The 225,571-nt window shown below is 63.9% G+C and carries 194 protein-coding genes and 4 pseudogenes (2 of these 198 cut by a window edge); 87 read left to right on the top strand and 111 right to left on the bottom strand.

Annotation, left to right across the window (positions count from 1 at the left end; all coding sequences use genetic code 11):
* Positions 1-2,926 carry the 5' portion of a methionine synthase gene (metH, locus tag ACIPZG_RS08945; RefSeq protein ID WP_400712455.1) on the bottom strand. 782 nt of this gene lie to the left of the window's left edge, so 2,926 of the gene's 3,708 nt are visible here — the first part of the coding sequence; its start codon is at positions 2,924-2,926; the stop codon falls past the left edge of the window.
* Positions 2,927-3,092: 166 nt separating this feature from the next.
* Between metH and ACIPZG_RS08950 the strand changes: the two genes are divergently transcribed.
* From ACIPZG_RS08950 to ACIPZG_RS08970, 5 genes are all read left to right on the top strand, one after another.
* A complete protein-coding gene (locus ACIPZG_RS08950) occupies positions 3,093-5,393 on the top strand; it encodes a fatty acid cis/trans isomerase (RefSeq protein ID WP_400712458.1) in 2,301 nt (766 codons plus the stop codon).
* A gap of 206 nt (positions 5,394-5,599) precedes the next feature.
* On the top strand, positions 5,600-6,634 hold the full coding sequence (locus ACIPZG_RS08955) for an acyltransferase family protein (protein ID WP_400712461.1): 1,035 nt from the start codon (positions 5,600-5,602) through the stop codon (positions 6,632-6,634).
* A gap of 58 nt (positions 6,635-6,692) precedes the next feature.
* Positions 6,693-7,277, top strand: coding sequence for a Fe-S biogenesis protein NfuA (gene nfuA / locus ACIPZG_RS08960; protein WP_008095845.1), 585 nt, complete (start codon positions 6,693-6,695; stop codon positions 7,275-7,277).
* 198 nt (positions 7,278-7,475) lie between these two features.
* Positions 7,476-8,084 carry an SCO family protein gene (locus ACIPZG_RS08965; protein WP_008095847.1) on the top strand — a complete coding sequence of 203 codons (609 nt, stop codon included), beginning with the start codon at positions 7,476-7,478 and terminating at the stop codon, positions 8,082-8,084.
* Positions 8,085-8,564, top strand: a complete 480-nt coding sequence (locus ACIPZG_RS08970) for a copper chaperone PCu(A)C (protein ID WP_008095850.1) — start codon at positions 8,085-8,087, stop codon at positions 8,562-8,564.
* 143 nt (positions 8,565-8,707) lie between these two features.
* On the opposite strand, the gene ACIPZG_RS08975 is transcribed toward ACIPZG_RS08970, so the two are convergent.
* Entirely contained in the window at positions 8,708-8,935 is a 228-nt protein-coding gene (locus ACIPZG_RS08975) for a hypothetical protein (protein ID WP_016393610.1), read from the bottom strand.
* A gap of 347 nt (positions 8,936-9,282) precedes the next feature.
* On the opposite strand from ACIPZG_RS08975, the gene ACIPZG_RS08980 reads away from it, so the two are divergent.
* Positions 9,283-10,494 carry an MFS transporter gene (locus tag ACIPZG_RS08980; protein WP_400712464.1) on the top strand — a complete coding sequence of 404 codons (1,212 nt, stop codon included), beginning with the start codon at positions 9,283-9,285 and terminating at the stop codon, positions 10,492-10,494.
* 1 nt (position 10,495) lies between these two features.
* On the opposite strand, the gene ACIPZG_RS08985 is transcribed toward ACIPZG_RS08980, so the two are convergent.
* From ACIPZG_RS08985 to ACIPZG_RS09015, 7 genes are all read right to left on the bottom strand, one after another.
* On the bottom strand, positions 10,496-11,344 hold the full coding sequence (locus ACIPZG_RS08985) for an AraC family ligand binding domain-containing protein (RefSeq protein WP_400712467.1): 849 nt from the start codon (positions 11,342-11,344) through the stop codon (positions 10,496-10,498).
* Positions 11,341-11,655, bottom strand: coding sequence for an AzlD domain-containing protein (locus ACIPZG_RS08990; RefSeq protein ID WP_008095856.1), 315 nt, complete (start codon positions 11,653-11,655; stop codon positions 11,341-11,343). Before ACIPZG_RS08990 ends, ACIPZG_RS08985 begins: the two co-directional genes overlap by 4 nt.
* On the bottom strand, positions 11,652-12,353 hold the full coding sequence (locus ACIPZG_RS08995; RefSeq protein WP_008095857.1) for an AzlC family ABC transporter permease: 702 nt from the start codon (positions 12,351-12,353) through the stop codon (positions 11,652-11,654). Before ACIPZG_RS08995 ends, ACIPZG_RS08990 begins: the two co-directional genes overlap by 4 nt.
* Positions 12,354-12,469: 116 nt before the next feature.
* A complete protein-coding gene (locus ACIPZG_RS09000; RefSeq protein ID WP_400712470.1) occupies positions 12,470-13,174 on the bottom strand; it encodes a sel1 repeat family protein in 705 nt (234 codons plus the stop codon).
* A gap of 88 nt (positions 13,175-13,262) precedes the next feature.
* A complete protein-coding gene (locus ACIPZG_RS09005) occupies positions 13,263-14,357 on the bottom strand; it encodes a hypothetical protein (RefSeq protein ID WP_400712473.1) in 1,095 nt (364 codons plus the stop codon).
* 27 nt (positions 14,358-14,384) lie between these two features.
* A complete protein-coding gene (locus ACIPZG_RS09010; protein ID WP_400712476.1) occupies positions 14,385-15,011 on the bottom strand; it encodes a LysE family translocator in 627 nt (208 codons plus the stop codon).
* Between the two features lie 2 nt (positions 15,012-15,013).
* Entirely contained in the window at positions 15,014-15,796 is a 783-nt protein-coding gene (locus ACIPZG_RS09015) for a YqcI/YcgG family protein (RefSeq protein WP_400712479.1), read from the bottom strand.
* Between the two features lie 160 nt (positions 15,797-15,956).
* On the opposite strand from ACIPZG_RS09015, the gene ACIPZG_RS09020 reads away from it, so the two are divergent.
* The gene (locus tag ACIPZG_RS09020; RefSeq protein WP_008095869.1) at positions 15,957-16,877 is read left to right on the top strand and encodes a LysR substrate-binding domain-containing protein; all 921 of its coding nucleotides are present in this window, start codon (positions 15,957-15,959) and stop codon (positions 16,875-16,877) included.
* Between the two features lie 28 nt (positions 16,878-16,905).
* Here ACIPZG_RS09020 and ACIPZG_RS09025 read toward each other — a convergent pair whose 3' ends face one another.
* Positions 16,906-17,244: a hypothetical protein gene (locus ACIPZG_RS09025; protein ID WP_008095875.1), complete on the bottom strand. Its 339-nt coding sequence runs from the start codon at positions 17,242-17,244 to the stop codon at positions 16,906-16,908.
* Positions 17,245-17,447: 203 nt separating this feature from the next.
* On the opposite strand from ACIPZG_RS09025, the gene ACIPZG_RS09030 reads away from it, so the two are divergent.
* Complete coding sequence (locus ACIPZG_RS09030; protein ID WP_400712482.1) at positions 17,448-18,029, top strand: flavin reductase family protein; 582 nt, start codon at positions 17,448-17,450, stop codon at positions 18,027-18,029.
* Between the two features lie 53 nt (positions 18,030-18,082).
* On the opposite strand, the gene ACIPZG_RS09035 is transcribed toward ACIPZG_RS09030, so the two are convergent.
* Genes ACIPZG_RS09035 through glcD form a run of 5 tightly spaced genes read right to left on the bottom strand, consistent with a single transcriptional unit; the run spans position 18,083 to position 24,483 of the window.
* On the bottom strand, positions 18,083-20,248 hold the full coding sequence (locus ACIPZG_RS09035) for a malate synthase G (protein ID WP_400712485.1): 2,166 nt from the start codon (positions 20,246-20,248) through the stop codon (positions 18,083-18,085).
* Between the two features lie 47 nt (positions 20,249-20,295).
* Entirely contained in the window at positions 20,296-20,694 is a 399-nt protein-coding gene (locus ACIPZG_RS09040; RefSeq protein WP_400643084.1) for a heme-binding protein, read from the bottom strand.
* The gene (gene glcF, locus ACIPZG_RS09045; protein ID WP_400712488.1) at positions 20,687-21,922 is read right to left on the bottom strand and encodes a glycolate oxidase subunit GlcF; all 1,236 of its coding nucleotides are present in this window, start codon (positions 21,920-21,922) and stop codon (positions 20,687-20,689) included. The genes ACIPZG_RS09040 and glcF overlap by 8 nt, the downstream gene beginning before the upstream one ends.
* A 9-nt stretch (positions 21,923-21,931) precedes the next feature.
* Positions 21,932-22,984, bottom strand: a complete 1,053-nt coding sequence (gene glcE / locus ACIPZG_RS09050; protein WP_400712491.1) for a glycolate oxidase subunit GlcE — start codon at positions 22,982-22,984, stop codon at positions 21,932-21,934.
* Positions 22,984-24,483 carry a glycolate oxidase subunit GlcD gene (gene glcD / locus ACIPZG_RS09055; RefSeq protein WP_400712494.1) on the bottom strand — a complete coding sequence of 500 codons (1,500 nt, stop codon included), beginning with the start codon at positions 24,481-24,483 and terminating at the stop codon, positions 22,984-22,986. Before glcD ends, glcE begins: the two co-directional genes overlap by 1 nt.
* Before the next feature lie 179 nt (positions 24,484-24,662).
* Between glcD and glcC the strand changes: the two genes are divergently transcribed.
* Entirely contained in the window at positions 24,663-25,427 is a 765-nt protein-coding gene (glcC, locus tag ACIPZG_RS09060; protein WP_400712497.1) for a transcriptional regulator GlcC, read from the top strand.
* A 123-nt stretch (positions 25,428-25,550) separates the two neighbouring features.
* On the opposite strand, the gene ACIPZG_RS09065 is transcribed toward glcC, so the two are convergent.
* From ACIPZG_RS09065 to ACIPZG_RS09075, 3 genes are all read right to left on the bottom strand, one after another.
* The gene (locus tag ACIPZG_RS09065; protein WP_400712500.1) at positions 25,551-26,783 is read right to left on the bottom strand and encodes a M20/M25/M40 family metallo-hydrolase; all 1,233 of its coding nucleotides are present in this window, start codon (positions 26,781-26,783) and stop codon (positions 25,551-25,553) included.
* 119 nt (positions 26,784-26,902) lie between these two features.
* The gene (locus ACIPZG_RS09070) at positions 26,903-27,220 is read right to left on the bottom strand and encodes a DUF2388 domain-containing protein (RefSeq protein WP_400712503.1); all 318 of its coding nucleotides are present in this window, start codon (positions 27,218-27,220) and stop codon (positions 26,903-26,905) included.
* A 103-nt stretch (positions 27,221-27,323) separates the two neighbouring features.
* Positions 27,324-28,274: an NAD(P)-dependent oxidoreductase gene (locus ACIPZG_RS09075; RefSeq protein WP_400712506.1), complete on the bottom strand. Its 951-nt coding sequence runs from the start codon at positions 28,272-28,274 to the stop codon at positions 27,324-27,326.
* A gap of 352 nt (positions 28,275-28,626) precedes the next feature.
* Here ACIPZG_RS09075 and ACIPZG_RS09080 point away from each other — a divergent pair, with 352 nt between their 5' ends.
* The gene (locus ACIPZG_RS09080; RefSeq protein WP_400712509.1) at positions 28,627-29,691 is read left to right on the top strand and encodes a GlxA family transcriptional regulator; all 1,065 of its coding nucleotides are present in this window, start codon (positions 28,627-28,629) and stop codon (positions 29,689-29,691) included.
* 68 nt (positions 29,692-29,759) lie between these two features.
* Here ACIPZG_RS09080 and ACIPZG_RS09085 read toward each other — a convergent pair whose 3' ends face one another.
* Entirely contained in the window at positions 29,760-30,542 is a 783-nt protein-coding gene (locus ACIPZG_RS09085; RefSeq protein WP_400712512.1) for an NAD(P)-binding domain-containing protein, read from the bottom strand.
* Positions 30,543-30,857: 315 nt separating this feature from the next.
* On the opposite strand from ACIPZG_RS09085, the gene katG reads away from it, so the two are divergent.
* From katG to ACIPZG_RS09100, 3 genes are all read left to right on the top strand, one after another.
* A complete protein-coding gene (gene katG / locus ACIPZG_RS09090; RefSeq protein WP_400712515.1) occupies positions 30,858-33,104 on the top strand; it encodes a catalase/peroxidase HPI in 2,247 nt (748 codons plus the stop codon).
* Positions 33,105-33,362: 258 nt separating this feature from the next.
* Complete coding sequence (locus ACIPZG_RS09095) at positions 33,363-34,574, top strand: M24 family metallopeptidase (RefSeq protein ID WP_400643073.1); 1,212 nt, start codon at positions 33,363-33,365, stop codon at positions 34,572-34,574.
* 128 nt (positions 34,575-34,702) lie between these two features.
* Entirely contained in the window at positions 34,703-36,037 is a 1,335-nt protein-coding gene (locus ACIPZG_RS09100; protein ID WP_400712518.1) for an MFS transporter, read from the top strand.
* Positions 36,038-36,151: 114 nt separating this feature from the next.
* Here ACIPZG_RS09100 and ACIPZG_RS09105 read toward each other — a convergent pair whose 3' ends face one another.
* Positions 36,152-37,144 carry a GlxA family transcriptional regulator gene (locus ACIPZG_RS09105; protein WP_400712521.1) on the bottom strand — a complete coding sequence of 331 codons (993 nt, stop codon included), beginning with the start codon at positions 37,142-37,144 and terminating at the stop codon, positions 36,152-36,154.
* A 158-nt stretch (positions 37,145-37,302) separates the two neighbouring features.
* On the opposite strand from ACIPZG_RS09105, the gene pssA reads away from it, so the two are divergent.
* Together pssA and ACIPZG_RS09115 are read left to right on the top strand one after the other, a co-directional pair.
* Positions 37,303-38,628 carry a CDP-diacylglycerol--serine O-phosphatidyltransferase gene (gene pssA / locus ACIPZG_RS09110; protein ID WP_400712523.1) on the top strand — a complete coding sequence of 442 codons (1,326 nt, stop codon included), beginning with the start codon at positions 37,303-37,305 and terminating at the stop codon, positions 38,626-38,628.
* An 83-nt stretch (positions 38,629-38,711) separates the two neighbouring features.
* Positions 38,712-39,878, top strand: coding sequence for a GGDEF domain-containing protein (locus ACIPZG_RS09115; protein WP_400712526.1), 1,167 nt, complete (start codon positions 38,712-38,714; stop codon positions 39,876-39,878).
* A gap of 124 nt (positions 39,879-40,002) precedes the next feature.
* Here the strand turns inward: ACIPZG_RS09115 and ppnN are convergent, their stop codons facing one another.
* The gene (gene ppnN, locus ACIPZG_RS09120) at positions 40,003-41,376 is read right to left on the bottom strand and encodes a nucleotide 5'-monophosphate nucleosidase PpnN (RefSeq protein WP_008100219.1); all 1,374 of its coding nucleotides are present in this window, start codon (positions 41,374-41,376) and stop codon (positions 40,003-40,005) included.
* A 50-nt stretch (positions 41,377-41,426) separates the two neighbouring features.
* Positions 41,427-42,488 carry a YeiH family protein gene (locus ACIPZG_RS09125; protein ID WP_400712530.1) on the bottom strand — a complete coding sequence of 354 codons (1,062 nt, stop codon included), beginning with the start codon at positions 42,486-42,488 and terminating at the stop codon, positions 41,427-41,429.
* 110 nt (positions 42,489-42,598) lie between these two features.
* Between ACIPZG_RS09125 and ACIPZG_RS09130 the strand changes: the two genes are divergently transcribed.
* Complete coding sequence (locus ACIPZG_RS09130; protein WP_400712533.1) at positions 42,599-43,486, top strand: LysR family transcriptional regulator; 888 nt, start codon at positions 42,599-42,601, stop codon at positions 43,484-43,486.
* A 69-nt stretch (positions 43,487-43,555) separates the two neighbouring features.
* Here ACIPZG_RS09130 and ACIPZG_RS09135 read toward each other — a convergent pair whose 3' ends face one another.
* Together ACIPZG_RS09135 and ACIPZG_RS09140 are read right to left on the bottom strand one after the other, a co-directional pair.
* A complete protein-coding gene (locus ACIPZG_RS09135; RefSeq protein WP_400712536.1) occupies positions 43,556-44,965 on the bottom strand; it encodes a purine-cytosine permease family protein in 1,410 nt (469 codons plus the stop codon).
* Positions 44,966-45,381: 416 nt separating this feature from the next.
* Positions 45,382-45,834, bottom strand: coding sequence for an Lrp/AsnC family transcriptional regulator (locus ACIPZG_RS09140; protein WP_008093867.1), 453 nt, complete (start codon positions 45,832-45,834; stop codon positions 45,382-45,384).
* 111 nt (positions 45,835-45,945) lie between these two features.
* Between ACIPZG_RS09140 and ACIPZG_RS09145 the strand changes: the two genes are divergently transcribed.
* From ACIPZG_RS09145 to ACIPZG_RS09155, 3 genes are all read left to right on the top strand, one after another.
* Positions 45,946-46,560, top strand: a complete 615-nt coding sequence (locus ACIPZG_RS09145) for a LysE family translocator (RefSeq protein ID WP_400712539.1) — start codon at positions 45,946-45,948, stop codon at positions 46,558-46,560.
* A 139-nt stretch (positions 46,561-46,699) separates the two neighbouring features.
* Complete coding sequence (locus ACIPZG_RS09150) at positions 46,700-47,332, top strand: LysE family translocator (protein WP_400643064.1); 633 nt, start codon at positions 46,700-46,702, stop codon at positions 47,330-47,332.
* An 88-nt stretch (positions 47,333-47,420) separates the two neighbouring features.
* Positions 47,421-49,583, top strand: a complete 2,163-nt coding sequence (locus ACIPZG_RS09155; RefSeq protein ID WP_400712542.1) for a response regulator — start codon at positions 47,421-47,423, stop codon at positions 49,581-49,583.
* Between the two features lie 29 nt (positions 49,584-49,612).
* Here ACIPZG_RS09155 and ACIPZG_RS09160 read toward each other — a convergent pair whose 3' ends face one another.
* The 9 genes from ACIPZG_RS09160 to ACIPZG_RS09200 all read right to left on the bottom strand — a co-directional run bounded on the left by ACIPZG_RS09160 (position 49,613) and on the right by ACIPZG_RS09200 (position 57,008).
* On the bottom strand, positions 49,613-50,176 hold the full coding sequence (locus tag ACIPZG_RS09160) for an NUDIX hydrolase (RefSeq protein ID WP_400712545.1): 564 nt from the start codon (positions 50,174-50,176) through the stop codon (positions 49,613-49,615).
* Positions 50,177-50,178: 2 nt separating this feature from the next.
* On the bottom strand, positions 50,179-50,943 hold the full coding sequence (locus ACIPZG_RS09165; RefSeq protein WP_400712548.1) for a GntR family transcriptional regulator: 765 nt from the start codon (positions 50,941-50,943) through the stop codon (positions 50,179-50,181).
* Positions 50,944-51,031: 88 nt separating this feature from the next.
* Positions 51,032-51,421, bottom strand: coding sequence for a carboxymuconolactone decarboxylase family protein (locus ACIPZG_RS09170; protein ID WP_400712551.1), 390 nt, complete (start codon positions 51,419-51,421; stop codon positions 51,032-51,034).
* A 199-nt stretch (positions 51,422-51,620) separates the two neighbouring features.
* Positions 51,621-52,106: a flavin reductase family protein gene (locus ACIPZG_RS09175; protein WP_400712554.1), complete on the bottom strand. Its 486-nt coding sequence runs from the start codon at positions 52,104-52,106 to the stop codon at positions 51,621-51,623.
* 12 nt (positions 52,107-52,118) lie between these two features.
* Complete coding sequence (locus ACIPZG_RS09180; RefSeq protein WP_400712557.1) at positions 52,119-53,600, bottom strand: aldehyde dehydrogenase; 1,482 nt, start codon at positions 53,598-53,600, stop codon at positions 52,119-52,121.
* Positions 53,597-54,430, bottom strand: coding sequence for an alpha/beta fold hydrolase (locus tag ACIPZG_RS09185; protein ID WP_008100857.1), 834 nt, complete (start codon positions 54,428-54,430; stop codon positions 53,597-53,599). The genes ACIPZG_RS09180 and ACIPZG_RS09185 overlap by 4 nt, the downstream gene beginning before the upstream one ends.
* 66 nt (positions 54,431-54,496) lie before the next feature.
* Positions 54,497-55,093 carry an amino acid synthesis family protein gene (locus ACIPZG_RS09190; RefSeq protein WP_003256068.1) on the bottom strand — a complete coding sequence of 199 codons (597 nt, stop codon included), beginning with the start codon at positions 55,091-55,093 and terminating at the stop codon, positions 54,497-54,499.
* 319 nt (positions 55,094-55,412) lie between these two features.
* On the bottom strand, positions 55,413-56,456 hold the full coding sequence (locus tag ACIPZG_RS09195; protein ID WP_400643058.1) for an LLM class flavin-dependent oxidoreductase: 1,044 nt from the start codon (positions 56,454-56,456) through the stop codon (positions 55,413-55,415).
* A gap of 66 nt (positions 56,457-56,522) precedes the next feature.
* On the bottom strand, positions 56,523-57,008 hold the full coding sequence (locus ACIPZG_RS09200; protein ID WP_400712560.1) for a flavin reductase family protein: 486 nt from the start codon (positions 57,006-57,008) through the stop codon (positions 56,523-56,525).
* Between the two features lie 317 nt (positions 57,009-57,325).
* On the opposite strand from ACIPZG_RS09200, the gene ACIPZG_RS09205 reads away from it, so the two are divergent.
* Positions 57,326-58,729, top strand: coding sequence for a purine-cytosine permease family protein (locus ACIPZG_RS09205; RefSeq protein ID WP_400712563.1), 1,404 nt, complete (start codon positions 57,326-57,328; stop codon positions 58,727-58,729).
* 129 nt (positions 58,730-58,858) lie between these two features.
* On the opposite strand, the gene ACIPZG_RS09210 is transcribed toward ACIPZG_RS09205, so the two are convergent.
* Together ACIPZG_RS09210 and ACIPZG_RS09215 are read right to left on the bottom strand one after the other, a co-directional pair.
* Positions 58,859-60,484 carry a methyl-accepting chemotaxis protein gene (locus ACIPZG_RS09210; protein ID WP_400712566.1) on the bottom strand — a complete coding sequence of 542 codons (1,626 nt, stop codon included), beginning with the start codon at positions 60,482-60,484 and terminating at the stop codon, positions 58,859-58,861.
* Positions 60,485-60,698: 214 nt separating this feature from the next.
* Positions 60,699-61,898, bottom strand: a complete 1,200-nt coding sequence (locus ACIPZG_RS09215; protein WP_400712569.1) for an NAD(P)/FAD-dependent oxidoreductase — start codon at positions 61,896-61,898, stop codon at positions 60,699-60,701.
* A gap of 539 nt (positions 61,899-62,437) precedes the next feature.
* Here ACIPZG_RS09215 and ACIPZG_RS09220 point away from each other — a divergent pair.
* On the top strand, positions 62,438-63,817 hold the full coding sequence (locus ACIPZG_RS09220) for an NAD(P)-binding domain-containing protein (RefSeq protein WP_400712571.1): 1,380 nt from the start codon (positions 62,438-62,440) through the stop codon (positions 63,815-63,817).
* A gap of 95 nt (positions 63,818-63,912) precedes the next feature.
* A complete protein-coding gene (locus ACIPZG_RS09225) occupies positions 63,913-64,431 on the top strand; it encodes an RrF2 family transcriptional regulator (protein ID WP_400643054.1) in 519 nt (172 codons plus the stop codon).
* A 132-nt stretch (positions 64,432-64,563) separates the two neighbouring features.
* Here the strand turns inward: ACIPZG_RS09225 and ACIPZG_RS09230 are convergent, their stop codons facing one another.
* Positions 64,564-65,475, bottom strand: a complete 912-nt coding sequence (locus tag ACIPZG_RS09230) for an AraC family transcriptional regulator (protein WP_400712573.1) — start codon at positions 65,473-65,475, stop codon at positions 64,564-64,566.
* Between the two features lie 102 nt (positions 65,476-65,577).
* Between ACIPZG_RS09230 and ACIPZG_RS09235 the strand changes: the two genes are divergently transcribed.
* The 5 genes from ACIPZG_RS09235 to ACIPZG_RS09255 are packed head-to-tail and all read left to right on the top strand — an operon-like array spanning position 65,578 to position 70,015.
* The gene (locus ACIPZG_RS09235; RefSeq protein ID WP_400712574.1) at positions 65,578-66,138 is read left to right on the top strand and encodes a carboxymuconolactone decarboxylase family protein; all 561 of its coding nucleotides are present in this window, start codon (positions 65,578-65,580) and stop codon (positions 66,136-66,138) included.
* Positions 66,139-66,185: 47 nt separating this feature from the next.
* The gene (locus ACIPZG_RS09240) at positions 66,186-67,250 is read left to right on the top strand and encodes an acyl-CoA dehydrogenase family protein (protein ID WP_400712576.1); all 1,065 of its coding nucleotides are present in this window, start codon (positions 66,186-66,188) and stop codon (positions 67,248-67,250) included.
* Positions 67,247-68,068: an ABC transporter ATP-binding protein gene (locus ACIPZG_RS09245; protein ID WP_400712578.1), complete on the top strand. Its 822-nt coding sequence runs from the start codon at positions 67,247-67,249 to the stop codon at positions 68,066-68,068. Before ACIPZG_RS09240 ends, ACIPZG_RS09245 begins: the two co-directional genes overlap by 4 nt.
* Positions 68,055-69,260, top strand: a complete 1,206-nt coding sequence (locus ACIPZG_RS09250; protein WP_400712580.1) for an ABC transporter substrate-binding protein — start codon at positions 68,055-68,057, stop codon at positions 69,258-69,260. Before ACIPZG_RS09245 ends, ACIPZG_RS09250 begins: the two co-directional genes overlap by 14 nt.
* Positions 69,260-70,015 (top strand): ABC transporter permease, encoded by a 756-nt coding sequence (locus ACIPZG_RS09255; RefSeq protein WP_400643049.1) that lies wholly within the window; start codon positions 69,260-69,262, stop codon positions 70,013-70,015. The genes ACIPZG_RS09250 and ACIPZG_RS09255 overlap by 1 nt, the downstream gene beginning before the upstream one ends.
* Positions 70,016-70,134: 119 nt before the next feature.
* Here ACIPZG_RS09255 and ACIPZG_RS09260 read toward each other — a convergent pair whose 3' ends face one another.
* Positions 70,135-70,821, bottom strand: a complete 687-nt coding sequence (locus ACIPZG_RS09260) for a GNAT family N-acetyltransferase (RefSeq protein ID WP_400712582.1) — start codon at positions 70,819-70,821, stop codon at positions 70,135-70,137.
* A gap of 81 nt (positions 70,822-70,902) precedes the next feature.
* The gene (argC, locus tag ACIPZG_RS09265) at positions 70,903-71,844 is read right to left on the bottom strand and encodes an N-acetyl-gamma-glutamyl-phosphate reductase (protein WP_400712585.1); all 942 of its coding nucleotides are present in this window, start codon (positions 71,842-71,844) and stop codon (positions 70,903-70,905) included.
* 122 nt (positions 71,845-71,966) lie between these two features.
* On the opposite strand from argC, the gene ACIPZG_RS09270 reads away from it, so the two are divergent.
* Entirely contained in the window at positions 71,967-72,848 is an 882-nt protein-coding gene (locus ACIPZG_RS09270; RefSeq protein ID WP_400712588.1) for a LysR family transcriptional regulator, read from the top strand.
* A gap of 112 nt (positions 72,849-72,960) precedes the next feature.
* Here the strand turns inward: ACIPZG_RS09270 and ACIPZG_RS09275 are convergent, their stop codons facing one another.
* Positions 72,961-73,167 (bottom strand): 4-oxalocrotonate tautomerase family protein, encoded by a 207-nt coding sequence (locus tag ACIPZG_RS09275; protein ID WP_400712591.1) that lies wholly within the window; start codon positions 73,165-73,167, stop codon positions 72,961-72,963.
* A gap of 17 nt (positions 73,168-73,184) precedes the next feature.
* Complete coding sequence (locus ACIPZG_RS09280) at positions 73,185-73,919, bottom strand: SDR family NAD(P)-dependent oxidoreductase (RefSeq protein WP_400712594.1); 735 nt, start codon at positions 73,917-73,919, stop codon at positions 73,185-73,187.
* A 124-nt stretch (positions 73,920-74,043) separates the two neighbouring features.
* Between ACIPZG_RS09280 and ACIPZG_RS09285 the strand changes: the two genes are divergently transcribed.
* Entirely contained in the window at positions 74,044-74,964 is a 921-nt protein-coding gene (locus ACIPZG_RS09285) for a LysR family transcriptional regulator (protein ID WP_400712597.1), read from the top strand.
* A gap of 92 nt (positions 74,965-75,056) precedes the next feature.
* Positions 75,057-75,320, top strand: coding sequence for a hypothetical protein (locus ACIPZG_RS09290; RefSeq protein WP_400712600.1), 264 nt, complete (start codon positions 75,057-75,059; stop codon positions 75,318-75,320).
* Positions 75,321-75,575: 255 nt separating this feature from the next.
* On the opposite strand, the gene ACIPZG_RS09295 is transcribed toward ACIPZG_RS09290, so the two are convergent.
* Together ACIPZG_RS09295 and ACIPZG_RS09300 are read right to left on the bottom strand one after the other, a co-directional pair.
* On the bottom strand, positions 75,576-76,226 hold the full coding sequence (locus ACIPZG_RS09295) for a TIGR04211 family SH3 domain-containing protein (protein ID WP_400712603.1): 651 nt from the start codon (positions 76,224-76,226) through the stop codon (positions 75,576-75,578).
* Positions 76,227-76,456: 230 nt separating this feature from the next.
* A complete protein-coding gene (locus tag ACIPZG_RS09300) occupies positions 76,457-77,674 on the bottom strand; it encodes a hypothetical protein (protein WP_400712606.1) in 1,218 nt (405 codons plus the stop codon).
* 229 nt (positions 77,675-77,903) lie between these two features.
* Between ACIPZG_RS09300 and ACIPZG_RS09305 the strand changes: the two genes are divergently transcribed.
* On the top strand, positions 77,904-78,383 hold the full coding sequence (locus ACIPZG_RS09305) for a VOC family protein (protein ID WP_400712609.1): 480 nt from the start codon (positions 77,904-77,906) through the stop codon (positions 78,381-78,383).
* Between the two features lie 151 nt (positions 78,384-78,534).
* Here the strand turns inward: ACIPZG_RS09305 and dsdC are convergent, their stop codons facing one another.
* The 3 genes from dsdC to ACIPZG_RS09320 all read right to left on the bottom strand — a co-directional run bounded on the left by dsdC (position 78,535) and on the right by ACIPZG_RS09320 (position 81,782).
* The gene (gene dsdC / locus ACIPZG_RS09310; RefSeq protein ID WP_400712612.1) at positions 78,535-79,446 is read right to left on the bottom strand and encodes a DNA-binding transcriptional regulator DsdC; all 912 of its coding nucleotides are present in this window, start codon (positions 79,444-79,446) and stop codon (positions 78,535-78,537) included.
* Between the two features lie 4 nt (positions 79,447-79,450).
* Positions 79,451-80,785 carry a D-serine ammonia-lyase gene (locus tag ACIPZG_RS09315; protein ID WP_400712615.1) on the bottom strand — a complete coding sequence of 445 codons (1,335 nt, stop codon included), beginning with the start codon at positions 80,783-80,785 and terminating at the stop codon, positions 79,451-79,453.
* A gap of 124 nt (positions 80,786-80,909) precedes the next feature.
* Positions 80,910-81,782, bottom strand: coding sequence for a LysR family transcriptional regulator (locus ACIPZG_RS09320; protein WP_400643037.1), 873 nt, complete (start codon positions 81,780-81,782; stop codon positions 80,910-80,912).
* A gap of 134 nt (positions 81,783-81,916) precedes the next feature.
* Between ACIPZG_RS09320 and ACIPZG_RS09325 the strand changes: the two genes are divergently transcribed.
* From ACIPZG_RS09325 to ACIPZG_RS09355, 7 genes are all read left to right on the top strand, one after another.
* Positions 81,917-83,038, top strand: a complete 1,122-nt coding sequence (locus ACIPZG_RS09325) for a muconate cycloisomerase family protein (protein WP_400712618.1) — start codon at positions 81,917-81,919, stop codon at positions 83,036-83,038.
* A 17-nt stretch (positions 83,039-83,055) separates the two neighbouring features.
* A complete protein-coding gene (catC, locus tag ACIPZG_RS09330; RefSeq protein ID WP_008092782.1) occupies positions 83,056-83,346 on the top strand; it encodes a muconolactone Delta-isomerase in 291 nt (96 codons plus the stop codon).
* 50 nt (positions 83,347-83,396) lie between these two features.
* Positions 83,397-84,332 carry a catechol 1,2-dioxygenase gene (gene catA, locus ACIPZG_RS09335; RefSeq protein ID WP_008089624.1) on the top strand — a complete coding sequence of 312 codons (936 nt, stop codon included), beginning with the start codon at positions 83,397-83,399 and terminating at the stop codon, positions 84,330-84,332.
* A gap of 228 nt (positions 84,333-84,560) precedes the next feature.
* Positions 84,561-85,919 (top strand): spinster family MFS transporter, encoded by a 1,359-nt coding sequence (locus ACIPZG_RS09340; RefSeq protein WP_400712621.1) that lies wholly within the window; start codon positions 84,561-84,563, stop codon positions 85,917-85,919.
* A gap of 1 nt (position 85,920) precedes the next feature.
* Positions 85,921-86,862, top strand: coding sequence for a helix-turn-helix domain-containing protein (locus ACIPZG_RS09345; RefSeq protein WP_400712624.1), 942 nt, complete (start codon positions 85,921-85,923; stop codon positions 86,860-86,862).
* 98 nt (positions 86,863-86,960) lie between these two features.
* Positions 86,961-88,061 (top strand): NAD/NADP octopine/nopaline dehydrogenase family protein, encoded by a 1,101-nt coding sequence (locus ACIPZG_RS09350; protein WP_400712627.1) that lies wholly within the window; start codon positions 86,961-86,963, stop codon positions 88,059-88,061.
* Positions 88,058-89,068, top strand: coding sequence for a 3-hydroxybutyryl-CoA dehydrogenase (locus tag ACIPZG_RS09355; protein WP_400712630.1), 1,011 nt, complete (start codon positions 88,058-88,060; stop codon positions 89,066-89,068). The genes ACIPZG_RS09350 and ACIPZG_RS09355 overlap by 4 nt, the downstream gene beginning before the upstream one ends.
* Here the strand turns inward: ACIPZG_RS09355 and ACIPZG_RS09360 are convergent.
* From ACIPZG_RS09360 to ACIPZG_RS09380, 5 genes and pseudogenes are all read right to left on the bottom strand, one after another.
* A complete protein-coding gene (locus ACIPZG_RS09360; RefSeq protein ID WP_400713294.1) occupies positions 89,030-89,785 on the bottom strand; it encodes a methyl-accepting chemotaxis protein in 756 nt (251 codons plus the stop codon). The two genes, ACIPZG_RS09355 and ACIPZG_RS09360, sit on opposite strands and share 39 nt — an antisense overlap.
* Positions 89,786-89,887: 102 nt before the next feature.
* A pseudogene (locus ACIPZG_RS09365) lies at positions 89,888-91,171 on the bottom strand (HAMP domain-containing protein); the annotation flags it as partial.
* Positions 91,172-91,297: 126 nt separating this feature from the next.
* Positions 91,298-91,924, bottom strand: a complete 627-nt coding sequence (locus ACIPZG_RS09370) for an NIPSNAP family protein (protein ID WP_400712633.1) — start codon at positions 91,922-91,924, stop codon at positions 91,298-91,300.
* Between the two features lie 81 nt (positions 91,925-92,005).
* A complete protein-coding gene (locus ACIPZG_RS09375) occupies positions 92,006-93,250 on the bottom strand; it encodes an OprD family outer membrane porin (RefSeq protein ID WP_400712636.1) in 1,245 nt (414 codons plus the stop codon).
* Between the two features lie 237 nt (positions 93,251-93,487).
* Entirely contained in the window at positions 93,488-94,405 is a 918-nt protein-coding gene (locus tag ACIPZG_RS09380; protein ID WP_400712639.1) for a LysR family transcriptional regulator, read from the bottom strand.
* Positions 94,406-94,887: 482 nt separating this feature from the next.
* Here ACIPZG_RS09380 and iacA point away from each other — a divergent pair, with 482 nt between their 5' ends.
* Genes iacA through ACIPZG_RS09415 form a run of 7 tightly spaced genes read left to right on the top strand, consistent with a single transcriptional unit; the run spans position 94,888 to position 100,460 of the window.
* Positions 94,888-96,057 carry an indole-3-acetate monooxygenase gene (gene iacA, locus ACIPZG_RS09385; protein WP_400712642.1) on the top strand — a complete coding sequence of 390 codons (1,170 nt, stop codon included), beginning with the start codon at positions 94,888-94,890 and terminating at the stop codon, positions 96,055-96,057.
* A gap of 17 nt (positions 96,058-96,074) precedes the next feature.
* Complete coding sequence (locus ACIPZG_RS09390) at positions 96,075-96,437, top strand: hypothetical protein (protein WP_008089604.1); 363 nt, start codon at positions 96,075-96,077, stop codon at positions 96,435-96,437.
* A 17-nt stretch (positions 96,438-96,454) separates the two neighbouring features.
* Complete coding sequence (locus tag ACIPZG_RS09395; RefSeq protein ID WP_008089601.1) at positions 96,455-97,729, top strand: Rieske 2Fe-2S domain-containing protein; 1,275 nt, start codon at positions 96,455-96,457, stop codon at positions 97,727-97,729.
* Between the two features lie 14 nt (positions 97,730-97,743).
* Positions 97,744-98,220: an aromatic-ring-hydroxylating dioxygenase subunit beta gene (locus ACIPZG_RS09400; RefSeq protein ID WP_008089600.1), complete on the top strand. Its 477-nt coding sequence runs from the start codon at positions 97,744-97,746 to the stop codon at positions 98,218-98,220.
* 10 nt (positions 98,221-98,230) lie between these two features.
* Complete coding sequence (locus ACIPZG_RS09405) at positions 98,231-98,971, top strand: SDR family NAD(P)-dependent oxidoreductase (RefSeq protein ID WP_400712646.1); 741 nt, start codon at positions 98,231-98,233, stop codon at positions 98,969-98,971.
* 20 nt (positions 98,972-98,991) lie between these two features.
* Positions 98,992-99,951, top strand: coding sequence for a PDR/VanB family oxidoreductase (locus ACIPZG_RS09410; protein ID WP_400642059.1), 960 nt, complete (start codon positions 98,992-98,994; stop codon positions 99,949-99,951).
* Between the two features lie 11 nt (positions 99,952-99,962).
* A complete protein-coding gene (locus ACIPZG_RS09415) occupies positions 99,963-100,460 on the top strand; it encodes a flavin reductase (protein WP_008089597.1) in 498 nt (165 codons plus the stop codon).
* 3 nt (positions 100,461-100,463) lie between these two features.
* Here ACIPZG_RS09415 and ACIPZG_RS09420 read toward each other — a convergent pair whose 3' ends face one another.
* From ACIPZG_RS09420 to lpxO, 3 genes are all read right to left on the bottom strand, one after another.
* Positions 100,464-101,033, bottom strand: coding sequence for a GNAT family N-acetyltransferase (locus tag ACIPZG_RS09420; RefSeq protein WP_400642058.1), 570 nt, complete (start codon positions 101,031-101,033; stop codon positions 100,464-100,466).
* 79 nt (positions 101,034-101,112) lie between these two features.
* Entirely contained in the window at positions 101,113-101,457 is a 345-nt protein-coding gene (locus ACIPZG_RS09425; protein ID WP_008089065.1) for a carboxymuconolactone decarboxylase family protein, read from the bottom strand.
* 206 nt (positions 101,458-101,663) lie between these two features.
* A complete protein-coding gene (gene lpxO, locus ACIPZG_RS09430) occupies positions 101,664-102,563 on the bottom strand; it encodes a lipid A hydroxylase LpxO (RefSeq protein ID WP_400712649.1) in 900 nt (299 codons plus the stop codon).
* Between the two features lie 158 nt (positions 102,564-102,721).
* Here lpxO and thpR point away from each other — a divergent pair, with 158 nt between their 5' ends.
* A complete protein-coding gene (thpR, locus tag ACIPZG_RS09435) occupies positions 102,722-103,267 on the top strand; it encodes an RNA 2',3'-cyclic phosphodiesterase (protein ID WP_400712652.1) in 546 nt (181 codons plus the stop codon).
* A gap of 7 nt (positions 103,268-103,274) precedes the next feature.
* Here the strand turns inward: thpR and ACIPZG_RS09440 are convergent, their stop codons facing one another.
* The 4 genes from ACIPZG_RS09440 to ACIPZG_RS09455 form a co-directional block, all read right to left on the bottom strand.
* Positions 103,275-105,710, bottom strand: a complete 2,436-nt coding sequence (locus tag ACIPZG_RS09440; RefSeq protein ID WP_400712655.1) for a TonB-dependent siderophore receptor — start codon at positions 105,708-105,710, stop codon at positions 103,275-103,277.
* A gap of 79 nt (positions 105,711-105,789) precedes the next feature.
* Entirely contained in the window at positions 105,790-106,779 is a 990-nt protein-coding gene (locus ACIPZG_RS09445) for a FecR family protein (RefSeq protein ID WP_400712658.1), read from the bottom strand.
* Entirely contained in the window at positions 106,776-107,282 is a 507-nt protein-coding gene (locus tag ACIPZG_RS09450; RefSeq protein ID WP_008096819.1) for a sigma-70 family RNA polymerase sigma factor, read from the bottom strand. The genes ACIPZG_RS09445 and ACIPZG_RS09450 overlap by 4 nt, the downstream gene beginning before the upstream one ends.
* Before the next feature lie 313 nt (positions 107,283-107,595).
* Positions 107,596-108,501, bottom strand: a complete 906-nt coding sequence (locus ACIPZG_RS09455; protein WP_400712661.1) for an AraC family transcriptional regulator N-terminal domain-containing protein — start codon at positions 108,499-108,501, stop codon at positions 107,596-107,598.
* 180 nt (positions 108,502-108,681) lie between these two features.
* Here ACIPZG_RS09455 and calA point away from each other — a divergent pair, with 180 nt between their 5' ends.
* Positions 108,682-109,734, top strand: a complete 1,053-nt coding sequence (calA, locus tag ACIPZG_RS09460) for a vanillin reductase (protein WP_400712664.1) — start codon at positions 108,682-108,684, stop codon at positions 109,732-109,734.
* Between the two features lie 61 nt (positions 109,735-109,795).
* On the opposite strand, the gene ACIPZG_RS09465 is transcribed toward calA, so the two are convergent.
* A complete protein-coding gene (locus ACIPZG_RS09465; RefSeq protein WP_400712667.1) occupies positions 109,796-111,112 on the bottom strand; it encodes a hypothetical protein in 1,317 nt (438 codons plus the stop codon).
* Between the two features lie 204 nt (positions 111,113-111,316).
* On the opposite strand from ACIPZG_RS09465, the gene ACIPZG_RS09470 reads away from it, so the two are divergent.
* On the top strand, positions 111,317-112,516 hold the full coding sequence (locus ACIPZG_RS09470) for a sugar transporter (RefSeq protein WP_400712670.1): 1,200 nt from the start codon (positions 111,317-111,319) through the stop codon (positions 112,514-112,516).
* Between the two features lie 124 nt (positions 112,517-112,640).
* Here the strand turns inward: ACIPZG_RS09470 and ACIPZG_RS09475 are convergent, their stop codons facing one another.
* Genes ACIPZG_RS09475 through ACIPZG_RS09485 form a run of 3 tightly spaced genes read right to left on the bottom strand, consistent with a single transcriptional unit; the run spans position 112,641 to position 115,064 of the window.
* Positions 112,641-113,225, bottom strand: a complete 585-nt coding sequence (locus tag ACIPZG_RS09475) for a LysE family translocator (RefSeq protein WP_400712673.1) — start codon at positions 113,223-113,225, stop codon at positions 112,641-112,643.
* A 50-nt stretch (positions 113,226-113,275) separates the two neighbouring features.
* Positions 113,276-114,106: an AraC family ligand binding domain-containing protein gene (locus ACIPZG_RS09480; protein ID WP_400712676.1), complete on the bottom strand. Its 831-nt coding sequence runs from the start codon at positions 114,104-114,106 to the stop codon at positions 113,276-113,278.
* A 58-nt stretch (positions 114,107-114,164) separates the two neighbouring features.
* Complete coding sequence (locus ACIPZG_RS09485) at positions 114,165-115,064, bottom strand: LysR family transcriptional regulator (RefSeq protein ID WP_400641996.1); 900 nt, start codon at positions 115,062-115,064, stop codon at positions 114,165-114,167.
* Between the two features lie 105 nt (positions 115,065-115,169).
* On the opposite strand from ACIPZG_RS09485, the gene ACIPZG_RS09490 reads away from it, so the two are divergent.
* Positions 115,170-115,823, top strand: coding sequence for an oxygen-insensitive NAD(P)H-dependent nitroreductase NfsB (locus tag ACIPZG_RS09490; protein ID WP_008099294.1), 654 nt, complete (start codon positions 115,170-115,172; stop codon positions 115,821-115,823).
* 144 nt (positions 115,824-115,967) lie between these two features.
* Here the strand turns inward: ACIPZG_RS09490 and ACIPZG_RS09495 are convergent, their stop codons facing one another.
* Both ACIPZG_RS09495 and ACIPZG_RS09500 read right to left on the bottom strand, forming a co-directional pair.
* Positions 115,968-117,122, bottom strand: coding sequence for a cysteine desulfurase family protein (locus ACIPZG_RS09495; RefSeq protein WP_400712680.1), 1,155 nt, complete (start codon positions 117,120-117,122; stop codon positions 115,968-115,970).
* Between the two features lie 148 nt (positions 117,123-117,270).
* Positions 117,271-118,197 (bottom strand): LysR family transcriptional regulator, encoded by a 927-nt coding sequence (locus ACIPZG_RS09500; protein WP_400712683.1) that lies wholly within the window; start codon positions 118,195-118,197, stop codon positions 117,271-117,273.
* 138 nt (positions 118,198-118,335) lie between these two features.
* Between ACIPZG_RS09500 and ACIPZG_RS09505 the strand changes: the two genes are divergently transcribed.
* Complete coding sequence (locus ACIPZG_RS09505) at positions 118,336-119,565, top strand: acyl-CoA dehydrogenase (protein ID WP_400712686.1); 1,230 nt, start codon at positions 118,336-118,338, stop codon at positions 119,563-119,565.
* A 53-nt stretch (positions 119,566-119,618) separates the two neighbouring features.
* Here ACIPZG_RS09505 and ACIPZG_RS09510 read toward each other — a convergent pair whose 3' ends face one another.
* The gene (locus ACIPZG_RS09510) at positions 119,619-120,842 is read right to left on the bottom strand and encodes an MFS transporter (RefSeq protein WP_400712689.1); all 1,224 of its coding nucleotides are present in this window, start codon (positions 120,840-120,842) and stop codon (positions 119,619-119,621) included.
* 337 nt (positions 120,843-121,179) lie between these two features.
* Here ACIPZG_RS09510 and ACIPZG_RS09515 point away from each other — a divergent pair.
* The 3 genes and pseudogenes from ACIPZG_RS09515 to ACIPZG_RS09525 all read left to right on the top strand — a co-directional run.
* Positions 121,180-121,374 (top strand): annotated as a pseudogene (locus ACIPZG_RS09515) (hypothetical protein); the annotation flags it as partial.
* Positions 121,375-121,463: 89 nt separating this feature from the next.
* Positions 121,464-122,879: a PAAR domain-containing protein gene (locus ACIPZG_RS09520; RefSeq protein WP_400712692.1), complete on the top strand. Its 1,416-nt coding sequence runs from the start codon at positions 121,464-121,466 to the stop codon at positions 122,877-122,879.
* Positions 122,866-123,267, top strand: coding sequence for a hypothetical protein (locus tag ACIPZG_RS09525; RefSeq protein WP_400712695.1), 402 nt, complete (start codon positions 122,866-122,868; stop codon positions 123,265-123,267). Before ACIPZG_RS09520 ends, ACIPZG_RS09525 begins: the two co-directional genes overlap by 14 nt.
* 107 nt (positions 123,268-123,374) lie before the next feature.
* Here the strand turns inward: ACIPZG_RS09525 and ACIPZG_RS09530 are convergent, their stop codons facing one another.
* The 10 genes from ACIPZG_RS09530 to ACIPZG_RS09575 all read right to left on the bottom strand — a co-directional run bounded on the left by ACIPZG_RS09530 (position 123,375) and on the right by ACIPZG_RS09575 (position 134,639).
* Entirely contained in the window at positions 123,375-124,730 is a 1,356-nt protein-coding gene (locus tag ACIPZG_RS09530; protein ID WP_400712698.1) for an SPFH domain-containing protein, read from the bottom strand.
* A gap of 57 nt (positions 124,731-124,787) precedes the next feature.
* The gene (locus ACIPZG_RS09535) at positions 124,788-125,831 is read right to left on the bottom strand and encodes a TerC family protein (RefSeq protein ID WP_400712701.1); all 1,044 of its coding nucleotides are present in this window, start codon (positions 125,829-125,831) and stop codon (positions 124,788-124,790) included.
* 162 nt (positions 125,832-125,993) lie between these two features.
* Entirely contained in the window at positions 125,994-127,016 is a 1,023-nt protein-coding gene (locus ACIPZG_RS09540; protein WP_400712704.1) for a methionine ABC transporter ATP-binding protein, read from the bottom strand.
* An 18-nt stretch (positions 127,017-127,034) separates the two neighbouring features.
* Positions 127,035-127,814, bottom strand: coding sequence for a MetQ/NlpA family ABC transporter substrate-binding protein (locus ACIPZG_RS09545; protein WP_400712707.1), 780 nt, complete (start codon positions 127,812-127,814; stop codon positions 127,035-127,037).
* A gap of 25 nt (positions 127,815-127,839) precedes the next feature.
* Positions 127,840-128,505 carry a methionine ABC transporter permease gene (locus tag ACIPZG_RS09550; RefSeq protein WP_400712710.1) on the bottom strand — a complete coding sequence of 222 codons (666 nt, stop codon included), beginning with the start codon at positions 128,503-128,505 and terminating at the stop codon, positions 127,840-127,842.
* Positions 128,502-129,875 (bottom strand): LLM class flavin-dependent oxidoreductase, encoded by a 1,374-nt coding sequence (locus ACIPZG_RS09555; protein WP_400712713.1) that lies wholly within the window; start codon positions 129,873-129,875, stop codon positions 128,502-128,504. The genes ACIPZG_RS09550 and ACIPZG_RS09555 overlap by 4 nt, the downstream gene beginning before the upstream one ends.
* Positions 129,876-129,885: 10 nt before the next feature.
* Positions 129,886-131,109: an SfnB family sulfur acquisition oxidoreductase gene (locus ACIPZG_RS09560; protein WP_400712716.1), complete on the bottom strand. Its 1,224-nt coding sequence runs from the start codon at positions 131,107-131,109 to the stop codon at positions 129,886-129,888.
* A 197-nt stretch (positions 131,110-131,306) separates the two neighbouring features.
* Entirely contained in the window at positions 131,307-132,614 is a 1,308-nt protein-coding gene (locus ACIPZG_RS09565) for a substrate-binding domain-containing protein (protein WP_400712719.1), read from the bottom strand.
* A 237-nt stretch (positions 132,615-132,851) separates the two neighbouring features.
* Positions 132,852-133,364, bottom strand: coding sequence for a nuclear transport factor 2 family protein (locus tag ACIPZG_RS09570; protein ID WP_400712722.1), 513 nt, complete (start codon positions 133,362-133,364; stop codon positions 132,852-132,854).
* Positions 133,365-133,520: 156 nt separating this feature from the next.
* Complete coding sequence (locus tag ACIPZG_RS09575) at positions 133,521-134,639, bottom strand: amidase (RefSeq protein ID WP_400712725.1); 1,119 nt, start codon at positions 134,637-134,639, stop codon at positions 133,521-133,523.
* A 172-nt stretch (positions 134,640-134,811) separates the two neighbouring features.
* On the opposite strand from ACIPZG_RS09575, the gene ACIPZG_RS09580 reads away from it, so the two are divergent.
* Positions 134,812-135,291, top strand: coding sequence for a MarR family winged helix-turn-helix transcriptional regulator (locus ACIPZG_RS09580; RefSeq protein WP_400641977.1), 480 nt, complete (start codon positions 134,812-134,814; stop codon positions 135,289-135,291).
* A gap of 36 nt (positions 135,292-135,327) precedes the next feature.
* Here the strand turns inward: ACIPZG_RS09580 and ACIPZG_RS09585 are convergent, their stop codons facing one another.
* The 9 genes from ACIPZG_RS09585 to ACIPZG_RS09625 form a co-directional block, all read right to left on the bottom strand.
* Positions 135,328-136,647, bottom strand: a complete 1,320-nt coding sequence (locus tag ACIPZG_RS09585) for a hypothetical protein (protein ID WP_400712728.1) — start codon at positions 136,645-136,647, stop codon at positions 135,328-135,330.
* 166 nt (positions 136,648-136,813) lie between these two features.
* Positions 136,814-137,212, bottom strand: a complete 399-nt coding sequence (locus ACIPZG_RS09590) for a c-type cytochrome (protein ID WP_400712731.1) — start codon at positions 137,210-137,212, stop codon at positions 136,814-136,816.
* A gap of 208 nt (positions 137,213-137,420) precedes the next feature.
* Complete coding sequence (gene feaR / locus ACIPZG_RS09595) at positions 137,421-138,335, bottom strand: transcriptional regulator FeaR (protein WP_400641974.1); 915 nt, start codon at positions 138,333-138,335, stop codon at positions 137,421-137,423.
* A gap of 293 nt (positions 138,336-138,628) precedes the next feature.
* Positions 138,629-140,521: a penicillin-binding protein 2 gene (gene mrdA, locus ACIPZG_RS09600; RefSeq protein WP_400712734.1), complete on the bottom strand. Its 1,893-nt coding sequence runs from the start codon at positions 140,519-140,521 to the stop codon at positions 138,629-138,631.
* 266 nt (positions 140,522-140,787) lie between these two features.
* On the bottom strand, positions 140,788-142,296 hold the full coding sequence (locus ACIPZG_RS09605; RefSeq protein WP_400712737.1) for a TolC family protein: 1,509 nt from the start codon (positions 142,294-142,296) through the stop codon (positions 140,788-140,790).
* Between the two features lie 37 nt (positions 142,297-142,333).
* Positions 142,334-152,887, bottom strand: a complete 10,554-nt coding sequence (locus ACIPZG_RS09610) for a VCBS domain-containing protein (protein WP_400712740.1) — start codon at positions 152,885-152,887, stop codon at positions 142,334-142,336.
* A gap of 99 nt (positions 152,888-152,986) precedes the next feature.
* Positions 152,987-155,077 carry an HlyD family efflux transporter periplasmic adaptor subunit gene (locus tag ACIPZG_RS09615; RefSeq protein ID WP_400712743.1) on the bottom strand — a complete coding sequence of 697 codons (2,091 nt, stop codon included), beginning with the start codon at positions 155,075-155,077 and terminating at the stop codon, positions 152,987-152,989.
* On the bottom strand, positions 155,077-156,423 hold the full coding sequence (locus ACIPZG_RS09620; protein ID WP_400712745.1) for an efflux RND transporter periplasmic adaptor subunit: 1,347 nt from the start codon (positions 156,421-156,423) through the stop codon (positions 155,077-155,079). The genes ACIPZG_RS09615 and ACIPZG_RS09620 overlap by 1 nt, the downstream gene beginning before the upstream one ends.
* Positions 156,410-157,171 (bottom strand): efflux RND transporter periplasmic adaptor subunit, encoded by a 762-nt coding sequence (locus ACIPZG_RS09625; RefSeq protein ID WP_008099238.1) that lies wholly within the window; start codon positions 157,169-157,171, stop codon positions 156,410-156,412. Before ACIPZG_RS09625 ends, ACIPZG_RS09620 begins: the two co-directional genes overlap by 14 nt.
* Positions 157,172-157,444: 273 nt before the next feature.
* On the opposite strand from ACIPZG_RS09625, the gene ACIPZG_RS09630 reads away from it, so the two are divergent.
* The 11 genes from ACIPZG_RS09630 to ACIPZG_RS09680 all read left to right on the top strand — a co-directional run bounded on the left by ACIPZG_RS09630 (position 157,445) and on the right by ACIPZG_RS09680 (position 173,374).
* A complete protein-coding gene (locus ACIPZG_RS09630) occupies positions 157,445-159,703 on the top strand; it encodes a tetratricopeptide repeat protein (RefSeq protein WP_400712748.1) in 2,259 nt (752 codons plus the stop codon).
* 290 nt (positions 159,704-159,993) lie between these two features.
* Entirely contained in the window at positions 159,994-160,968 is a 975-nt protein-coding gene (locus ACIPZG_RS09635; protein WP_400641966.1) for an AAA family ATPase, read from the top strand.
* Between the two features lie 5 nt (positions 160,969-160,973).
* Positions 160,974-161,924, top strand: coding sequence for a DUF58 domain-containing protein (locus tag ACIPZG_RS09640; protein WP_400712751.1), 951 nt, complete (start codon positions 160,974-160,976; stop codon positions 161,922-161,924).
* Positions 161,921-162,406, top strand: a complete 486-nt coding sequence (locus ACIPZG_RS09645; RefSeq protein WP_400641964.1) for a DUF4381 domain-containing protein — start codon at positions 161,921-161,923, stop codon at positions 162,404-162,406. Before ACIPZG_RS09640 ends, ACIPZG_RS09645 begins: the two co-directional genes overlap by 4 nt.
* Positions 162,393-163,394: a vWA domain-containing protein gene (locus ACIPZG_RS09650; protein ID WP_400712754.1), complete on the top strand. Its 1,002-nt coding sequence runs from the start codon at positions 162,393-162,395 to the stop codon at positions 163,392-163,394. The genes ACIPZG_RS09645 and ACIPZG_RS09650 overlap by 14 nt, the downstream gene beginning before the upstream one ends.
* Positions 163,391-164,992 (top strand): VWA domain-containing protein, encoded by a 1,602-nt coding sequence (locus ACIPZG_RS09655; RefSeq protein WP_400712757.1) that lies wholly within the window; start codon positions 163,391-163,393, stop codon positions 164,990-164,992. Before ACIPZG_RS09650 ends, ACIPZG_RS09655 begins: the two co-directional genes overlap by 4 nt.
* Entirely contained in the window at positions 164,989-166,299 is a 1,311-nt protein-coding gene (locus tag ACIPZG_RS09660; RefSeq protein WP_400712760.1) for a hypothetical protein, read from the top strand. The genes ACIPZG_RS09655 and ACIPZG_RS09660 overlap by 4 nt, the downstream gene beginning before the upstream one ends.
* Before the next feature lie 84 nt (positions 166,300-166,383).
* Positions 166,384-167,346 (top strand): HAD family hydrolase, encoded by a 963-nt coding sequence (locus ACIPZG_RS09665; RefSeq protein WP_400713297.1) that lies wholly within the window; start codon positions 166,384-166,386, stop codon positions 167,344-167,346.
* Between the two features lie 104 nt (positions 167,347-167,450).
* A complete protein-coding gene (locus tag ACIPZG_RS09670) occupies positions 167,451-169,016 on the top strand; it encodes an arylsulfatase (protein WP_400712763.1) in 1,566 nt (521 codons plus the stop codon).
* A gap of 139 nt (positions 169,017-169,155) precedes the next feature.
* Complete coding sequence (locus tag ACIPZG_RS09675) at positions 169,156-171,684, top strand: fused MFS/spermidine synthase (protein ID WP_400712766.1); 2,529 nt, start codon at positions 169,156-169,158, stop codon at positions 171,682-171,684.
* A gap of 55 nt (positions 171,685-171,739) precedes the next feature.
* Positions 171,740-173,374: a mechanosensitive ion channel family protein gene (locus ACIPZG_RS09680; protein WP_400712769.1), complete on the top strand. Its 1,635-nt coding sequence runs from the start codon at positions 171,740-171,742 to the stop codon at positions 173,372-173,374.
* Here the strand turns inward: ACIPZG_RS09680 and ACIPZG_RS09685 are convergent.
* From ACIPZG_RS09685 to ACIPZG_RS09720, 8 genes are all read right to left on the bottom strand, one after another.
* On the bottom strand, positions 173,371-174,384 hold the full coding sequence (locus ACIPZG_RS09685) for an AraC family transcriptional regulator ligand-binding domain-containing protein (RefSeq protein ID WP_400712772.1): 1,014 nt from the start codon (positions 174,382-174,384) through the stop codon (positions 173,371-173,373). The two genes, ACIPZG_RS09680 and ACIPZG_RS09685, sit on opposite strands and share 4 nt — an antisense overlap.
* A 76-nt stretch (positions 174,385-174,460) precedes the next feature.
* Complete coding sequence (locus tag ACIPZG_RS09690) at positions 174,461-175,129, bottom strand: DUF3313 domain-containing protein (protein WP_400712775.1); 669 nt, start codon at positions 175,127-175,129, stop codon at positions 174,461-174,463.
* Positions 175,130-175,180: 51 nt separating this feature from the next.
* Positions 175,181-176,467, bottom strand: coding sequence for an OmpP1/FadL family transporter (locus tag ACIPZG_RS09695; protein ID WP_400712778.1), 1,287 nt, complete (start codon positions 176,465-176,467; stop codon positions 175,181-175,183).
* Positions 176,468-176,818: 351 nt separating this feature from the next.
* A complete protein-coding gene (gene aspT, locus ACIPZG_RS09700) occupies positions 176,819-178,501 on the bottom strand; it encodes an aspartate-alanine antiporter (RefSeq protein ID WP_400712781.1) in 1,683 nt (560 codons plus the stop codon).
* 98 nt (positions 178,502-178,599) lie between these two features.
* Positions 178,600-179,067: a DoxX family protein gene (locus ACIPZG_RS09705; protein ID WP_400712784.1), complete on the bottom strand. Its 468-nt coding sequence runs from the start codon at positions 179,065-179,067 to the stop codon at positions 178,600-178,602.
* A gap of 11 nt (positions 179,068-179,078) precedes the next feature.
* On the bottom strand, positions 179,079-179,834 hold the full coding sequence (locus ACIPZG_RS09710) for a DNA-binding domain-containing protein (RefSeq protein WP_400712787.1): 756 nt from the start codon (positions 179,832-179,834) through the stop codon (positions 179,079-179,081).
* On the bottom strand, positions 179,831-180,664 hold the full coding sequence (locus ACIPZG_RS09715) for a DUF692 domain-containing protein (protein ID WP_400712790.1): 834 nt from the start codon (positions 180,662-180,664) through the stop codon (positions 179,831-179,833). Before ACIPZG_RS09715 ends, ACIPZG_RS09710 begins: the two co-directional genes overlap by 4 nt.
* A 16-nt stretch (positions 180,665-180,680) precedes the next feature.
* Complete coding sequence (locus tag ACIPZG_RS09720; RefSeq protein WP_400712793.1) at positions 180,681-180,959, bottom strand: DUF2282 domain-containing protein; 279 nt, start codon at positions 180,957-180,959, stop codon at positions 180,681-180,683.
* Between the two features lie 192 nt (positions 180,960-181,151).
* On the opposite strand from ACIPZG_RS09720, the gene ACIPZG_RS09725 reads away from it, so the two are divergent.
* The 3 genes from ACIPZG_RS09725 to nhaA all read left to right on the top strand — a co-directional run bounded on the left by ACIPZG_RS09725 (position 181,152) and on the right by nhaA (position 183,835).
* Entirely contained in the window at positions 181,152-181,736 is a 585-nt protein-coding gene (locus ACIPZG_RS09725; RefSeq protein WP_400712796.1) for a sigma-70 family RNA polymerase sigma factor, read from the top strand.
* Positions 181,723-182,364, top strand: a complete 642-nt coding sequence (locus ACIPZG_RS09730) for a DUF1109 domain-containing protein (RefSeq protein WP_400712799.1) — start codon at positions 181,723-181,725, stop codon at positions 182,362-182,364. Before ACIPZG_RS09725 ends, ACIPZG_RS09730 begins: the two co-directional genes overlap by 14 nt.
* Before the next feature lie 112 nt (positions 182,365-182,476).
* Complete coding sequence (gene nhaA / locus ACIPZG_RS09735) at positions 182,477-183,835, top strand: Na+/H+ antiporter NhaA (protein WP_400712802.1); 1,359 nt, start codon at positions 182,477-182,479, stop codon at positions 183,833-183,835.
* 78 nt (positions 183,836-183,913) lie between these two features.
* On the opposite strand, the gene ACIPZG_RS09740 is transcribed toward nhaA, so the two are convergent.
* The 3 genes from ACIPZG_RS09740 to ACIPZG_RS09750 form a co-directional block, all read right to left on the bottom strand.
* Positions 183,914-185,428: a nucleobase:cation symporter-2 family protein gene (locus ACIPZG_RS09740; protein ID WP_400712805.1), complete on the bottom strand. Its 1,515-nt coding sequence runs from the start codon at positions 185,426-185,428 to the stop codon at positions 183,914-183,916.
* A gap of 125 nt (positions 185,429-185,553) precedes the next feature.
* A complete protein-coding gene (locus tag ACIPZG_RS09745) occupies positions 185,554-186,912 on the bottom strand; it encodes an 8-oxoguanine deaminase (protein WP_400712808.1) in 1,359 nt (452 codons plus the stop codon).
* A 467-nt stretch (positions 186,913-187,379) separates the two neighbouring features.
* Positions 187,380-188,705, bottom strand: a complete 1,326-nt coding sequence (locus ACIPZG_RS09750) for an MFS transporter (protein ID WP_400712811.1) — start codon at positions 188,703-188,705, stop codon at positions 187,380-187,382.
* A gap of 254 nt (positions 188,706-188,959) precedes the next feature.
* On the opposite strand from ACIPZG_RS09750, the gene ACIPZG_RS09755 reads away from it, so the two are divergent.
* The 11 genes from ACIPZG_RS09755 to ACIPZG_RS09805 all read left to right on the top strand — a co-directional run bounded on the left by ACIPZG_RS09755 (position 188,960) and on the right by ACIPZG_RS09805 (position 199,105).
* Positions 188,960-190,525: a diguanylate cyclase gene (locus tag ACIPZG_RS09755; RefSeq protein WP_400712814.1), complete on the top strand. Its 1,566-nt coding sequence runs from the start codon at positions 188,960-188,962 to the stop codon at positions 190,523-190,525.
* Between the two features lie 291 nt (positions 190,526-190,816).
* A complete protein-coding gene (gene napE, locus ACIPZG_RS09760; protein WP_008095609.1) occupies positions 190,817-190,984 on the top strand; it encodes a periplasmic nitrate reductase, NapE protein in 168 nt (55 codons plus the stop codon).
* A gap of 33 nt (positions 190,985-191,017) precedes the next feature.
* The gene (locus ACIPZG_RS09765; RefSeq protein WP_400712817.1) at positions 191,018-191,278 is read left to right on the top strand and encodes a chaperone NapD; all 261 of its coding nucleotides are present in this window, start codon (positions 191,018-191,020) and stop codon (positions 191,276-191,278) included.
* The gene (gene napA, locus ACIPZG_RS09770; protein WP_400712820.1) at positions 191,275-193,779 is read left to right on the top strand and encodes a nitrate reductase catalytic subunit NapA; all 2,505 of its coding nucleotides are present in this window, start codon (positions 191,275-191,277) and stop codon (positions 193,777-193,779) included. The genes ACIPZG_RS09765 and napA overlap by 4 nt, the downstream gene beginning before the upstream one ends.
* Positions 193,780-193,790: 11 nt before the next feature.
* Positions 193,791-194,276: a nitrate reductase cytochrome c-type subunit gene (locus ACIPZG_RS09775; protein ID WP_008095613.1), complete on the top strand. Its 486-nt coding sequence runs from the start codon at positions 193,791-193,793 to the stop codon at positions 194,274-194,276.
* A gap of 9 nt (positions 194,277-194,285) precedes the next feature.
* Positions 194,286-194,882, top strand: a complete 597-nt coding sequence (locus ACIPZG_RS09780) for a cytochrome c3 family protein (protein WP_008095615.1) — start codon at positions 194,286-194,288, stop codon at positions 194,880-194,882.
* 160 nt (positions 194,883-195,042) lie between these two features.
* Positions 195,043-195,768 carry an IclR family transcriptional regulator gene (locus ACIPZG_RS09785; RefSeq protein ID WP_400712823.1) on the top strand — a complete coding sequence of 242 codons (726 nt, stop codon included), beginning with the start codon at positions 195,043-195,045 and terminating at the stop codon, positions 195,766-195,768.
* A gap of 20 nt (positions 195,769-195,788) precedes the next feature.
* On the top strand, positions 195,789-196,727 hold the full coding sequence (gene hutG / locus ACIPZG_RS09790) for a formimidoylglutamase (RefSeq protein WP_400712826.1): 939 nt from the start codon (positions 195,789-195,791) through the stop codon (positions 196,725-196,727).
* A gap of 45 nt (positions 196,728-196,772) precedes the next feature.
* A complete protein-coding gene (gltS, locus tag ACIPZG_RS09795; RefSeq protein ID WP_400712829.1) occupies positions 196,773-197,981 on the top strand; it encodes a sodium/glutamate symporter in 1,209 nt (402 codons plus the stop codon).
* A gap of 283 nt (positions 197,982-198,264) precedes the next feature.
* Entirely contained in the window at positions 198,265-198,642 is a 378-nt protein-coding gene (locus tag ACIPZG_RS09800) for a transporter substrate-binding domain-containing protein (RefSeq protein WP_400712832.1), read from the top strand.
* A gap of 73 nt (positions 198,643-198,715) precedes the next feature.
* Positions 198,716-199,105, top strand: coding sequence for a transglycosylase SLT domain-containing protein (locus ACIPZG_RS09805; protein ID WP_400712835.1), 390 nt, complete (start codon positions 198,716-198,718; stop codon positions 199,103-199,105).
* A gap of 203 nt (positions 199,106-199,308) precedes the next feature.
* Here the strand turns inward: ACIPZG_RS09805 and ACIPZG_RS09810 are convergent, their stop codons facing one another.
* Positions 199,309-199,806 (bottom strand): HIT family protein, encoded by a 498-nt coding sequence (locus tag ACIPZG_RS09810; RefSeq protein ID WP_400713300.1) that lies wholly within the window; start codon positions 199,804-199,806, stop codon positions 199,309-199,311.
* Between the two features lie 246 nt (positions 199,807-200,052).
* Here ACIPZG_RS09810 and ACIPZG_RS09815 point away from each other — a divergent pair, with 246 nt between their 5' ends.
* Together ACIPZG_RS09815 and ACIPZG_RS09820 are read left to right on the top strand one after the other, a co-directional pair.
* Complete coding sequence (locus tag ACIPZG_RS09815) at positions 200,053-200,880, top strand: hypothetical protein (protein WP_400712838.1); 828 nt, start codon at positions 200,053-200,055, stop codon at positions 200,878-200,880.
* 2 nt (positions 200,881-200,882) lie between these two features.
* Positions 200,883-201,239, top strand: coding sequence for a hypothetical protein (locus ACIPZG_RS09820; RefSeq protein ID WP_400712841.1), 357 nt, complete (start codon positions 200,883-200,885; stop codon positions 201,237-201,239).
* Here the strand turns inward: ACIPZG_RS09820 and ACIPZG_RS09825 are convergent.
* The 7 genes and pseudogenes from ACIPZG_RS09825 to ACIPZG_RS09855 all read right to left on the bottom strand — a co-directional run bounded on the left by ACIPZG_RS09825 (position 201,217) and on the right by ACIPZG_RS09855 (position 210,061).
* A complete protein-coding gene (locus ACIPZG_RS09825) occupies positions 201,217-201,747 on the bottom strand; it encodes a hypothetical protein (RefSeq protein WP_400712844.1) in 531 nt (176 codons plus the stop codon). The two genes, ACIPZG_RS09820 and ACIPZG_RS09825, sit on opposite strands and share 23 nt — an antisense overlap.
* Before the next feature lie 48 nt (positions 201,748-201,795).
* The gene (locus ACIPZG_RS09830) at positions 201,796-202,608 is read right to left on the bottom strand and encodes a transporter (protein ID WP_400712847.1); all 813 of its coding nucleotides are present in this window, start codon (positions 202,606-202,608) and stop codon (positions 201,796-201,798) included.
* 97 nt (positions 202,609-202,705) lie between these two features.
* Positions 202,706-204,001, bottom strand: a complete 1,296-nt coding sequence (locus tag ACIPZG_RS09835; protein ID WP_400712850.1) for a DUF1254 domain-containing protein — start codon at positions 203,999-204,001, stop codon at positions 202,706-202,708.
* A gap of 63 nt (positions 204,002-204,064) precedes the next feature.
* Entirely contained in the window at positions 204,065-205,525 is a 1,461-nt protein-coding gene (locus tag ACIPZG_RS09840) for a DUF1254 domain-containing protein (RefSeq protein WP_400712853.1), read from the bottom strand.
* A 294-nt stretch (positions 205,526-205,819) separates the two neighbouring features.
* Positions 205,820-207,307, bottom strand: coding sequence for a DUF1254 domain-containing protein (locus tag ACIPZG_RS09845; RefSeq protein WP_400712856.1), 1,488 nt, complete (start codon positions 207,305-207,307; stop codon positions 205,820-205,822).
* A gap of 43 nt (positions 207,308-207,350) precedes the next feature.
* On the bottom strand, positions 207,351-208,688 hold the full coding sequence (locus ACIPZG_RS09850; RefSeq protein ID WP_400712859.1) for a DUF1254 domain-containing protein: 1,338 nt from the start codon (positions 208,686-208,688) through the stop codon (positions 207,351-207,353).
* 480 nt (positions 208,689-209,168) lie between these two features.
* Positions 209,169-210,061 (bottom strand): annotated as a pseudogene (locus ACIPZG_RS09855) (MFS transporter).
* A gap of 151 nt (positions 210,062-210,212) precedes the next feature.
* Here ACIPZG_RS09855 and ACIPZG_RS09860 point away from each other — a divergent pair.
* Positions 210,213-211,130: a LysR family transcriptional regulator gene (locus ACIPZG_RS09860; RefSeq protein ID WP_400712862.1), complete on the top strand. Its 918-nt coding sequence runs from the start codon at positions 210,213-210,215 to the stop codon at positions 211,128-211,130.
* 406 nt (positions 211,131-211,536) lie between these two features.
* On the opposite strand, the gene ACIPZG_RS09865 is transcribed toward ACIPZG_RS09860, so the two are convergent.
* Positions 211,537-212,766, bottom strand: coding sequence for an MFS transporter (locus ACIPZG_RS09865; RefSeq protein WP_400712865.1), 1,230 nt, complete (start codon positions 212,764-212,766; stop codon positions 211,537-211,539).
* Positions 212,767-213,038: 272 nt separating this feature from the next.
* Between ACIPZG_RS09865 and ACIPZG_RS09870 the strand changes: the two are divergent.
* Together ACIPZG_RS09870 and ACIPZG_RS09875 are read left to right on the top strand one after the other, a co-directional pair.
* Positions 213,039-213,277: pseudogene (locus tag ACIPZG_RS09870) on the top strand (hypothetical protein); the annotation flags it as partial.
* A gap of 14 nt (positions 213,278-213,291) precedes the next feature.
* Positions 213,292-213,672 (top strand): YcgJ family protein, encoded by a 381-nt coding sequence (locus ACIPZG_RS09875; RefSeq protein ID WP_400712868.1) that lies wholly within the window; start codon positions 213,292-213,294, stop codon positions 213,670-213,672.
* A 193-nt stretch (positions 213,673-213,865) separates the two neighbouring features.
* Here ACIPZG_RS09875 and ACIPZG_RS09880 read toward each other — a convergent pair whose 3' ends face one another.
* The 4 genes from ACIPZG_RS09880 to ACIPZG_RS09895 all read right to left on the bottom strand — a co-directional run bounded on the left by ACIPZG_RS09880 (position 213,866) and on the right by ACIPZG_RS09895 (position 218,052).
* Positions 213,866-214,873, bottom strand: coding sequence for a phosphotransferase enzyme family protein (locus ACIPZG_RS09880; protein WP_400712871.1), 1,008 nt, complete (start codon positions 214,871-214,873; stop codon positions 213,866-213,868).
* Positions 214,873-216,165, bottom strand: coding sequence for an aspartate aminotransferase family protein (locus ACIPZG_RS09885; protein WP_400712874.1), 1,293 nt, complete (start codon positions 216,163-216,165; stop codon positions 214,873-214,875). The genes ACIPZG_RS09880 and ACIPZG_RS09885 overlap by 1 nt, the downstream gene beginning before the upstream one ends.
* A gap of 16 nt (positions 216,166-216,181) precedes the next feature.
* Positions 216,182-216,985: an SDR family oxidoreductase gene (locus ACIPZG_RS09890; RefSeq protein WP_400712877.1), complete on the bottom strand. Its 804-nt coding sequence runs from the start codon at positions 216,983-216,985 to the stop codon at positions 216,182-216,184.
* A gap of 320 nt (positions 216,986-217,305) precedes the next feature.
* On the bottom strand, positions 217,306-218,052 hold the full coding sequence (locus ACIPZG_RS09895) for a response regulator transcription factor (protein ID WP_400712880.1): 747 nt from the start codon (positions 218,050-218,052) through the stop codon (positions 217,306-217,308).
* A gap of 174 nt (positions 218,053-218,226) precedes the next feature.
* Here ACIPZG_RS09895 and ACIPZG_RS09900 point away from each other — a divergent pair, with 174 nt between their 5' ends.
* Together ACIPZG_RS09900 and ACIPZG_RS09905 are read left to right on the top strand one after the other, a co-directional pair.
* On the top strand, positions 218,227-219,447 hold the full coding sequence (locus ACIPZG_RS09900) for an MFS transporter (protein ID WP_400712883.1): 1,221 nt from the start codon (positions 218,227-218,229) through the stop codon (positions 219,445-219,447).
* A gap of 556 nt (positions 219,448-220,003) precedes the next feature.
* The gene (locus ACIPZG_RS09905) at positions 220,004-220,933 is read left to right on the top strand and encodes a LysR family transcriptional regulator (protein WP_400712886.1); all 930 of its coding nucleotides are present in this window, start codon (positions 220,004-220,006) and stop codon (positions 220,931-220,933) included.
* On the opposite strand, the gene ACIPZG_RS09910 is transcribed toward ACIPZG_RS09905, so the two are convergent.
* Both ACIPZG_RS09910 and ACIPZG_RS09915 read right to left on the bottom strand, forming a co-directional pair.
* Positions 220,924-221,367 (bottom strand): heme-binding protein, encoded by a 444-nt coding sequence (locus tag ACIPZG_RS09910; RefSeq protein ID WP_400712889.1) that lies wholly within the window; start codon positions 221,365-221,367, stop codon positions 220,924-220,926. The two genes, ACIPZG_RS09905 and ACIPZG_RS09910, sit on opposite strands and share 10 nt — an antisense overlap.
* A gap of 2 nt (positions 221,368-221,369) precedes the next feature.
* On the bottom strand, positions 221,370-222,713 hold the full coding sequence (locus ACIPZG_RS09915; protein ID WP_400712892.1) for an amidohydrolase family protein: 1,344 nt from the start codon (positions 222,711-222,713) through the stop codon (positions 221,370-221,372).
* 260 nt (positions 222,714-222,973) lie between these two features.
* On the opposite strand from ACIPZG_RS09915, the gene ACIPZG_RS09920 reads away from it, so the two are divergent.
* Complete coding sequence (locus tag ACIPZG_RS09920) at positions 222,974-223,354, top strand: nuclear transport factor 2 family protein (protein WP_400712895.1); 381 nt, start codon at positions 222,974-222,976, stop codon at positions 223,352-223,354.
* 73 nt (positions 223,355-223,427) lie between these two features.
* Here ACIPZG_RS09920 and ACIPZG_RS09925 read toward each other — a convergent pair whose 3' ends face one another.
* Positions 223,428-224,585 (bottom strand): alpha/beta hydrolase family protein, encoded by a 1,158-nt coding sequence (locus ACIPZG_RS09925; RefSeq protein WP_400712898.1) that lies wholly within the window; start codon positions 224,583-224,585, stop codon positions 223,428-223,430.
* Between the two features lie 182 nt (positions 224,586-224,767).
* Positions 224,768-225,571, bottom strand: partial view of a LysR family transcriptional regulator gene (locus tag ACIPZG_RS09930; protein ID WP_027916890.1) — the 3' portion only. Its footprint extends 135 nt past the window's final position; 804 of the gene's 939 nt are visible here — the last part of the coding sequence; the start codon falls outside the window, past its right edge — the gene reads right to left on this strand; its stop codon occupies positions 224,768-224,770.

Consider the following 225,571-nt stretch of genomic DNA (forward strand, 5'->3'; position numbering starts at 1 on the left):
CTTCGCCGACCACTTCATCGGTGAGGATGCGCGGGAACTTGCCGGCCAGGTCCCACGAAATGAAGAACGGGGTCCAGTCGATGTACTCGGCCAGGGTACGCAGGTCGATGTTTTCCAGCACCTTGACGCCGGTGAAGGAGGGGACCGCCGGCTGGTAGCTGGCCCAGTCGTACTGTGGCTTGGTCGCCACCGCCTGGGCATAGCTCAGGCGCTCGGTGCGGGCGCTGCGGTTGGCGGTGCGCTCGCGGACTTCGACGTAGTCCTGGCGGGTCTTCTCGACAAAACCGGGTTTGAGTTCCTTGGACAGCAATTGGGTCGCCACGCCCACCGCGCGCGAGGCGTCGGTGACGTAGATGACCGCGTCATTGCTGTACTTGGGCTCGATCTTGACCGCTGTGTGCGCCTTGGAGGTGGTGGCGCCGCCGATCATCAGCGGCAGGTTGAAGCCCTGGCGCTGCATTTCGCGGGCGACGTGGACCATCTCGTCCAGCGACGGGGTGATCAGGCCGGACAGGCCAATGATGTCGCACTTTTCGTCGCGGGCGGTCTGCAGGATCTTCTCGGCCGGCACCATCACGCCGAGGTCGACGATGTCGTAACCGTTGCAGCCCAGTACCACGCCGACGATGTTCTTGCCGATGTCATGCACGTCGCCCTTGACCGTGGCCATGAGGATCTTGCCCTTGGCCTCGGGCTTGTCGCCTTTCTCCGCTTCGATGAACGGAATCAGGTGGGCCACCGCCTGCTTCATCACGCGAGCGGACTTGACCACCTGCGGCAGGAACATCTTGCCGGCGCCGAACAGGTCACCGACCACGTTCATGCCACTCATCAGCGGGCCTTCGATGACCTCGATGGGGCGCGCGCATTGCTGGCGGCATTCTTCGGTATCTTCGACGATGAACGCCGTGATGCCCTTCACCAGCGCGTGCTCCAGGCGCTTTTGCACCGGCAGCGAACGCCACTCTTCGTTTTCCACTTCCTTGGCCGCGCCGCCGCCCTTGAAGTCGTCGGCAATGGCCAGCAGCGCGTCGGTGCCATGTGGGGTGCGGTTGAGCACCACGTCCTCGACCTTCTCGCGCAACGCAGCCGGGATCTCGTCGTAGATCTCCAGCTGGCCGGCGTTGACGATACCCATGGTCAGGCCGTTGCGAATGGCGTGATAGAGGAAGACCGAGTGGATCGCTTCGCGCACCGGGTTGTTGCCGCGGAACGAGAACGACACGTTGGACACACCGCCGGAACTCAGCGCATGGGGCAGGTGGTCACGGATGAAGGCGCAGGCTTCGATGAAGTCGACGGCGTAGTTGTTGTGCTCTTCGATGCCGGTGGCGACGGCGAAGATGTTCGGGTCGAAGATGATGTCTTCCGGCGGGAAGCCCACTTCGTTGACCAGAATGTCGTAGCTGCGCTGGCAGATTTCCTTCTTGCGTGCGGCGGTGTCGGCCTGGCCGACCTCGTCGAAGGCCATCACCACCACGGCGGCGCCGTAGCGCTTGCACAGGCGGGCGTGGTGCTTGAACTGCTCGACGCCTTCCTTCATGGAAATTGAGTTGACGATGCCCTTGCCCTGGATGCATTTGAGGCCCGCTTCGATCACTTCCCACTTCGACGAGTCGATCATGATCGGCACGCGCGAGATGTCCGGTTCGCAGGCAATCAGGTTGAGGAAGCGGACCATGGCGGCCTGGGAGTCGAGCATCCCTTCGTCCATGTTGATGTCGATCACCTGGGCGCCGGCCTCGACCTGCTGCAGGGCGACTTCCAGGGCCTCGGTGTAGTTCTCTTCACGGATCAGTCGGGCAAACTTGGCGGAACCGGTGATGTTGGTGCGCTCGCCGACGTTGACGAACAGCGACTGGCGATCGATGGTGAACGGTTCCAGGCCCGACAGGCGGCAAGCCTTGGCGATTTCCGGAATTTCACGTGGCTTGTACTTGGCCACGGCTTCGGCAATGGCCTGGATATGGCCCGGCGTGGTGCCGCAGCAACCGCCGATGATGTTGAGGAAACCGCTGGCGGCGAACTCTTCGACCACCGCGGCCATCTCGGCCGGGGTTTCGTCGTATTCACCGAAGGCGTTCGGCAGGCCGGCGTTGGGGTGGGCCGAGACGTGGGTGTCGGCCTTGGTCGACAGCTCTTCCAGGTACGGGCGCAGGTCCTTGGCGCCGAGGGCGCAGTTCAGGCCCACGGAAATCGGCTTGGCATGGCGCACCGAGTTCCAGAACGCTTCGGTGGTCTGGCCGGACAGGGTGCGGCCGGAGGCATCGGTGATGGTGCCGGAGATCATGATCGGCAGTTCGATGCCGTCGTCCTCGAACACCTGCTGCACGGCGAAGATCGCCGCCTTGGCGTTGAGGGTGTCGAAGATGGTTTCGATCAGGATCAGGTCGGCGCCGCCTTCGATCAGGCCGCGGGTGGCCTCGATGTAGTTGGTTACCAGCTCGTCGAAGGTGACGTTGCGGTAACCGGGGTCGTTGACGTCCGGGGAGATCGAGCAGGTGCGGCTGGTCGGGCCGAGCACGCCGGCGACGAAGCGCGGCTTGTCGGGGGTTTCCAGGGTCTTGGCATCGGCGACCTGGCGGGCGATGCGCGCGCCCTCGACGTTCAGCTCGTAGACCAGCGACTCCATGCCGTAGTCGGCCTGGGAAATCTGCGTGGCGTTGAAGGTGTTGGTTTCGAGGATATCGGCACCGGCGTCGAGGTAGGCTTTCTCGATGGCGGCGATCACGTCCGGGCGGCTGAGCAGCAGCAGGTCGTTGTTGCCCTTGACGTCGCTTGGCCAATCGGCGAAGCGCGTGCCACGATAGTCGTGTTCCTCGAGGCGATAGCTTTGGATCATAGTACCCATGCCGCCGTCGAGGATCAGGATGCGCTCTTTGAGTGCGTTCTGGAGTGCTTGGAGACGAGCGCTGCGGTCGGACATAGGAACTACCTGGTCGGGCAAATATCAGAAGGTGCGGAATCATAACAAAGCTGCGCGGTTTTTAGGCGCATCGGCCATTTGCATGAATTTTGTTCATGTTGAGCCACCAGCACCCAAGGACGACCAGACAATCGTGATGGCTTTCAAGAACCAGGACTTACGGCACATGGTGCATCGCCTTATGGCTGCCGCCCTTGCCTTGCTGACCAGCAGCATGGCGTTCGGGCAGCCCCCCCAATCGAGCCCGGCAATTTCCTACACCCGGGATATCCAGCCGATCTTCACCGAGAAGTGCGTGGCCTGCCACGCCTGCAACGACGCCGCCTGCCAGCTCAAGCTGGAAAGCCCCGAAGGGGCGGTGCGCGGCGCCACCAAGGTACCGGTGTACCAGGGTGAACGCAGCAAGGCGGTGCCCACCACGCGGCTGTTCTACGACGCCCACACTGAAGAACAATGGCGCAGCAAGGGCTTCTATTCGGTGCTCGACAACCAGGGCAGCCAGGCGGCGCTGATGGCGCGCATGCTCGAGCTGGGGCACAAGACGCCACTCACCCCCAATGCCAAGTTGCCCGAGGACATCGTCCTGGGGCTGAATCGCAACAACATGTGCCCCTTGCCCCACGAGTTCGACGCCTATGCCGGCGCCCACCCGAAAGAGGGCATGCCGCTGGCGGTCACCGGCCTGACCGACAAGGAATACCAGACCTTGCAGCACTGGCTGGCAGCGGGCGCGCCGGTCGAGTACCAGCCGATCAAGCCCAGCGCGGTGGAAGCCAAGCAGATCGCCGACTGGGAGGAACTGCTCAATCGCCCAGGCTCGACCGAGGCACTGGTAGGCCGCTGGCTGTACGAACACCTGTTCCTGGCGCACATCTACTTCGTCGGCGGCGATCAGGGCCACTTCTTCCAGTGGGTGCGTTCGCGCACGCCAAGCGGCCAGCCGGTCGACCTGATCGCCACCCGGCGCCCCAACGACCCGCCGGGCACCGATTTCTACTATCGGCTGATCCCGGTGCAGGGCGTGATCGTGCACAAGACCCACATCACTTACCCGATGGGGCCGCAGAAGCTCAAGCGGGTGAAGCAGCTGTTCTATGCCGGCGACTGGCACGCCTCGGCGCTGCCGGGCTACGGCCCGCGCCACCGGGCCAATCCGTTCGAGACCTTCGAGGCGATCCCGGCGGTGGCGCGTTACCAGTTCATGCTCGATAACGCCGAGTACTTCGTGCGCACCTTTATCCGCGGCCCGGTATGCCGGGGGCAGATCGCCACCGACGTGATTCGCGACAACTTCTGGGCGCTGTTCCAGGAACCGGCCCACGACCGTTACATCACCGATGCCGAGTACCGTGGCCAGGCCACGCCTTTGCTGGCCATGCCGGGCCAGATCGATGACGTGGGCAGCGTGCTTTCGCTGTGGCACGCCTACCGCGACAAGCGCAACGAGTACGAGAAGCTGCGCCGCGAAGCCTATGCCGATATGCCGGAGCCGGGCTGGGCGACCCTGTGGGCCGGCAACGACAACGCCATGCTGAGCATTTTCCGCCACTTCGACAGCGCTTCGGTAACCAAAGGCTTGATCGGTGACGTGCCGCAGACCGTTTGGTTGTTCGACTACCCGCTGTTCGAGCGCACCTATTATCAGCTGGCGGTCAACTTCGATGTGTTCGGCAATGTCTCGCACCAGTTGCAGACACGCCTGTATTTCGACCTGATCCGCAACGGCGCCGAGATCAACTTCCTGCGCCTGATGCCGGCGGGCCAGCGCGGCGCGATCCTCAGCGACTGGTACCAGAACAGCGGCAAGGTGAAGATGTGGCTCGACTATGAAGACATCGACACCGACACGCCGAGCGGCATCAAGCTCGACCCGCGCGACCCCAAGCATGACTTCGGCCTCAAGCTGTTGCAGCGTACCGGCAGCCTGAATGCTGCGCCCGATCCGATCAACCGCTGTCAGGGTGCTTACTGTTCGCGGCCGCAGATGAGCGAAGCGTTCCGCAATGCCGAGCAGTCGCTCAGCCGTCTGGTGTCGCGCCCGGCGGCGGGGCTGAAAGTGATCAACCAACTGCCCGAGGCGACCATGCTGCGCATCGAAGGCGAGGGTGGCCAGCGCCAGGTCTACAGCCTGTTGCGCAACCGGGCGCACAGCAACGTGGCCTTCCTCCTGGGCGAGGCCCGTCGCTACCTGCCGGGGCTGGATACCTTGACCCTGTACCCTGGGGTGCTCAGCAGCTATCCGAACTTCATGTTCAACATTCCGGTCAAGGATGTGCCGGAGTTCGTCGAGGACATGGAGTACGCGCGCGACGATGCCGACAAGTTCGAGCGCATCGTCATGCGCTGGGGCGTGCGCCGTAGCCATCCGGAGTTCTGGCGCTACTTCCATGACCTGAACACCTACATCAAGGAGACCACGCCGGTAGAGGCGGGCGTGCTGGACATGAACCGCTACGAGAACCTCTGATCGGTTCGGCTGACCTTTGCGAAAGCACTGCGGTCGGAAACGGTGGGTGGTCCGGGGCTGCTTTGCAGCCCAATCGCCGGCAAGCCGGCTCCCACAGGTGCTGTGCTGTTTTGGGCATGGCGCGGTTTCTGTGGGAGCCGGCTTGCCGGCGAACGAGCGCGAAGCGCTCGCCGGGCCTCAATGCACCGGCAATCGCAGGGTAATTCATGCTGTATTCGCTTCAGGCACTGCGGGCGTTCGCCGCCTGGGTGGTGGTCTGCCACCACTTCATGCAGATCTTCTTCGACTTCCATGCCACCGGCCCCCTAGGCCAACTGCTCAGCGACCGCGGCGCGGTGGGCGTCGACATCTTTTTCGTCATCAGCGGGCTGGTGATCTACCTCTCGACCCGTGACAAAGCCATCGAGCCGCGCCAGTTCCTGCTCAACCGGGCCCTGCGGATCGTCCCTGCCTACTGGTTCTACACCGCACTGATGGCGGCGCTGCTGCTGGCCTTCAGCCAATGGATGCCGCATCAGGAATTCGCCTGGCGTCACCTGTTCCTGTCGCTGTTCTTCATCCCCGCGGAGAACCCCGGAGGCTACGGCTTGTACCCGACCTTGAACGTGGGCTGGACGCTGAACTTCGAGGTGTTCTTCTACCTGCTGTTCGGCCTGGCATTCCTGGTTCGCCAGCGCCACCATCTGTTGCTGGTGACGGCCGCGTTGCTGCTGGTCAGCGAGGTGCTGGGCCGCCTTGGCGTGCTCAGCCGCTTCTACAGCAACGACATCATCTATGAATTCCTGCTGGGTATTGGCCTGGGGGTGCTGTATCGCCGCGGGCTGGTGCGCGAAGGCCTGTGGCTGCCGTTGGCGCTGCTGGCGGTGGCGGGTTATGCGCTCTACCATCTCGACGCTTCCCAGCGCCTGCTGCACTGGGGCCTGCCCAGCGCGCTGGTGGTGCTGGCCTTCATCGCCCTGGAGCCGTACTTCCAGGGCAATCGCGTGCTCAAGGCGCTGGGCGACTGCTCGTACTCGGTGTACCTGGTCCATGTGCTGGTGCTGTATGGCGGCTGGTTCGCCAGCCAGCGCCTGCACTTGAACCCTTACCTGGTGTTCGCCCTGTGCGTGCCGTCCATTGGACTAATGTCGTGGTTCAGCTATCAATGGCTGGAGCGTGGCCTGTACCGGCGGATGCAGGCCTGGCTGGCGGCGTCACGGGAGCAAAACCCGGTGTTCGCGCTTTCCCGAGTCAAATACTAGGACTTTGTTCAAGGGCCAGGTTGGCGTACACTTGGCCGCAAGACTGTGAGGAACTTCCATGAGCGCTATAACCATTACCGACGCCGCCCATGATTACCTGGCCGATCTGCTTTCCAAGCAGAACACGCCTGGCATCGGCATCCGCATTTTCATTACCCAGCCGGGCACCCAGTACGCCGAAACCTGCATCGCCTACTGCAAGCCGGGCGAAGAAAAACCCGACGACGAGCCGGTGGGCCTGAAGAGCTTCACTGCCTACCTCGACGCGGTCAGCCTGCCGTTCCTGGAAGATGCACTGGTCGACTACGCGACCGATCGCATGGGGGGTCAGCTGACCATCAAGGCGCCCAACGCCAAGGTGCCGATGGTCAACGAAGACAGCCCGATCAACGAGCGCATCAACTATTACCTGCAGACCGAGATCAATCCGGGGCTGGCCAGCCACGGCGGTCAGGTGAGCCTGGTCGATGTGGTCGACGACGGCGTAGCGGTGCTGCAGTTCGGTGGTGGTTGCCAGGGCTGCGGCCAGGCCGACGTGACCTTGAAGGAAGGCATCGAGCGCACCTTGCTCGAGCGTATCCCCGAGCTCAAAGGCGTGCGTGACGTGACTGACCACAGCCAGAAAGAAAACGCCTACTACTGATGGGCGTTTGATGGTTGCTAGCAACAAACTGTTACGGTTTCAACCCCTGCGACAACTGGCCGCAGCCCGTGTTTAAAGGGCTGCGGGCCATCTGAGCCTTGGTCGGGTAGAACCCCTCTGGGCGTCATGCAAGAATGCCCCGGTTTTTTCGGCCGGCCCGCTTTAGGGGTCGGCACCTTCCCTGAAAAGGATGGTTTCATGAATGATCTGTTGACCCGGCGCGCAGTAGTCGCCGGGATGGGCGTTCTCGGGCTCGGCCTGCTGGCAGGCTGCAACCCGGCCCGGGGGCTTGATTTCAAGTACGGCAAGAACATGAGCAACGAGATCCTCGGGCGCAAGTTCCGCCTCAAGGATCCCCAGGGTAACGAGCGTACCCTGTCGAGCTTCTACGGCAGCATGCCGATGATCTTCTTCGGTTTCACCCAGTGCCCGGCGGTCTGCCCGACTGCGCTGGCGCGCGCGGCGCAAATCAAGAAGCTGCTCAAGGGACGCGACCGCGATCTGTTCCAGGTGGTGTTCATCACCCTGGACCCGGAACGCGACACCCCCGAAGTGCTCGATGCCTACCTCAAGGCCTTCGACCCGACGTTCACCGCGCTCACTGGCACCCCCGAGGAAATCGCCGAGGTGGCCAAGGAGTTCAAGGTGTTCTACGAGAAGGTCCCGGCCGGTGACACCTATACCATTTCCCATTCGTCCACCAGCTACGTCTATGACACGCGTGGCACCTTGCGCCTGAGCCTGGGCCATTCCCTGAACGCCCAGGAATGTGCTGAAGACCTGCGCACCCTGATGGAGATCTGCTGAATGTCGATGCAACCAATCAAGCGCGGCCTGGCCGTTCTGGCATTGATGGGCCTGGCCCTGCCGGCCCTGGCCCAGACCACCGTGAGCGATGCCTGGGTACGCGCCAGCGTGCCGCACCAGCAGTCCACCGGTGCCTTCATGACCTTGACCGCCAGCAGCGACAGCAAGCTGGTCGGCGTGGCTTCGCCGGTGGCCAAGACCGTACAGGTGCACGAAATGACCATGAACGGTGACGTGATGGGGATGAAGGAAGTGAAGGCGGTCGAGCTGCCGGCGGGCAAGCCGGTGAGCCTGGACCCCAATGGCTACCATGTGATGCTGATGGGCCTGACCCAGCAGGTGAAGGAAGGCGAGAAAGTACCGCTGACCCTGACCATCGAAGATGCCAAGGGCACAAAGGAAACGCTGGACGTGCAGGCAGAAGTTCGAGCCCTGACTGCGGGCGCGGGCGGGCATGACCACATGCACATGAACCACTGATTCAACTGATTCACCCGGGGCCGCTTCGCAGCCCTATCGCCGGCAAGCCGGCTCCCACAGGTTCTTCACAGCGCTTAAGGCTTGCGCTGTACCTGTGGGAGCCGGCTTGCCGGCGATAGGGGCGCGTAGCGGCCCCAGTTCATTCAGCTACGAAACCGTGGCAAAGGCCTGTCGAGTGTCAGCGAGGTCAAGGTCTTGCGGACCTGGGCTTCGTCAGCCTCCAGCGCCTTCAGGCTAGCGCGGATCTTGCCGGCGGCGGGCACATCGCCCTGCCGGTCGATCCAGTCGGCAATCTCCTTGCAGGCACTGCTCAGGCAGGCTTGGCGCTGGGTCATCAGCGACAGGAGGGTGGTGAGCTCTCTTTCGGACATGGCAGGATCCTCCGTTTAGCCCTGTCAGTGTAGCAGAGGGTTTCTGCCTGGCTTCGGACCTCTCTGAAACTTCGCTATAAGAATGGGGGCAAGCGCAAGCCTGCTACCTTTCGAAAAAATTACGCAAAATGTTTAAATTTGATTCAGTGCCGGAAGTGTGAAATGTGGTGAAGCGTTTTTAGGGTGCATTCTAGAGCCACTTTACTTGCTTTCAGGTTATGAACTCCGGTGATGAGTGTAAGAAAATTCTTCTTCCTCATTCGTTGTGGCGGTTCTGTTACACGTTGCCTGTTGCGTACTTTCAACGAGCGTCTTAGGTTGCTTTTCCCCCGCAATGGATACCTGACATGCTCGCCTTGAGTGTTAATCGCAGAACACGACCTCTTGTAATCTCTTACTGCTTATCAAAGTGTGGTGAGTTTGCGTTTGAAACCGCCTTTGCGGTAGCCGTAGTATCCATGTCAGATGCCGATCTGTTTCTCATAGGCGTGGTGTATTTCTTCCACTACATACCAAGTTTGCTGTTTTCACCCTGGGGTGGTTGGCTGGCGGATACCGGCAACAAGAAGCGCACCTTGTTGTGGGTGGAAGCAGTCAAGAGCATGTTGGCGCTGGCCTTTTTCGCCCTCTATAGCTCGTCCATGTTTGCATTACCTGCGCTCACAGGTTTGGCGATGATCATGACAGCGCTTGAATGCCTTTATGTGCCGACCTTTCGTGCTTATTTTCCCGACATTGTCGAAAAGGAGAGCCTTGCATCGGTCAATAGTGTGATCCAGGTGATAGAAGATGCAGCATCGATTGTCGGGCCGTTGATTTTTTCGGCATGCGTGCTGATGCTGTCTCGTGAGGCCAGCTTCTTGTTTTTCGCGGTATGCCTGGCTTCGTCGGCTCTTTGTATCGCTAGGCTGGGCCCTTCCAGCTCGAACGCGGGACAGGCCTTCGACGGGCGAGTGATGATCCGTGATGCGATGCGCAGCGTGGGCCAGCTCAAAACCAGCAACGCTCCGCTGTTTGCAGTTATTTGTTGCACGACGTTCTGTGCAATGTTCGCCATTTCCGTGATTCGCTTCATCCTGCCTGCTTCGGTGCTGGAACATTTCGCTTCCGAGGTCGCGGTTGGCTATGTTTTATCGCTGCTTGCGGCAGGTACCGTGATGGGTGGTGTGCTCTACACCCGCTTCAATAAGGTCACGACTGCACGGTTGGTACTGCGTTACTGGGCATTATACGGCGCGCTGTTTTTTCTTGCGGCCGTTGCGCTCCAGTACAACAAGTGGCTATTTCTTTCGATACTGTTCGCAGTTGGTTTCATTGGCGCTTTTGTCGATATCGCCATCGTCACCAATATTCAGTGCCTGTCAGAAGAGCATGAAGTCGGCAGAAATTTCTCTCTTTATTATTTTACCGCCGTCATCGGTGATGCGGTTTCAGGGGTGGTAGCCAGTCTGATCTTTCTGCTTGCGGGGCCAATGACTTTTATCTGGATGACCTTCATGCTGTTGATCGCGCCGATGCATTGGAACAGCGGTGGGCGCGCCCGTGACACGAATAAATAATCTACTTGGTAGGAAATGACGGGTGAACGCATGCCTGCCGATAGGCCCCCGGCGTCACGCCATAGGCTTGCTTGAATTGCCGGCTCAAATGGCTCTGGTCGGCAAAGCCTAAAGCAAACGCCACTTCCGAGGCCGCCTGGCCTTTCTTCAGCAGATCCCGGGCATGGGCCAGGCGACGCTGCTTCAACCAGGCATGCGGCGGCAAACCTGTGGCCTGGCGGAACACCCGGGCGAAATGGAAGGGTGACAGGTTCACCGCCGCAGCCAACGCCTCCAGGGAGGGCGGGTCCGCCAGTTGGCTTTCCAGCAATTCGCGGGCGCGAGCAACAGCCACAGGCTCGTTGCCGGGGGCCGTGGGTTCTGGGCAATGGCCGTGGCGCTGCACCAGTGCCAGCACCGCCTGGCGCCAGGCGGTCTGCTGCTCGAGGGCGCTGGCGCCCGACTCCGACAACTGGTGCAACTGGCTGAAGGCCGAGGCCAGGGCCGGATCCTGGATCACGCTGGCCTTGAAGTGGGGCATGCCGTGGCGGCCCAGCTCCAGTTCGTCCAGCACGCGGGTGACCCGCTCATGCTCGGGATAGAAGCCACGGTAGCGCCAACCGGCCTCATGGGCGGTGGCGCCCGTGTGCAGTTCGTCCGGGTTGATCAGCACCATGCTGCCGACCGGCGCCAGGTGCTCGCTGCCGCGGTGCCAGAAGCGCTGGGCGCCGGACTCGATCACGGTGAACACGTAGCCTTCATGCACATGCGGCGCGAAGCGCTGCTGGAAGTAGCGTGCGTGCAGCATCTCGACATCGCCCAGGGCGGGCGCTTGCCAGAGGTGGGTCTGTTCGCGCAGGGGCGGAGTCATGCCAGCCAGCTGCGCAGCAGGAAGAAGATCAACATGCTCGCCAGCATGCTCAGCAATACGCTGCGGGTCAACAGCACCAGCCCGACCGCGACCAGGGCACCGAGCAGGTACGGGTTGAGCAGGCTCAGGTCCAACTGGTGACCGGGCAGGAAGATGATCGGCCCGCAGATGGCTGTCAGCATGCCGGGCACGGCAAAGCCGAGGAACTGGCGCGCATTGGAGCTCAGGCGCAGCGGCAGGCGCGGTTCGAGGAAGGCATAGCGGTTGAGGAACACCACGGCGCCCATGGCGAAGATCAGTAGCCAGGTCATGCGCGAGCTCCGGAAAACTTCTGACAGATAAAACCAGCCGACATGCCCAGCAGGCCCGCGACCACCAAGGCGGTTTCCCAGTGCCAGTAGCTGAACAGCACGGAGCAGAACAGCGACACCGCTACACAGACCACTGTGGCGAGGTTGCGCACCAGCGGCGCGATCAGCGCGACGAAGGTGGCGACGATGGAAAAGTCCAGGCCCAGTTGGTCAAGGTGCGGGATGTTCTGGCCCAGCACGATGCCGGCCAGGGTGAACAGGTTCCAGGCCACGTAGAAGGTCAGCCCGACGCCGAGGGCGTACCAGCGGTTGAACTGCTGTTGGTCGTAGTGGCTGGTGAGGGCGAAGAATTCGTCGGTCAGCAGAAAGCCCAGCCCCAGCCGCCAGCGCAGTGGCTGGTTGGACAGCACAGGGCGCATCGACAAGCCATAGAGCAAGTGCTGCGAAGTCAGCAGCAGGGTGGTCAACAGGATCGACAGCAGGCTGGCGCCGCCCTTGAGCATGCCGATGGCCACCAGTTGCGCGGCGCCCGCGAAAACGATCGCCGACAGGCCTTGGCCTTCCCAGGGGCTGAGGTTGGCCTCGATGGCCATGGAGCCGGCCAGCAGGCCCCAGGGGGCGACCGCAAGCGACAGCGGAAGGATGGCGATGGCGCCGTGAAGGAAGGCTTGGCGAGCGATGGGGGGATTGCTGGGCATGATGGCTGCGACACGGTTACTCGGTAGGGCAGCTTGCCAGAGGACGGTGCGGCTGGCTTGAACGATCTTGCTCGTTTGACGCCGAACCTTGGCGCGTCGCGGCTAGCACCGAACGATCAGCGATGGCTGGTCAAACGCTGCTGGGCCGCCACGCATCCGTTGATCTCCACGGCCTTCTGCAGCAGCGTCTGGCGGTGCTGCGGGTCGAGATCGCCCAGCAGCCGGTACACCTCGGCCTGGTAATCACGCTGCCGGCCCCACTGCATTTCCAGCCCCTGCGGCTGGCTGCGGCTGCACGCCAGGCGGGTAGCCGGCTGCGGATAATACGCGGCATACAGTGTCGCCATGCTCGGTATCGCTTCCAGTGCCTCACGGTAGGCATGGCTGGCGTTATACGGTGGGCACCAGGTGGCGATCGCCGTCGCCGGCGGGGCGAACCCCTGCTTCAGGCTTGCTTCCAGCAGCGGGCAGGCGGCATCGGGGATCTGCGCCGCAGGCAGATAGGTCGTGTAGTACAACGCCAGGCGATACTGAGCCACCGGATGGCCAAGTTCCACCGACTTTTTCAGCAGTGCCACCGCCGTTGGCAGGGTGCGGGCCAGGGCCTGGCCCTGGCGGTTGAGCTCGGGGTCGCCGCCAATCGCAGTGCGGATGGGGATGTCGCTGTCGTCCTGGTTGTCGGCCTTTTCCAGCAGCGGCAGGGCCTGGCGATAGAGCAGGTCGGCATGCGGGTCGATGCGGACATCGAGCGCGCGCGCTGCCTGCGGCGCTAGTGTGATGAGCAGCGCAGCCAGGTACGGAAGGACGGCATGGTGTTTCATGAGGAATGCAAATGCGCCTCGGGCGTATCGGAACGACGCGGTATTCTAGCCAAGCCAGCAGCTAGACCGAAAGGCCGGCGTGCATTTGTCAGACGAGCTTGATCGGCGTGACCTTGCGCTGGGCGTGCTTTTCCTGGGCCAGACCAAGCTTGGCGGTGATCACCTTGGCCAAGGCATTGTTGCCCAGGTCGTTCAGGTGCAGGCGATCGATGAAGAGGTCGGCGCCGAATACCGGAGAGCTGCTGAGCATGCTGTTCATGTCGTAGCAAGGCACCGGATCGGCCTGGCTCTTGATGCGCCGGAAGAAATCCATGTGCAGCTGGCTGTCGAAGGTGCCTTGCAGCAGGCGGTCGAAGTTGCTCGGGTGCCGTTCCAGCGCCGTCAGCATCGCCTGTTCGCTGGCCGGCAGGGTCTCGCGGCACCAGGGCAGCAGCGGTTGCAGGATGAAGGTGAGGGTGGCGTGGCTGTCGGCCAGCATCCGGTCCCATTGGCGCAGGGTGCGGCCTACCGTATCGGCGGCTCGTGTCAGGCGCTTTTCCGGGGCGCAGAGCAGCCAGTCCGGCAGAGGCTCCGGGCGAGGGGGGAGGAGCGCCTGCCCCAGGCGTCGCAACAGGGACGACGGCCGGGTTGGGCCGACAGGCGGCATGCCTTCGTTGAAGCTGCCAAGGTAGGCCTGGTGGGCCTTGGCGTGGTGCGGGTCGTGCGGGCCGGCCAACACTTCGCCCAGGGCTTCATGGGCCAAGGTATTGAGCCCGCTGAGCACCACCACATGGCCAACCTCGCCCAGGCGGTGCTGATGGGTGAGGAACAGCAGCAGTTCCTGGCTGGCATTGAGCCCGCAGCCCGCCAGGCTCAGCCACACCTCCCCGGTCAGCATCGACAGGTGCGAAGCCACGGTGTGCTCGTCGGTGCTGGCACCGATGCCCATGGCGGTAGAACCACCCACCAGCAGGTTGATGCGCGCTGCGCTTCCGCGTTCGGCTGCCGAGTAGCGTTTGCCGGCGCAATGGCTGTAGCGCAGCCCGAGGGCGTCGGTGTTGATGGTGCCGGAGCGGTAGCCGCTTTCGTGAACATGCAGGTTATGGGGCGCGCGGCGGCTGCCCAGTTGCAGGAAGCGCTGGTAGTCCTGCTGCAGCAATGCGCGCAGGCCTTGGCCGTAGGCGGCGGTGTCGAGTGTCGTCATCAGCGCTTCCTTGGTTCTGGCGTGGCCTCAGCCCGCCAGCTCCTTGAGGTTGTAGGCCAGGCCGCCGACGGCGATCAGCAGCAGGGCAACGCCGGAGGCCAGGGAAATGAAGCGATTGCTGCGCGGCGAGGCGAGCTTGCCGATGGCGAAGATGTACAGGCTGAGCACGGCGAAATCGATGAACACCCACAGCAGCGACAGCACCACCATGCTCTTGCCGAACGACTCGGTGATCTGGATGAACTGCGGGAAGAAGGCGATGAAGAAGATGATGTCCTTCGGGTTGGAAATCCCCACCATGAAGCCTTGCCAGAGGCCGCCGCGGCCGGCTTTCGGCGCTTGCTCGACGGCTTCGCTGGCCGGTGCCTGCAGGCACTCGCGCAAGGTGCCCACGGCGATGTAGCCGATGAACAGGCACCCCAGCAAGCTCATGCCGCTGAGCCAGGCCTTGTCGATGGCCGCGCTGGTCAGAATGATCCAGGCCGCGGCGCCGATCAGCACCAGCGACGCCCAGTTGGTGCCGACGGCGGTGAACATGGCCTTTCGCGAGCCGGATGCCGCAGCAGTGTTGACGATCAGGGCCACCACAGGACCAGGCGTGGCGATCAGCAGCAGGACAGTCAGTGCGTACGTAGCAGTCAGTGCGGTATTCACGGTCAGTTCTCGGTCAATGTGTCGGGTGTCGCGTGGATGTGGGCATGGAAGGGGCAGCGCGACGGGTTGAGCGAGCCTGCTTCCTGCAGTTGGTATTGTTTCCATTCGTAGTTGTCGTCCTGGCCAAAGAAGCCCAGGCTGTCTGGCATGACGCCATCGTTGTAGTGGCGTACACGGTCGCGAATGCGCGCGCGGATGCGCTGGCCGCTCTCGGTACTGGCGTTGGCCACTTCGTCGAAGTTTTCCCGCGGGTTGATGACGAAGGTGATGTGCTTGCCCAGGTTACGGCTCTTCATCTGCTGGTGGCCGGGGAAATTCATGTTGATGAACAGCGGCATACCGGCGTAGCAGAACGACCAGCCGGTGTCGTCCGGGTCGGTGGGGATCGAAGAAGGCCAGGGGTGCGGATCACGCGCATGGACGCCGCGCAGGACTTTCCAGGCCAGCGCCTGTTGCTCGGCGAGGGTGCAGTCGGCGGCGGTTTCGAGAAACACCACCAGGGGGCTGCCGATGCGTTGCTTGACCGGCACCGGTGCGATGTCGCGCACGTAGTCGGCCAGGCCCTGGGCGATGTCATCGGCCAATTGTTCAGCGCGGGCGAAGAGGATATGGCACGTGGCGCCATTTACCGCCTTGCGCCCGAACAGGCATGGAAATTCGGGGTTGGCGAGCACGTCGCGAAAGTGTTGTAGTGTCTGGTATGTCCAGTGGCGCGTGTTCCGCACAGGTTCAGCGGTCAGCTCTAGCGCATCCAGGCGATAGCAATTTCCATAACCCGTAAACATGTTTTCCCCAGGCGTTTAATGAACGGAAAGTTCGAGTGATATGCAGGCAGGTTATTGGCTTATCTTTGTTATTTACCTGCATTTTCTGAGACGCACTTAACGTTGTAAAACGCGTGGAACTATGACCTACTATTAGTCTTACTCATGCTTCGGGGGCTTCATGTCGGAACGGATCCAGGCTTTGCATGCACTGCGTGCCTTCGAGGTTGCCTCGCGTTATGGGTCGTTTACCCGCGCAGCCGAAGAGCTGGCGCTGACCCAGGGCGCCGTCAGCCATCACATCAAGACCTTGGAATCCATGTTCGGCTGCGACCTGTTCGAACGCCGTGGCCCCAAGCTGAGCCTGACCGAGCACGGGCGCCTGCTGGCCCAGGAGCTCAAGGTCGGTTTCAAGATCATTGAGAACGCCTGTGCGCTGTTGCGCCAGGATCGCTACGGCTTGCGCCTCAAAGCGCCCTCGACCCTTACCGTGCGCTGGCTGCTCAGGGCGCTGGATGCTTTCAAGAAGGCCGACGACGCGTGCAGCGTGCAGCTGTCGAGCGTGTGGATGGACATCGACACGGTGGATTTCTATTCCGAGCCCTATGACTGCGCCATCCTCCTGGCCAACGGGCGCTTTCCCGCCGATGTCGAGAGCTTCAAGCTGTTCGACGAATGGCTGATTCCGGTCTGCCACCCCGACTACATGGAGCGGGCCCAACCCGAGCTGGCTGACCTGCGTCAGTGCGAAATCCTGCACCCGTCCCCGGACCGCCGCGACTGGCGCCGTTGGCTGGCGCGCATGGATGCGTTGGAGATCAACATCGACCAGGGCCAGGTGTTCGATACCCTCGACCAGGGCATCTCGGCGGCCCAGCAAGGCCTTGGGATTTCGGTGGTCGACCTGGTGCTGGCCACCGCCGACCTCGGCGCCGGGCGCCTGGTCACGCCGTTCAAGCATGCCGTTGCCACCGGCGATGGTTATTACATGACCTGGCTCAAATCCAGCCCCAAGGCGCGGCAGATGCACAAGTTGCGCGACTTCCTGCTCGGCCAGGTGCCAGCGCTGGCCTACAAGGACATCGATTACCTGTACGGCTGAACGCGCCCGGGAAGCTAAGCCGCACCGCTCACAGGCGTGCGGTGCTCACGGTGATGTAGCCTTTGTCGAGCAGGGCAATGCGGATAGTCGTTTCATCGACGCACGCCTTGCGCTTCTGCTTGATGCACACCCCCTCGATTGCCGCCGCCCGCATCTGCTGCGCGACGGCGCGGCCACAGACATCGAAGAACGCTTCGCTGGCCAGCAGCTCGATACGCTCGACCAGCTGCCGCGTGCGCTCATCGGTCGCGCAGAAAAACAACACACCCGAGAAGTGTGGGTCATCGTCGGGGTTACTGACGTCATGGGCCATCAATTCACGCAGGGTCTTGCGCAGTTCGGCGGTGGTGCTGAGGTGCGAATGCATGCGGAGCCTCCTCTGGGTCGAGCGCTGGTGCCGGGCTGAGGCCGGTACCGTCCAGGGGCTGATGTTGTTTTCAGTGGGTGACGACGACAAGTAAGACGATTCTGAGCTTAGCGTAGGAATTTTCTGATGACGCTGAAAGGATGCTTCAGCCCTGTCGATGCGGCACAATTGCGCGCCTACACGCACGCCGACCGAGGACACCGATGAACAGCCATTTTCAAGCCGTCGACCTGAAAAAGGCCTACCGCCTGCTCAACCACGGCCCGACCGTGCTGGTGTCGGCCAGCCATGAGGGCGTGGACAACGTCATGGCCGCGGCCTGGGCCTGTGCGCTGGACTTCGACCCGCCCAAGGTCACCGTGGTGCTGGACAAGAGCGCGCGCACCCGGCAACTGGTCGAAGGCAGTGGCTGGTTCGTGATCCAGGTGCCCACGGCTGCCCAGGCGCAGCTGACCCATCAGGTCGGTACCCGCAGCCTGTTCGACCAGCCCGACAAGCTGGCCCGCATCGGCGTCGAGCTGGCGCGGGTAGGGGGGCATGCGGCGCCGCTGGTCGAAGGCTGCTCGGCCTGGTTGATGTGCCGGGTGATCGATGAGCCGCACAACCAGAACACTTATGACCTGTTCATTGGCGAGGTGGTGGCAGCCTGGGCGGATGACCGGGTGTTCAAGGACGGGCACTGGGCCTATGAGCATGCCGACCCGCAGTGGCGCAGCTTGCACTATGTGGCGGGTGGGCATTTTTATGCGATTGGCGAGGCGGTGGTGGTCGACTCGCAGGGTTGAATTTACCGGCCCAATCGCCGGCAAGCCGGCGATTGGGCCGCGCAGCGCCCCCTTCAACCCCCAACCTCCCGCTTGAAGCGCAACCGCCAGCCATGCAGCAACGGCTCGGTATACCCACTGGGCTGCTCAAGCCCCTCGAACACCAGCGCCTGCGCCGCACGATAAGCATGTGACCCGGCAAAGTTGCCTGCCATCGGCCGGTAGGCGGTATCGCCGGCATTCTGCTGATCGACCACGTTAGCCATCCGCTGCAGCGTCGCCTCTACCTGCTCGGCCCCCACCACACCATGGTGCAGCCAGTTGGCGATGTGCTGGGCCGAGATGCGCAGGGTCGCGCGGTCTTCCATCAGGCCGACGTCATGAATGTCGGGCACTTTGGAGCAGCCGACCCCTTGTTCCACCCAGCGCACCACGTAGCCAAGGATGCCCTGGCAGTTGTTGTCCAGTTCGGCCTGGATGTCCTGGGCGCTCCAGGGTCGGTCCGGGCTGACCGGAATGCTCAGCAGGCCGTGCAGCAACGGTTCGCGCTCGGCGGCCAGGTCGGCGTTTCCCAGCGCCTGCTGGACCGCGGCCACATCGACCTGGTGATAGTGCAACGCATGCAGGGTCGCCGCCGTGGGCGAGGGCACCCAGGCGGTGTTGGCGCCGGCCTTGGGCTGGGCGATTTTCTGTTCCAGCATGGCCGCCATCAGGTCGGGCATGGCCCACATGCCTTTGCCGATCTGCGCCTTGCCGCGCAGGCCGCAGGCCAGGCCCACCACCACGTTGTTGCGCTCGTACGCCTGGATCCAGGCACTGTGTTTCATGTCGCCCTTGCGCAGCATGGCACCGGCTTGCATGGCCGTGTGCATCTCGTCACCGGTGCGGTCGAGAAAGCCTGTGTTTATGAACACTACCCGCGCCGCCGCGCTGGCGATGCAGGCCTGAAGATTGACACTGGTGCGCCGCTCTTCGTCCATGATGCCCATTTTCAGGGTATGCCGAGGCAGGCCCAGGAGGTCTTCGACGCGGCTGAACAACTGGTCGGCGAAGGCGACCTCGTCCGGCCCGTGCATCTTCGGCTTGACGATGTACAGGCTGCCCTCGCGGGAGTTGCCGCGGCGCTTGAGGTCGTGCATACCGATCAGGCTGGTGACCACAGCGTCGAGGATGCCTTCGGGAATCTCGTGGCCGTCGCCATCATGGATCGCCGGGTTGGTCATCAGGTGGCCGACGTTGCGGATGAACAACAGCGAACGGCCCGGCAAGGTCAACGGCTGGCCATTCGTGCCCTGGTACTGGCGATCTTCGGCCAATGACCGGGTGAAGGCCTTGCCGCCCTTGCTGACCTGCTCGCTCAAGTCGCCTTTCATCAAGCCCAGCCAGTTGCGGTAGACATTGACCTTGTCTTCGGCATCCACCGCGGCTACCGAGTCTTCGCAGTCGATGATGGTGGTCAGCGCAGCCTCCATGAGGATGTCCTTGACCCCGGCCAGGTCGGCCTGGCCGATGGCGCTGCTGGCGTCGATCTGGATTTCGAAATGCAGGCGATGGTGTTGCAGCAGGATGGCGCTGGGCGAGGCCCGCTCGCCCTGGTAACCCTGCAATTGCCTCGCGTCTTCAAGCCCGACCTGACGGCCATCCTTGAGGGTCACGCGCAGCGCCCCTTGCTCGATGGCATAGGCAGTGGCATCGGCATGGGAGGCACCTGCGAGCGGCGCGGCCTGGTCGAGGAAACGTCGGCCGTAGGCGATCACCTTGGCCCCACGGGCGGGGTTGTAGCCTTGGCCGCGTGCGGCGCCGTCGCTGTCGGCGATGGCATCGGTGCCGTACAGCGCGTCGTACAGCGAACCCCAGCGGGCGTTGGCCGCGTTGAGCGCATAGCGGGCATTGCTCAGCGGCACCACCAGCTGCGGGCCGGCTTGCTCGGCGATCTCGCGGTCGACGTTGCGGGTGCTGATCCGTACCGGGGCGGGGGTATCGACCAGGTAGCCGATGCTGCGCAAGAAGGCCTGGTAGGCCGCCATGTCGGCGATCGGGCCAGGGTGCTGGCGGTGCCAGCGGTCCAGTTCGGCCTGCAGGCGGTCGCGTTCGGCCAGCAGTTGGCGATTGCGCGGGGCAAGGTCGTGGACCAGGCTGCTGAAGCCTTGCCAGAAGCTGGCGGCGTCGAGGGCAGTGCCGGGCAGCACTTCATCTTCGATGAAGCGCTGCAGGAGGGGGGCGACCTGAAGTCGTTTCATGGTTGTCTCGCTGTTCACGTTCATTTCAAAAGGGCTGGCAGTACCGATCACAACGCCGCGGCCCCGGCCTTGGCGACCTGGGCATCCTGTTCGGGCTTGACCCCGGACACGCCGATGGCGCCCACCACCTGGCCGTCGACCCGCAACGGCACGCCACCTTCCAGGCTGGTGAGCAAGGGCGCTGTGACGAACGCGATGCGTCCGCCATTGACCATCTGCTCGTAGTCACGCGTGTCCTTGCGCCCAAGGGCTGCGCTGCGGGCCTTTTCCAGGGCGATGTAGGCGCTGGCCGGTGCGCAGCCGTCCAGGCGCTCCAGGCCCAGCGGGTGGCCGCCGTCGTCGACGACGGCGATGGTCACGCTCCACTGTTGCGCCTCGGCCTCCTGGCGGGCGGCGGCGAGCAGGCGGGTCACTTCGGCCTGGCCGATCACGGACTTGCTATGCATGGCGGTTCTCCTGGTTCAGGGCTGCTTCGACGATTTCGATCCAGTGCCGCACCGGCGTCCGACCAGCGCCGTCCAGGTGGGTCTGGCAGCCGATGTTGGCGGTGGCGATGACCTGCGGTTTGCCACTTTCCAAGGCGTTCAGGCGGTTGTCGCGCAACTGCCTGGACAAGACCGGCTGGGTGAGCGAATAGGTGCCGGCAGAGCCGCAGCACAAATGCCCGTCCGGCACAGGGGTGAGGGTGAAGCCCAGGCGGGTCAGCAGGCTTTCCACCTGACCGCCGAGCTTGAGGGCGTGTTGCAGGGTGCAGGGGCAGTGGAAGGCCAGGCGTTGTTCGGCGCACAGGCCCAGTTGCTCGACCGGCTCGTCACGCAGCACTTCCACCAGGTCGCGTGACAGTGCGCTGACGCGTGCCGCCTTGGCGGCGTAGTGCGGGTCCTTTTCCAACAGGTGGCCATACTCCCGGACGAAGGCGCCGCAGCCGCTGGCGGTCTGCACGATGGCCTCGGCACCGGCCTCGACAGCCGGCCACCAGGCATCGATGTTGCGTCGGGCGCGCTGCAGGCCTTGTTCCTGGGCGTTGAGGTGGTAGTCCACTGCACCACAGCAGCCAGCCTCGGGCGCAGGCTCGACGCTGATGCCCAGCCGGTCCAGCAGGCGCGCCGCGGCAGCATTGGTATTGGGCGACAGGGCCGGTTGCACGCAGCCTTCGAGCAGCAGTATCCGGCGGGCATGGCGCGGTGCCGGGCGTTCGCCGGCCGGGGCCACCTGGGCTGGCAGCTTGTTCTTCAGGGCGGCCGGCAGCACCGGGCGCAGGGCCTGGCCGGTGCGGGTCAGGGCCTTGAACAGGGCCGGGCGAGGTACCACCGCGCGCAGGCCCTGGCGCAGCAGGCGCTGGCCGAGTGGGCGCGGTACTTGCTGCTCGACCACGGCGCGGCCGATGTCCAGCAGGTCATGGTATTTCACCCCTGACGGGCAGGTGGTTTCGCAGTTACGGCAGGTCAGGCAGCGGTCCAGGTGCAGTTGCGTACTGGCGCTGACCGGCTCGCCTTCGAGCACCTGCTTGATCAGGTAGATGCGCCCGCGTGGCCCGTCCAGCTCATCGCCGAGCAACTGGTAGGTGGGGCAGGTGGCGGTGCAGAAGCCACAGTGCACGCAGGTGCGCAGGATGCTTTCGGCCTCTTCGCCGCGGGCCAGGCGCTTGGCGCTTTCGCTCAGGTTGGTTTGCATGGCGTGGCCTCACAGGTCTGGGTACAGACGGCCAGGGTTGAACAGGCCCTGGGGGTCGAGTTGCTGCTTGAGGGCGCGGTGGTAACGCATCAGCGCGGCCGGCAGCGGTGCACTGCTGTCGTCGCCGAGGGCGTAGCCGGTGACATGGCCGCCGACCTTGGCCACCTGTTCACGGATCTGCTGCGCCGGCGCGCTCGATTTGAGCCAGCGCTGCGCGCCGCCCCAATCGATCAACTGCTGTCCAGGCAGGTCCAGCTCGGCCGTGGCGGTGGGCAGCGACAGGCGCCACAGCGGGGCCGGTGCGTCGAAAAACGCCAGGCGCTGTTCGCGCAGATCGCTCCAGAAACGGCTGTCGAGTACCTCGCCGCCCAGGCGTTGGCGGGCCGATTGCACCGAGCCTTCGCCGCCTTCCAGGCGCAGGTAGAGGGCTTCGCCGTCATGGCAGGCGGCGCTGATCGGCAACGGCTGCTGGCCCCACTCGGCCAGCTCGGCCAAGGCCTGGTGGCGGTCCAGCGCCAGACGCAGGCTCAGGCATTGGCGCGGGCGCGGCAGCACTTTCAGCGACACCTCGGTCAGCAAGCCTAGGCAACCGAAGCTGCCGGCCATCAGCCGCGACACGTCGTAGCCGGCGACATTCTTCATCACCTCGCCACCAAAGCGCAGCAGCTTGCCGTGGCCGGTGATGACCCGCGTGCCCAGCACGTAGTCGCGCACCGACCCGGCCCAGGGCCGGCGTGGCCCGGACAGCCCGGCCGCGACCATGCCGCCGAGGGTCGCCTCGGGGCCCAGGTGCGGTGGTTCGCAGGGCAGCATCTGCCCAGCTTCGTGCAGCGCCGCCTCGATCTCCAGCAAGGGTGTGCCGGCGCGCGCGGTGAGCACCAGCTCGGTGGGGTCGTAGCTGACGATGCCGCGGTGGTTGCGGGTATCGACGATCTCCCCGGCCACCGGGCGGCCAAGCATGGCTTTGCTGTTGCCGCCCTGGATGCGCAGCGCGGTGCCCAGGTTCAAGGCCTGGTTGACCTGCTCCAGCAGGTCCTGGCTCATATCGCGGTCCAGGCTCATCAGAAGCGCTCCAGGTCAGGGAAGGGCAGTTGGCCGTGGTGCACGTGCAGGGCGCCGAACTCGGCGCAGCGGTGCAGGGTGGGGATGTTCTTGCCGGGGTTGAGCAATCCCTGCGGGTCGAAGGCCGCCTTCACGGCATGGAACAGGGTGATTTCGTCGCTGTTGAACTGGGCACACATCTGGTTGATCTTCTCCCGCCCCACACCGTGCTCGCCGGTGATGCTGCCGCCCACCGCCACGCACAGTTCGAGGATGCGCCCGCCGATGGCTTCGGCGCGCGCCAGCTCGCCGGGCAGGTTGGCATCGAACAGGATCAGCGGGTGCATGTTGCCGTCGCCGGCGTGGAACACATTGGCCACGCGCAGGCCGTATTCCGTGGACAGTTCGCTGATGCCCTTGAGCACCCGTGGCAGCTCGCGGCGGGGGATGGTGCCGTCCATGCAGTAGTAGTCCGGCGAAATCCGCCCTACCGCCGGGAAGGCGTTCTTGCGCCCGGCCCAGAAGCGCACGCGCTCGGCCTCGTCACGGGCCAGACGCACCTCGCGGGCGCCGGCCTCGCGCAGCACCGCCTCCACCCGCTCGCAGTCGTCCTGCACATCGGCCTCGACGCCATCGAGCTCGCACAGCAGGATCGCCGCGGCGTCCACCGGGTAGCCGGCGTGGATGAAGTCTTCGGCGGCGCGAATCGCCAGGTTGTCCATCATCTCCAGGCCGCCGGGAATGATGCCGGCAGCGATGATCTCGGCCACCGCCCGGCCGGCGTCCTCGACGCTGTTGAAACTGGCCAGCAGCACTCGGGCGACTTGTGGCTTGGGCAGCAGTTTCACGGTGACTTCGGTGACGATGCCGAGCATCCCCTCGGAGCCGGTGAACAGCGCCAGCAGGTCGAAACCTGGGCTGTCGAGGGCATCGCTGCCCAAGGTCAGGCGTTCGCCTTCGACGGTGAGGATCTCGACCTTGAGCAGGTTGTGCACGGTCAGGCCGTACTTCAGGCAATGCACGCCGCCGGCATTCTCGGCGACGTTGCCACCAATGGAGCAGGCGATCTGCGAGGAGGGGTCGGGTGCGTAGTACAAGCCGTAGGGCGCGGCTGCCTGGGAGATCGCCAGGTTGCGCACGCCTGGCTGTACGCGGGCGAAACGGCCCTGTGGATTCACCTCGAGAATGCGGTTGAAGCGCGCCATCACCAGCAGAATGCCCTTGGCCAGGGGCAGTGCACCGCCGGACAGACCGGTGCCAGCGCCGCGGGCCACCACCGGCACACCCCGCTGGTGGCAGAGCTTGAGCAAGGTCTGCACTTGCTCCAGCCGCTCGGGCAGCACCACCAGCAGCGGCACCGTGCGGTAGGCCGAGAGGCCGTCGCACTCATAAGGCTTGAGGTCTTCTGCGCGGTGCAGCACCTCAAGGTCGGGCAGGGCATCATGCAGCGCCTGCAGCAAACCTGGCAGGTCTACGGCGGGCAACACACCATCGACGCGTTCGTCGTACAGAATGTTCATGGGCTCACTCGGTTGTTTTTGTTGTTTGCCTCAGGTCAGCGTGCGCCGCAGCGGCCTTCAGGTCGAGCACGCTGGAAACTGGTCCTACCAGTTTTTCGCCACGGCACTGTTCATTGCCGGCTTTGACCGGCTAGATTGGACACCAGAACAGCAGTGGTCCTACCAGTTGGAGGAAGTCCATGGGTGCAGAAGGCAAGGCCAAGGTCGCCGATCAGGTAGCCGAGCGGGTCGAGCGGCTGATCGTCGAAGGCGTGCTCAAGGTGGGCCAGGCCTTGCCCTCGGAGCGGCGCCTGGTGGAAAAGCTTGGCTGTTCGCGTTCGGCGCTGCGCGAGGGCCTGCGCATCCTGCGGGGGCGCGGCATCATCGACACCGAGCAAGGGCGTGGCTCGTTCGTCGCGGACCTGACCGGTCAACCGGGCATCACGCCACTGATGCATTTGTTCAGCTCGCAGCCGCGCACGCTGTTCGACCTGCTCGAAGTGCGCGCACTGCTTGAAGCCGAATCGGCACGCCTGGCGGCGTTGCGCGCCACCGACGTCGACCGCCTGCTGATCCGCCGCCGCTATGAAGACATGCTCGCTGCACATACCGCGGGCGAAACCCTTGCCCCCCGGGAACATGCCCGGCGTGACCACGCCTTCCACCGAGCCATCAGTGAGGCTTCGCACAACCCGGTGTTGGTGCATACCCTGCAGTCGCTCAGCGACCTGACCTTGAGCACGGTGTTCGCCTCGGTGAACAACCTGTACTGCCGGCCGGCGCAGAAGCGCCAGATCGACCGCCAGCATGCGCGGTTGTATCACGCGGTGATGGAGCAGCTGCCAGAGCAGGCCCAGCGCGCGGCGCGCGAGCATATCAATGGGATTCGTGACAGCTTGCGCGAGATCGAGCAGGAAGAGCAGCGGTTGGTGCGGGCGACGATGCGCATGGATGGCTGGGGGTGAGGTTTGCCTGTTCCGGCCCTATCGCCGGCAAGCCGGCTCCCACAGGTACTGCACCGGCCTTGAAAGCGGTGCAACCCCTGTGGGAGCCGGCTTGCCGGCGATAGGGCCAGTACAGGCAACCCATCACTCGGCCAGGTGCTTGATCATCGCCACCGTCAGATACAACCGCGGCGCAATGCTGGCCAACTCGATGTACTCATCGTCCCCATGCAAGCCTGCCCCCACCACCCCCATGGTCTCCAGCACCGCCGGCTTGTCGCTGCCCGGCACATAGGCATAACCAGCATCGGTACCGAATCGCATGGCAATCGGCTCGATCTTGTGGCCAACCTCGCCATACAGTTGCTGCGCCGTTTGCGCCAGCTTCGCCGAGGCTTCGTTGCGCGCCAGCGGCGGCCGACCTTTTTCGACAGAGACCGTGGCCTGGGTATCGGCCACCAACTGTTTTTTCACGATGCGCTGGGCGTCGGCCTGCACCCGGTCGGTTTCGCTCAGGTCCGAATAGCGCATATCGGCTTCGGCGGTGGCCAGCGCCGGAATGATATTGGCCTTTTCGCCGGCCTTGGCCAGGGTCCAGTTCACCGTGGTGCCTTTGCTCGCATCGCCCAGGTCCTTGAGCTGGAGAATCTGGTGGGCCAGCTCGGTCAGGGCGTTGCGGCCTTCCTCGGGCGCGGACCCGGCGTGGGAGGCACGGCCCTTGACCTCGAGCTTGAGGCGGTTGATGCCGTTGGTCGCGACCGTTACCGCGTCCTTGTCCGGCGGCTCGTAGGAAAACACGTAGTCATGCTTGCGGGCCAGTTCGGCGATGATCTGCCGGGAGCCGGCCGAGCCCATTTCTTCGTCCGGGTTGAACAGCACGGTCAGCGTGCGGTAGCCCTTGAACTGTTGGTCCTGCAGCAATTTCACCGCATGCAGGATCATCGCTACGCCACCCTTGGCGTCGGCAACGCCCGGGCCATAGGCGCGCGGCCCGTCGACCCGGAAAGGCCGTTTGGCCACGGTGCCGGGGACGAACACGGTGTCATAGTGCACCATCAGCAGGAAGTCCTTGCTGCCGGTGCCTTTGAAGGTGCCGACGATGTTGTCGCCCACCGAAGGCTTGGCGGCGTGGGTCTGCACCTCGGCGCCCAAGGCCTTGAGGCGTTTGACCAGTTCAGCACTGACTTGCGTCAGGCCAGGTTCGGTCCCGGTGCCGGTATCGACCGAGACCAGCGCCTTGAGGGTGTCCAGATAAGCTGGCTGTTCGCCTTGGGCCTGTTTCAGCAAAGCCTGAGGGGCGGAATCGGCAGCGGTTGCCTGGGTACAGGCGATCAACAGCGCCAGGGCGATGGCGTGGGGAGGGCGAGGCAATGGCATTGGCAGCTTCCTTGTTTTGCGTGAACAGGTGAGCCTAGTTCCTCAGCTGCAACCTTGTGATGCAATGGCGGCCCTATCGCCGGCAAGCCGGCTTGCCGGCGATAGGGCCGCTACGGGCCTTAATGATTAGCAACCGAGTCATCCTGGGACAGGATGGCCATGGCAATGTCTTCGTCATTGGCCTGTAGGCCAGGATGCTCCTTGCGGACCTGTTCCAGCGCCGACTCCACATAGGCGCCACGGATCGCCCCGTCACTGGCGACGAAGGCGGACAGCTCGTCACGGGCCGGAATGATCCGTTTGTCGTCCTTGAAGGTTGAGTACAGCGAGGCGGAGATACCGGCCGAGGTAGCGACGTCTTCTACATCGACGTCGGCCATGGCAGCTCCGGCAGGCAGCAGGAGCAGCAGCGCAGGGGCGATGATCAGGTGGCGCATGTCGTGTTCTCCAATAGCTTGAAGCCTTAGGAAATTACCACTCAGTGTTTAAGAAAACGGGACGGTGGTGGTAGTTCCCTTGGCTGTACCGGAGCGTGCTGGTTCAGGCGGTCATGCGCCGGGCGACGAAGGCGCTGATGTTGTCCACGGCGCTGTCCATCAGTTGCTGCATGGCGTCTTCGCTGCTCCAGGCGATGTGCGGGTTGAGCAGGAAGTCGTCGCGATCGATGAGCTGGAACAGCGGGTTGCTCGGGTGCAGGGGCTCGACTTCCACCACATCCAGCGCCACACCACCCAGGCGGTCGCGTTGCAAGGCGTCGATCAGCGCCGCCTCATTGACGATCCCGCCGCGGCCCGTGTTGATCACCAGGGCATCGGGCTTCATCAAGGCCAGCTTGTCGGCGTCGATCAGGTTGACGGTTTCTGCGGTAAGCGGGCAGTTGATCGACAGCACGTCGCACCAGGGGAGCAGTTCATCCAGCGGCCGAGCGTCGGGGCCTTGGCGCTTACCCCCGCGGTCCTCGAACAGCACTTGCATGCCGAAGGCCCGGGCCAGGTGAGCCAGGCGCAGGGCGATCGGGCCGCTGCCGATGATCGCCAGTCGCTTGCCACGCACATCGCGGATGCGGTGGTTGAAATAGACGTTCTGGTAGGGCTTGTCGCCGGCGTGAACCTGGCGCATCAGGCGGGTGAAGGCGGCCGGGCGACGGAACAGCTCCAGGATCATCGCCAGGCTATGCTCGGCTACGGTATTGGCGGCATAGCCCGGTACGCTGGCGACTTCGATGCCATGGGCGTCGCAGTAGTCGACGTCGACGATGTCGCGCCCGGTCAGGGCCAGCGAGATCATCTTCAGCCTCGGCAGCTGGCGCAGGTGCTCTTCACGCAGCGGCACGCTGCAGGTGAAGGCGATGGTGGCGTCCTGCAGGTGTTCCACCATCTGCTCCGGGTAGGTGTAGGCAAACTGCTTCCAGGTGTGCTCGCAGTCCGGCCGCTTCAGCCGGGTGGAGGGCGCCAGGCCTTCGTCGTCGAGCAGTACGATGTGTTCGCTCATGCTGCGCTCCTTAGCGTTTTTGTACGGATAGCCGACCACAGGCCAAGAAAGCCTCCGCCGACAATGCACGCGTCGGCTTGAATCGAGTCCTGCAGGGCGGGGGCGAGGTCGCTGTCCAGGTCCAGCGCCTGGGCATACCAGAATCCACGGTACATGAGGAATGCCTCTGAGCATGTTGTTGTGACTCCATGATGCTCAGCGCGGCAGGCGGGCCGATATTACAGGCATGACAATTGATAGAACGGCGGCGCCTTTTGTCATGGGGCTACTATTTGCCCTGCGCCATGTGATATTCCAGACGCCAGGCGCGCCCTACAATGGCGCCACCCAGCAGGTCATGAGGCCGACGTCCATGGTTGCCCAACAAGAACAACTACAACAGCAGCAGTCGCCTGAACCGGCCGTACAGATCAAACCCGAGCTGCGTGTCGGTTTCGTGCTGATGAACCAGTTCACCCTGGTACCGGTGGCAGGCCTGGTCGACTCGCTACGCTTCGCCGCCGACAAGTCGTTTCGCAGCCAGCAGGTGTACTGCCAATGGGACTGGATGACCCTCCACGACCAACCGATCACGGCCAGCTGCGGCATGCCGATTTCGCCGACCAAGCCCCTCGATCTGTTCGCCCAGTACGACTACATCGTGCTGGCCGGCGGCTTGCTTGGCGAAACACGCAACCCACCTGACTGGTTGCTCGATGCCTTGCGTGACGTGTACGCGGCCAACATCCCGATCATCGCCCTGTGCTCGGGTTCGTTCGTGCTCGGCAAGGCCGGTCTGCTCGATGGGCGGCGCTGCGCGGTGCACTTCACCTTGCGTGAAGAATTTCGCGAACGCTTCCCGCTGTCGACCATGGTGATCGACAAGAGCTACGTGGATGACCGCGGCATCATCACCTGCCCTGGCGGCACGGCGATCGACCTGGCCGCCAACCTGATTCGCCGCCATTGCGGCGCGGTGCGGGCGCAGAAGGGCCTGGAGTACCTGCTGGTGGACGAACGGGCCGAAGGCGATGCACAGCAGGCCGCCGGCGACAGCGTCTACCAGAACGATCGGGTACAACGGGCGATTGCCTTCATGCGCGCCAACCTGGATGCGTCGATGACCCTCAAGGCGGTCGCCGAAGCGGTGGGCACCCACCCGCGGCAGTTGCACCGTGAGTTCGTCGCCAACACCCAGGAGCCGCCAGCCAACTACTGGCGCAAACTGCGCCTGGACCACGCCCGGCGGCTGCTGGTCAATACCAGCCAGAACATCACCACCATCGCTTTGGCGTGCGGGTTTTCCGATGCCTCGCACTTCATCCTGTGGTTCCGCAAGCAGTATGGCGAGACGCCCTACAGCTTCCGCAAGCGCCGGCATGAGGTGGAGCGCTTTGACTGGCATGGCGACAAGGTAGGGTTGGACCCGGATTTGTAAATCACGTGTGCCTTGTACGGTCCCTGTGGGAGCCGGCTTGCCGGCGATAGGGCCGGAACAGGAAAAGCCTAGCGCCCGGGTAAACCCGACCGGTTCAGCAAGCCATCGAGCACCACCTCGCACGCCGCCCCCCAACTGGCACTGGCCGGCTGGTGCATCAATACCGCCAGCCCGTCTGCAGTAAAGGTCCCCGGCGTGGCAATCGCCTGCCCCAGCGCCTTCAGGCTGTACTCCGGCTGCTGGCGTGCGCTGCTCAGGCAGTCCTGCAGGTTGCCCAGCACCAGCTCGCGCGCCTGGGCGGGCGGCAGGCCTTTGTCGCTCAGCCAGTGCTGCAAGTCGTGCAACAGGAAGTAGAACCAGCCATTCATGCACGCCGCCACCGTGGCCAGCTCGAACGCCGGCTCATCCTGCAGGACCACCAGATTCCCCAACGGCCCCAGGCACTGCTCGGTGAGCGCATCCGCCGGGCAAACCACCACGGTGGACTGGTTGTACTGCGCCGCATACGACAGCATCACCCGCACGCAGTGGGCGCCGGGAAAGCCCGCGGCCAACTGATCCAGGCCAATGCCTGCCGCCAGCGACACCAGGCGCTGGCCGGGGCGCAAGTGCACCTCGCGCGCCAGCTGTGCCAGCGATTCCGGGCGCACGCCAAGGATCACCAGGTCGGCCTGGTCGACCACCGCCTGATTGTTCGCCAGCACCTCGCAACCCTGCTCGACGGCCAGGGCCTGGGCACGGCGGGCGTTGCGTGGCGACAGCAGCAACCTGCCGTCGAAGCCACTGCGGCGCAGGCCTATCACCACTTTTTCGGTCAGCTCGCCGACCCCGAGAATACCTAGGCTGTGCATGTCGCCTCCCGTGCTGTTTTCTCCACTCTCGCATGGGGGCCGCAACGGGACATATAACGGAAGGGACGGGTCTTGGGACATTTCGCCCGGCAAACCCTGACAGAGCCAACCTATCACCCCCCAATAGCCACTCTATTAGAAGTCTGCCCAAGCTCGACTAGTCTTTCCCCTGGCCCCGCGAATTGCGAGGGAGCCCCGTGTCGGAACGTGACCGACCAGACCTGATGAGGGGTAGGCATGAGCCCATGTGCTCGGCTGGAAAGAACACCTGGCATAGACCGGAAATCTGGATAACCGACCCAAAGGTAACCGCAGATGTCGAACGAATCGAAATGCCCGTTCCATCAAACCGCAGGTGGCGGCACCACCAACCGTGACTGGTGGCCTGACCAGCTCAACCTCAGGATCCTCCACCAGCATTCCAGCAAGTCCAGTCCCGACCCGGACTTCGACTACGCCAAGGCCTTCAAGAGCCTCGACTTCCAGGCCCTGAAGCGCGACCTGACGGCCTTGATGACCGATTCCCAGGCGTGGTGGCCGGCCGACTTCGGCCATTACGGCCCACTGTTCGTTCGCATGGCCTGGCACAGTGCAGGCACCTATCGCATCGGTGACGGTCGCGGCGGTGCAGGTTCCGGCCAGCAGCGCTTCGCCCCGCTCAACAGCTGGCCCGACAACGTCAGCCTGGACAAGGCCCGGCGCCTGCTGTGGCCGATCAAGCAGAAGTACGGCAACAAGATCTCCTGGGCCGACCTGATCGTGCTCACCGGCAACGTCGCCCTGGAGTCCATGGGCTTCAAGACTTTCGGCTTCTCGGGTGGGCGCGCCGACGTCTGGGAGCCGGACGAAGACGTGTACTGGGGCTCGGAAAAGGTCTGGCTGGGCGGTGATACCCGCTATGGCAAGGAGCAGCTCAAGGCCCAGCCACCCGGCCAGGGTGACCTGGTGGCCGAGCCCGCCAAGCATGGCGAAGAACAGAACCGCAACCTGCAGGCCGAGCGCAACCTGGAGAACCCGCTGGCTGCCGTGCAGATGGGGCTGATCTACGTCAACCCGGAAGGCCCGGAAGGTGAGCCCGACCCTGTGAGGTCGGGCATAGATATTCGCGAGACCTTCGGGCGCATGGCCATGAACGACGAAGAAACCGTGGCCTTGATCGCCGGTGGCCACGCCTTCGGCAAGACCCACGGCGCCGGCCCGGCCGATAACGTCGGCCCCGAGCCAGAAGCCGCAGGCCTGGAGATGCAGGGCCTGGGCTGGGCCAACAAGTTCGGCACCGGCAAAGGTGGCGACACCATCACCAGCGGCCTGGAAGTGACCTGGACCTCGAACCCGACCCGCTGGGACAACGAGTACCTCAACAACCTGTTCAACTTCGACTGGGAACTGACCAAGAGCCCGGCCGGCGCCAACCAGTGGCGGCCGAAAGAGGGCAAGGGCGCAGGTAGCGTGCCGGATGCCCACGACCCGAGCAAGAAACATGCACCGTCCATGCTCACCTCCGACCTGGCGCTGCGCTTCGACCCGATCTACGAGCCGATCGCCCGACGCTTCAAGGACAACCCGGACCAGTTGGCCGATGCCTTTGCCCGTGCCTGGTACAAGCTGATCCACCGCGACATGGGCCCGCTGGCACGCTACCTCGGACCGGAAATGCCCAACGAAGAGCTGCTCTGGCAAGACCCGCTACCCAAGGCCGACAAACCGGCACCGAGTGAGCAGGATATCGCTGCACTCAAGGCCAAGATCCTCGCTTCGGGCCTGAGTGTTGGCGAGCTGGTCTCCACTGCCTGGGCTGCCGCCTCGACCTTCCGGGGCTCTGACAAGCGCGGTGGCGCCAATGGCGCCCGCCTGCGCCTGGCACCGCAGAACGGCTGGGCGGCCAACCAGGGGACCGACAAGGTACTGGCGGCGCTGGAGAAAATCCGGGCCGAGTCCGGCAACAAGGTCTCCCTGGCCGACCTGATCGTGCTGGGCGGTACCGCCGCCGTGGAAAAGGCCGCCAAGGATGCCGGCTACAGTGGCAGCGTGGGGTTCCGCCCAGGCCGCGTCGATGCCTCCCAGGCGCAGACCGATGTCGACTCGTTCGCCGTGTTGGAGCCGCTGGCCGATGGCTTCCGTAACTTCAGCAAGGCCCGCTACAGCGTCAAGGCCGAGAAGCTGCTGCTGGACAAGGCCCAGTTGCTGACCCTGACCGCGCCGGAGCTGACCGTGTTGATCGGTGGCCTGCGGGTGCTGGGCGCCAACCATGGCGGCAGCAAGCACGGCGTGTTCACCGACAAGCCGGGCACCTTGAGCAACGACTTCTTCCGCAACCTGTTGGACATGGGCGTGGAGTGGAAGCCGACCTCGGACGACAACGAGACCTTCGAGGGCCGCGACCGCAAGACCGGGCAGGTGAAGTGGACCGGTAGCCGCGTTGACCTGGTGTTCGGCTCGCATGCGCAGTTGCGGGCGCTGAGCGAGGTGTATGGCAGCAGCGATGGCAAGGACAAGTTTGTCAGGGACTTCGTTGCGGCTTGGGTGAAGGTCATGGAGCTGGATCGGTTTGACTTGAAATAGCGCTGTTGATAGCGGGGGCTGCTTTGCAGCCCTTTCGCGACACAAGGCCGCTCCTACACCCGTACAGCGCCGAATTCAGGCCCGGCGCTGTACAGGTGTAGGAGCGGCCTTGTGTCGCGAAAGGGGCGCAAAGCGCCCCCAGGCCATCCCGCCAATTCCAGGTCGGATAGATACAAAAGCGTCCTCGTCGGTTCTGTTGCAATGCTTCTCAGGCGGCCGGCCTGAACAGCGTGCTCACAACGACAAGGAACACCGACCATGCAAATGCCCCAGACCCTGAACATCCGCAACGGCGACAAGGTCAAACCGACCTTCTCCGCGCAGGAGTACGCCGCCCGCCATGCCCGCCTGCGGGCCTACATGGCCGAGCAGGACATCGAAGCAGCCATCTTTACCTCCTACCACAACGTCAACTACTACAGCGATTTCCTCTACTGCTCGTTCGGTCGTCCCTACGCCCTGGTGGTGACCCAGGACAAGGTGGTGTCGATCAGCGCCAACATCGACGGTGGCCAGCCCTGGCGGCGTACGGTCGGTACCGACAACATCGTCTACACCGACTGGCAGCGCGACAACTACTTCGTCGCCATCCAGCAGGCGCTGCCGCTGGCTTCGCGCATCGGTGTCGAGTACGACCACCTCAACCTGCAGAACCACGCCAAGCTCGCCGCCTGCTACCCCAGGGCCGAACTGCTGGATATCGGCGCACCGTGCATGCGCATGCGCATGATCAAGTCCGCCGAAGAACAGGCGCTGATCCGTCATGGCGCCCGCGTGGCCGATATCGGCGGCGCGGCGGTGGTCGAGGCGCTGCGTGACCAGGTGCCGGAATATGAAGTGGCGCTGCATGCCACCCAGGCGATGGTCCGCGAAATCGCCCGCAGCTTCCCCGACGGCGAGTTGATGGACACCTGGACCTGGTTCCAGTCCGGCCTCAACACCGACGGTGCGCACAACCCGGTCACCAGCCGCAAGGTCAACAAGGGCGACATTCTCAGCCTCAACTGCTTCCCGATGATCGCTGGCTACTACACCGCCCTGGAGCGCACGCTGTTCCTCGATCATTGTCCGGACGACCACCTTCGCCTGTGGCAGGCCAACGTCGAGGTGCACGAAGCGGGGCTGAAACTGGTGCGTCCTGGCATGCGCTGCTGCGACATCGCCCGTGAGCTGAACGAGATCTTCCTGCGCCATGACCTGCTGCAATACCGCACCTTCGGCTACGGCCACTCGTTCGGCACCCTCAGCCACTACTACGGACGCGAAGCGGGGCTGGAACTGCGCGAGGACATCGACACGGTGCTGGAGCCGGGCATGGTGGTGTCGATCGAGCCGATGATCATGCTGCCCGAAGGGCGGCCAGGGGCGGGCGGTTACCGCGAACATGACATCCTGATCGTCAACGAAACGGGTGCCGAGAACATCACCCAGTTCCCGTACGGCCCGGAACACAACATCATCCGCAAATAAGCCCGGTGCCCGTGCCGGTCTCTTTGCGGGAGTGGGCTTGTCCCGCGAAGAGGCCGGCACAGATAAAAACAAGAATCGAATGACCCCCAGACCCTGCCTCCAATTAGAAGAATCAGAGGGTACCCGTCATGTCCAGCACCACCCTTAACGCTCCCACCCTCGACGGCGCCGCCCAGAGCGCCGAACGCCAAGCCTTGCGCAAGGCCGCCCGGGCCAGTTTCATGGGCAACTTCGTCGAATGGTTCGACTACGCCGCCTACGGCTACCTCGCCACCATCATCGCCGCCACTTTCTTTCCGCAAACCGACAAGACCACCGGCCTGCTGGCCACCTTCGCGGTGTTCGCCCTGTCGTTCCTGGTGCGCCCTCTGGGGGGCGTGGTCTGGGGCCACTTCGGCGATCGCCACGGCCGGCGCAACGCGTTGTCGCTGTCGATCCTGATCATGTCGATCTCGACCTTCTGCATCGGCCTGTTGCCCGGTCATGCGCAAATCGGCCTGTGGGCGCCGTGCCTGCTGTTGCTGATCCGCCTGGTGCAGGGCTTCTCCGCCTCGGGCGAATATGCCGGCGCCTCGGCCTTCCTTGCCGAATACGCGCCACCTGGCCGGCGCGGGCTCTACACCAGCATCGTGCCGGCCAGCACGGCGGCCGGGCTGTTGTTCGGCGCGGCATTCGTCGCCGTTTTGCACGAACTGCTCAGCACCGAGGACCTGCACAGCTGGGGCTGGCGCCTGCCGTTCCTGCTGGCCGCGCCGTTCGGCCTGGTGGGTCGCTACATCCGCATGAGCCTGCAGGACACGCCGAAGTTCCTGGAAATGGAACAACGCCTGGAGAGCAAGGCGTGCATGACCCCGGCACCGATCCGTGAACTGCTCACCCAGCACCGCCGCAGCCTGGCCATCGGCATCGGTGTGACCTGCCTGAATGCGGTGGCGTTCTACCTGCTGCTCAGCTACATGCCCACCTACCTGTCGAGCGAGATGGGCATGAGCGAGCGCGATTCGTTCATCGCTTCGACGGTGTCCTTGGCCACCTACATAGGCCTGATCTTCCTGATGGGGCGGCTGTCGGACCATTTCGGGCGCAAGACCATGCTGGTGGTCGCTTCGCTGTTGTTTCTCGGGCTCACGGTGCCGTTGTTCAAGCTGCTTGACGGGCAGCCGTTGCTGGTGATCCTGGCGATCCAGATCCTGTTCGGCGCGATGCTGGCGATGAACGATGGCACGCTGCCATGCCTGCTGGCGGAGATATTCCCGACCCGGGTGCGCTTCAGTGGCTTTGCCTTGAGCTTCAACCTGGCCAATGCGCTGTTTGGTGGGACTGCGCCGTTCATTGCCACCTGGTTGATCCAGGCCACTGGCAGCAAGCTGGCGCCGGCTGGGTACCTGCTGGCGGCGGCTTTGGTGGCCTTGGTGGCGATGTTGATGTGCCGGGAGACAGCGCATGAGGAGTTGAAGGATTAGGTTGACAGTACCGGCCCTTTCGCGGGGCAAGCCCGCTCCCACAGGGTTCTCGCGGTATTCGGATCCCGCGGGGATCTTGTGGGAGCGGGCTTGTCCCGCGAAAGGGCCATTGAATCAGTGCAACGAAGCCTGCCGCCGCTCCCCCAACGGCGACAACCCAAAGAACCGGCTGTAACTCTTGGAAAAATGCGCTGGCGAGCTAAACCCGCACGCCAGCGCCACCTCGCGCACCTGCACATCGCTGCGCAGCAGCAACTCCCGTGCCCGCGACAGACGCAGCTCCAGGTAATACTGGCTGGGCGTGCGCTGCAGGTACTTGTGAAACAGGCGCTCCAGCTGGCGCACGGTCACTTCGTTTAGGCTGGCCAGCTCCTCCAGCCCCAGGGGCTCCTCCAGGTTGGCCTCCATGATCGCCACCACCTGGCTCAACTTGGGTTGAGCGCTGCCCAGCAAGGTGCGCAGCGGTACCCGCTGGCGCTCGCGCTCGCCGCGCATGCGGTCGCACAACAGCAGTTCGGCGGCCTTGGCGGCAATCTCCTGGCCGCCGTCCTCCCGGGCGACCAGCTGCAGCATCATGTCCATGGCCGCCACACCGCCGGAACAGGTGTAGCGGTCGCGGTCCAGTTCGAACAACTGGCTGGAGATGACGATGCCGGGGAAGTGCTCCTGCAGGGCCTGGATGTCCTCCCAGTGAATGGTGCAGCGGTACCCCTTGAGCAGGTCGGCCTTGGCCAGCAGGTAACTGCCGGTGCAGATGCCGCCCAGCGGCACATGCTGGCGCGCCAGTTGGCGTAACCAGTCGGTCAGCGGCCGATTGCCGCGGCCACGGTCGATCGGGTTGGCGCCCACCACGAACAAGGCGTCAAGCGATGGTGCGTCGGTGATGCTGTGGTCGGGCAGGATGCGCATGCCATTGCTGGCCATCACCGGCGCCTGGTTGGCGGCGATCAACACGCTGCGGTACAGGCTACGGTGGGCGGCCAGGTTGGCCATGCGCAAGGTCTCCACCGCCGAGGCCAGGCCAATGGTGGTGAAGTTGGGCAGGACCAAAAAACCGAAGGTCTTGGCGCGGGGAGGGGTTAGGATGGCAGAAGCGGGGTGGACCATTGCGATCTTCCTGTGCAAGCTGAGGCATAGTTCGTCAGGGGCAGTGAGAAAAACAGGCCTCGCACGTTTCTTGTTGTTATGGGTCGTTGCAGGGTCGATCTTACACCCCGCACGCAGCGGCCAGGAATGGACCTGATTGCAGACAGAAGGTGATCTACGTGAACCCCGATTCCATGCTGGCGGCGCTGCCAGGTTTCGCCATCGCTGCAGAAGCGATCCAGGTGTTACCCGACGCTGCGGCCTACCGTACCTGCCTGCTCGAGCGTATTGCCGCCGCTACCCGGCGCATCGTCATCGTCGCGTTGTACCTGCAGGAAGACGAGGCCGGGCAGGAAGTGCTCGATGCCTTGTACCAGGCCAAGGCTGCTCGGCCGAGCCTGGAGATCGTCATCGTGGTCGACTGGTTCCGCGCCCGCCGTGGCCTTCTGGGGGCCGGGCGGCAGCCGGGCAATGCTGCCTGGTACCAGGCCCAGCGCCAGTTGCGCGGGCTGGACGTGGTGATCCATGGTGTGCCGGTGCAGACCCGCGAGCTGTTCGGCGTGCTGCACCTCAAGGGCAGCGTCATCGACGACTGCGTGATCTACACCGGTGCCAGCCTGAACAACGTCTACCTGCACCGTTTCGACCGCTATCGCCTTGACCGCTACCACCTGTTCCAGTCAGCGGCGCTGGCCGACGCCATGGTCGACCTGGTCAAGCGCCTGTTGCACGACACCGCCACGCCGCGCCTGGACCTGCCGGCGCCCGCGCCGACGCGCAACCTGCGTGGCGATATCCGCCGCCTGCGCGCACGCCTGCGGCGCATGGCCTATGACGTACCGGCGGCAGAGCCGGAGCAGGGCCTGCGGGTGGTGCCGTTACTCGGCGTTGGCCGAGGCAACCCGCTCAACCGTGCGCTGTGCGCGCTGCTGGCGGCGGCACGTTCGCAGATGATCATCAGCACGCCGTACTTCAACCCGCCGCGGGTGGTGATGCGCGAGCTGGACCACGCCCTGGATCGCGGCGTGCGGGTCGAGCTGATCGTCGGCCACCGCACCGCCAACGACTTCTACATCGCCCCGGGCGAGCCGTTCAGTGCCAGCGGCGCCTTGCCGTACCTGTACGAGGACAACCTGCGCGCCTTCGCCCGTCGTCGCCACGCCGCCATCGCCAGCGGCCAGCTGGTGGTGCGGATCTGGAACGACCCTGGGCATACCTTCCATGCCAAAGGGGTGTGGGTCGACCAGCGTTATTCGCTGCTCACCGGCAACAACCTCAACCCGCGCGGCTTCAACCTGGACCTGGAAAACGGGCTGCTGATCGATGACCCGCAAGGGCAGTGGCTGGCGCCCCGGGAAGCGGAGCTGGAGGGCATTCGCCGGCATGCGCCGAAGATTGGCTCGGCGCACCTGGGGGTGAAGGCGGAGCATCCCAAGGAAGTGCGCAAGTTCTTGCGGCGGTTACGTTTCAGCCGCCTTGAACCGTTGATCAAACGGGTGCTTTGAGCCGTCGTCCCCCTCTCTGAAAAGTCATGGCAAACGGCTACAATCTGGCGTTTTCCAGGTTAACCAGATAGGCCAATTCCTTCATGGCGCTCGATCCACCCACGATGCTGACCATCTCGATCGCCTTGGCAGCCGCCGCTGCCTTGTACCTGGCGATCGAATGGCGCAGCGTCCGCGAACCTTCGTTACTGTTCTGGAGCGCGGGGTTTGCCACCATCACGGTCGGCTCGACCCTGGCGCTGTTGCGCGGCATCGGCCTGCTGCTGATCGGCATCTGGTTTGCCAACGGTCTGCTGGTGGTGGCGCACGGACTCTTCCTGATGGGCGTGTTGCGCTTCACCCAGGCCCGGGTGTCACGGGCCTGGCTGCTGATCGTGGTGGTGTGGTGCGGCTTGCTGCTGCTGCCGGTGGGGCCGCAGTGGTCCAAGGTCATGCTGATGGTCAACTCGCTGCTGGTGGCATTGCTCACGCTCAAGGCCAGCTTCCTGTTGCGACCGCACGGCAAGTCGTTGAGCGTAGGGGCGGTGCAGTTGCGCTATGTGCTGCTCATTCACGGCCTGTTCTACCTGGCCAAGGCGATCATCGCGATCACCCCCGGCACGTGGATCGACCTGGCGACCTTCGGTGGCCTGATCATCCAGATTTCCCTGGTCGAGGGTGCGATGGCGATCATGCTGATCGCCCTGTCGATGACCGGCACCGTGCGCTACCGCCGCGAGGAGCGCATCGCCCAGCTGGCCGCACGCGATCCGCTGACCGCGCTGTACAACCGCCGTGCCCTGGAAGTGCGCGCCACGCACCTGTTCAGGCATGTCAGCCCGGCGCGGCCCGGCGCGTTGCTGCTGATCGACATCGACAACTTCAAGCTGGTCAACGACCTGCATGGTCATGCCGCTGGCGACCGGTTGCTGGTGGCGCTCAGCGAAATGATTCGTGCGGCGCTGCCGGAGCGCTCGCTGGCGGCGCGGCTGGGTGGCGATGAGTTCGTCATCCTGCTCAGCGATGCCAGCAGCGAGCGGGTGGTGGCGTTGGGCGGACAGTTGCGCACGCAGTTTCAGGCCTTTGCCGAACAGGCCATGCCCACACCGCAGGCGGTGACCTTGAGCATTGGTGCCAATGTGTTCGACCAGCCGCCGGCGAGTCTGGCGGCGTTGATCGAGCAGGGGGATGTGGCGTTGTACCAGTCCAAGCGGGGAGGGCGGGACAGTATTCAGCTGGTTGACCGGACAGTGGTGAGCCCGGTCAGGTAGTGATCATGAAACTGGGGCCGCTGTGCGGCCCTTTCGCGACACAAGGCCGCTCCTACAGAAGATCGCGGCGCCCTGTAGGAGCGGCCTTGTGTCGCGAAAGGGCTGCGCAGCAGCCCCAATGTCCTCAGGTCACAACCTGATAGCACGGCACATACGCCGCCCCACCCGGCAACTTCATCCGATGCTGGTCGACGAACGCCTGCAACAGGCGCCCCAACGGCTCCAGCACCGCACTGTCACCGCGGATCTGGTACGGCCCGTGCTCTTCGATCAGGCGGATGCCCTTGTCCTTGACGTTACCCGCGACGATCCCGGAAAACGCCCGGCGCAGGTTCGCTGCCAGTTCATGCGGCGGCAGCTCGCGGCGCAGGCCCAGTTCGGCCATGTTGGCGTGGGTCGGGTCGAACGGGCGCTGGAAGCCCTCGTCGATCTTCAACAGCCAGTTGAAGTGGAAGGCGTCGTTGCGCTCGCGGCGGAACTGCTTGACCTCCTTGAGCCCCTCGACCATGTGCCGGGCCACTTCGGCCGGGTCATCGATGATGATCTGGTAGTGCCGCTGGGCGGCTTCGCCCAAGGTTGCGCCGACGAAGGCATGCAGTTGCATCAGGAACGGCTCGGCACTGCGCGGCCCGGTCAGTACGACAGGGAAGGGCAGGTCCTGGTTGTCCGGGTGCATGAGGATGCCGAGCAGGTAGAGGAACTCCTCGGCGGTACCGGCGCCACCGGGGAAGATGATGATGCCATGGCCGACACGGACGAAGGCTTCCAGACGCTTCTCGATGTCCGGCAGGATCACCAGTTCATTGACGATGGGGTTGGGCGCCTCGGCGGCGATGATGCCCGGCTCGGTCAGCCCCAGGTAGCGGCTGCCGTGCATGCGCTGCTTGGCGTGGGCGATGGTTGCGCCTTTCATCGGGCCTTTCATGACGCCGGGTCCGCAGCCGGTGCAGACGTCCAGCTTGCGCAGGCCCAGCTCGTGGCCGACCTTCTTGGTGTACTGGTATTCCTCGGTGCTGATCGAATGGCCGCCCCAGCACACCACCATCTTCGGCTCCACGCCCGGGCGCAGGGTGCGGGCGTTGCGCAGCAGGTGGAAGACGTAGTCGGTGATGCCCTGGGAGCTTTCCAGGTCGATGCGCTGGCTGGCCAGCTCGCTTTCGGTGTAGACGATGTCGCGCAGGGCGCTGAACAGCATTTCACGGGTGCTGGCGATCATTTCGCCATCGACGAAAGCGTCGCCCGGAGCATTCAGCAGCTCCAGGCGAACGCCTCGGTCTTGTTGGTGGATGCGCACCTCGAAGTCTTTGTAGGCTTCGAGGATGGTCTTGGCATTGTCGACATGGGCGCCGGTGTTGAGGATGGCAAGGGCGCATTGGCGGAACAGGGTGTAGAGACTACCGGTACCGACTTCGCTCAGTTGCTGGACTTCACGTTGCGACAGCGTCTCCAGGCTGCCTTTGGGGCTGACGGATGCATTGATGACATGGCGTTGGGGCATCTAAGTCTTTCCTGTGCAGGTAAAACATCCTTCTCTGCCACCACCTTATGTCATGCGAAGAGCTTTTGCACACCCAGCGTGATCGCGATCCCACCCCCCAGCAGCCACAGGTTGAGAATCGCCCCGGTGGCCAGCGCACGAGGTCCGGCCTGGCGGATCTGGCTGTAGCGGGTCTCCATCCCCAGCGCGGTCATGGCCATGGTCAGGGCGAAGGTGTCGAGGTCGTTGATGACGTGGGTCACGTTGCCCGGCAGGATCTGCAGCGAGTTCACCAGCACCAGGCCAAGGAAGCCGAAGGCGAACCAGGGCAGGGCGATGCGGCCTTTGCCGTGAGCGTGGTTTGCCTGGCGAGCACGGTTGATCCACACGCCCACCACCAGCAGTACCGGTACCAGCAGCATCACCCGGGTCATCTTGACGATGGTGGCGATGTGCGTGGCCTCAGGGCTGATGTTGCTGGCCGCACCCACCACCTGGGCAACCTCATGGACGGTGCCGCCGAGGAACAGGCCGGCACTCACGGTGTCCAGCGGCAGCCAGCCGGCATTGATCGCCAGGGGGAAGATGAACATCGACAGGGTGCCGAACAGCACTACGCTGCCTACCGCCATGGCGCTCTTGTGCGGCGCACTGCGCAGCGCCGATTCGAAGGCCAGCACAGCGGCGGCGCCGCAGATGGCACTGCCGGCAGCGGTCAGCAGCGCGGTGTCGCGGTCCAGCTTGAACAGTTTCATGCCTACCCACAGCCCGATCAGCAGGGTGCTGACCACCACCAGCAGCGACACCGTCAGGCCCGACCAGCCGACCTCGGCAATTTCCTGCAGGCTGACCCGCAGGCCGAAGAAGGCCACGGCGATGCGCAGCAGTTTGCGTGCGGAGAAGTTGATACCCGCCGCCCAACTGGCCGGCACGCCATCACGCAGGGCGTTACCGTACAGGGCGCCAGCGACGATGCCGACGATCAATGGGCTGATGCCCAGGTTGGCGATGGCAGGTATTGCCGCCAGTTGCGTGACGGCAACGGCAAACAATGCGACGAACAGGATGCCATTGAGCTGCCCTCGGGTAGAGAGGGTGGGCGCAAAAGCGGGGTTGGACGGAGCCGTGGCCATGTGAGTCCTCCGGGACATTTTTTGACATGGCTTACGTTAATCTGGTTATAAGCTTATAAAAAATCGTAATTCAGGATGTGAAATATCCGTTTCGCTGATATTTTGGAATTATGACCCCTGAACAGCTGATAACTTTCGCCACCGTTGCCGAGCACGGCAACATCAGCCATGCGGCCCAGGCCCTGCATCTTTCCCAACCGGCGGTTTCCGGCCAGCTCAAGCTGCTGCAGGAGGCGTTCGGTGAGCCGTTGTATCAGCGTGCCGGCCGGGGCGTGCGCCTTACCGCTGCAGGCGAACAGTTGCTGGCCCATGCCGAGCGCCTGCGCAATACCTTCCGCCAGGCTCAGGCACTGCGCGAGGCCATGCGCGGGCTGGAGCGCGGCACCTTGCGCATCGGCGCCAGTACGACGCCGGCCAGTTACCTGCTGCCTTACCTGATCGCCGATTTCCATGCCCGCTACCCGGACGTGGTGGTGACCACTTCCCACGGCAACACGGCAGAAATCGTCGCCGACCTGGGCAGCGTCGATATCGCCCTGATCGAGGGGCCGCCTGGGCAGGAGCTGCCCTTGGGCACGGCGGTGACACCTTGGCGGGAGGACGAGATCGTGGCCGTGGTGCCCAGCGGCCACCCGTTGGCCAACGAGGAGCAGCACACCCTGGAGGCGCTTGGCCGTTACCCGTTGGTGTTGCGTGAGAGCGGTTCCGGGGTCAGGCAAGTGGTCGAGCGTGCGTTCGCCCGCAGCGGCGTGGCGATGCGCGTGGCGATCGAGATCGCCGGGGTGGAAGGGGTGAAGGAGGCGGTGCGGGCAGGGATGGGGATCGGCTTCGTGTCGGCGATGTCGATCCGCCATGAGGATGGGGTGTTGCGGCAGGTGCGCATTGCGCCGCAGCCGCTGGTACGGCGCTTTTCGATTTTGCTGCCCCATGCTGCCACGCCTTCGCGGGCGGCAGCACGGTTTCTGGAGCTGTGTCAGGCGCCGACCTACCTGGTTTGACTCCGAAGGCCCCTGTTTCCCCTGTGGGAGCCGGCTTGCCGGCGATAGGGCCGGGGCAGGCAAAGCTACTTAAGCAGCAGCCACCTTGGCGCTCATCTGCCGACGACGATAAGCACTGTCACGGCTCGCCAGCCACCAGTACAGCGGCGAGGTGATGACCAGCCCCACCAGCCACGACAGGTCGGCACCGTTGATATGCTCGGAAATCGGCCCAACGTACAGCGGCGTGTTCATGAACGGGATCTGCACCACGATGCCCACCGCATAGGCAAGCAGCGCCTGCGGGTTGTAGCGTCCGTAGATACCGCCATCGACCTTGAAGATCGACTGGATGTCGTAGTCGCCCTTGTGGATCACGTAGAAGTCGATCAGGTTGATCGCCGTCCACGGCACCAGCACCACCAGCAGCACCAGCACCATGTCGACGAAGTGGCCGATGAAGTCCGCCGAAGCGAACACCGCCACCACGCAGCAGGCCGCCAGCACGATCAGCGACAGCACCGCACGGCTCTTGGCCGTCGGGATCCAGCGGTAGGCGAAGGTCTGGATCAGGGTGATGATCGACAGCACTGCGCCATATAGGTTGAGGGCGTTGTGGCTGATCACGCTGAGCAGGAACAGCACCAGCATGATCGGGCCCAGGGTGCCGGTGGCCAGCTTGACCGCATCCATGGTGTCCATGCCGGCGGGAATCGCCAGCACCGCCACCGCGCCGAAGATGAACGACAGGCTCGAACCCAGGGCCGAGCCCAGGTAGGTGGTCCAGAAGGTCGACGAGACTTTCACGTCGGCCGGCAGGTAGCGCGAGTAGTCCGACACATAGGGGGCGAAGGCGATCTGCCACAGCGCCGCCAGCGACACGGTGGCCAGCCAGCCGGCCAGGTTGAAGCTGCCGCGGGTCAGGAAGTCGTCGCTCTGCACGTGGGTGAAGATGTAGCCGAAGCCGACCACGATGCCGATGCCCAGCACCCAGGTGCCGATGCGGTTGAGCACGTGGATGAAGCGGTAGCCGATGATGCCGATGATCCCCGAGCCCAGCGCGCCGATGACGATGCCCACGGGCACCGGCACGGTGTCGACCACGCCATGCAGCGATTTGCCGGCCAGCACGATGTTGGAGGCGAAGAAGCCGATGTACATCACCCCGGCGATCACGACTACCAGCAGTGCACCGAGCGAGCCGAACTGGGCGCGGCTCTGGATCATCTGCGGGATGCCCATCTGCGGGCCCTGGGCCGAGTGCAATGCCATCAGCACGCCGCCCACCAGGTGCCCGACCAGGATGGCGACGATGCCCCATATCAGGTTCAGGTGAAACAGCTGCACGCCCAGCGCGCCGGTGACGATGGGCAGCGGCGCGATGTTGCCGCCGAACCACAGTGTGAACAGATCCCTTACCTTTCCATGGCGGTCTTGCGGGGGCACGTAGCCGATCGTGTGTTTTTCTATGAGGGGTGCCGAGTTGGCTGCACTGGTCATGACTGACTCCAAGGCAAGGTTGGGCAACGGGGGCTGCCCGGGTACGTGCCGGCGAAGGGCGACGCGTTCTTGTTGGAGCGATGATGCGGGGTGCGGGGGGAAGGAGAAATTAGTAAATATGTGCCCATAAGCGTTAAAAAACCTAAGGCTGACAAAAGGTTAAGGGACGAGTGGTAGCAACAAGCGGGCCATCGGGCTGGAGGGCCCGGGCTTGGGGTGTTGGAGAGGGGATCAACTCAAACGGGTGTGTCGGGTTGGTGCGGGGTGCGCAGTTGCGGTGCAGGTGAAATTGTTGCCTGTACCGGCCCTTTCGCGGGGCAAGCCCGCTCCCACAGGTACCTCGCTGAGCTCAGGCCTGCGAGGTACCTGTGGGAGCGGGCTTGCCCCGCGAAAGGGCCGTAAGCAGCCCCGAAAATCTACATGGGCAAGATCCGATCCTGAATCACTTCCTTCATCACCAGCGTCGAGCTCAACCGCTTCACATTGGGAATGCTGGTCAACTGCTCGTCATACAGCTTCTGAAACGCTGGCAAGTCCTTGGCCACCACATGCAGCAAGTAATCGGGATCGCCAAACAGCCGCTGCGCCTCGACGATCTGCGGTATCTCGCTGACGGCCGCTTCGAAATCCGCCACCGGCTGGCGGGTCACTTCACGCAGGGTGACGAACACCAGCGCGGCAAAGTTCAGCCCCAGCGCGCTCGGCGCCAGGCGCGCGTGGTAGCCGAGGATGGCGCCGCTCTCTTCCAGCGCCTTGAGCCGCCGATGGCAGGGCGACAGGCTCAGGCCCACGCGGTCGGCCAGTTCGGTCACCGAAAGGCGACCGTCTTTTTGCAGCTCGGCAAGGATTTTTCGGTCTGTGCGGTCCATGGGGGGAGAATCTTCCAGTAATCGTGCGTATCGGGGAAATATACGGAAGAAAATCCTCCGACGAAATCTTTACGCTTTCTTCACCCGCCAACCTGTGAAGGAAGACTCAAAGTGGCAATCAGTGTGCTGACGGCGTTCTGGGCCGTGTCGTTGTTGTTCGTGATTACCCCGGGGGCCGACTGGGCCTACGCCATCTCGGCGGGCATGCGCGGGCGCTGGGTGATGCCGGCGGTGGCGGGCATGTTGTCGGGGCATTTTCTTGCCACCCTGGTGGTAGCGGCGGGGGTGGGCAGCCTGCTGGCCGGGCACCCGTTGGCGTTGACGCTGCTGACGTTGGCCGGCTCCGTCTACCTCCTGTGGCTGGGCGGCAATCTGCTGCTCAAACCGGCGGTGCCTGAAGCGGGGCAGGGCGATGCCGAAGAATCCGGTTCGCGCTGGGCGCTCAAGGGCTTTTGTGTCAGCGGGCTCAACCCCAAGGTGTTTTTGCTGATCCTGGCCTTGCTGCCGCAGTTCACCGACCCGCAGTCGAGTTGGCCGGTGCCGCTGCAGATCGTGCTGCTGGGGCTGGTGCACCTGTGCAGTTCGCTGGTGATCTATTCGCTGGTGGGTTATGGCGCCAAGGCGGTGTTGAGCACCCGGCCGGAGGCGGCGAAGTTGGTGGGCAGGGTGTCGGGGTTGGCGATGATTCTGGTAGGCATGGGGTTGATCATCGGGCAACTGGGCTGAAGTCACTGGCCCTATCGCCGGCAAGCCGGCTCCCACAAAGTACCTCTGGGAGCCGGCTTGCCGGCGATAGGGCCGCTACAGACGCCAGCCGACCCCTCGGATACACTCGCCTCACCTTATCGCCCCGCAGGACGCCCCCATGCCCGACACCGCGCAGCTGTTGACCTTCGCCCTGATCTGCCTGGGCATGGTCCTGACCCCCGGCCCCAACATGATCTACCTGATCTCCCGCTCGATTTGCCAGGGCCGCCAGGCGGGGCTGATTTCCCTCGGCGGCGTGGCTCTGGGCTTCGTCATCTACATGTGCAGCGCCGCGCTGGGCATCACCGCGCTGATGATGGCGGTGCCCTTTGCCTACGACGTGCTGCGCATCGGTGGCGCGCTGTATCTGCTGTACCTGGCCTGGCAGGCACTGCGCCCCGGTGGCCGTTCGCCTTTCCAGGTTCGCGATCTGCCCGCGGACAGCCCACGGCGGCTGTTTGGCATGGGCCTGGCCACCAGCTTGCTCAACCCCAAGATTGCGGTCATGTACCTGTCGCTGATGCCGCAGTTCATTCAGCCGGACCACGGCAGCGTACTGACCCAGTCACTGGTGCTGGGTTCGACGCAGATCGCCATCAGCGTCACGGTCAATGCACTGATCGCGACCATGGCCGGCTCGATCGCCGTGTTCCTCGCCGGGCGGCCGCTGTGGCAGCAGGTTCAGCGCTGGCTGATGGGCACCGTGCTGGCCGGCCTGGCCCTGCGCATGCTGGCCGAAGGGCGCCGTTGATCATTCGGTAAAAAACTCGGGAACGAACCGTCGAGCGCACATCTCCTATCCATCAGATGGATGGCAATGTGCCTGGGACTTCCGAGACATGAAAGTGCTTCAGCAACACGACACCCATAACCCGCCACCGCACTTTTTGCTCAATGGTGGGGCCATCGGCAGTCTGCTGCAGTCGATGGACTGGAGCGATTCCCCACTTGGCCCGCCAGAGACATGGTCACCGCACTTGCAGGCAGTGATGGCCACGCTGCTGCCGGCCCAGGCGCAATTCGTGCTGTTCTGGGGCGCGGCTTACGCCGCGCTCTACAACGACGCCTATGCACCGACCATTGGCACCAAGCACCCCCAGGCATTGGGGCGGCCGGGTGAAGAAAACTGGCGTGAGCTGTGGGAAGACCTCGAACCCCTGCTGCGCGGGGTGCGGGAAACCGGCCAGACCTTTTCGGCCAAGGATCGCCCCTTCTATATAGAACGCCGTGGCCTGGGTGAAACCGTGTACTTCGACGTGTCCTACTCCGCCGTGCGCGAGGCCGATGGCAGCGTCGGCGGGGTGCTGTGCCTGGTCACCGAGACCACCGAACGGGTGCGCTTCCAGCAGCGTCAGGCGTTTCTGCTGGAGCTGAGTCGGTCTTTGGCGGGGCTGGGCGAGGCAGAGCGTATCGAGGCCTATGCCGTCAGTCGCCTGGGCCAACACCTGGGGGCGGCGCAGGTCTATTTCGGCGAAGACCAAGGCGATGGCGCAGGCTTCAAGGTCGCCCATGACTGGGCCGACGGCGTGCCATCGTTGGTCGGCCAGCACTGCTACGCGACGTTCGGCGCAACGTTGCGCGAGCAACTGGAGGCGGGCCGGGTGGTGCAACAGGCTTATGACAGCGTGTCGACGCCGCTGAGCGGCCAGTGCGCCACGCTGCATGTCCCGGTGCTACGTGGCGGTCGCCTGGAGGCGGTGCTTGGCGTGCACTTTCGCAACCCACGGCACTGCTTCGAAGACGAATCTCAGCTGGTGGAGGACGCCGCCAAGCAAGCCTGGGCGGCCATTATCCATGCCCGCGCGGAACGTGCCTTGCACCTGCTCAACGAAAGCCTGGAAGAGCGCGTCGCGGCGGTGCTGGCAGAGCGCGAAGCAGCGATGCTGCAGCTGCACGAAGCGCACAAGCTGGAAATGATCGGGCAATTGACCGGTGGCATTGCCCATGACCTCAACAACATGCTCACGCCGATCATCGCCTCCTTCGAGCTGATGCGTCGGCACCCGCAGTCCGAGCGGGCTCCGCGCCTGATCGACGGCGGCCTGCAGGCCGCGGAGCGGGCGCGCAACCTGGTCGGGCGCTTGCTCAGTTTCGCCCGCCGGCAGACCCTCAAGCCGCAGGCCGTGTCGCTGGCCGCGCTGGTGGAGGACATGCGCGAGCTGATGGCCCGCTCGCTGGGGCCGACCATCGCCGTGCAGGTGCAGATCGACCCGACACTGCCCGCGGTGGTGGTCGATCCGCATCAGCTGGAGCTGGCCCTGCTCAACCTGGTGGTCAATGCTCGCGACGCCATGCTCGACGGCGGTGCCCTCCGTATCGCTGCCGGGCTCGATCCCGATGACCCGCAGACCCCTGCTGGGGAGGCTGGCGCACAGCGGGTCTGGTTGCAGATCCGCGACAGTGGCAGCGGCATGAGCGAAGAACAGCTGCGCCGCTGCATTGAGCCGTTCTATTCCACCAAGGGCGTGGGCAAGGGCACGGGCCTTGGCCTGCCGATGGTCCAGGGGCTGGCGGTGCAGTCGGGTGGGGCCTTCGAAATTCGCTCGCGACAGGGGGAGGGGACGGTAGCCACGTTGTGGCTGCCGATCAGCGATGTCGCGGCGGTTGGCCGAGACAGTGAGATCATCGACGTGCCTTTGGCTGCCCGTGCGGCCCGGGTGTTGCTGGTGGACGATGAGGAAATCGTGCGCCATGCCACGGCCTTGCAGTTGAACGATCTGGGCTACGAAGTGACCGAAGCCGCCAGCGCTGCGGCAGCGTTGCAGCTGGTGGAGCAGGGTTGGATGCCCGATGTTTTGGTGACCGATCACGTCATGGCCGATATGACCGGGGTGCGTTTTGCCCAGCAGCTGCGCGAGCGCCAGGCCGACCTGCCGGTGCTGATCATCACCGGCTACGCCAACCTGACACCCAAGGAACTCAAGGGCTTCGAGGTGCTGCGCAAACCGTACCGGCGCTCAGAATTGGCGCAGAGTGTGGCGCGGTTGCTGGCAGGGTTCTAGTCAGCGCTGGCCCTTTCGCGGGACAAGGCTCAGCGAATGAAATGCACCTTGCCGGTATCGTCATTGCCCATGTAGATCCCGTAAACCCCCGCCTGGCGCTCAAGGATGTAGCGCTCGAGAATCTGCCGGATGGCCGGGTAGTAGATCTCTTCCCAGGGAATCTCGTCCGGCTCGAAGAACTTGTAGGCCAGCGTCTCCGGCCCATACTGCCCGGTCTCTTCGGTCGCGATGGCGCGGAAGATGATGTACACCTCGGAGATTGTCGGCACGCTGAAGATCGAATACGGCGAGACGATTTCGCCACGCACGCCACTCTCTTCCCACACCTCGCGCAATGCCGCCTGCTCGGTGGTCTCGCCGGCCTCCATGAACCCGGCCGGCAAGGTCCAGGTGCCGGGGCGCGGTGGGATCGCACGCTGGCACAACAGGTACTTGCCATCGCGTTCGATGATGCAGCCAGCGATGATCTTCGGGTTGAGGTAGTGGACGTAGCCGCAGCCGGTGCAGTGCAGGCGTTCGTGGGTGTCGCCTGTGGGAACGCCCCGGGCCAGTTCCATGGTGCAGTGCGGGCAGTAGCGCGGGGCGGTGGGCATGGTCAGCGGCCTGTGCGGGGTTGTATGCGTGGCTCCTTGAGGGCCAGGGGCTCGACGATGTCGCGCACCTTGGTGTTGTCGTCCTGCTTCTGTCGCAGGTAGTCCAGGGCCACCTTGGCGGCAGCGCGGACGTGATCGACCGAGGCCTGGTGGGCGGCCAGCGGGTCGCCGCCCTTGATCGCCTCGACGATCTTTTCCATTTCAAGGTTGCTGGCGCCGCGGCGGTTTTCCTGCGACACCGAGGTGGCGCGCAGGTAGCTGATGCGCGCCTGCAGCTGGCGCAGCTGCTGCGCCGCCACCTGGTTGCCGGAGCCTTCCAGGAGCACGTCGTAGAAACCTTGCACCGAATCCAGCACCTGTTGCAGTTCGCCTTCCTCGAGCGCCTCGCGGTTGACCTCCAGCGCACGCTCCAGGGCGCGGATGTCCTTGGCCTTGGCGTTGAGCGTGAACAGCTGCACGATCAGGCCTTCGAGCACGCAGCGCAGCTCGTAGATGTCGCGGGCATCTTCCAGGGTGATGATGGCCACGCGCGGGCCCTTGGCGTCGGCGAATTCCACCAGCCCTTCGGACTCCAGGTGGCGCAGGGCTTCGCGCACCGAGGTGCGGCTGACCCCGAGGCGGTCGCAGAGGTCGCGCTCGACCAGGCGGTCGCCCGGGAGCAGGTGGAAGTTCATGATCGCGCCACGCAGCTTGTCGAGCACGATTTCACGCAGGGTAACGGGGTTGCGGTTGACCTTGAAGCTGTCGTCGAGTGGCTGGCGTTTCATCAGGTGCGCTCTTTATGAGGCTGTTGCGCCAACATCACGGAATACCCCGAACCGAGGCATTCCTTGCAGTGGTTCGAACAGCCCGTTGTTAACGGGTTGACTCCGCATCGGCTTCGGCGAACGCTTCGCGGGCCAGGCGGAAACTGTCCACCGCCGCGGGCACGCCGCAATAAATGCCGACTTGGAGCAGGATCTCGCGAATCTGTTCACGGCTCAGGCCATTGCGCAATGCGCCGCGTATGTGCAGCTTGAGCTCGTGGGGCCGGTTGAGCGCGGAAATCATGGCCAAGTTTATCATGCTGCGCTCTTTGAGCGACAAGCCTTCGCGGCCCCAGACGTGGCCCCAGCAGTACTCGGTGACCAGCTCCTGCAGGGGCTTGGTGAAGTCGTCGGCGTTCTGGATGGAGCGGTTGACATAGTCCTCGCCCAGCACCTGGGTGCGGATCTGCAGGCCTTTCTGGTACTTTTCGTTGCTCATTGCTTCGCTCCGAATGAAAACAGGGGCCGCAACCGAGTGGTGAGGGATAGCGCGGCCCCTAAAAAGGGGGGGGGTTGGAACCTGGGGCTGCTTTGCAGCCCTTTCGCGACACAAGGCCGCTCCTACAGCGATCGCGGTCTCCTGTAGGAGCGGCCTTGTGTCGCGAAAGGGCCGCGCAGCGGCCCCAGCCTCCTGACCATCAACCCAGCGGCGGCAAGGCACCCAGTTTGCCCTTGTGGTAGACCATCGGCGTCACCGCCTGCTCCGGCAGCACCAGGTTCATCACCGCGCCAACGATGATCGCGTGGTCACCGCCGTCGTACTCGCGCCACAGTTCGCACTCGATGATCGCCGTGGCCTTGGCCAGCAACGGGTTGCCCAGCTCGCTCAGGTGCCAGTCGATGCCCTTGGCCTTGTCCTTGCCCTTGCCAGCAAAGGCATAGGCCTCGGCGGTCTGGTCGGCGGACAGCAGGTGGATGGCGAACTGCTTGCTGTCGCGCAGGATCGGGTAGGTGTCGGAGGCGTAGTTGGGGCAGAACAGCACCAGCGCCGGTTCGATCGACAGCGCGCTGAACGCGCTGGCAGTGATACCGACGATGCCGCCGTCGGCGTCCAGGGTGGTGACCACCGTGACGCCAGACGGGAAGGAGCCCATCACGTCTTTGTAGATGCCAGGTTCGATCATCGAGTTTTCCTCCTAGCGCATCACGAACGGGTCGGGCATCGGCGCGGTGGACAGGTTGATCCACACGGTCTTCAGCTCGGTATAGGCCAGCACCGAATCGATGCCGCTTTCACGGCCGTAGCCGCTGTTCTTGAAGCCGCCGATCGGCGCCATGGCCGACACCGCGCGGTAGGTGTTGACCCAGATGATCCCCGAACGCACGTCGCGGGCCAGGCGGTGGGCACGGCCCAGGTCGCGGGTCCAGATGCCGGCGGCGAGGCCGAACTGCGAGTCGTTGGCCATCGCCAGGGCTTCTTCCTCGGTCTTGAAGCGGATCACCGCGGCGACCGGGCCGAACACTTCTTCCTGCATGATGGTCATCGAATTGCTGTCGCATTCGAACAGGGTCGGTTCGTAGAACCAGCCGTCACCCTCGACCTCGGCACGCTTGCCGCCCATGTGCAGCTTGGCGCCTTCGGCCTTGGCCGCCGCCACCAGGCCTTCGACCACGGCCAGCTGTTGCGCGGTGGCCATCGGGCCCATTTCGCTGGCGTCATCCTGCGGGCTGCCGATGCGGATGCGCTTGGCACGGGCGATCAGGCGCTCGACGAATTCGTCGAAGATCTCGTCCTGCACCAGCAGCCGCGAACCGGCCACGCAGCTCTGGCCGGAGGCTGCATAGATGCCGGCCACGGCGCCGTTGATGGCGCTGTCCAGGTCGGCGTCGGCGAAGATGATGTTCGGCGACTTGCCACCCAGTTCCAGCGATAGCTTGGCGAAGTTCTCGGCACTGCTGCGCACTACATGGCGGGCAGTGGCGGCGCCGCCGGTAAAGGCGATCTTGCGCACCAGCGGGTGGCGGGTCAGCGCAGCGCCCGTGCTTGGGCCATACCCGGTGACCACGTTGACCACACCCGGCGGGAAGCCGGCTTCATGGGCCAGGCGGGCCAGTTCGAGGATGGTCGCCGAGGCATGCTCGGAAGGCTTGAGCACGATGGTGTTGCCCGCGGCCAGGGCCGGGGCCAGCTTGATCGCGGTCAGGTACAGCGGACTGTTCCACGGGATGATCCCGGCCACCACGCCGATCGGCTCGTGCACGGTGTAGGCGAACAGGTCCGGCTTGTCCAGCGGCAGGGTACCGCCTTCGAGCTTGTCGGCCAGGCCCGCGGTGTAGTGGAAGAACTCCGGCAGGTAGCCGACCTGGCCGCGGGTTTCGCGGATCAGCTTGCCGTTGTCGCGGCTTTCCAGCTGGGCCAGGTGTTCCTTGTTCTCGGCGATCAGGTCACCCAGGCGGCGCAGCAGTTTGCCGCGCGCGGTGGCGGTGATGCTGCGCCATTCTTTGCTGTCGAAGGCGCGCTGGGCGGCCTGCACGGCCAGCTCGACATCGGCTTCGTCGGCGTCGGGCAGTTGCGCCCAGGCCTGGGCGGTGGCCGGGTTGAGGCTGTCGAAGGTCTTGCCGCTCTGGGCATCGCGCCATTGGCCGTCGATGCACATCTGGAAACGAACGAGGGTCATGCAACAATCCCCTTGGCGGATTCGGTGAGGGTGCGGGCTTGGCTGAGGAAGTCCAGGAGCATCTTGTTGACTTCCCGTGGTGCCTCTACCGGCATCATATGCCGTTGCTCGGCGAGGACCACGCTTTGCGCGCCTGGAATGCTGGCGGCGAGCTGGCGGGTCATGGCCGGGGTAGAGCCTGCGTCGAGTTCGCCGGTGGCGATCAGCGTCGGCACCTGGATGCTGCCCAGGTCGGCTGCGCGATACATGTCCTGGGTGGCGAACAGTGAGTAGGTGGTGTGGTAGCCCTGCGGGTCGTTGCTCGCCAGCACTTGGCGAATCGCGGCGACCTGCGCCGGGTTGGCGGCCTTGTATTCACGGCTGAACCAGCGGTCGAGCGCGGCATCGACGTTGGCGTCGGGGCCCAACTGCGCAGCCTGGGCAGCGCGGGCGATGACCCCGGCGCTCTGCTCGGGGGTGCGGTTGAACACGCTGTTGAGCACCACCAGCGCAGACAGGCGCTGCGGGTATTCCAGGGCAAAGGCGCGGGCGACCAGGCCCCCCATGGAGAAACCGATCACAGTGGCCTGGGGGATCTGCAGGTGGTCGAGCAGTTCGGCCAGTTGGGCGGCATAGCCTTCCAGGCCGATCTCGGCCGGGGGCAGGGCGCTCTGGCCGTGGCCGAGCATGTCGTAGGCGATGACGCGGTAGTCGTTGGCCAGGCCCACGAACTGCCCGCCCCACATTTCCTTGTTCAGGCCCACGCCGTGGATCAGCACCACGGGTTGGCCCTGGCCTTGTACCAGGTAACTGGTGCCGGCCGGTGTACGTTCAGCGACAGGCTGAATCATGGAGGGCGCTCCTTGAAGGTCGGGCGTGGCGCATGCACGCCACGCCCCGGCCCGTCTGGTTTGTTGTTATTGAGCGTTGGCTTTTTCGGCAGCCAGTTCTTCCAGGTCGATGTAGCGGTTACCGATGCGCGGGTGCAGACGGCCGCCGTCGGCGGCACCAAGGACCACGACGATCTCGTCGGCACGCGGGGCGTCTTCGATCTGCATTTCCAGGGTGATGTAGTGCGAGCGCAGGCCTTCGTCGTCCTTCTGCATCATCGGGATCTGGATCGAGGTGCCTGGGCCGCCGCGCTTGTTGGTGAAGCTCAGGTAGCTCTTGGCCTGCACCGCTTCGCGGTAGTGGTTGCCGAAGCGCAGGGTGTGGATCACGGCGGAGGCGTGCTCGATCTCACCGTCGGCACCGACCACGGCGGCCTTGCCATAGGCTTCGATCTTGTCGGCACCGCCGATGGCGGCGGTCAGGCGCTCGACCATCAGGGCACCCAGCTCGGAACAGTTGGCACGGATTTCCGGCTTGAGGTCTTCGACGAAACCGCGACCGGCCCATGGGTTCTTGATCACGACGGCCAGGCCGACCATGGTCACCGGCTTGTCGGTGGCCTTGCCGCCTTCGATGCGGGTCTCTTCGGAGTAGGTGACGATCTTGCGGATTTCGAAACTCATGGGGGGGGCTCCTGGTGAGGGTTATCAGCTCTTGTTGTCTGATGGTATACCATAATATTTGTTGTGCAAGAGGTGCTTTGAAATTTCTCGGGCGGGGGGGACGAAAGGTGGGCTGATGCCTTGATTCATGGGCTGTCTGTACCGGCCCTATCGCCGGCAAGCCGGTTCCCACAGGAGTGCAGTGGAGTACCTGTGGGAGCCGGCTTGCCGGCGATAGGGCCCGTACTGCTTAAGCAAATCTCAAAAAAACGCCCGCTCGCGAAAGCCACAAGGGCCCCGGGAGCGGGCTGATCCCGCAACTATTTCAGGCAATGGGAATTCAGGCGAACGCCGGCACCACTTCCTTGATGAACAGCTCCAGCGACTTCTTCTTCTCGGCGTGGGGCAGGCTGTTGTCGCACCAGAAGCTGAACTCATCGACGCCCAGTTCCTGGTAGTACTTGATGCGCGCGATGATCTCTTCGGGGGTGCCGATCATGGTGTTCTTGCGGATGTTCTCCAGCGCGAAGGCCGGCACCTCGGCGAACTTGGATTCCGGGCTTGGCTCGAGGAATCCATTGACCGGCGTGGTCTTGTTGCCGAACCAGGCGTCGAAGGTGCGGTAGAAGCGCGAGATGGCCTGAGCACCGACTTTCCAGCCTTCCGGATCGGCCGGGCTGTGCACGTGGGTGTGGCGCAGCACCATCAGTTGCGGGCGTGGTACCTCGGGGTTGTTGTCCAAGGCAGCCTGGAACTTGTTCTTCAGGTCCAGCACTTCCTCATCACCCTTCATCAGCGGGGTGACCATGACGTTGCAGCCGTTCTTGACCGCGAAGTTGTGCGAGTCCGGGTCACGGGCGGCGATCCACATCGGTGGCATGCCTTTTTGCACCGGTTTCGGCACGCTGGTGGAGGTCGGGAACTTGTAGACTTCGCCTTCGTGGGCGTAGTCGCCTTGCCACAGCTCGCGCACCGCCGGGACCATCTCGCGCAGGGCCTTGCCGCCGTCGGTGGCCGGCATGCCATTGGCCATGCGGTCGAACTCGAACTGGTAGGCGCCGCGGGCCAGGCCCACTTCCATGCGGCCGTTGCTGATCACGTCGAGCAGGGCGCATTCGCCGGCCACGCGGATCGGGTTCCAGAATGGCGCGATGATGGTGCCCGCGCCCAGGCGGATCTTCTCGGTGCGGGCGGCCAGGTAGGCCAGCAGCGGCATCGGGCTTGGCGAAATGGTGTATTCCATGGCGTGGTGTTCGCCGATCCACACGGTGCTGAAACCGCCGTTCTCGGCCATCAGGGTCAGTTCGGTCAGGTCTTCGAACAGCTGGCGGTGGCTGACCTGTTCATCCCAACGTTCCATGTGCACGAACAACGAAAATTTCATGGGGCTTTCCTCGGAGCTTGGAAGTCTCGCCTGGCGCGCCAGGCGTCAGTGATAACGATAGGCGTCTCAGGCGAAGGCGGGCAGGCTGGCCATCTTGCCGCGGCAGTACACCATTGGCCGTGGCGCTTGCTCGGGGACGATCAGGTTGTGCACCTTGCCGACCATGATGGCGTGGTCGCCACCTTCATACTCGCGCCACAGTTCGCATTCGATCACGGCAGTGGCGCCGGCCAGGATAGGATTGCCCAGTTCGCTCAGGGTCCACTCGATGCCGGCGGCCTTGTCCTTGCCTTTTTTCGCGAAGGCATAGGCTTCGGCCTGTTGCTCGCCAGACAGCAGGTGGATGGCGAAGCGCTTGTTCTTGATCAGCACCGGGTAGGAGTCGGAGCTGTAGTTGGGGCAGAACAGCACCAGCGGCGGGTCCATCGACAGGGAGGAAAAGGCGCTGGCGGTGAGGCCGACGATCGAGCCGTCGTCGTCCAGGGTAGTGATGACGGTGACGCCCGACGGGAAGGAACCCAGGACGTTCTTGTAGACGGTTGCGTCGATCATGGCGAGTACCTCGAAAGGGCTGCGGTGGTCCGCGGTTTTTATCGTTGATGTGTCTGATGGTATACCGTAATACTCGATTTGCAAGCGGAATTTCGCAACGCCGCACATTCACGATGAATGGCGCAAAGCCGCATGAACAGGGGCTTTGACCAATGCACAAGGCTTTGGCACCGGCTGCTGAACCGGATCAGTTACAGATTTTTAGACCGCAGCAGTGTTGTCAAAAGCTTGGAATACCATAATATGGTCCGCAGCTGAGAGGCCGCCTTGATGCGGTTTCCTTACAAAGATAAAAACGACCTTTCGAGCTGAAAACCATGTCCCAACCGTCATCGCAACACCAGTTTGTCGAGAATCACACGGTCGATTACGTTCCACCTGCCGAGCGCCATGGGAAGGCGCGCGACCTGTTCACCCTCTGGTTCAGTACCAACATCGCGCCACTGCCCATCGTCACCGGCGCCATGGTGGTGCAGGTGTTCCACCTGAACCTGTTGTGGGGCCTGATCGCCATCGTGCTGGGTCATCTTCTGGGGGGCGTGGTCATCGCCCTGGCCTCTGCGCAGGGACCGCAGCTGGGCATTCCGCAGATGGTCCAGAGCCGTGGCCAGTTCGGCCGCTATGGCGCGCTGCTGATTGTGTTCTTCACGGCGCTGATCTACGTCGGCTTCTTCATTTCCAACATTGTCCTGGCGGGCAAGACCATCCATGGCATCGCGCCAAGCGTGCCGATGCCGGGCGCTATCGTCATCGGTGCCCTGAGCGCCACGGCCATTGGTGTGATCGGTTACCGCTTCATCCATATCCTCAACCGCATCGGGACCTGGGTGATGGGCTCGGCGTTGTTGGCCGGCTTCATCATGATGTTCGTTCAGGACCTGCCCGCCGACTTCTTCAGCCGGGGCGCGTTCAACCTGTCGGGCTTCATCGCCACCGTGTCGCTGGGCACGATCTGGCAGATCAGCTTCTCGCCGTACACCTCCGACTACTCCCGTTACCTGCCCAAGGAAGTGGGCATCGCCAAGCCGTTCTGGGCCACCTACTTCGGCGCGACCCTAGGCACCATCCTGTGCTTCAGCTTCGGTGCGGTGGCGGTGCTGTGCGTGCCGCAAGGCACTGACGCGATGGACGCGGTCAAGCAGGCCACCGGCTGGTTGGGGCCGATCCTGATGGTGCTGTTCCTGCTCAACATCATCAGCCACAACGCCCTCAACCTGTACGGCGCGGTGCTGTCGATCGTCACTGCGATCCAGACCTTCGTCGCCCAGTGGACGCCCAGCATCAAGGTGCGGGTGATCCTGGCTTCGGTGATCCTGATGGCTTGCGCCATGGTGGCGTTGAATGCCTCGGCGGACTTCATCGGCCAGTTCATCGGCCTGATTCTGGCGCTGCTGCTGGTGCTGGTGCCGTGGGCTTCGATCAACTTGATCGATTTCTACCTGATCAAGAAGGGGCAGTACGACATTGCCTCGATCTTCCAGGCGGATGGCGGGATCTATGGGCGCTTCAACCACCACGCGATCATCGCCTACGCGTGCGGGATCCTGGTGCAGCTGCCGTTTGCCAATACGGCGCTGTATGTGGGGCCGTATTCGAACATTGTCGAAGGGGCGGACTTGTCGTGGTTGTTCGGCTTGATCGTGACGGTGCCGCTGTATTACTGCCTGGCTACGCGGGGCAAGGCTGAGATGGTTGTGCGGGCTGTCAGCGTCAATGACTGACAATCGTAACTTGGGGCTGCTTCGCAGCCCTTTCGCGACGCAAGGCCGCTCCTACAGGAGATCGCGTGATCGTTGTAGGAGCGGCCTTGTGTCGCGAAAGGGCCGCAAAGCGGCCCCAGCTGTTTCAGATCAAACCTTGAACTGCGCCACCATGCCGTTCAAATCCACCGCCAACCGCGACAGATCCTGCGCCGCCGCACTGGTCTGATTGGCCCCCGCCGAAGTCTGCATCGCCAGGTCGCGAATATTCACCAGGTTGCGATCCACCTCCCGCGCCACCTGCGCCTGCTCCTCCGAAGCACTGGCAATCACCAGGTTGCGCTGGTTGATCGAGGCAATCGCCTCGGCAATCACCTCCAACGCCTGCCCCGCACCCTCAGCCACTGCCAGCGTCCCCGTGGCACGCCCCTGGCTGCTTTGCATGGCTGTCACTGCACGCCCGGTGCCGTTCTGGATCCCGGCGATCATCTGCTCGATCTCCGCCGTGGACTGCTGGGTACGGTGGGCGAGGGCGCGCACCTCGTCGGCGACCACGGCAAAGCCACGGCCTGCCTCGCCAGCACGTGCGGCCTCGATGGCGGCATTGAGTGCCAGCAGGTTGGTCTGCCCGGCAATTGCGCCGATCACGTCGAGCACGCGGCTGATCTCGTTGGCGTTGGTGGCCAGCTGTTCGATCTCGGCAGAGGTGCCGGTCACATCCGCCACCAGGTGCTGCAGCGAGGCCAGCGCCTGGTTGACCTGGTCGCGTCCGTCACGGGTAGTGCGGTCGGCGCCCTGGGAGGCGTCGGCGGTGCTCACCGCGTTGCTCGCCACTTCTTCCACGGCAACCGTCATCTGGTTGACGGCGGTGGCCGCCTGGTCGATTTCCGCGCTTTGCTGGTGCAGGCCGCGGCTGGTGTCCTCGGTGACGGTGTGCAGCTCTTCCGAGGCCGAGGCCAGCTGGTCGGAGGAGGCAGCGATCTTGCGGATGGTGTCACGCAGGCTGGCCTGCATGCGGCCCAATGCCCGCAGCAGCATGGCGGGTTCGTCGCGGCCAGTGACCTGGATGTCCTGGGTCAGATCGCCGGTGGCCACACGTTCGGCCACGGCCACTGCATCGGCCAGCGGTACGACGATGCTGCGGGTGAGCAGGGTAGCAATGGTGGTCAGGGCGAGGATGATCACCAGCAGCGAGCCGATGATGGCGTTGAAGGCCTGGTCGGCCACGTCGCTGCTGCGTTGCGAGGCCTGTTCGGCGCCGCTGCCGTTATAGACGATCAGCGCGGCCATGGCCTTCATCATGGCGTCCGCATGCTGGCTTAGCGAGCTATTGATCTGCTGCTTGGCTTCGGTCATGCGCCCGGCGAGGATGTCCTGCAGTACCCGCGCCTGAAGGTCGCGGTACTGATGGTGAGCGGCATAGAAGGCGTTGTACAGGGCGCGGTCGTCGGCGGCGATGATGGTGCTCTCATAGTGCTTGAGGTCACCGTCGAGCTGGGAATTGATGCTCTTGAGCAGTTCGACGTTGCGTGCCTGTTCGGTGGGGCTATCAGACAGCGCGGCGCGCAGGGTGACCGCGCGGGCGCGGCCGAGGTTGCTGCTGATGTCACTGAGGGCGACCACGGCAGGCATCCAGGTGACGCGGATCTGGTCCGTGGCCTTGTCCATCTGCCGGGTTTCGTAGAGTGCGAGCAGGCCCATGAACAGGACCAGGGTGCCCAACAGGGCGAATACGCTGGCAGCGCGAATACCGATCTTCATGTTCCGTAACTGCATGGAAATGCTCCTTGACGGTGGCGTGCAGAGCGTCAAGAGCGGGGGATGCCAGGCATCTTGATGCGCTGCGGATTTAAGTGTGTGCCTCACCCTCTCGAATACTTTTTTGATTTCGATGATGCCATATGGCCACCATCATTGGCCAGACATCCACCCTTGTGCCATGCATAGGCAGATCCGTCATTTTTTGGACGGATCTGCCGGGATCATGCGGTCAAACGATTGCGATCTGCGGATCTGCCGCTGCCAGTGCCACGGCGCGGTCGGCGGCAGGTGGGTAGATCCATACCGAGTTGATCTGGCGCTTGAGGTCCTTGCCTTCCTGGCCGTGCAGTTTCAGTTCGCGCTCCCAGCCTTCACTGTACGCCGCGCCCCATTCACCGAGGTCGAGGCAGGTGACGTACTTGGGCTGGCGGTAGACCACCGGCTGCACGCCGAGCAGGTCGGCCATGGCGTTGTTGCCACTGTGGCGGCCCATGGGGATGGCGTGCTGGCAGGTCATCAGGGCGTGGTTGCCGATTTCGTCGACGGCTGCCCAGGCGGTATCGCCCGTGGCATAGATATGCGGCTGGCCAATCACCTTGAGGTGGTCGTCGACCTTGAGCCGGCCGAAGTTGTCTCGTTCACCGGCTACCTGCGCGGTCAGCGGGCTGGCCTTGACGCCGACGGTCCAGATCACGGTCTTGCTGGCGATGTATTCGCCATTGTCGAGGGTGACGCCGCCGGCATCGACGGCAACCACCGTGGTACCGGTCAGCCATTCGACGCCAGCCTGCTCGGACGCGGCGACGATCGACGGTTTGATACCCGCGCCCAGGGCCGCGCCAATGCTGGCGCCACGGTCGACCAGCACGACACGCACATCGCTGTCACCGAGCAAGGCACGCAGGCGTGCGGGCATTTCGGTGGCGGTTTCGATGCCGGTGAAGCCCCCGCCGCAGACCACCACGGTGTTGCGTGCCGGCGAAGGGGGCAGGGCGGCGAGGCTCTGCAGGTGCTGCTCCAGGTGCATGGCCGATTCGATCTGGTCGACATCGAAGGTGTGTTCGGCCAGGCCCGGTACTGCCGGGCGTGCCACCTGGCTGCCGGCGGCGAGGATCAGGCGGTCGTAGCCGATCTGCTGGCGCTGGCCGTGGCTGTCGGTGTAGCTGACGCTGCGGGCGTCGGCGTCGATGGCCTCGGCATTACCCGTGATGAAACGCACGCCCACGGCCTCGAACAGTTCGCCCACGGGGGCTTTCAAGGTATGTGCATTGGCTTCGTAGAAGCGCGGGCGGATGCGCAGCTCGGGCTGCGGTGCGAGCACGCTGATGCTGAGGTCGTCGCGTTTGGCCTGGTCGAGCAGGCGGGCGGCGCTCAGGGCGCTCCACACGCCGGCGAAACCGGCACCGATGATCAGGATGTTGGATTTCATGCAGGTGCTCCGCAAAGGTCATACAGGGAAGAAGAGGGCTTCGATCCACACCGTAGGTGCCTCTCGAGTAACTACGACTCTATTGGTCGTAGTTTGCGTTTGCAAGTTTTTTCTTCGCGACGAGGGGGCAGTTCATCGGTCAACGCGTAGAAAGGCCTGTACTCAGGCGGCTGGCGGGCGGTTGGGCACAAACCTTGATATCCCCACCCCCATCCGTTATAGATAAAAAGGAAACCACAAAGAAAAGAGGCCATTTCAGCCCCCATGTACGAGATCACACGTATCTTGCGCCCCTCAGGCCCCCATTCCGCGCCCTGCGCTGATGGATACGGGCCCACCCCCATGACCCTCTCCCCGCTTTCAAGCCTGTATCACGTGTTGTCGATTCCGCCCGTCAACATCCTGCTCAGCCAGATGCGCAAGCGCCCCGTCCCTCCACCTGCACCGTAACGCCTGAATCGCTCCACCCCCGGCCTTATGCCGTTCGGGGTTGGGGAGCCTTTGCATTTTTTTCAGCGTTCAACTGTTCAGGAATCACTATGACTCTTCGTGTAGCTATCATCGGTGCCGGCCCGTCCGGCCTTGCGCAACTGCGTGCGTTCCAGTCCGCCCATGCCCAGGGCGCCCCCATGCCGGAAATCGTCTGCTTCGAAAAACAGGCCGACTGGGGCGGTATGTGGAACTACACCTGGCGCACCGGGCTCGACCAGCATGGCGAACCGGTGCACGGCAGCATGTACCGCTACCTGTGGTCCAACGGCCCCAAGGAGTGCCTGGAATTCGCCGACTACAGCTTCGATGAACACTTCGGGCGGCCGATCTCCTCGTACCCGCCGCGCGAGGTGCTGTGGGACTACATTCAAGGCCGCGTGAAAAAGGCCGGGGTGCGCGACTACATCCGCTTCAATACCGTGGTCAAGAACGTCAGCTTCGATGAACAGACGCGCGAGTTCACCGTAAGCGCCCATGACTACAGTGCAGGGGTTGGTATCGAGCAGGTGTTCGATTATGTGGTGGTGGCCAGCGGGCACTTCTCCACCCCGCACGTGCCGGCGTTCGAAGGCTTCGAGCGTTTCACCGGACGTATCCTGCACGCCCACGATTTTCGCGAAGCCATGGAATTCCACGGCCAGGATCTGCTCATTGTCGGCAGCAGCTACTCCGCCGAAGACATCGGTTCGCAATGCTTCAAGTACGGCGCGCGCTCGATCACCACGGCCTACCGTACGCAGCCGATGGGCTACAAATGGCCCAAGGGATGGGAAGAGCGCCCGCAACTGGTGCGGGTCGAAAACGACCTGGCGTTCTTCGCCGATGGGTCGAACAAGCGCGTGGATGCCATCATCCTGTGCACGGGCTACCAGCATCACTTCCCGTTCCTGCCCGATGATCTGACCCTCAAGACCAACAACCGCCTGTGGCCTGCGGGGCTCTACCAGGGTGTGGTCTGGGAGCAGAATCCGCAATTGCTCTACCTGGGCATGCAGGACCTCTGGTACAGCTTCAACCTCTTCGACGCACAGGCGTGGTTTGCCCGCGACTACATGATGGGGCGCATCAAGCTGCCGTCCAGGGCGGACATGCAAGCGGACAGCAAGCGTTGGCGCGAGGATGAGGAGGGCCTGGAAACCACGGCCTCGATGTATGAGTTCCAGGGTCGATACATCAAGCACCTGATCGGGCAGACCGATTACCCGAGCTTCGATATCGATGCAGTCAATCGCATCTTCCTGCAATGGAAGCAGGACAAGAAGCACGACATCATGGGCTACCGCGACAAGTCGTACCGCTCGGTGATCACCGGCACCAAGGCGGTGCCCCACCATACCCGCTGGATGCAGGCGATGGACGACTCGCTGCAAGAGTACTTGCGCGAGACGGACGGCAAGAAAGGCGAGGTGAAGGCGCTGCGCGGGTAGGCATTGGAGGCGCGCCAGCACCTGAAGTGGCAAGCCGCTTTGCGGTGCTGGCGCTACCGGCGTATGATTTGCGACAAAGTTGGTCGGAGATTGAAATGTCGCTCTACAGTGCTGGCGTCGAATATGGCATCCATTGCCTGCTATACCTCGTGGACGAGCGCGGCGACACGCGCGAGTCCAGCGTGCGCGACCTCGCAGAGCTGCAAGGCGTGCCACAGGAGTACCTGGCCAAGGTCTTCACCAAGCTGGCGCGCGCCAAGCTGGTGGTCGCCACGGAAGGGGTGCGCGGTGGCTTCCGCCTGGCCCGGCCGTCGGACGAAATCACCGTGCTGGACATCGTCAATGCCATCGACGGGCCGAAGAAGATCTTTGACTGCCGCGAGATTCGCGAACGTTGCACGCTGTTCGAGGGTTCGCCGCCTGGCTGGGCGACTGAAGGCACCTGCGCGATCCATGCTGTGATGCTGAGCGCGCAGAAGCGCATGGAAGAGGCGCTGGCCCAGCAGACGATTCTCGACCTGTCGCGCCGGTTCGGGCGCAAGGCCCCGGCGGAGTTCGGGCAGCAGGTGAATGCCTGGATGGGCGAGCGACGGATCCCGGCGAGTCAGGCTTGATGGGTTTGCCTGTACGGGCCCTATCGCCGGCAAGCCGGCTCCCACAGGTACTCCACCGGTCTTGGGTTCAGTGGGCTGCTACCTGTGGGAGCCGGCTTGCCGGCGATAGGGCCAGTACAAACCCCAAAATTTTCAGCGCCCCTCATGCTGCCGCCGATACGCCCCAGGCTGCACTCCCACCGCCTTGGCAAACGCCCGGGTAAACGCCGCCACCGACTGATACCCCACCTGCGCGCCCACCTGCTCCACAGTATTGCCCGCCTGCAGCAACTGGCAGGCATGGCGCATGCGCAACGCCAGCAGCACCTGCCCCGGTGACTGCCCGGCCAGCTCGTTGAACCGCTTGAAAAACGCCGACCGCGACAGCCCCGTACACCCCGCCATGCCTTCCAGCGTCCAGGCCTGCCCGGGCTGTTCGATCAACTGCTGCAGCAAGCCGGCAAACGCCGGCTGCCGCGCCAGGGCGACCAGGCCGCCGAGTGGCTGCCCGGCATGCACCTGCTGGCGCAGCACATACAGGAACAACAAGTGCGTCAGCCGTTCCAGCAGGGTCTGCGAGGGGGCTGGCAGGCGCTGGCATTCGTCCAGGATCAGCCCGAACAACGCCCGCGCCGCATGCCCGCTCGGCTCCTCGGCACGCAACAGGATCCACTCGGCCAGGCCCTCGATGATCAGTGACGACAAGCCAGGGCGAAAGTGAAAGAACCCGCACACCAGCCCCACGCCGTCCGCCGCGTTGGTATCCAGCGCCTGCATGGTCTGGCGCGGCTGGGCGCAGGCATTAAGCGGGTCCTGGTCGCTGGACAAGCGGTAACCCAGGTCGCGCAGCAGAAACACCGCGTCCCCGGTTTCCAGGCGCACTGCGTCGGCCTTGCCATCGATGTGCAGCCAGCAATGGCCCTGCACCACCACGTGAAAACTGGCCCGGCCCATGCCCTCGGTACTGGCATGCCAGCCGCCGCAGTAGCGGCCGACGTGGAACAGGCTGGCGTCTAACTCAAGGCCTTCTAATAACCAATCGACAAGTGGGCTGGATGAAATCATCTAATGTAAAGACTCAGGAGCAAGGAAAGGCGACTGATGAATATGGAGGGCGATTCTTATAACCAACAGACTGTATGGACACACACCGAAGGAGACCCCTCCATGTCCTCGCGCATTACTCTACACACTCTGCAGAGCGCCCCGGAAGCGGCCCGCCCGTTCCTTGAGAACGCCCAGAAGAATTCCGGCTTCATCCCCAACCTGCTGGGTGTGCTCGCCAATGCCCCGGCGGCCCTGGAAACCTACGTGACCGTCTCGGCCCTCAACGGCAAGGCCGAGCTGACCCTGGCCGAGCGCGAAGTGGTACAGCTGATCGCCGCCACCCAGCATGGCTGCGACTTCTGCGTGGCCGGCCACACGGCTGTTGCGCTGAACAAGGCCAAGCTGCCGCAGGAAGTGGTCGATGCCCTGCGCGCCCGTGGCGAGCTGCCGGATGCGCGCTACGAGACCCTGGCCGCGTTCGCCCGTGAAGTCATCGCCACCCGCGGCAATGTCAGCGAGGCCACCTACCAGGCCTTGCGCGAGGCTGGTTTCACCGAGGGCAACGCCCTGGAAGTGATTCTCGGGGTCAGCCTCGCAACCCTGTGCAACTTTGCTAATGTGTTCGCCCAGACGCCGCTCAACGACGAGCTCGGCAAGTACCGCTGGCAGCCTTCTGCATAAACCGCGCGGGGCGCCGTGGCGCCCGCGTTTTCAAAAGGAGTAGGGATATGCTTGATGCTGCATTTGCCACGTGGCTGGATGCCAATGCCGAGGCCATCGACCAGGGCCAGTGCGACCCGCAGTGGGTGCTGGCGCAGATTGCCGAGTCGCAACTGCTGCGCATCGGTGTCGACCCGGCACTGGGGGGCAGTGGGGGGGAGGTGACCGACGCCGTCGAAGCCATTGCCGCGATCGCCAGTCGTTCGCTGGCAACTGCCTTCGTCTGCTGGGGCCAGCGTGCCTTTATCGAATACCTGCTGCAAAGCCCCAACCAGGCCCTGCGCGCGCGCTTGCTGCCGAGCCTGCTGACCGGCGAGCTGGCCGGTGCCACGGGCCTTTCCAATGCCATGAAGTTTCTTTCCGGCATCGAGGCGCTGCAGGTACGTGGCCGCCCCGAGGCCGACGGCTGGGCCCTCGAAGGCCGACTGCACTGGGTAACCAACCTGCGCAAGAGCGGCTTCGTGGTGGCCTCCGCCATCGAAGACGATGCGGGCGGCGCACCCTTCGTACTGGCGATCCCTTCACAGGCACAGGGCCTGGAGCGCTCCGACGACCTGCAACTGATGGGCCTGCAGTCGAGCAACACGGCGGCACTGGCCTTCCACCAGGTGGCGCTCGGCCGCGACTGGCTGCTGCACGAAAACGCCCGCGAATTCCTGCCCAAGGTGCGCCCGGCGTTCCTCGCGCTGCAGTGCGGCATGGCCATCGGCCTGGCGCGCCGTTCGCTGGACGAAGTGCACGAGCACCTGCATGGTCGCCTGTCGTTCCTGGAAGAGCACCGCCAGGTCCTCAAGGAACGCCTGGAAAACACCGTGACCGAGCTCAAGCAGGGCCTGCTCGACGGGCGTTTCCAGGGCCAGCCGGCGGCGCTGTTCAAGCTGCGCATCACCCTCGCCGAAAGCGCGGCCGACGCCGTGCAGCTCGAATTGCAGGCCAGTGGCGGCAAGGCCTACCTCGACGAATTCGGCTCAGGCTTCGCACGCCGTTGGCGTGAATCGGCGTTCGTCCCCATCGTCACCCCAAGCCTGGTGCAACTGCGCGCCGAACTGCACCGCCAGGCGGCCACTGCATGAGCCACGCGTTACTCGAAGCCCGCGATATCAGCCTGGGCTACCCGCGCGAGGGCGGCTGGCAGGCGGTGCTGGCGCGTTTCGACCTGCAACTGGCGCCAGGCGAGGTGGTGACCATCCTCGGTCCCAGCGGGGTCGGCAAGTCCAGCCTGCTGCGGGTGCTGGCGGGCTTGCAGCCGCCGCGCAGCGGTAGCGTGACCCTGCACGGCCAGGCGCTGCAAGGTCCGCACCCGCGTCTGGCGGTGGCCTTCCAGGACCCGAGCCTGCTGCCTTGGCTGAGCCTTGAAAAGAACGTCGCCTTCGGCCTGGATTTCGCCCGCCAGCCCAAGTTGGCTGCGGCCGAGCGCCGCGCGCGCATCGACCATGCGATCAGCGCCGTGGGCCTGGCCCATGCGCGCAACCAGTACCCGGCGCAACTGTCCGGCGGCATGGCGCAGCGCACTGCCCTGGCTCGCTGCCTGGCACGCCAGCCCGAAGTGCTGCTGCTCGACGAACCCTTCGGTGCCCTTGACGAAGTCACCCGCGCCGACATGCAGCAACTGTTGCTGCAACTGATCAGCACCCACAACACTGCAGCGGTGCTGATTACCCACGATATCGACGAAGCCCTGCTGTTGTCCGACCGGGTGCTGCTACTGGGCAACCACCCGGCGCACATCCTCGGCCAATGGTCCATCGACCTGCCGCAACCCCGGGCACAGCGGGTCGAGGAGCTGGGCGCGCTGCGCATCGAGATACTCAAAACCCTTCGGCGGGCCAGCCGCTCAGACGAAAACTCTTCCCCCTCGTTGCCTTCGGAGCCTGCCCATGTGCATGGATGACTGCTGTTCCTCCACGTCGCGTCGCGACTTCCTCAAGCTCAGTGCCATGCTCACCGCCGCCGGCGCCGTACCCTTGCTGTCGAGCCTGCAGGCGCGCGCCGCCGCAGAGCCGGATGCGCCGGTGCGCATCGGCTACCTGCCGATCACCGACGCCACGCCACTGCTGGTCGCGCACAACAACGGCCTGTTCGAGGCCGAAGGCATCAAGGCCGAGCGCCCGGTGCTGCTGCGCAGCTGGGCCCAGGTGATCGAGGCCTTCATCTCAGGCCAGGTCAACGTCATTCACCTGCTGTCGCCGATGACCGTGTGGGCGCGTTACGCCAGCAAGGTGCCGGCCAAGGTGGTGGCGTGGAACCACGTCGGCGGCTCGGGCCTGACCGTGGCGCCCGACATCACCGACCTGCAGCAACTGGGCGGCAAGACGGTGGCTATCCCGTTCTGGTATTCGATCCACAACGTGGTGCTGCAGCAGATGCTCAACGACAACGGCCTGACCCCGGTATCGAAACCGGCCAATGCGCCACTGGCGACCAACGAGGTCAACCTGCTGGTGCTGCCACCCTCGGACATGCCGCCGGCCCTGGCCAGCAAGCGCATTGCCGGGTACATCGTCGCCGAACCGTTCAACGCCCTGGCCGAGAACCTCAAGGTCGGGCGGGTGCAGCGTTTTACCGGCGACGTCTGGCGCAACCACGCGTGCTGCGTGGTGTTCATGCACGAACATGACCTGAACAACCGCCCCGAGTGGTCGCAGAAGGTGGTCAACGCCATCGTCAAGGCCCAGCACTGGACCCGCGACCACCGCGCCGAAGCCGCCGCGCTGCTGTCCAAGGCCGGCCCCAACAAGTACACCCCGCACGAGCCGGCGGTGCTGACCAAGGTGCTGGCCCCGGCCGCCGAAGACCGTGCCGGCTACATCGCCAGCGGCGCCATCCGCCACCAGCAATGGGACGAGAAGCGCATCGACTTCCAGCCATACCCGTTCCCCAGCTACACCGAGGAACTGGTCAAGCGCCTCAAGCACACCCTGATCGAAGGCGACAACGCCTTCCTCGCCGGCCTGGACCCGGCCCAGACGGCCCGCGACCTGGTCGACGAGCGCTTCGTGCGCAACGCCATCGCGGCCGTCGGTGGGCCATCGGTGTTCGGCATCGCCGACAACTTCGAGCGCAGCGAGGAGTTCGTGGTCTGATGCGCAAGCACGTCGTACATGCCGGCCTGGGGCTGGTGGGTTTGCTGGGGTTGCTGGTGCTGTGGTGGGCTGGTGTCGCGATGTTTGGCGAGGCCGACGGCCTGTCGGCGCGCTTCTCGCCCCAGGCGACCCTGGCCAGCCTGATCGAGCTGCTGGGGCAGGGCGAGGTCTATGGGCATGTCTGGGTCAGCCTGAAGCGGATCCTGGTCGGGCTGTTGCTGGCGTTGCTGATCGGTGTGCCGCTGGGCCTGCTGGTGGGCAGCTACCGGCACCTGGAGGCCGCGACCACGCCGGCGTTCCAGTTCCTGCGGATGATCTCGCCGCTGTCGTGGATGCCGGTGGTGGTGATGCTGATGGGGGTGGGCGACCAGCCGATCTACTTCCTGCTGGCCTTTGCCGCCTTGTGGCCGATCCTGCTCAATACCGCGGCGGGCGTGCGCCAGCTGGACCCGCGTTGGCTGCAATTGAGCCGCAGCCTCAGCGCCACGCGCTGGGAGACCTTGTGCAAGGTGATCGTCCCCGGGGTGATCGGCCATGTACTGACCGGCGTGCGCCTGGCGATCGGCATCCTGTGGATCGTGCTGGTGCCGTGCGAGATGCTGGGGGTGAGTGCGGGGCTTGGGTATTTCATTCTCGATACCCGCGACCGGCTGGCGTACTCGGAGCTGATGGCGATGGTGCTGCTGATTGGTGTGCTGGGGTTCATGCTCGATGCCCTGGCGCGCGGGCTGCATCGGCGGTGGGTGCATGGCTGAAGATTGCTGGGGCCGCTCTGCGGCCCTTTCGCGACACAAGGCCGCTCCTACAAAAATCACGCGGTCCCTGTAGGAGCGGCCTTGTGTCGCGAAAGGGCTGCAAAGCAGCCACCAATAACTCAATGGACGGTCTTGCGCTGCTTCACACACTCACGCGCCAGCACTGCCAACTCATCCAGCCACTCATCACGCTGCTGTTCCGCCTCGATCATCGCATCCTCACCCTGCTGATTGAGCAGGTAAGTATGAATCTGATGCACCTCGGTGGTCTGGTAGATCGGCGCAATGTCCAGCCGCCCGATCAGCGCGCCGCTGGCCTGCCCGGTACTGCTCATCAATACCTGCGGCCCGCTGGCCGCCACCACCTGCATGCCCATGGCCTCGAACCACGGCACCTGGTGCGCGAAGGCGTTCAGCTCGACGCTGGCGAAGCGCTTCTGTACATCGCCCAGCAAGGCGCGGCCGACGCCTTGGCGACGATGAGCGGGCACCACGGCAAGAAAGGCCAGGGCACAGGCCTGCGGGTTGTCCTGGGCAGGCAGGGTCAAGGCGAAGCCAAGCAGCTGGTCCGGCGCCTCGGCGTCCAGCGCCAGGGTCAGCGCCACGGCCAGGCCGCGGGTGCCGTCCATGGCCTGCAGGTACTGATGCACCTCCATGCCGACACCGTACTGGTACAGCGGGTACAGCGGGTTGTCGGCACGAATGGCGACACTGCTCAGTTCGCCCACATGGTGGATCACCAGTTCGCGGATCTGGTTCTGGAAGGACTCGGGCGGCACGCTGTCGAGGCGGCTCAGGATGAACATCGGGGGACGGGCTCCGGCGGCTGTTGGATCACCCCGCGCCGGGTTGGCACGGGGTGCACAGTCTAAACCCTTTTTACCGGTTCAGCCTCGTGTCTGCAGCGCCGCGAGCATCAGGTCGAGGTTCTGCACCGCCGCGCCCGAGGCCCCTTTGCCCAGGTTGTCGAACACCGCCGTCAGCAGCACCTGGCCGTGCTCGGGGTTGGCGTACAGCGCCAGACGCAGGTCGTTGCTGTCGTTCAGCGCTTCGGGGTCGAGCGCGGTGGCCGGGCCGTGCTGGTGCAGGGGCATTACCTGCACATGGCGGGCACCTTGATAGTGCCGCTCAAGGCAAGCCTGCAGCTGTGCGGCGCTCACCTGGCCAGGCAGCAGACGCAGCTGCAGCGGGATGCTCAGGACGATGCCCTGGCGATAGGCGGCATACCCCGGCAGGAACACCGGCCGAGCCGACAGGCCAGCGTGCCGCTGGATTTCCGGCACATGCTTGTGCGCCAGATCCAGGCCATACATCTGCAGGGTAGGCGCCGACGCGTCGCCTTGCTGTTCATGGCGCTCGACCGCCGCCCGGCCACCCCCGGAGTAACCCGAAATGGCGTGGATGCTCAGCGGATAGTCAGCCGGCAGCAGGCCGGCCTGGACCAGCGGACGCAGCAGGGCGATGGCGCCGGTGGGGTAGCAGCCGGGGTTGCTGACGCGAGTGGACTGGGCAATGCGCTCGGGCTGCTGCGCGTCCAGCTCCGGCAGGCCATAGACCCAACCTGGGGTGGTGCGGTGCGCGGAGCTGGCATCGATCACCCGCACTGCCGGGTTGCGGATCGTGGCGACGGCCTCGCGGGCGGCGTCGTCGGGCAGGCAGAGCAGGGCGATGTCGGCGCTGTTGATCGCTTCGCTGCGGCGCAGCGGGTCTTTACGCTCGGCTTCGGGCAGGGTCAGCAGCTGCAGGTCGTCGCGGCCGTGCAGGCGGGCATGGATCTGCAGGCCGGTGGTGCCTTGGTCGCCATCGATGAAGACAACAGGGGTGCGCATGGTCGGGGTCCGGTGTGGAGAAGTTGGCCTATGCTCGCCTGTCGCCTTGGTAAAGGAAATTTGAATATCATGATGCTGTCATTCATTTTTTCTGAACGTTATGCCTTGTCAGGAACGTCCCCATGCGCGAAATCAGCCTCGACCGCCTGCGCACCCTGGTGGTCATCGCCGACCTCGGCTCGTTTGCCGAGGCCGCCCGCCAGCTCAACCTGGCGCCCCCGACCATCAGCCTGCACGTCGCCGAGCTGGAGGCGCGGGTCGGTGCGCCGCTGCTGACCCGTAATCGCAACCAGGTCCGCCCGACGGCCATCGGCGATACCCTGCTGGCCCGCGCCCGGCGCCTGCTGGCCGACGCCGACCTTGCGCTGGACGAAGTGCGCCGGCAAGTCGAAGGCCTGACCGGCCGGGTGCGCCTGGGTGCTTCGACCGGTGCCATCGCCCACCTGTTGCCCAAGGCACTGGAGCACCTGCGGGTGGCGCACCCGGGTATCGACGTGCAAGTGCAGGTGCTGACCTCCCAGGCGTCCCTGGCGCGGCTGCGCGAAGGCGCGCTGGACATCGGCCTGGTGGCCTTGCCGCAGGTGGCGGGCAAGGGCGTCAAGGTCACCCCCTGGCGGCGCGACCCGATCCTGGCCTACGTGCCTGCCGACTGGCAGCCGCCGGCCAGGGTCAGCCCAGCCTGGCTGGGGCAGCGCGCGTTGATTCTCAATGACAGCAGCACCCAGCTGTCGCGGGTGATCGGTGAGTGGTTCGCCGCCGCCGGGTTGTACCCCGAGCCGCGGATCGAGCTGAACTACAACGATGCGATCAAGAGCCTGGTGGGGGCCGGTTATGGCGCCACCTTGTTGCCCCAGGAAGGCGAGGCGCCGGGGCTGGACCGACGCATTGTGCGTCGGCCGCTGCGGCCTGGGTTGTGGCGGCAATTGGGGATTGCCTGCCGGGAAGGGGAGGTGGAAAGGGCCACCGGCTATGTGCTGGAGGCCCTGGAGCGGTTGCGCCAGTAAGGGGGCTGCTGCGCAGCCCAATCGCCGGCAAGCCGGCTCCCACAAAGACAGCACCGCGTTTCCCTGTGGGAGCCGGCTTGCCGGCGATTGGGCCGCAAAGCGGCCCCAGTTCTCAACCCCGCTCTCGCTGCCGCACCGCGGTCACCGTCTCCCCACCCACCCCCCAGTTATCCGTCGGCACCTCCTCGATCACCACGAAGGTACTGGCCGGCGGCTTGCCCAGCACCTGTTGCAGCAACCGGGTCGTGCCTTCGATCAACTGGCGCTTGTGCTCGGCACTGACGCCTTCGTCGGTCACCCGAATATGTACATAAGGCATGGCTTCAACTCCTTTGTTCAGTGCCAGGTGCCGGCGGTGCTGCCGCCGTCTACCGGCAGGATGACGCCGCTGACGAAGCGCGCATCGGTCAGGTACAGCACGGCATCCACCACATCCTGCGGCGAGCCGGTCCGGCCACTGGGCGACAATGCACCGAGGCCTTCGACATTGCCGCTGTGCAGCGGTGTGTCGATGATCCCGGGGGCCACCGCATTGACCTGCACGCCGCTGGACGCCAGCTCCAGGGCCAGCCCCTTGACCGCCTGGTTCAAGCCGCCCTTGACCAGCACCGGCAACAGCGCAGGTACCCGAGTATCTGGCTGCAGCGCGATGGACGCCGTGATGGCCACGATATGCCCGTGACCCTGTTCGGCCATGATCCGTGCCGCCGCCTGCGCCGGGTAGAAGAAGCCCTTGAGGTTGGTGCCGACCAGGGTATCGACGTCTTCCTCGGTGTAGTCGGCGATCGGTTTGGAGATGAAAATCCCGGCGTTGTTGATCAGGATGTCGACTGCACCGAAGGTCTCAAGGGCCACTTCGAACAAGCGCCGGGCCGTCTCGGCCAGGGCGATGTCGCCGGCCACGCCGACGAAGCGTTGCGGCTGGCCGAGCCGCGCGGCGGCCTGGTCCAGGCGTGCCTGGCTGCGGGCATTGCCGACGACGTTGTCGCCACGGGCGAGGAAGGCTTCGGCGAGGGCAAAACCGAGGCCGCTGGAGGCTCCGGTGATGATGACGGTTCTTGGCTGGGTCATGTGTGCGTTCTCCAGTAGGTGAGCCGGTGGCTCGGTGTGGTGACCACTGTAGGTTGCAACCCATGCTTGAAAAATAAGCCAGATGGCATTTCAATCGATACACCGTGTAATCAATCGAGCCAGCATGACGCGCCACTTCGACGATCTTCAACTGGGCAGCCTGGAGTTGTTCTGCCTGGCCGCCGACCATGGCAGCTTCACCGCCGCCGCTATCGAGGCAGGTGTCACGCCAGCGGCGGTAAGCCGCAGCGTGGCGCGCCTGGAAGAACGCCTGGGGGTGCGCTTGTTCGTGCGCACTACGCGGCAGATGCGCCTTTCCGAGGCAGGGCAGGCGTACTACCAGCAGTGTCGCCAGGCCCTCGGGCAACTGGTCGAGGCCCAACGCCAGGTGACCGGGGGCCAGGTGCTGCCCAGTGGCCGCTTGCGTATCAGTGCGCCGACGCCCTATGCCCACCATCGCTTGCTGCCGCTACTGCCCCGGTTTCGTGAGCGCTACCCGCATGTGCAGGTAGACGTGCATGTCAGCAATCGCAATGTGGACTTCACCGAAGAACACTTCGACCTAGCCATTCGGGGTCGCGAGCCCGCCGACTCTCGCCTGGTGGCCAGGCGCCTGGAGGATGCCGAGTTGGTGGTGGTGGCCACCCCCGCCTACCTGGCGCGCAAGGGGGCGCCGCAGGTGCCGGAAGACCTCGCCCAGCATGAGTGCATCCAGTTCGAACTGGCCAGCAGTGGGCGGAGGCCAGCGTGGAGCTTTCGCCGGGATGGCCATGAACTGGAGGTGCAGACGCAGGGCGGTTTGACCTGCCTGGGCGATTTCCTGGCCACCACGATCCTGGTTCGCCATGGCGGTGGGTTGATGCAGGCATACCGCTTTACGGTGCAGGACGCGCTGGACAACGGCGAGCTGGTGGAGGTGTTGGCCGAGTACGGCGGCACTTCACGGCCATTCATGCTGATTTACCCTCAGGCGCGGCACATGCCATTGCGGGTGCGTGTGTTCATCGACTTTCTGGTTGCCGAGGGGGCACAACCGCTGGGCTGAAGTGACGCGTCGGGCGCTGAGGAGGGTTATGCTTTTTTCTGCATCGAGCCAATGTTTCTCGATGACCTTCCCATTTCCCAGGAGAACGTTTCATGAAATCCATGACACTGCTGGTGATTGCTTCCGTATTGAGTTTTGCCGCCCATGCCGACCCTGCCAGCAATTGCGAGGCGAAGATCAAGGAGCTGGAAGACATTTTCAAAACCAGTGGTCAGGCACTGCATGGAGGGATGGCCCATGACTACAAGGTGCATTTGCAAAATGCCAAGGATGCTCAGAAAGCAGGTGACATGACCCAGTGCCAGGCCTCGGCTGACCAGGCCAAGACCATTTACAACAAGGCGCGTAACAAGTGAGCGAGAGCTGCGTGTGCATCGGGTGCATGGCGGGGGTGTGATGTTGCCGCGCAAATCGAGCGCCGCCTGTGCGGCGCATCGCGGATAAATCCGCTCCTACAGGCCCGATGCGATTTTTCGCCGGGCGCCAAAGGCGGACAACCATGGCCTATCAGGCATAGGCACGTTGCAACAAATGTAGGAGCGGATTTATCCGCGATGCGCCGCGCGGGCGGCGCTCGATCTCAACGCCACCGCAAAAACCCAGGCATGCCCTCAGAACCAGCGGTCGTTCTTCTTCCGCCCGCGGGTCAACGCCGGCAGGATCAGCCCCATCAGCAATCCCGCGCCAGCAATGCTGCCGCCGTAGACCATATAGCGCATCATTACCTGTTTATTCTCGTCCCCCAGCTGCGCCTGGGTGTCGCGCAGCTTCGACTGGGCCTGGTCGAGCTGCTCGTTGAGCGACTTGTTGCGCGCTTCCAGTTCATCGACCAGCTGCTTGCGCGAATCCAGGGTCTCCTGCATGCCCTGCACCCGGTTCTTCCAGCTGTCGTCGATGGTCTTCAACTGCCCGGACAGCTCAGCCACCTGAGCATCCAGCTGCGGTAGTCGCTCGCCCTGGCCCGGCACCGACTGCAGGTCGCTGGTGAGGATCCACACCAGGTCGCCGCTCTGCCCGCGCACCTGGCTGTAGTTGCCCTGGCTGCCGACCAAGGTGAGTTTCTGCCCGGACTTGAGCGTGCCGACGATACGGTGGCCGTCGGTCGGGCCGCTGCGCACGTAGGTGCTCAAACTGTCACTGACCCAACGCGCATCGCTGGCCGGCTCTTCGGCATGCACGGGGGTGGCGAGGGCCACCAGGGCGGCGAGCAAGGTGCCGCGCAGGGCTGGGAGGGCGAGGGTGGCTGGGCGGGATTCAGGCATGTGGGGTCTTCGCTGCAACAGGAAAAATAGGCCCGGTGACGCATGATCATGAAGGGGCCGGCGAACTGGTCGGTGAATAGACCGTCAGCCAAAGACCGCTTTTTTGTCAGCAGGTTCACTGCTGAATGCAGGAATTGTCTGCAGAATGTTGCAAGTGGCGGGCTAGAGCGCCTCCACCGGCAAGCCCTCTGCAAAAAATCTGCAGACGCGGGCTTGCCCGCCCGAAAGGGCTAAGAAGGGTGAAGGGGAAGCTGGGCAATGTAGTCGCCGATCTTGCGCTCCAGGCCATGGTCATCCTGCTGCAGCAACACGTCGAACAGCAGTTGGTTGAGGCTGGAGCGCGGCGAGTGGGTGTCGTAGCCCGATGGGCTGAACTGCCATTGCTGCCTGAGCGCCCGTTCGCCCATCGCCAGCATGCTGGCGGGAATGGTGTTGCTGGCGTGCAGCTTGGTCACGTGGGCGCGTGCAATGTATGAGAGTGCTCCGCGTATGGCGCTGTTGGCCAGCGAACAGACGTGGCGCACAGGGTGGTCCTGAAGCAGTTGCGTGGTTATCTCGGCGGCCTTTTTCCGGGCTTCGAAGGGCAACCCATGTTCCGCGCACCGGGCGGCGATGTAGGCGCACACCTCTTCATTCGACAGCGCCTCGATCATCGCGATGATCTGCACGCTCCATTGGGGCAATGGGCCGCCGGACAGTTCCTTGTGCATTACGCGGTACAGGGGGGCCAGTCCCGCACGCTGCTGGCCGTCCAGGCTGACATTGGCGACCCAGCGCACTTTGTCTCGCCATGCCTTGGGGGTCAGGTCGTCGCTGAAGGCATCCAGTGGCGAGTCAGGGTCTACCAACAGGATCGACGCCTCGTGCAGCGCCTGCAGTATCGCGGCGTCCATGGCCGTGGAAGGGCTGACACGAACGTCTAGGTGCAGCTGTTCTGCCGGGGCCAGGAAATTGTTCCGGGCGTCCATGCGCACTTCGAGCATGGCCAGCAACTGCAGCTTGTGGGTGAACGAAAGCCTGTGCAGGGCCAGCGGTTTTCGATTCGCCAGCGACCAATGCGCCTTGATCCGCCTGCGCTGGTCGACGGCCTGTGCCTGTTTGGCCTGCTCGCGCGCGTTCAGGCAGGGTTGGCAGGTGCAATCGCGCCGCCAGCGGGAACGGCCAGGATAGTAATGGCGGTGTGTGCAAGTTTTGCAGAACGCCATGCTCTCGTTCCAACGGTGGGTCGTTCTGCTTTTGCGCCGTTCGAACAGGCTGACTTTGCAGTAGGGGCAGGCCAGCGCCGCAGAAGGCACAGGAGGAAAGGCCTTGATCAGGCTGCTGGGGGCCACGTCGATGCCGTAGCGCTCGATCAAGAGGGCAATTTTTTCACCGCTGATGTACTCGCTGTACAACACCTCGATCTGTTCGGCGGTGAGGTGCTGCAGCTTCGCTTCGAAGTCGGACAAACCTGATTCTCCCTGCGTAGAGTCGCTTGTTAGGTTCGCCAGGGATGATGGGGTTGTCAGACAGTCCAGTGAAGGGGGTGGCTTGTAGGGCATTTCACTAAGATGCGTAGGATTGTTCTGAACGTGAATCGTACAGGCTGCGTGCGACGAAACGCAGGCCCTGGGCGTCGCCAGACCAGGCGCAAGGGCTAGACTCAATGGTTCACTCTTGACTCCCAGGAGTCCGACCATGACTGCCAAGAACACGATTTGCCTGTGGTTCGACCAGGACGCCGAAGAAGCCGCGAACTTCTACGCCAGCACCTTCCCCGACAGCCGGGTACTGGCCGTGCATCCGGCGCCGAGCGACTACCCGTCGGGCAAGGCCGGCGATGTAATTACCGTCGAGTTCACGGTCATGGGCATTCCCTGCGTTGGGCTCAACGGCGGCCCGACATTCAAGCATTGCGAGGCGTTTTCGTTCCAGGTCAGTACCGAGGACCAGGCGGAAACCGACCGCCTGTGGGAGGCCATCGTCAGCAACGGCGGTGAAGCGAGCGTCTGTGGCTGGTGCAAGGACAGGTGGGGCATCTCCTGGCAGATCTGCCCACGCATTCTCATCGAGGCGATTGGCAACCCTGACAAGGCCGCGGCCAAACGGGCCTTCGACGCGATGTTGACCATGGGCAAGATCGATGTGGCGGCGATCGAGGCGGCGTTGCGCGGTTGAATGATCGACCGCCTGATCAAACGAAGGAGAACTGCAGGCAGTGGTGGCCCTATCGCCGGCAAGCCGGCTCCCACAGGTACCCCACAGCCTTCAAGAACTGTGGAGGACCTGTGGGAGCCGGCTTGCCGGCGATAGGGCCAGTAAAGCCACCTCAAAGGCTGGCAACGCCCTTGAGCCACTGGATCAGCACCTGCAACCGCCGTGGCGTCGGCTCATGCCCCGGATGAACCAGGTAATAACCATGCTTGCCTACCTGCAAGAAATCCCCGAACGGCAGCACCAACTCACCCCTGGTCACCCGCTCACGCACCAACTGCTCGCGGCCCATGGCAATCCCCGCATGGTGCATGGCCGCCAGGCTGCACAGGTCGGAGCGGTCGAAGGTCAGAAAGCGCGACGGCAACGCCCGGTGCCAACCCGCTGCACGCATCCACAGCTGCCACTCGGCATCGAAGGCGGCGTTGTCCCAGGCCGCCACATCGTGCAGCAAAGTACTGTCGCCCAAGGCATCCGGGCCATCCGTAAGGCCCAGCTGCCGCGCGTACTGGGCCGAGCAGACCGGGGCAATCCGTTCGGGCATCAACCGCGTACTGACCAACCCGGGATGTTCGCCGTCCGAATAGCACAGCAGCAGGTCGACCTGCCGCGTGCGGTAGTCGATACGCTCATTGCCCACGCGGATATCCAGTTGGATATCCGGATAGCGGGCAGTGAAGTCGGCAAGCTTCGGCACCAGCCAGCACTGCGCCACCGACGGCCGCACATGGAACGTCAGTTGCCCGGCCACCTGTTCGTCCGAGCGTGCCTGCACCGCTTCGGTCAGCGCGTCCATGGCCTGCTGCATGGTGCGATAGACGCGCTCGCCGTCCTCGGTCAGCACCACCCTGCGCGGCAGGCGCTGGAACAGTTTCAGCGCCAGCTCGTCCTCCAGCCGCGCGATGCGGTGGCTGACCGCACTGGCGGTCAGGCACAGCTCATCGGCGGCCCGGGCAAAGCTCAGGTGCCGCGCCGCGACCAGGAAGGTATGCAGGTTGGCCAGGTGGGCACCGCTGAGCTCGCGCATGCCGTCAGCTCCGGCCTTTGGCCAGGTAGGCCGCGTATTCCTCGGCAGGCACCATGCTGCCGCCGGTGCCCCAGACCAGGTGCGTGGCATTGGCCAGGCGCGCCGGCGACAGCGCCATGCGGTCAAGGTAAGGGGTGGCCTGCAGCACCCGCACCATGCCCGGTACACCGGCCAGCGCCGAGGGCTCCAGGCGCGCCTGTTCCTGGTCGTGGGCCAGCACCAGCAGGCGGTAGAGTGCTTCGTCGGTCACCGTGTAGTAACCGTCGAGCAGACGCTGCATGGCCTTGCCGACGAAGCCGGACGGGCGGCCCACCGCCAGCCCGTCGGCGGCGGTGACGTTGTCGATGCCGAAGTCCTGGACGCACACTTCATCATGCAGGCCGGTGTAGACCCCCAGCAGCATGCACGGCGAGTGGGTGGGCTCGGCGAAGAGGCAATGCACATGGTCACCGAACACCAGCTTCAGGCCGAACGCCACACCGCCAGGCCCGCCGCCAACGCCGCAGGGCAGGTAGACGAACAGCGGGTGCTCGGCATCGACCGCGATGCCCTGGTCCTCGAATTGCCGTGCCAGCCGCTCGGCGGCCACGGCATAACCGAGGAACAGGTGCGGCGAATTCTCGTCATCGACGAAGTAGCACAGCGGGTCGCCAGCGGCTTGCTGGCGCCCTTGTTCCACCGCCACGCTGTAGTCCGACTGATGTTCGACCACGGTCACGCCGTTGGCGCGCAGCTTGTCCTTCTTCCACTGCCGGGCATCGGCCGACATGTGCACGGTGGCCTGGAAGCCGAGCTTGGCACTCATGATGCCGATCGACAGGCCGAGGTTGCCGGTGGAACCGACCGCCACCTTGTACTGGCTGAAGAACTGCCGCGCCGGCGCGTCGGCCAGCACCCGGTAATCGCTTTCCAGGGTAATCAGGCCGGCTTCCAGGGCCAGGTCCTCGGCATGCTTGAGGACTTCATGGATACCGCCACGGGCCTTGATCGAACCGGAAATAGGCAGTTCGCTGTCGGCCTTGAGCCACAGCGCTCCGCCAGGTGCCAGGCCAGCCTCTTGCAGCAAGCTGCGCTGCAGGTTGGGCAATGGTCGCAACGGCGATTCGATGATCCCGGCGCTGGCCGCCGTGTCCGGGAACACCGTCGCCAGGTACGGCGCGAAGCGTTGCAGTCGGGCACTGGCGGCCTGCACGTCGGCCGCCGTCAGGCCGACGTCGCCCAGGGCCTGGGCCGCAGGCGCGATAGCCGGGTTGAACCATTGGGTTTCCCGCAGCGCCATCAGGTCCTCGATCAAGGGGTGTGAGGCGCACCATTGAGCTGGGGTTTTTCCGTGAATCATTGCAGGCGCTTCCTGGAGGCTGTCTGGTAGTTTGCAGGCATTAGAAAACAGCGACCGAGGCGTGGCAAACGATCGCTCGTCAGGACATGGATGATGCTACGTCATGTGAAACCCAACGCTAGGGTCAAACGGCCTGCTGCGCGATCAGCGCCAGGCAGCGTTGCACCATCGGGCTCATGTCGCCTTTGCGTCGGCTGAGGATGATCGGGCTGACGGCGCTGCTGTCGAGCAGCCTGGCGTACTCGATATCGGTGCGGTGCTGGCGCTGTACCGAGTCCGGCACCAGCGTCACACCGAGGCCAACGGCAACCAGGCCGATGGCGGTCTGCAATTCATTGGCCCATTGGCTGACCTTGATGCTCATGCCGTGGTGGGCGAACAGCGCCAGGATGTGGTCGGCATAGCTGGGCCGGGGGTTGGCCGGGTAGAGGATGAAGGCCTCCCGCGCCAGCTGCGATAGCGACAGGGGCGCGCCGGCCAGGGCATGGCCCTTGGGCAGTACGGCCACCAACGGGTCTTCGCGCAGCACCTGTTGCACGATGGCCGGGTCGTCGATGCGGATGCGGCCGAAGGCGATGTCGATGCGGCCGCTTTTCAGGGCCTCGACCTGTTGCAAGGTGGTCATCTCGCTCAGGCTCAGCTCCAGCTCACTGTCCTGGCGCAGCTCGCGGATCAGCTCCGGCAGCACGGTGTACAGGGTCGACGGGGCAAAGCCGATGCCCAGCCACTGGCGCTGGCCCTGGCCGATACGCCGGGTGTTGTCGCTGATATTGTCCAGCTGCTGCAGCAGGGTGCAGGTCTGCTCATAGAAGAAGCGCCCGGCTTCGGTCAGGCGCAGCGGCCGCTCGCGCACCACCAGCAAGGTACCGAGCTGTTCCTCGAGCTGGCCGATCTGCCGGCTCAGCGGCGGCTGGGCGATGTGCAGCAGCTCGGCGGCGCGGGTGAAGTTCAAGGTTTCCGCCAGGACCTTGAAGTAGCGAAGGTGGCGCAGCTCCATCAGACCTCCTGGGTATGGTGGGAGATTCATTTGATATTGGACGGCCCTCAGGGTCTCGCGCAATGCTTGAATAATCAAGTAAATGTAGTATCGGATCTGCGACCTGCAGGCCGATTTCACGGGACCCTGGAACCATGACAAACGCCCTGATCGAGCGCATCGACGCGATCATCGTCGACCTGCCGACCATCCGCCCGCACAAGCTGGCGATGCACACCATGCAACAGCAGACCCTGGTGATCCTGCGCCTGAAATGCAGCGACGGCGTGGAAGGCCTCGGCGAGGCCACCACCATCGGCGGCCTGGCCTACGGCTACGAAAGCCCCGAAGGCATCAAGGCCAACATCGACGCGCACCTGGCGCCGGCGCTGATCGGTCTTCCGGCCGACAACATCAACGCCGCCATGCTCAAGCTCGACAAGCTGGCCAAGGGCAACACCTTCGCCAAGTCCGGCATCGAGAGCGCGCTGCTCGACGCCCAGGGCAAGCGCCTGGGCCTGCCGGTCAGCGAACTGCTCGGCGGGCGCGTGCGCGACAGCCTGGAAGTGGCCTGGACCCTGGCCAGCGGCGACACCGCCCGCGACATCGCCGAGGCCGAGCACATGCTGGAAATCCGCCGCCACCGGCTGTTCAAGCTGAAGGTCGGCGCCAACCCGCTGGAGCAGGACCTCAAGCACGTGGTGGCGATCAAGCGTGAGCTGGGCGAGCGCGCCAGCGTGCGGGTCGACGTCAACCAGTACTGGGACGAGTCCCAGGCCATTCGCGCCTGCCAGGTGCTGGGCGACAACGGCATCGACCTGATCGAGCAGCCGATTTCGCGCATCAACCGCGGCGGGCAGATCCGCCTGAACCAGCGCAGCCCGGCGCCGATCATGGCCGACGAATCCATCGAAAGCGTCGAGGACGCCTTCAGCCTGGCCGCCGATGGCGCCGCCAGCATCTTCGCCCTGAAAATCGCCAAGAACGGCGGTCCGCGCGCCGTGCTGCGCACCGCGCAGATCGCCGAAGCGGCCGGTATCGCCCTGTACGGCGGGACCATGCTCGAAGGCTCGGTCGGCACCCTGGCCTCGGCCCACGCTTTCCTCACCCTGCGCCAGCTGACCTGGGGCACCGAGCTGTTCGGCCCGCTGCTGCTGACCGAAGAGATCGTCAACGAGCCGCCGCAGTACCACGACTTCCAGCTGCATGTGCCGCGCACCCCGGGCCTGGGCCTGAGCCTGGATGAAGTGCGCCTGGCGCGCTTCGCCCGCCGATAACCGAGAAGGAGAACCCCATGCTGTTCCACGTGAAGATGACCGTGAAACTGCCGGTCGACATGGACCCGGCCAAGGCCGCGCAACTGAAGGCCGACGAGAAGGAACTGGCCCAGCGCCTGCAGCGCGAGGGCACCTGGCGCCACCTGTGGCGCATCGCCGGGCACTACGCCAACTACAGCGTGTTCGACGTGCCCAGCGTCGAGGCGCTGCACGACACGCTGATGCAGCTGCCGCTGTTCCCGTACATGGACATCGAGGTCGACGGCCTGTGCCGCCACCCCTCGTCGATCCACGCCGACGACCGCTGAACCGCCCTGACGCCGCGACTACCTGACAAGAACAATACGAGGTGAGCAACATGACCGTGAAGATTTCCCACACCCCCGAAATCCAGGCTTTCTTCGAGCAAGTGGCCGGCCTTGGCAATGCCGAAGGCAACCCGCGCTTCAAACAGATCATCCTGCGGGTGCTGCAGGACACGGCACGCCTGATCGAAGACCTGGAGGTCAGCGAGGACGAGTTCTGGCACGCGGTCGACTACCTCAACCGCCTGGGCGGGCGCAACGAGGCGGGCCTGGTGGCTGCGGGCCTGGGCATCGAGCACTTCCTCGACCTGCTGCAGGACGCCAAGGACGCCGAAGCCGGCCTCGGCGGCGGCACCCCGCGCACCATCGAAGGGCCGCTGTACGTGGCCGGCGCCCCCCTGTCCGAAGGTGAGGCGCGCATGGACGACGGCCGCGACCCGGGCGTGGTGATGTTCCTCCAGGGCCAGGTGTTCGACGCCGATGGCCAACCCTTGGCCGGTGCCACCGTCGACCTGTGGCACGCCAATACCCAAGGCACTTATTCGTACTTCGACTCGACCCAGTCCGAATACAACCTGCGCCGACGCATCGTCACCGACGCCGAGGGCCGCTACCGTGCGCGCTCCATCGTGCCGTCGGGCTATGGCTGCGATCCGCAGGGGCCGACCCAGGAATGCCTGAACCTGCTAGGCCGCCACGGCCAGCGCCCGGCGCATGTGCATTTCTTCATCTCGGCGCCGGGGCATCGCCACCTGACCACCCAGATCAACTTCGAGGGTGACAAGTACCTGTGGGACGACTTTGCCTATGCCACCCGTGATGGGTTGGTCGGCGAGCTGCGCTTTGTCGAGGATGCCGCGGCGGCGCATGACCGGGGTGTGCAGGGCGAGCGTTTTGCCGAGCTGGCGTTCGACTTCCACCTGCAGGCGGCCAAGGCACCTGAGGCCGAAGCGCGCAGCCACCGGCCGCGGGCGCTGCAAGACGGCTGAGCAACATCCCTGTAGGAGCGGCCTTGTGTCGCGAAAGGGCTGCGGAGCAGCCCCTGGATTCCAGCCGCGCCGCTGATATTGCTGGGGCCGCCTTGCGGCCCTTTCGCGACACAAGGCCGCTCCTACAAAACACTGCCATCCGCCATTCCAATAACAATAAAGGTCCTTGGTCATGCGTAACCCCGCCCAGCATTCGCTCGCCCAGGCTATCCAATCAGGAGCCCGAGCATGACGATCCTCACCCAAGAGCAACCCCTCAAGCAGCAGAACAAGCGCTACCTCTACGAGTGGTACGTGGTCACCCTGTGCATGGTGGCCTACATCTTTTCCTTCGTTGACCGGCAGATCCTGGCCCTGATGATCGAGCCGATCAAAGCCGACCTGCAGCTCAGCGACACCCAGTTCAGCCTGCTCCACGGCCTGGCCTTCTCGCTGTTCTACGCCTTCATGGGCATGCCCATCGCCTACCTGGCCGACCGTTTCTCCCGGCCACGCATCATCGCCGTCGGGGTGATTTTCTGGAGCTTCGCCACCGCCGCCTGCGGCCTGAGCAAGAACTTCCTGCAGATGTTCCTGGCCCGCATCGGCGTTGGCGTCGGCGAAGCGGCCCTGTCGCCCTCGGCCTACTCGATGTTCAGCGACCTGTTCCCCAAGGAAAAACTCGGCCGCGCCGTGGGCATCTATTCGATCGGCTCGTTCGTCGGCGGCGGTATCGCCTTCCTGGTCGGCGGCTACGTGATCACCTTGCTCAAGGACGCGCAAACCATCGAAGTGGCCGTGCTCGGTGCCATGAAAGCCTGGCAGCTGGCGTTCTTCATCGTCGGCCTGCCAGGGGTGATCGTCGGCCTGCTGATCTGGCTGACGGTGCGCAACCCCCAGCGCAAGGGCGCCCAGCTCGATGCCGACGGCCAGGTGCGCAAGGTGAAGCTCACCGATGGCCTGCGCTTCATCGGCCGCCATCGGGCGACCTTCGGTTGCCACTACCTGGGCTTCTCCTTCTACGCCATGGCCCTGTTCTGCATGATGAGCTGGACGCCTGCACTGTATATCCGCAAGTACGGGATGAGCCCGCAAGAGGCGGGCTTCATGCTCGGCACCATCCTGTTGCTGGCCAACACCACCGGCGTGGTGTTCGGCGGCTGGCTGACCGACCACCTGGCCAAGCGTGGCTACCGTGATGCGGCCATGCGCACTGGGGTGATCGGCGCCGTAGGCATGATCGTGCCGGCGGTGCTGTATTCGCAGGTCGAGCCGCTGTGGCTGTCGGTCACCTTGCTGGTGCCGGCGATGTTCTTCGCCTCGTTCCCGATGCCGGCCTCCACCGCGGCCATGCAGATCCTCTCGCCGAACCAGGTGCGGGCGCAGGTCTCGGCGGTGTTCCTGCTGATCAGCAACCTGCTGGGGCTGGGCCTGGGCACGACCCTGGTGGCGTTGATCACCGACCGCTACTTCGGCGCACCGGCAGCGGTCGGCTCGTCGATGTCGATCGTCAGTTGCGTGGCGTCGCTGCTGGCCATCGTGCTGCTGGCCAAGGGCTGCAAGTGCTTCCGTGCCAGCCTGCAACGCGAACACCCCGCCGAGGCTTGAGATGCTGGAGCGCTTCCCGCTGCTCGATTCCCGGGATGTGGGCGAGATGCAGGTGCAGCTGGCCCGCTATCTCTGCCCCCATCGGCTGCGGGTGCTGAACGATACGCCGCCGCGCTTGCAGGTCAGCGGCGTGGCGTTCGCCGAGGCCTGGTTGCTGGAGCTCGATTATGACGCGCCGGTGGAGGTCAGCCTCGAGGGTACCGGCGCGCACTACCTGTTTCGCACCACCTTGCAGGGGCAGTGCGAGGTGACCCAGGGACGCCATCAGGCAGCGGTCGCGGCGGGCGGGCTGAGTGTCAGCTCGCCCTTCGCCAGCAGCCGCATCGTCACCGGGGGCGCCTGTCGCAACGCAGTGCTCAGCCTGCCGCGCGAGACGCTGGAGGTGCATCTGCAGAACCTGCTGGGGCGCACGTTGCGCCAGCCACTGGCGTTCGATGTGCCGCTGGCGGCGACGCACCCCGGCGTGCATGCACTGGGGGCTGCCATGGACTACCTGTGCCGCTTGCTGGCGCTGGACCTGAGCCTTGCACCGCTGCGCCAGGGGCTTGCGGATCATCTGGTGCAACTGCTGCTGACCCAGTTGCCACACAACTACTCGGACGCACTCTGCCAGGCCGCGAGCACGCCGCTGCCCAGCCACGTGCGCCGGGCGCGCGACCACATCGAGGCGCACCTGGACCAGCCGCTGGCGCTGTCGACCCTGTGCGCGCTCAGCGGCGTCTCGGTGCGCACCCTGCAGAATGGCTTTCGCCAGTTCCTTGGCCAGACGCCGCTGGAGTACATCCGCGACCGGCGCCTGCTGGCCGTGCACCAGGCGCTGCAGCAAGGCGAGGGCAGCGTGACCGAGGTGTTGCTGCGCTGCGGGATCAACAGCCCGGCGCACTTCACCCGCCAGTACTGGCAACGCTTCGGTTGCCGGCCGTCCGACACGCTCAAACGCTGAGAATCTGCGCAATCGGTAGCCTGCCTGCGTGATCGGAAGCGTCGGCAAATTCCGCGTTGGCTAGCATCGGCCTACCTCAACACGCGGAGTTACCCCCTATGCAAGTGACTATCCTGGGTGGCGGCCACGGCTGCTACGCGGCAGCCGTGGAGATGGCCGAACGCGGCCACGCCACCCGTCTCTGGCGCCGTGACAGCAAGGCCCTGCAGGCGCTGCAGGCCATCGGCAGCCTGACCGTGCGCGACTATCGCGGCACCCGGCAGGTGCCCCTCGACGAACGCCTGCAACTGGTCGGCGACCTGTCACAGGCGCTGGAAGGTGCGCAGCTGGTGGTCATACCGCTGCCCGCCACCACCCATGAGGCGCTGGCCGCCGAAGTGGCGCCGTTGCTGCGCGATGGCCAGGTGGTGTTTCTGCCGCCGGGCACCTTCGGCAGCTACCTGTTCGCCAAGGCCATGCGCGACTGTGGCAACCGGGCCGAGGTGGCGTTCGCCGAAACCGGCACCTTGCCTTACCTGGTGCGCAAGCACGGCCCCGACCAGTTGGTGATCAGCGCCTACGCCACGCGCCTGCCGACCGGCGTGTTGCCTAGCCGCCTGGCGGCGCAGGCGTTCGCCGTGCTGCGCGAAGCCTATCCGAGCGTCGAGCCGATCGAGGATGCGTTGAGCGGCGCGCTGATGAACGCAGGCCCGGTCATCCACCCGCCGCTGATCCTGATGAACGCCGGGCCCTTGGAGCACTTCCCCTCCTGGGACATCCACAACGAAGGCACCCAGCCAGCGGTTCGCCGCGTCACCAGCGAGCTCGATGCCGAGCGCATGCGCGTGCGAGAAGCACTGGGCTACCCGGCGCCGCACTTCCCGCTGGCCGAACACTACAACACCGACCAGGGCGAGGAGTGGATGTACGGCCGTGGCGCCCACGGCAAACTCACCGACAGCGGCGACTGGCGCGAGAAGATCGACCTGCAGCAGCACCGCTACATGCTCGAAGACACGCGCCTGGGCCTGTCGCTGCTGGTCTCCGTCGGCCGTTGGGCCGGTGTGCCCACGCCCGTGGCCGAAGGCCTGCTGGCGCTGGCATCGGCCGTCACCGGGCGTGACTTGTACGGCGAAGGGCGGACCCTGGAAAACCTCGGGCTGGCTGCGCTGGACCGGGCGCAGATGGCCGCCGTGCTGCAGGACGGGGTGGCGGCATGAGCGAACCACTGCGCCACATTGCCGTGGTCGGTGCCGGGCGCATGGGCGAGGGCATTGCCCTGGCCTTCGCCCAGGCCGGGCTGCAGGTGAGCTTGATCGACCTCAAGACGCGCACCGCCCAAGCCGATTATTTCCAGGCGATAGAACGCAATCTCAGGGCCCAGGCGGACAGCCTGGTTGCCCTGGAACTGATCGGCACCGTACAGGCCGAGCAGTTGCTGGCACGCATTCGCCTGCTGGCGCCGGACGCTGGTGTATGCGCGCTGGCAGGCTGTCGGCTGGTGTTCGAGGCGGTGCCCGAAGTGCTGGCGGCCAAGCGCGAGGCACTGGCCTGGATCGACCGGCATGTCGGGGCGGACAGCATCATCGCCTCGACCACGTCGACCTTCCTGGTCTCCGAGCTTGCGCACATGGTTTCGGCACCGCAGCGCATGCTCAATGCGCACTGGCTCAACCCGGCGCATCTGATGCCCTTGGTGGAAGTTTCGCGCAGTGAGCAGACCTGCGACACGGTGGTCGCCGAGCTGTTGGCGACCTTGCAGGACATCGGCAAGGTCGCGGTGGTGTGCAACGCCGCGCCCGGCTTCATTGTGCCGAGGTTGCAGGCGCTGGTGATGAACGAGGCGGCGCGCATGGTCGAGGAGGGCGTGGCCAGTGCCGAGCAGATCGACCTGGCGGTGCGCAGCGGTTTTGGCCTGCGCTTTTCGGTGCTCGGCTTGCTGGAGTTCATCGACTGGGGGGGCGGCGACATCCTGCACCACGCCTCGGCCTACCTCAGCCAGCACCTGGGCGAGCGCTATCAGGCGGCGCAGGCCGTGCTGGACAACATGGCGGCCGGGCGCAACGGGCTGCGCGAAGGCGTGGGTTTCTACGATTACCGGCACGTCGATGTGCCGGCTTATCGCCACGAGCGCCTGGCCGAGCTGATGCAGCGGGTGCGTCAGGCGGGCCTGGCGCCACGCTTCGCTTCAGGCCTTGAAGCGCTGGATCAGCCCTTGCTGCTCTGACGCCAGGTCGTTCAACTGCTGGCTGATGCCCGCCGAGCGCTCGGCCTGGCCAGACAACGAAGCGGTGACATCGCGCACCGCTTCGACGTTGCGGTTGACCTCTTCGGCCACGCTGCTCTGTTGCTCGGCGGCGCAGGCGATCTGCACGTTCATGTCGGTGATCACACTGACCGCCTGGCGAATCTGCGCCAGTGCCTGCTGGGCCTGGCGCGCCTGCTCGGCATTGGCCTGGGCTTGCTCGTGGCTGTGCTGCATGGCGCGGGTTACCTCGCGGGTGCCGCTGCGCAAGCTGTCGATGATCGCGCCGATCTCCTCGACCGAGGCCTGGGTACGCTGGGCCAGGCCGCGCACTTCGTCGGCGACTACGGCAAAGCCTCGGCCGGCTTCGCCGGCGCGGGCCGCCTCGATGGCGGCGTTGAGGGCCAGCAGGTTGGTCTGCCGGGCGATCGACAGGATCACCGCCATCACCGTGCCGATCTGCTCGCCGCTGCTGGCCAAGGCATGCAGGCGTTGCATGCCGTCGCTCATGTCCTGGGCCAGGGCCTGGATGCCGAGGCTGGCGTCCTCGATCACCTGCATGCCATCGCCGGTGGCCTGGTCGGCATGCCGCGCCGCCTCGGCTGCCTGGGCGGCGCTGTGGGCAGCGGCCTGGGCGGTGGCGGACATCTGCTGCAAGGCGGCCGCCATCTGTTCGATCTCGCGCAATTGCTGCTGCATGCCGGCGTTGGTCTGGCTGGCGATGCGTGCGGACTGGTCGGCGGTGTCACGGGTGTCGCGCACACCGGCCTGGACCTGGGCGACCACCGGTTGCAGGTGCTCGAGGAAACGGTCGAAGGCGCGGCTCAAGCGTCCCAGTTCATCGCGGCCCGGGTAGGCCAGCCGGCGGGTGAGGTCACCTTCGCCTTCGGCGATGTCCTCCAGCACATGGGCCACATGCAGCAGCGGCCGGCTGACGCTGCGCGCGGTCAGCCACATCATCACCACCCCGAGCACCGCGATGCTCAGGCCCAGGCCGATCTGCAGCGCCAGGCTGTGCAGGCGCTGGTCCCGCATCTGCGCTTGCAGGGCGGCTACCGGGGCGCCGAGCACGGCCTTGGGCACGCTGACCAGCACGGCCCAGGGGCTGGCGTCGGGCAGCGGCTGGATGGGCACCAGCATGCGCATGGAGTCGGCATCCTCGAAGGTTTGCCCAAGGCCCGCGCGGGTGGCGTCGAGCATCGCGGCCGCCTGTTCGGGGTGACGTGTCTTGAGCAACGTGCCGAGGCGCTCGGGGTGGCGGCTGTCGCCCGCCAGCAGGCCGGCCGAGCTGACGATGGCGATATCGCCCTGGCCCTCGTACAGCGCCGTGCTGGCGGCTTCGGCATCGTGCTGCAGCGTACCCAGGTCGATGTCCAGGCCAATCACCGCGACCACCCGGCCCTGGTCGAGCAGCGGCAGGGTCAGGCTGGTGACCAGCCGCGCGGTACCGCTGGAGCTGTCGACATAGGGTTCCAGCAGGCAAGGCTTGACGGCTTCGCGCGAGCAACTGAAGAACGCATTGAACGGCGCACCACTGGGGCCGGGCGAGGTGTCGGCCAGCAGGTGTTCGTCACCCGGCACGGCCTGCAGCTGGCCGGGGGCCGATTGCAGCCAGTACAGGGCGAAACGCCCCTGATCGTTGCTGCCCAGTTCAAGCTGGCCGAGGAAGTCGGCATCGCGCCCGTCCAGGGCATTGCGGTCGAAGGTGATGAACAGCCCCAGCAACTCCGGCCGCCCGGCCAGGGCCTGGCGCAGCACCTGGGTGAGGTCGCGGCGCAGCTCGGCCGCAGGCACCTGCCCACTGGCGTCGCGTTGGCGCAGGTGCATGACTTGGCGGCCCACGCCTTCGGCGAAGCTGTAGGCACGCTCGAAACCCTGTTGGATCTGCAGTGCCTGGGCCTGGCCTTCGGCGCGCAGGTTGTTGCGCGACGCTGCCAGCAACATATCGCTGGCGCTGTGCTTGACCTGGTCCTCACTGGCCTGGCGCTGGGCCAGGGCCAATGCGGTGAGGAGTACGACAACGGTGGCCAGGCACAGGCTGGCGAGCAAGGTGATCTTGTTGTGGATGCTCAAAGCGTTGGTCATGTCGTTGGTTTCCGCGACGCGAGGTGGGCTCGCGGCAGGCTACCGGGCCATCGCCGCCAGCGGTATGGGCGCAGGGCCGATTGGCAGGCAGCGACAAGAGGTTGGCACGCCTGGGCAATGGCGGTATCAGCAGAGCGGGGAGAAGGGCGCTGGCAGGTAGACCGTGGACTGCATCTTCTCCAGCTGCGGCGCCGAATTCTCCGGCGGCCATACCCCGTCGCGCACTGCCCGGGTGCGCACATCGAGGCGCTGCTCCAGGCTGGCGTAAGGCCAGATGTGCAGGTAGCGCGGCAGCCGGCCACTGGTGGCGTAGAACGCAGCATAGACCTGGGAGTAGTCGTGCCCGGTGCGCGGGCCCACGGCTTTGCGCCAGCCGGCCAGGGTCGGCGCCAGGCCCGAGGTCACCAGGTCGTACTCGCGCAGCTCGTAGAACGGGCCGTGCTTGCCGGGGGCCAAGGGTGCCAGGAAGGGGAACAGCCGGTAGTCGTCCATGTGTTGCTCGAGGATGAACTGGCCAATACCGAACGCATCGCTGCTGAGCAGCACGCGCTGGCGTTCGGCGGCCTGGGCTTGGGCATCGGTGAAACGACGCAGCACGGCAATGGTGTTCTGCTGGCCGATTTCCGAGAGCCAGCAGCCGATCAACTCGACGCCTGGGCCCGCTTCCTGTAACGCCGCCTGGAGCAGCGGCAGGGCCTGGGCCGGTGTGCGCACGCGCAGGTTGAAACGGAGCAGTTCGTAAAGATCAGACATCAACAGGGGTTCCTTGGGTTGCAATAAAAAACCCGAACCCTCCCCGCACGGAAAGGCCCGGGCAAAAACGGTGGCGGCGGCTTACCAGAACTTCCAGGTGTAGGAGGTGATGAAGCGGTATTCGTCGTAGTCGTTGCCGTACTTCTGCGTGGTGTGCATGTTCTTCAGGTCGAAGGCCAGGTCCTTGAGCGGGCCGCTTTGCACCACGTAGCTGAACATGATGTCGCGCTCGCTTTCCTCGTCCCGGTCCAGGCCGCGGCCACGGTCGACATCGGTGCCCTTGGTGTAGCGGGTGAACAGCTTGAGCCCGGGGATGCCCAGGGCGGCGAAGTTGTAGCCGTAGCGCAATGACCAGCTGCGCTCGTCCGGGCGGATGAACGGGATGCTGCCCCAGTTCGGCAGCCACAGCTGCGGCACGAAGCCGTTCAGGGTCGGGAATACGGTGTCGCCGGTCATGCGCTGGTAGACGACGCCGACCGTGTGGCCGCTCTTTTCCACGCTCACCAGGCCGAAGTAGGCGCGGTTGTCCACTGGGCCGCTGCGCGCGGCGCCGTCTTCCTGGTTGTTGAAGTAGCCGACGTCAGTCTTGAGCTGGTAGCCGTCGGCGAAGCGCAGGGTGTGCTTGATGCCGGCGTAGTCCTGCTTGTAGATGTCGTTGAGCACGCCGTGGAAGTAGCTGCCCTGCAGGTCGGGCGTCACCGCGTAGGTGGCGCCGGCGAAGTCGAGGCCATCACTGTCCTGGCTGTCGGGGGTGCCGAAGCGGTAGAGGCGCTCATGGTTGGACGACTCGCGGGTGACGATCGACCAGAAGCGTCCGCCTACCAGGGTCAGCTTGTCGATGTCGCGCGATTCGATCACCGCGCCTTGGTAGATGGTGTCGAGCTGACGGCTCGGGTCGTTCGAGGCGACCGGGTAGAACGGCCGCTGGTCGCCGATCTTCACCACGCTCTTGGCGTACTTGAGCTTCAGCGTCGCGCCGCCACGGCTGTAGTCGTCGGCAGTCTGCTGGTCATGACGGCTGAAGGGCAGCGAGCCATCGTTGCCGGTGGAGTCCAGGCGCACGGCGTACTGCCCGTCGAGGTCGAAGCCGAGCGCCAGCGGCGTGTCGGTATAGCCGGACTCGAACTGCAGGTCGAAGCCCTGGGACCAGTTGCCGACCTTCGACACCGGCGCATTGTCCTGGGTGAAGTTGCGGTTCAGGTAGAGGTTCTTGATGTTCAGCGAGAGGTGGCTGTCATCGACCACGTCGGCCAAACCGGCCTGGGGGAGGGCGCAAGCGACACACAGGCACAACGATTTCGCAGGCAAGGGCCATCCGAGTTCCATGGGGGTATTCCTGGACAGGTGATCAGGACAAGTACCGGGCAGTCGAGCCACGGGCAGGAGGGCGTCAGGTCGGGTGCCCGCTTGTCTGTCACGTTTGTTTTTGTTGTTTTGGGTTTGCGCTACAGGCAGCAACGCTAATGGGCGGGGCAGGGGGGCTCAATGACAGGGGCGGTCAATGTCGTTGCGTTTTGCGCAACGACCCGGACCTGGGGGCAGTGCCAGTACCTTCAGCGCAGGTCACAGCACCCTGCGCATCGCCTTGGCCATTTCGGTCGCCAGCGCCCGGCTCACGTCGTCCAGGGTGCGACCGCGACGGGTGACGATCTGGATATCGGTGGCGTTCATCTGCGCGCAATCGATGGCCAGCGCCTTGAACGTGCCGCCCTTGATCTCGTCGATGAGCGGTAGTTCGGCCAGCAAGGTCGCGCCCAGGCCCGAACGGACGAAATCGAGGATCACCGCCAGCGAGTTGGAGGTCAGGGACGGTTCGATGTTCAGCCCCTGCGCCTTGCAGGCCGCGTCCAGCAGCTCGCGGACACGGAAGTTGGCGCCGGGCAGCACCAGCGATTCGCGGGCGATGTCCTGCAGGCTGACCAGGCTGCGTTCGGCCAGGCGGCTGTCTCGGTGCACGATCAGGCGCAGCGGTTGCGCCAGGCTGAACAGCCGGCTCAGACAGGCCGTCTGGCTGGGCGCGAAGACCACGCCCAGGTGGGCCTGGTCGGCCATCACCATGCGCTGCACTTCCTGCGACGGTGCGCTGATGATTTCTGTCTTGTGCGCACCATGGGTCTGGAGAAACCCCTGCAGGCCATTGATCACCCGCGCGCCGAGCAGTCCTTCGCCGATGGCAATCACCGTCGAGGCCTGCTGCTGGGTGCGCAGTTCATCCAGGCGGCTGATCAGCCGGGTGTGCTGGCGCAGACGCTCGACGTAGTAGTCCACGGCGGCTTCGCCGGCCGTGGTCAGGCTGATGCGATGGGTACCGGGGCGCACCAGCTCGATGCCCAGTTCTGCTTCGAGCCGGGCGATCTGCCGGCTGACCGACGAGGTGGCGACCCCCAGGGCTTCGGCGGCGGCGCGCATGGAGCCTTTGTCGTGGCTCAGGTGCAGGTAACGCAGGCGGTGATCCTGCAGATCGATAGGGCGGACAGGCATGACCTGGACCTCGGTGGACCCACGCCAGGCGCTGGCGGGGGGCTGGATTGATTGTGTTTGTAGGCTCCATGCCCGGCCATGCTACACCAGCTTTTTTCTCTCCGAAATCATGTGAAAAGTGTATTAAAAATTTTTCGGAATAGCGTCGATCGTCGTTAGTTTTTTTAGTTTCATGATTGGCTTCGGATTTTCCATAAAAACCATTAAAAATCAGATAGATAACCGTATTTGCTGGAGTGCATTGGCTTTGGGTGGCAGGAAAAATCGCAAATTTATGCGTGAAAATTCAATTGACAATTCACGTAAATGACCGCAAATATTTGTCATCGGCACCTAAAACAAGAGAGACAGATCATGCCGCACGAACCCGCCTTTGCCCCCCTGCATGGCCGCCGCTTCCCTGTGGCTCGCCTTGCCATTTCACCTCCTGTCTACCGACACCAGCCTCAACAAGAAAACCGCGCCTGAGACGGAGAATGTCCATGGATTCGCTTTGCCTGCGTGCCGCGCCCGAGTCGGCGCTTGCCTGTGGCCCTGCCTTCGAGGCTCTGCTTGACGGTGTTCGTGATCGTGCCCGTCAGGGTGAGTTCGATCGCCAACGCCATATTTCCCGCGACGTGATCGATGCGTTCAAGGCCCACGGCGTCTACCGCGCCCTGGTGCCGAAGCGTTTCGGTGGGCTCGAATGCTCGCCGGGCGCGTTCTGCGAGATGATCGAACGCATTTCCCACGCCGACGGCTCCGCCGGCTGGGTGGCCAGTTTCGGCATGAGCCCGGTGTACCTGGCGGCCCTGCCGCTGGAGACCATCGCCGAGATCTACGGCAACAGCCCCGACACGGTCTTCGCCGGGGGCATCTTCCCGCCGCAGCCTGCCGAAATCGTTGCCGGTGGCTTCAAGGTCAATGGCCGCTGGAAGTACTCCAGCGGCTCCATGGGCGCCGACATCGTCGGTGTCGGCATCGCCCCGCGCAATGGCGACAAGCTCGACCTGCCGCGCCTGGCCGTGATGCCGCGCAGCCAGGCACGCATCGAAGAAACCTGGGACACCGTCGGCCTGCTCGGCACCGGCAGCCACGACCTGCTGGTCGAGGATGTGGTGGTGGGCGAGCAGTGGACCTTCGTGCGCGGCGGCAAGCCGAACCTGGACGAGCCGTTCTTCCGCTACCCGTCGCTGTCGTTCGCCACCCAGGTGCTTTCGGTGGTCGGCCTTGGGATCGCCCGCGCCGCCCTGGACGAGCTGTCGGGCATGGCCAGCGGGCGCATCTCGGTGACCGGCGCCCCGGCCCTGGCCGACCGGCCGCTGGCCCAGGTCGATGTGGCCAAGGCCGAGGCCGCGCTGCGCTCGGCCCGTGCGTTCTTCTATGAATCGATCGACCGCGCCTGGCAGCACGTGCTGGCCGGCGACCCGGTGCCGATGGAGGCGACCAACCTGCTGCGCCTGTCCTCGACCCATGCCGCGCGGGTGGCCGCAGAGGTGGCGCGCAGTGCGCAGCTGCTCTCGGGCATGACCGGCATCTACAACGAAAGCCCGCTGGCACGCTGCGTCAATGATGCGCAAGTGGTCACCCAGCACGCCTTCATGGGCGACGTCACCTACCAGAACGCCGGGGCGATGTTCTTCGGTAAACAGCCTCTTCCGGGCTACCTGTAACTCTCGGGATATTTGTCATGAGCGATAAGAAAGCCTTGCGCGTGCTGTTCTGCATGGGCATCAACCAGAACTTCTTCGATGCACCGCGTGAAGAGCAACTGCAGGTGTGGGCCGCCTTCAGCGCGATGTGGAACGGCATCCACGACCTGGCCGGGGTCGACGTGCTGGGCAACATGGACGACGACCAGAGCATGGTCGGCCCGTCCGACGGCTTCCCCTGGACCACCTACCTGCTGGCCGACGTCCCGGACATCCAGACCGTGCACGCCGCCTGCAACCTGTTCCGCACCACCGCCGTGGGCGACGGCCCTTACAAGCTGTGGCGCTACGCCAAGGTCGAGGCCCGTGTCGGCCGCGAACTGATCATCCAGCGCACCTGAAGTGGAGGAGTGTTTCCGTGACTAACCTGATTCCCGCCGTCAACCTGAGCGTAGACCCCGCCGAGCTGGTTCAGCCCGACCGCGTCCACACCTCGCTGTACACCGACCCGGCGCTGTTCGACGCCGAGCTGGAAAAGATCTTCCACAGCACCTGGATCTGGGTCGCCCACGAGAGCGAAATCCCCGAGGCCGGCAGCTACAAGACCACCTACATCGGCAAGCAGCCGGTGATCGTCGTGCGCGACCGCAAGAAGGCCGTCAATGTCCTGCTCAACCGCTGCCGCCACCGTGGCGCCACGGTGTGCGAGCACAAGAAAGGCAAGACCAACAGCTTCGTCTGCCCGTACCACGGCTGGGGCTATGCCCTCGACGGTTCGCTGCGCGGCGTGCCGCACCCGGAGAGCTACGGCGACTGCCTGGACAAGGCCGAACTGCCGCTGGTCAGCCTGCGCACCGAAAGCTATGCCGGCATGATCTTCGCCACCTTCAAGGACGACATCGAGCCGCTGGAAGACTTCCTCGGCGCGGCCAAGAAGTGGATGGACCTGTTCATGAAGCAAGGCGCGGGCTATGGCATCAAGGTGCCGGGCGAGCACCGTTTCCGCTTCCCGGGCAACTGGAAGATCCAGCTGGAAAACACCACCGACGCCTACCACTTCCCGCTGGTGCACAAGAGCTTCCTGTCGTCCGTGGACGAACAGACCCTGGAGCTGTTCGACTTCGTCAAAGGCCCTGGCTACGTCGAGGACCTGGGCAACGGCCACAGCGTGATGGTGATGATCCCCGAGCTGGTCGACCTGGAAGCCGACCTCGACAAGCCGATCCCCGAACGCTTCGAGTCGCTGGCCGCCGAGCTGCGTGACGAAGGCATCGACGAGCCCCAGGTGCGTCGCATCGTGCGTGCGGTGGGCGGGTCGGGCTTCAACCTCAACCTGTTCCCCAACGTTGCTTGCTCGATGGCGTTCTTCCGCGTGCTGCAGCCGATCTCGGTCACCGAGACCGAAATCCACCACTCGGTGATCACCATGGACGGCGGCCCGGCCGCAGCCAACCGCTACCGCCTGCGCCTGCACGAGCACTTCCAGGGCCCGATGGGCTTCGGCACCCCGGACGATTCCGAGGCCTGGGAGCGCGTGCAGAAGGGCGCCAATGCCGGCGAGAACCTGTGGATCATGCTCAACCGCGGTTTGCCGGGCGAACGCCCAAGCGAAGATGGCCTGGTCTCTGACGTGAGTGCCGAAACCGGCATGCGCGCGGCGTACCAGCAGTGGAAAAAGATGATGTCGGCCTGAGTGTGGAGAACCCCATGAATTTGCAATTGCTGCAAGAAGTCACCGCCTTCATCTGGCAGGAAGGCGACATGCTCGACCACGGTGAGTACGAAGCCTGGCAGGACCTGTGGACCGCGAAAGGGACCTACATCATCCCGATCAACCCCAAGGAAACCGACTTCGAGAACACCTTGAACTATGCCTACGACGACCACCACATGCGCCGCCTGCGCGTGCAGCGGCTGATCGGCGGCGAGTCGATTTCCACAAGCCCCCAGCCGCGCACCGTGCGCAGCATTTCGCGCATCCGCGTGCTGGGCGATGACGGGGTGAACGTCACCGTGCGTGCCGCGCAGAACATCCGCGAGTTCCGCAAGGAAAGCCTCAAGCACTACAGCGCCGACCTGACCTACACCCTGGTGCGTGCCGAGGGCGGTTTCAAGATCGAGCGCAAGGTGATCAGCCTGATCAACAGCGACGATACCCTTGCCGGTATCGGCTACATCCTGTGAGGACCCGGCCATGAACCAAGTCGCATTGGTAACCGGGGCCGGGCAGGGGCTGGGCCAGCGCTTCTGCGCCCGGCTGCTCGCCGCAGGCTTCGACGTGGTGGTCTCGGACCGTGACCTGGGCCTGGCCCAGGCCACTGCCGAGCAGCTGCAAGGGAAAGGCGGGCGCGCCCTGGCGGTCAAGCTCGATGTCGCCAGCAAAGGCGATTTCGAGCAAGCCCTGGCCCAGGTGCTGGAGCACTTCGGCGCCCTGCACGTGGTGGTCAACAACGCGGCGGTGACCAAGACCACGCCGCTGATGCAGATCAGCCCGGAAGAGTTCGACGCCGTGGTCGGCTTGAACCTGCGCAGCGTGTTCCTCGGCTGCCAGGTACTGGGCGCGCACATGGCTGAGGTCGGCTACGGGCGGATCATCAACCTGGCCTCGCTGGCCGGGCAGAACGGCGGCACCGCCACCGGCGCGCACTATGCGGCGAGCAAGGGCGCGATCGTCACCCTGACCAAGATCTTCGCCAAGGAATTCGCCGCCCGCGGCGTCACCGTCAACGCCATCGCCCCGGGCCCGATCGACTCGCCCGCAGTGCATGCGGCCGTGCCGGCCGAACGCCTGCAGGGGCTGCTGGCGAACATCCCGGTGCAGCGCCTGGGCGATGCGGATTTCCTGGGCGACCTGATCGTGCAGCTGGCGCGGCCCGAGGCCTACTTCACCACCGGGGCGACCTGGGACGTGAACGGCGGCCTGTTCATGCGATGAATCACTACAGGACACCGGTCATGAATGAACAATTGTTGAATGTCGTCGTGCGCAAGCGCGAGATCCAAGGGGCCGACGTGGTCGTCCTCGACCTGGCCCTGGCCGACGGCGCGGCGCTGCCGGCCTTCGAGGCGGGCGCGCACGTGGACATCCACGTGGCCCCTGGCCTGGTGCGCCAGTATTCGCTGTGCAGCGACCCGGCGGATGCCTCGGTGTATCGCCTGGGTGTGCTCAAGGACCCGGACTCCCGTGGCGGCTCGGTGGGCGTGCATGAAGCGCTGGTGGAGGGGCGCGAGGTGCAGATCAGCACACCGCGCAACCTGTTCCCGCTGGCGGCCGATGCGCGCCGCTCGATCCTGTTGGGTGGCGGCATCGGCATCACGCCGATGATCGCCATGGCCCACGCCCTGTACCAGCAGGGCGCCGATTTCGAATTGCATTACTGCGGCCGCTCGCGTAGCCGCAGTGCGTTCCTCGAGGCCCTGGCCAGCGCGCCATTCGCCGATCGGGTGGTCACCCACTTCGACGACGAAGACGCCGCCCAGCGCCTGGATCTGCAGGCCGTGCTCGGTGCGGGTTCGACCGGCACCCATATGTATACCTGTGGCCCGTCGGGTTTCATGGACTGGGTGATTGCCGGCGCGCGCCAGCAGGGTTACGCCGAGGACCACATCCACAAGGAGTACTTCCAGGTCGAGGTCGATGCCAGTGGCGCCAGCTTCGAGGTGGTCGCGGCGCGCAGCAACAAGACCGTGCAGGTCGCCGAGGGCCAGAGCATTCTCGACGCCCTGGCCCAGGTCGGCATCAAGATCGACATTTCTTGCGAGCAGGGGGTGTGCGGCACCTGCATGTGCGAGGTGCTCGAAGGCGAGCCGGACCACCGCGACGTGTACCTGACCGATGAAGAGAAAGCCGCGAACGACCAGATCCTGGTGTGCTGCTCGCGGGCCAAGTCCAACAAGCTGGTGCTGGATATCTGAGGAGCATGACCATGGTTGACGTAACCCAATTTCGCAACGCAATGGCAATGCTCGGTGGCGCCGTGTCGGTGATCACCACCGATGGCCCTGCAGGGCGCTTCGGCTTCACCGCCTCGGCGGTATGCAGCGTCACCGATGCGCCGCCGACCTTGCTGGTGTGCATGAATCGCTCGTCGTATTCCAACGAGCAGTTCAAGGCCAACGGTGCGCTGTGCGTGAACGTGCTGGCCGGCACCCATCAGGAACTGTCGGGGGTCTTCGCCAACCGCCAACTGAGCATGGAAGAGCGCTTCGCCTCCACCCACTGGACCGTGCTGGAAAGCGGTGCGCCGGTGATGCAGGAAGCGCTGGTGAACTTCGACTGCCGGATTGCCCAGGTGCATGAAGTGGGCTCGCACAGCATCTTCTACTGCGAGATCGAGCAAATCCGCCAGGGTGGCGCCGATGATGGGCTGGTGTATTTCAACCGCGCCTATCACCGGGTGTGCGAGGCCTCGAAGGCCTGCTGACGGCTAGCGCCCGCGCCGCCGCGAGACCCGCGCCTCGATGTTCTTGCGGCCGATCAGCAGCGGTGGTTTCTCCACCACCGGCTCGTCCGCCAGCCACTTGTACATCACCAGGCAATCCACCAGCCCCAGGCGGGCGTGGCGGAAGGCCTTGGGCAAGCGGCCGACCGTGTCGAAACCGAGCTTGTGCCACAGCGCCACGGCCACTTCGTTGCTGGCGACCACCGAGTTGAACTGCAGCGCCAGGAAACCTTCCTGGCGCGCCAGTTTCTGCGAGTGCTCGCACATCAGGCGTGCCACGCCATGGCCACGGGCGGCCTCGCTGACCATGTAGCCGCAGTTGCCGACATGGCTGCCGGGGCCGGCGGCGTTGGCCTTGAGGTAGTAGGAACCGAGCAGCTCGCCATCCTGTTCGGCCACCCACGTGTGCAGGGGCAGCTCCAGCCACAGCTGGCGCGCCTGCTCGACGCTCAGGGCGGGGTCGTAGGCGTAGGTTTCGCGAGCCTGGACGATGGCCTGGAAGGTCGGCCAGAAACGCTCGAAATCGTCGGGCGTCATGGGGCGGATGTGGATCATGGCGGTACCTGTTGGGGCTAGGGCGCCAAGTCTGGGCGGCGCGGCGTCGTCGCGCAAGGGCGGCGACGCCGTTTGCGGTTCAGCCTTCGGCCTTGCCCACCGCATCCAGGGCGCGCGCCGAGTAGACCAGCGCGGCACCGGCATTCATCGCCACGGCCACACCCAGGGCCTCGGCGATCTCTTCACGGGTGGCACCCTGCTTGACCGCCTGCTGCGAGTGCACGGCAATGCAGCCGTCGCAGCGCGTGGTGACGGCCACGGCCAGGGAGATCAGCTCGCGGGTCTTGGCATCCAGGTGGTTGGTCTTGGCGCCGGCGCCGCTGGCGGTCATGTAGCCGGCCACGGTGTCGGGGGACAATTGCTTGATATCGCCGATGCCGGCCATCAACTGCTTACGGTAGGCGTCCCAGTCCATCATGCTCATCGTCTTCACCTTGGGGAGGTTGCGAGTGGAGCTAACAGGCTAGTCGAAGATGGGTGTCTGTGCGTTCAACTGTAGGAGCGGCCTTGTGTCGCGAAAGGGCTGCAAAGCAGCCCCAGGATTTCAGCAGCGGCGCAAGCATTGTGGGGCCGCTCTGCGGCCCTTTCGCGACACAAGGCCGCTCCTACAACGGTAGCCGGTGAAGGCCATCAGATATAGACGAACACCAGCACCAGCGCCGCCACGAACAGCCATTTTTCCAGGTAATAACGCTTGCGGTTGCGCTTCTTCAGCGCCTTGCCGCGCTCACGAATCTTGTAGATGCGGGTGAACAGGCGATTGATGCCGCCGGTCTTGTCATTGGCATCGTTCGGCGCTGCCGCCGCAGCCATGACATTGCGGCTGAACCAGCGGTTGAACGCGGTGGCCCAGCGGTACTTGAGCGGGCGCTCGACGTCGCAGAACAGAATGATGCGGTTGTGCTCGGTGGTGTTGGCCGCGTAGTGGATGTAGGTCTCGTCGAACACCACCGCCTCGCCGTCGCGCCAGGAATACTTCTCGCCATCCACGTCGATGTAGCAACCATCGTCGTTCGGTGTGTCCAGGCCCAGGTGGTAGCGGTAGGAGCCGGCATAAGGGTCGCGGTGACGCACCAGCTTGGCGCCCGGAGGCAGGGTGGCGAACATGGCGGCCTTGACCGAACCGATGCCCTGCAGCAGCTCGGTGGTGCGCGGGCACAGGTTCATCGCCGACGGGTGGCTTTCGCCGTACCATTTCAGGTAAAAGCGCTTCCAGCCGGTCTTGAAGAACGAGTTGAAGCCGACGTCGTCGTAGTTATCGGACTTCTTGATCTCGCCGACATGCAGCAAACGCTGGGCTTCTTCGCGAATTTCCTGCCAGTGGTCCTTGAGTGGCTGCAGTTCGGGGAAGGCTTCCACCGGCAGGTAGGGTTTGGCCGGATGCTTGGAAAACAGGTAAAGGAAGCTGTTGACCGGGGCCAGGAAGCTGGAGTGGTCACCCAGCTGACGGCTGAGCTTGTGACGTACCCGACCGCGCAGGTGAACATAGGCGATCGAGAGGACGAATATCAGTACGAGTGCAATTTTCATGGACGATTACTTGTCGAAAAAAGGCCATGCGCCATGGCATAAGTTCGCCAGCATAAACAATCATGGGGGCAGTTTGTACCTATTGTTGGGTGATTGCTGGGCGACTTAGGTGTAATGCCCTGCAGATTGCGCAAACGTTTTAGGTGTGAGGAGCTCCCATGGTTCTGGATGTACGCCCCAGTGGCGCCCCTTTCAAACGGCTGTTTTTCGCCCTGTCGGTCAGCGATGCCCAACGGCGTTCGCTCGCGCAGTGGCGGCGCGGCCTGAACCTGCGCAGCGGCAAGCCGGTGCCGAGCGAGAACTTCCACCTGACCTTGCTGTTTCTGGGGAACGTGGATGCCGCGCAGGTGCCGGCGATTTGCGCCGCGGTGGACAACCTCGCCCGCCCGGGCGCGCCGCTGCGCCTGCTGCTCGATCAGTTGAAGGTCTGGCCCCGCGCCAATGTGCTGGTGCTTGAGCCGCAGGAAACCCCGCCGGCATTGCGCCACCTGGTCTATGGCCTGCAGCAGGCGCTGCTGCCCCTGGGCGTTGCCGAGCAGGCCCGTGAGTATCGGCCGCACCTGACCCTGTCACGGGAGTTTCGCGGCCAGGCGCCGGAAGCAACGGTGGCGCCTGACTTTTTCATGACTGCCCGACACTTCACGCTCTACGAGTCGCGTAAAGGCCAGTACTGGCCCCTGGCGCAGTGGCCATTGACGGCATGAGACGGGGTCAGAGCTCGGGTGTGTACTTGACCGTGAACATGAAGTTGCGCGGTTCGCCGTAGTTGTTGCTGCCGTTCAGCTGGTTGAAGCCGGCCACCCAGTACTTCTTGTCGAACAGGTTGTTGCCGTTGACCGCCAGGCTCACTTCCGGGGTCAGCTGGTAGGCCAGGCGCGCGCTCCATACGGTGTAGCCGGGCACGGTGTAAGTGCGCTCGTAGCCCAGGGTATGGCTCTGGGTGGTGAAGCCAAGGCCCGTGCTCCAGCGCTGGTCGTCCAGCGGCAGGGTGTAGTCGGCCCAGGTACGCAGCATGTGCTTGGGCGTCCACTGGCTGAAGACGCGGCCTTCTTCCTCCGGGTCGTCAAGGAACTTGGTGGTGTTGTAGGTGTAGCCGGCAAACAGCTGCAGGCCGCTCATCACCTCGCCACTGATTTCAGCCTCGACGCCCTGGCTGCGCACCTTGCCCGACGCCGTGGAGCAGTACCAGTCGTCACAGGCAAATCCCGAGGCCACGTCGGTGACGGCGCGGTTTTCCTGGTCGTAGCGGAACACGGCCAGCGAGGCGTTGACGCGGCCGTCGAGCAATTCGCCCTTCAGGCCCGTCTCGTAGTTGCTGCCGATCACCGGCTTGAGCGGCGCGTCGTTGACGGCGCGTTCGGTCTGCGGCGCGAACACGTCGGTGTAGCTGGCGTACCAGGCCCATTCGCGGGTCAGGTCGTAGATGAAACCGGCGTACGGCGTGACTTCGCCGGTCTCGGTCATGCGGCTGGTGGGGTGGCGGTTGCCGGGGTCGGTCCGGCTGTTGAAGTCGATCGAGTCCCAGCTGTAGTCGAACCAGCTGACGCGCGAGCCGACGATCAGGGTCAGGTCGTCGGTCGGCTTGACCCGCCACACGCCATACAGGCCTTTCTGGCGAATGTCATAGCTGGCCCTGTTGGCGCGCGCGAGCTCGCCGTCGAACAGGCTGTCACGGCTGGGCTCGGGGCGGTTGTGGTCGATGTCGAAGATGCTGTCGTCGGACGCGTCGAAGTTGCGCCAGTAGGCGTCGTCCGAGGTCAGCTTGGAGTAGTTGCCGCCGACGGTGATCTCATGGGCCAGGGGGCCTGTGTCGAAGTGGCCGATCACGTTCATGTCCAGGCCGAGCTTGGTGTTGTGGAAGTCGGTGATCCAGTCGGCGTAGGTGATGCCGGTGCCGTCAGGCTCCACGCCCTGGCCAGTGGACTGCACGCGCTGGTGCGTGGAGGTGTTGGTTTCGTCCATGCGCACGGCGGCGGCCTTGAACGCCCAGTCGTCGTTGAAACGGTGCGCGAGGTCGAGGTAGTAGGTGGTCACGTCGGTTTCGGCGCGGCTCCAGCGGGCGCCGGTGAAGGTCGAGCGGGGCAGGTCGATGGGCGTGCCGTCGGCGTAGCGGGGGAGGCCACGCAGCATCGGCCGCGACTCCTGGCGGTTGTAGCTGATCCCGGCGCCCACCGTGGTGGCGTCGTTCAGGTCGATGTCCAGCGCACCGTACAGGGAGTGGGACTTGCCCCACTGGTAATCGATGAAACTGTCACTCTGGTCTTCGTCGGCGACGATCCGGCCGCGCACGCGACCGTCGGCGGTGAGCGGGCCGCCGGCGTCCAGTTGCAGGCCATAGTGGTCCCAACTGCCGGCTTTGCCGGTGACGGTCACGGTCGGCGTGGCCTGGCCGCGCTTGCGCACCAGGTTGATCGCACCGCCCGGGCTGCCGGTGCCTTGCAGCAGGCCGGAGGCGCCGCGCAGCACTTCCACACGATCGAAGAACACCAGGTCCTGGGTCGCCCAGTTGCCCAGCGAGTAGTTGTTGCGCGGGATCGGCACACCGTCGTACTGCCAGTCGTCGATCTGGAAACCGCGCGAGGTCACCACCACGCCAGGGCCGATGCCTTGGGCACCGACGATCCCAGTGGTGTGGTTGAGGGCGTCCTGCAGGTCGGTGATGCCTTGGTCATCCAGCTGCTTGCGGGTAATCACCGTGATCGACTGGGGGATTTCCTTGAGGCTGTGCGTGCCTTTGCCCAGGGTAACGGCACGGGCCGCATACGAGCCGCTGCCTTCGCTGGTGGCGTCCAGGTAGTCGTCGGTGATGCTGGTGCTCCCCAGCTCCAGTGCACCCTCGCTCTGGCTGGCCGGGGCCACGCTGAAATGCCCGCTGCTGGTCACCCGCAATTGCAGGCCGCTGCCGGCCAGGGCCGCTTGCATGGCTTGCTCGGCGCTCATCTGGCCGACCACGGCCGGGGCCTGCTTGCCCCGCACCAGCGCCGGTTCCAGGGCGATGATGGTGCCGCTCTGGTTGGCAATGCGGTTGAGGGTGGCTGCCAGGCTCGCCGCAGGCAAGTTGAACGACAGGGTCTGCGCCTGGGCGAGGGCGTTGAAACTGGTCAGGGCGGCGACCAGGGGCAGGGCGCGGGGCCAGAGGTTGTGCACGGAATTCTCCCGGTTGTATTGGCTTGTCAGGAGATAGGTGCAACGAGAAATGAAAACCGGACACGTTTGAGAATGATTTTCATGATTTGTTCTGGCGTGCCTGCGCCGGGCCGATCAAAGTCAGCCACGGGCCGTAGTGTTCGATGCTGATCGGCAGGCTCTCGGCCAGGGCTTGCAGCGCTTGCTGTGGCTGGTCGAGGGGGAATACACCCTGTACCCGCAGGTTGCCGATGGCAGGGGCCACCCGCACATAGCCACGCAGATAGGGGCGCAAGGCGTCGATCACCCCCTGCAGCGGTTCGTCGAGCACCTCCAGGCGGCCATTCAGCCAGGCCGCGCGCGGCTGTTGATCGTCTGCCAGTGGTTCGATGGCGTTGCTGCGCAGCAATGCCGCCTGGCCCTGCTGCAGGTCGAGCCAGCGGCCGTCGGGCAGGCTGGTGCGCACGCTGTGCTCCAGCACCACGACGCGCGTGGCCGTGTCCTCCTGGCTGACCAGAAAACGGGTGCCCAGGGCCTGGACCTGCCCTTGGGCGGTGCGCACGCGCAATGGACGGTGGGGGTCGGCTGCGACCTGGATCAGCAGTTCGCCACGGCGCAGTACCAGCAGGCGCTGCCCTGCGTCGAAGTGCAGGTCGACGGCACTGGCGCTGTTGAGGCTCAGGCGGCTGCCGTCAGCGAGGGTAAAACTGCGGCGCTCGCCACTGCCCGTGTGCAGGTCGGCCAGCCAGTTCTGGGTGGTGTCACTGCGCCAGCCGCCCCACAGGGCGCCACCGAACAGGCCGACACTGGCCAGGGCCGCGAGCACCTCGCGACGTGAATGGGTGGGTTGCAGCAGCACCTGGCGCGCCTCGGCGGCATGGCCTGGGGCGCGTTGTTCCAAGGCGCGCAAGGTGGCGACCGGCCGGCCGAGGCGGCGCTGCAGGCGCTCCCAGGCCTGCTGGTGGCCGGGGTCCTGCTGCAGCCAGTGCGTCAGGCGTTGCAGCAGGGCATCGTCGGGCGTGCGGGCGTTGAGCGCCACCATCCAGTCGATGGCCTGTTCGCTGATCGCGTCGAGCCGACGGCGGCTCACGGCTGCACCTCGCACAGGTAGCACTGGCGCAGGGCCTGCTTCATGTAGCGGCTGACGGTGCGTTCGCTGATCTGCAGCCTGGCGGCGATATCGACGTAGCTCATGCCATCGAGCTGGCTGTACAGGAAGGTCGCCTTGACGATGGCGGGCAGGCCGTCCAGTACCTGGTCGATGGTCACCAGCGCCTCGATCAGCAGCAGTTGCTCTTCGGCGGACGGCGCCACCGGCTCCGGCAGCAGCGCCAGGCGCTCCAGGTAGGCCTGTTCCAGCTGGCGGCGGCGGTGACGATCGAAGATCAGCCGCCGCGCGATGGTCGAGAGGTAGGCGCGCGGTTGCTGGATGCTGTCGGGGTCGACACGGGCACCGAGCATCTGGCAGAAGGCTTCGGCGGCGGTGTCCTCGGCATCGGCGCGGTTGCGCAGGCGCTTGTGGATGTGTTGGAGCAGCCAGCGGTGATGGTCGCTGAAGAAAAAGCCCAGCTTGCGGGTCGATGTGCTGTCCAACGCCTGACGTCCAATTGTGAGTGTGAATCGTTCTCAATATTAGCCGGGTCGCTGGACACCTCGCAATGGGGCGGCGCTGAACAGCGGCGTTGAGTGGGTTTGAGCCGAGCGGCGTTATCAGTGCGGCGGGGGAGTTGGAGGCGGGGCAGGCCAAGGATGAGTTGCGGGCAGCGATTGTTGCCATGGTTGAGCGGCAGTGATTGGGGCCGCTTTGCGGCCCTTTCGCGACACAAGGCCGCTCCTACAGGAGATCGCGTGATCCTGTAGGAGCGGCCTTGTGTCGCGAAAGGGCTGCAAAGCAGCCCCCTTGCAATCAAACAGGCAAACCCTGATACGCCAGCTCATCCCCCGGGCTGCGTTCGAACTGGCGCTTGTACTCGCGGCTGAACTGCGAGGTGCTCTGGTACCCCACCCGATGCGCCGCCTGCGCCACCCCCAGCCCTTCGCCAATCAACATCTGCTGGGCCTTGAGCAGCCGCAGGCGTTTGAGGTACTGCATCGGCGCCAGGTCGGTGCAGCGTTTGAAGTGCTCATGAAACGTCGACACGCTCATGTTGGCGCGCGCGGCCAGCGCCTCGACGCTCAGCGGTTCGCTGTAATGCTCGCGCAGGTGGGCGAGGGCGGCGGCAATGCGGGCGAAGTGCCCCTGCTGTTCGACCAGCGCCCGCAGCACTCCGGCCTGCGGGCCGCGCAGCGCGGTATACAGCACCTCGCGCACCCGCGCCGGGCCCAGCACCTTGGCATCCAGCGGGTCCTGCAGGCAGCGCAGCAACCGCTCGACACAGTCGCGCATCGGCGCATCCAGCGCCGCCGAGGTCATCGACTGGGGCGTTTGCGCCTGCACGGCCGGGTCGGGCGGCAGGTCCATGCTCTGCACCAGTTCGCTCAACACACTCCGGTCGATATCCACCGCCACACCCAACAACGGCGCATCGGCGGTGGCGAAGGTCTCGCACATGAACGGCACCGACAGCGCCTGCACAAGGTAGTGGCCGGCGCCGTATTCCAGGGTGCGCGGGCCCAGGCGCGCCAGTTTGCTGCCCTGGGCCAGGATCATCAGGCTGGGTTCGTAGAGCTGCGGGCTGCTGGCCACATAGTGGTCCCAGCTCAGCACCTGGACCTGGGGCAGGTGCGTGGGCACGAAGCCCGGGCGCGTGGCCAGGCGGCGGATCAGTGTGCACAACGTGGCGTTGGCATCGACGTGGCGAGTCAGTTGCATGATGAACCAGGGCAGAGAATCAGACAGTCGCATCATCGCAGATTGAAGGCCAGGCGCCAGGTGCCTGGGTCAAGGTTCGGAGAATCAGGCATGCATGCCGGAGAATCTGCCGTGGGCACGGCAGCATCGGGCGCGCAGAATGCGCCGCCTGAATCGTTTCACTTATTCAAGAGGTACTGCATGTACACCGCCATCGGTTACGCCGCCCAAACCCCGACCAGCCCCCTGGCGCCCATGACCTTCGAGCGCCGCAGCCCGCGCCCGGACGATGTCGCCATCGAGATCCTGTATTGCGGTGTATGCCACTCCGACCTCCATCAGGCCCGCAACGAATGGGGCATCGCCGTGTACCCGCTGATGCCCGGTCACGAGATCATCGGCCGGGTCACGGCGGTGGGTGCGCAAGTTACCGCGCATAAGGTCGGTGACCTGGTCGGCGTTGGCTGCATGGTCGACGCCTGCCGCCACTGCGAGGCCTGCGCCAAGGACCTGGAGCAGTACTGCCTGGAAGGGCCAACCATGACCTACGCCACCCCTGATCGGGTCGACGGCAGCAACACCATGGGCGGTTACTCCAGCAGCATCGTGGTCAGCGAGCACTTCGTGGTGCGCATCCCGGCCGGCATGGACCTGCCCAGCGCGGCACCGATTCTCTGTGCGGGTATCACCACCTACTCGCCGCTCAAGCACCATGGTGTCGGGCCTGGTCACAAGATTGGCATCCTCGGCATGGGTGGCCTGGGCCACATGGGCATCAAGCTGGCCAAGGCCCTGGGTGCCGAAGTGACCCTGTTCACCCGCTCCCAGGCCAAGGCCGACGAGGCTCGTCGTCAGGGCGCCGACCATGTGATCGTGTCTACCGATGCCGAGCAGATGCGTGCCGCCGCCGGCCGATTCGACTTTCTGCTCGACACCATTCCGGTGCAGCACGACCTTAATCCTTACCTGGAAACGCTCAAATTCGATGGCGTGCATATCCTCGTTGGCCTGATCGAGCCCGTCGACCCGGCGCTGCATGCGGCCAACCTGGTGCTCAAGCGCCGCGTGCTGGCCGGCTCGTTGATCGGCGGTATCGCCGAGACCCAGGAGGTGCTGGATTTCTGTGCCGCGCACGATATCCGTTGTGATATCGAGTTGCTGGATATCCGCAATATCAACCAGGCCTTCGCGCGCATGATTGCGGGGGATGTGAAGTACCGGTTCGTGATCGACATGGCGACCTTGCAGGGCTGATCTGTTTTTCTGCACCGGCCTCTTCGCGGGACAAGCCCGCGAAGAGGCCGGTGCAGACTCCCTACCAGCACAGCGCCTTGTCCCACCCTTTCCAGAACAACCACCGCCGCACCTCGCCATGCTCCCCGGTCCCGATCTGCCACTCAGGCCGCCCGCTGCCCAGGGCTATCACCGAGATGAACCCGGCATGGCTCGCCGCAACCAGCGTGCGCCCATCCGCGCTGATGTCCATGTCGCTGATGGTCGACCCCAGGTAATGCTGCCAATGCTCCACGCCATCCTCGCCAAAGGCCCGCAGGTAGCCATAGGCATCGCCGATGATGTATTCGCCTTTGCCCGCCACCCCGGCGTACACCCGCGCGCCTTCCTGCAGCAGCGGTGTGCGCGGGTCGTCGCTGTAGTACTCGGTGTCCAGCCCAGGCAAGTCCGCCACGCGCACGCCAAGCGTGCCACCGTTGTAGAAGTGGCAGGCATTGACGATCAACTGGTCGCCCGCGCGATTGAACAAGGCGAAGTGCGGGTACTCGCTGCCTGGGCCAATCTGGGCGACCAGTTGCAACTGCTCGTCCAGTACCAGATGGCGGCTGCCCTGCTCACCGAGCACGATCAGCCGGCCGTCTGGCGATACCGCGCCATGCTCCATGGACAGGCCCAGGGCGATATCGTCCGGGTCGGTGCCTTCGGCCAGTTCCTCCAGGATCTGCGCCTCGCGCGGCAACAGCCGGGTGGCACCCTCGGCGGCCAGCACGAAAACGCCCTCGGCGCTGACCAGCAGTACCCGTTGGCCATCAGCGAAGGGCACCAGCGTGGTCGGTGTCGGCGGCAGGTCAAAGGGGTCGAACGGGTAACCGGCCGGCAGGCCCTCCAGCCCGCTGGGCCAGGGCAGGCGAGCGACCAGCGGGCCGCCCCAGCCATCGGTGACCCTGACCCCTTCGGCGTTGGCCAGGGCGAAATAGCGGCGTTGCGGGCAGCGGCCGAAATGGTCGATGCCGATCACCGGGGTGACCTGCTGATCGCCGATGCGCACCACTTGGCCCTTTTCGTAGGGCATGCCAATGCGTGCCAGTAGGCTGCCGTCATCCAGCAGCAGGACCGCGCAGATGCCTTGCCCGTGCGCATCGAGCAGCGGCACCAGCGGCAGGTGGGCGGGCGGCCAGGCCGTGCGGAAGGCCTGGCGTTGTTGTTCGTCGACGCCTGCCCGGTTGCTGGCCAGAAGCGCCGCCTGCCAGGCATCGAGCAGGTGCTCGGTGGCAGGTGCTCGGGGTTCTTCGAGATCGTCCCAACCTTGTGCGCGGCCTTGCGCAACGTAGTGGTTGATGGCCTGGGCATAGGCGGTGACTGCCTGCTGCCACTGTTGCTGGGGGTGTTGCTTGTCCATGGGCGGATCGCACTCCTTGTTCCGCTTGCTGTTCACACAGAGCGCGCATGGTACCCGCAATCTGCCCGTGGTTGTGAGGCTCGGTATTGGCGCGTACCATGCCCGCATTCCTTCCAATAACTAAACCGTGCTTCAGCGCGGCCGATACTTGGCCCCTCTGATGCGCGTCCTTTCGCCTTGCCTGCGGAGAAATGAATTCCACACATGAACGGACCCCTACCCAAGGATTTGCCAGCGACCGAAGGTGGTGGCAGCTGGCTGAGCGTGATCGCGCTGGCCCTGGCCGCCTTCATCTTCAATACCACCGAGTTCGTGCCGGTGGCACTGCTCAGCGACATCGGCGGCAGTTTCGAGATGAGCACCGCGCAGGTCGGCCTGATGCTGACCATCTATGCCTGGGTGGTGGCGCTGGCCTCGTTGCCGATGATGCTGCTCACGCGTAACGTCGAGCGGCGGCGCTTGCTGTTGTTCGTGTTCCTGGTGTTCATCCTCAGCCACCTGTTGTCGTGGCTGGCGCAGAGTTTCGCCATGTTGCTGGTGAGCCGTATCGGGATCGCCCTGGCGCATGCGGTGTTCTGGGCTATTACCGCTTCGCTGGCGGTGCGCGTGGCACCGCCGGGCCAGCAGGCCAAGGCACTGGGCCTGCTGGCGACGGGCACGACCCTGGCGATGGTGCTGGGGATTCCGCTGGGCCGGGTGGTGGGCGAGGCGCTGGGATGGCGGGTGACGTTCCTCAGCATTGCCGGAGTAGCGTTGGCCACCATGCTCTGCCTGATGAAGTCGCTGCCGCTGCTGCCGAGCCAGAATTCCGGTTCGCTGCGCAGCCTGCCGATCCTGTTCAAGCGCCCGGCCCTGGTGATTACCTACCTGCTGGTGACCTTGGTGATCACTGCGCAATTCACCGCCTACAGCTACATCGAGCCGTTCGCTTTGCACGTGGCGCAGGTCGGTGGCGAGCGCACCACGCTGGTGCTGTTGCTGTTCGGGGGCGCCGGGGTGTTCGGCTCGCTGTTGTTCAGCCGCTACAGCGAGCGCTTCCCGCATGGCTTTCTGGTGGGTTCGATCGGGCTGCTGGCGGCTTGCCTGCTGCTGATGTTGCCGCTGTCGGGCAACTTCTATGCGTTCGCTGTGCTGAGCATGTTCTGGGGGATCGCGATCCTGAGCTTCAGCCTGTCGTTGCAGTCCAAGACCCTGAAGCTTGCGTCCGATGCCACGGATGTGGCCATGGCGTTGTTCTCCGGGATCTACAACATTGGCATTGGTGGCGGGGCGTTGCTGGGGAGTATCGTCAGCAGCCAGATGGATGTGGCCCATATTGGCCTGGTCGGGGGCAGTGTGGCGGTAGTCGGGTTGCTGCTGGCAGTGGCCAGTACCCGGCGCTTTCGTGTGGCGCTTGGCAACTGATTGACCTTGACGGCCCTATCGCCGGCAAGCCGGCTCCCACAGGTCCACCACAGTTCTTGAATGCTGTGCGGTCCCTGTAGGAGCCGGCTTGCCGGCGATAGGGCCGGTACAGCCACCAACACCATCAGCCCAGCAACGCAGCCCAGGCCGACACCAGCAACATCCCCGCCAACCCCCGGTTGAACCACAACAACCGCTCCGGTGCCTGCAACCAGCACGCACTGCCCACCCCCAGCAGTGCCCAGGCCGTCATGCACGGCAGCGCAATCAGCAGAAACACCAGCGCCAACTGCCAGACCGGCAGCATGGGCGCGGCGAACACGCCAATCACCGCCACGGCCATCATCCATACCTTCGGGTTCACCACTTGCAGGGAAGCGGCGCTAAAAGCACTGAAGGGCTTGTCTGCGCTGACGTCCAGCGGCTGCCCCGCGCTGCGCAGAATGCGCCACGCCAGCCAGCTCAACCACAGCACCCCGGCCCAGCTCATCAGTTGCTGGGCCAGCGGATGGCGCAGCAGCAGTTCGCCGAGCCCCAGCCCAACCAGCAGCACGACCGCCGCCGCCGCGCCACAGCCGGCCAGGATCGGCGCCACGCTGGCGCGCAGCCCCCGGCGCGCACCGTGGGCGAGTATCAGCAGGTTGGTCGGCCCGGGGCTGATGCTGGCAACCAGGGCGAAGAGGATGAAGGGCAACAACGAATGCGACATGGTGAAAGGCTCCGGGTAATCAGAGCCCCATGCTCGGCCATTGCCGCGGGTCAGTCTGGAAGGTTTGAGCAGCGGCGACGGTAATCCGCCGGGGTCAGCTGGTAAGCGCGACGGAACCAGCGCCCCAGGTGGCTCTGATCGGCAAAGCCCAGGGCCATGGCCACTTCGCTGGGCGTCTGGCCTTGGGCGAGCAGGTGCCGGGCACGGGCCAGGCGCAGCTGGATCAGGTAGGCGTGCGGTGCCAGGCCGAACGCCGCCTTGAACGCCCGGGTCAGACGAAAGCGGTCGACGCCGCAGGCCAGCGCGAGGTCGTCGAGGCTGATGTCCTGGTCCAGGTGGGCATGCAGGTAGTCCCGGGCCCGCTGCGCGGTCAGCGGCAGACGCGGGTCGGGGTTGAGGCGCTTGCGCCAGTGCAGGTGGCGGGTCAGGCAACTGATGAGGTCATCGGTGGCCGTTTGCCGAACGATGCGCAGTTCCTCGCCATGCACGGCCTGGAAGGCGCGGGCGGTAGCGCCGGCCAGGCGCAGGTCATGGCACAACGGGTCGGCGATGCTCGGCAGGCTGTCGCTCGGCGTCTGCTCGAACAGCGCGCGCAGCTCGGCCTCAAGCCACAGCGGCTGCAGGTACAGGGTCGAGTAGGTGAAGCCTTCTTCGGTGGGGGCGTGGCCGTCGTGGATATCGCCGGGTTCGAGCAGGAACACGTGCCCCGGCGTGCTGCGGTGGCGCACCCGGCGGCAATCGAACTGCTGGACGCCCTGTTCGGTGAAGCCGACCAGGAAACTGTCATGCCAGTGCGGGTCGTAGGCATGGCCGACGAAATGCGCGCGAACCGACTCGATGCCGGTGATGGCGTCTTGCTTGAGGTCGATCCAGTTGCTCATGACGGCGGGGCTGCGGTTGTACAGGGCAGTTCACATTACCGTAGACGGCGCGGACGGTTTAGAACATTTGTGCAGGCTGCAGGGCGGTGAAGCGCTCGCGCAGCCACAGGTGCAGTTGCGAGACGGCGGGCGACAGTTGCTTGCGATGCGGGCAAACCAAGGTCACCGGCGTGAGCTCGCCGGGGTGCTCGGCAAGCAGTACCTCCAGTTCGCCAGCGGCCACATTGGCGCTGACATCCAGCCACGACTTGTAGGCGATGCCTTCGCCCAGCAGGGCCCAGCGCCGCACCACATCGGCGTCGTCGCTGAACAGCGGGCCACTGACCTGCACCGTGCGGTTGCCCAGCCGCCATTTGTCATAGATCCGCCCCAGCTGCAGGTACAGCAGGCAGGCATGCTGCTGCAGGTCGTCCAGCTGTTGCGGGCGGCCATGACGCGCCAGGTAATCCGGCGAGGCCACCAGCACGCGGCGGTTCCACGGTGCCAAGGGCAGGGCGATGTAGTTGGCCTCTTCGTTGAGGCCATAACGGATGGCCACGTCCACCGGGTCGCGGAACAGGTCGGCAACCTGGTCGGAGAGGAAGAAGCGCAGGCTCAGGTCGGGGTGCTCGCGGCGAAAATCACTCAACCACGGCAGGAGGATATTGCGCCCGAGGTCTGAAGGGGCCGACACCTGCAGCACGCCGCGCAGGGTGCTGTGCGCACCGTGCAGGTTGTCGCGCCCTTGGCGCAGGCTCTCCAGCACGTTGAGTGCGGTGGGCAGGTACAGCTCACCTTCGGCAGTGAGGCGCAGGCTGCGGGTAGTGCGGGCGAACAGGCGCACGTCGAGGTCGCGTTCAAGGCGTTTGATCGCGGCGGCGACTTGCCCGGGCAACAGGTCAGCCTCGTGGGCCGCAGCCGTGAAGCTGCCCAGCGCGCTGCTGCGCACGAACAGTTCGAGGTCGGTAATACGGAGCATTTTCACTCCAGGGGTGAAAGTGTTCCTGCATTCTGCCGGTTTTTCTTATTTGCAGGAAAGATACTATGCGGCACAAATCCTCTTCCCTTTATTGGAGTAACCCGCATGGACACCGTCTCCCTGGCCAAACGCCGCTACACCACCAAGGCCTACGATGCCGCCCGCAAGATCCCTCAGGCCACCATCGATGCCTTGCTTGAGCAGTTGCGCCACAGCCCGTCCTCGGTCAACTCGCAGCCTTGGCATTTCATCGTTGCCGACAGCGCCGAGGGCAAGGCGCGCCTGGCCAAGAGCACGGTCGACGGTTATGCCTACAACACGCCGAAGATTCTCGATGCGTCCCATGTCATCGTGTTCTGCACCCGCACTGAAATGACCGAGGCGCACTTGGACACGGTGCTCGACCAGGAAGCGGCCGACGGTCGTTTTCGTGACGAGCAGGCCCGCGCCGGGCAGAACCAGAGCCGTCGCCACTACGTGAACCTGCATCGCTTCGACCAGAAAGACCTGCAGCACTGGATGGAGAAGCAGACCTACCTCGCCCTGGGCACCGCGCTGCTCGGCGCTGCCGCCCATGGCCTGGACGCTACGCCGATCGAAGGCTTCGACAGCAAGATCATGGATGCCGAGCTGGGGCTGCGTGAGCAGGGCTACACCAGCGTGGTGGTGTTGAGCCTGGGTTACCGCAGCGAGGCGGATTTCAATGCCGGGCTGAACAAGTCGCGGTTGCCGGCTGCGAAGGTGTTTACCTTCCTGTAAGTCAGTTGTTGGGGCTGCTGGCCCTATCGCCGGCAAGCCGGCTCCCACAGGTACTGCACAGCTCTCAAGGGCAGTGCAGCACCTGTGGGAGCCGGCTTGCCGGCGATAGGGCCGGTCATGCCAACGCATCCCCTGGGCCGCGTTTCACCACAGTGCAACAGCCCCCGCCGCAACCACCCGCGCAAACACCTCGATCGCCTTGTCCACCTGAGCCTCGCTGGTAAACCGCCCGATGCTGATGCGCACGCTCTTGCGCGCCCGCTGCTCATCCAGTCCCAGCGCCAACAGCACGTGCGAGGCCGCATTGCTCGCCGAATTGCACGCCGAGGTGGTCGACAACGCCAGCTCACTGGCCAACGCCGCACTGTTGAACCCCGGCGCTTCGATGCACAGGTTGAGGGTATGGGGAATACGCTGCTCCGGGCAGCCATTGAGGCTGACCCCAGGCAGGGCCAGCAGCCCGTCGCGCAGCCGTTTGGCCAACTGCTCCAACCGCTGGTGCTCGCTGTCACCTGGCTGACCGGCTAGGGCGAAGGCGCTGCCCATGCCGACGATCTGATGGGTCGGCAAGGTGCCCGAGCGCAATCCACGCTCATGGCCACCCCCGTGCATCTGCGCACGCATCAGCTCACGGGCGCGGGGGCCGACGTACAACGCACCGATGCCCTTGGGGCCATACACCTTGTGCGCCGAGAACGACATCAGGTCGACCGCCGTGTTGCGCAGGTCGATGGCCAGTTTGCCCACGGCCTGGGCGGCATCCACATGCAACAAGGCGCCATGGGCACGTACCCGTTCGCCGATGGTTGCAAAGTCGGTGACGGTACCCAGTTCGTTGTTCACCGCCATCAACGACACCAGGCGGGTGTCGGCACGCAATGCCGCCTGTACCGCATAGGGCTGGATCAGGCCCGCGGCGTCCGGTGCCAGGCGGGTGACTGTCCACCCATGCCGTTCCAGTTCGCTGACGGTATCGAGCACCGCCTTGTGTTCCAGCTGGCTGGTGATCAGGTGGCCCGGCTGGCCGATGCCCTGGGCGATGCCCTTGAGTGCGAGGTTGTTGGATTCGGTGGCGCCCGAGGTCCACACCAGTTCATCGGCACTGGCGCCGACGCGCTCGGCCACTTGTTGGCGGGCAAATTCGACCGTTTCACGCGCCGCCTGGCCATAGGCGTGGCCACTGGAGGCGGGGTTGCCGAAATTCACTTGTTGCCCAAGACAGGTGAGCATGGACTCGATGACCCGGTCGTCGACCGGGGTGGTGGCAGCGTAGTCAAAGTAGAGCGGGGCGCTTGGCATGGGGGCGGGTCCGTGGCTGTCGCCTTGGAATCGGCGATCGTTGCAGCAAGCGTACCCGCCAGGGGCAAAAAGAATTTGTCTTTTGTTCGGCAGAACAGGGAGATAGGGGAAAAATTTTCTCCCTTTCATGTTCGATGTAGAAATAATTTCACGCTGGCGCTAATACCCGTTCTTCTTCAGCCACCACGCGCTCACACAACTCGATGATCTGCTCGCGCATCCAGCGGTTGGCCGGGTCCTGGTCGGTGCTTTCATGCCAGTACAGGTGCGTTTCCAGTGCCGGCACGTCCACCGGCAGTGGCTGGTAACGCAATTGATGGCGGCGGGCGAAGCGTTCCGGCACGGTCATCGCCATGTCGGTCTGTTGCAGCACCTGGGAGGCCATCAGGTAGTGCTGCGAGCGCAAGGCAACCTTGCGTTGCACGCCCATCTTGCCCAGGGCCAGGTCGACGTAGCCCAGGCCGTTGCGGCGGCTGGAGATATGGATGTGGGTCATGCCCAGGTAGGCATCGAGGGTGAGCTTGGCGTCGGCCAGCGGGTGGCCCGGGCGCAGGGCGCAGACGTAGCGGTCCTGCATGAGCTTGACGTGGCGCACCTGTGGGTCGGTGTTCAGCGGCGCATCGACGGCGAAGTCCAGGCGCCCGGCGGCCAGCTCCTTGGTGGTTTCGCGGCGCTTGCACGGGAAGCTTTCGATCAGCACCGAGGGGGCCAGGCGGCGCAGGCGCTGGAACAGCGGCGGCAGGATCACCGCCTCGGTGAGGTCGGTCATGCTGATGCGGAAGGTCTTGTTGGCCTGCTGCGGGTTGAAGATGCGGCTTTCCTGCACCGAGGTGCGCAGCAGCGCCAGGGCATTGCGCACCGGGCCGATGATGTTCTGCGCCATGGGCGTGGGCACCATGCCCTGGGCGGTGCGCACGAACAGCGGATCGTTGAAGGTTTCGCGCAGCCGCGAGAGTGCGTTGGACACCGCAGGCTGGGTGATACCGACGATTTGTCCGGCGCGGGTCAGGTTGGCTTCGGTGTAGATCGCGTCGAAAACGATGAACAGGTTGAGGTCGACCTTGCTGAGGTTCATGGCGCCGCTCTTTGTTGGAATTATTCGCCGATCATATATCGGTTATGAATGTTTATACACGTAGAAAATAGACTAGGTGGATTGAGGGCCGCTGCTCTAGGCTCTGTCCATGTACTTCGAACCGTGAAGGTAGCCCCGATGGATTTCGCCTATTCGCCCAAGGTCCAGGCACTGCGCGAGCGCGTGACCGCGTTCATGGATGCCTATGTCTATCCCGCAGAACCAGTGTTCGAGCGCCAGGTCGCCGAGGGTGACCGCTGGCAGCCCACCGCGATCATGGAAGAACTCAAGGCCAAGGCCCGCGCCGAAGGCCTGTGGAACCTGTTCCTGCCGGATTCGGAATACGGCGCCGGCCTGAGCAACCTGGAATATGCACCACTGGCCGAGATCATGGGCCGCTCGCTGCTGGGGCCGGAGCCGTTCAACTGCTCGGCGCCGGACACCGGCAACATGGAGGTGCTGGTGCGCTATGGCAGCGAGGCGCAGAAGCGCCAGTGGCTCGAGCCGTTGCTGCGTGGCGAGATCCGCTCGGCATTCGCCATGACCGAACCGGACGTGGCCTCGTCGGACGCCACCAACATGGCCGCCACCGCCGTGCGCGACGGTGACGAGTGGGTGATCAATGGCCGCAAGTGGTGGACCTCCGGCGCCTGTGACCCGCGCTGCAAGGTGATGATCTTCATGGGCTTGTCCAATCCGGATGGCCCGCGCCACCAGCAGCACTCGATGGTGCTGGTGCCGACCGATGCACCGGGTGTGAAGATCGTCCGGCCGCTGCCGGTGTTCGGCTACGACGACGCGCCTCACGGCCACGCCGAAGTGCTGTTCGAGAATGTGCGAGTGCCTTACGAGAACGTGATCCTCGGTGAAGGCCGCGGCTTCGAGATCGCACAGGGTCGCCTGGGGCCAGGCCGCATCCACCACTGCATGCGTTCGGTTGGCATGGCCGAACGGGCGCTGGAGCTGATGTGCAAGCGTTCGGTCGCGCGCACCGCCTTCGGCCGTCCGCTGGCGCGGCTGGGTGGCAACGTCGACAAGATCGCCGACTCGCGGATGGAGATCGACATGGCGCGTCTGCTGACCCTGAAAGCGGCGTACATGATGGACACGGTCGGCAACAAGGTGGCGCGTAGTGAGATCGCTCAGATCAAGGTGGTGGCGCCGAATGTGGCGTTGAAGGTGATTGACCGGGCGATCCAGATGCATGGCGGGGCAGGGGTGAGCGGGGACTTCCCGTTGGCTTATATGTATGCGATGCAGCGTACCTTGCGGTTGGCCGATGGGCCGGATGAAGTGCATCGGGCGGCGATTGGCAAGTATGAGATCGGCAAGTATATGCCGGCGGAGATGATGCGTAACGGCCGGTAGTTGCTGCTGATGGTTTTGCGGGACGGGCGCAATGCTTGTCCCGCGTTACCTGTTTAACAATCCTTCTGAGCAACAGCTCCGCGGTATTTGGAGGTGCTGGTAGTAAACAGCACAATGGCAGAAACAATCGCCAGCGCTCCCCAGCCATAGGCATAGGTGCCGAGGCTATCTCGCGATAGACCAATAATCGGCGGTATCAATACTACGGAAACCTGATTGGCTGTCATGGCCATTCCCAGCGCGAAGCCCTTGCGATCAGCGGGAGCGGTTTCTGCGATATAGGCTACCCAAGGGCCGTACCACCCATAGGCAAAGAAGCCAGTCAAAGCCATGAATGCACTTAGAATTATCAGGTTTTGAGTTTTCAAAAATGGGAGAAGTATGAGTATGGCTGTTACAGCGCCCAGACAAGTCTTCACAGGGTAGTATCTTCCTGCCTTGCAACGGTCGCTCCAGGCCGCCAGGATAATTCTTCCAGCTATGCCTGCTCCTAATACTGCGAAGAACATCATTGCTGCAATGGCGTTTTCAAGTCCAAGTGAAGTGTGAAGGTACAGAACTAAGAAAACTGAGATAGCGTACTGGGAGGCGGTAAGGCTAGCGCCAGACATCATGATCTTTCTCATGGAAGGGTGCGATGCCATCGACAGTCGTGATATAACCGCCAGCTTCAGATTGATTTGTTTTCTTGCGGTGCTTTGTTGTGCTTCTGGCGTTTTGTAGAGCAGCATGAACAGAAGAGCACCGAACAATGCTACTATCCCGCCCGCCAGGAAGGCTGCTTGTACCGAGTGTTGGATGGCAATAAATGGAAGTAGTAGTGTTGCCATGGCGCCGCCCAGTGGCAATCCGGCTTGTCGAATGCCCATCGCAAAACCTAGTTGGCTCCCTTTGAACCAATTGGATACGGACTTGCTTCCCCCCGGTTGGGCAGTGCTGTATCCAAAGCCTAATATTATAAGCGCTATAAGCAACTCGGTGTAGGAGTTGGCCAGCGCCGCGCCGCACAATGAGGCCCCAACGAACAGTGTTCCGATGCCTACAACAAATCGCTCACTGTATCTGTCCAGCAATTCGCCAGCAATCAAGAGTCCGGCAAGTGGGATCAATTGGGCAGCCGAAATCAATGTGCCTATCTGCCAGTTGGTGAGGTTCATCTCGGATTTGACATCCAACGCGATAGATCCAAAGCCCTGAACGAAGAAGCAAGCGCACGCTTGTGCGAAAGTGGCTGCAGCTAAGATCACCCATCGATACTGGTTCTTGAGGGTATTCACGTGTCTGATCTCTGTTTGCGGAGCTTAATGCTGCTCCTTTTCTATTGTTGATTAAATTTTATCTTGTTCGGTTAAGTTTATGATTGGGCTAGTGAACGGGTGCTTTTGTTGAGTGGTGAGTGAAAAAGTAGAGAGTTTGGCAGGGCGTAGTCAATCTTTCATGCTGTAGAATATTCCCTGTTTTCACATGGGAAAAGGAGAGTTTTGTCATGGCTTACATCTCTAGAGGACCCTATATCCAGAGCGGTCTGTCCATTGCATCATAGCTTTCTCGCGAGGGCCTTGAAGGTGATCGACCGGGGGCCAGAAGTGGGGTAGGGATGAGCGGGGACTCCAGTTGGCTTACATGTATGCCATGCAGCGTGCCCTGCGTTGGGCGGAGGAAACGGACGAGGGGCCCCGGGTGGCGATTGGCAAGTATGAGATCAGCAAGCCTTTTGTGATGAAACATTTTAAGAGCTTCGAGGTAGTTCTTTGTAGGATATTTCTCTTTTACCTCTCTGACCCCATCAAGCTCTCGGGTAGGTGCTAATTTCCAGGTTCACTAATGAGCATAAGGAGTTTGCATATGTCCCGAATCAATGAAGTAAACCCAGTGATGATGGAACTGCGAGGTCACTTATGACCAATCGCATGAATGTCTTTGGCCGCGGGCAAGGGCTCCACGGCGACAAGACCACTACGGGTGCTACTTGCCTATCCAGCCTGCCCGAAGCCCATCAGATGCGACGGGGGATTCTGCGCCAAGGGGATGTTACGACTCCATGTCCGGCTTGCGGCAAGAGCGGGAAAATCATGGAAGGCGAAAGCCGCATGAAGTTTCGCAGTATACCGGTCGCAACAGATGGGGCGTTGGTGTTGTGCGACTGCCCGGCGGGCAGGAATCGCCTTATAGCGCCCTTGGGGCCGTTATCCACCGGTAGCAATGCAGTAACGGCAAAAGCGCAGGAAAGCACGGCGCAATCAAGTGCTGCTGCAAGAAACATGGAGGCAACGCCATCCGCCTTCATGTCCGCATCCTCAGGTAGCCTGGAGCCTGGTTTCTTCATCGTGCCGCGGAGCATGCCATTTTCGGGCGTACTGATGGAGCTGGCCTTGCATGACAGCACGTTGCCCATCTCCCGCCTTAAATGGCTGAACCCTACTTTTGAGCAGGGCTTCAAGGCGGGAGAAATGTTTGTCATCGGTGACCCCGACAGTGCCGATGCGTGTACCCGTGAGGAAGCCAAGCTGATGGCGGCTGCTCAGGATGCGCGACATGCTTTAGCGGCGCTAGATTTCGCGGAATCGGATTTCATGATGCAGTACCAGGCTGAAATTGCCGGGCTGCTCAGTAATGCGAGCCAGTCGATGGGCGTGGGCAAGGACATGCTGGACCAAGGGCTGAAGCAGGTCAGCATGACGTTGCAGCAGATCGAGCAACTACATCAGCGAGAGTTTCTGCGGCATGGGCATTTGAACAGCCGGGAGTTCTTTGCGTCGCGGCGTCAGCTGTTGCAGCAGTTGGATGGACAGTTGAAGGCGGCTTTACTCAACAAGCAGCTGAATCTTGGTAATTATGAGCGTCTCAAGAAGAGCTTGAACATCTCGACTAAGAGCCTTGTGCATCATTGGTCAAAAGCGGGCGGGCCGGGGCAGATTCCGGGATATGCGACTCATCTCGATAAAGTAGCGAAGCTCAGTAAGTATCTGAAATACGGTGGGCATGCTGCAATTGGATTGGGGGCAACTTCTTCGTACCTCAATGTGCGAGAAGTATGTCGGACAGGCAGTGCAGAATCGTGCAGGAAGGCTCGTTTAGTAGAAACTGGGTCGTTTAGTGCGGGGCTAGGTCTTGGAATGGCGGGGTCGGCGTGGGGGGTCGTAGCAGCTGGTACGTTATGTGCTGGCTTTACCCTTACTACTGCGGGAGTAGCTGCACCATTGTGTGGGATTTTAGTAGTAGGAGGTAGTGGCTTAGCTGGTAGTAAGATTGGCGAGCTAGGAGGAGAATTCGCAGGTGAATATGTCTATGAGGTAACGCGTGATCAATATTGATGCTTGGCCAGCGATTGTAAAGCTATTGCTTATTGTGGTGCCCTTTGCTATCAGCATGGTGGGTGTTGCTATGAATGTACACATTACCTTGAGTCGCGACTATCATGCTGTTTGCTCCGCGATTACGACTAACCCATATCTGGAGAGCCTCAAGGTTGCATGGGGAACGTCTAGTTTTAAATGGCGTTTTTACTTGGTGTGCGCCGTGGGCGGTGTTGTTATTTTTCCTGGGTTTGCCTTGCGTCGTGGAAAGCTGAACGTGGATGAGCTTAAAGCATTTCCGCCAAGACTGAAGCGAAAACTTGAAGTTTCATTTTGGTTAACTGCGGTAGGTTTTTTCTTTATGGCAATCACTACTTTGGCCATTGAATTTTCCAGGATGAACTGACTGAGCAATAGCTCATAATCCTTTGTTGAGTGGCCGCCCCCCATTATGCTGCGTCGAAACCCAGGATTTCGACGGAACGGGCAAATCTACAGTAAGGCTAATTCAGGTTACGGCGTCTTAAAATCAACCGCCAAATCCCTGGCAGCCTTGGTCGCCAACACGCTCATAAGCTTACTCATCTCATCCTGACGACCAACCCCTGCCTCCGAGCCGCCCCCCATCATCACATTCGGCACCGGTGCCTTCGCCGCCGCTTCAGCCCAAGCCCGATTGATCTGTACCAGTGCATCGAGCTTGGTCTGCAGCGCACCATCCGCCTTGATCGCTGCCTCCCGCGCATACGCTTCCGCATCGGCGGTGACCTTGGTGGCCTCGGCATTGACCCGGGCCTTGTCGCGTAGCAGTTCAGCAGTCTGCTTGTCGATTTCGGCGCGGCGCTTTTCCCGTTCGGCGTTGATCAGTGTCAGCTGCTTCTCGGTTTCTGCTTCGGTGGTGCGTTCGATCTGCTGGCGCAGGCTCTCCTGGCGCTTGGCCTCGACATCCTTGGCACCTCGGGCAGACACCAGTTCCTTTTCCTCTTCTTCCTTGAGCCGGTTCTGCCGCGCGACGGCAAGCTCCGCCAACGCCTGCTGCACCCTTACCATGCGCTGCTGATACTGCGGATTGGGATCGATATGGGTGACCCTGGCGTCCACGACTTCGACGCCGAACAGGCGAAACTGCTGCTGTTTGCGCAGCTCCTGGCCGTCTTTGTCGAGCTTCTTCTCGATGATGAAGCGGGTCGCGGAATTATCACCAAAGCTGCCTTGCTCCGTGCCTGACTGGAGAATGGCCGTTTGCGCAGGGTAGTTGTCGCGTTGCACGCGAATCTCCTTGCGGCTGGTCAGGTACAGGCCATTGCGCAGCTGGTTCTCGAACTCGGCGCCGAAATGGCTGCGGTTACCGGCGTAGTAGTCATCGGCGCTCATCAGCGAGGCCGTGGCCTGCAGCGTTTCCTTGACCGCAGGCAACAGTGCGCGCTGCAGGAAGTTGTCTGGCGTGCGGTATTCCTGGGCGATTTTCAGGAAGGCCTCGCCCGAGGGCAGGCGGAACTGGGTGCTGAATTCGGCCTTGGCATCGACGTTGCCCAAGAACACGATGGGCAGGTTGTCGAGGGTTACCGAGGGGTGACCGCTGCGGGCATCTTCCGAGCTGTCGGCTTGCAAGGAAGATTGCACGCCGATGGTTCGGCGCCAGGCCGTGCTGCGGCCAAACCATTTCGTGGCGTAGCCGACGTCTTCGACCACTTTCTCTTCGCCGAAAAGGGTACGCACGTGGGTCATCTGACCCGCTTCGTTGTAGAAGTACACGCCGTTGAACAACGCCGCCAAGGCACCCACGGTGAGAACCGGGATGCCAATGGCGGCGATGAGTTTGCGACTGACGCGAAATTGGGTGAAATCAGGTATCGGCAGTTTTTGCATGAGGCACTCCTTGTGCAGGGAGCGCGCATGCTGACTAAGGGGGAAGTAGTGCCACAATCAGTCGATTCCCCTAGGTTTTGTAGGAAAGTTCGACTGTGATTTTGCCCGTTCGGCATCACATTCCGGTTTTTCTCCCCGCGTCTTGATCAACGACACCAACACCCCACCCAGCAACAACCCGAACGTCACCCCTAGCGACAGCAGCGCCGGCACCTTGCCGATCATGCCGTGGTAGAAGATCTTGCAGCCAATGAAGATCAGCACCAGCGCCAGCGCGTACTTGAGGTACACGAACCGGTGCATCAAGGCCGACAAGGCGAAGTACAGCGAGCGCAAGCCCAGAATCGCGAAGATGTTCGAGGTGTAGACGATGAACGGGTCCTGGGTGATGGCGAAGATCGCCGGCACGCTGTCGACGGCGAACACCAGGTCGGCCAGCTCGATCAGCACCAGCGCCAGGAACAGTGGCGTGGCGTAGCGCAGGGCCTTGCTCTGGCCGGGTGGAGTGAGGCGGACGAAGAAGTGCGCGCCATGGATCTGGTCGGTCACGCGGATGTGCCGGCGGACGAACTTCAGCACCGGGTTGTTGGCCAGGTCCGGGTGGCTGTCCTCCTTGGAGAGGGCCATCTTCACCCCGGTAAACAGCAGGAACGCACCGAAGATATAGAGCACCCATTCGAAGTTCTGCACCAGCGTCGCGCCCACGCCGATCATGATCGCGCGCAGGAACACTACGCCGAGGATGCCCCAGAACAGCACCCGGTGCTGGTAGCGGCGGGGGATGGCGAAGAAGCCGAAGATCATCGCCATGACAAACACGTTGTCCATCGACAGCGACTGCTCGACCAGGAACCCGGTGTAGAACTCCAGCGCCGACTGCGCGCCCAGCTCGTGCCAGACCCACACACCGAACAGCACACCCACGCTGAAATAGCCTGTGTACAGCAGCAGGCTCTCGCGCATTTCGATTTCACGGTCCTGGCGGTGCAGCACGCCCAGGTCGAGCACCAGCAAGCCGATGACGATGGTAATGAACACCAGCCACAACCAGGTGCTGGTGCCGAGGAATGGAGTAGTGAGGAATGTCTGTAGAGCCGTCATGAGCCCCTCCTTGAATGTCGACGTTGCATGGCAACAGTGATCCGACATGGCGGCGCGGTCGCCGTCAGAGGGGCCCGGTATCACATGTGTTTGAGCCTAGACCCATTGACGCGTGATGCCGAATGGCGCGCTGTTACAAAACTTTGCCTGGAATGGCAGAGGTCAATGCACCCACTGCGCCCAGTCGGCAATTGCTCGCGCCCGTTGCAGCAGCTCTGGAGCAGAAGCCTCACCGGCCACCGCCAGGCGTAGCCTGCCCAGGGCCCGGCCCTGTATGCGCTCGATCGACCCTTCCAGTAGCCGCACCTGCGAGCCCAAAGCGCTGGCCAGCAACCCCAGGTCAGGTTCGATGCCTTTCACACCCGTGAAATGCAGCTCCAGATGCGCGTGCCCGGCAGCCTCATCCGTAGCCTGCCGCGGGCGCTCATGGCTGGCCAGGAGCAACTGGCTGACCGCATGCTGCGGCGCGCCGAACACCTGCCAGACCTCGCCCTGTTCGACCACGCTGCCGTGCTCCAGCACGGCCACGCGGTCGCACAGGTCGCGGATCACTTCCATCTCGTGGGTGATGAGGACGATGGTCAGGCCCAGCCGCTGGTTGATATCGCGCAGCAACGCAAGAATGGCGCGGGTGCTTTGCGGGTCGAGCGCCGAGGTGGCTTCGTCGCACAGCAGAATGTCCGGTTGCAGCACCAGGGCCCGCGCGATTCCCACACGCTGCTTCTGTCCGCCCGACAGTTGGGCCGGATAGGCATTGGCCCGGTCGGCCAGCCCTACCAGTTGCAGCAACTCTAGGGCGCGGCGTGCGCGTTCCTGGGCCGGCACGCCGGCCATCTGCATCGGCAGCTCCACGTTTTCAGCGACCGTACGGCTGGCCAGCAGGTTGAAGTGCTGGAAAATCATCGCGACCTTGCGCCGCAATTGGCGCAGGCCAGCGGTGCCGAGGGTGGCAATGTCCTCGCCCTCGATCAGCACCTGCCCGTCACTGGGCGTTTCCAGCCGGTTGATCAACCGCAGCAGGGTGGACTTGCCTGCACCGCTGCGGCCAATGATCCCGAACACCTCGCCCTGGCGGATGTGCAGGTCGATACCCGCCAAAGCTGGCAGGTCGCCATAGCGTTTGTGGATGCCGCGCAACTGCAGTTGCGCGGTTGCAGCCAGGACTTCTTGTGGGAAGCGGGTCATGGGTGGCGTTCTCGCTGATCAGAAGCCCGGGGCGATCTGCCCTTTGTAGCGGGTCAGGATGAAGTTGCGGACCTCTGGCGAGTTCAGCGCCTTGGCCAGTTTCTGCAGGCCTTCGTCCTGCAGGTTGTCCGGGCGTGCAACCAGGTACTCGACGTACAGGTCCTTGCCTTTTTCGACGATCAGCGCGCTGCTGGTATCGATGCCAGCTTCGAGGGCGTAGTTGGCAAACACGAAGGCCAGGTCCACCTGCTTCACCGAGCGCGCCAGCATGGCGCCTTCCAGTTCGCGGATCTTGAAGTGGTGCGGGTTGGCGGTGATGTCGCGCTGGGTCGACTGCGGGTTGCTCGGGTCCTTTAGGCTGATCAGCCCGGCTTCGGCCAGCAGCACCAAGGCACGGCCGGTGTTCACCGGGTCGTTGGGGATGGCCACGCTGGCGCCGTCGGGCAGCTCGGCGAGGGTCTTGTACTTGGCCGAGTAGGCGCCGAAGGGTTCGATGTGCACACCGACCACCGGCACCAGGTTGGTATGGCGGGTCTTGTTGAAGTCATCGAGAAACGGGCGGTACTGGTAGTAGTTGGCGTCCAGGTTCTTTTGCGCCAGTTGCAGGTTGGGCTGGATGAAGTCGTTGAACACCTTGATGTCGAGGTCGACGCCTTCCTTGGCCAGGGTCGGTTTGACGAACTCGAGGATCTCGGCGTGCGGTACCGGGGTGGCGCCGACCACCAGGTGTTCGGCGGCCTGCGCCGCAAAGCTGTTGGCGGCGATGAGTGTGGCGAGGGCAGCAAGGGTCTTTTTCATGGGAGTGATCCTGAAGGTATTGAAGTCAGCGTCGGGTGAAGTGCCGAACCAGGCGGTCACCGCCCATCTGCAGTGCCTGTACCAGCACGATCAGCAGCAGCACGGTGACCACCATCACGTCGGTCTGGAAACGTTGATAGCCAAAGCGAATGGCCAGGTCGCCCAGGCCACCGCCACCGATCACCCCGGCCATGGCGGTGTAATCCACCAGCACGATGGCGGTGACGGTGACGGCTGCGAGCAGGCCGGTGCGGGCTTCGGGCAGCAGGGTGTGCCAGATGATCTGGCGGATGCTGCCGCCCATGGCCTGGCTGGCCTCGACCAGGCCACGGTCGACTTCACGCAGGGCGGTTTCCACCAAGCGTGCGAAGAATGGTGTGCAGCCCACTACCAGCGGCGGGATGGTGCCGCGCACGCCCAGCGAAGTACCGGCCAGCACCGTGGTGAGCGGGATCAGCACGATCAGCAGGATGATGAACGGCAGCGAGCGCAGCACATTCACCACCATCGACAGCAAGCGATACAGGGGGGCATTGGCTAGCAGTTGGCGTTGCCCGGTGAGGTACAGCAGCACCCCCAGTGGCAGCCCGAACAATACCGTGAAGCCCAGCGCCGCACCGAGCATGCTCAGCGTGTCGATGCAGGCCTGGAGGATTTCCGACCCGTCCAGGTTCGCCAGCAGCTCGCTCATCGCCGTGCCTCCTGGCGCAGCGTCGCCACCGGGTGTGGTCCGCGCAGGCGGTCACCCTGGCCGAACAGCTTGTTGCGCAGGGTGCCTTCGGCGTATTCGCGCTTGAACAGCCCGCGTGCCTGCAACTCCGGCACCAGCAGGTCGACCACGGCGGTGAAGGTTTCCGGGGCCACCACACTGGCCAGGTTGAAGCCATCGACATCGGTGTCCTCGACCCATTCCTGCAACTGGTCGGCTACCGTCTGTGCCGAGCCGACCAACACCGGCCCGTCGCCGCCGATGGCGCAGTAGTCGGCGATTTCGGCGGTGGTCCAGGTGCGCGAAGGGTCGGCCCGGGTGAATGCCTCGATGACGGACTGGATAGCCTCGCTAGGTACTTCGCGCAGCACCTGATCGGGCTCCAGCTTGGCAAAGTCGATGCCCGTCCAGCCCGACATCAGGGTCAAGGCCCCCGTGGCACTGGCGTATTCGCGATACTCGCGCAGCAAGGCGAGGGCGGCTTCGTCAGTGGCCGCGACGATCACCGTCAGTTGCTCGAAGATCAGCACGCTGTCGGCAGCCCGGCCTGCCGCGACGGCGGCGGCGCGCAGGTCGGCCACCTGCTTTTTCAGCACGGCCTTGCTCGGTGCGGCGACGAACACGCATTCGGCGTTGGCGGCGGCGAATGCCCGGCCACGGCTGGAGGCGCCGGCCTGGTAGAGCACCGGCGTGCGCTGGGAGGACGGCTCGCTGAGATGGAAACCAGGCACCTTGAAATAGGTACCCTCGTGCGCGATGCCATGCACCTTGCGCGGGTCGGCGTAGACGCCGCTGGCGCGGTCGGCGCAGACCGCATCGTCTTCCCAGCTGGTCTCCCAGAGCTTGTAGCAGACCTGCAGGTATTCCTCGGCCAGGGCATAGCGCTGGTCGTGGCTCAACTGGTCGCGCTGGCCGAGGTTGCGTGCACCGCTGGCCAGGTAGGAGGTGACGATGTTCCACCCGGCGCGGCCTTGGGTCAGGTGATCGAGCGTGCTCATGCGCCGGGCGAACGGAAACGGGTGCTCGAACGACACCGAGGCGGTCACGCCAAAGCCCAGGTGGCGTGTGGCGGCGGCCATGGCCGGCACCAGTTGCAGCGGGTCGTTGACCGGTACCTGGGCGGCGCTGCTCAAGGCGGCGTCGGCGCTGGCGCCATACACGTCGTACACCCCCAGGACATCGGCGATGAACAGGCCATCGATGCAGCCGCGCTCCAGGGTTCTGGCCAGTTCCGTCCAGTAGTGGATATCGGTGTAGCGTGTGGCCTGGTCGCGCGGGTGGCGCCACAGGCCGGGCGACAGGTGGCCGACGGTGTTCATGGCGAAGGCGTTGAGGCGAATCTGTTTGGTCATGGCGCGGGCCTCAGTTCCAGTCGTGACGGGCCGGCTTGATGCCGTTCAAGGCCCAGTTGCCAACCAGGTGGTACTTCCAGCGCACGGGGTCGTGCAGGGTGTGCACGCGGGCATTGCGCCAGTGCCGGTCGAAGTTGTGGCGGGTCAGCGAGGAGCGTGTACCGCCGAGCTCGAACAGGCGGTTGCTGGCTTCGATGGCGGCCTCGGTGGTCAGCACCTTGGCCTTGGCCACAGCCAGCGAGGCGGCGGCGACGTTGTCTTCGTCCGGCGCCGGCTTGGCCGCATCCAGTGCCCACCCGGCACGCTCCAGCAAGGCCTCGGCAGCCTCCTGGCGGATTTCCAGGGAGCCGACCTGGATGATGGTCAGCGGGTCATCGCCGGCGCGCTCCACCTTGGCGTCTATCCACGGGCGGGCGTGCTCGCGGACGAAAGCGATGGTGTCATCCAGCGCCGCCCGGCCAATGCCGGCATCGATTGCGGCGGTGGTCAGCTGGGCGAACGGCCCGGCCAGGGTCGGGCGTTCATAGGAGCGGTAGCTGGGGAACAGGTTGAAGGCCGGCACACGCAGGCCGTCCAGCAGTACCGTGCCGCTTGAAGTGGTGCGCTGGCCCATGCTGCTCCAGTCATCGACGATGACCAGGCCGGGTGTGCCGCGCTGTACGAACGCGAGCTGGGCCCGGCCTTGTTCGTCCAGAGCGAGTACGCCGATCCAATGGGCGTACAGGGAGCCGGTGCAATAGCCTTTGCGGCCATCGATGCGATAGCCGTCGGCCTCGGCGACCAGGCGGGTGCTGATGTCCTGCACCGTCTTGCCGCCGGTTTCCGAGAGCGCGTTGGCGAAGCGATTGCCTTGCAAGGCCAGGTCGAAGAAGAACCGCTTCTGTTCGTCGGTGCCCTGCAGGCGGATGTCTTCGAGCAGGCAATAGTGGTTCTGCGGGATCTGACCGAGCGAAGGGTCGGCGGCGGAGACGATGGCGATGACCTGCGCCAAGGTGGCGAAGGACACTTCGGCGCCGCCATGTTCACGTGGGACGGTGATGCCCCACAGGCCGCTGTTGGAGTAGGCGTCGACGACGTCGGCGGGTACCTCACGGTTGCGGTCGCGTTCGGCGGCCCCTTCACGCAGCAAGGTGGCGACGCGGTGGGCGACGCTGAGGGCTTCGGCGTCATCGGCGATGACGTGAGCGTGGGGGGGGCGGATGTCGTAGTCAGCAGAGAGGGTTTCAGTCGGCATGTTGACCTCGGAGACTGGATGGTTGAATCCATGTCTGCAGGGGCCATGCCAGAATCAAATGCCTTTTAAATCAGGCGATTGGCGCGAAAACTCGGTTTCTTGTGTTGCGCTGCATGAAGAAGTGTTGAAGGCCTGTTCGCGGTGCAACAGTTGCCGTCTCAACACCCTGCTTCGCAACACCCTGCTGGCTGTAGGCCTCAGTACACCCACACCTCCACCCGACGATTGCGCAACCGCCCTTGTTCCAGGTCGTTGCCCGCCACCGGCAGCTCATCGCCCATGCCGGTCACTTCCTGCACTTCGACGCCCTCGCGCGCCAGCTCGCGGCGCACCGCTTGGGCCCGCAGGCGCGAGAGCAGGGCCGCGCGGCCTGGCGTTTCCTTGGGGTCGCCAAAGCCCACCAGTACGGCTTTGCTTTGCAGTTTGCCGGCCTGGCGCAGGTAGTCGGCCACCCGCTGTACATCGCGCAGTGATTTGTTATCGAGGCTGGCGCTGCCTTCCTGGAAGCGAAAGTTGACGCTCAGGCGCTGGGCCTGCTGGGCCAGGCTGCGGTAGCGCGGCGGCATATCGGCCTGGGCGGGCACCGCTTGTGCGTTGATCTGCTGGGAAACGAACCCCTGCTCGGCGACGATGGCCTGGCCGGCCGGGCTTTGCGCGAAGTCGGCCAGGGCCTTGGCCTGTGGCTTGGGATTGGCCGGCAAGTACAGGTACAGGCGCCGCGACAGCGGGTAGTCTTCACTGGCCACCAAGGGGCGCTCCGGCAGCATCGCCGGGGCGTCGCCTTCAGCGATCGCCAGCACCTTGGCGCCGTGTACCGACGTCAGGCTGCTGAAGCCGATGGCCTGGCGATCGGCAGCGACCTTTGCGGCCAGTTCGTCGCTCGCCTCGAAGCGCTCAATCCTTGCCGCCAGCTCGGCGTGGTTGGGCTCCAGCACCAGGGCCTTGAAGGTTTCGAACGTGCCGGAGCGGTCGTCCCGGGCATACAGGTGAATGGCCCCGCCTGCCACGCCCAGCTGTTCCCAGCGCTGGATCTGGCCGGCATAGATCTGGGCCAGTTGTCGCGTGCTCAGTTGGGGCAAGGGGTTGTCGGGATGGACGATCACCGCCACGCCATCCAGGCCGATCACTTGTTCGGCACGGACCGCACGCAGGTTGCCCAGCGCCTTGAGCTGGCGTAACTCGGCGTCGCTGATGGGGCGCGAGGACGCCGCCAGGTCCGCGTCGCCACGGCCGAGGGCGACGAAGCCGGTGCTTGAACCGTGCGCCGCGATGTCGATGCGCAGCGGCTGGCCGTGGGCGTCGCGGGCGGTGATCACGGTTTCATTGGTCATCGCACCTGGCCGTTGCTCGATGGCCGTTGCCTTTTCGGCGCGCAGTTGACCTTGGACCAGCGCCGGCAGCAGGGTAGCCCCGATGGTGTTGGAGCCTTGCACGCGCAGGTGCGCAGGCTCGGCGACGGCTGTCAGGGGCAGCAGGGGAAGTAGCAGGAGCAGCAGGCGAAGCATGCCGGGCAACCTTTGGCATAGAGTTGCCCGGCAGATTACGACGGTGGCGTGACCGAAATGTGACAGGTCGGTGGCCTGAGAGCGCGCCGATATCAAGCGCGGAGGGTTCTCTGTGGGAGCGGGCTTGCCCCGCGAAGAGGCCGACTCAGACACTCGAGCCGCTTGGCACGGGCTTCGCCCGTGTTCGCGGGGCAAGCCCGCTCCCACAAGTACCGCGGCTGCTTTCAGAAAGCTGTTTCACCGCTCAGGCACTGGCAGCGCCGCCTCGCTGTTCCATTCACTCACCGGCCGGCTGAACAAATTCTCGGTCTGGAAATGCGCCATGCGCCATTGCCCTTCTTCCAAGGCGAAGCGCACCGTCAGCCGCGCAGCGTTCAAATGCGACGCGCCATCGGCGAACGTGCTGGTCTGCAGCATCACCCAGCGGCCCAGGCCCTGATCACCCTCGGCCTCGATTACCTCGCTGGTCAGGAAGTGCACATTCAAGGCGAAGTGCGCCGGGGTTTTCATGTAGGTGGCGAACATCGCACGGATCGCCTCGCGGCCCCGGTAGCCGCCAAAGCTGGCGGCATACTTGGCCCCTTTGCCTTCCCACACGGCGTCACGGGTGAACAACCCGGCCAGTTCGTCCAGCGGGGTGTTGGCGTCGAGCTGATCGCACAGTTCCATGTAGCGGTTGATGCACACGCGGATCGCCTGCTGGCTTTCGAAGCGTTGCAGGCGGGCTTGCAGGTCATGGATATCGGACATTGGTATCAGATCTCTTTGTAGGAGCGGCCTTGCGTCGCGAAAGGGCCGCATAGCGGCCCCAGCGATTTATGCGACGCTGCTGGAAACCTGGGGCCGCTTTGCGGCCCTTTCGCGACACAAGGCCGCTCCTACAGGGCGCGAAAGTGGCCGACAGATTCAGTGGGTGGAAGAGAGGTTGAGCAACAGCCGCTCGGCCACGGCCAACAGTTTTTCGTCAGCGCCCTTGGCCGCCACCAATTGCAGGCCGACCGGCAACCCGGCGGCACTGCCCAGCGGAATACTCAAGGCCGGGTGCCCCGACAGGTTGAACGGCCGCACCAGCGAGGTCATGCCCAGCACCGCACGGGTGTCGGCAGCTTCTTCGAGGCGCAGCGGGAAGTCGGGCATGGTCGGCAGCGCCAGCACGTCGAAGCTGGCCAGGGCCTGGTCGACTTCATCGGTGAAGCGACGACGCACTTCTTCGGCCTCGGCCAGCGCGCTGTCGGTGGTCTTGCCCGCAGCGGCCAGGCGGCCGGCGATATCGGCGCCGACCTTGCCGGTTTCCAGCAAGTGGCCACAGCCCTCGAAGGTTTCGCGGTTGATCACCACCATGCCGGCGTCATAGGCCGCGCCGAAATGCTTCAGTTCGACATTGCCCAGCGGCAGGCCGCTGGCCGTCAGCGCACCGTGCACCACCTTGTGGATGGCGGCCTCGGCGGTGACCCGCAGCACGCCAATGCGGGCCTTGGCCGGCACCTGGGCGGGCACGAAGGTGGGGTCGATCATGCTCATGGCCCGCACCAGCATCGGCAAGCTGGCAGCAAACGGGCCGACGCAGTCCAGGCTGCTGCGTGCCGGCATCACGCCCTTGCGGCTGACGCGGCCAAAGGTCGGTTTGAGGCCGAACACACCGCAGCAGCAGGCCGGGATGCGCACCGAGCCACCCGTGTCGGTGCCCAGGCTGAAGTCGGCCAGGCCTGCGGCCACGGCCGCCGCCGAGCCACTGGACGAGCCGCCGGGAATACGCCCGGGGAAGCGCGGGTTGGCCGCGGTACCGGTGTAGTGGTTGATGCCGGTGGTGCCAAACGCCAGCTCGTGCAAGCTGACCTTGCCGGTCAGGCGCGCACCGTTGGCCAGCAACTGGCTGACCACTTCGGCATGCCGTTCGGCCAGCGGTGCCTGCTCCAGCGCCTGGCTGCTGGCACGGGTCGCGGTACCGGCGACATCGATGGTGTCCTTGACCACGACACGGGGGCCGGCGCCGCCCAGGTCGAGGGTTTCAACTATGATTGTCATTGTTATCAAACCTTTTCGGGAAAGGATGCCGGACCACGGTCCAGCGCTTAACATGCGTGGCAAATACGTGAAATGTCAACTGAATATTCCAGTATTGTGTGGCGTCTGCCGGTAGCCAAATGCGCGGAAACGTCTATGATGGCGCGACTATTTCCGCACAAGTAGTGAATCGATGAGCAACTCGAAGAACACAGGCCATAGCCACCACGACCCGGCCAGCGAAGATTTTCGCAAGGAAGATTTCCCTTTCTACTGGCTGGCCCGTGTGCATGGTCGCTACACCCAGAACATGGAACGTCTGCTCAAGAAGATCGACCTCGACGTGCCGCGCTGGCGCGTGCTGTGGATCCTCAACGAGAACGGTGAATCGAGCATTTCCGAGATTTCCACCCACGCCATCGCCAAGCTGTCGACCATCACCAAGATCGTCTACCGCATGAAGGACGACGGCCTGGTCGATACCTCACCCAGCCCGGAAGACGGGCGGGTGACCCAGGTGCGCATCACCGAGGTCGGCCTGCAGAACATCGAGCGCATGCAGGATGTGACCCGCGAGCTGTTCCAGCGCAGCTTCAAGGGCTTGACCGAAGCCCAGGTGCAGCGGCTCAACCGCATGCTGGAAGTGGTGTTCCACAACCTGGAAACGCTCTGACTGCCAAGGGGCGCACTGCGCCCCCTGTGCCCCTGCTCAGAAGGTACTGACGAACACCACCTGGGTGTACAGGTTGTTGTTGTCGTTACCCAGTTGCGTGCCGCCCTGTTCGAAGCTGCGGTCAGGTTGGTACAGGCCCACCAGCGGCACGACCATCAGGTGATCGTTGATCGTCCATTCCGCGTACACATCCAGCTCGCGACCGTCCGCGTTGCCCAGATTGCGGTCGATGGTGTCGAACTTGAACCACAGGGCGCCGAGGTTCAGCGACGGGGTAGGGCTGACGGTCAGGCCTACCTTCTGGATCCGTGCATTGCTGTTGAACGGGCTGGCGTAGTTGCCGGCCACTTCGCCCTGGAACCAGGTGCCCAGTCCGCGGCCAAGGCCGTAGAACAGGGTGTCGTACTGTTCCGAGAAGCGGCTGTAGCGGTAGCTGACGTTCGGCTGCCACGGCAGGTCGGCGAAGGTCCAGCCGGCTTCCAGGTACCAGGCATCCTCGGTGCTGGTGTGGGGTTTGTCCTGCTTGGCGTATTCGCCTGACAGGAACAGGTTCTCCACCCCGGCATTGCCTTGGCCGCGCAGGCTGTAGGTCTTCATGCCGTCACGTTCCAGCTGTTGCCCCGAGGCGTACTGTTCGTCGACGTGGGTGGTGCCGATGTAGGTCAGGCCGACGGTGCCGGCCTCTGCCACGTGCTCCAGGGTGGCCACGTGCATTTCGGTGTTGGCCTGGGCACGGTTGTCCGATTGCAACCACATCAGGTCGCCGCGCCAGCCCTGGCTGCCGCCCAGGCGCAGCACGGCGGTCTTGTCGAAGCTCTTGCGCGCGGCCAGGTAGTAGGCGCCGCCACGGTTGAACTCGCCGTCGGCCAGGCCGTTGCCGACGTTCAGCGAATCGCCCTGGATCAGGAAGCCGTCACCGACTGCCACCATCTGTTTGCCGAAGGACAGGTCGATGCCGTCCTCGCCCAGCATTGGCACCAGGTTGCCGGACTTCCAGCCGAGATAAGCGTCCTCGATCTTGGTCGTGCGTTCGCTGCCGTCGCTGAAACCTGCCGCGTCGCCATCGCCCCAGGTGCCGGAACTGAGCAGGGCGAAGGCGCCGTACATCGAACCGGCAGCCCCGAGACGCTGGTCGCCGCTCAGTCCGTACTTGATGTAGCCCTCGCGCCACGACGTGGAGCCTTCCTGGTCGCGGGCGATGGCGTAGCTTTCCTCACTGTGGAACGCACCGAACACCGCTTCGATATTGGCGTTGAGGTGGCGCTCGGCGTCGCCGTAGAGCTCCAGGGCGGACGCCTGCAGCGAGACCCCGGCGAGCACTGCGGCCAGGGTGAGACGGAACGGGCGGTGCAGCATGGTCTGGCTTCCTTTGTTATGGGTTTGGCAGAAGTTCCGAAGACATGCCAAGGATCATGCAGGAAGCCCCAACGCAGGTTTTTGCCCTGGCTGCCAGTTGCCTTTGGCAGCGTGCCAAAACGCCAAAGGCCCCATTGCGGGGCCTTTGGTGGACAAGTGCGGGGGGTTACTTGAGGCTGGCGAGGAAGCAGGTCACCGCCTGCCGCTCGGCGGCATCGTGCAAGCCGGCATAAGGCATGTAGGTGCCTGGCACGGCGGCTTGTGGTTGTTCGATGAAGGCACTGATGCCCTGTGCGGTCCAGGCGGCCTGGCGCGACTTCATGGCTTGCGAATAGTTGGCGCCTGGCACGGTCCCTGGGGCACGGCCCAGTACAGCGTGCAGGTTGGGGCCCATCATCGTCGGGCCGTTCTTCTGGGCCGAGTGGCACGCCGCGCAATCACGGGCGAACACCTGTTCGCCTTGCTGGGCTTGTGGGACTGCGCATTCTTCGGCCAGTGCCAGGGGGCTGGCCAAGGTGGCAAGCAGGAAAGTTATGGCGAATTTGCTGGGGATGACGGTCGACATCAGTACGGTTCCAGGGTTGTTTCTTGTTGGTCTATGACTTGATTGTGCGCCAGCCTGGCGCACCGGGTTTTGCTCTGCCTGCCAGGCTGTTTGCCAGGGTTGCCAGGTGGGGTGTCTGTACCTGCCTCTTCGCGGGACAAGCCCGCTCCCACAAGATCAACTCAAGCCATCAGAGCCGAGGAAATCCTGTGGGAGCGGGCTTGATCGATCAGTTGGCGTGGCGCTTGCGGTACTCGCCTGGGGTCATGCCGAAGCGGGCCTTGAACGCAGTGCTGAAATAGCTCGAATCGGAGAAGCCCCAGGCGTAGCCGAGCGACGAGACTTTCTGGTCCATGGCCGGGTTGCGCAGGCTTTCGGCGCAGAAGTCGAGGCGGCGGTTACGGATGTACTGGGCGATGACCAGCTCGTGCTTGGCGAAGATGCGGTACAGGCTGCGCATGGAAATGCCCACTTCGCGGGCGATGAATTCCGGGCTCAGGCTCTCGCAGGTGATGTTCTGGTCGATCAGTGCCAGGGCCTTGCGGAACATGCGCTCATGGCTGCCGGGTATGGCGTCGTGGCTGATGGCCGGACGCAGCAGAGCGATCAGCGCGTCGAGCACCGCCAGGCTTTCGTTGTTGGCCATGTACTGGGTACGCCCGGCTTCTATCATCATCTGCCGGGCCATGCTGGCCAGCGGCGTTTTCGCCTCGATGCGCTTGGCACAAGCCACGCCGACGCCGCGGGTGCCGCTTTGCACCTGGGCGCGCGGCAGGATCAGCGACAGTTGCCGCGAGCGTTGATGGAAGTGCATGTCCAGCGGGGTGCTGGCGTCGATCAGGGTCAGGTCGCCGGCCTGCAGTTCGATGCACGCTTGCTGGTGCTCGATGCGCGAAGTGCCGGCCAGTTGCAGCACGGCGTAGTAGTTGTCGGCGCCACTGGCACGGATTTCCCGCTGGCCGCGGAACAGGTTGACCTGGGTCATGTCGACGATGCTCATGGAGATCTGGCCTACCTGGCATTTTTCCAGTTGGCCGACGAAGCCTGGGTCGAGCTTGCGGCCGTTGAAATGGCCGCAGGCTTCATTGACCTGGCTGAGCCAGGACTGGAAGTGGTCGTCGGTAACACGGCTTGCAGGGGTCATGGATGCCTCGCACGGTATGACGTGGAACGGATCGCTTGGGCGAACTCTTGGAATTTGGGTTATGCATTACTATTCACTTGAATATTCAAGCAAAAAACGGGCCTGAAAAAGCGCTTGATTCTCCAATAACTGACTCAAGTTATTGATAACAAAGCATTTAAAATAATTTAGTGGAAGCGCGCGGGTGCAACCGATGCGCGCGAAATACCGCGTTTCTGCTTCCACTTGTAGCAATTTGAAACGAAAGTGTTTCCGAGGCGGGCAGCGTGCCGGCGATGGGCTGCTCAGCAGCCCTAGGTGTGCGGTACCTGCCTGGCCACCGCCCCGCCCGCATACTGCGGCTTCAGATGCCCCTGTTCATCCAGCAGATAGGCATCCATCACCTCCCGCACCACCGGCCCCGCCACCCGACCGCCGGCCTCGCCGTTCTCGATCATCACCGCCACCACCACGCTGGGATGGTCCGCCGGAGCGAAGCCTACGAACAGTGCGTTGTCACGGTGCCGTTCGAGGGTCTTGTTGCGGTTGTAGCGCTCCCCCTGCTTGATCGCCACCACCTGCGCCGTGCCGCTCTTGCCGGCAATGCGGTACTGGGCGCCGGCAGCGGCGGCGCGGGCGATGCCGCGCGGGTCGTGCATGACCATCTGCATGCCCTGGCTGACCTGGTCCCAGGCATGCCGGTCGTGCAGCACGATGTCGGGCATCGGGTTGGGGTCGAGCGGGGTTTCGCCACCCACGGTCATGGCCAGGTGCGGGCGATGCCATACGCCCTTGCTGGCCAGCAGGCTGGTGGCCTGGGCCAGCTGCAGCGGCGTGACCTGCATGTAGCCCTGGCCGATGCCCAGGATGAGCGTTTCGCCGGGGTACCAGGCCTGGCGGCGGGTGGCCCGCTTCCATTGGGCCGAAGGCATCAGCCCCGGGGCTTCCTCGAACATGTCCAGCGAGACTTTCTGGCCCAGGCCGAACTCGGCCATGTAGTCGTGCAGGCGGTCGATGCCCAGCTTGTGCGCCAGGTCATAGAAGTAGGTGTCGTTGGACCGCATGATGGCGGTGTACATGTCCACCCAGCCGTCGCCGCTGTGGTTCCAGTTGCGGTACTTGTGGTCGTAGTTGGGCAGCTCGTAGTAGCCCGGGTCGAACACCCGGCTGCCGGGGGTGATGACGCCGCTGTCGAGGCCGGCGATGGCCACTTCCGGCTTGACCGTCGAGCCCGGCGCATACAGGCCGCGCAGCACGCGGTTGAACAGCGGCCGGTCGATCGAGTCACGCAGGGCGGCGTACTGCTTGAAGCTGATGCCCTTGACGAACAGGTTGGGGTCGAAGCTGGGGTTGCTGACCATCGCCAGCACGTCGCCATTGGCAGGGTCGAGCACCACCACCGCGCCCCGGCGGTCGCCCAGGGCCTTTTCGGCGGCCACCTGCAGGTGCGCGTCGAGGCTCAGGATGATGTCCTTGCCTGGGGTCGGGTCCTGGTGGTTGAGCACGCGCATCACCCGGCCCTGGGCGTTGGTCTCGACTTCCTCGTACCCCACATGGCCGTGCAGCTGGCTTTCGTAGAAATGCTCGATACCGGTCTTGCCGATCGACTGGGTGCCACGGTACTCGGTGCTGTCGAGGGTCTTCGTTTCCTTCTCGTTGATGCGCCCGACGTAACCGACCGAATGGGCGAAGTGTTCGGCCAAGGGGTACTCGCGGATGAACTGCGGCTCCACCTCCAGGCCCGGCAAACGAAACTGGTTCACCGCCACCAGGGCGATCTGTTCCTCGCTCAGGCCGACCATCAGGGTCACCGGCTCGAAGGGTTTGCGGCCGCGGCGCAGGTCCTTGTCGAACTGCTTGCGCTCGTCCTCGCCAAGGCCCAGTACTTCAGCCAGGGTATCGAGCACCTTGGCCGAATCGCCGGCGCGCTCGCGGGTCATGGTCAGGTCGAAGCTGGGTTTGTTGTCGGCCAGCACCACGCCGTTGCGGTCGTAGATCAGCCCGCGCTCGGGGGCGATGGGCAGCACGTGCACGCGGTTGTTTTCCGATACCGCGCTCTGCTGATCGTGCTGCAGCACTTGCAGCACATAGAGCCGGCCGACCAGCACGGCGACCAGGCTGAAGACCAGGGCAGCGCAGGCCAGCAGCCGGCGGTTGACCAGGTGTTTTTCCTGTTCGTGGTCCTTGAGGGGGATCGGCTGGGGCATGGGCGATGGTGTGTTGGCTGAACGCGAAACCTGTGGGAGCCGGCTTGCCGGCGATTACGCCAGGCCAGCCAACATGGATGTAGACGAGTGCTACGCACTCGAATCGCCGGTAAGCCGGCTCCCACAAGCATGCGGGGCGGCGATGCTACGCGTACCGGCGCCGGCCCTCAAGGCAAGGGCCGGCGCCGGGGCAGGGCGCCGGGTGCTTCACCCCGCTAACAAGGCACTCTCGGCGTATATGAAGATTTGTTCATGCGCCATCAGGCTCATTTGCCCGCAGCCATCAGGTTGTCCTGGGTCTGCTTCTCAACTGTGCGCTGGATCTCCCGTGCCAGCGTCTTCACATCGTGCTGTTCGATTTCCTTGGGCATCACCTCGAAGCCGATCGAGTTGTACAACCGGCCCCAGGCCGCCTGGGCATCGGAGTAGGCAGCTTCACGCTGATAGCGCGAAAGCAACAGGCGACCCTCGGCACGGATCAGCTCCAGTTCGCTGCCCAGCGCGGCGCTGCGCGATGACTGGGCGTAGTTGAGCAGGCTCTGGTCCACACGCAGGCTCTCGTCGGCGAACTCCACTTCCTGGCGGGCCAGCTGGTAACGCAGCAGGCCGACCCGGACCTGGGTGAGAATCGCCATGGACAGCGCGGTGCGGCGCATGTCGTCGGTTTTTTCCTGGCTCTTTTCCGCTGCGTTGATATCCGGGTACTGCAGCAGGCGCAGCAGGTTCATCGAGACATTGATGCCGGTCTGATTCCAGTCGCTGTTGTACAGGTACTTGTTGGAGTCGTACTCGTAGCCATAGTTGAAACTCACGTTCGGCCACAACTGCGCCTTGGCGATCTTCAGGTCGTTCATGCTCACGCGCTTGCGGTACCACTCTTCCATGATTTCCGGGCGGCGCTCCAGCGACAGACGCTCCAGCTGCTCGACGTTGCTGGTCAGCAGCGGCAGCGGTTGTTCGTTGGTATCGGCCAACACCATGCGGGTATTGGGCGGCAGCGACATCAGCGCGGCCAGCTCGGCACGGGCGAACTCCAGGTCCTGGCGGCGCACGGTGAGCATGTACACCGAGTCGAGCAGGGCGCGTTGGTAGGCGAGGATGTCCTGGCGAGGCAACAGGCCTCTGCCCTCGGCTTCGCGGGCCGAGGTCAGGGCGCGGTGGGTGCGCATCAAGAGGCCGTCCACTTCCGGCAGCAGGCGCTGGGCACCCAGCGCTCGCCAGTAGGCGTTGCGCACGTCCTGCAGGACATTCTGCGCGACCTTTTCCCGGCGCTCCTCGGCCATCAGCATCTGGTCGTTCTTCTGCTGCGTGCGGAAGTAGGCGACGCCGAAGTCCAGCAAGCTCCAGGACAGCCCGAGGCTGTACAGGGTGCGGTAGCGCTCCTCGGAGGTCGAGGGACGCAAGCTGACCTGGCGGTCCTCGATACCGATTGAGGTGCCGCCGGAGTCGTTGTTGCGCCCGGCGTAGCCGGCCGAGGCGACCAGGCGCGGCAGCATCTCGTGGCTGGACACGTCACGCAGGTCCGAGGCCAGCGCGCTTTCCAGAAGCTTCAGGCGGTAGTCGAGGTTGTATTTCAGGGCCCGCGCCGATGCTTCGTAGAAGGTGATAGGGCCGTTGACCGGCTCCTGCTCCTTGTACATGCGCGCCTGGTCGTCGATCACCCGCTGTCGCATCTCGTCTTCTGTGTAGGGCTTGGGCTCGAAGGCCGAGCAGGCGCTGAGCAGAATGCTGACGACAGTGAAGGTGCTCAGGCTTTTCAATGGCAGTGCTGGCATAGGCGATCCTTGGTCCATCCGTGAATAGTCATCAACTTCATGGCGCATTGCTGCCGCGACGTTCAGCGGCTTCACGCAACTGCGCACGGAAGCCATGCGCGGGCTGTGGTTTGTTTTCCGCCACCGGCACCATATCGGTGGGGAACGGTGCCCACAGTGAAGGGTCCGGCAGCAGGCCATCAGCGCTCAGGCTGATGACGCCGTGGCGGCCGTCGACCCAGTTCTTGTCCTCGGCGCTGCTGCGCCGGCTTTCGCCTACCGCGCGCGCCACGTACTGGCCATTGACCTGGCCAAGCTGGCTTCCGAGCGACAGGCTTTCGATCTCGGGAGTGGCAAACAGGCGCACATCGCTACCGTCCGCGCTCCAGGCGGACAGGGTCAGGTTATCGTTGATCCGCTCCACCACCGGGGCGACGAAGATCGCCGGGGACACATCCGGCAAGGGCAGCGTCAGCGTGCCTGCGCGGCTATCACGGTCGAAGTACGGCCCTGGCGGAATGTACGGGGTGGAAATATCCAGCGTGATGGTCAGCAGGGCCTGGTCGGTGGCTCCGGCCAGATCGCTGATGGTGTAGGTGAAGAAGTCCTTGAGCACCTGGCCGAGGCCCGCTGCTGCCAGCACCTCGGAGTTGCTCAGGTCGATGGTGTAGGTGTAACTGCCATCGGCGTTGAGCACCAGGGTGCCGTACCGGCCGGCGATGGGCTGGCCGATCACCCCCGGCGTGCCGGTGCCGTTTTCCTGGCCGGTGCGGATGCCGGTCACGGTCAGCCCGTCGCCGCCGTCCACATCGCTGTCGTTGGGCAGCACATTGCCGCTGGTGTGCGGCGCGGGCACCTGGTCACTGGCGAAGTTGGCATCGTCGCGGGCCACCGGGTTGTCGTTGGCGCCCTGGATGGTCACGGTCAGGCGCGCATCCGAGGTGATGCCGGCGGTGTCGCGCATGCGGTAGGTGAACACCTCCCGCAGCGACTCGCCGGCGGTGCGCATGGCTTGCACGGTGGGGTTGGCGTTGTCGACCACATACTGGTAGCTGCCGTCGGCATTGATCAGCAGGGTGCCGTAGAGGCCCTGGAGCACTTCGCCCGCGCTGGCGGTGCGGCCGTTTTCGCCGGTGTACTGCACCACGGTCTTGGTTTCGCCGTACTGCACGCCGTCGATATCGGTGTCGTTGTCCAGCACATTGCCGCGCGGGTCGACGCCCGCAGTGCCGTTGTTCACGCCACCGGCTTCCACGGCGTCGGCGATATCGTCATGGGCCTGTGGGTAGTCGTTGCGGCCGTCGATGGTGATGCTCAGCAAGCCATTGGCGGTGCCGCCCCAGATGTCGCTCAGCAGGTAGGTGAAGTTGTCGACCAGGGTCTGGCCGCTGACGCGCAGGGCCTGGACGGCTTGCAGGCTGTTGTCGAGCACGTAGTTCCAGGTGCCGTCGGCGTTCAGCGTGAGGTCGCCGTACTGGCCGCGCAAGGTCTGCCCGACCAGGCTGGCATTGCCGGGCAGGGGGCCGTCGCCACTCCAGAACGCCAGCACTTCCAGGGTTTCCGGGAACAGGATGTTGATCGTGTCCGGGTCGCTGTCGTTGTCCATCACGTTGCCGCTGGGGTTGCTGCCCGGGATGCCGTTGTCGACGCCGCCAGCCTCGATGGCCTGGCCCTGGTCGGGGCCGGCGATCGGGGGCTGGTTCTCGCCGCGGATGAAGATGGTCAGGGTGGCGGTATCGCTCAGCCCACCGCCGTCAGTCACCTGGTAGGTGTAGTTCTGGATGACGAAGCCCAGCGGGCCCAGGGCAATGATCTCGGGGTCGTTTGAGTTGACCACGAAGCGGTAGCTGCCGTCGGCGTTGAGGGTCAGGGTGCCGTAGTTGGTGGTGACGGTGGCACTGCCGGTGAGCGGGTCGAGGGTCGGGTTGCTGCTTTCCGCGCCCGCGCCCACGGCGGTAACCACCTTGCTGTCGTTGGCATCCACGTCGGTATCGTTGTTCAGCACATTGCCGGTAGGGTTGCGTCCGCCGCTGCCATCGTCGTTCAAGGCCGCGGCAAAGGCGAAATCGTCGCGCGCCACCGGCGTGTCATAGCGACCTTCGATGGTGATGTTGATCTGCGCCTGGGAGCTGGCACCGTCGGTGTCGTGCATGCGGTAAGTGAAGGTTTCGCGCAGTTGCTCGCCGGCCTTGAGCGCCTGCACGGCCGCCAGGCTGTCGTTGACGGTGTACACGTAGTTGCCGTTGGCATCGATGCTCAGGGTGCCGTAGGTGCCGGCCACCACGGTGGCCCCGGCAGTGACCTGGACGAAGGTGCCGCCCGCGGCCAGGGTGCCCAGGTAGATACCATCGACCGTCTTGCTGTCGCCGGCATCCACATCGCTGTCGTTGCCCAGCGCGTTGCCGCTGCCCGTCTGGCCCGCCGTGCCGTTGTTGACGCCGCCTGCCTCGATGGCGATGGCGGCGTCATCGGCGGCGATGGGCGTGTCGTTGCGGCCATGGATGACCACGGTGAAGGTGGCCGTGACAACCTTGCCGTTGCCATCGCTGACGCTGTACTGGAACACCTCGGTCAGTTGGTCGGCATTGGTGCGCAGGGCCTGCACCGCGCTGTTGCTGTTGTCCACCACGTAGCGGTAATTGCCTTGGGCATCCAGCACCAGGCTGCCATAGTTGCCCGCCAGCGATTGGCCAGGGGTGGCACTGGTGCCGGTGGGGCTGACCACCGCGCTGATGGTCAAGCTGTCGCCGTCAGGGTCGTTGTACGCTGCGCGGATGCTGCCGCTGGGGTTCAGGCCGGGGGTGGCGTTGTTCAGCCCGCCGGCTTCGATGGCGTCGATGATGACCGGGTTGACCACGGGTGGGTCATTGACCCCGGTGACGGTGATGACCAGCTGCGCCTGGTCGGACAGCCCACCGCTGTCGTGGATCTGGTAGGTGAAGATCACGTCCAGGCTTTGCCCGGCCGCCAGCGCGCGAATGGCGGGGTCGGCGCTGTTGACCACGAAGGTGTAGGTGCCGTCGTCGTTGAGGGTCAGCTGGCCGAAGTTACCGCTGATCAGGCTGTTGTTGGCCAGGCGGGCCACGGTACCGGCGATGGTCGCGGGTGCGCCGTTGGCCACAGCAGTGAGTGTGCCGCCGGCGCTTTCCAGGCCGCTGCGCACGCCGTCTACCTTGAGCTGGGTGGCGGTCGGCTGATCGAGGCGGTCGACGTCGGTATCGGTACCGATGCCACCGTTGCCGGTGATCACGTTGCCGCTGGCATTGACCGGCGCCGGGCTGCCATCACTGGCACCGGCGCTGGCCGTGCCACGGTCGTCCACGGCCACCGGTGCATCGTTGGCACCCTGGATGGTGATCACCAGCACGGTCACCGAGCTCAAGCCACCGGCGTCGACCATCTGATAGGTGAACTGCTCGACCAGCGAATCGCCGGGCGACAGCGCCTGCACGGCGGCATTGCTGTTGTCGATCACATAGCGGTAGCTGCCGTCGGCGTTGATGGTCAAGGTGCCGAAGTTGGCCAGAATGCTGGTCGACTGGCCGCTGACAACCGGAATGATCCGGCCGCCGCCCAGGCCGTCGAAGCGCACGGCGTTGACCTGTTTGGTTTCGCCCAGCGCCACGGAGTCCACATCGGTATCGTTTGACAGTACGTTGCCGGTGGCATCTTGCCCCAGGGTGCCATTGTTGGTGCCGCCGGCCTCGATGGCGGTGGCGACGTCGCCACTGGCGATCGGCGTATCGTTGGTGCCATGGATGTCGATCTGCAGCACCGCGCTGCTGGTCAGGCCGCCGCTGTCGACGAGGGTGTAGCCGAAGGTATCGACGAGGAAGTTGCCAGCGGTGCGCAGCGCCTCCACCGCCGGGTTGCTGTTGTCGACGATGTACTGGAAGCCCCCATTGGGCCTGATCACCAAGGTGCCATACAGCCCTTGGATCACGGTGACGAGGTTGCCATCGACCGGCACGCCGACCGGGTTGGTGACGCTGGCAATGTGGGTGACGGTGAGCACGTCGTTGTTGGTCTGGATATCGACGTCGGTGTCGTTGTCCAGCACGTTGCCGGTGGGGTTCACTCCGGGATCGGCGTTGCGCAGGCCTCCGGCTTCCACCGCGATCGCCAGGTCGGCGTTGGCCACCGGCGCGTCGTTGACCGGGTCGATGATGATGTTCATCACGTCGGTGTCGGTCAGTGCATCGGCCGGGTTCTGGCCGGGGATGCCGTCGCCGTTGAGCGGCGCATCGCCGAAGTTGCCTTGGTCATTGGTGACCATGGTCAGGGTTTCGGCGTTGCGGAAGGTGTTGAAGTCCTGGTCGCCTTTGTAATAGAGCTGGCTCAGCAACACATTCAATTGGGCCAGGGTGCCGGTGAGCACCAACGTGCGACCGGCGCCCGCGGGTGGCGTGGCATTGGCCGCAGGCGGGGTGGCGGTTTGCCAGAGGACGCCATGCAGCACGCTCAGGGTAATGGTCATGATGCCGTCGGCATTGCCGGCGTTCACGTCCACGTCACTGATGGCCAGACCACCGATGTGCAGCACCGTGTCTTCCTGGCCGTGCTGGTCGGAGACGGTGTTGACCGGCGCCTCGTTGACATGCACGTAGCCGGCGTCGGCGGTGCCGGTAGCGCCTTCGCCCAGGGTCAGGTTGATGCTGCCCAGGCCCGCGACCGCCGCACCGGTGTCGGTGTCGATACGCACGCGGAAGTTGCCGCCAGGGGTGGCCTGATGGCTTTGGTCCACGGCGATCAGGTAGCTGCCGGAAGGCACCAGGGCAAACTGGTACAGGCCGCCGTTGGCGGTGGTGGTGGTGAAGACGCGGTCGTCAGCGGTGCCGAACACCCCGTCGTCGCCGGACCAGGTCAGGGTCACGCCGATGCCGTCCAGACCGGGGCCGTCAGGGGTGACGCTGTCCGTGGCGCTCTGGGTGTCGTCCCACAGCCTGCCCTGGATCACGCCCATGCCGGCGCCTTCGCTGAGGATGTAGTTGTTCAAACCACTGGCGCCGTCCTGGCCGTTGCGCTCGCCCGTGGCGCCGCCAGCGGTGGCGGGCAGCGAGCCGCCCCAGCCGGTGCTCTCGAAGTCGCTGGGCAGGCTGGTCCAGGTCAGCACGGCGGCGCTGGCGGCGTTGTCGGCAAAGGAGATGTTGGGCAGGGTGACGGTGTAGATCACCTGCACCGTGTCATTGGGCGCCAGCCGGGCGAAGTCCACGGTCATCCCGGTGCCATCGCTGAAGCTGATGCCACTGGGCAGGTTGAGCAGGTTCAGCGGCACGCCATTGAGCAGGATGCTTTGCACCTGGTAGTTGCTGCCATTGGGGAATTGATCGACCAGGTGGGTGTCGTAGGCGGCCACGCCGCCGTTCTGGGTGAAGCTGACCGACACCGTAGCGTCGGTGGTGCCGGCGACGGTGCCGGGCGCGACGTTGATGACCGACTTGTCCATGTTGGTGAAGCTGGGCTCCACCACGCGCTCGAATATGGTGTCGCTGCGGCCCCGGTCGACGCCGCCGTTCGGACCGACGTGTTCGAACACGGTCATGCCCAGCTGGGGAGAGGTGTCCTGGTTGCCGATGACGTTGCTGACACGCACGTTGAACTCGAGGATCACCCCTTCGATATCGCTGTCATTGATCTCGGTGTTGGTCAGGTTGCCGAGGCTGAAGGTGATGGTCTGGCTGCCGTCGGCGTTGGTGATGATCTGCAGGCGGCCGTTGTTGATGTCGAAGATCCCGGTGGGGACCGTGCCCCCCAGGTCGGTGTGGATCGGCAAGGCCACGTCGCTGTTCTGGTTGCCGAGCATGTACAAGGCATCAGGGTTGTTGCTGACCAGATTGCCGGCATCGGTGACCAGGCCGCCGAGGTTGCTCGACACCATCGCGATCAGGATGTTGTTGAGGTCGGCGGGGATGAACTCCAGGCCTGCGGCCAGCTCGATGCGGATCTGGTAATCGGGGTTGTCCCCGGTCGGCACCAGTACCGCCACCCGGTAGCGGATGATTTCGCCCACCACCACAGTTTCCAGCAGGCCACTGGTGTCGGTTGCGCCGCTGGTGTTGTTGGCGGGCGGGGTATCGGTCACGCCGCCGACGCGCGACACCTGGATGCCGTTGGTGACCGGGATCAGCAAGGCACTGATCACGCGGTAGTCGTTGAGCACGCCAGTATTTAGCAGGCCATCATCGCCGCTGCGTTCGCCATTGACGGTATCGGTGGTGTTGTTGGTGCCGTCCAGACTGCTCCAGCCCACCTGAACATTGTTGGGAATCGCCGCTTCGCCCGCGGCGGTGGCATTGACCACGCCGGTGAGGGTAATGACGATGCTGCCGCCGTTGGCGATGTCGATGTTGGCACCGTTGGCAGTCACCAGTTGGCCGTTGAGGATGACGAAATCGACGCCGCCGTTGTTGGTGGCGCCGCCGAGGTACTGGATGGTGCCGCTGATCACCAGGTTGTCGATCTCGGTCGGCAGCACGTCGAGCAGGCTGATGTCGAACGCATCGGTACCGGAATTGTTGGCCACCGTGATGGTGAAGGTCACCGTATCACCCTGGTCGAAGCCGCCGAACGACGGTGTCGAGGTGATCTGCTGGGTCACTGTGAGGGTCGGCTCGACGATGGTCACGCCGGGCTGCTGGGCGCTGTTGACACTGCGGTCCACCGCCACCGTGCCGTTGGGGGTATCGCCGTCGGGGTCGCTGTAAACCAGCTGCGCGCCATTGTTCAGCGTGGTGCCCTGCTGGTTGCCGGTCACGTTGCTGGCCACCAGCACCAGGCGGATGACGAAGCTGTTGTTGCCGGTGACGTTGTCGGCGTTGGCGCCGGCATTGCTGAACACCAGCATCAGGTCGGCGCCGTCGCTGCCGTCGAGGGTCAGCGGGTTGACGTTGAGCACGCCATTGAAGTTAGCCCCCAGGGCGGCGCTGCCGCTGGTCAAGGTGATGATTTCATAGCCCAGGTTGCCATTGAACCGTGGGTCCAGGCGCAGGCCCGGAGGGATCAGGTCGTTGATGCGCAGGCTGCCAGTGGCGCCTTCGGGCAGGGTGACGACGATGTCGTAGGTGATGCTTTCACCAATCACCAGGTTGCTGCCGGTGGTGTGGCCAGCACTGGAATCATCGTTGGTGAGGCTGCCGTCCTTGTAAGTCTTGCTGATGGTCGGCGCGGCGACTTGCTGGTTGGCCACCTCCACAAGGTCGGTGGGGGTGAAGTCCTGGCCATTGTCGACGCTGGCGTATTTGGTCAGTGCCGCCGTGCTCTGCAGGGTGCTGGACGCGAGGATGGCATTGTCGACCGTGACGTCGTAGGTGATCACCACCACGTTGGCGCCGGACAGGTCGTTGGCGGTGCCGCTGCGGCCGGCCAGCAAGGCCGCCTGGCCGTTCAGGTCGTTGAAGGTGATGGTGTTGCCGCTGACGCTGTAGTCGGTGCCGGCCACCAGCAGGGTGCCGTCGCCGCGATAGATCTGCAGGTTGGCCGCCGCCAGGCTGCCGCCGATGAACGACAGGCCGGCGGGCAGGGTGATGCTGGTGCTGACATCGAAGGCACCGCCGCCACCGCTGTTCTTCAGCGCGGTGGCCAGGCGCAGGGTATCGGCGCCATCGATGCCGCTGACGTTGCCGTCCACCGCGGCCAGGCTGGTCACATTGCCGGCGAACGGTACACCGATGCTGCCGGGGGCGGTCCAGCTGCCGGTGGTGCCGGTGACTGTGCCATTGCTGCTGGACACCACGCCATGCTTGATATCCAGCACCGGCTCTGCGATCGATTCGATCACTGCCACGTCGGAGGAGGTCAGCACGGTCTTGTCGACCGTGGTGGTCTGGCTCGATTGCGCCAGTACATCGAGCGCTCGCTGGTCGGCGAAGGGCTGGTCGCCAACCCTCATGGTGAAGCGCACCTGCACGGTGCCGCCGTTGAGGCCGCCGGAGACGAAGTCGCCGAAGTCGAAGATGATCGAGTTGCCGGGGCCTGTGGTGACGCTGTCAGGTACATCGAGGATGTTGTTGCCGCTGCCGAAGGTCCATTGGCCAACACCGTTGCCGATGCTCCAGGTGATGCCCGTGGCGTCGAGCAGGGGCAGTGGCAGGTAGGCGGTGAGCTTGAAGTTCTCGTAGTCGGCCACCAGCAGGTCGTAGCTGATGGTGAAGGTCACCACATCGCCCGGGCGCAGTTCGCCGTTGCTCGGCGGGTTGCCGCCATTGACCTGGGTCAGCTCGATATCGACCGTGGAGGTATCGATGGTACTGGTGGTGCTGGAACCATCGGTCTGGATGCCGCCGATGTTGAGCGTATCGCGCAGCACCGTGGCATCCACCGTGGCATTGTTGCCGATGCTGTCGCCTTCGTTGAGCTGGTCGTGGGGCGGGTGATCGGAGGTGTAGGTGGCGTCGATCAGCGCGTCATAGACGATGCTCAGGCGCGTGGCGCCTTCCTGCAGGTTATCGTCGGCGTACAAGTCGCCGAACAGTGCCGCAACGCCCGGGCCGGCAACGGCCCGGCGGATCGATTCGGCAATGTCGAACACCAGCGTGGTGCTGCCGTCGGCATTCACCGTCTGGGTAAAGATCAGGGCGATGGCCTGGGAACCGCCATGCTGCTGGATGATCAGCGTGGGCGGGTTGCTCGGGTCGAAGGTCTGGCCGTCGCTGAGCAGGTCGGTCAGGGTGAACTGGCCCTGCTCGAGGATGTTCTCGCCGAAGGCGAAGAAGTCGGAAATGGCCACGTCCATGGTGTAGCGCAGGGTGTCGCCGGGGGTGAGGCCGGGGGTGCCGACGTCGTTCTGCAGATTGACCTGCTTGAGCAGGGTAATGGACTTGGCGACGAAGGTTATGCCTTGGCCATTGCCGGTTTCGCTGAACGGGTAACCGTTAGGGTCGACAGGGCGGTCGCGCGGGTCCAGCGGGTTCCAGTTGCCGGTGACAGTGGCGGTGCCGAAGTTGATGGTCACCGGGTTGCCGGTGGTCGGGTCGATCACCGGGCGGCCGTTGGCGTCGATCTCCGGTACATAGAAGTCGACCTGGGTTTCGCTGGCGCCGCTCAGGGTGTCGTAGTGGATGTCGTAGCTGGCCACGAAGGCATTGGGGTTGGCCAGGGCCAGGGCGATGGCGGCAGGGTCGGTGAGCACCGTGCCGTCGTGCAGGGTGATCGAGCTCAGGGTGCCGCCGGGGCCCGGAGTGATGGCGCTGACATGCACCTGGTCGGGCACGGTCTGGGTCACGGTGACGTTGTTCAGGGTCTGGCCGGGTGCCGGGGTCACGGTGACGGTCTGGGTGCGCGTGAAGTTCGGACCGGTAACGGTTTCGCCTTCAGGCATGTTGACCGTTTGCGTGACCTGCAACAGGGTCGGCGTAATGACGAAACTGTGCAGCGCGCTTTCCACCAGGCTCGGGTCCTGGACCGGGTTGTTCACCGAGTCATTGCCGTACTCGAAGCCGGCGCGGGTATTGATGGTGAGGTTGGGCGCGCCGTCGGAGTAGGTGGTGTCGGCCAGGTTGCTCAACTGCCCGGTAATCAGGATATCGATGCTCGGCTGGCCGTTGGTGACGCTGGCGTAGGGCAATTGCAGCACCACCATCTGGTCGCCGGGCTTCATGCCGACGCTGGCGGCGTTGATCACCAGGGGATTGCCACTGGCGTCCTTGGCCAACGGGTGGGTGGCATTGCCGTTGGCATCGAAGGTGATGACGATACTGTTTACCGCTCGCCCCAGGTAGGTGGCAGAAACGAAGCTGGCGCCGTCATCACCGTCACGGCCGGTAGCCGGCATGAACACATCGATGAAGGGCGCGTAGCCTTCCTGGGTCGAAGGGTTGCTGAAACTGACGGTGAAGTTGAACTGCGTGCCCAATGGAACCTCGGCGCCGCCGCTGCTCAGGCCGGCGGTGGGGCTGGCATCGGCCAGCAGGCCCTGGAAGCTGTCGAGGGTGGCGGCGGCTAGGGCGATGGTCTTGTCCACATCGCCACTGCGCACTTCAAGGCGCCAGTCGCCGCCGGCCAGCTGGCTGCCGGTGGCGTTGTTCGAAGCCCCGACGTCGGCGCCGGTCCAGCGCGCCAGTTCGTTGACCAGTGCCTGGCCAGCGCTGCCGGCGCCCACATCGCAGCCATACAGCTGGATATCGGCACCGGCATTGAGTTCGCCGCGCCAGGCGCTCAGGCGATCGCCCAGTTGTTCGACGCTCTGTTGGGTAAACACTTGGTTGCCCAGGGTGAACTGGCCAGAGGCGCCGTGGGAGAACACCTGAATAGAGTCGACCTTGCCCATCTGTGCCAGCGCATTGCTGATGGCGGCGATGGCATCCTGGCCGGGGTCGACCACCACCGCAGTGCTCCCGGCCGGCAGGTTGGCGGCCAACTGGTCACGGTTTTCCAGGCGAGCATCGATGACCACCAGGTTGCGTGGCGCAGGGGCCTGCGCGGTGGTCTGCGCTTCGCTGGCGGTGGGGGCGGGGTGACTGCTGTCCTTGGCGTCTGCAGTGCCGGGGTCGCTGTGGTGCTGCTGGTCGACCGCTGCCGCCGCGGCGCCATCGAACAGGATACGCTGCTCAAGGGCTACCGTTTGCGACCGGGGGCGCAAGGCAGTGGCGAAACCGGCTCTGTGGTTGATGTCCATTTCCTTACCTGCTCAGAAGTTTCGACAACGAATTCGGGGGGCATAAGCAATCCTAGCCGGGTTTTTAAAACGTGGTTGGCCAGCCGCCGAGAGGCGGATTCAGAACCCGCTTTCGCGCAAGCCAACACCCAACAACCATTTGCCCAGCTCGCCCAGCACGCTGCGTTTTTCCCCTTCGATCTGCAGCTTGCCGCGGGTTTCGCGCACGCTGGCCAGCGGCTCATCCAGGGCGATCAGCACCTGGAACAACGCCGCGTTGGGCGTGAGCGATTGGCCGCTGGTGGGCACCGGGCCGCCGAACTGCGAAGACAACATGCGGTGGGCCAACTGCCCGGCGCGGGTGCTGCCGATGGCCAGTACCTTGCCGTGCAGCGCGGTGGCCTGGCCTTCGGGGTAGAACTTCACCGGGTTGCCCACGGCCAGGTGGTGCACCTGGTCCTGGGCGACGTAGGCATCGACCTGCCAGTGGCTGGGGTCGATCAGGATGCCCAGCGGCTCCTGGCGGTTGAGCCACTGGCCGGGCTGCAAGTCGCGGTCCACATCCAGCCAGTTGCCGGCGAACGGTGCCTGCAGGTTGAGGCGGGCGATCTCCCGGCGCGCGGAGCGGGCTTCCTCGTTTTGCACCCTCAGGCGTTGCTGGGTGGCGGCATCCTCGGCCAGCCCGCTGGGGTCGGCCAGCAACCCCGACAACCGCGCCTGGTAGCTGCGCGCACTGGCTTCGCTGCTGCGCATGCGCGAATCCAGGTCCGGTTCATCGAGTACCGCAAGGACCTCACCGGCCTTGACCTGGGCTGGGGCATGCAGGCGCTTGAGCCGTGCCGGGTAGGGCGTGTAGACGCGCAGCTGGTGTTCGGCACGGGCCACGCCCACGGCATCCACCTGGCTGTGCCAAGGCACGGCCAAGGCCAGCACCAACAACCCCAGGCACAGGTAGAACAGCCGCTTGCGCTGCCCGGGAATGAACGCCCGCTGCTGCCACCAGTGACTGAGCTCGCGCTTTACCGGCAAGGCGATGAACCACGCCAATTCGACCATGAACAGTACGATCCCCAGCAGTTTGAAGAAGAACAGGTACACCGCCACGGCGATGCCCAGGAACAGCACCAGGCGATACAGCCAGGTCGCGAAGGCGAACGCCACCAGCAGGCGCCGCTGGCCGACGGGAAACGGCTCCGGCCAGGCCTCGTTCAGCCCCAGCAGATGACGGCGCAGGGCAACCCGTGCCATGGCCGAGGCGCGCTCGTGCAAGTTGGGGAAATCGAGCAGGTCACTGAGGATGAAGTAGCCGTCGAAGCGCATGAACGGGCTGGCGTTGAGCGCCAGCGACAGCACCCAGCTGGTGGTCGCCAGGTACAGCAGGGCATTGCGCAGGGCACCGTCGTCGCTCAAGGCCCAGCCCAAGGTGGCCAGGCCCGCCAGCGACAGTTCGGTGACGATGCCCGCCGAAGCGATCGCCAGGCGTTGGTGGGCGCGCTTGAGCTTCCAGCTTTCGCCGGTGTCGGTGTACAGCATCGGCCACAGCACCAGGAACGCCACGCCCATGTGCCCGACGCGCAAGCCCAGGCGCGTGGCGACCAGCGCATGGCCAAGCTCGTGCAGGGTCTTGGCGACCACCAGCGCCAGGGCGAAGCTGAACAACCCTTCGGTGGAGAACGACTCCACTACCGCATGGGTGAAGCTGTCCCATTGCTGCATCACCAGGATCACCCCCAGCAGGGTCAGGGCGATCACCAGCACGCCGGTGAGTGGATGGAACAGCCAGCCCAGGGCCTTGGCCAGATGTTGCAGCCCGGCTTGCGGGCGCAGCAGCGGGATGCGGAAGAACAGGTAGTGATGCAGCCACCAGCGCCAGCTCGACCAGGTACGCGCATCGAAGGCGTTCTGCAACCTGGCCAGTTGCTCGGGGCCAGGACGCAACAAGTTGTGTTGTTCGAGAAAGGCACGCAGCGCCAACACCTGCTCGACATCCGGTTTGAGCGCGCTGTCACGCGACACCTGTTCACTGACCTGGCGCGGTGTCTGGCCCCAGCGCAGCAGGCATTCGAACTCCAGCCAGCCGATGCGGTAGAAGCGGTTGATTACCGTGTCGTGGATCATCCACGCCGGTTCTCCGTCTCGGTTGTCGGCGGCTTCGCACAGGCGCAGGTCTTCGCGCAGCGGCGGCAGTGGCAGGTCGCTGAGGTCGAGCATCACCAGCCACTCCAGGCACGCAAGGTGGCCAGGGGGCGACGCAGCAGGTAATAGCCGAGCATCACGCGGCCGCCATACAGCTTGGCGGTGCCGTGCAGGCCCAGGCGGGCATGTTCGGAGTGCTCGTCGATGCTCGCCAGCAAGCGGTAGGCGACCACGCCGTCGTCGCCGGGCTTGGCCTGGTAGCTGGTTTCGAGGATCTTGCCCTTGAGCGGGCTGAGCGGGTAGGCGGTGAGGAATAGCGTGACCTCGGCGCCCGGCTCCAGAGCGATGGCGTCGGCCACGGCCAGCTGGATCTGCATCGCCGGTTGTGCGGGGTCGGCCACGTGCAGGATGCGCTCGCCGGTCGACACCGGTTTGCCGATCCAGTCATTGGGGTCGCTGAACACCGCAACGCCGGCCCGCGGCGACACCACCTGGGTACGCTGCAACTGGGCCTGCACGGCGGCCAGTTCGGCCCGGCGCTGCTGGGCCCGGCCTTGCAGCAAGGTCAGCTCGTTCTTGCTTTGCGGGTTGTCGAACGCCCGCTGGCTGGCGGCCAGCAGCTCGGCATCGGCCACCGCGACCTCCTTGCCGAGTACCTCGGCGCGGCTGCGCAGGGTAGTTTCATCGAGGGTGAACAACGGTGTGCCGGCGTCCACAGACTGGTTGGGGCGCACCAGCACCTGGGCGATCACGCCATCGATGGGCGAGCTGATGATCAGTGCCTGGCGCGAGACGATCTGCGCCGGTGCCAGCGCCGTCTGCCGCACCGGTACCAGCAACAGCGCACCGGCCACCAGCAGTGTCAGCAGCACCTGGCGGCGGCTGGGGCGCCAACGGCTGATGTGCCGACGGCGGGTGAGCGTGCGCCAGCAGTAGGCCCAGGTGCGCGTCAGGCCGTCGAGTTGCTGGTGCAGCATCGCGGGCGGTTCTGCTTCCAGCAGCAGCACCAATACGCCGAGCCGCTCGCCGTCAGGGCCGTGCAGCGGTATGCACCATAGACCGCTGGGCCACCACTCGGCCCAGCCTTGGGCGATGTCCTGCGGCGGCGTGGCGTTGTCCTGGGTCAACCAGGTGGGTTGCGGTTCGACCAGGCGCTCGGCGAGCCAGCGGCTGGCGCGCTTGAGCCAGACCAGGTACGGCGAGTCTTCGCTGGGCCGCGCCAGGCCCGAGACGCACAGCAGATCGAGGCCGGCCTTGTTCTGCTCGAACACCAGCGCCTGGTGGAAGGGCAGCAGCGGGTACAGGTCGTTGGCCATGCTGAACGCCAGGGCGCCCAGCGTTTCGACGGCCATGGCCTTGTCGCGCAGGGCGTCCAGTTGCAGCAGCAACTGTGGATGGGGGAGCGGCCTATTCACGGTCATGGTCGAACCGCGCGGTGCCGCTCATGCCGGCCATCAGTTCAGGGAAGCGCTGATCAAAGCGCGCCTCCAATTCCACGGTCTGCGCCACGGCATCGACCCGGGCGTTGATGACGCTGACCTTGGCGGGGTAGGTCTTGCCTGTCTCGTGCACGGTCACCTGAAGCGGCTGACCGGGGCTGAGGGACTTCAATTGGCTGGAAGGCACATTGAGGCGCACCTTCAAGGCGCCGTCGCTGACCAGGTCGAACAGCGGCGTACCGGCGCTGACGGTCTGGTAGGGCTTTACATACACCTTGGCGACATGCCCGGAGAACGGCGCCAGCACCTGGCAGTAACTCATCTGCGCCTCACCCATGGCGCGCGCGCCAGCGGCCTTCTGCACTTCGGTGTTGGCCGCGGCCACTTCGATATCGCCCACGGCATCGAGCTTGCGCAGCTGCTTCTTGGCTTCCAGGTTCTGCCGCGCCATGGCCAGCTCGGCCACCGCGACCTTGTCCCGTGCCTGAGCCTCGTTGCAGTTGAAACGTGCCAGGGTGGCGCCCTTGGCCACATGCTCGCCAAAGCGGGTCTTGAGTTCGCCCAAGGTGCCGCTCATCTGGCTGGACAGGGTGGTTTCCAGCTCTGCAGCGAGCAGCACCCGAATCAGTTGTGGGTCTTCGCCCGTAGTTTCTTGCTCGGCATGTACGGCGACACTGGCCAGGGCCAGCAACAGCGGCAGGTAACGGTGTTTAACGACGGGCAACGGCATCCTCGACTCCTTCCTGAGAAACTTCTTGAAGCGCAGCGCGAACGGTTCGAATTCTCATACTAGGAAGGAAACTGGATTTTGCCCAATCGCGCGGTATAGAGGCGCTTGTGGCGCGCCGTGGCGGCAGCCTTGGAGCGCCTGTACTAGGGTGAAGCAGTGCTTCGGGGCATGAGCACGACAAAGAACAGCCTGCTACAAGGCGAACTGCAATGACCGTGGAGCTGACGAATGGGGTGGTGTGCACAAGCAGTGCAAGTGGGGCGGGTGTTGGTCATGTTGTTGGCACTGTGCGGCGCCGGGTTCTGTGCCGCAGCCCCAGATGCTGGACAATTGCCGATGCAGGCCAAGGATCGCGCAGGTTACGCCGATGCCGGCAGTTGCCAGGCCTGTCATGCCGAACAGGCTGGGCAATGGCAGCATTCCGACCATGCCTGGGCGCTGCGCGATGCCAGCGCGGGCAACGTGCTGGGCAACTTCGATGACGTGCGCTACGACCAGGATGGGGTCAAGGCGCGTTTCTATCGCAAGGGCGACAGCTTTTACGTCAACATCGAAGGCGAGGACGGCAAGCCGGCCGACTTCAAGGTGCTCTACACCTTTGGCTATTCGCCGCTGCAGCAATACCTGGTGGCGCTGTCGCGGGGACGATTGCAGGCCTTGACCATCGCCTGGGACAGCCGGCCGGCGGAGCAGGGCGGCCAGCGCTGGTTCTCGCTGTATCCCGGGCAACGCTTCGCCCCGGACGACCCGCTGCACTGGACCGGCCGTTACCAGAACTGGAACGGCATGTGCGCCGACTGCCATTCCACCGGTTTGGCCAAGCACTACGACGATGCCAAGGACAGCTTCGCCAGCACCTGGCAGGAAAAGACCGTGGGTTGCCAAGGCTGCCATGGGCCAAGCCAGGCCCATGTCGACTGGGCCACGCGCAACCCAGGTGCCTCGCCTGCCCAAGGGCTGGCAGTGGATTTCAAGGCGTTGGGCAGCAAGGGGCTGGTGGAACAGTGTGCCTATTGCCACAGCCGGCGGCAGGGGTTGGGCACCGGCCAGTTGCCTGGGCACCCGCAGCTTGATCAGAGCTTGCCGGCCACCCTGCGCAATGGGCTGTATCACGCCGACGGGCAGATCGACGGCGAAGTGTACGAGTACGGCTCATTCACCCAGAGCAAGATGTATGCCGCCGGGGTCACCTGCACCGACTGCCACAACCCGCACACCACCCAGGTGCGCATCGAAGGCAATGGCCTGTGCCTGCAGTGCCACAACACCCAGCCCAATACTGCGCGCTTCGCCGGCTTGCAGGCCAAGGACTACGACAGCCCCGAGCACCATCACCATGCTGCCGGTTCGCCGGGGGCGCAGTGCGTGAGCTGCCACATGCCGAGCAAGGACTACATGGTCGTCGACCCTCGGCGCGACCACGCCCTGCGCATTCCACGGCCCGACCTGGCTGCCCAAGGCATCGGCCCGGATGCCTGCACGGCGTGCCATAAGGACCGCCAGCCAGCCTGGGCCGCCAGCGCCATCGACAGTTGGTTCGCCAACCCCAAGCGCCCGGCCCATTACGGCGAGAGCTTCCATGCCGTGCGCGAAGACCCTGCTACTGGCCTTAGCCGACTGGGTTATGTGCTGGCAGACAAGAGCAACCCCGCCATCGTCAGGGCGACCGCCGCCGAGCAGTTGGCGGGCATGGGGCCTGCGGCCAGCAGCAACCTGCGCTGGGCGCTGCAGGACCAGGATGCGGTGGTGCGCGCCTACGCAGTGAACGGCTTCAGCCGCGTGCCGCCCGAGCAGCGCGTGGCGCCCTTGCTGCCGTTGTTGCAGGACCCGATCCTGGCGGTGCGTGACGAAGCCGTGCGGGCACTGGCCGACGTCCCTGCCGCGCAGCTGCCTGAAGCCGACCGCCAGCCATACGCCGCCATGCTCGCCGATTACGAGCAGCGCCTGCGCAGCAACGCCGACCTGCCGGGCGGGCGGCTCAACCTGGCGGTGCTGATGCAGCGCCAGGGCCGCGACGAGCAGGCCATGGAGCAGTATCGCCAGGCCTTGCGCATGGACCCGTACTTCGTTCCGGCCAGGGTCAACCTGGTGACCCTGGCCAGCGGCAGCCAGCGTTTGGACGATGCCGAGCAGTTGCTGCGTGAAGGCGTGGCGCTGGACAAGATGCCGGCGCCGGACCGCGGCAATCTGGCATACATGCTGGCGTTGTTGCTGGTGGAGCGGGGCAAGCCCGAGGAAGCGGTGGACTGGATGGAGCGGGCTGCCGTGGCGTTGCCGGGCAATACACGGATTCGTTACAACCAGGGGTTGTTGCTGTCGCGGATCAACCGCCGGGATGAGGCGCTGCAGGCGTTGCGCAGCGGCCTGGAGCAGGCGCCGGAGGATACGGATCTGTTGTATTCGCTGATCTACCTGCATGCCCTGGCGGGTGAGCGCGAGCAGGCCTGGCCGTATGTGCAACGGATGCGCGAGGTGGCGCCGGAGGATCAGCGGTTGCGTGGGATCGAACCCTATTGGCAGAAACAGCCTTGAGGGGAAAGCACCGCCCGCGAAGGCAGTGGTGCACCTGTGGGAGCCGGCTTGCCGGCGATAGGGCCCGAACAGGCTATATCGTGGTGCTTGTCCTGGCCTCATCGCCGGCAAGCCGGCTCCCACAGGAATCGCGTCAGCTTTTAGATATTGAGCAAGACAGTTGCTCCCACAAGGATCGCGCAAGTTTCGGATCTTGAGCCCCACCTTGTTCTCTTCACGACACCCCATTGCACCCCACCCCAACCCAACTAGATTTACCAGACCCCTAGCCACCCAGGAACCTTCGCCCCGTGAACACTCACCAACACGTCCAGGCACTGGAAGCCTCGGTCGCGGAAAAGGTCCTCGGCCAGGCCGAGACCATCCGCCACGTGCTGCTGGGCCTGCTCGCCAACGGTCATGTGCTGCTCGAAAGCCTCCCAGGCCTGGCCAAGACCCGCACGGTAAAAGCCCTGGCCACGCACCTGGAAGCCCAGATGCGGCGCATTCAGTTCACCCCTGACCTGCTGCCTTCGGACATCACCGGCGGCGAGATCCTGCAGCAGACCGCCGAAGGCAACAGCATCCGTTTCCAGCCCGGCCCGCTGTTCGGCAACGTCATTCTTGCCGACGAAATCAACCGCGCCCCGGCCAAGGTCCAGGCCGCCTTGCTCGAGGCCATGGAAGAGCGGCAGATCACCGTGGCCGGGCAGAGTTACCCGATGCCGGGCCTGTTCATGGTGCTGGCGACCCAGAACCCCATCGAGCAGGAGGGCACCTACCCGTTGCCCGAGGCGCAGATGGACCGCTTCCTGATGAAGCTGCAGCTCGACTACCCAAGCCCGGAAGACGAAACCCAGGTGCTGCGCCTGGTGCGCGAAGAGGACCAGGCCAGCCAGGACGGCGCGGCGCAACCGGCGCGCCTGGCCCAGCAGGTGATCTTCGACGCCCGTCGCGAGGTGGCCCAGGTGCATGTCGCCGCGGCCATCGACCGCTACCTCATCGACCTGGTCAACGCCACCCGCCACCCCGCCGACTACGATGCCGACCTGGCGCGCTGGATCAATATCGGTGCCAGCCCGCGCGGCGGCATCAGCCTCGACCGGGTGTCGCGGGCCCACGCCTGGCTCAACGGCCAGGACTTCGTTTCACCGGACAATGTGCGTGCCGTGGTGCACCCGGTCCTGCGCCACCGCCTGCAGCTGTCCTATGACGCCATCAGCGATGGCGTGAGCGCCGACCAGGTCATCGACCGGCTGCTGGACAAGGTGGCCATTCCCGCCTGACGGAGATGCCCATGAGCAGCGTTGCCGCCGACGGTTTCGTGTATGCCTCCCTCGCCGAATTGATGGCGCTGGAGGCGCGTGCCCGGGGCTTGAGCTTCGTCGCCCGCCAGCCGCTGTCGAGCATCCTCTCCGGCAACCATGCCTCGCGCCTGCGCGGGCGGGGCCTGAGCTTCGATGAGCTGCGCCACTATATCCCCGGCGATGACCTGCGCCACCTCGACTGGCGCGCCTCGCTGCGCTATGGCAAGCCCTTCGTGCGCACCTTCACCGAGGAGCGCGACCGGCCCACGCTGGTGCTGGTCGACCAGCGCATGAGCATGTACTTCGGCTCGCAGCGCTACTTCAAGTCGGTCAGCGCCGCGCAGGTGGCGGCCATCTGCGCGTGGATGGCCTTCCATGCCGGGGACCGGGTCGGTGGCATGGTCTTCGGCAACCAGCAGGTCGACTACGTGCGCCCGTTGCGCAGCCGGGCGCGGGTCGAGGCGTTGTGCAGTGCGGTGGTCAACGCCAACCAGCGCTTGTCGGCCTATGCGGCCGACGCCGAGAACGACGCACAACTGGACAGGGTGCTGCGCAGCTGCGTGGCCTCGGCGGGCCACGACCACCTGATCTGCATCATCAGCGACTTCGCCGGCATCGGTCCTGACACCCTGCCGTTGCTGCGCCAGTTGCGCCAGCACAACGACGTGATCGCCATCCAGGTCTATGACCCTATCGCCCTGCAGCTGCCGGACAAAGGCCGGCTCAATGTGACCCAGGGCGCCCAGCAGGTTGAACTGGAGGTCGGCCAGCGGCGGATCAGCCGGCCCCTGGGCGAGTTTCTCGCCGGGCGCCTGCGCGATGTCGCCGAACTGCTGCGCCGCAGCCAGGTGCCGTTGCTGCTGGTGAGCACCGGCGACGACAGCCTGGAGCAGTTGCGCCGGGAGCTGGGCCGCCTGGCCCAGGGACCACGATGACTGCCCCGGTGCCGGCCATCGACCAGCTGCGCGAACTGGCGCCCGGCGCGCCGCCGTTCAGCTATCTGCCGCAGACCTGGGCCTGGCTGCTGCTGGGCGTGCTGCTGCTGGCAGCCGTGCTGCTCTGGGCGGCCCTGCGCTGGCGCCGTTGGCAGCGCGACCGTTACCGCCGCGAAGCCCTGCAGCGCCTCGATCAACTGAGCGCTGCCGGGCTGGCCGGCCTGCGCGAATTACCCGCGCTGCTCAAGCGCGTGGCCTTGTCGATGCCAGATGCGCCGTCGGTGGCCAGCCTGACCGGCGCGCAATGGCAGGCGTTTCTCGCCCAGCGTGCGCGGCAGCCCTTGCCCGAAGGGTTTGCCGACACCCTGCAGCAGCTTGCCTATGCGCCGGATGCCTATTTGCTCACGCTGCAGGCGCCGCAGGTGAACACCTTGTTCAGCACCAGCCGCAGCTGGATCGAGGGGCACCATGTGGCAGTTTGACTACCCCTGGGTGTTCCTGCTGTTGCCCCTGGCCTGGCTGGCCTACCGGGTGCTGGGCGTCTACCAGGAAAGCCGCAGCGCTCTGCGGGTACCGTTTTTCGCCGCCATGAGCCGCGCCGTGGGCAAACAGCCGGGCGCGGCGAGCGCCAGCGGCGGGCGAGGGCAGCTGCTGCTCAATGTGCTGGTCTGGGGGCTGGTGGTCGCCGCCTGTGCCAGGCCGGTGCTGGTGGAGCGGCCGATCCAGCGCGAGCAACCCATTCGCGACATGATGCTGGCCATCGATATCTCGCAATCCATGTCGGCCACCGACTACACCAACGCCGAGGGCCAGCGCACCGACCGCCTGATGGCGGTGAAGTCGGTGGTGCGTGATTTCATTGCCCGGCGCAAGGATGACCGCATCGGCCTGATCGTGTTCGGCACTGGGGCCTATCCCCAGGCGCCATTGACCCTCGACCACGCCAGCCTGCTGATGCTGTTGGACGAAGTGGGCATCGGCATGGCCGGGCCCAACACCGCGCTGGGCGATGCCATCGGCCTGACCATCAAGGCGATGGCCAAGGCCCAGGCGCCAGAGAAGGTGTTGATCCTGCTCACCGACGGCAACGACACCGGCAGCGCCATCACGCCCGACCATGCGGCGCGCCTGGCCCGGGTGAATCATATCGTGGTACATACCATCGGTATCGGTGACCCGCAGGCCACCGGTGATGCCAAGGTCGACCTGGCAGCTCTTCAGGCGATTGCCCGTACCACCGGCGGGCAGTTCTTCCGCGCCGACGATCGCCAGGCGCTGGAGCAGGTGTACGCCACCCTCGACCGCCTGACACCGCACAAGGTCAAGACCTTCAGCCACCAGCCCAAACGCGACCTGTTCGCCTGGCCGCTGGGTGCGGCCCTGGCACTGCTGCTGGCGGGCCAGTTGCTGGCGCTGCTGCGCGCCCGGGTGGCCGGTCGCCAGCCGAAGACCGTGGAGCCCAGGGCATGATCCTCGACCTCAGCGCGTTCCACTTCCTGCGGCCACTGTGGCTGCTGCTCGTGCTGCCGGGTGTATTGCTCCCGGTGCTGTGGCTGCGCCGGCATGACCTGCGCCGCCAGCTCGACGGCATCATCGCCCCGCACCTGGTCGCGCACTTGCTGATCACCCCTAAGGAGCAGCGGCGCTGGCGCCCCGTGCACCTGCTCGGCGCCATCCTGGTGCTCGGCGCCCTGGCCGCTGCAGGGCCGACCTGGGAGCAGGACCTGCCGGATTTCCTGGATGACCGCGCGCCCCTGATCCTCGCTGTGGATCTGTCGCCCTCGATGGCTGCCGCCGACGTACCGCCCAGCCGCTTGGCGGCGGTACAGCACACCCTGCACGACCTGGTGCTGCGCCGAGGCGGCGCGCGCACCGCGCTGATCGCCTACGCCGGCAGCGCACACCTGGTGTTGCCGGCCACCGACGACCCGGCGCTGCTCGACACCTTCATCCAGGCCCTGGCCACCGACCTGATGAGCAAGCCCGGCAAGGACGCGCTGGGCGCGATCGACGAGGCGCTCAGGCTGCTGGATGCGGAAAAGTCGCCCGGCAGCCTGGTGCTACTCACCGATGGCGCCGATGCCAGCCAGTTCGAGGCGATCGGCAAGCGCCTGCACGGCAAAGCGCTGCAGGTGCTGGTGCTGGCGGTCGGCAGCCAGTCGACCGGGCCTTTGCGCGATGCCCAGGGCCTGCCCAGGCTCGATGCCGAGGGGCGGCCGGTGCAGGGCGATTTCGATGCCAAGGGCCTCGAAGGCCTGGCCAAGGCGGCGAATGCGCCGCTGGGCAGCCTGTCGCTGAACGACGATGACCTGGACTGGATCGAGCTGCATGCCCAGCGCCACTTCAAGGCTGCCAGTGGCCTTGATGCACAGTTGCACTGGAAAGATGCCGGCTATTGGCTGTGCTGGCCTTTGCTGGCGCTGGTGCTGCTCAGCGTGCGCCGGGGCTGGCGGGTGAACTGGCTGCCGGGCCTGCTGCTGGCCTTGCTGCTGGGCGGCACGGCGGAGCCGGCGCGGGCCGGGGCGCTGGCCGATGCCTTCTTCACCGCCGACCAGCAAGGGCGCTGGGCCTTCGAACATGGGCACTACCCGCAGGCCGCGGCGCAGTTCCACGACCCGTACTGGAAGGGCGTGGCAGCCTACGAGGCCGCCGACTTCCAGGCGGCGCTGGCCAGCCTGGGCAAGGTCGACACGGCACCTGCCTGGTTCTACCAGGGCAACAGCTTCGTGCGCCTGTTCAAGTTCCCCCAGGCCATCGCCGCCTACCAGCAGGCCCTGCGCCTGCAACCCGCATTTGCAGAGGCCCAGGCCAACCTGGCCTTGGCCGAGGCGCTGCTCAAGGACTACGAGGACCAGCAGCAGGCAAGCCCGCCCGACGAGAAAGCCGACAAGGTGGTCGAGGACCAGACCCCCGCTGCGGGTGGCAAGCAACAGCAGCAACAGACGCCGCAGGCCGCCTCCGATGAGTTGTGGCTGAACAACCTGACCACCTCGCCGGCGCAGTTCCTCAAGCGCAAGTTTGCGCTCCAGGATGCCGCGCGCCAACAGGCTGCCAAGGAGGCACCATGATGCGCTGGGCCTTGCTGCTGCTGATTGGCCTGGTGGGCCTGGCGAATGCTGCCGACCCCGAGGTGCGGGTGCAGGCGCGGCTGGTGCCGGACACCGCCATCATGACAGGGGCCACGGTGAGCCTGGAGGTGGACCTGCTGGTCGATACCTGGTTCACCGATGCCCCGTTACTGCCGCCCCTGCAGCTGGCGGGCGCGGTAGTGAGCCCGCCCAGCGGCGAGGCCCAGCATTTGAACCAGCAGCTCGACGGCAAGGCCTTCTTCGGCCTGCGCTACCACTACCAGATCACGCCCATCCAGGCCCAGCGATTCAGCATCCCGGCGCTGGCCTTCCAGGTCCAGCCGGGCCCGGCCAGTACTGTCATGACGGTGCACAGCCAGCCGCTGGCGTTCGAGGCCAAGGGGCCGGCCAGCACCTCCGACGAACAGCGCCTGGTCGCCCAGCAGGTCGAACTGACCCAGGCCATCGAGCCCTCGCACAGCCCGTTGCGGGCCGGTGACAGCATCACCCGTCGCCTGCACATCAAGGCCACCGGTGCGCAGGCCATGCTGATTCCGCCGCCGCGTTTCGCCGAGGTCGATGGCCTCAAGCGCTATGTGTCGACCCCCCACGTCACGCCGCTCAGCGATGGCCGTGGCGGCACGCTCGGCGGCCAGCGCGAAGACAGCGTCAGCTATGTGGCCACGGCGGCGGGGCGCTACCGTCTGCCGGCCATCGAAGTGAAATGGTGGGATGCGGCCACGGGCGAGCCGCACACGGCCTCGGTGCCCGCCGTGGACGTGGTGGCCGAGGCGGGTAGCTACCAGGCGCCGTTCTCCCTCAAGGAAGACTTGCGCGCCCTGGGGCAGGGCGCGCAAGTCAGTATCGCCAGCCATGGGTTACTGCTGCTGGCGTTGCTGCTGGTGCTGGGAAGCCTGGCGTGGGTTGGGCGCGCATGGGGGCGGGCGGGCTGGCAGTGGCTGCGGCACTGGCGGGCGCGGCGCCATCAGGCCTGGCTCGACTCGCCCGGCTACGCCTGGCGCCAGGCCCGCCAGCAGTGCGCCCACCAGCCGGCGCGGCTGGACGGCGTGTACCTGTGGGTACGGCGCAGCACCGGGCGGCGCACCCTGTCGTCAAGTGAACATCCCTCGGCCGGGCAGTCGCAGGACGATTTGCTAGCCTTTTTCCAAGCTGCCTATGGTGCCCAGGCCAACCACGCGCCAGGCCCAGGCGAGCGCAAGCAGTTGCTGCAGCGCCTGCGTCAGGGCCCTGCAGCGGGCCAGGGCAGTTCTCCAGGCAAACACGGGCTTCATGAATTGAACCCATGAGATGGCTCATTCAGGTAAACGCAAGGACGGTAATTCATGCGCGAATCGACAACTGGCGTTTCCCAGCGCGGTCTGCTGTACCTGATGCTGATGCTGATGCTGCTGCCGCTGCTGGCCCATGCGGCCGACCCCCTGCCGGCCTGGCGCGAAGGTCCCTCGCGCAGCGCCATCATGGCCTTCGTCGAGGCCGTCAGCCAGCCCGGTGGCCCGGACTACGTCGCACCCGCCGAACGCATCGCCGTGTTCGACAACGACGGCACCCTGTGGAGCGAGCAACCGCTGTATTTCGAAGTGCTGTTCGCCATTGACGAGGTCAAGCGCCTGGCCCCCGAACACCCCGAATGGCGCACCCAGCAGCCGTTCAAGGCGGTGCTGGAAAGCGACCACCAGGCCCTGGCCGCCCAGGGCATGGAGGGCCTGCTGAAGATCGTCGCCGCCACCCATTCGGGCATGAGCAGCGCCGACTTCATCGCCCGCAGCCGCAGCTGGCTGGCCAGCGCCCGCCACCCGCGCACCGGCAAGCCTTACACCGAGATGGTGTTCCAGCCGATGCTGGAACTGCTGGCCTACCTGCGTGACAACGGCTTCAAGACCTACATCGTGTCCGGCGGCGAGGTGAGCTTCATGCGCGCCTTTGCCGACGAGGTGTACGGCATTCCCCCCGAACAGGTGATTGGCACTACCTTTGCTGCCACCTTCCAGGACCAGCAGGGCAAGCTAAGCATCCAGCGCCTGCCGAAGATCCAGCACAACGACGACGGCCCCGGCAAGCCGGTGAGCATCGACTGGGTCATCGGCCGGCGCCCGATCCTGGCCTTTGGCAATTCCGACGGTGACCTGCAGATGCTGCAGTGGACCATGGCCGGTCCGGGCCGGCGCTTTGCCGGGCTGGTGCACCACACCGACGCCCATCGCGAATGGGCCTATGACCGCACGAGCAAGGTCGGGCACCTGGACAAAGCCCTCGACCAGGCCCGTGCCAAGGGCTGGACTGTGGTGGACATGGCCGGGGAATGGCGCCGTGTGTACCCCTTTGAAGCCCCCTGAGTTTCGACAACAACCGCAGGAGTACTGGGCCAGCCCCGTGTCGGCAAAACCCATGTGCACGAAGTCGTGGACCAAGGCAGTGACGTGAAACGGAGAGCGTAGCTATGAAGTCCAGAAGAGCATGGTTGTCGGCGGCCGCCCTCGCGGCCACGGCAACGTTCGCGGCGGGGCTGGCCAGTGCGGCAGACAAGCCGAACATCCTGGTGATATTCGGCGACGATATCGGCCAGACCAACATCAGTGCTTACGGTAAGGGCGTGGTGGGTTACCAGACACCGAACATCGACCGCATCGCCAAGGAAGGGATGCTGTTCACCGATTACTATGCGGAGAACAGTTGCACGGCAGGGCGTTCGACCTTCATCACCGGCCAGTCGGCGTTGCGCACCGGCCTGTCCAAGGTCGGCATGCCGGGTGTGCCGGTCGGCCTGCAGGCGCGTGACGTGACCATTGCCCAAGCGCTCAAGGCCGAAGGCTACGCCACGGGCCAGTTCGGCAAGAACCACCTCGGCGACCGGGATGAATACCTGCCCACCAACCATGGTTTCGACGAGTTCTTCGGCAACCTCTACCACCTGAACGCCGAAGAGGAACCCGAACGCCCCTACTGGCCCAAGGACGACCAGGAGTTCGTCAAGGCCGCCTCGCCACGGGGTGTGATCAAGTCCAGCGCCGACGGCAAGATCGAGGACACCGGTGCCCTGACCAAGAAGCGCATGGAGACCATCGACGACGAAACTACCCAGGCTGCCATCAACTTCATCGACAAGCAGGTCAAGGCCAACAAGCCATTCTTCGTGTGGATGAACACCACACGCATGCACGCCTTCACCCATGTGCGCGAGTCGATGCAAGGGCAGAGCGGCATGCTCGGCAACGAGTATGCCGACGGCATGCTTGAGCATGACGGCGATGTCGGCAAGCTGCTCAAGACCCTGGACGACTTGAAGGTCGCCGACAACACCATCGTCGTCTACACCACCGACAACGGCCCGAACCAGTGGTCCTGGCCGGATGCGGCGACCACGCCGTTCCGCAACGAGAAAAACTCCAACTGGGAAGGCGCCTTCAGGGTGCCGGCCATGGTGCGCTGGCCAGGCAAGATCAAGGCTGACACCGTGAACACCCAGATGATGTCCGGCCTCGACTGGTTCCCGACCTTGCTGGCCGCAACCGGCGACACCGATATCAAGGACCGCCTGCTCAAGGGCGCTGACGTGGGTGGCAAGAACTTCAAGGTCCACCTCGACGGCTTCAACCAGCTCGACATGCTCACCGGCAAGACCGACAAGAGCGCCCGCAGCGAGTTCTACTATTTCAACGATGACGGTGAGCTGGTGTCGATGCGGTATGGCGACTGGAAAATCGTCTTCTGCGAGCAGCGTGCACCGGGTGGTTTCGCGGTCTGGAGCGAGCCGTTCACCTGCCTGCGCGTACCGAAGATGTTCAACCTGCGCATGGACCCGTACGAGCGCGCCGATGTGGTATCTGACCAATACAATGACTGGCTGACCAAGAACGACTACCTTGTCTTCAACGGTATCAAGAAGGCTGCCGCGTTCCTGCAGACCTTCGTCGACTACCCGCCAAGCCAACGCCCTGCAAGCTTCAGCATCGACCAGATCCGCGCCGATGTGGACAAGAAGATCGAGGAGAAGATGAAGAAGTAGTGACCTCCTGAAAGCATGCGCAATCCCCTGTGGGAGCAGGCAAGCCGGCTCCCACAGGTACAGCGCAGGCTTTGAAAACGGTGGTGTATCTGTAGGCGTTTTTTGCAGTGCCAACCTTCACCAGACAAGGGCTTCGTGCATGGCATCATCAGCAGCATCCTCCGTCGTCACCGACGCGCCGCACAGCAAGGCGCACCTGCAGGTGCTGTTACCCGCCACGTTGCTCTTCCTCTCCGGCGCCGCCGGCCTGGTCTATCAAGTCCTCTGGATCAAACAACTGTCGCTGGTGGTCGGTGTGGAAGTGCACGCCGTGGCCACCGGCATCAGTGCCTTCTTCGCCGGCCTGGCCCTGGGCGGCCTGCTGTTCGGCCGTTGGGCCGACCGCTTGCAGCGCCCGGTGCGGCTCTACGTGTGCCTGGAGCTGGCCGTGGCCGTGCTCGGCATCGGCGCCACCCTGGGCCTGGCCCACGCCGCGGGGCCGTTCGCCCGCCTGGAAGGCAGCGCCGGTCTGTTCGCCTGGGCCTTGCCGTTCGCTCTGGTCGGGCTGCCGGCCTTGCTCATGGGCGGCACCTTGCCGGTGCTGGTACGCGCACTGGCACCGGCCACGGGCCAACTGGCAGAGGCTGGCGGCCGGCTGTACGCGGCGAACACCGCCGGCGCCATCGCCGGCACCTTGCTGGCCGCCTTCGTCCTGCTGCCGCGCCTGGGCGTCAGCGGCAGCGCCTGCGCCGCCGCCTCGCTCAACCTGCTGGCCGCCCTGGGTGCCTGGCTGGCCCGTCGCCGCGATGCCGCGCTGCCGCCACCGGCCACGTTGTCGTCGACCCCGCGCAGCGCGCAGGCGCGGCTCGCCATTGGCCTGTACTGCATCGCCGGGGGCGTGGCCCTGGGTTACGAAGTGGTGTGGAGCCAGTCGATCGTGCCGTTCATGAGCACCCGTGCGTTCGCCTTTTCCGTGGTTCTGGCCACCTACCTGGGCGGCTTGCTCGCTGGCAGTGCCCTGTATGCCCGGCGCGCCGACCGTATCCGCGACCCCTGGGGCCTGTTCGGCCTGCTGATCGCCGTGGCCGGCTTGCTCGCCCTGTTGCAGTTCGCCGGGCTGGGGCGCTGGCTGGTGCTGGCGCAGACCCAGGCGGAAATGCTCGCCCTGCAGGTGTTCGGCAGTGAACTGGCCGGCATGTGCGCCCGTTTTGCCACCGCGGCGCTGTGCATGGTGCTGCTGCCGACCACCTTGCTCGGCGCGGCCTTCCCGCTGGCCTTGCGCCTGGCGGTGGACAGCGGCCATGTCGGCCGCGACGTGGGCGCGGTGGTGGCACTCAATACCTTGGGCGGGATTGTCGGCGTGCTGCTCACCGGCTTCGTGCTGGTACCGCAACTGGGCCTGGTGCGTGCCCTGGGCGTGCTGGCCGGCCTGGCCGCGCTGGTCGGCCTGCTGGCGGTATGGCGCGGCCAGGGCGTGCGGCGCCCGGCGGCTGTGGCGGTCATCGCGGTAGCCGCTGCGACCTTGCTGGTGGCGATTCTCACGCCGCCCCAGCGCCTGGCCGAGCTGCTGCCCGGTGCGCGCAACGGCCAGCTCACCTACTACCACGAGGGCAAGGGTGGCACCGTGGCCGTGGTCAGCCAGGGGCGCCAGGGCCAGACCTTCAGCCGCCTGTACATCCAGGGTGTGTCCAACACCGGCGATGCCATGCCATCGCTGCGCTACATGCGCCTGCAAGCCTTGTTGCCGCTGCTGATCCACCGTGGCGAGCCGCGCTCGGCGCTGGTCATCGGCTTCGGTACCGGCATCACCGCCGGGGCAATGCTGCGCTACCCGGGGCTGGAACGCCCGGTGGTGGCCGAGTTGCTGCCCGAGGTGCTGCAGGCGGCGCCGCAGTTCAAGGGCAACTTCGCTGCCGTGAGCGACCCGCGCCTGGATATCCGTCTGCGCGATGGCCGTCGCGAACTGCTGCGCAGCGAGGAGCGTTACGACCTGGTGACGCTGGAACCGCCACCGCCGTCGGCCGCTGGCGTGGTCAACCTGTATTCCCGCGACTTCTACCAGCTGGCCGCCGCGCGCCTGCAGTCCAACGGGCTGGTGGCGCAGTGGCTGCCATTGCCGACCCAGAACGAAGAAGACAGCCGTGCGCTGGTGCGCAGCTTCATCGACGTATTCCCCCATGCGTCGCTGTGGACCACCGAGTTCCACGAGATGCTCCTGATCGGCTCGCTGCAGCCGCTGGAACTGAACGTGCCACGGATTCGCCAGCGCCTGGCGCAAGCACCGGTGGCCGCCGCCCTGGCCGAAGTCGGCGTCGATTCGGCGCAGGCCCTGCTGGCGACCTGGATCACCGACCGCGCCGGGCTCGAGCGCTTCGCCGGCGATGCCCAACCAGTGACCGACGATCAGCCGCGCATCGAGTACGCCGGCTGGGTGCGCCCGCGGGAAATCACCCGCGTGCTGCCGACCTTGCTCGCACTCAAGGACGCGCCGCCCCTGCAGGGAGCAGAGCCTGCCTTCGCCAGCGCGGTGAATGACCGCTGGCGGGCGCTGGAGCGCTTCTACAGCCTCAGCCTGCACGCCTACAACGGCAATCGCCAGGCCTGGGCGCGGGAGGCTCGCGAGCTGGCCCGTAGCGACGGCGACAACCCCTATTTCCGCTGGTTCCTGGGCCCCGGCCCCGGCCAGTGAACCCTGTGCTATCACTACAGGGACGCCGTTCGTCCTAGTGCCCAGGGAGTGTGCAATGACCCACGTTTTTCGTCTGCTGCTGGTGCTGTTGTGCCTGATGCCTACCGTGGGGCAGGGCAGTGACACGGCCGGCAACGTCACCGACGGCATCCCCGCCGAACCGGCCGAACTGATCATCGCCAACCGCAGCATCTTCACCTTCAATGCCACCTTGCTCGGGGAAACCCCGGTAGCCCGGGCGCAACGGGCCGCGGCGGTGATCGAGGAAGCCCTGCGCGGCACTGACGAGTTGCGGGTCACGGTCGACCCGATCGTCAACAGCCATATGGTGCTGCTCGGTGGCCACCGCGCTTTCATCGTCGCGCCGCAGGATGTGGGCATCAACGGCGGTGACACGCGCCTGCCCGCCGAGCAGGCCGCCACGGTGCTGCGCCAGGTGGTGGAAGAATCCGGCGAGGCGCGCAGCCTGCACTTTCTACTCAAGGCAGTGGGCTGGTCGGCCCTGGCCACCGTGATCTTCGTGGTGCTGATCAAGGCTGCCAACTGGGGGCGACGCAAGCTGCGCGGGGTGCTGACGCAGTTGATGCGCGAGCGCGCCAAGCAGATTCGCGTCGGCCAGTTGCCGCTGTTCGACATGCAGTACGTGTATCACCTGACCGATCGCCTGCTGCGCCTGTTGTACTGGGTGGTGGTGTTCCTGCTGAGCTACCAGTGGCTGAGCTTCGTGCTGTCGCAGTTCCCCTATACCCGGCCCTGGGGCGAAAGCCTCAACGTGCACCTGCTCGACCTGCTGCGCTACCTGTTGCACGGTATCCTGCAGGCCATCCCCGGCATCGCCGTGGCGCTGATGATCTTCTTCATCGCCCGCGGCATCAGCGGCTTCAGCCGGCGCATGCTGGAGCGCATGGCCCGCCCTGGCACGCTCAAGTGGCTGACCGAGGAAACCCTGCAACCGACCACCCGCCTGACCTCGCTGGCGATCTGGCTGTTCGCCCTGGTGATGGCCTACCCGTACCTGCCAGGCTCTGGCACCGATGCGTTCAAGGGCTTGTCGGTGCTGCTCGGGCTGATGATCTCACTGGGCGCTTCCAGCGTGGTGGGGCAGGCTGCAGCCGGCTTGATCCTCACCTACTCGCGCACCTTGAAGGCGGGCGAGTACGTGCGGGTGGGCGACAACGAAGGCACGGTGACCGAAGTCGGCATGTTCAACACCACCATCCGCACCGGCCTTGGCGAAGTGCTGACCTTGCCCAACTCGATGATCACCGGCTCCGTGACGCGCAACTATTCACGGGTGGTCCAGGGCCGGGGCTACATCGTCGATACCGTGGTCACCATCGGCTACGACACGCCCTGGCGCCAGGTCGAGGCGATGCTGGTGGAGGCTGCCGAGCGTACCGAGGGCATCCTCGCCAAGCCGCGGCCACAGGTATTCCAGACCGGCCTGTCGGACTTCTACCCGGAATACCGCCTGGTGGCCCAGGCCGTGCCCAGCGAGCCGCGGCCACGGGCGGAGCTGCTGAGCCTGCTGCACGCCAATATCCAGGATGTGTTCAACGAGTACGGCGTGCAGATCATGTCGCCGCATTACCTGGGCGACCCGGCGCAGGAGAAGTGGGTGCCGCGGGAAAAATGGTTCACCGCACCGGCCCGGGATTCTTCCGCGAAGCCGGACGGCGAAGAGGGCTAGACGTTGGCGACCTGTGGTTCGCCGTACTGCCGGCGGTGCTCCAGCGGGGTCATGTCGAACCAGCGCAGGTGGGCGCGGCAGAACGAGGTGGTGCGCCGATACCCCAGCTCACCCGCGATCTGACCGACGCTCAGGCCGGTACTGCGCAGCATCTGCTGCGCCTGGCGCTGGCGCATGCCGTCCAGGTAATCCTCGAAGTCGATGCCTTCGCTGGCCAGGCGCCGCTGCAGCGTGCGTGGGTTCAGCTCCAGGGCCAGGGCCACTTGCTCCAGGGTGCAGCGTTGGCTGGGCAGCAGCATCTGGATCTTGCGCTCCACCTGAGCGCGCAGGCTGTCGCAGGGCACTGCCTGGTCTTCCAGGTAGTGACGAACGATGGCATGCAAGGCCGCATCCTGTCGCACGCAGGCCTCCTGCAGGACGTCCGCCGCCAGCACCAGGCAGTTGTGCGGCTGGTCGAACAGCACCGGGCAGTCGAAGTAACGCAGATAGCCCGTGGCCTCGCCCAGCGCCAGGTGGCGGAAGGTCACCGCCCGGGGGCGCAGGGGCGTGCCACGCAGCTCGCCGATCAGCAGCCTGGCGCCCATCATCGATTTCTCGACGACCTGCGGCGTCTGCTCGGAGCCGGGCAGGCCGTTGTCGAAATACAGCAGGCCCTGGCCGGCGCGGTGCTCCAGGCGAAAATGAATGGCCGGGCTGTAGTGACGCATATAGCGGATCACCGCCACCAGCGCATGGCCGATGGTAGGCGCCGAGTTGGCCAGGTGGCGCAATGGGCCGACCAGGGTGGAGCCCTGGCGCAACGCCAGTTCGAGGCCAAAGCGCGGCAGGCTGAGGGCATGTGCGCTGCCCTCGAACAACTGCACCAGGTTGATGTAGGGCAAGGTCTTGCCGTAGTTGCCAACCACATCCAGGCCGATCTGCAGCGGCGCCAGGAAGTCTTGCTGCTGAGCGCCATGCTCGGCCAGCAGTTGGTCGAATTGCAGCAGAGCGCTGCCGCGAATGCTGTCCATGGAATCGCGCCTCGGTAGGCCGAGCATGTGTGATACGCCCCACTGCAGGCTCGGCCCTGCAGTGGGGTGGGACGGTTTATTTTCTCAGGGACTGGAACGAGCTGACCATGTCCTTGGCCCAGCCGTCGAGCACGGCCTTGGCGTCCTTGGCCTGCATCACCTGGGACGAATTCTCGAGCTCGGTGCCGGCACCTTTGCGCACCACTTCGGCCACTACCTGGTTGGTTTCGCCATCGAGGAACGCAGCTTCCGTGGCGATGCTGGTGTCTTGGTCGCGGATACCGGTGGCGGTACTGATACCGGCGGCAATCAGCGCGATCGGGATGACTTCATACGGGCGCAGGCTCTTGGTCTTGGCGCTGACGGCGGTGATCGCCGGGCGTACCACCAGCACCCGTGGGCCAGGGCTGGTAGCCAGCGGCAAGACCTGGGAGAAGTGGTTCTTGAGGGTCTGGTCGTAGTACTGGGTGATGCCCTGCAGGGTCGCCTGGGGCACCTTTTCGGTCGGTTGCGGTTTCGGGTAGAGCTGGCTCGGTTCGATGTACACGCTGCTGTAGCGCTTGGCATCGACCCCTGGCTTGATCCAGCGCATCACAGGCGCGCCCGAGGGCGACTTGTCTTCCTTGAGCACGCTGTAGTCCTTGAGGAAGCCCGAGTACTGGTCGGACTCCACGTACTTGCTAGCGCAGCCTTGCAGCATGAGCGCTGCCAGGCACAGCGATGCAGCTAACGACTTGGTGTTCATGCAACTTCTCCTTCTTACGATGATCGATGTCCCGCAGCTGCGCAGGGTGCTTCAGAAACGCCAGGTCGCGCCACCGCCGAGGATGTGCAGCGCACTGTTGTCGTAGCTGCCCGACAGGGTGTTGCCGGAGCGCGCCTTGGTCTGCTCGACGTCCATGTCGCCGAGCCACACCAGGGTATAGGCCAGGTGCAGGTCGAAGCCTTCCTCGACCTGGTAGTTGACCCCCGCCGCCAGCCGCCAGGCTTCGCCCATCGGGTTGTCGACGGTGCGGTCCTTGTCGTCCACGGCCGAGCTGTCATAGCCCAGGCCCAGGCTCCAGCGCCATTGCCGGGTGGCCTGGTACTGCGCGCCCACGGAGGCGTGCCAGGTGTCCTTGTACTGGCGGTCGACGGTGCGGCTGGTGCCGCCGGCGTTGCTGTCGACTTCCACACCGACATCGCCGAAATCGCTCCAGTCCTGCCAGTTCAGGCTGCCGAGCAGGGTCCATTGGTCGTCCAGTTCATGGGCGACGCTGAAGGTCACGGTCTGCGGCACATTGAGGTCGAGTTCCAGGTTGTCCGCGTCGAGACGGCGCAGGGCGACGTTGAGCAGCGGGTTGCTGATGTCCTTGAGGTGCGGCTTGTCCTCGAACTCCAGCTTGACCTTGCTGGTGTAGGCCAAGCCCACGCGGGTGCGCGGCGTGAGCTGGTAGAGCAGGCCGAGGTTGACGCCCACGCCGACGTCGGTGTCTTTGTATTCCAGTTGCCCATCTGGCCGGTCGGCCAGGCCCAGCAGGTTGTTGTTGATGGCCATTTCGGTGCGGTAGTAGCCGAGCATGATGCGCGGGCCGACGCCGATGGACAGGTCATCGGTGAACTTGTAGGCCACCGTCGGCTGCATCGACACGCCGATCACTGCGGCTTCCTGGGTGAAGTAGCGCCCGGCCCAGTCATCGTCATAGTCCAGCGCCAGGCCGAAGTTGCCGTACATGCCGAAGCCGATCGCCGCGCGATCATCGATCTGGTGGCTGATGAACAGACTGGTGCCGGGCAGGTACTGCAGCGCGTTGCCGCCTTCGTTGCCGTCGAACTGGTTGTTGCTGTCGCGCGAGAAGCGGATGTCGCCGAGGATCACCTGGGCGTTGGCGCTGAGCTGCGTGCCCTTGAGGCGGGTGATGCCGGCCGGGTTGCTCATTAGCACGCTGGGGTCGTTGGCCAGGGCGGCGGAACCGGCGTTGGCCAGGCCGTTGCCCTCCTGGCCGGCTTCGTAGATAAGGATGCCACCGGCCCAGGCGCCCGTGCCGGGCACCACCGTCGCGCAGGCCAGGGCGAGCGCCGCACAAGCGCGTTGCAACCTCATGATGCAAGGTACCGGGCTGGGCGGGTCGGCGTGTAGACGGTAAGGTGGCCCTGGCGCTTGCAAAACCTGTGGATCGATTCCATCACACGCTCCTTGGTGATCTGAAGCGCCGTACCGTTGAGGGCAACTGCCAGCGTGAAAAATGAAGCCTGGTTCAAGCAGGGTAGCGGGTTGAAATGCCGCCATGGTCAGGCATGGCTTTCATTTCACGACATCTGGCCAAGTTTGAATAAGACGCAGATAACAGCAGTTCGCGTTGATACTTTAGACGACACATCTTGTCCCGCAAGTTTTGCCCGGAGGCTCGTTGGCGGGCTTCCCGAGGCATTGCTGGACAATTCGATTCAGCCCTCAGGCGAAGGCAATGATGATGGGCCCGCAGACGGCCAGCAGTACATTGGAAACGGCATAGCAGACGGTAAAGCCGATGACGGGCGTGTTGCTGCCGGACTGTTCGATGATCTTGTTCATCGACGCGGCTTCGGTTTGTGCTCCGGCCAGCGCACCGAACAGGATCATCGGATGCAGGCGCAGGATGTAGCGCCCGAAGAACAGCGTGACCAAGGGCGGAATGAGGGTCACCAGGGCGCCAGCGACCAGCAGGTCCAGGCCTTGTTCTTTGATCGCCGTCAGCGCCGCGGGGCCCGCCAGCAGGCCGACCACGGCACCGAAGGCGGTCAGGCCGAACTCTGAAAAGGCCCATTGCGCCGCCGGGGGCAGGGCGCCGAGCTCGGGGTGTCGCGAGTTGTACCAACCGATCAGCAAGCCGGTCAGCAGGATGCCGCCGCCGATGCCCAGCTCCACCGGGATCATGCCGACATGGGTCGACAGCAGGCCGGCCAGCGAGCCCAGCACCAACCCCAGGGCGTGCAGGGCGATATCGCTACGGTAGCTCGCTTCACGGATGCGCCCCACCTGCGCGGCCAGCGCCTCGACACTGGCGGCGCGGCCGGTGAGGCTGATGACGTCGCCGCGGCGCAGCATCGTTTCGGGCAACAGCGGCAGCGGCAGGCCCTGGCGGGAAATGCCGGTGAGGAAGCAGCCCATGCGTTCGGCGCCGGTCAGCGCCGCTTTCACCTGGTGCAGGGTGCGCCCGGCCAGGCGCGGGTTGGTCAACACGATGTCTGCGCTGCGGGTTGGGAACGACAGGCTGTCGGGGTGATCCACCTCCGCGCCGATCCAGTCGTGCAGGTCGCTGACCGCCTCGCGCAGGGCATAGATGCCGAGAATGTCGCCGTTGGCCAGGACCAGCGTCGGGTCGCGGTCGAAGGCTTGCCCGCCGCGGGTGATGCGCTCGACGCTCAAAGAAGGGTGCAGGGCTTCGATGTCGGCAATGCTCAGGCCGATGGCCGTGTCCGCATCGAGGCGATGGGCGCGCACCACGATGCGGGTGTAGGGGATGCTGATGGCATCCTCGTTGCGCTCGATGCCCAGTTCGCGTTCCAGTTCCTGGGCACTGGCGCGCAGGTCGACGCCGAGCAGGCGTGGCGCCAGGCTGCCGACGAAGACGATCAGGCCGACGGTGCCGAACACATAGGTGATGGCGTAGGCCACCGCCATGTGGCTGTTGAGGGTGGCCTTGGCCGCGTCGTCCAGCGGCAGCTGGGCGATGGCACTGCTGGCGGTGCCCATGATCGCGGTGTCGGTGAGGGCTCCGGCACCCAGCCCGGCGGTAAAGCCTGCGTCGAAGCCGTAGAAGGCGTTCATCGCCAGGATCACCGCCAGCGCGGTCGCGCACAGCACCACCGACAGCAGCACCAGCTTGAGGGTGCCACGGTTGAGGCTGCCGAAGAATTCCGGGCCGCTCTTGAAGCCCACCGCGTAGATGAACAGGGCGAAGAACACCGACTTGAGTGCGTGGGGCACCTCAAGGCCGACCTGGCCGATCAGCAAGCCCATCAGCAGGGCGCCGGCCACCGAGCCGAGGTGAAAGCTGCCCAGCTTCACCCGGCCCAGCAGGATCCCCAGGCCGATCGCCAGGAACACCGCGATTTCCGGGTTGGCTCGCAACGCATTCACGGCCAGGTCGATCATCCCGCACTCCTTCGATGGGCGCATTCCCGCAGACCTGTTTGAGTATGCGCACAAAAGAAGGAGGGGCCACGTCTGTCGTCAAATGTTCAGGCGCTCGCTCAGCGCAGGCGCAGCACCCGGTCCAGCGACAGGGCGCCGGCGCCCCGGCCAATCAGCAGCAGGAGCAGCCCGGCCCAGGACAGGTGGGTCGGCCAGGCGTCGGGGTAGACGAACACCTCGATCACCGTGGTCATGCCCAGCAAGGCCAGGGCCGACAGGCGGGTGAACAAACCAAGCACCAGCAGCAGCGGAAACAGGTGTTCGGCATAGGTCGCCAGGTGCGCCGCCAGCCAGGGGGAAATCAGCGGCAAGGCGTAGTCGGTCTGGAACAGGTCGTAGGTGCTGGGCGTGATACTCAGCAGCCCCTCGACCTTGGTGCGGCCGGACATGAAGAACACCGAAGCGATGCCCAGCCGCGCCACCAGGCACAGCACGCTGTCGCTCAACCAGCCTTGCACGCGCTCGGCCAGGCTGTTCCAGCGCTGGCGCAGGGTATGGGTGGGGGCGTTGGAGCGGATCGTGTCCATGGCCGTTACCTTCAGGCGAATGTGAGGGGGCGAAAGGCCTTGGCCTGCAGCAGCCGGCCGAGCAGGTCGCTGAAGTCCAGGTCGGGTTGGCGTTGCAGGGCGAGCTGTGAAGCGACTTGCAGTGAGTGGCCTGCCGCGCAGGCGTCGAGGAAGGTGCAGGCACCGATCTCCAGGGGCTGGTGGCTGACGCCGTCGCTGTCGCCGCTCAACAGGGCGCCTTCGGCCACCCAGGGTTGCTCTGGCGACCAGGGCAGACCCTCGCGGCTCACGCGCCACAGGCTGTACGCCGGGTGCGGGTCGAACCACTGCCAGCGCACGCTGCAGCGCGGTGTCAGGTGGCCACGGGCAAGGTCGCTGGCGGTCATGCCAGCCAGCTCGGCCAGTGACAGGCACGGGTCTTGTTCGGCGCTGAACGCTTCGCACCAGTACTCGTCCAGGCGCGCGACCTCGGCCAGGTAGGGCAAGTCGTGGCTGGCCTGCAGCGCTTGCAGGAAATCGGGGAAGGCCGCGCCGTAGTGGATCAGCCGGGGATCCTCGGGCGGCGTTTGTTGCGCGTAGGCGCAGGTGACCTCGTGCATCCAGCCGGGCCCGACCAGTGTCTCGATGCTGGGGAAGTTGGCGCGCAGCGCCTCGACACAGCCGGACAGCACGGTATTGCGGTAGACCGCGAAGCCCGCTTGCCCGGTGAGGCTGGCCAGCGCCGGGGCAGGCCGCTGGTACAACGCCTCGACGAAGGCGTCCTGGAATTGGCCGAGGGACAGGTTCATGACAGGGCTCCTGCGCTGGCGAGGGTCGCCTGGGCGATGGTGCGTTCGGCCAGCAGCTCGGCGAACGCAGGGAGGTTGCCGTCGCGCTCGATCAGCGTCGGGCGTGGGCCGATCCGATCGATCAGATGGCGGTACAGCGCCCAGACCGGTTCGGCGATGGCCGCGTCGTGGGAGTCGATCAGCAGGGCCGCCTGGTCGTCCTCGCTGTACCCGGCAAGGTGTACTTCGCTGATGAACCGGGCCGGGAAACGGTCGAGATAACCCGCGGCATCGAAGCCCAGGTTGTGCGCGCTGACATGCACGTTGTTGACGTCCAGCAACAGCGTGCAACCGGTACGCCGTGCCAGCTCGCCGAGAAAGTCGATTTCGTCCCAGTCATGGCCGTCGAGGTGCAGGTAGTGGCTGGGGTTTTCCACGGCGATGCTGCGCCCCAGGGCATCCTGGGTGCGCAAGATGTTCTCGCCGATGCGCTGCAAGGCTTCATTGCTGCGCGGAAACGGCAGCAGGTCGGGGTGATACTGGCCGCGCCAGGTGGACCAGGCCAGGTGTTCGGACACCAGCACCGGCCTGACCCGCTCGATCAGCGCGCGCAGGCGGCGCAGGTGGCTGGCATCCGGCTCGGCGTCGGCTGCCAGCGACAGCGCCACGCCGTGCAGCGACAGCGCATGGCGCTCGGCCATGCGCTCCAGCCAGGCCAGGCGCGGCCCGCCGACCATGTAGTTTTCCGGGTGCACCTCGTACCACAGCCCTTCGGCGTCACACGCCAGGGCCTGGTCATGGTGCTCGGCCTTGAGGCCGAGCCCGGCGCCCAGGGAGTTGTTCCGGTTCATGGTCGACGGCCTCCCGTCAGGACTTGATCGGGGTGAGCGAACCCATGCCGTTAGGGGTCTTGATCGAAGTGCAGGTGCCGGCCGGGACGTTTTTCCAGTGCATGCCGTCGTAGTCTTTCTTGGCGCTGCCCGCGCAGGTGGTGCCGGCGCCGGCCTTGCAGTCGTTCTTGCCGGCCATGGCGACGCCGTAGCATTTCTCCATGGCGGCACCGCTGCTTGGGGTATTCCCGGCCACGGCGACACCGGCCAGCGAAGCGAGGGCCAGGGCGGCGGCGGTGAGGGCGATGTTGTTCATGGTGATGTCTCCAGAGTGTGGGGGCCGTGGCGAATTACCGGCGGCTCATGGAGTAGTTCGCGGCAAGCGGCTGGGCGGTTACAGCGAAGTGAAAATATTTTTTTCGCGGCCAAGACAATCCCCCGGTGCGCTCACGGCAGCGTCTATGGTTCGATAAAAAGAAATCCTTCGCGGGTGTAACCTTGGCGCGCCATGCAACGAACTAACTCTCAGGATCTGCTTTGCGAGCGCGAGGCGCACCTGCAAGCGCTGTTGCGCCAAGGTCTCTCGGGCGACGCATGGGCTTACCGGGAATTTCTCGCGGCGCTGGCCCCGCACCTGCGCGGTTTTCTGCGCCGGCGCCTGGCCCAGCGCCCGGCCGAGGTCGAAGACCTGCTGCAGGAGGTGCTGCTGGCCGTGCACAACGCCCGTGACACCTATCAGCCGCCACAGCCGCTGACCGCCTGGGTGCAGGCCATTGCCCGCTACAAGCTGGTCGACTACCTGCGCCGCTATGGCCAGCGCGAGGCGCGGCACGAGCACCTGGAGGAAGACAGCGAACTGTTCGCAGTCAGTGATGAAGCACCCGCCGAGGCCAGCCGGGACCTGGGCAAACTGCTGGGGCAATTGCCTGAGCGCCAGCGCCTGCCGATTGTCCACGTCAAGCTCGAGGGCTTGTCGGTGGAGGAAACCGCACGTATCACCGGGTTGACCAGCTCGGCGGTCAAGGTAGGCATTCACCGTGGGCTCAAGGCCTTGGCCCGGCTGATTCGAGGTAGTGATGATGAAGACCGATGAACTGATTGCCCTGTTGGCCAGCGGGGAAGGTGCGGTGGACCGGCATGCGCTGGCCCGTCGGATGACCCGGGCGTTGCTGTCCGGCCTGCTCGGCGCGCTGCTGCTGACCGCGGTGCTCTACGGGGTGCGCAGCGACCTTGCCGAGGTGGCGCGCACGCCGTTGTTCTGGGCCAAGCTGGCGTTGCCCGGCAGCCTGGCGCTGCTCGGGTTGTGGCTGACCCAGCGCCTGGCCAGGCCGGGCGTGAAAGGGGGGGGCGTGTGGGGCCTGCTTGGCGTACCGCTGCTGCTGGTGTGGCTGGGTGCCGCCATCAGCCTGGCAGGCGCACCGGTGGAGGCCCGTGCCGAGCTGGTCTTCGGGCGCACCTGGCGCACCTGTGCGCTCAATATCACGCTGCTTTCGGCGCCGCTATTCGTCGCCGTGTTCTGGGCCTTGCGCGGCCTGGCACCCACGCGCCTGCGCCAGGCCGGCGCCGCCGGCGGCCTGCTGGCGGGCGCCACGGCAACGCTTGCCTACTGCCTGCACTGCCCGGAAATGGAGGTGCCATTCTGGGGCGTGTGGTACTTGCTGGGCATGCTGCTGCCCACCGCGCTGGGGGCGGCATTGGGCCCGCGCCTGCTACGCTGGTAGAACTGCGGGGAGGTTTTCCGCTAGAATGCCGCCCGGGTGCTAGCTGCACGAAGCAGTGAAGCAGGTTAAACAACTACGCAGGTCGGGCCGCCTTGCGGGAGTACTTGCGCCCATGCAAAAACATGTAATGCCCCGTGCCCAGCGAATCGCCCAGCGCGCATTCGCCAACCTCGAGCGCTTCCTGCACATCGAAGCCGTCAGCGGCATCGTCCTGCTGATTGCCGCCGTGGCAGCGCTGATCTGGGCGAACTCGCCCGCTGCCGCCAGCTACGATGCGCTCTGGCATGCACCCGTGACCTTCGGTATCGGCTCGCTGGTGTTCTCCCAATCCCTGCACTTCTGGGTCAACGATGGCCTGATGACCATCTTCTTCCTGGTCGTCGGCATGGAAATTCGCCGCGAGATCCATGAAGGCGCGCTGTCCAGCCTGCGCCAGGCCACGCTGCCCATGGCGGCGGCGGTCGGCGGGGTGGCCGTGCCCGCGCTGTTTTACCTGGCGTTCAGTCATGCGCCTGCCGAGCAGCAAGGCTGGGCGGTGCCCACCGCTACCGACATTGCCTTCGCGGTCGGCGTGCTGGCCTTGCTCGGCAAGTCGATCCCGTCGAACGTGCGGGTGTTCCTGCTGGCCCTGGCGATCATCGACGACATCATCGCCGTGCTGATCATCGCCTTCTTCTACACCGGCGGACTGGACTACAGCGGCTTCGCGGTCGCCGGGGTCGGCCTGCTGCTGGTCATCGGCCTGCAGAAGATCGGCGTCGGTTCGGCCTATGCCTACGTGGTGCCTGGCGCCATCGTCTGGCTGGGCGTGCTGATGACCGGCGCCCACCCGACCCTGGCGGGTGTGATCCTCGGCCTGATGACCCCGGTCCGCTCGATCCCCCTGGGCCAGCGCCCAGTGGAGGCCATCAGCAACGTTACCAACGAACTGCTCGGCCGCGCCAAGGCGCCAGAGGGCGATAGCAGCAGCCTGATGGACCCGTTGAAGCAGCTGCGCCTGGCCCAGCGCGAGCTGGTGCCGCCGGTAACCCGTGTGCAAACCAGCCTGCACCCCTGGGTGGCCTACGGCATCATGCCGGTGTTCGCCTTGGCCAATGCCGGTGTCGGGCTGTCGGGGATCGACCTGTCGGCCAGCGGGCCTTACTGGGTGATGGTGGCGGTGGCGGTGGCGCTGGTGGCGGGCAAGCCCCTGGGCATCGTGCTGGTCAGCTGGCTGATGGTGCGCCTGGGCTGGTGCTCGCTGCCGGCGGGGGTGACCTGGCGCAGCATCACCCTGATCGGCCTGTTGGCGGGTATCGGCTTCACCATGTCGATCTTCATCGCCAACCTGGCCTTTGCTGACCCGGGCGCTCTGGGCGCGGCCAAGCTGGGTGTGCTGTCGGGGTCGGTGATCGCTGCCGTGCTGGGCTTGGCGTGGGGTACCTGGAGCCTGCGCAAGGCGGTCAAGGTCGTTCACGCTGAAGCGCGCTGACCGCCAAGCGGTCACGGGGGCTGCTGCGCAACCCATCGCCGGCTTGCCGGCGATGGGCCGCGAGGCGGCCCCAATCACTCAGTGCGCCTGTTCCAGACGTCGCTTGCGTGGGGCAGGAACGTCCCCATGGCCGTCATCTTCCGCTAGCACCGGCACCTCGTTGCCGTCGCAGTCGAACAACTTGCCATCGCGGAAGAAATCGCCGTCGTTCAGCCCGGCGATGTCGCGGTAGCGCAGCGTACGCTCGCTGGCGGCGACGAATACCGACTGCTGGTCGGAGTTGCCAGCACGCAGGTGGTTGAACAGCAGGTTGAGCAGAATCGCCATGATCGCCGCCGAGCTGATGCCGGAGTGGAATATGGTTTCGAACCAGGCCGGGAAGTGGTGGTAGAACCCAGGCGCGGCAATCGGGATCATGCCGAAACCGATCGAGGTGGCGACGATGATCAGGTTCATGTTGTTGCGGTAGTCGACTTGGGCCAGGGTGCGGATACCACTGGCCGCGACCGTGCCGAACAGCACCACGCCGGCGCCGCCGAGCACTGCGGTAGGCACGGCGGCAATCAACCGGCCCATCACCGGCAGCAGCCCCAGCGTCACCAGGATCAGCCCTGCACAGGCCACCACATAGCGACTCTTCACACCAGTCACCGCGACCAGGCCGACGTTCTGCGCGAAGGCGCTTTGGGTGAACGAGCCGAACAGTGGCGCCAGGGCGCTGGAGGCCATATCGGCGCGCAAGCCGTTGCCCAGGCGTTTGGAGTCGACCTTGGTGTCGATGATCTCGCCCACGGCGAGGATGTCGGCCGAGGTCTCGACCATGGTCACCACGATCACGATCAGCATCGACAGGATCGCCGCCACCTGGAACTGCGGCGCACCCAGCGGCAGCACCTGCGGCAGCGCGATGATCGAACCTTCCAGTACCTGTGAAAAGTCGGCCATGCCAAAGGCCAGGGCCACCAGCGTGCCGATCACCATGGCCAGCAGAATCGACAGCCGCGAAATGCTCGCGCTGCCGAGTTTGCTGAGCAGCAGCACGGTGGCCAGGGTGAACGCCGCGAGGGCGATGTTGGACATACTGCCAAAATCCGCCGCCTGGCTGTTGCCGCCCATGGCCCAGCGCGCCGTCACCGGCATCAGGGTCAGGCCGATGGTGGTGATGACGATGCCCGTCACCAGCGGCGGGAAGAATTTCGTGATGCGCGAGAACAGCGGCGTTATTACAAGGCCGATCAACGAGGCCGCGATCACGGCCCCGAACACCACGGCGAGACCGCCCTGGCCGTCGTTGCCGATGATCGCGATCATGGTCGCCACGCCGGCGAAGGACACGCCCTGCACCAACGGCAACTGGCATCCGAAGAAGGGAATGCCCAAGGTCTGCAGCAAGGTGGCCAGGCCACCGGCGAACAGCGAGGCAGCGATCAGCAGGCCGACGTCGGCGGGGGAGAGGCCTGCCGCCTGGCCGATGATCAGCGGAACGGCAACGATGCCACCATACATCGTCAGCACATGCTGCAGCCCGTAGGCCAGGTTTGCGCCGACGCCGAGGTTCTCGTCTTCCGGACGAGGTGTAGCGGGAGAAGTCATGGTGAGTAGCTCGCTTTTTGTTTTTTTTGATGCGTCTAACAGCACGGTCTCAGTCGCGGTGGGTGAAGCGGTGTAGATGAGGGGCAGGCCGTTGCCTCAAGGCGACGGGCAACGGCCTGGGTGGATCACTCGCCGATCACCAGCTGGCGTGCCAGCTGGTTGTGGCGCTCCAGCACCCGTGGCAGGTCGACGGTGGTGATACGGCCGTCCTTGACCACCACGCGGCCGTTGATGACGCTGGTGTCAACGTGGGTCGGGGTGCAGAACACCAGGGCCGCCAGCGGGTCATGCAGGGCGCCGGCATAGGCCACATGGTTCAGGTTGAAGGCGACCAGGTCGGCCACCATGCCCGGGGCGAGGGCGCCAATATCGTTACGGTTGAGCACCTTGGCACCGCCGAGGGTGGCGATTTCCAGGGCCTCGCGCGCGGTCATCGCGTCGGGGCCGAAGCCGACCCGTTGCAGCAGCAGGGCCTGGCGCACTTCGTCGATCATGCTGGCGCCGTCGTTGGAGGCCGAACCGTCCACGCCCAGGCCCACCGGCACGCCGTGGTCGCGCATCTTGCGGATCGGCGCGATGCCCGAGGCCAGGCGCATGTTCGAGCACGGGCAGTGCGCCACCCCGGTACCGGTGCGGGCGAACAGTTCGATGCCGTGCTGGTCGAGCTGCACGCAGTGGGCGTGCCACACATCGTGGCCGACCCAGCCAAGGTCCTCGGCGTACTCGGCAGGGGTCATGCCGAATTTCTCGCGGCTGTAGGCGATGTCGTTGACGTTCTCGGCCAGGTGGGTGTGCATCGACACGCCGTACTGGCGTGCCAGTACGGCCGCTTCGCGCATCAGGTCGCGGCTGACCGAGAACGGTGAGCAGGGCGCCACCACCACGCGCAGCATCGAGCCATGGCTGGCGTCGTGGTAGTCCTCGATCAGGCGCTGGGATTCCTTGAGGATCGCGCTTTCCTTCTCCACCACCGAATCCGGTGGCAGGCCGCCTTGGCTTTGGCCCACGCTCATGCTGCCGCGCGCGGCATGGAAGCGCATGCCGATTTCCTCGGCGGCGTGGATGCTGTCGTCGAGCTTGCAGCCGTTGGGGTAGATGTACAGGTGGTCGCTTGAGGTGGTGCAGCCGGACAGGATCAGTTCGGCCATGGCGGTCTGGGTCGAGACCGAGATCATTTCAGGGGTCAAACGGGCCCAGATCGGGTACAGGTTGGTCAGCCAGTTGAACAGCTCGCCGTCCTGCGCCGCTGGCACCACGCGGGTGAGGCTCTGGTACATGTGGTGGTGGGTGTTGACCAGGCCGGGGATGACCACTTTGCCGGTCATGTCGAGAATCTCGTCGGCGTGCTGGGGCAGTTCGTCGCTGGGGCCGACCTGCTTGATCAGGTTGTCCTCGATGTACAGGCCGCCGCGTCTGATCTCGCGGCGTTGGCCGTCCATCGTCACCAGCAGTTCGGCGTTCTTGATCAATAGTGTCTTGGGCATAGGTGTTCCACTCCCGCGTGGGGGTCTGGTTGCAATTCGAGGTTTGCAGACACCCGGTTTTCGATTAGAGCCAAACCCTAGAAACCAGGTGCTGAGTTTCCACAAGGTTCGTTAGAGCAGCAGCGCACGCGTCGACGCCGCCGGAGCAGATGGGCTCGGCGTGAGGCGGTGGGGGGTGTGCTGGGAAAACGGAACCGCGGCGAATGCAGTGATTCGCGCAGGGGGCTCGGAGGGGGCGAGCAGGTAGGGGTAATGCATGGCTTTAGCCTGTCGCAATACGCAGCGGCGATTACCGGTGTCGTAGGCGTCGGCTAATGTAACCAGGAAAGCCTGATTTTGTATACGAAAAATTGGGGTGTTGCTACCAGGTGCTTGGCTTAGGTATTGGGGTGGGGCGTAAATCGAGCGCCGCGCGGGCGGCGCTCGATCTCACGGACAACAAAACTCGCCCGACAAGCCCCCTGCACCTACACCGCTTCGAGCCTGCGCGGCGCCATGAAGTACAACCACACCAGCGCAACGAAATACACCGTCGGGATCAGCGTGAACAGCACCGCATAATTGTTGTGAGTAAGGGTCAGCACGCTGCCGACGATCTGCGTCATGAACATCCCGCCAATGGCCGCGCACATGCTGCCAAAGCCGAACACGGTACTCACCAGGTGCTTGGGCGTGTAGTCCATCAGCAGGCTCCAGATGTTCGCCGTCCAGGCCTGGTGCGCGCCGACCGCCACGGCAATGGCCAGTACCGCCAGCCACAAGCCGCTGGCATGCGCGGCGAAGGTCACGCTGACGATGGTGCAGGCAAACAGCAGCATCGACACCAGCCGTGCACGGGTGGCGCGCATGCCGCGGCCGATCAGCCACGACGAGAGAATGCCACCGCCGATGCTGCCGACATCCGCCGTCAGCCAGATCAGGATCAGCGGGATGCCCATCTGGGTGACGCTGATGCCAAGGTTGTACTGCTGGTTGAGAAACGGGGGCAGCCAGTACAGGTAGAACCAGAACACCGGTGCGGTAATCGCGAACGCCAAGGCGAAAGCCCAGGTGCCGCGCATGCGCAGGATATGGCTGAACGGCACACGCACCGCCTCAGGCTCGACCTCCTGCTGGATGTAGTCGAGCTCGCTCTGGCGCACGTGGGGGTGCTCCTCGGGGTTGAAGTACTTAAGGCCCCACAGCACCACCCAGGCCAGGCCCAGGCAGCCCATGGCGATAAAGGCCGCTTGCCAGCCCCAGGCGGCCAGGATCACCGGCAGCAGGGCCGGGGTGATCATGGCGCCGACGTTGGTGCCGGCGTTGAACAGCCCGGTGGCGATGGCCCGTTCACCGGCCGGGAACCATAGCCGCGTGGTCTTGACGCAGGCGGGGTAGTTGGCCGCCTCGGTCAGGCCGAGGATGAAGCGGCAGACCATGAAGCCTGCGGCCGAGGTGGCCAGCCCATGGGCACCGGTGGCCAAGCTCCAGAGCAGCACCGCGACGAAGAACGCGCGCTTCACGCCGACCTTGTCGATCAGCCGGCCCTGCAGCAGGAAGCCGATGGCGTAGCCCACCTGGAACCAGAAGTTGATGTTGGCGTAGTCCATCGACGTCCAGCTCATGTCCTTGGCCAGGATCGGCTGCATGATGCCGAGTGCGGCACGGTCGATGTAGTTCAGGGTGGTGGCGAAGAACACCAGGGCGAGCATGCCCCAGCGCGTCTTGCCCACGGCGAACGCGCCGCGAATCTTGCTGCCGATGGAGCCCTGGGGCAGGGGCGGCAGGGTGGTGTCGATCTTCGAAGGCGTCATGAGCTTGTTTCTTGAAATTGTAAGGAGCGGCTGATAGCTGCGGCCAGGTTCAGGGCAGAAAGGCACGCAAGACAAGGGAATGGTGAGCAGCGCGGGCTGGGCCGTCAATGCAAGGTTGCAGGCTACTGTTCGATAATCGAACACATGCAGCGGTCGTCGGGCAACATCGGGTAATTAGCGCTAGCAGGCCGCCCTCGATGCCTGGCCGAGCTAGCCTGAAGAGCGTTACTTCGGCGACTCTTTCGGGATGTGACATGAAGCGCTTTTGGCCCCAGTTGCTTGATCTGCGAGCACTTGTGTTGCTTTTTGTGCTGTTGTCGGTGCTCGCCACCGTGTGCAACAGCCTCATCGTCGCCTATCGCATCCAGCGCGATGCCCTGATCGATTCCACCCTCGAAGCCAACCGAGCGTACGCCGCCAAGGTCGCTTCAAGCATTGAAGCCTTCCTTCATTCGGCGCAGCGGCGCATGAAATACAGTGCCCTGATCCTGGCCGAGCATTGGGATGATCCCGCTGCGCTGCGGGCAGAGGCCAATCGCCTGAGGGATCAGGACTTGGACCTCAACGCGGTTGCCATCGTCGGGCCCAGCGGCAGGGTGTTGCAAACGGCGCCGCAGGTGTTGCGCAGTGGTCATGACGCCACGCTGGACTCAGCGCTCATGGAACAGACACTGCAAGCGCGCAAGCCTATGATCAGTTCGGCCTATATCTCCCGCTCCGGCCATCTGGTGCTGTTCATCTCGCAACCTGTCACCCGTGCCTCGGGCGAATTTATCGGGGTGATCGGCAGCTCCATCTATCTTGAGCAGCAGAGCGCCTTGCATACGCTGATCAGTAGCCACTTTCACCATGAGGGCACCTTGGTGTTCGTCGTCGATGGCAACCGGCGTGTGCTGTATCACCCGAACCAACGGCAAATCGGCGAGATCTTCACGCCCAGCCCGGCGGTGGATCAGGCGCTGCGGGGTGAGTACGGCGCCATACAGATGGCAGACCACAACCAGGAGCAGATGCTGGCAGGCTTCGCGCCGGTGGCGGGCACCGGACTGGCCGTTATCGCCGAGCAGCCACGTGAGCGCACCCTGGCGCCCTTGGCCGAACTGATGGGGCAGACGCTGCTCGGCATGCTGCCGGCAGGCATCATCGGGTTGGGGCTGATTCTGGCAGGTACCAACCTGATCGTGCGGCCACTGCGCCAGCTGTCGATCACCGCCATGCAGTTGACCGCGCCTCAGGCCGAGTCGCAATTGCTCAATGTGCAGGCCTGGTACCGCGATGCGGCGGCGATCCGCCGAGCGCTGCTCAGCGGTGTCAGGCTCTTGCAGCAGACCCTCGGCCGTCTCCACCAAGAAGCGCAGAGCGATGCCTTGACCGGCCTGGCCAATCGCAGGGCGATGACCACCTTCCTGGACCTGTTGACCCAGACCGAACAGCCCTATGCGGTACTGGCCCTGGACATCGATCACTTCAAGCGGGTGAACGATGTGTTTGGCCACGACGTTGGCGACCTGGTGCTCAAGCACGTGGCCGATATCCTGAAGATCAATTCAAGGTCAAGCGACCTTGTGTGCCGGTACGGGGGAGAGGAGTTCATCGTGATCATGCCCGATAGCCCCATCGCCATCGCCGAAACCATCGCGCAGCGGATCAGGGAAAACGTGGCGACCAGCCAGACACCCGCGGTGGGCAGGCTGACCCTTTCGGTAGGTGTGGCCTGCATGGACGATCAGACACCGACCGCCGATGCGGTCTTGAAACTGGCCGACGAACGCCTCTATCGGGCCAAGCAGCAGGGGCGCAACAGGGTGGTTGCGTGCTGACAGTGGGTGATGGCCAGTAACGGGCACTTTTCGGACACGTTGCAGCACATCGCTAATAAATTGTATTGATCCAATAACTTAATTACCGAACACCTATATAAGGTCGAACTCTGTCAGCAGCCGACGTGAAAGAAAAAGTTATCGACTCTAAAACTGAAGCGACATCGGAGTGATTTTCAATTTCAAATCCCCTGATGATATCCGGGACTTGGTCACCGCCATTGGTCGTGACAAGCGCGCGAACTAACAACCTGATCTAGTCTTCAGGCAAGTTTGCCTGGAGTTTGATCCATGCCCACTGACCCAGCGCCAAAAAGCGAGCGCGGCAAGGAAACCCGCCTGTTCCTCTTTCTTGTCGCCTTCCTCTTTCCATTGCTATCGGTGGTTATCGTCGGTGGCTACGGTTTCATCATCTGGTTTTCGCAAATGCTGTTGGGGCCTCCCGGGCCGCCCAACTGATGACACCTGTCTGACATCCATTGGAGCCTGCGCATGGATGAGCCCCTGCATATCGCAAGCCTTCTGGTCCACGCCCGCCCCGAGCTGTTCGCCGCGGTAAAAGCCAACCTGCGCTTGTTGCCAGGCCTGGAACTGCATCAGGAAAGTCCCGTTGGAAAACTGGTGGTGGTGCTTGAAGCCGAGCACGAAAGCCAGATTCTTCAATGCATCGAACAGATCAGCAACATTCCAGGTGTACTCAATGCCGCGCTGGTCTATCACGAACTCCTCGACCCTGCAGGAGACATCGAATGAGCCTGACTCGCCGGGAATTCGCCAAGGTCCATGCCGCCGCCATTGCCGCCGCCGCTGCCGGCCTGCCGATATTCAGCAGCGCCAGTAACCTGGTGACCGAAGCGGACATGGTTACCCTGGACTGGAACAAGGCACCCTGTCGCTTCTGCGGCACCGGTTGCAGCGTCATGGTCGCGACGCGGGACAACCGCGTAGTCGCCACCCACGGCGATATCAAGGCCGAGGTCAACCGTGGCCTGAACTGCGTCAAGGGTTACTTCCTGTCGAAGATCATGTATGGCGTCGACCGCCTGACCCAGCCGCTGCTGCGCATGAAGAACGGTCAATACGACAAGCAGGGCGAATTCCAGGCGATCAGTTGGGATCAGGCCTTCGACATCATGGCGCAGAAGTACAAGGAGGCCTTGAAGAACAAAGGCCCCGAATCCATCGGCATGTTCGGCTCGGGGCAATGGACGGTGTGGGAAGGGTACGCCGCCAACAAGCTGATGAAGGGCGGCTTTCGCAGCAACAACATCGATCCCAATGCGCGCCACTGCATGGCCTCGGCGGTGATGGGCTTCATGCGCACCTTTGGCGCGGACGAGCCGATGGGCTGCTACGACGACATCGAAGCCACCGATGCCTTCGTGCTCTGGGGCTCGAACATGGCCGAGATGCACCCGATCCTCTGGACCCGGGTCACCGATCGGCGCCTGAGCCAGCCTCACGTCAAGGTGGCGGTGCTGTCCACCTTCGAGCATCGCAGCTTCGAGCTGGCCGACATCCCCATGGTGTTCAAGCCGCAAACCGATCTGCTGATCCTCAACTACATCGCCAACCACATCATCGAAAGCGGTGCGGTGAACCAGGACTTCATTGGCAAGCACACGCGCTTCGCCCAGGGTGCCGACGACATCGGCTACGGGCTGCGCCCGGACAATCCGTTGGAAACCCGCGCCAAGAACGCCGACAAGGCCAACACCTGGAGCGATATCTCGTTTGATCAGTTCGCGGCGTTCGTCAAACCCTACACCCTCGAGCGCGCCGCGAAGGAAAGCGGAGTGCCCGCCGAACGGCTCAAGGCCCTGGCCGAACTGTATGCCGACCCCAAGCGCAAGGTCGTATCGTTCTGGACCATGGGCTTCAACCAGCACACCCGGGGGGTGTGGGCCAACAACCTGATCTACAACATCCACCTGCTCACGGGCAAGATCAGCGAACCGGGCAACAGTCCCTTTTCACTGACCGGGCAACCCTCGGCCTGCGGTACCGCTCGCGAGGTCGGGACCTTCTCGCACCGCCTGCCTGCCGATATGGTCGTGACCAATCCCAAGCACCGGGCCACCGCTGAAGCGATCTGGAAGCTGCCGGCCGGCACGGTCCAGGAGAAGGTCGGTTTTCACGCCGTGCAGCAGAGCCGCATGCTCAAGGACGGTGTCCTCAACGTCTATTGGACCCAGGCCAGCAACAACATGCATGCCGGTCCCAACATCATGCAAGAGGTGCTGCCTGGCTGGCGCAAGCCCGAGAACTTCGTGATCGTTTCCGACGTATACCCCACCGTCTCTGCCCAGGCGGCCGACCTCATCCTGCCGAGCGCCATGTGGGTAGAGAAGGAGGGCGCCTACGGCAATGCCGAACGGCGTACCCAGTTCTGGCATCAACTGGTGAGTGCGCCGGGGGATGCCAAGTCGGACCTGTGGCAGCTGATGGAATTCTCCAAGCGCTTTACCACCGACGAAGTCTGGCCTGCCGAGCTTCTGGCCAAGGCGCCCGAACTCAAAGGCAAGACGCTGTACGAGGTGTTGTACAAGAACGGGCAGGTCGACCAGTTCCCTGTCGAGCAGATGGAAGCCGGTTACAAGAATGACGAAGCCAAGGCCTTCGGCTTCTACGTGCAAAAAGGCCTGTTCGAGGAATACGCCCGCTTTGGCCGCGGCCACGGCCATGACCTGGCCGATTTCGACCGCTACCACAGCGAGCGCGGGCTGCGCTGGCCCGTGGTCGATGGCAAGGAAACTCGCTGGCGCTACCGCGAAGGGCTCGATCCTTATGTCGAGAAAGGCAGTGCTGTGCAGTTCTACGGCTACCCCGACAAGAAGGCGATCATTTTCGCCTTGCCTTATGAGCCGCCTGCCGAAGCCCCGGATGCCGATTATCCGTTCTGGTTGAGCACCGGCCGGGTGCTGGAGCACTGGCATACCGGCACCATGACCCAACGCGTCGAAGAGCTGTACAAGGCCGTGCCCGATGCCCTGGTGTACATGCACCCCGAGGATGCCAAGGCGATGAACGCGCGACGTGGCAGTGAAGTGAAGCTGATCAGCCGGCGCGGTGAGATCCGTGCACGCATCGAAACCCGGGGCCGCAACAAGCCGCCGCGCGGTCTGGTGTTTGTGCCGTTCTTCGATGCCAACAAACTGATCAACAAGGTCACCCTCGATGCGACCGACCCGATCTCCAAGCAGACCGACTACAAGAAGTGCGCGATCCGCATCGAGTTGATCAGCATGGCCTGAGGAGACCCATCATGCCTTTTCGAATGCTGCCCCTGTTCCTGCTGGCCGCGATTGGCCTGGCGCTGGCCGCCGAGGTCGATTATCCCCTCGATGCGCCGGGGCCTGACGGGCGTCGGCCTGGCGGTACCTTGACGCAAAGCATGCCGGCCCCGGCCATTGCCAACGACGAGAACCGCGACATCAAGCGTGAACGCAACTACCCCGACCAGCCGCCGACCATTCCCCATGCCATTCGCGGCTATCAGATCGACATGAATGGCAACAAGTGCCTGGCGTGTCACAGCCGGGCCAATAGCGCGAAGAGCCAGGCGACGGCCATCAGCATCACCCACTACATGGACCGCGATGGCCAGGCCCTGGCAGCGGTGTCGCCACGGCGTTATTTCTGCAACCAGTGCCATGTCGTGCAAAAAGAAGTGCAGCCGCTGGTGGGCAATAGCTTCGAGACCATCGACAAGATCCTGCAAGACGACGCCAACGCTGCGCGCAAACCCTGAGGAGGCGCCATGAAAACACTGATTGCCCTGCTCAAGGACTATTGGGGCATCCTGCGTCGTCCCAGTGTGTATTTCAGCCTGGGCTTTCTGACGCTTGGCGGGTTCATTGCCGGGATCATTTTCTGGGGGGGCTTCAACACGGCACTCGAACTGACCAACACCGAGAAGTTCTGTACCTCGTGCCACGAGATGCGTGACAACGTGTTCGTCGAACTTCAGGAAACCATCCACTACACCAACCGTTCCGGTGTGCGCGCCAGTTGCCCGGACTGCCATGTGCCCCATGAATGGACGCACAAGATCGCGCGCAAGATGCAGGCCTCCAAGGAGGTCTGGGGCAAGCTCTTCGGCACCATCGATACCCGCGAAAAATTTGTCGCTCACCGCCGCGAACTGGCCGAACACGAGTGGGCACGGCTCAAGGCCAACGACTCGCGCGAGTGCCGCAATTGTCACAACTTCCAGTTCATGGATTTCACCCGCCAGAGTAAACGCGCCGCCGCCATGCATTCCACCTCCCTGGCCAGCGGCGAGGCTACCTGTATCGATTGCCACAAGGGCATCGCGCACAAGCTGCCGGACATGACGGGGGTGAAGGGCTGGTAGTCACCCCGCACCCCCACGACGCTGTCTGAAAGCGGGCTTGTTTCGCGAATGGGCACCGGTCGTCTCCTATCTCGTCTTTATGGACAAAATTTCCCACTCCATGGGAATCCTGTTTCACCCTTTGAGAAAACCCTGTGCACCATGTTCGCAAGGAGCACACATGAACTACACCAGCCCCACCGATCGCTTATTGCAGATTCTGGTCGCCCTCGGGCAGGCCGATGAGGCGGTGGCGGCCAAGGAATTGAGTCTGCAACTGGCCCAACCCTTGAGCAGCACCTACCGGCACCTGAAGACCTTGCTGCGCTGGGGCCTTGCCGAAGACAACGGCTACGGCCGTTACCTGCCAGGGCCTGCCTGCCTGCAGTTGGCGAAAAAGTTCGACCGCCAGGCGCTGTTGGTCTCGCAGGCGCTGCCGGAGCTCAAACGCCTGGCCGAGTTGAGTCGCGAGAGTGTCGCCTTGATGGTGCCGAGCAATGGCCAGGCCATTTGCATCGAGATGATCGACAGTCCGCAGCCGCTGCGCTGCTGCTATCAGAAAGGCTTGGCCCAGCCCCTGCTGGTGGGTGCTTCGGCGCGGGTGCTGCTGGCGCACATGGAGCCCGAGCGCAGTCAGGCGTTCCTCCACGATCAGGGGGTGGATGCCGAAGGCATTGCCGAATACGAGCACAGTTTCATCGCCATCCGCGCCCAAGGGTTTGCGGTCAGCCTGAGCGAAATCGACGACGGCGTCTGGGGCGTCAGCGCACCGGTACTCGACAGCCGCAACCGGCTGCATGGCGCAATCAGCCTGATGGCCCCGGCCTTTCGTGCACAGAAGAACAGCGAGCGGCTGACCCACTGGACCTGTGAGGTCGCTTTGCGCGTTGGTGCGCGGCTGGACTGAATCACACCTGGAGTTTCTGCATGACAGACAATTTTTCCGTGCCGCCATGGCAGGGGCGTATCGACGCGGGCGAGGGCGCCTCGGCGCTACGCTGGCACCAATGGGTGCAGCCTTTCGCTGATCGGCAGGCACCCGGCACAGCCCTGGTGGGCCTGGCCTGCGATGAAGGCGTGAGCCGCAATCAGGGCCGCACGGGCGCCCGTCTTGGGCCGCCCGTCTTGCGCAAGGCGCTGGCCAACCTGGCTTGGCGCGGCGAGCGGCCGGTCTATGACAGCGGCGATGTCGCCTGCGAAGGCACTGACCTTGAAGGCGCCCAATGGGCTTATGCCCAGCGTGTGGCGTTGCTGCTGGAGCAGGGGCATTTGCCCCTGGGCGTGGGCGGCGGGCATGAAATCGCCTATGCAAGCTTCCTGGGCCTGGCCCAGCACCTGCGGCGTCTGGAAGAACATCCGCGCATCGGCATTCTCAACTTCGATGCCCACTTCGACCTTCGCCACGCCGAGCAAAGCAGCTCCGGCACGCCGTTTCGACAGATCGCCGAATACTGCGAGCAGGTCGGTATGGCCTTCGACTACTGCTGCCTCGGCGTGAGCGAGCTGAACAACACCCAGGCGTTGTTCGAACAGGCGCAGCGCCTGAATGTGCGCTATCGCCTCGATCGGCAGATGCAGCCGTGGAACATCGCGGCTATCGAGGCTTATGTCGATGAGTTCCTGGCGGGCATCGATCATTTGTACATGACGATCTGCCTCGATGTGCTCCCGGCCAGCCAGGCCCCTGGCGTCAGCGCGCCTTCGGCCCACGGTGTCGACCTGATGGTGGTCGAGCACCTGGTTCGGCGCGCCAAGGCAAGCGGCAAGTTGCGCATGGCCGATGTGGCCGAGCTCAACCCAGCCCTCGATCAGGACTTGCGCACTGCAAAGATCGGCGCGCGGCTGCTGGCAAGCCTGGTCGACTGAAAAACCCCTTTATCTGTCCCAGTACAAAAACAAGAGTATTACCCCATGCTTACCTTGCAACTTGACGCATTGACCACTGTTGCCCTGGCGCTATTGCTGCTGGCCATGGGCGCACAACTGAAAAAGCACAGCCATTGGTTGCGCCAACTCTGTGTACCTGCCCCGGTGATCGGTGGCTTCGGCTTTGCCCTGGTGGTGTGGCTACTGCGCAATCTGCAGTGGCTGGACATCACCCTCGACACGGCCATGCAAACACCTTTGATGGTGATGTTCTTCACCACCGTCGGCCTTGGCGGCAGCCTTGGCCTGCTGCGCCAGGGCGGCAAGATCCTGTTCGTCTACCTGGGGGCTTGCTGGGGGTTGGCACTCTTGCAGAACCTGGTGGGTGTCGGCATGGCCAAGGCGTTGGGGATCGATCCGCTGTTGGGCATCATGGCCGGTGCAGTGTCGCTTGAAGGCGGCTTTGGCGCGGCCGCTGCGTTTGGCCCGATTGCCGAAAGCCTTGGCACCTCGGGTGCGACGACGGCGGCATTGGCTTCGGCCACCTTCGGCATGGTGGCCGGCGCCTTGCTGGGTAGCCCGGTGGCGCGTTTCTTGATCGACCGGAAGAAACTCGTGGTTCGGGCCGATAGCGCAGACACGCTGCAAGTGCTGGAAAAGGCCAATGAAGGTCCAGGCGTGGCCATCGACTCCAAGGTGCTGCTGCGTCTGCTGACCTGCATGCTGGTGATCATGGTGCTTGGTTTCTGGATCGGCGATGCCTTGAAGGCGCACCTGGGGATCGTCTTGCCGGTGTATGTCGGCGCCATGTTCGTGGCGATCATTGTGCGTAACTTCAACGACCGTGCCCAGTTGATCGAGATCCCGGACAACGCGGTCGGCACCTTGGGTGACATCAGCCTGGGCATGTTCCTGACCATGGCCATGATGAGCCTGAAGTTCTGGGAGTTGGAGCAACTTGGCCTGCCGTTGCTGGTGATTCTGGTGGTGCAGGTGCTGATCATGATGGCGTTGTGCGTATTCGTGCTGTTCCGCCTGTTCGGTGGCAACTACGATGCCGCCGTCCTGTGCGCCGGCTACATGGGCCATGGCCTGGGGGCGACGCCCAATGCGGTGGCCAACATGGGGGCCATCTGTGATCACTACAAAGTGTTCTCGTACAAGGCCTTTATCATCGTTCCGCTGTGTGGTGCGGTGCTGATCGACATCGTCGCCTTGCCGGTGATCACCTGGTTCATCAACGCGTTCAGTTGATCCCTCGGCCCATCGCCGGCAAGCTCGCGGCCGACGTCTTCCTGTGGGAGCCGACTTGCCGGCGATGAGGTTCTGCGGGAAGACTCGGGTGAGGATTTGAGCTATACCCTGATATGGCTAAACCCGGCGGGTGAATGTCATGAACATACTGCCAAACAGACTCCAGCATTTCCTCTTTTGCCTGTTGCTATCACTGCCTTTTTCCTTGAGCGCTGCGCCATCGGCTGAACTTCCGAGCGTCGAACTGACCCCGGCTGAAGAGGCGGAAGTTCAAAAGCTTGTCTTGCCGATACCCGAGAACTGGATCGGGGACTTCGAAGGCATGCGCGAGCGCCGCTTGATACGGGTGCTGGTGCCCTACAGCAAGACCTTCTTCGAGCTGGACCGCGGCCGCCAGCGGGGCCTGAGCTTTGAGTTGGGCAAGGGCCTGGAGGCTTGGCTGAACAAGACCCAGCCCTATCCGAAAAAGTCCATGCAATGGCGGGTGATGTTCATCCCCACGAGCCGTGACCAGTTGATGCCGAACCTGATCAAGGGCGTTGGCGATATTGCAGCCGGTGGCCTGACCATTACCGAAGAGCGTCTGAAGAACGTCGACTTTTCCGCCCCGTTTGCTGTAGACATCCTGGAGATAATGGTCACCGCGGCTTCGACCACCTGATGCTCATGGCCCAGGGTTTCCAGGAGTCGCAACTTGACCGGGGGGCCGCAGCCACCGAGGCGCGGTGGGCGTGATGCAGCTGTTGCCCACCACCGCGAAGGACCCCTCCGTCGGCATCGAGGGCATCGACAAAAGCGCCGACCGGAACATCGAGGCCGGTAGCAAATACATGCGCCTGCTCGCAGACAAGTACCTCGACGACCCGCAACTGACCCAGATGAATCGAACCTTGATGACCTTCGCCGCCTACAACGCAGGCCCTGGCAACCTGCGCAAGTTCCGTGCGCTGGCGGAAAAGTCGGGGCTCAACAAGAACGTCTGGTTCGGCAACGTCGAACAGGCCGCCGCCCAGGTGGTGGGCCGGGAAACCGTGGATTATGTGGGCAATATCTACAAGTACTACGTGGCCTACAAGTTGGTCGAAGAGAAAGCCGGGGGCAAATCGTCACCTTCTGCGCAATGATGGCAGTCATCGCCGGCAAGCCGGCTCCCACAGAAGTATCACCAGCCCCAGGCTTACTTGGTGCCTGTGGGAGCCGCGCTTGCCGGCGATGGGCCGCGAAGCGGCCCCAAGATCCAGATGTCTACTCTGGGTCGATAGCGGCCACGCTCGACTGATTGCTTTCGACCCAAAGCGGCCGGCCGCGAGGCCTGGCCTTATTCAGGTCAACCAGGCTGCTGAAAATCGAATGCGCTACGCAGGGTTGCAATAACGTGATCAACGCAGGGGCCTTGTACCGGTGGCGCCACAGGGCGCTCACAAAACTCTCGCCACACAAACAGTGTCAGTTCTGCGCCATCTGTTTGCGGCGGCGCACTGTCGATCGAACCGAAGGTTTCTAGCAGCCTGTACCTTTCGTCTGCCCAGAACAAGGCTTCTACCCAGGCATAGACCGGGATGAAATGGAAGTGAATGGAGTAACCGGCATCATGCCCACAGCGGCCGATGTACAAGCGTTTTGGCTGTAAATGATCATCGATGGTTTTCTGGACTCGCGCCTGCAAAACACCCGACTCCGCTTGCGCTTCGGTCGGTAGCGCAGCCAGGGAATTGGTCATCTGCTTTGCACTGAGCATCAAGTAGCCTGGCAACGCACTGTTTATGCGGTGATTGAGAACCCAGTACCTGGATTCATGGATGATGAAGCGAGACGGTATGTCCATGAGGCGGCCTTGAAGGATCCGGCGCAGGTTAGCATTGCGATAGACCAATGTCCGCTCCTGGCCGTTAGCAGCCCTCTGCAAGCGATCGCTCAACCCCTCGATCTCTGCCGGTCACAGCCATGAGGCGTTTGCTTATGCCCGGATCAAGCGGATTACACTCAATACCTTGGCGGCGCTAAACATCGACGGTGAATTGATCGCGTCGGTCCACAATTTCAAGCGACACCTCGCCACTGGCGGTGGCTCATGAAGCTCATACTCTCGCGTAAAGGTTTCGACTCCACCGCCGGCGGAGTGCCCAGCCCGCTCGTGGAGGGGAGACCAGTCTCGCTCCCCATCCCCACACGCATGCCGACGCCCATCACCTTCGGCGACCTGACCGAACCGACCCCGACCCTCATCGAACAGTTAACCCGAGGCCGCCACACGAGAGCTACTCCGTGCCACCTCGATCCAGACCTTGATCCCAACCTACGCCCTCGCGCGCCCGGATGGCGTGGCGCGCTCGGTCAGCTTGCCGCAGCTCAGAGTCATCTCGCCGGTCAAGGCGTCGGTGTCGGCGATTTGTTCCTTTTCTGGGGGCTATTCCGGCCGGTGAGGCAAATCCAAGGCTGCTGGTCATACCAGGGGCAACGAGAGCATCGTGTATTTGGATGGCTGCAAATCGGAGAGGTCTTCTCTCTGGGTTTCGATGGAACACACGCAGCTGAGCGCTACCCTTGGCTCGAAGAACACCCGCACACCAGGCCCGGCTGGAAGGAAAACAACACGCTTTACATTGCTGCTGACCGTCTGGTCCTGGACGGTCGCGTAGCCCAACTCCCGGGCTTCGGCCTGTTCAAGACGGGCTTTCGACTGACCGAAAGTCATGCTCCACGTCCGTCCCTTTGGTCGGTACCGGATTGGTTGAACCCAACACGCGGCGGAGTCGGACTAACCTATCACCCATTGCAACGCTGGGCGTCGTCAGGGACCCTGGAGGCCGCAGCACGTGGTCAGGAGTTCGTCGCAGACATCACGAATCGTGCCGATGCGTTCTCCTGGCTTGATCAGCTTTTTGCGCAGGAGGCATGACGATGCGAGTCCACACGTATGTGATCGCCACGGACGCGGGCTCCGCGCCCAACTACGATCCGCCGGCCGTTACGCTGGCGGTCTGTAAGCCGCGCATCCGCAAGAAGGCGAAGGTCGGAGAACTCGTGCTCGCATTTGCAGGTGCGAAAGTTAATCCTACCTCCCGCCACAGCGTTGTCTGGACCGGCATTGTTTCTGAGATTCTGACCTTCTCCGAATACGATTCTCATGAGTCATTTGGGACTTTACAGGAAGTCATGCACGAATGGCTGCTTACGACCCAAAGCGGACTTTCAAGCATGGTCCGAAAATCCCTCTTGCACCAGCCTGCGGACCTTAGGCACCTTCCGCTGATTTAGCATGTTTTGGCGGCAGCGGACCAACAAACATCACTTTCAGTCGATCACGACCAATGACTCGTGCCAGTTCTGCGATGACGCAGTACATGAAAATCAGGGTCATGAGTAGGATCTGTATGGCCCAGAAGCGCGGCCAATTCATCGAGGACCACAGCAGGGAATTCGCGTCCATGAAGCTAGGCGCCTCCTTCCAGTAGTCGTAGAGCCGCTCCAGGTAATGCACCACAAGTGCGACCAAGGCATACATGAGGGTCTTCCAGCTGACATTCCATATCAGCGGCTTATCAGGGAAACGGTTGATAAAGGGCAACATGTCTGCCACCAGCACAGACTTTCCAAGCACCAGGGATGCGATCAGCACGGAGGCTGAAACGGGAAGGTCCACCCCTGACCCCTTGATCATGAGTGAGCGGATCAGGGCCACGATGTGGAGAATGATGAAGAAAAAAATGGTTGGGGGAAGCGCCTTCATGAATTCATGTTTGATCTTCAGCAGCACGGTATTCATTGTCGCTCCTTCAGAAATTGAAACGCTTAAGCTGACTGCGGTTATCAGTCAATGGGGAAACAGCAACGTTACCGCCATGCGGAATCCCCAGCCTTGAGGTCCTTCTCCTGATCGATCCAGCCAATACCTCGGGCCTGCCTGGATTGTCAGTGGCTGGCCGCTGATTTTCAGGAGTTGGGTGACTGTCAGGTTGATGGGTACGGACCACTCGCGTACTTGCCAATCATAGGTTGATTCGGAGTTGATACCGTACGTGGTGTGCGTCTTAGTGGTGTAGGAAAGAAAGGGTTGCAGGAAGGTCTGGTTAACCTTTTCCTTCTCATCCGGCGGGCTACCATCAAGGCCCCAGATGTGGTTGGCGAGTATGCCGCGGGTCCAGCCCTTTGATTGTTTGAGTGCCACTGCGGTGGGGCCCAGGCCCCATTGATCGTTACTAAGCAATTCATCACTGCCGGTTGGAATCAAAAAAGCCGGACCAGCGCCAAGAATCCAACCACTGTCGGTGGGTTTGCTGGGGGAGAAGAAAAAGCTTTGCGTGATATCCCCTGCACCCGATTTGTCCGCCGCGCCATTGGGGGACAAGCCATGCTGGTCGATGAGAGGGAGGATGGTACGTGAAATGAGGTTCCAGTCTTCGTTCAACTTGAAAGGCAGCACTGGCTGAATGTTGGTGACGCTGTGCATACCTTCACCGGTGGTCCCCATCTTCTGATCCCAGTTGTACTGCACGGGCAGGCTGTACATGGCCGCTACCGGGTTGAGCGCTGCCTTGGCCAATTCCGCCGAGTCTTCGGCATGTGCACTACCGGAATGTACGACAACCATCATGACTAACACGCACGTGAGATGAATTCGCTGCATGTGCTCTCTCTCTGCTGGTAGGTACTGAGTGCAGGCTCGATGGAGGTCACTCTCATTCCAAGAGTAACCTCCATCGGCAGGGCAGCATCCAGAAACGTCAGTTTGAGGTCACTTCGATGGGCGGGAACTTGTAGCCGCCGCCTTGCACTGCCTTACTTGGGCCATACAACCTCAGGACTATGTACGCATCCTTTTCCGGAATGGGCAGGTAGTTGGGGTTGCTCTCGTCACCCTTGGCGCTCAGCTCGATGGTGTATTCGCCATCGGCATCCGGCTTGAGGGTGCGGTCGCCGCGGCTGTGGCGGTTGATGGCGTTGTGAGCCATCAGGCGGTTATCCGAGCCGTACACGGTGAAGGACCAGAACTGGCTAACTTCAGGCGCCTTGAAGTGCATGGTGTAAGACTTGCCATTGGAGCCGTTGATCGGCTTGCCATCGGCAGCGGTCTCGGTGCGCAGGTAGATACTTTCATCGGGCGGCAGCCCCCACTGGCCAATGTACGTGCCCTCGGCAAACAGGTCACGGGGCCCGTCGCCCAGCTGCTCGCGGGTGCCCAGCAGTTTGCCGGCATCGGTCATCGACGGTGCGAGTTCCTTGATGTGCTTCATGCCCAGTTCTTCACCCTTTTTGGCAGCCGCCAGTTGCTCCTTGGTGAAGTTTTCCTTGCAGGGCTCCACGCCAACCGCCTTGTACTGGTCGAGCCATTTTTTGTCGGCCTGTCCCATGTTGCCATCACACAGCACGAAGTTGACCCTTTGCAACCAGTTGGTTTTGGCCGGGTCGGGGTAGGTGCGCTGCTTGGCTTTCGGTCCGGGCTCGCCCAGATAGGCCGAAAGCGTTCGAACGTTCCAGTCATCCATGTAGCCAAGGGCCTTTTTCTGGTCTTCCGGGCCCGTGGACATAATCCTGCCCATCAGTTTCACCAGGTTGGATTCGACACGGATCACTTCAGTGACACTGTCCGGCACTTCACCCTTCCACTGTGGCGAGGCGAACATGAAGTGGCCACCTTTCGTATCGCGGGTTCGCGAACCAATCATGGAGGTCGTGTAGTGGCCCATGTCCATGGTGTGCAGGATCCAGTAACGACCCTTTTCCATTTCCGGCACGCTGACGATCACCGGCTCGGCTGCGACATCTAGCCAGCCCATCAGGTGCAGGGTGTCGTTGTTGATGGTGGGGTGGTCGACGTAGGTGTCATCGGCCAGGTGGCGGATGTTCTGGAAGCGATTGAGGGGGGTGTTGGTCTTGACCGCCGTCTCATAGAAGAATTTGTAGGCCTCGTCCATGGAGTAACCATAGATGTAGGCGTCTTCAGCCAGCTTGTCGGGAATCTGTGCGAAGGCCGGCACGGCAAGTGAAAGCAGGGTAACTCCAAGCACCATGGGTTTCATCAAGTCTCCCTTGGGCCAGCGTGCCGGCCCTGTCGTTCTGTTTTCGAAGGCGGCAGACAGCACTCAGGGATTGACCCGTTCGAAGTCGGGCAATTTGAAAGTTTTGTTGTTGAACGCTTCGGTTGGCCCATAGAAGCGCATGGCCGGCAAGGGTCGTTTGCCCGATGTGGGAATCCAGTTGGCGTCCTCGCCTTGTGGAGCTTTTGGCCCTACATAGATGGTGACGCCGCCATCGGCATTTTTCTTCATCTTGTCGACGTCGAACGACGACAGCGTGGTGCGGTTGCTCTCGCTGTAGATGAACGAGAAGGTGGCGCGGTCATAGACCGTCAGCGCCCAGAACTGCTTGACCGGCATGTCCTTGGGCACATCGAGTTTGTAGAGCTGGCCAGCCTCCAGCGGTTTTCCGTCCTTGTCGGCCATCGCCATCTGGTAGGAAGTGGCTGGCGAGTCACTGAGCACCTTAGGCATGTAGGTGCACCAGAAGTACTCTGCTGCGCGCTCGAGCAGGTCGATGCGATCGTCGTAGATAAACTTGAACTCGCGATTGGCATCGGCCTGCAAGAGAGAGACGTAGTGCCGGTCTGGCCAGTACACGCGCTTGGACATCTCTGTGTCGAACCATTGCTGGAGGTAGAACCAGGCATCGATCGCGGCCTGATGCATCGCCCGTTTGGCGGTTTCGTCCGGTGCGAAGGGTCTGCCTTTAACGATGCCCAGGGACGACAACATACCCATCATGACTTTGTCGTGTTCACGCACCGGCTCGACGCTCATGATCGCGTGCATGTCCTCGAAGTGACGTTCGTCATAGAACGGCAGCGTCGGGTAGCGTTCATGAGCAGGGTCGATGAATTTCTGCTGGGGTGGTGACTTAGCTTCAGACAAGTAGTACATGCGCAGGCGCTTGGCGTAGGCGTAGGCATCCTTCGCGGTCTTACCCGCTGGCGGGACCGAGCGGAAGGCGAGGGCGATCCTGTAGTTCGGCGAGCTAACGTGGATGTAGCCCTTGGGAACTTCACCCTTGTAGTCAGGTGCCGTGAACAGATACTTGCCACCTTTGCCTTTGTCGAGCCCGGCTGGGCCGACATCGGCGATAGTGAGCTGCCAAGCATCCACTACCTGCCCGTAAAGGCTGCCATCAGCACCCGCGGTGGGTATCTCCAGGACCACAGGGCCTTTGCGCAGATCGGTGTAGGCGGCGATGTAGGGCGTGGTGCTGTTAGCGGTGATGGCTTCGAGTTGAGGGGTGGCGGTTGCGGAATAGGCAATGATGTCATTGTCTTTGTAGCCGAGATCCTTTTCAGCGGCACGACGGAACGAGTAGATGGCGATTGCCGGCATATTCCAAAGGATGGCTTCGAACGCACGCTGGTATTTGATCTGGTAGTCGAAGTCCTTGACCGAGGGCGCTGCGCCCTGTGGCGGTTGACCACCCAGAGGCTCGGTTGCCGCCTGGGAGGTGGCCATGGCACAGGTGGTGATCGCCGTGGCCAGCAGACAAGGCAGAAGGCGGGTGGTCATTCGAGTCATCAATCCATCTACGGCTCTCATCGGAAACTCCTGGAGGCAATCAATACATGCAATAGACCGCGAAGGTTGCAGCTAGATGTAAAGGCGTAAGTCGGGACCGAGTAGGCAGCCGAAGTCCGCGTCAGCTCTAGGTTGAGCTTGAAGCAGTGTAGATGAGGTTTCGGGAGGGATTGAGCGCCCGCCTTTGGCCGTTAGCTGTCCTCCTCGAAGGGCAGCTATCGACCCATAGCTGCCGTTGGATTGATTAGCTGGCGGACAGCTCAGATCCCCAGCTTAGCTTAGGCTTTACTTGACCTTCACCACGTCATCCGGTTTCCAAGTTTGGTCGTAGAAGGCGTCTTCGCTTCCATACAAACGCAATGCTACGAGGAAGTTGCGGCCCGGTATGGTCTGGATAAATGCTGCATCAGCCACGTCGGTCGGCTTATCGGGGCCAAACCAGATTTCCAGGGAACCGTCCGCCTGTTTGGGAATGTCGTAGTAGCCGTTGGTGGAGGGCAACAGTTGCTTGGTTTCGGGCATGGTGCCGTCGGTGATGTTGTACGCCGTCACTGCCCAGAACAACGCCGCGGGCGGGTTCGGCGGCAAGCGCAGTTTGTAGGTGCTGCCGCCTTCGAGGAACTTGCCATCCTTGTCGCGCCCGGTGAACGGGTACTTCGAGCCCGCTCCGGTGGTGTGCATCACCATGGCCGGTGCCGATGAATAAGCGAACTGGAAGAAGTTTGCGCGTTGGTTGACATCCAGGTAACTGTCCTGCATCCAGTCGTTGGTGCCGCCAGCCCAGGTATTCTCGTACTGGCGGTCCTTGTAATAGAGGTTGCGTTTGTCTTCGCGGCCCAGTTGGCGATTGGCCAGGATCATCTTCGGCGCGGTTTCGACGGCCTTCTTCAGCAGCTCGTCCTGCCGGGCCGTGGGCTTGAAGGGTTCGCCCTTGATGATGCCGATCGAGGCCAGCACACCGCGCAGCTCGGGGTCGATGGCTTCGACCGGCTCATAATCGACGAAGGCCTTGAGCTTGGTCCAGTAAGTGGTGTCAACCGGGTACATCATGTTCAGCGCCTTGCCGCTGGCGTCGGGGAATTGCATCGGTTTGACGTCTTTCTCCACGGTGAACAACGGGTAGACGCGGGTGGTTTCGGCATTGGCGACCGCCGGTGCCGGGTCAGGCTTGCCTTCGCCTTTGGCCATGACGGTACGGAAGAACAGGAAAACGTTGTAGGTGCGCGACTTGACCGCGAAGTAGCCGCCAGGCACGGGACCGTTGTAGTCCGGCGGCAACAGCAGATAGAGGCCGCCGCGTGCGCGGTCGGGGCCGACGGCGCCGACATCGGTCAGCGTGCGCTGGAAGAAGTCGGTGAACATGCCGATGACATTGGCAGGGGCCTTTACCACGAGCGGGCCGGTCTGCTTCAGGTCCAGGTAGCTCATGGAGTAGATCACGTCGGCGTTTGGCGTGGGCACCATGGTGCGGGCGTCCATGCGTTGCTTCCAGATCGGCAACACGTTGTAGCCGGCGCCGAAGGCAGCTTCCGAACCGTCTTTCATGCCAATGGTGTTGAGCGCCGGCAACATGGTCATGTAGGCGTGGATTGCGCGCTGGTAATACAGCTCATCGCGCAGGCTTTCTGCTTCTTTGGGCTCAAGCCAGTTGCCGTTGTTGATCTGCTGGATCAGCGGCGAGGCCGGTGCCTGATCCGCCGCGTGCACCATCGATAGGGTTGCCAGTGCAGCCGCCAGGGTGGACAGCGTAAATACCCGTCGAATGGAACTCATCAAACAGTCTCCTGAGCAAATGATAAGCGTCGCAACGCGAGGTTTACTTGATTTTCTTGATGACTGGCGGCTTCCAACGTGCATCGAGGATCGGTTCTTTGCCCCAGTACGCCCGGATATACAGTGAGATGGGCTCTTTAGGTGACGGGAGCCAGTTGTTCTCTTTGTCCTTGCCAGGGGATACCGGGCCGATGTAGACCGTCAGTGAGCCATCAGCATTGCGCTTGAGGTCTTTGTTCTTGGTTCCCAGCGAGTAACGATTGAGCGCATTGGCGCTGAAGAGGTGATGCTGGTTGTACAACGTCAGCGACCAGAAGCCCTGCACCGGCGGCTCTTCACCTTTGGCGAAGGTGACCTCGTAGCTGTGGGCGCCATTGAGTTGAGCACCGTTGCCATCGAAGTCGGTGTAGAAGTACTGAGTTTCGTTGGGGCGGTTGTCGAACATGTTCGACTTGGAGGTACCGGTGCGGTTGAAATAGTCCACGCCCCATTGGGCGTTGTTGGCCGAGCGGTTCCAGCCATTGCCCGCCGGGCGGCCGTTGTGCTTCCACTGGAAGAAGGGCGCGATCAGTTCCTTGTCGGCCAGCTTGGCTTCCTCTACCAGCAGCTTCTTGATGGCCGGGTCTTTTGCGGCAATAGCCATGAGTTGGCGGAACTGGGCATAGAGAGCTTCTTCGCCCGGCATCGGCGCGACGGTGTCCAGCACTTGCGGGAGTTGATCAAAGAACTTTTCCGGAATGACCCACTTAGTTTCACCCTGGCTGGCGCTGTCTGCATTGGGCACCGGGATGTCGGGTGTTTTCTTCCAGTCGATGATCTTCATCTTGCCGTCAAAATCTTTGAGCGGGTAGAAGACGACCTGATTGAGTTTTTCCTGCACAGCTGCGCGGTCGGCCTCCGTATCGTCCATGAACACGCGCGGTATGGTGTTGGCCAGCGCCGTAGGGCTGCGGATGATCGCTTCCACGCCGTCGGGCTTTTCGCCTTGCCAGTTCGGGCCCACCAGCAGGTAGAAACCAGGCTTGCTGGCATAGGGCTTCCCCAGTTCACCGAACTGATCGGTACGTTGGTCGTACATGGCGTACACCCAGAAGCGCTCGCCGAAGTCCGGCACCTGGGCGATCACGGGCTCGTCGTCCAGGGAGAAGAAGCCAAGACCGTACACCACATCCTGGTTGGGGCAGGTGACAAAGGTTTCAGCAGGGGTGATGTAATCGTGCAGCATGCCCAACTGACCGCGCGGCGCCGCTGGCAAGATGCCGCCCAGTAGCCCAGGGTGAGGCGCCTTCGTGATGCGCTCATAGCGGTTGATCATGTTGACCATCGGCCAGCCCCAGAGATAAGCCATGCGCGCGATGGTTTTCACGTATTCCGGATGCATGAGCGCGTCGGTGCTGGGTTGGGTGAGCTGAGGCGCGCTTGGCTGGGGTTGTTCGGCGGCCTGCGCCAGTGGTGCGCTGAGTGACAAAGCCAAGAAGGCTGTGCAAAAGCCTGTTTGTGCCGTTCGCATAGTCGTCGTCCTTGCAGTTGAAGGAACAAGGGAGACGAATTAGCGAACTTCGGCGGACGGCACGGCCAACTCCGCACTCAGCATATCGCTCTCCAAGCCGCTTCGAAGTCTAGCCGGTGATACTCTAAGTGGCCTGGTACGACGTAAACATTTAACGCCGACATTGTCACCTCTTGAACGCTAGCAGTGACGTAGGGCAGCTATGGGTCGAAAGCGGTCATCTGCGACCGACTGCTATCGACCCAAAGCTGCCCTTTGCGGAGGGCAACTAACGACCAAGAGCTGCCGGTGATGTAGCGCAGAACAGGCCAACAAGCGCTCCATCTTTTCTGCTGGATCGTAGGTCGCAGCTCATCTCGGAGACGCAGGAAAACCATGATCTTTTGCTGCCCATACAACAACCAGTGTCGCCGCCAGCAGCACCAGCAGTGCAGGCGCGAATGCGGCCACGCCAAAGCAATCCAGCAGGACGCCACCGATTATGCCGCCGCCCGCGATTGCCATGTTCCATGCAGTGACCAGCATTGACTGCGCAACGTCGGCCGCATCGCCAGCAGTCTTAGCAATGGCAGTCTGGAACAGAGTTGCCGCACCGCCAAAGGCCAGGCCCCAGGTGGCCACCGCAATATAAATCACTGTCGGTGCATCAGCAGCTACGCCGAGTGCCATCGCCGCCAGGCCGAACAAGGCCGTACTGGCGAGTGTCAACGTACGCAGATGGCAGTCGATCAGCACGCCCACGATCCAGATTCCCAGCAGGGAGGTGACGCCGAACACCAGCAGCGCGTGCCAACCATCGCAATGGCGATGGCTCTGCCTTTTTGATGTTCGGGCACCATGCGCGCCGCATAGCCGGCCAGCAGCGCCCAAAGCAGTCCGGCCGATACACCCGCCAGGAAGCGTGCAACTATCGTCAGCACATAACTGCTGGAAAACGTGGTCACGGTATTAGCGGCCACGAAGCCCGCGATTGCCGTCAGCAGCAGCGGGCGGCGGCGCACGCCCTGCGTGGCCGCGGTCAAAGGAATCGCCGCTAACAGCGAACCGATGGCATAGATGGTTACGAACTGCCCGGCTAGTGCCTCGGAGACTCCCAAGCCGGCGCTGATCTGAGGTAATAAGCCCGCCGGTAAGGCTTCCGTTAGGATCGTGACGAAGCCGGCCAGCGCTAGGGCCAGCAGTGATGTGACGGGAAGGTGTGCACTTGGGGCGCCACAGCCAAGAGTTGTTGTTGAACGCATCATGGGACTGCCTTTTCGGGTGTCGATTGCGGACTCAATGGCACGGAACCGGCACTAGTGAATGTAGGCAGTCATCTTGTTGTTATTTCTTTTATAAAACCATAATGCTTATATTCAGAACATATCGGACTAATTTTCCTAGATAGGCGCGACGATGGAGTGGCTGAGCGGCATCGCGATTTTCATGCAGGCAGCGGATACCCGCAGTTTCTCCGAGGCTGGGCGCAACCTAGGGATATCATCGTCAGCCGTGGGGAAAAGCGTGTCCCGGCTGGAGGAACGGCTGGGCGTGCGCCTGTTCCATCGAAGTACGCGCAGCATCACGCTGACCGCCGAAGGTAGCCTGTTCGTGGAACGCTGCCGGCGCATTCTCTGTGAAGCCGAGGCGGCCGAGCTTGAGCTGTCCCAAACCCAGCAAGCGCCCAAGGGTCGGCTGCGCATCAGCCTGCCCTTGGTCGGAATGCTGATCATGCCCGCGCTGACGGCCTTCATGCATCGCTATCCAGCTATTGAGCTGGACGTGGATTTCTCCGATCGGCTGGTGGACGTGATTGATGAAGGCTTCGACGTCGTGATGCGTACCGGCGAACCGACCGATTCGCGCCTCATGTCGCGGCCGCTCGGAAGTTACCGCCTGCAATTAGTCGCCTCGCCCGGCTACCTGGCGAGCCAAGGATCGCCCGATGTTCCCGCTGACCTGGCGCACCATGTCTGCTTACAGCATAAGTTCCCCTCCACGGGAAAGTTCGAGGCTTGGCCGTTGGCGCGCGGCGAAGACGCGCCGGAATGGACGCTGCCGGCCTCAATGGTGTGCAACACCACTGGGGCGTTGATGGACGTGGCCATCGCGGGCTTGGGCATCGCGTGCCTACCGGACTTTATGGTGCGACAGGCCATCGAACGGGGCGAGCTGGTTTCGGTGCTGGACGCGCATGTCGAACACCAAGGCACGTTCCGTCTACTGTGGCCGTCCAGCAAGCATCTTGCTCCAAAGCTTCGCGTGTTCATCGACTTTATGGTCGAAACGCTTTTTGCACAAAGGGCCGTGGCGCAGACAAATGCATGGGGCTGACTAGCAGCTGCCCGTCAAAGCGAGCTTGCGTCGTTCCCAAGTTTTCGCTGGCCTACCCCCGTTTCATGGATTTCGACGGGCAGCTTATGGCCGTCATCTGCCTTTCTGGAAGGGCATTGGGCGGATAGCGGACGCCTGTAGCGATCTGGCAATCACTTCAATCAGCCACAGCTCAGTTAATCTCGCCCCTAAGGCCAGCTCTTGACGGCCTAAGCCTGTTCTCAACAGTACCAACGCTGACACCAGCGGCAGCTATGGGTCGAAAGCAGTCAGTCGAGAGTGGCCGCTATCGACCCACAGTAGACCTCTGGATTTTGGGGCCGCTTCGCGGCCCATCGCCGGCAAGCGCGGCTCCCACAGATACAGCGCAAGGCTTGAAGGCAGAGGTGTACCTGTGGGGCAATGGTCAAGCAGTCTGGCTAACCGCAAGGCTATTGCTGACATTACGCCCCAGCACCAGCACCGTAACGAAACCGCAACCCACCAGGGCCGTGGCCAGGCTCAACAGCACCGAGCTGCCCAGTTGGTCGACGATCTGCCCACCGAAGAACGAGCCCAACGCAATGATCACCTGGAACATGGCGACGAACAGTGGCATGCCGCGTTCGACGTCCTTGGGCGCCACGACAAACATCCAGATACTGGCGCAGGCCGGGAAGGCGCCGAAGGCGAAGCCCCAGAGCGCGATCAGCATCGCAGCGCCGGTCATGCCGGTGGCGAAGTAGGGGAACAAGGCGGTGCTGATAGCGATCATCAGTGCGACCAGCATCAGGGTGTGACGCACGCTTCGATTGGCGGCGAAACCGGCGAAGATGTTGCCCACTACCCCGGCCACGCCATACAGCAACAGCAGCGAACCAATGGTCGGCCCATCGAAACCTGCGTTTTGCTTGAAGAAGGGGGCGACATAGGTGTACGCAGCAAAGTGCGCCAGACCAATCAGCAGCACCGCGATCAAACCCACCCGAGCTTGCGGGTTGATGAACAGCGCCGGCAGGTCACTGATGCGAATGGCCTTGTCCGGGTTGAGCCGCGGCAGCAGAAGGACCTGAGCCAGCAGCACCGGCACGCCCACCAGCGCGGTGGCCAGGAAAGTCATGCGCCAGCCCATGAGGCCACTCAGCCAGGTGCCTACGGGCACACCCAGCACGGTGGCCAAGGTCACACCGACCATGATGATTGAAGTGGCCTGGGCGACGCCTACGCCCTTGGGGGCCAGGCGGCCGCTGAGGGCAATGGCGGTAGCCCAGAAGCCGCCGATGCTGACGCCCAGCAGCACGCGCCCGAACAGCAGCAGGTTGAAGTCGCTGGCGTAGGCCACGACCGCGTTGGCGATGATCATGATCAGCGTGAGGCCGATCAGCAGGTAGCGACGGTCCAGGGCGCCAATGCCGACCGACAGCAAAGGGGCGGCGAGGGCAGCCATGATGCCGGGCAGGGTCACCATCAGACCGGCCTGGCCTGCACTGATACCGAGATCGCTGGCGACATCGTTGAGCACGCCCACCGGGAGAAACTCACTGGTCACCAGGGCGAAGGCACCCACGGCGACCGAAAGAATCGCCAGCCACTGCTGTTTGACGCTTTGTTGACGATGTTCGAGGGGGCCGTGAGAGGCCTGGGGAGAGCTTGGCATGGTGCGGGGTTCCAGAGGGGAGTTTCGCCTGAAGCAGGCGGGGGAGCGGGGGGAAAGTGGAAGCCATTATAGGGGGCGGTCTTGGCCACCCGACAGGCAGGGCTTTCGATAGTAATCATCACTGTAATCGATGAAAGGTGCCGGGCAGAGCGGCCGCAACTGGCCGAAAGCTGACTTCGCTGCAGCAGCCCCGGGTTGACCATCCACCGATGCGGCCGGGAGCTGGGCGCTGCCGACTACATCACCCAGCCGATCAGCCCGTCGCTCGTCTTGATCTGGTGGCCGAAAAACTAGACTTGGTCATCCGCCTGGGGAATCTCGCCGATTCGGCATTCAAAAGTCGAAAATTGTCGGATTCGCCAGCGGTTCGCTGCATCGACTACTGCCGGATTATTCGTTACCCCGCCAGTCGATCAGCATCGTGTTTCCGAATGGCGGCCATTTGCCGCACAAGTCTCGGGCATTCATTGATTTTTTGTGCGATAGGCTTGGAGCCTTCTCAAACCCATAAAAGGGGACAACTACATGACTAAATCAAATATTTCATTTGCTCTCGCGCTGCTGCTTACCGTGGGCGTGATGCCCGCACACGCCAGGAACCAGGCTACGATCCAATCGCCTGCGTCGGGTGTGCTCTGCGACCGTTACGTATGCGCCAATGACAAGGGAATTTCCCAAGAGCTGACAGAGAAGTATTTAGGCAAGAAGGCTGCGGCGGGTGAGGTGTTTACGTCCAGCAACGTAGATCTGACCGAATTTACCTTTGCCAACGGGATGTTCTGCGACGTGAAGGAGCGACTCTGTCGTGAAGATCGGTACTACGGCGCGAACGGCCAGAGAAGCGGCGCTGTTTCCAAGAAATACACCACTGCACTGTTTGGCGAGGTAACTGACGCCAAGCGTTAGATCGAAAGCAGTCAGTCGGGAGTGGCTGCTATCGACCCAAAGTGGAAATCTGTAGGTTGGGGCCGCTTCGCGGCCCATCGCCGGCAAGCGCGGCTCCCACAGGTATAACGTGTTCCAGTCAGTGAAGTGCGATCTCTCGCACGCGCTGGTTGCTCAAAGCACCGGCTCCCATTCGAAAGCCGGTGTCCACAGATCAATTGCGCTTCAGATACCTTTCAACCGTGTCGCAGCACATTGCCACCAACCTCGGGGTTAGGTCTTTCGCGGTTTCAGTGCCCTGCCGGGTGTGCACCCAGCCCAGATACGTGAAGCTGCGCACTGCCATGAACAGCGGTAGCCAGGCCAGCTTATCGTCGCCCAGGCTTCGCTGGCGCCGATAACCTTCGATTAGCGCGTCTTGCGCCAATGCGAAGTGCGTGTCGCCCTGGATGAAATAGAGTGCGGTCGCCAGCTCAAATAGGTACCAGCCGAAACCTGCGTCGTCGAAGTCGATGACCTGAACGCGCGCTCCGTCGCTGAGCACGTTTTCCGGTACCAGATCGGCATGAATCAACCCATAGTCTCCAGGGCCTTGACCCAGGTTGCGAAGATCCGATAACGCTCGATCCCTGGCCTCAAGGATCAGTGCACGTTGTTCCGGCGTCAGGCACTCCAGCTCCCAGAACCTGCCCCACATGGGTTGCTCGCCAACGAGCCCATCAAGGTCCCAGGAATGACGTTGGAAGCTCGCGGGGCGGTTCCATTCTTCAGAGTGATTGTGTATCCGAGCCGCGATCTCGCCAATAGTCCGATAGGCGTTCGCGATAGCCTCCGGGTCATCCCCCAATCCCTCTTCGCAGCTTCCGATCTGAGCTCCGGTCACCCATTCCAGGAGATCCACCTGCCAGGGTGAGCCGGGCCCATAAGGGATGGACGCGAACGGCGCTCCAGCACAGGTGGGGACCGCTAGAGGTACCTGCAGTCCAGCCTGGCGCAGCGATTGCGCCCAGGTCAGTTCGGAGTTCAAAGCCCCGTTGCTGTGGTAATCCCGGCGATGGACGCGCAGAGCGAAGCGCTGGCCGCAAACGGTATCCAGGCGGTAGACGGCATTCTCACGGTACTTGATCAGACTGAGCTTTCCGTTCAGCTCCCAGTGCTCAAGCGCTGCATTGGCGATGTCCAACAGCTGCCTTTTTTGCGTGGCAATAGTGTCGTTGTTCATCAGAATCGGCACTCCCTTTTGACACGCGCGAAGGCATCATCCAGCACGTTGAGCAGCAGGTCTGCGTGGTCGCGATTGAAACAGAGCGGAGGGCGCAGCTTGAGAATGTTGTCGTGCATGCCGATCTTGCTGATCAGCACACCGTTTCGTTTCACCTCATTTACCAATGCCCGTGCTTCGGCAGCCGCCGGCGTCTTGCTTTCGAGGTCCTTGACCAGCTCCACGCCGAAGAAGAGCCCGCAACCGCGCACATCCCCGATCAACGCATAGCGCTCAGCCAGTGCCTGCAGGCCTCGCTTCAGGTGGGCCCCGATGTCGCGAGCGTTGTCGACCAGCTTTTCGTTTTCAATGACTTCCAATACCGCGAGACCGGCAGCGCAGGCGACGGGATTGCCTGCGAAGGTGTTGAAATACATCACCTTGTTGCGGAAGGCTTCGCCGAGTTCAGGCCTACAGATGGCACCGGCGATGGGGTGCCCGTTACCCATTGGCTTGCCCAGGGTGACGATATCCGGCACGACACCGGCGTACTCGTGGCCCCACCAGCAGCCGGTGCGACCAAAACCCGCCTGAACCTCGTCGAAGATCAGCACGCCACCGGCGTCGCGTACGAGCCGTGCGACCTGTTCCAAATAACGGGCCGGAACGTGGGGTAGCCCCTCATTGGCGAAAATCGGGCAGATCAGCATGCCGGCGAATCCCACGCCTTCCTGTTCGAACGCTGCAATGGCCGTTCTGACCTGATTGACGTAGTAGGCCGACAGATCGTCCGGCAGGACACCCGTTGGCACGCGGTAGGTGTCAGGGAAGTCGACAGCCCGCACGCCAGGGCCGTTGGGTATGCCGCCGTTGAACATAGTGGCCAATGCATCGACGGCGGTGGTGTTGCCGTGATAGGTCGCATTGGAGCAGATGATGCCTTGCTTGCCGGTGTGGAGTCGCGCCATGCGCAACGCCACTTCGTTGGCCTCGCTGCCGGTACAGGTCAGAAATAGCATCGACAGGCTGGGGTCAAATTTGGCGGTCAGACGCTCACCGTATTCCACCAACGTATCGTGCAGGTAACGCGTATGAACGTTGAGGCTGGCTGCCTGGCGGCAAATCGCCTCAACCACGTGGGGATGACAATGCCCGACATTGGGCACGTTGTTGTAGACATCCAGATAACGTTTTCCGTCGGCCCCATATAGCCAGACGGACTCACCCTTCACGAGATGGAGCGGTTCATCGTAGAACAGCGGTGCCTTCTCGCCTATCAATCGGTTTCGGCGCTCAAGGAGATTTTTCGACATGACGTTCAAGACTCCTTCAGACACTTGCTTTCGCTTCGTAGAACTGTCGCAGCACTACAGGGCTTTCCGGGAGTGTGGAACCGCCGTCGACAATAATCGTCTGCCCTGTTATATAGGAGGCTTCATCAGACGCCAGGAACAGCATGGTATTGGCAATGTCCTCTGGCTCTCCCAGTTCTCCAATTGGAATAAGCGATGCCATTTCCTTCAGCTCTTCCTCATTCGCCAGAACTGACATCGCCTGAGTCTTGATATAACCAGGCTCCACGCCATTGACGGTAATATGCTCTCTGGCCAACTCCAGTGCGGCCGTTTTAATGAATCCGTTCATGCCTCCTTTGGACGCGGCGTAGTGCCCAGTTAGCGGCATGGCAACCGTAGGCCCTGTTACCGAGGACGTCAGGATTATGCGGCCGCGGCCTTGCTTCCTGAAGTGAGGCAGGGAAGCTTGAGACAGCCAGAAAGCTGCTTTCAAATTGATGTTGAGGGTTTTGTCCAGCACATCCTCAGAAAGGTCTTCGATGCTGAACATTGGAAATATGGCGGCATTATGGATAGCGATATCCAAGCGGCCGTAATGCTTGATAGTGGTGGAAACGATACGATCAACTTCATGCTTGCTGCCAACGTCAGCTTGAATGAGCAGGGCATCACCACCCAGTTCCTTGATGAAATCGACAACCGCTGCACCGTTATCTTTGGATCGGGTTGCCACGACGACCTTGATACCTGCTTTCGCAAACACTTTGGCAATACTTTCGCCGATGCCCTGTCCAGCGCCAGTGACAATGGCTACCTTGCCTTCGAGATTACTTAGCATTGTTTGCTCTCCAGGTTGGGTTTGTTCTTACATACTAAGAACGTCACTGGCCCTGGTGCCATCCACCTTAAGGTTGAACCCTGAAATTGGTGTTGAGGACTTGACCAAAGTGCTTGTCGTAGACGGCGAGGAGGTCACCATGACGCCCTCTGCATCAAGCAGAGAGCGCATGCATTTTTTCTCAGCAGGTGAAACACTAGAGCGAAGCGTTCAAGCTGCAAGGCGGCCAGCCCTGCAAGACGACGAGGTAGATTCAGAATCGTGTCTTTCGGCTTACCGCTCGGAGGAGTGGGAGCTATCAAGCGAGGAAGGTAACGGCTCTAGCCAACAGGAGACTCGTGCATGATCCTGTACAGCAGCTCCGTCCTGGAGACGGCCTCTGTCTTTCGGTACAGATTGATCAGATGGGTCTTGACGGTAGCCAATCCCAGCCCGAGTTCGTTCGCAATCGACTTGTTGCTCAGTCCCGATACAACAAGCTCGAGCACGTCGATCTCGCGACGTGTGAGTTGATATCTTTCCTGCAGGGTCTTACGTTCGCCGTATCTTCTAGGCAGGTAGACGCTATTGAGCGCATATTCCATGAATGGTTGCAGCGATCTCAGCGTTGAAATATCGGCCGCCGAGAAATCCGGTTTCTCTTCGGAACGCATGACAGAAAGTACCGCAACGACTTCTCCTTGGCAGCGAAGGAAGACATCGGCTACATAGCGATGGCCAAGTGGCTTCATAAAATCGGTGAAGTAGATACTCTGCCGCAGCCTATTGAACGACATCTGAGAGTCCAGCGTTACCACAGACTCAGGTCTATTGTGAAACCTGCGCGGATTGAGTGGGTCCAGATCGCTGTATTTTTTTCGGTACAGTTTTTCAGCGTCGACATCGAGATTGCTCAGCGCCACCCCTTGATTTCTGATCTCGGGGTCAATTACGTAGAAAATGGAGGAAGTCAGGTCTAGCAGACCATTCACAAGTTTGAGGCTTTCGTGTTGAAACTGAATAGGGAAAGCATCGCTATACCCGAGGTCAGCTGCTTTTTCACCAAGAGGTTGTGTAATTGTTATCATGGTCGTTCCTCTGCGGGACTCATTCTCGCGGGCCAAGCTAACAGATCGATATTGGCATATCCACTTTCCGGTTGATGTTACGGCTTAAGGCAGACGAATAGACTCGGCCAGGGTGGTTGTTCATACAGTCATCACCTGCTCCATATAACAAAATCACCGGGAAGAGGCAGATCTATGTCGCAATTTGATCTAAAAACCCAGAAGAACAGAATTGATATCAATAGCCGATGGTCAATCGTTACCGCGATATTGCTGGGGGTGATTGGGCCAGCCGTGTTTATTGTCCAGCCAGGGTTCGTTCAGGGTTTGGTAGGGTCCTATCATTTCGACGAACAGCAGGTCGGTTACATTGCCTCTGCTGAGATGTGGGGCATTGCGCTAACCACCCTATTCATTACCTTCATTTCCAGGCGATTCAGCTGGCGCCTGCTATTGGTGCTAGGCATCCTGCTTTCCAGCGCCGGGAATCTACTCTCCACGATTACCGGGGATGCCACCTCCTTCGCCATCCTGCGATGCCTGACAGGAGTGGGTTCCGGCGTGCTGATTTCGCTGTCCTTTACGGTTATAGGACTAACGGCCAAGCCAGACCGCAACTTTGGCTGGTTGATCATGTGGGTGCTGATTTACGGCGCGCTCGGATTCCTGGTAATGCCGTCCGCTTATGAGTTGGTCGGCATGAAGGGGGTGCTGGTTTTCTTCGCTCTGTTCAACCTGCTGGCGCTGCCCTTCGTTCGCTTCTTCCCTGTTTCGGGCGAAAATCACGTAATGACCGACGAACGCGCGGTGACTCTACCTTCGCTCTATCGGTCCTTGGCTGTGGTGGCCATGCTGTTCTATTTCGTCGCCCAAGGTGCAGTCTGGGCCTACCTCTTTCTGATCGGAACCTCGAACGGCGTAACTGAGGACAATGTCAGCTACGGGCTGACCCTTTCGCAGTTCTTCGGGATCGTTGGGGCTCTGGCTGCAGCGGCGATAACGTGTCGCTTCGGCCGATTGACTCCACTCGCGCTCGGCTTGCTCGCGAGCATCCTGTCTCTGATGGCACTGATGGGCGACATCGGGCCGTTCACTTACATGATCGCGGTGTGCCTGTTCAATCTCGCCTGGAACAATACCCATCCCTACCTGCTCGCCGCGCTGGCCAGTTTCGACAGATCAGGGCGGACAGTGGAATGTGGCGTGGCTGCGCAAATGATTGGCCTTGCTATCGGACCGGCTATTGCTGCCAACGTGATTGCCGACGACAACTACAGCATCGTGATCTGGCTTGGCATCGCCTTGTTTGCTGCAGCTTTGGTCGCGATCGTAGGCCCAGTGTTGAAGCAGTCCTCTGTACAGCGTGGTCTGGACAATGGTCTGACAGTGGACTGGATCCCTGAACGAGACGTATAGCTGAGGGATATCGGCAAGGTATTCAGGACAGGGTCGCTGCCTTGCCGACCTGCGAAGGTGAGAAGCTACGGCCGCATCCTGCTGTTGACGTTTACAGAGGGCGAGCCAAACAGGAGCCCCCTAGTTGTGCTGTCGCTCACCAACGGCCGCTTGTGGCCGAAAGCGGCCTGTCGTGATCGTCCGCTTTGGGTCGATAGCAGCCATTGGCGATAGCTCCCAGGCAGCGGGATGTTGCTCCCCGTACCCCCCTAACACCGCCAAACACCCCTGAAAAACTGTATATCCATGACATTTCAGAAGGCAGACGAAGGTGGGTCATCTGTGAGCCAAGTTTCGGGAATGGGAAGCGATTGGCAGAGCGCCGGGGAGGGTGCGTTGGCTGGGGGGGAAGGGCCGAAAATCGGTTCCAAAACTGAAACGGCGACCCTCTTGGTATGCGGCCTGTAGCCATGCCGTTTCGTCTTTGTCTTGGAATCGATCAAGTATCGCGCCAGGCGATACCTGCCAGCGCGAAATACGCATTCTTGTCCAGGCGCATTCGCGTATAAGCCTGTTCATGCGCTATCGACGTTTTGACCTTAACCTGCTGGTCGCCCTGGATGTGCTGCTCGAAGAGTGCAGCGTCAGCCGGGCTGCGCAGCGCCTCAACCTCGGCCAGTCAGCGACCAGCGCTGCACTGGGCCGGTTACGCGAGCACTTTCAGGACCCGCTTTTGCTGCCGGTAGGGCGAGGCCTGGAAGCGAGTGCTCTGGCGCGCCAACTGGCACCTAAGGTGCGCGAGCTGCTGAGCCTGACGGGCGAAGTGGTGGAGATGTCGGCGGCATTCGACCCCGCCCGCTGTGACCGGCGCTTCATCCTGGTGGCCTCGGACTATGTGGCGGCCACCCTGGTTCCGGCGGTCAGTCGCACCCTGGCGCGGGTAGCGCCAGGTGTGTCGCTGGTGGTGCGTGACCTGCCGCTGCCGCGTGACGGCGATGTGGTGGCCGAGGCGCTGGACTATCGCCGCAGCGACCTGGTGGTCGTGCCGCAGCCACGCATCAACCCGCGCTACCCCCACGCCTCGCTGCTCCAGGATGAGCTGTGTTGCATCGTCTGCGCAGACACTCCCGGCTACCAACAGGGCCTGAGCCTGGCCGACTACTGTGCGGCCGGGCACGTGGTGCGCGAATTCAGCCATGGCCAGAACCTTTCGCTGGACACCCAGCACCTGCGCGAGATGGGTATCGAAAGGCGACTCGATGTGGCAGTGCAGAGCTTTGCCCTGATGGCTGAATTCGTCGTCGGCACGCCGCGTATCGCCACGCTGTTCCGCCGCCAGGCCGAGGCGCTGGCGCGACGCTACCCCCTGCGCGTGCTGGCGTCGCCCATTGTCTTTCCGGTGGCCTCGCAAGTCCTGCAGTGGCAGCCGCAGCAAGCCTCTGACCCGGCCCTGGCCTGGCTTCGCCAGGTGCTGAAGGGGCAGGCCGAGGTGCTGGATCAGGGCTGATGGTCGCCGGTATCTGCGACCAGCCCGTGGTTTTCGATGGCCAGCAGGGCGCAGCGCTCGTCGTTGTCCGAGTTGTCGCCACTGACGCCGATCGCACCCAGCACACGGCCCTCGGTATCACGTATCAGGATGCCCCCGGGCACGGGAATCACCTCGCCGTCGGTAAGGCTATTGATGGCCGCGAAGAACGCCGGCATCGCTTGGGCGCGGCGAGCCAGTTCGCGGCCACCGAAGCCCATGCCCAGGCAACCACGGGCCTTGCCGGTAGCGATTTGCGGGCGCAGGAAGCTGGCCTGCTCGTCGCGCAGCACCGCCAGTGGATGCCCTGCGCTGTCGAGCACGGCGGCTGCCAACGGGCGCATGCCCAGGGTGCGGGCGTGGCGCAGGGTGGTGGCGGCCAGTTGCGCGGCCAGTTCGAAGTCCAGGGTAGGCATGGTCACAGGCTCCATTTGCCGAGTTCGGCTACGCGGTCGCGGGTGTAGAGGTCGGTCCATTTCAGCGAGTTGAAGTCCGACACCTGTTTGGGGTTGTAGCCGGTGCGTTGCAGGCGCACCGACTCGCCGGCCTTGTACACGGCCAGCAGGCGGCTGCGGTCCTGGAGGATGCGGATGTCGTCCAGGGGCGAGCCGTTCAGCACCAGCAGGTCGGCCTGCTTGCCCGGTTCAAGCGTGCCGAGGGTCTCGCCCTTGGGCATCAGCCGGGCGCCGACGTTGGTGGCGGCGTACAGTGCCTCGGCCGGGGTGAAGCCCAGGCGTCGTACCAGCAATTCGAGTTCGCGGGCATGCCATTCTCCATAGGGTGTGATGGCAAAGCCGCTGTCGCTGCCGCAGGCGAAGGGCACGCCAGCAGCTTTGGCGCGCTTGAGTACCGGTGAGCCCACCTCCAGCGTGCGTGCGCAATAACCGGCGTAGCCGGTGCTGATGGCGGGGTCGTGGGGCTGGCAGAAGTCCACGGTGTTCTGTGGGAAGGTCATGGTCGGGGCCAGCACGCTGCCTGCCTCAAGCAGCGCCTCGATGCAGGCATCGTCCATGTAGAAGGCGTGGAACACCAGGTCTACGCCGGCCTTGGCGGCATACATGACCGCCTCGCGGCCATAGGCGTGGGTGGCGACGCGGCAGCCGAGGCGGTGGGCCTCATCGACCATTTCACGGGTTTCGTCGGCGGTGAAGGCGGCGATGATTTCACCGTTGGGGCGACGGTGAGTGCCGTCCATGGCGATCTTGATCAGGTCCACGCCATCCTTGGCCTGCTTGCGGATCTGCGCGATGGCTTCTGTACGGCTGGTGACCAGCGCGGCGGTGAAGTATTCCGGCGCGCCGACACGGCTGGGGAACCAGTCGTTCAGGCTCTGCCGGTTGGTGATCACGCGGCTGCTGGCGGCGATACGCGGCCCCTCGAACAGGCCGGCATTGACCGTGTTGCGCACGGCGATGCTGAGCTGGCCGCTGTCGCCGGGGCAGACCATCGAGGTCACGCCTGCGGCCAGTACGTGCTGGGCAAAGAACAAGCCGCGCAAGGCGCGAAATTCGTCGCTGGTCCAGATGTCGATGTCCTCTTCGCTCTGGGCATTGCCGAACGCCAGGTGGGTGTGCACATCCACAAGCCCAGGCATGACGAAATGCCCCTGGGTTTCACGGTCACCAGGCCGTGGGCGCGGCGCCTCTGCGGTTGGCCCGACATGGCGGATCACACCGCCTTCGATGATCAGCGTGTGCAACGGGCGGGCCTGCAGGCCCGTGCCATCGAACAAGGTGGAGCAGTGCAGATGAAGGGCGCTCATGGACGAATTCTCCTCGTCTTGTTGTTTGCCGGCAGGCTAGACCGTGAGCGCCGCCGCGCACCAACAGATGCTGTCGATGGCCCGCCATCGATGCCGTCGATACCTGGCCCAGTCTTTGTCCTGCCTGGGCTGCACGCGAGTAGTGGGGTAGACGCAGCGAGTATCGGTAGTGGCGATGCCAGGCATGGCGATTGGCGATTTTTCCTCGGGGCAAGGTGGGGCGAGGATGCGCTCGCCAACCAATCACCGAGGACAATCCCATGAAGGCTATTCACGATCTGTTGCTGGGCCTGGAGGCCGAACGCCAGCGGGCCCTGATACAGGAAGACCATGCCCGGCTCCACACGCTGTTTGACGATGACCTGCTGTACGTGCACACCACCGGGCTGGTACAGGACAAGGCGCAGTACCTGGACTATGCCCGTGACGCTGTGCGCTACCTGGCGGTAGAGCGTGGCGAGTTGACGGTGAGGGTGTTTGCCGACGGCCTGGCGCTGATGAGCGGGGCGCAGTGCAACCTGCTGCAAAAGCGTGGCGGCGGCGAGCCGGTGCGCGCCGAAGGCTTCGCCACGCAGCTGTGGGTGAAACGCGAGGAGGGGTGGCGGATTGCGGCATTCCACGGCACGCGGGCACCGGCCTGATCACGCGGTGACCCGCTAGCAGGTACCCGGTCAGCCTCCGAAGAGGCTGGCCGGGAACTGTCAGCGCGGGAGGTCAGGCGGTATGGCCACCGAGGGTCTCGGCGACCCAGTCGGCGATGTAATGGCCGGCGTTGATGCTGTTGTCGAAACTGGAGTGCTGCACGCCGCCTTCACGGTTGGTGAAGATCTTCAGCTCACGTTTTGGGCTGTTGAGCAGTTGCTCATAGGTGCGATGCGCCCATTTGAGCGGGATCTGCGAGTCTTTCTCGCCGTGGGTGACCAGGAACGGCACGCGAATGCGCTCCAGTACACCGTCCAAATGCACGTTTTCAGCGATACGCATGAAGTCGTCCATGTCCTTCGCCCCCCAGACCCAGCATACGTGTGCCCAGTAGTGTGGCACCGGGAAATTGCCTTCCTTCTCCAGGCGGCGCTTTTGCACATCGCGCCAGTCGTGGTTGGCGCCCCACACCACGCCGCAAGCGAAACGCGGCTCGAAGGCCACCGCGCGCGGGCAGTAATAGCCGCCCAGGGACACACCTTCCAGGCCGATGCGCCCAGGATCGACGTCGGCGCGGGTTTCCAGCCAGTCCACCACGCGGCTAGCCCAGTGCTCGCTGTCGAAGCGTGCGGTCAGGCCGTGCAGGCGTAACGCCTCGCCAGTGCCGGGCTGGTCGATGATCAGCGACGACACGCCGCGCTTGGCCAGCCAGGCGGGCAGGCCGACGCGGTACTTCATCTCCTTGGTCGAATCCAGGCCGTTGACCTGCACCAGCAGCGGTGCTGGGCCGCTGACGCCCTCGGCGCGCACCAGCAAGCCCGAAAGGTGCTTGCCCTCATAAGGGATTTCCACCCGCTCGCAGTTTTCTGCGGACAGGTCGATACCCCGCGCGAAGGTGGCCAGGAAGCGCTGGTACAGGTCTGCGCGACCCGGCGCGCCGTGGGCCTGCAGGCGTTCGCAGGTGAGGTAGTAGGTGGCGGCGCGGTTGTATTTCTCACCCGCGGAGAGGCGTCGGCCAGCCGCTTCGTCTTCCTCGGCCAAGGCGCAGAGTTTGTCGGCCATGTTCGACCAGGTTTCCCTGAAGGCCTGGGTACCGGCAGCGTCTGGCTGCTTGGCGGCTTCCAGCAGTGGTGCGCACATTTCTTCGATTTCGCCCATGCGGGCGCCCATCTCGATGGCCAGGTCCACCGAGAGATTCCAGACGTAGTTGGTGGGAAAGTAACGGAACATTTGTTGTTGTCCTTCTGCGGTCGTTGGGTACGGCGCCCAAAACTGCGGCAGGCACGCAGGGCGCGGTTCGCAAGCAAGGTACGCAGGCAGGGCAGGGCGGGGCCAATCGTGATAAGGGATGCGAGGTATCGTGAAACGCGATGCCCCGGCACCGTTGCGGTGGCCGGGGCGATGGTGGCGTTTCAGGCGGTGGCGCGCAGGGCACCTGGCTGCGTCTCGGCGCGCTGGATGAACTCGCTGATGCGCTCGCGCAGCCAGCGGTGCATGGGGTCACCCTCCATGCTGCGGTGCCAGAGCATGAACTCGCGCATCACCGGGATCTTCACCGGTGGCGGCAGGATGCGCAGGGGCAGGTAGCCGGCGTACAGCTCGGCCAGGCGACGGTGCATGGTGGCGATCCGTGGGGTGCCCACCAGTAACTGAGGCAAGGTGTTGAAGTCGTTGGTGATCACTTCCAGGCGGCGGTTGAAGCCGTACTGGTTCATGAACCAGTCTTCGATACTCAGGTGGCGGTTGCGGCCAAAGCCCACCGAGATGTGCCCCATCTGCATGTACTGCTCCAGGCTCAACTGCTCGCCGACCTCGGGGTTGTCGCGCCAGACCATGCAGACATGATCTTCCTCGAACAGCAGCTGTGCCGGATGGCCGTCGATCAGGTAGCGCTCGGGCACGATCATCATGTCGACCTCGCCGCGCATCAGCAGCTCGGCGCTGCCGTCGCCGGGGCTGATCATTTCGAAGGTGATGTGCGGCGCCTGCTGGTGGATTTTCTGGAGAACCTGGGCGAACAGCACGCTGATCAGGTAGTCCGAGGCCACCAGGCGGAAGTGCCGCTTGCTACTGGCCGGTTCGAACACCGGCTTGGCAGTGATTGACGAACGAATGGTCAGCAGCACCTCGCGCACCGGCTTGGCAAGCTCCAGGGCGTAGGGCGTGGGCTGCATCTTGCGGCCGACCTGCACCAGCAGTTCGTCCTCGAAGAAGGT

The sequence above is a fragment of the Pseudomonas sp. NPDC089395 genome (genome assembly GCF_044749525.1).
In the GTDB taxonomy this organism is placed as follows: Bacteria; Pseudomonadota; Gammaproteobacteria; order Pseudomonadales; family Pseudomonadaceae; genus Aquipseudomonas.

What these genes read in the sequence shown, in the direction of transcription:
- ACIPZG_RS09105 (WP_400712521.1), bottom strand. Translation starts at nt 37,144, where the DNA reads ATGGTCCACCCCGCTTCTGCCATCCTAACCCCTCCCCGCGCCAAGACC.
- ACIPZG_RS09205 (WP_400712563.1), top strand. Translation starts at nt 57,326, where the DNA reads ATGTCCCAACCGTCATCGCAACACCAGTTTGTCGAGAATCACACGGTC.
- ACIPZG_RS09250 (WP_400712580.1), top strand. Translation starts at nt 68,055, where the DNA reads ATGTGCATGGATGACTGCTGTTCCTCCACGTCGCGTCGCGACTTCCTC.
- ACIPZG_RS09370 (WP_400712633.1), bottom strand. Translation starts at nt 91,924, where the DNA reads ATGTCTGATCTTTACGAACTGCTCCGTTTCAACCTGCGCGTGCGCACA.
- ACIPZG_RS09820 (WP_400712841.1), top strand. Translation starts at nt 200,883, where the DNA reads ATGCGAGTCCACACGTATGTGATCGCCACGGACGCGGGCTCCGCGCCC.
- ACIPZG_RS09240 (WP_400712576.1), top strand. Translation starts at nt 66,186, where the DNA reads ATGCTTGATGCTGCATTTGCCACGTGGCTGGATGCCAATGCCGAGGCC.
- hutG (WP_400712826.1), top strand. Translation starts at nt 195,789, where the DNA reads ATGACAGACAATTTTTCCGTGCCGCCATGGCAGGGGCGTATCGACGCG.
- ACIPZG_RS09505 (WP_400712686.1), top strand. Translation starts at nt 118,336, where the DNA reads ATGGATTTCGCCTATTCGCCCAAGGTCCAGGCACTGCGCGAGCGCGTG.
- ACIPZG_RS09345 (WP_400712624.1), top strand. Translation starts at nt 85,921, where the DNA reads ATGCTGGAGCGCTTCCCGCTGCTCGATTCCCGGGATGTGGGCGAGATG.
- ACIPZG_RS09130 (WP_400712533.1), top strand. Translation starts at nt 42,599, where the DNA reads ATGACCCCTGAACAGCTGATAACTTTCGCCACCGTTGCCGAGCACGGC.
- ACIPZG_RS09100 (WP_400712518.1), top strand. Translation starts at nt 34,703, where the DNA reads ATGTCCAGCACCACCCTTAACGCTCCCACCCTCGACGGCGCCGCCCAG.
- ACIPZG_RS09125 (WP_400712530.1), bottom strand. Translation starts at nt 42,488, where the DNA reads ATGGCCACGGCTCCGTCCAACCCCGCTTTTGCGCCCACCCTCTCTACC.
- ACIPZG_RS09715 (WP_400712790.1), bottom strand. Translation starts at nt 180,664, where the DNA reads ATGAACCGGAACAACTCCCTGGGCGCCGGGCTCGGCCTCAAGGCCGAG.
- ACIPZG_RS09830 (WP_400712847.1), bottom strand. Translation starts at nt 202,608, where the DNA reads ATGCAGCGAATTCATCTCACGTGCGTGTTAGTCATGATGGTTGTCGTA.
- ACIPZG_RS09585 (WP_400712728.1), bottom strand. Translation starts at nt 136,647, where the DNA reads ATGCTGCACCGCCCGTTCCGTCTCACCCTGGCCGCAGTGCTCGCCGGG.
- ACIPZG_RS09785 (WP_400712823.1), top strand. Translation starts at nt 195,043, where the DNA reads ATGAACTACACCAGCCCCACCGATCGCTTATTGCAGATTCTGGTCGCC.
- ACIPZG_RS09500 (WP_400712683.1), bottom strand. Translation starts at nt 118,197, where the DNA reads ATGAACCTCAGCAAGGTCGACCTCAACCTGTTCATCGTTTTCGACGCG.
- ACIPZG_RS09670 (WP_400712763.1), top strand. Translation starts at nt 167,451, where the DNA reads ATGAAGTCCAGAAGAGCATGGTTGTCGGCGGCCGCCCTCGCGGCCACG.
- ACIPZG_RS09465 (WP_400712667.1), bottom strand. Translation starts at nt 111,112, where the DNA reads ATGGACAAGCAACACCCCCAGCAACAGTGGCAGCAGGCAGTCACCGCC.
- ACIPZG_RS09840 (WP_400712853.1), bottom strand. Translation starts at nt 205,525, where the DNA reads ATGACCACCCGCCTTCTGCCTTGTCTGCTGGCCACGGCGATCACCACC.
- thpR (WP_400712652.1), top strand. Translation starts at nt 102,722, where the DNA reads ATGGTTCTGGATGTACGCCCCAGTGGCGCCCCTTTCAAACGGCTGTTT.
- ACIPZG_RS09570 (WP_400712722.1), bottom strand. Translation starts at nt 133,364, where the DNA reads ATGTCCGATATCCATGACCTGCAAGCCCGCCTGCAACGCTTCGAAAGC.
- ACIPZG_RS09415 (WP_008089597.1), top strand. Translation starts at nt 99,963, where the DNA reads ATGGTTGACGTAACCCAATTTCGCAACGCAATGGCAATGCTCGGTGGC.
- ACIPZG_RS09920 (WP_400712895.1), top strand. Translation starts at nt 222,974, where the DNA reads ATGAAGGCTATTCACGATCTGTTGCTGGGCCTGGAGGCCGAACGCCAG.
- ACIPZG_RS09865 (WP_400712865.1), bottom strand. Translation starts at nt 212,766, where the DNA reads ATGCCAAGCTCTCCCCAGGCCTCTCACGGCCCCCTCGAACATCGTCAA.
- ACIPZG_RS09545 (WP_400712707.1), bottom strand. Translation starts at nt 127,814, where the DNA reads ATGAAAAAGACCCTTGCTGCCCTCGCCACACTCATCGCCGCCAACAGC.
- ACIPZG_RS09325 (WP_400712618.1), top strand. Translation starts at nt 81,917, where the DNA reads ATGACAAACGCCCTGATCGAGCGCATCGACGCGATCATCGTCGACCTG.
- glcE (WP_400712491.1), bottom strand. Translation starts at nt 22,984, where the DNA reads ATGAGCCTGGACCGCGATATGAGCCAGGACCTGCTGGAGCAGGTCAAC.
- ACIPZG_RS09305 (WP_400712609.1), top strand. Translation starts at nt 77,904, where the DNA reads ATGACTGCCAAGAACACGATTTGCCTGTGGTTCGACCAGGACGCCGAA.
- ACIPZG_RS09805 (WP_400712835.1), top strand. Translation starts at nt 198,716, where the DNA reads ATGCAGCTGTTGCCCACCACCGCGAAGGACCCCTCCGTCGGCATCGAG.
- ACIPZG_RS09225 (WP_400643054.1), top strand. Translation starts at nt 63,913, where the DNA reads ATGTCGCTCTACAGTGCTGGCGTCGAATATGGCATCCATTGCCTGCTA.
- ACIPZG_RS09555 (WP_400712713.1), bottom strand. Translation starts at nt 129,875, where the DNA reads ATGACCAAACAGATTCGCCTCAACGCCTTCGCCATGAACACCGTCGGC.
- ACIPZG_RS09530 (WP_400712698.1), bottom strand. Translation starts at nt 124,730, where the DNA reads ATGCAAAAACTGCCGATACCTGATTTCACCCAATTTCGCGTCAGTCGC.
- ACIPZG_RS09195 (WP_400643058.1), bottom strand. Translation starts at nt 56,456, where the DNA reads ATGAAATTTTCGTTGTTCGTGCACATGGAACGTTGGGATGAACAGGTC.
- ACIPZG_RS09730 (WP_400712799.1), top strand. Translation starts at nt 181,723, where the DNA reads ATGAAGACCGATGAACTGATTGCCCTGTTGGCCAGCGGGGAAGGTGCG.
- ACIPZG_RS09080 (WP_400712509.1), top strand. Translation starts at nt 28,627, where the DNA reads ATGGTTGCCCAACAAGAACAACTACAACAGCAGCAGTCGCCTGAACCG.
- ACIPZG_RS09275 (WP_400712591.1), bottom strand. Translation starts at nt 73,167, where the DNA reads ATGCCTTATGTACATATTCGGGTGACCGACGAAGGCGTCAGTGCCGAG.
- ACIPZG_RS09015 (WP_400712479.1), bottom strand. Translation starts at nt 15,796, where the DNA reads ATGTTTACGGGTTATGGAAATTGCTATCGCCTGGATGCGCTAGAGCTG.
- ACIPZG_RS09900 (WP_400712883.1), top strand. Translation starts at nt 218,227, where the DNA reads ATGTCGCAATTTGATCTAAAAACCCAGAAGAACAGAATTGATATCAAT.
- ACIPZG_RS09150 (WP_400643064.1), top strand. Translation starts at nt 46,700, where the DNA reads ATGCCCGACACCGCGCAGCTGTTGACCTTCGCCCTGATCTGCCTGGGC.
- ACIPZG_RS09070 (WP_400712503.1), bottom strand. Translation starts at nt 27,220, where the DNA reads ATGCGCCACCTGATCATCGCCCCTGCGCTGCTGCTCCTGCTGCCTGCC.
- napE (WP_008095609.1), top strand. Translation starts at nt 190,817, where the DNA reads ATGCCCACTGACCCAGCGCCAAAAAGCGAGCGCGGCAAGGAAACCCGC.
- ACIPZG_RS09235 (WP_400712574.1), top strand. Translation starts at nt 65,578, where the DNA reads ATGTCCTCGCGCATTACTCTACACACTCTGCAGAGCGCCCCGGAAGCG.
- ACIPZG_RS09020 (WP_008095869.1), top strand. Translation starts at nt 15,957, where the DNA reads ATGTCGGAACGGATCCAGGCTTTGCATGCACTGCGTGCCTTCGAGGTT.
- ACIPZG_RS09400 (WP_008089600.1), top strand. Translation starts at nt 97,744, where the DNA reads ATGAATTTGCAATTGCTGCAAGAAGTCACCGCCTTCATCTGGCAGGAA.
- ACIPZG_RS09475 (WP_400712673.1), bottom strand. Translation starts at nt 113,225, where the DNA reads ATGTCGCATTCGTTGTTGCCCTTCATCCTCTTCGCCCTGGTTGCCAGC.
- ACIPZG_RS09480 (WP_400712676.1), bottom strand. Translation starts at nt 114,106, where the DNA reads ATGAGCAACTGGATCGACCTCAAGCAAGACGCCATCACCGGCATCGAG.
- ACIPZG_RS09295 (WP_400712603.1), bottom strand. Translation starts at nt 76,226, where the DNA reads ATGCCTGAATCCCGCCCAGCCACCCTCGCCCTCCCAGCCCTGCGCGGC.
- ACIPZG_RS09925 (WP_400712898.1), bottom strand. Translation starts at nt 224,585, where the DNA reads ATGTTCCGTTACTTTCCCACCAACTACGTCTGGAATCTCTCGGTGGAC.
- ACIPZG_RS09765 (WP_400712817.1), top strand. Translation starts at nt 191,018, where the DNA reads ATGGATGAGCCCCTGCATATCGCAAGCCTTCTGGTCCACGCCCGCCCC.
- ACIPZG_RS09880 (WP_400712871.1), bottom strand. Translation starts at nt 214,873, where the DNA reads ATGAACAACGACACTATTGCCACGCAAAAAAGGCAGCTGTTGGACATC.
- katG (WP_400712515.1), top strand. Translation starts at nt 30,858, where the DNA reads ATGTCGAACGAATCGAAATGCCCGTTCCATCAAACCGCAGGTGGCGGC.
- ACIPZG_RS09490 (WP_008099294.1), top strand. Translation starts at nt 115,170, where the DNA reads ATGGACACCGTCTCCCTGGCCAAACGCCGCTACACCACCAAGGCCTAC.
- ACIPZG_RS09000 (WP_400712470.1), bottom strand. Translation starts at nt 13,174, where the DNA reads ATGAAACACCATGCCGTCCTTCCGTACCTGGCTGCGCTGCTCATCACA.
- ACIPZG_RS09360 (WP_400713294.1), bottom strand. Translation starts at nt 89,785, where the DNA reads ATGCAGCAGCAATTGCGCGAGATCGAACAGATGGCGGCCGCCTTGCAG.
- ACIPZG_RS09875 (WP_400712868.1), top strand. Translation starts at nt 213,292, where the DNA reads ATGACTAAATCAAATATTTCATTTGCTCTCGCGCTGCTGCTTACCGTG.
- ACIPZG_RS09455 (WP_400712661.1), bottom strand. Translation starts at nt 108,501, where the DNA reads ATGCAACTGACTCGCCACGTCGATGCCAACGCCACGTTGTGCACACTG.
- dsdC (WP_400712612.1), bottom strand. Translation starts at nt 79,446, where the DNA reads ATGCGCGAGCTCAGCGGTGCCCACCTGGCCAACCTGCATACCTTCCTG.
- ACIPZG_RS09135 (WP_400712536.1), bottom strand. Translation starts at nt 44,965, where the DNA reads ATGACCAGTGCAGCCAACTCGGCACCCCTCATAGAAAAACACACGATC.
- ACIPZG_RS09645 (WP_400641964.1), top strand. Translation starts at nt 161,921, where the DNA reads ATGACTGCCCCGGTGCCGGCCATCGACCAGCTGCGCGAACTGGCGCCC.
- ACIPZG_RS09575 (WP_400712725.1), bottom strand. Translation starts at nt 134,639, where the DNA reads ATGACAATCATAGTTGAAACCCTCGACCTGGGCGGCGCCGGCCCCCGT.
- ACIPZG_RS09590 (WP_400712731.1), bottom strand. Translation starts at nt 137,212, where the DNA reads ATGTCGACCGTCATCCCCAGCAAATTCGCCATAACTTTCCTGCTTGCC.
- ACIPZG_RS09885 (WP_400712874.1), bottom strand. Translation starts at nt 216,165, where the DNA reads ATGTCGAAAAATCTCCTTGAGCGCCGAAACCGATTGATAGGCGAGAAG.
- mrdA (WP_400712734.1), bottom strand. Translation starts at nt 140,521, where the DNA reads ATGCCCCAGCCGATCCCCCTCAAGGACCACGAACAGGAAAAACACCTG.
- gltS (WP_400712829.1), top strand. Translation starts at nt 196,773, where the DNA reads ATGCTTACCTTGCAACTTGACGCATTGACCACTGTTGCCCTGGCGCTA.
- ACIPZG_RS09815 (WP_400712838.1), top strand. Translation starts at nt 200,053, where the DNA reads ATGAAGCTCATACTCTCGCGTAAAGGTTTCGACTCCACCGCCGGCGGA.
- catA (WP_008089624.1), top strand. Translation starts at nt 83,397, where the DNA reads ATGACCGTGAAGATTTCCCACACCCCCGAAATCCAGGCTTTCTTCGAG.
- ACIPZG_RS08975 (WP_016393610.1), bottom strand. Translation starts at nt 8,935, where the DNA reads ATGTCCGAAAGAGAGCTCACCACCCTCCTGTCGCTGATGACCCAGCGC.
- ACIPZG_RS09540 (WP_400712704.1), bottom strand. Translation starts at nt 127,016, where the DNA reads ATGACCCGCTTCCCACAAGAAGTCCTGGCTGCAACCGCGCAACTGCAG.
- ACIPZG_RS09860 (WP_400712862.1), top strand. Translation starts at nt 210,213, where the DNA reads ATGGAGTGGCTGAGCGGCATCGCGATTTTCATGCAGGCAGCGGATACC.
- glcF (WP_400712488.1), bottom strand. Translation starts at nt 21,922, where the DNA reads ATGCAAACCAACCTGAGCGAAAGCGCCAAGCGCCTGGCCCGCGGCGAA.
- ACIPZG_RS09550 (WP_400712710.1), bottom strand. Translation starts at nt 128,505, where the DNA reads ATGAGCGAGCTGCTGGCGAACCTGGACGGGTCGGAAATCCTCCAGGCC.
- ACIPZG_RS09610 (WP_400712740.1), bottom strand. Translation starts at nt 152,887, where the DNA reads ATGGACATCAACCACAGAGCCGGTTTCGCCACTGCCTTGCGCCCCCGG.
- ACIPZG_RS09640 (WP_400712751.1), top strand. Translation starts at nt 160,974, where the DNA reads ATGCCCATGAGCAGCGTTGCCGCCGACGGTTTCGTGTATGCCTCCCTC.
- ACIPZG_RS09245 (WP_400712578.1), top strand. Translation starts at nt 67,247, where the DNA reads ATGAGCCACGCGTTACTCGAAGCCCGCGATATCAGCCTGGGCTACCCG.
- ACIPZG_RS09315 (WP_400712615.1), bottom strand. Translation starts at nt 80,785, where the DNA reads ATGATTCACGGAAAAACCCCAGCTCAATGGTGCGCCTCACACCCCTTG.
- ACIPZG_RS09085 (WP_400712512.1), bottom strand. Translation starts at nt 30,542, where the DNA reads ATGCACAGCCTAGGTATTCTCGGGGTCGGCGAGCTGACCGAAAAAGTG.
- ACIPZG_RS09035 (WP_400712485.1), bottom strand. Translation starts at nt 20,248, where the DNA reads ATGAAACGACTTCAGGTCGCCCCCCTCCTGCAGCGCTTCATCGAAGAT.
- ACIPZG_RS09255 (WP_400643049.1), top strand. Translation starts at nt 69,260, where the DNA reads ATGCGCAAGCACGTCGTACATGCCGGCCTGGGGCTGGTGGGTTTGCTG.
- ACIPZG_RS08950 (WP_400712458.1), top strand. Translation starts at nt 3,093, where the DNA reads ATGGTGCATCGCCTTATGGCTGCCGCCCTTGCCTTGCTGACCAGCAGC.
- ACIPZG_RS09740 (WP_400712805.1), bottom strand. Translation starts at nt 185,428, where the DNA reads ATGACTTCTCCCGCTACACCTCGTCCGGAAGACGAGAACCTCGGCGTC.
- ACIPZG_RS09140 (WP_008093867.1), bottom strand. Translation starts at nt 45,834, where the DNA reads ATGGACCGCACAGACCGAAAAATCCTTGCCGAGCTGCAAAAAGACGGT.
- ACIPZG_RS09260 (WP_400712582.1), bottom strand. Translation starts at nt 70,821, where the DNA reads ATGTTCATCCTGAGCCGCCTCGACAGCGTGCCGCCCGAGTCCTTCCAG.
- ACIPZG_RS09710 (WP_400712787.1), bottom strand. Translation starts at nt 179,834, where the DNA reads ATGAACCTGTCCCTCGGCCAATTCCAGGACGCCTTCGTCGAGGCGTTG.
- ACIPZG_RS09775 (WP_008095613.1), top strand. Translation starts at nt 193,791, where the DNA reads ATGCCTTTTCGAATGCTGCCCCTGTTCCTGCTGGCCGCGATTGGCCTG.
- ACIPZG_RS09605 (WP_400712737.1), bottom strand. Translation starts at nt 142,296, where the DNA reads ATGCCAGCACTGCCATTGAAAAGCCTGAGCACCTTCACTGTCGTCAGC.
- ACIPZG_RS09170 (WP_400712551.1), bottom strand. Translation starts at nt 51,421, where the DNA reads ATGAGCAACGAAAAGTACCAGAAAGGCCTGCAGATCCGCACCCAGGTG.
- ACIPZG_RS09835 (WP_400712850.1), bottom strand. Translation starts at nt 204,001, where the DNA reads ATGAAACCCATGGTGCTTGGAGTTACCCTGCTTTCACTTGCCGTGCCG.
- calA (WP_400712664.1), top strand. Translation starts at nt 108,682, where the DNA reads ATGTACACCGCCATCGGTTACGCCGCCCAAACCCCGACCAGCCCCCTG.
- aspT (WP_400712781.1), bottom strand. Translation starts at nt 178,501, where the DNA reads ATGATCGACCTGGCCGTGAATGCGTTGCGAGCCAACCCGGAAATCGCG.
- ACIPZG_RS09210 (WP_400712566.1), bottom strand. Translation starts at nt 60,484, where the DNA reads ATGCAGTTACGGAACATGAAGATCGGTATTCGCGCTGCCAGCGTATTC.
- ACIPZG_RS09095 (WP_400643073.1), top strand. Translation starts at nt 33,363, where the DNA reads ATGCAAATGCCCCAGACCCTGAACATCCGCAACGGCGACAAGGTCAAA.
- ACIPZG_RS09695 (WP_400712778.1), bottom strand. Translation starts at nt 176,467, where the DNA reads ATGAGGTTGCAACGCGCTTGTGCGGCGCTCGCCCTGGCCTGCGCGACG.
- ACIPZG_RS09755 (WP_400712814.1), top strand. Translation starts at nt 188,960, where the DNA reads ATGAAGCGCTTTTGGCCCCAGTTGCTTGATCTGCGAGCACTTGTGTTG.
- ACIPZG_RS09390 (WP_008089604.1), top strand. Translation starts at nt 96,075, where the DNA reads ATGAGCGATAAGAAAGCCTTGCGCGTGCTGTTCTGCATGGGCATCAAC.
- ACIPZG_RS09180 (WP_400712557.1), bottom strand. Translation starts at nt 53,600, where the DNA reads ATGACCCTCGTTCGTTTCCAGATGTGCATCGACGGCCAATGGCGCGAT.
- ACIPZG_RS09200 (WP_400712560.1), bottom strand. Translation starts at nt 57,008, where the DNA reads ATGATCGACGCAACCGTCTACAAGAACGTCCTGGGTTCCTTCCCGTCG.
- ACIPZG_RS09075 (WP_400712506.1), bottom strand. Translation starts at nt 28,274, where the DNA reads ATGAGCGAACACATCGTACTGCTCGACGACGAAGGCCTGGCGCCCTCC.
- ACIPZG_RS09175 (WP_400712554.1), bottom strand. Translation starts at nt 52,106, where the DNA reads ATGATCGAACCTGGCATCTACAAAGACGTGATGGGCTCCTTCCCGTCT.
- ACIPZG_RS09675 (WP_400712766.1), top strand. Translation starts at nt 169,156, where the DNA reads ATGGCATCATCAGCAGCATCCTCCGTCGTCACCGACGCGCCGCACAGC.
- ACIPZG_RS09690 (WP_400712775.1), bottom strand. Translation starts at nt 175,129, where the DNA reads ATGAACACCAAGTCGTTAGCTGCATCGCTGTGCCTGGCAGCGCTCATG.
- iacA (WP_400712642.1), top strand. Translation starts at nt 94,888, where the DNA reads ATGGATTCGCTTTGCCTGCGTGCCGCGCCCGAGTCGGCGCTTGCCTGT.
- ACIPZG_RS09040 (WP_400643084.1), bottom strand. Translation starts at nt 20,694, where the DNA reads ATGCATAGCAAGTCCGTGATCGGCCAGGCCGAAGTGACCCGCCTGCTC.
- ACIPZG_RS09845 (WP_400712856.1), bottom strand. Translation starts at nt 207,307, where the DNA reads ATGAGTTCCATTCGACGGGTATTTACGCTGTCCACCCTGGCGGCTGCA.
- ACIPZG_RS09630 (WP_400712748.1), top strand. Translation starts at nt 157,445, where the DNA reads ATGTTGTTGGCACTGTGCGGCGCCGGGTTCTGTGCCGCAGCCCCAGAT.
- ACIPZG_RS09565 (WP_400712719.1), bottom strand. Translation starts at nt 132,614, where the DNA reads ATGCTTCGCCTGCTGCTCCTGCTACTTCCCCTGCTGCCCCTGACAGCC.
- ACIPZG_RS09470 (WP_400712670.1), top strand. Translation starts at nt 111,317, where the DNA reads ATGAACGGACCCCTACCCAAGGATTTGCCAGCGACCGAAGGTGGTGGC.
- ACIPZG_RS09665 (WP_400713297.1), top strand. Translation starts at nt 166,384, where the DNA reads ATGCTGATGCTGATGCTGCTGCCGCTGCTGGCCCATGCGGCCGACCCC.
- ACIPZG_RS09005 (WP_400712473.1), bottom strand. Translation starts at nt 14,357, where the DNA reads ATGACGACACTCGACACCGCCGCCTACGGCCAAGGCCTGCGCGCATTG.
- ACIPZG_RS09580 (WP_400641977.1), top strand. Translation starts at nt 134,812, where the DNA reads ATGAGCAACTCGAAGAACACAGGCCATAGCCACCACGACCCGGCCAGC.
- ACIPZG_RS09485 (WP_400641996.1), bottom strand. Translation starts at nt 115,064, where the DNA reads ATGCTCCGTATTACCGACCTCGAACTGTTCGTGCGCAGCAGCGCGCTG.
- ACIPZG_RS09375 (WP_400712636.1), bottom strand. Translation starts at nt 93,250, where the DNA reads ATGGAACTCGGATGGCCCTTGCCTGCGAAATCGTTGTGCCTGTGTGTC.
- ACIPZG_RS09535 (WP_400712701.1), bottom strand. Translation starts at nt 125,831, where the DNA reads ATGACGGCTCTACAGACATTCCTCACTACTCCATTCCTCGGCACCAGC.
- ACIPZG_RS08995 (WP_008095857.1), bottom strand. Translation starts at nt 12,353, where the DNA reads ATGCCCAGCAATCCCCCCATCGCTCGCCAAGCCTTCCTTCACGGCGCC.
- ACIPZG_RS08955 (WP_400712461.1), top strand. Translation starts at nt 5,600, where the DNA reads ATGCTGTATTCGCTTCAGGCACTGCGGGCGTTCGCCGCCTGGGTGGTG.
- feaR (WP_400641974.1), bottom strand. Translation starts at nt 138,335, where the DNA reads ATGACCCCTGCAAGCCGTGTTACCGACGACCACTTCCAGTCCTGGCTC.
- ACIPZG_RS09410 (WP_400642059.1), top strand. Translation starts at nt 98,992, where the DNA reads ATGAATGAACAATTGTTGAATGTCGTCGTGCGCAAGCGCGAGATCCAA.
- ACIPZG_RS09285 (WP_400712597.1), top strand. Translation starts at nt 74,044, where the DNA reads ATGACGCGCCACTTCGACGATCTTCAACTGGGCAGCCTGGAGTTGTTC.
- ACIPZG_RS09420 (WP_400642058.1), bottom strand. Translation starts at nt 101,033, where the DNA reads ATGATCCACATCCGCCCCATGACGCCCGACGATTTCGAGCGTTTCTGG.
- ACIPZG_RS09025 (WP_008095875.1), bottom strand. Translation starts at nt 17,244, where the DNA reads ATGCATTCGCACCTCAGCACCACCGCCGAACTGCGCAAGACCCTGCGT.
- ACIPZG_RS09825 (WP_400712844.1), bottom strand. Translation starts at nt 201,747, where the DNA reads ATGAATACCGTGCTGCTGAAGATCAAACATGAATTCATGAAGGCGCTT.
- catC (WP_008092782.1), top strand. Translation starts at nt 83,056, where the DNA reads ATGCTGTTCCACGTGAAGATGACCGTGAAACTGCCGGTCGACATGGAC.
- ACIPZG_RS09890 (WP_400712877.1), bottom strand. Translation starts at nt 216,985, where the DNA reads ATGCTAAGTAATCTCGAAGGCAAGGTAGCCATTGTCACTGGCGCTGGA.
- ACIPZG_RS08985 (WP_400712467.1), bottom strand. Translation starts at nt 11,344, where the DNA reads ATGACTCCGCCCCTGCGCGAACAGACCCACCTCTGGCAAGCGCCCGCC.
- ACIPZG_RS09750 (WP_400712811.1), bottom strand. Translation starts at nt 188,705, where the DNA reads ATGACGCCTTCGAAGATCGACACCACCCTGCCGCCCCTGCCCCAGGGC.
- ACIPZG_RS09380 (WP_400712639.1), bottom strand. Translation starts at nt 94,405, where the DNA reads ATGCCTGTCCGCCCTATCGATCTGCAGGATCACCGCCTGCGTTACCTG.
- ACIPZG_RS09625 (WP_008099238.1), bottom strand. Translation starts at nt 157,171, where the DNA reads ATGCCGTTGCCCGTCGTTAAACACCGTTACCTGCCGCTGTTGCTGGCC.
- ACIPZG_RS09290 (WP_400712600.1), top strand. Translation starts at nt 75,057, where the DNA reads ATGAAATCCATGACACTGCTGGTGATTGCTTCCGTATTGAGTTTTGCC.
- ACIPZG_RS09615 (WP_400712743.1), bottom strand. Translation starts at nt 155,077, where the DNA reads ATGCTCGACCTCAGCGACCTGCCACTGCCGCCGCTGCGCGAAGACCTG.
- ACIPZG_RS09810 (WP_400713300.1), bottom strand. Translation starts at nt 199,806, where the DNA reads ATGGACATACCGTCTCGCTTCATCATCCATGAATCCAGGTACTGGGTT.
- ACIPZG_RS09905 (WP_400712886.1), top strand. Translation starts at nt 220,004, where the DNA reads ATGCGCTATCGACGTTTTGACCTTAACCTGCTGGTCGCCCTGGATGTG.
- nfuA (WP_008095845.1), top strand. Translation starts at nt 6,693, where the DNA reads ATGAGCGCTATAACCATTACCGACGCCGCCCATGATTACCTGGCCGAT.
- ppnN (WP_008100219.1), bottom strand. Translation starts at nt 41,376, where the DNA reads ATGCCCCAACGCCATGTCATCAATGCATCCGTCAGCCCCAAAGGCAGC.
- ACIPZG_RS09915 (WP_400712892.1), bottom strand. Translation starts at nt 222,713, where the DNA reads ATGAGCGCCCTTCATCTGCACTGCTCCACCTTGTTCGATGGCACGGGC.
- nhaA (WP_400712802.1), top strand. Translation starts at nt 182,477, where the DNA reads ATGCAAAAACATGTAATGCCCCGTGCCCAGCGAATCGCCCAGCGCGCA.
- ACIPZG_RS09660 (WP_400712760.1), top strand. Translation starts at nt 164,989, where the DNA reads ATGATGCGCTGGGCCTTGCTGCTGCTGATTGGCCTGGTGGGCCTGGCG.
- glcD (WP_400712494.1), bottom strand. Translation starts at nt 24,483, where the DNA reads ATGAACATTCTGTACGACGAACGCGTCGATGGTGTGTTGCCCGCCGTA.
- ACIPZG_RS09350 (WP_400712627.1), top strand. Translation starts at nt 86,961, where the DNA reads ATGCAAGTGACTATCCTGGGTGGCGGCCACGGCTGCTACGCGGCAGCC.
- ACIPZG_RS09425 (WP_008089065.1), bottom strand. Translation starts at nt 101,457, where the DNA reads ATGAGCATGATGGACTGGGACGCCTACCGTAAGCAGTTGATGGCCGGC.
- ACIPZG_RS09190 (WP_003256068.1), bottom strand. Translation starts at nt 55,093, where the DNA reads ATGAGTTTCGAAATCCGCAAGATCGTCACCTACTCCGAAGAGACCCGC.
- lpxO (WP_400712649.1), bottom strand. Translation starts at nt 102,563, where the DNA reads ATGAAAATTGCACTCGTACTGATATTCGTCCTCTCGATCGCCTATGTT.
- ACIPZG_RS09895 (WP_400712880.1), bottom strand. Translation starts at nt 218,052, where the DNA reads ATGATAACAATTACACAACCTCTTGGTGAAAAAGCAGCTGACCTCGGG.
- ACIPZG_RS09680 (WP_400712769.1), top strand. Translation starts at nt 171,740, where the DNA reads ATGACCCACGTTTTTCGTCTGCTGCTGGTGCTGTTGTGCCTGATGCCT.
- ACIPZG_RS08980 (WP_400712464.1), top strand. Translation starts at nt 9,283, where the DNA reads ATGCTCGCCTTGAGTGTTAATCGCAGAACACGACCTCTTGTAATCTCT.
- ACIPZG_RS09655 (WP_400712757.1), top strand. Translation starts at nt 163,391, where the DNA reads ATGATCCTCGACCTCAGCGCGTTCCACTTCCTGCGGCCACTGTGGCTG.
- ACIPZG_RS09215 (WP_400712569.1), bottom strand. Translation starts at nt 61,898, where the DNA reads ATGAAATCCAACATCCTGATCATCGGTGCCGGTTTCGCCGGCGTGTGG.
- ACIPZG_RS08990 (WP_008095856.1), bottom strand. Translation starts at nt 11,655, where the DNA reads ATGACCTGGCTACTGATCTTCGCCATGGGCGCCGTGGTGTTCCTCAAC.
- ACIPZG_RS09065 (WP_400712500.1), bottom strand. Translation starts at nt 26,783, where the DNA reads ATGCCATTGCCTCGCCCTCCCCACGCCATCGCCCTGGCGCTGTTGATC.
- ACIPZG_RS09780 (WP_008095615.1), top strand. Translation starts at nt 194,286, where the DNA reads ATGAAAACACTGATTGCCCTGCTCAAGGACTATTGGGGCATCCTGCGT.
- ACIPZG_RS09910 (WP_400712889.1), bottom strand. Translation starts at nt 221,367, where the DNA reads ATGCCTACCCTGGACTTCGAACTGGCCGCGCAACTGGCCGCCACCACC.
- ACIPZG_RS09620 (WP_400712745.1), bottom strand. Translation starts at nt 156,423, where the DNA reads ATGACCGTGAATAGGCCGCTCCCCCATCCACAGTTGCTGCTGCAACTG.
- ACIPZG_RS09685 (WP_400712772.1), bottom strand. Translation starts at nt 174,384, where the DNA reads ATGGACAGCATTCGCGGCAGCGCTCTGCTGCAATTCGACCAACTGCTG.
- ACIPZG_RS09230 (WP_400712573.1), bottom strand. Translation starts at nt 65,475, where the DNA reads ATGATTTCATCCAGCCCACTTGTCGATTGGTTATTAGAAGGCCTTGAG.
- ACIPZG_RS09185 (WP_008100857.1), bottom strand. Translation starts at nt 54,430, where the DNA reads ATGATTCAGCCTGTCGCTGAACGTACACCGGCCGGCACCAGTTACCTG.
- ACIPZG_RS08970 (WP_008095850.1), top strand. Translation starts at nt 8,085, where the DNA reads ATGTCGATGCAACCAATCAAGCGCGGCCTGGCCGTTCTGGCATTGATG.
- ACIPZG_RS09340 (WP_400712621.1), top strand. Translation starts at nt 84,561, where the DNA reads ATGACGATCCTCACCCAAGAGCAACCCCTCAAGCAGCAGAACAAGCGC.
- napA (WP_400712820.1), top strand. Translation starts at nt 191,275, where the DNA reads ATGAGCCTGACTCGCCGGGAATTCGCCAAGGTCCATGCCGCCGCCATT.
- ACIPZG_RS09220 (WP_400712571.1), top strand. Translation starts at nt 62,438, where the DNA reads ATGACTCTTCGTGTAGCTATCATCGGTGCCGGCCCGTCCGGCCTTGCG.
- ACIPZG_RS09115 (WP_400712526.1), top strand. Translation starts at nt 38,712, where the DNA reads ATGGCGCTCGATCCACCCACGATGCTGACCATCTCGATCGCCTTGGCA.
- ACIPZG_RS09495 (WP_400712680.1), bottom strand. Translation starts at nt 117,122, where the DNA reads ATGCCAAGCGCCCCGCTCTACTTTGACTACGCTGCCACCACCCCGGTC.
- ACIPZG_RS09850 (WP_400712859.1), bottom strand. Translation starts at nt 208,688, where the DNA reads ATGCATCCGGAATACGTGAAAACCATCGCGCGCATGGCTTATCTCTGG.
- ACIPZG_RS09155 (WP_400712542.1), top strand. Translation starts at nt 47,421, where the DNA reads ATGAAAGTGCTTCAGCAACACGACACCCATAACCCGCCACCGCACTTT.
- glcC (WP_400712497.1), top strand. Translation starts at nt 24,663, where the DNA reads ATGGGTGCAGAAGGCAAGGCCAAGGTCGCCGATCAGGTAGCCGAGCGG.
- ACIPZG_RS09030 (WP_400712482.1), top strand. Translation starts at nt 17,448, where the DNA reads ATGAACAGCCATTTTCAAGCCGTCGACCTGAAAAAGGCCTACCGCCTG.
- ACIPZG_RS09270 (WP_400712588.1), top strand. Translation starts at nt 71,967, where the DNA reads ATGCGCGAAATCAGCCTCGACCGCCTGCGCACCCTGGTGGTCATCGCC.
- ACIPZG_RS09650 (WP_400712754.1), top strand. Translation starts at nt 162,393, where the DNA reads ATGTGGCAGTTTGACTACCCCTGGGTGTTCCTGCTGTTGCCCCTGGCC.
- ACIPZG_RS09280 (WP_400712594.1), bottom strand. Translation starts at nt 73,919, where the DNA reads ATGACCCAGCCAAGAACCGTCATCATCACCGGAGCCTCCAGCGGCCTC.
- argC (WP_400712585.1), bottom strand. Translation starts at nt 71,844, where the DNA reads ATGCGCACCCCTGTTGTCTTCATCGATGGCGACCAAGGCACCACCGGC.
- ACIPZG_RS09705 (WP_400712784.1), bottom strand. Translation starts at nt 179,067, where the DNA reads ATGGACACGATCCGCTCCAACGCCCCCACCCATACCCTGCGCCAGCGC.
- ACIPZG_RS08965 (WP_008095847.1), top strand. Translation starts at nt 7,476, where the DNA reads ATGAATGATCTGTTGACCCGGCGCGCAGTAGTCGCCGGGATGGGCGTT.
- ACIPZG_RS09405 (WP_400712646.1), top strand. Translation starts at nt 98,231, where the DNA reads ATGAACCAAGTCGCATTGGTAACCGGGGCCGGGCAGGGGCTGGGCCAG.
- ACIPZG_RS09160 (WP_400712545.1), bottom strand. Translation starts at nt 50,176, where the DNA reads ATGCCCACCGCCCCGCGCTACTGCCCGCACTGCACCATGGAACTGGCC.
- ACIPZG_RS09520 (WP_400712692.1), top strand. Translation starts at nt 121,464, where the DNA reads ATGACCAATCGCATGAATGTCTTTGGCCGCGGGCAAGGGCTCCACGGC.
- ACIPZG_RS09165 (WP_400712548.1), bottom strand. Translation starts at nt 50,943, where the DNA reads ATGAAACGCCAGCCACTCGACGACAGCTTCAAGGTCAACCGCAACCCC.
- ACIPZG_RS09745 (WP_400712808.1), bottom strand. Translation starts at nt 186,912, where the DNA reads ATGCCCAAGACACTATTGATCAAGAACGCCGAACTGCTGGTGACGATG.
- ACIPZG_RS09720 (WP_400712793.1), bottom strand. Translation starts at nt 180,959, where the DNA reads ATGAACAACATCGCCCTCACCGCCGCCGCCCTGGCCCTCGCTTCGCTG.
- ACIPZG_RS09725 (WP_400712796.1), top strand. Translation starts at nt 181,152, where the DNA reads ATGCAACGAACTAACTCTCAGGATCTGCTTTGCGAGCGCGAGGCGCAC.
- ACIPZG_RS09560 (WP_400712716.1), bottom strand. Translation starts at nt 131,109, where the DNA reads ATGCCGACTGAAACCCTCTCTGCTGACTACGACATCCGCCCCCCCCAC.
- ACIPZG_RS09355 (WP_400712630.1), top strand. Translation starts at nt 88,058, where the DNA reads ATGAGCGAACCACTGCGCCACATTGCCGTGGTCGGTGCCGGGCGCATG.
- ACIPZG_RS09320 (WP_400643037.1), bottom strand. Translation starts at nt 81,782, where the DNA reads ATGGAGCTGCGCCACCTTCGCTACTTCAAGGTCCTGGCGGAAACCTTG.